206 protein-coding genes, 1 tRNA gene and 4 pseudogenes (2 of these 211 running past the window's edge) are annotated in these 230,686 nt (G+C 58.7%); 106 read left to right on the top strand and 105 right to left on the bottom strand.

Annotated elements, in window-relative coordinates; all coding sequences use genetic code 11:
• The 11 genes from nuoG to V6P94_RS11245 form a co-directional block, all read left to right on the top strand.
• A protein-coding gene (gene nuoG / locus V6P94_RS11295; RefSeq protein ID WP_133078161.1) for an NADH-quinone oxidoreductase subunit NuoG crosses the window boundary here: on the top strand, window positions 1-1,343 show its 3' end. It extends 1,372 nt beyond the left edge of the window; only the last 1,343 of its 2,715 coding nucleotides appear in the window; its start codon lies off the left edge, out of view; the stop codon is at window positions 1,341-1,343.
• A complete protein-coding gene (gene nuoH, locus V6P94_RS11290; RefSeq protein WP_019828518.1) occupies window positions 1,340-2,347 on the top strand; it encodes an NADH-quinone oxidoreductase subunit NuoH in 1,008 nt (335 codons plus the stop codon). Before nuoG ends, nuoH begins: the two co-directional genes overlap by 4 nt.
• Before the next feature lie 12 nt (window positions 2,348-2,359).
• The gene (gene nuoI, locus V6P94_RS11285; RefSeq protein ID WP_016780194.1) at window positions 2,360-2,908 is read left to right on the top strand and encodes an NADH-quinone oxidoreductase subunit NuoI; all 549 of its coding nucleotides are present in this window, start codon (window positions 2,360-2,362) and stop codon (window positions 2,906-2,908) included.
• 9 nt (window positions 2,909-2,917) lie between these two features.
• Complete coding sequence (nuoJ, locus tag V6P94_RS11280; protein WP_019828520.1) at window positions 2,918-3,421, top strand: NADH-quinone oxidoreductase subunit J; 504 nt, start codon at window positions 2,918-2,920, stop codon at window positions 3,419-3,421.
• Window position 3,422: 1 nt separating this feature from the next.
• On the top strand, window positions 3,423-3,731 hold the full coding sequence (gene nuoK / locus V6P94_RS11275; RefSeq protein WP_019412103.1) for an NADH-quinone oxidoreductase subunit NuoK: 309 nt from the start codon (window positions 3,423-3,425) through the stop codon (window positions 3,729-3,731).
• On the top strand, window positions 3,728-5,581 hold the full coding sequence (nuoL, locus tag V6P94_RS11270; protein ID WP_133078160.1) for an NADH-quinone oxidoreductase subunit L: 1,854 nt from the start codon (window positions 3,728-3,730) through the stop codon (window positions 5,579-5,581). Before nuoK ends, nuoL begins: the two co-directional genes overlap by 4 nt.
• A gap of 38 nt (window positions 5,582-5,619) precedes the next feature.
• A complete protein-coding gene (gene nuoM, locus V6P94_RS11265) occupies window positions 5,620-7,152 on the top strand; it encodes an NADH-quinone oxidoreductase subunit M (protein ID WP_133078159.1) in 1,533 nt (510 codons plus the stop codon).
• A 7-nt stretch (window positions 7,153-7,159) separates the two neighbouring features.
• Window positions 7,160-8,629 (top strand): NADH-quinone oxidoreductase subunit NuoN, encoded by a 1,470-nt coding sequence (gene nuoN, locus V6P94_RS11260; protein ID WP_133078158.1) that lies wholly within the window; start codon window positions 7,160-7,162, stop codon window positions 8,627-8,629.
• Between the two features lie 239 nt (window positions 8,630-8,868).
• Window positions 8,869-9,474 (top strand): hypothetical protein, encoded by a 606-nt coding sequence (locus tag V6P94_RS11255; RefSeq protein ID WP_133078157.1) that lies wholly within the window; start codon window positions 8,869-8,871, stop codon window positions 9,472-9,474.
• Between the two features lie 94 nt (window positions 9,475-9,568).
• Window positions 9,569-9,997 carry a DUF4304 domain-containing protein gene (locus V6P94_RS11250; RefSeq protein WP_133078156.1) on the top strand — a complete coding sequence of 143 codons (429 nt, stop codon included), beginning with the start codon at window positions 9,569-9,571 and terminating at the stop codon, window positions 9,995-9,997.
• A 796-nt stretch (window positions 9,998-10,793) separates the two neighbouring features.
• Complete coding sequence (locus V6P94_RS11245; RefSeq protein WP_338649336.1) at window positions 10,794-12,911, top strand: TonB-dependent receptor domain-containing protein; 2,118 nt, start codon at window positions 10,794-10,796, stop codon at window positions 12,909-12,911.
• Here the strand turns inward: V6P94_RS11245 and V6P94_RS11240 are convergent.
• Window positions 12,908-13,990, bottom strand: a complete 1,083-nt coding sequence (locus tag V6P94_RS11240) for an AI-2E family transporter (RefSeq protein WP_133078154.1) — start codon at window positions 13,988-13,990, stop codon at window positions 12,908-12,910. The two genes, V6P94_RS11245 and V6P94_RS11240, sit on opposite strands and share 4 nt — an antisense overlap.
• 236 nt (window positions 13,991-14,226) lie before the next feature.
• Here V6P94_RS11240 and V6P94_RS11235 point away from each other — a divergent pair, with 236 nt between their 5' ends.
• The 9 genes from V6P94_RS11235 (at window position 14,227) to yegQ (ending at window position 23,791) form a co-directional block, all read left to right on the top strand.
• Window positions 14,227-15,522, top strand: a complete 1,296-nt coding sequence (locus V6P94_RS11235) for an OprD family porin (RefSeq protein WP_405046742.1) — start codon at window positions 14,227-14,229, stop codon at window positions 15,520-15,522.
• A gap of 240 nt (window positions 15,523-15,762) precedes the next feature.
• The gene (locus V6P94_RS11230; protein WP_219261563.1) at window positions 15,763-16,590 is read left to right on the top strand and encodes an NAD(P)-dependent oxidoreductase; all 828 of its coding nucleotides are present in this window, start codon (window positions 15,763-15,765) and stop codon (window positions 16,588-16,590) included.
• 47 nt (window positions 16,591-16,637) lie between these two features.
• Complete coding sequence (locus tag V6P94_RS11225) at window positions 16,638-17,525, top strand: SMP-30/gluconolactonase/LRE family protein (RefSeq protein ID WP_133078152.1); 888 nt, start codon at window positions 16,638-16,640, stop codon at window positions 17,523-17,525.
• A 49-nt stretch (window positions 17,526-17,574) separates the two neighbouring features.
• Window positions 17,575-18,558 (top strand): TRAP transporter substrate-binding protein, encoded by a 984-nt coding sequence (locus V6P94_RS11220; protein ID WP_133078151.1) that lies wholly within the window; start codon window positions 17,575-17,577, stop codon window positions 18,556-18,558.
• Window positions 18,559-18,620: 62 nt separating this feature from the next.
• Window positions 18,621-19,148 carry a TRAP transporter small permease gene (locus V6P94_RS11215; protein WP_133078150.1) on the top strand — a complete coding sequence of 176 codons (528 nt, stop codon included), beginning with the start codon at window positions 18,621-18,623 and terminating at the stop codon, window positions 19,146-19,148.
• Window positions 19,149-20,429 carry a TRAP transporter large permease gene (locus tag V6P94_RS11210; RefSeq protein WP_133078149.1) on the top strand — a complete coding sequence of 427 codons (1,281 nt, stop codon included), beginning with the start codon at window positions 19,149-19,151 and terminating at the stop codon, window positions 20,427-20,429.
• A gap of 147 nt (window positions 20,430-20,576) precedes the next feature.
• Window positions 20,577-21,491, top strand: coding sequence for a DMT family transporter (locus V6P94_RS11205; RefSeq protein ID WP_133078147.1), 915 nt, complete (start codon window positions 20,577-20,579; stop codon window positions 21,489-21,491).
• A 27-nt stretch (window positions 21,492-21,518) separates the two neighbouring features.
• Window positions 21,519-22,385 (top strand): aldose 1-epimerase, encoded by an 867-nt coding sequence (locus V6P94_RS11200; protein ID WP_133078146.1) that lies wholly within the window; start codon window positions 21,519-21,521, stop codon window positions 22,383-22,385.
• Window positions 22,386-22,450: 65 nt separating this feature from the next.
• The gene (gene yegQ, locus V6P94_RS11195; RefSeq protein WP_133078145.1) at window positions 22,451-23,791 is read left to right on the top strand and encodes a tRNA 5-hydroxyuridine modification protein YegQ; all 1,341 of its coding nucleotides are present in this window, start codon (window positions 22,451-22,453) and stop codon (window positions 23,789-23,791) included.
• 106 nt (window positions 23,792-23,897) lie between these two features.
• Here the strand turns inward: yegQ and V6P94_RS11190 are convergent, their stop codons facing one another.
• Entirely contained in the window at window positions 23,898-24,626 is a 729-nt protein-coding gene (locus V6P94_RS11190) for a dienelactone hydrolase family protein (RefSeq protein ID WP_133078144.1), read from the bottom strand.
• 58 nt (window positions 24,627-24,684) lie between these two features.
• Entirely contained in the window at window positions 24,685-26,589 is a 1,905-nt protein-coding gene (htpG, locus tag V6P94_RS11185) for a molecular chaperone HtpG (RefSeq protein ID WP_133078143.1), read from the bottom strand.
• 233 nt (window positions 26,590-26,822) lie between these two features.
• Here htpG and V6P94_RS11180 point away from each other — a divergent pair, with 233 nt between their 5' ends.
• A complete protein-coding gene (locus V6P94_RS11180) occupies window positions 26,823-27,092 on the top strand; it encodes a hypothetical protein (RefSeq protein WP_133078142.1) in 270 nt (89 codons plus the stop codon).
• A gap of 169 nt (window positions 27,093-27,261) precedes the next feature.
• Here V6P94_RS11180 and brnQ read toward each other — a convergent pair whose 3' ends face one another.
• The 10 genes from brnQ to sdhC form a co-directional block, all read right to left on the bottom strand.
• On the bottom strand, window positions 27,262-28,575 hold the full coding sequence (gene brnQ / locus V6P94_RS11175) for a branched-chain amino acid transport system II carrier protein (RefSeq protein WP_133078141.1): 1,314 nt from the start codon (window positions 28,573-28,575) through the stop codon (window positions 27,262-27,264).
• A 386-nt stretch (window positions 28,576-28,961) separates the two neighbouring features.
• Entirely contained in the window at window positions 28,962-29,843 is an 882-nt protein-coding gene (sucD, locus tag V6P94_RS11170) for a succinate--CoA ligase subunit alpha (protein ID WP_019408932.1), read from the bottom strand.
• Window positions 29,843-31,009, bottom strand: a complete 1,167-nt coding sequence (sucC, locus tag V6P94_RS11165) for an ADP-forming succinate--CoA ligase subunit beta (RefSeq protein WP_133078140.1) — start codon at window positions 31,007-31,009, stop codon at window positions 29,843-29,845. Before sucC ends, sucD begins: the two co-directional genes overlap by 1 nt.
• 226 nt (window positions 31,010-31,235) lie before the next feature.
• Window positions 31,236-32,672 (bottom strand): dihydrolipoyl dehydrogenase, encoded by a 1,437-nt coding sequence (lpdA, locus tag V6P94_RS11160; RefSeq protein WP_133078139.1) that lies wholly within the window; start codon window positions 32,670-32,672, stop codon window positions 31,236-31,238.
• Window positions 32,673-32,777: 105 nt separating this feature from the next.
• A complete protein-coding gene (gene odhB / locus V6P94_RS11155) occupies window positions 32,778-33,992 on the bottom strand; it encodes a 2-oxoglutarate dehydrogenase complex dihydrolipoyllysine-residue succinyltransferase (protein WP_019828557.1) in 1,215 nt (404 codons plus the stop codon).
• Window positions 33,993-34,033: 41 nt separating this feature from the next.
• Window positions 34,034-36,865, bottom strand: a complete 2,832-nt coding sequence (locus V6P94_RS11150) for a 2-oxoglutarate dehydrogenase E1 component (RefSeq protein WP_019828558.1) — start codon at window positions 36,863-36,865, stop codon at window positions 34,034-34,036.
• A 259-nt stretch (window positions 36,866-37,124) separates the two neighbouring features.
• Complete coding sequence (locus V6P94_RS11145) at window positions 37,125-37,829, bottom strand: succinate dehydrogenase iron-sulfur subunit (RefSeq protein ID WP_133078138.1); 705 nt, start codon at window positions 37,827-37,829, stop codon at window positions 37,125-37,127.
• Between the two features lie 11 nt (window positions 37,830-37,840).
• Window positions 37,841-39,616, bottom strand: a complete 1,776-nt coding sequence (gene sdhA, locus V6P94_RS11140) for a succinate dehydrogenase flavoprotein subunit (RefSeq protein ID WP_095036384.1) — start codon at window positions 39,614-39,616, stop codon at window positions 37,841-37,843.
• Window positions 39,617-39,619: 3 nt separating this feature from the next.
• A complete protein-coding gene (gene sdhD / locus V6P94_RS11135) occupies window positions 39,620-39,988 on the bottom strand; it encodes a succinate dehydrogenase, hydrophobic membrane anchor protein (RefSeq protein ID WP_003446906.1) in 369 nt (122 codons plus the stop codon).
• On the bottom strand, window positions 39,982-40,368 hold the full coding sequence (gene sdhC, locus V6P94_RS11130) for a succinate dehydrogenase, cytochrome b556 subunit (RefSeq protein ID WP_019828563.1): 387 nt from the start codon (window positions 40,366-40,368) through the stop codon (window positions 39,982-39,984). Before sdhC ends, sdhD begins: the two co-directional genes overlap by 7 nt.
• A 350-nt stretch (window positions 40,369-40,718) precedes the next feature.
• On the opposite strand from sdhC, the gene gltA reads away from it, so the two are divergent.
• On the top strand, window positions 40,719-42,008 hold the full coding sequence (gltA, locus tag V6P94_RS11125) for a citrate synthase (RefSeq protein WP_019828565.1): 1,290 nt from the start codon (window positions 40,719-40,721) through the stop codon (window positions 42,006-42,008).
• A gap of 249 nt (window positions 42,009-42,257) precedes the next feature.
• Here the strand turns inward: gltA and V6P94_RS11120 are convergent, their stop codons facing one another.
• The 3 genes from V6P94_RS11120 to V6P94_RS11110 all read right to left on the bottom strand — a co-directional run bounded on the left by V6P94_RS11120 (window position 42,258) and on the right by V6P94_RS11110 (window position 45,305).
• On the bottom strand, window positions 42,258-43,916 hold the full coding sequence (locus V6P94_RS11120) for a cation acetate symporter (RefSeq protein ID WP_133078137.1): 1,659 nt from the start codon (window positions 43,914-43,916) through the stop codon (window positions 42,258-42,260).
• Complete coding sequence (locus V6P94_RS11115) at window positions 43,913-44,224, bottom strand: DUF485 domain-containing protein (RefSeq protein WP_133078136.1); 312 nt, start codon at window positions 44,222-44,224, stop codon at window positions 43,913-43,915. The genes V6P94_RS11120 and V6P94_RS11115 overlap by 4 nt, the downstream gene beginning before the upstream one ends.
• 223 nt (window positions 44,225-44,447) lie before the next feature.
• Window positions 44,448-45,305: a glycine betaine ABC transporter substrate-binding protein gene (locus tag V6P94_RS11110; RefSeq protein ID WP_133078135.1), complete on the bottom strand. Its 858-nt coding sequence runs from the start codon at window positions 45,303-45,305 to the stop codon at window positions 44,448-44,450.
• Window positions 45,306-45,595: 290 nt separating this feature from the next.
• On the opposite strand from V6P94_RS11110, the gene V6P94_RS11105 reads away from it, so the two are divergent.
• Window positions 45,596-47,146 (top strand): beta (1-6) glucans synthase, encoded by a 1,551-nt coding sequence (locus V6P94_RS11105; RefSeq protein WP_326398253.1) that lies wholly within the window; start codon window positions 45,596-45,598, stop codon window positions 47,144-47,146.
• A gap of 100 nt (window positions 47,147-47,246) precedes the next feature.
• Here the strand turns inward: V6P94_RS11105 and V6P94_RS11100 are convergent, their stop codons facing one another.
• A complete protein-coding gene (locus V6P94_RS11100) occupies window positions 47,247-47,609 on the bottom strand; it encodes a hypothetical protein (protein ID WP_133078133.1) in 363 nt (120 codons plus the stop codon).
• Between the two features lie 227 nt (window positions 47,610-47,836).
• Between V6P94_RS11100 and V6P94_RS11095 the strand changes: the two genes are divergently transcribed.
• Window positions 47,837-49,135 carry a serine/threonine protein kinase gene (locus tag V6P94_RS11095; RefSeq protein WP_133078132.1) on the top strand — a complete coding sequence of 433 codons (1,299 nt, stop codon included), beginning with the start codon at window positions 47,837-47,839 and terminating at the stop codon, window positions 49,133-49,135.
• On the top strand, window positions 49,128-49,916 hold the full coding sequence (locus V6P94_RS11090; protein ID WP_133078131.1) for a VacJ family lipoprotein: 789 nt from the start codon (window positions 49,128-49,130) through the stop codon (window positions 49,914-49,916). The genes V6P94_RS11095 and V6P94_RS11090 overlap by 8 nt, the downstream gene beginning before the upstream one ends.
• Window positions 49,917-50,050: 134 nt before the next feature.
• Here the strand turns inward: V6P94_RS11090 and V6P94_RS11085 are convergent, their stop codons facing one another.
• Window positions 50,051-51,196, bottom strand: coding sequence for a patatin-like phospholipase family protein (locus tag V6P94_RS11085; protein ID WP_133078130.1), 1,146 nt, complete (start codon window positions 51,194-51,196; stop codon window positions 50,051-50,053).
• A 27-nt stretch (window positions 51,197-51,223) separates the two neighbouring features.
• Window positions 51,224-52,156: a lipid A biosynthesis lauroyl acyltransferase gene (locus tag V6P94_RS11080; RefSeq protein ID WP_133078129.1), complete on the bottom strand. Its 933-nt coding sequence runs from the start codon at window positions 52,154-52,156 to the stop codon at window positions 51,224-51,226.
• 119 nt (window positions 52,157-52,275) lie between these two features.
• Here V6P94_RS11080 and minC point away from each other — a divergent pair, with 119 nt between their 5' ends.
• The 7 genes from minC (at window position 52,276) to V6P94_RS11045 (ending at window position 59,092) form a co-directional block, all read left to right on the top strand.
• A complete protein-coding gene (gene minC, locus V6P94_RS11075; RefSeq protein ID WP_133078128.1) occupies window positions 52,276-53,013 on the top strand; it encodes a septum site-determining protein MinC in 738 nt (245 codons plus the stop codon).
• Between the two features lie 188 nt (window positions 53,014-53,201).
• Window positions 53,202-54,014: a septum site-determining protein MinD gene (gene minD, locus V6P94_RS11070; protein WP_019828576.1), complete on the top strand. Its 813-nt coding sequence runs from the start codon at window positions 53,202-53,204 to the stop codon at window positions 54,012-54,014.
• A gap of 3 nt (window positions 54,015-54,017) precedes the next feature.
• Entirely contained in the window at window positions 54,018-54,272 is a 255-nt protein-coding gene (minE, locus tag V6P94_RS11065) for a cell division topological specificity factor MinE (RefSeq protein ID WP_019828577.1), read from the top strand.
• Window positions 54,273-54,362: 90 nt separating this feature from the next.
• The gene (locus tag V6P94_RS11060) at window positions 54,363-54,998 is read left to right on the top strand and encodes an RluA family pseudouridine synthase (protein ID WP_326398254.1); all 636 of its coding nucleotides are present in this window, start codon (window positions 54,363-54,365) and stop codon (window positions 54,996-54,998) included.
• Between the two features lie 175 nt (window positions 54,999-55,173).
• The gene (locus tag V6P94_RS11055; RefSeq protein ID WP_019828578.1) at window positions 55,174-56,463 is read left to right on the top strand and encodes a M18 family aminopeptidase; all 1,290 of its coding nucleotides are present in this window, start codon (window positions 55,174-55,176) and stop codon (window positions 56,461-56,463) included.
• Between the two features lie 210 nt (window positions 56,464-56,673).
• Entirely contained in the window at window positions 56,674-56,856 is a 183-nt protein-coding gene (locus tag V6P94_RS11050) for a hypothetical protein (protein ID WP_133078127.1), read from the top strand.
• Between the two features lie 76 nt (window positions 56,857-56,932).
• A complete protein-coding gene (locus tag V6P94_RS11045) occupies window positions 56,933-59,092 on the top strand; it encodes a mechanosensitive ion channel domain-containing protein (RefSeq protein ID WP_326398255.1) in 2,160 nt (719 codons plus the stop codon).
• 48 nt (window positions 59,093-59,140) lie between these two features.
• On the opposite strand, the gene V6P94_RS11040 is transcribed toward V6P94_RS11045, so the two are convergent.
• Window positions 59,141-59,860 carry a UTRA domain-containing protein gene (locus tag V6P94_RS11040; protein ID WP_133078125.1) on the bottom strand — a complete coding sequence of 240 codons (720 nt, stop codon included), beginning with the start codon at window positions 59,858-59,860 and terminating at the stop codon, window positions 59,141-59,143.
• Between the two features lie 346 nt (window positions 59,861-60,206).
• On the opposite strand from V6P94_RS11040, the gene V6P94_RS11035 reads away from it, so the two are divergent.
• The 6 genes from V6P94_RS11035 to V6P94_RS11010 all read left to right on the top strand — a co-directional run bounded on the left by V6P94_RS11035 (window position 60,207) and on the right by V6P94_RS11010 (window position 65,520).
• The gene (locus V6P94_RS11035; RefSeq protein ID WP_133078124.1) at window positions 60,207-61,274 is read left to right on the top strand and encodes an ABC transporter substrate-binding protein; all 1,068 of its coding nucleotides are present in this window, start codon (window positions 60,207-60,209) and stop codon (window positions 61,272-61,274) included.
• A gap of 136 nt (window positions 61,275-61,410) precedes the next feature.
• Window positions 61,411-62,226, top strand: a complete 816-nt coding sequence (locus V6P94_RS11030) for an alkaline phosphatase family protein (protein WP_133078123.1) — start codon at window positions 61,411-61,413, stop codon at window positions 62,224-62,226.
• On the top strand, window positions 62,223-63,059 hold the full coding sequence (locus tag V6P94_RS11025) for an ABC transporter permease subunit (RefSeq protein WP_019827637.1): 837 nt from the start codon (window positions 62,223-62,225) through the stop codon (window positions 63,057-63,059). Before V6P94_RS11030 ends, V6P94_RS11025 begins: the two co-directional genes overlap by 4 nt.
• Window positions 63,046-63,846, top strand: coding sequence for an ABC transporter permease (locus V6P94_RS11020; RefSeq protein WP_133078122.1), 801 nt, complete (start codon window positions 63,046-63,048; stop codon window positions 63,844-63,846). Before V6P94_RS11025 ends, V6P94_RS11020 begins: the two co-directional genes overlap by 14 nt.
• A complete protein-coding gene (locus tag V6P94_RS11015; protein ID WP_133078121.1) occupies window positions 63,843-64,832 on the top strand; it encodes an ABC transporter ATP-binding protein in 990 nt (329 codons plus the stop codon). The genes V6P94_RS11020 and V6P94_RS11015 overlap by 4 nt, the downstream gene beginning before the upstream one ends.
• 34 nt (window positions 64,833-64,866) lie before the next feature.
• Window positions 64,867-65,520, top strand: a complete 654-nt coding sequence (locus V6P94_RS11010; RefSeq protein ID WP_133078120.1) for an HAD family phosphatase — start codon at window positions 64,867-64,869, stop codon at window positions 65,518-65,520.
• Window positions 65,521-65,623: 103 nt separating this feature from the next.
• Here the strand turns inward: V6P94_RS11010 and V6P94_RS11005 are convergent, their stop codons facing one another.
• On the bottom strand, window positions 65,624-66,586 hold the full coding sequence (locus V6P94_RS11005; RefSeq protein ID WP_133078119.1) for a zinc-binding dehydrogenase: 963 nt from the start codon (window positions 66,584-66,586) through the stop codon (window positions 65,624-65,626).
• A 139-nt stretch (window positions 66,587-66,725) separates the two neighbouring features.
• Here V6P94_RS11005 and V6P94_RS11000 point away from each other — a divergent pair, with 139 nt between their 5' ends.
• Window positions 66,726-68,807: a carboxy terminal-processing peptidase gene (locus V6P94_RS11000; protein ID WP_219261575.1), complete on the top strand. Its 2,082-nt coding sequence runs from the start codon at window positions 66,726-66,728 to the stop codon at window positions 68,805-68,807.
• Between the two features lie 54 nt (window positions 68,808-68,861).
• On the opposite strand, the gene V6P94_RS10995 is transcribed toward V6P94_RS11000, so the two are convergent.
• From V6P94_RS10995 to V6P94_RS10980, 4 genes are all read right to left on the bottom strand, one after another.
• Window positions 68,862-69,305 carry a tetratricopeptide repeat protein gene (locus tag V6P94_RS10995; protein WP_133078117.1) on the bottom strand — a complete coding sequence of 148 codons (444 nt, stop codon included), beginning with the start codon at window positions 69,303-69,305 and terminating at the stop codon, window positions 68,862-68,864.
• A complete protein-coding gene (locus V6P94_RS10990; RefSeq protein ID WP_133078116.1) occupies window positions 69,306-69,674 on the bottom strand; it encodes a hypothetical protein in 369 nt (122 codons plus the stop codon).
• The gene (locus tag V6P94_RS10985; RefSeq protein ID WP_133078115.1) at window positions 69,671-70,012 is read right to left on the bottom strand and encodes a helix-turn-helix transcriptional regulator; all 342 of its coding nucleotides are present in this window, start codon (window positions 70,010-70,012) and stop codon (window positions 69,671-69,673) included. Before V6P94_RS10985 ends, V6P94_RS10990 begins: the two co-directional genes overlap by 4 nt.
• A gap of 415 nt (window positions 70,013-70,427) precedes the next feature.
• Window positions 70,428-71,147 carry an FKBP-type peptidyl-prolyl cis-trans isomerase gene (locus V6P94_RS10980; RefSeq protein WP_133078114.1) on the bottom strand — a complete coding sequence of 240 codons (720 nt, stop codon included), beginning with the start codon at window positions 71,145-71,147 and terminating at the stop codon, window positions 70,428-70,430.
• A 244-nt stretch (window positions 71,148-71,391) separates the two neighbouring features.
• On the opposite strand from V6P94_RS10980, the gene V6P94_RS10975 reads away from it, so the two are divergent.
• The 8 genes from V6P94_RS10975 to V6P94_RS10940 all read left to right on the top strand — a co-directional run bounded on the left by V6P94_RS10975 (window position 71,392) and on the right by V6P94_RS10940 (window position 82,050).
• Entirely contained in the window at window positions 71,392-73,206 is a 1,815-nt protein-coding gene (locus V6P94_RS10975) for a di-heme-cytochrome C peroxidase (protein WP_338649328.1), read from the top strand.
• 43 nt (window positions 73,207-73,249) lie between these two features.
• Complete coding sequence (locus V6P94_RS10970; protein ID WP_133078112.1) at window positions 73,250-74,386, top strand: catalase; 1,137 nt, start codon at window positions 73,250-73,252, stop codon at window positions 74,384-74,386.
• 546 nt (window positions 74,387-74,932) lie between these two features.
• The gene (locus V6P94_RS10965; protein ID WP_133078111.1) at window positions 74,933-75,451 is read left to right on the top strand and encodes a type VI secretion system tube protein TssD; all 519 of its coding nucleotides are present in this window, start codon (window positions 74,933-74,935) and stop codon (window positions 75,449-75,451) included.
• A gap of 88 nt (window positions 75,452-75,539) precedes the next feature.
• A complete protein-coding gene (locus V6P94_RS10960; protein ID WP_133078110.1) occupies window positions 75,540-77,603 on the top strand; it encodes a type VI secretion system tip protein VgrG in 2,064 nt (687 codons plus the stop codon).
• Window positions 77,604-77,640: 37 nt separating this feature from the next.
• A complete protein-coding gene (locus V6P94_RS10955; RefSeq protein ID WP_133078109.1) occupies window positions 77,641-78,450 on the top strand; it encodes a DUF4123 domain-containing protein in 810 nt (269 codons plus the stop codon).
• Complete coding sequence (locus V6P94_RS10950; RefSeq protein WP_326398258.1) at window positions 78,447-78,968, top strand: DUF3304 domain-containing protein; 522 nt, start codon at window positions 78,447-78,449, stop codon at window positions 78,966-78,968. Before V6P94_RS10955 ends, V6P94_RS10950 begins: the two co-directional genes overlap by 4 nt.
• On the top strand, window positions 78,953-79,492 hold the full coding sequence (locus tag V6P94_RS10945; protein WP_338649327.1) for a DUF3304 domain-containing protein: 540 nt from the start codon (window positions 78,953-78,955) through the stop codon (window positions 79,490-79,492). Before V6P94_RS10950 ends, V6P94_RS10945 begins: the two co-directional genes overlap by 16 nt.
• Window positions 79,477-82,050, top strand: a complete 2,574-nt coding sequence (locus V6P94_RS10940) for a DUF2235 domain-containing protein (protein ID WP_338649326.1) — start codon at window positions 79,477-79,479, stop codon at window positions 82,048-82,050. The genes V6P94_RS10945 and V6P94_RS10940 overlap by 16 nt, the downstream gene beginning before the upstream one ends.
• A gap of 77 nt (window positions 82,051-82,127) precedes the next feature.
• On the opposite strand, the gene cysB is transcribed toward V6P94_RS10940, so the two are convergent.
• The 4 genes and pseudogenes from cysB to V6P94_RS10920 all read right to left on the bottom strand — a co-directional run bounded on the left by cysB (window position 82,128) and on the right by V6P94_RS10920 (window position 85,150).
• On the bottom strand, window positions 82,128-83,102 hold the full coding sequence (gene cysB / locus V6P94_RS10935; RefSeq protein WP_133079379.1) for an HTH-type transcriptional regulator CysB: 975 nt from the start codon (window positions 83,100-83,102) through the stop codon (window positions 82,128-82,130).
• A gap of 113 nt (window positions 83,103-83,215) precedes the next feature.
• A complete protein-coding gene (locus tag V6P94_RS10930; protein WP_133079378.1) occupies window positions 83,216-83,716 on the bottom strand; it encodes a universal stress protein in 501 nt (166 codons plus the stop codon).
• 92 nt (window positions 83,717-83,808) lie between these two features.
• The gene (locus V6P94_RS10925; protein WP_133079377.1) at window positions 83,809-84,726 is read right to left on the bottom strand and encodes a 5'-nucleotidase; all 918 of its coding nucleotides are present in this window, start codon (window positions 84,724-84,726) and stop codon (window positions 83,809-83,811) included.
• Between the two features lie 38 nt (window positions 84,727-84,764).
• Window positions 84,765-85,150 (bottom strand): annotated as a pseudogene (locus V6P94_RS10920) (thioredoxin family protein).
• Here V6P94_RS10920 and V6P94_RS10915 point away from each other — a divergent pair.
• Window positions 85,149-85,595: a PilZ domain-containing protein gene (locus tag V6P94_RS10915; RefSeq protein ID WP_133079375.1), complete on the top strand. Its 447-nt coding sequence runs from the start codon at window positions 85,149-85,151 to the stop codon at window positions 85,593-85,595. The pseudogene V6P94_RS10920 and the gene V6P94_RS10915 sit on opposite strands and share 2 nt — an antisense overlap.
• A 131-nt stretch (window positions 85,596-85,726) precedes the next feature.
• Entirely contained in the window at window positions 85,727-86,803 is a 1,077-nt protein-coding gene (locus tag V6P94_RS10910; RefSeq protein ID WP_338649325.1) for a 3-deoxy-7-phosphoheptulonate synthase, read from the top strand.
• A 110-nt stretch (window positions 86,804-86,913) separates the two neighbouring features.
• On the opposite strand, the gene V6P94_RS10905 is transcribed toward V6P94_RS10910, so the two are convergent.
• Window positions 86,914-87,849: a LysR substrate-binding domain-containing protein gene (locus V6P94_RS10905; RefSeq protein WP_133079373.1), complete on the bottom strand. Its 936-nt coding sequence runs from the start codon at window positions 87,847-87,849 to the stop codon at window positions 86,914-86,916.
• A gap of 349 nt (window positions 87,850-88,198) precedes the next feature.
• Between V6P94_RS10905 and V6P94_RS10900 the strand changes: the two genes are divergently transcribed.
• The 7 genes from V6P94_RS10900 to V6P94_RS10870 all read left to right on the top strand — a co-directional run bounded on the left by V6P94_RS10900 (window position 88,199) and on the right by V6P94_RS10870 (window position 94,811).
• Complete coding sequence (locus V6P94_RS10900) at window positions 88,199-88,969, top strand: ABC transporter substrate-binding protein (protein WP_133079372.1); 771 nt, start codon at window positions 88,199-88,201, stop codon at window positions 88,967-88,969.
• Between the two features lie 110 nt (window positions 88,970-89,079).
• Window positions 89,080-89,769, top strand: coding sequence for an ABC transporter permease (locus V6P94_RS10895; protein ID WP_133079371.1), 690 nt, complete (start codon window positions 89,080-89,082; stop codon window positions 89,767-89,769).
• Window positions 89,766-90,479, top strand: a complete 714-nt coding sequence (locus V6P94_RS10890; RefSeq protein ID WP_133079370.1) for an ABC transporter permease — start codon at window positions 89,766-89,768, stop codon at window positions 90,477-90,479. Before V6P94_RS10895 ends, V6P94_RS10890 begins: the two co-directional genes overlap by 4 nt.
• A 27-nt stretch (window positions 90,480-90,506) precedes the next feature.
• Window positions 90,507-91,274 (top strand): ATP-binding cassette domain-containing protein, encoded by a 768-nt coding sequence (locus V6P94_RS10885; protein WP_133079369.1) that lies wholly within the window; start codon window positions 90,507-90,509, stop codon window positions 91,272-91,274.
• Window positions 91,275-91,303: 29 nt separating this feature from the next.
• The gene (locus tag V6P94_RS10880) at window positions 91,304-92,404 is read left to right on the top strand and encodes a DUF2817 domain-containing protein (RefSeq protein ID WP_326398262.1); all 1,101 of its coding nucleotides are present in this window, start codon (window positions 91,304-91,306) and stop codon (window positions 92,402-92,404) included.
• 240 nt (window positions 92,405-92,644) lie between these two features.
• Complete coding sequence (locus V6P94_RS10875; RefSeq protein WP_133079367.1) at window positions 92,645-93,712, top strand: Rieske 2Fe-2S domain-containing protein; 1,068 nt, start codon at window positions 92,645-92,647, stop codon at window positions 93,710-93,712.
• Between the two features lies 1 nt (window position 93,713).
• Complete coding sequence (locus tag V6P94_RS10870) at window positions 93,714-94,811, top strand: FAD-binding oxidoreductase (protein WP_133079366.1); 1,098 nt, start codon at window positions 93,714-93,716, stop codon at window positions 94,809-94,811.
• Between the two features lie 49 nt (window positions 94,812-94,860).
• On the opposite strand, the gene V6P94_RS10865 is transcribed toward V6P94_RS10870, so the two are convergent.
• Window positions 94,861-95,142 carry a GNAT family N-acetyltransferase gene (locus tag V6P94_RS10865; protein WP_019827604.1) on the bottom strand — a complete coding sequence of 94 codons (282 nt, stop codon included), beginning with the start codon at window positions 95,140-95,142 and terminating at the stop codon, window positions 94,861-94,863.
• A gap of 498 nt (window positions 95,143-95,640) precedes the next feature.
• Here V6P94_RS10865 and oprI point away from each other — a divergent pair, with 498 nt between their 5' ends.
• Window positions 95,641-95,892, top strand: a complete 252-nt coding sequence (oprI, locus tag V6P94_RS10860) for an outer membrane lipoprotei OprI (protein ID WP_003172710.1) — start codon at window positions 95,641-95,643, stop codon at window positions 95,890-95,892.
• Between the two features lie 138 nt (window positions 95,893-96,030).
• Here the strand turns inward: oprI and V6P94_RS10855 are convergent, their stop codons facing one another.
• The 3 genes from V6P94_RS10855 to V6P94_RS10845 all read right to left on the bottom strand — a co-directional run bounded on the left by V6P94_RS10855 (window position 96,031) and on the right by V6P94_RS10845 (window position 98,114).
• Complete coding sequence (locus V6P94_RS10855; protein ID WP_133079365.1) at window positions 96,031-97,059, bottom strand: L,D-transpeptidase family protein; 1,029 nt, start codon at window positions 97,057-97,059, stop codon at window positions 96,031-96,033.
• Between the two features lie 97 nt (window positions 97,060-97,156).
• Window positions 97,157-97,450, bottom strand: coding sequence for a hypothetical protein (locus V6P94_RS10850; RefSeq protein ID WP_003446817.1), 294 nt, complete (start codon window positions 97,448-97,450; stop codon window positions 97,157-97,159).
• Between the two features lie 58 nt (window positions 97,451-97,508).
• Entirely contained in the window at window positions 97,509-98,114 is a 606-nt protein-coding gene (locus V6P94_RS10845) for an arylesterase (protein WP_133079364.1), read from the bottom strand.
• 10 nt (window positions 98,115-98,124) lie between these two features.
• Between V6P94_RS10845 and V6P94_RS10840 the strand changes: the two genes are divergently transcribed.
• From V6P94_RS10840 to greB, 3 genes are read left to right on the top strand one after another with little or no spacing between them, the layout of a single operon-like run.
• Window positions 98,125-98,808, top strand: a complete 684-nt coding sequence (locus V6P94_RS10840) for an ABC transporter ATP-binding protein (RefSeq protein ID WP_133079363.1) — start codon at window positions 98,125-98,127, stop codon at window positions 98,806-98,808.
• Window positions 98,808-101,312 carry an ABC transporter permease gene (locus V6P94_RS10835; protein WP_133079362.1) on the top strand — a complete coding sequence of 835 codons (2,505 nt, stop codon included), beginning with the start codon at window positions 98,808-98,810 and terminating at the stop codon, window positions 101,310-101,312. Before V6P94_RS10840 ends, V6P94_RS10835 begins: the two co-directional genes overlap by 1 nt.
• Window positions 101,313-101,346: 34 nt before the next feature.
• Window positions 101,347-101,844: a transcription elongation factor GreB gene (greB, locus tag V6P94_RS10830; RefSeq protein WP_133079361.1), complete on the top strand. Its 498-nt coding sequence runs from the start codon at window positions 101,347-101,349 to the stop codon at window positions 101,842-101,844.
• Between the two features lie 3 nt (window positions 101,845-101,847).
• On the opposite strand, the gene V6P94_RS10825 is transcribed toward greB, so the two are convergent.
• Entirely contained in the window at window positions 101,848-102,621 is a 774-nt protein-coding gene (locus V6P94_RS10825) for a helix-turn-helix domain-containing protein (protein ID WP_133079360.1), read from the bottom strand.
• 166 nt (window positions 102,622-102,787) lie between these two features.
• On the opposite strand from V6P94_RS10825, the gene V6P94_RS10820 reads away from it, so the two are divergent.
• The 4 genes from V6P94_RS10820 to V6P94_RS10805 all read left to right on the top strand — a co-directional run bounded on the left by V6P94_RS10820 (window position 102,788) and on the right by V6P94_RS10805 (window position 107,655).
• Window positions 102,788-103,714: a 4-hydroxyproline epimerase gene (locus tag V6P94_RS10820; protein WP_133079359.1), complete on the top strand. Its 927-nt coding sequence runs from the start codon at window positions 102,788-102,790 to the stop codon at window positions 103,712-103,714.
• 49 nt (window positions 103,715-103,763) lie between these two features.
• The gene (locus tag V6P94_RS10815) at window positions 103,764-104,711 is read left to right on the top strand and encodes a dihydrodipicolinate synthase family protein (protein WP_133079358.1); all 948 of its coding nucleotides are present in this window, start codon (window positions 103,764-103,766) and stop codon (window positions 104,709-104,711) included.
• An 84-nt stretch (window positions 104,712-104,795) separates the two neighbouring features.
• Window positions 104,796-106,385, top strand: coding sequence for an aldehyde dehydrogenase (NADP(+)) (locus tag V6P94_RS10810; RefSeq protein ID WP_338649322.1), 1,590 nt, complete (start codon window positions 104,796-104,798; stop codon window positions 106,383-106,385).
• Entirely contained in the window at window positions 106,378-107,655 is a 1,278-nt protein-coding gene (locus V6P94_RS10805) for an FAD-binding oxidoreductase (RefSeq protein ID WP_133079356.1), read from the top strand. The genes V6P94_RS10810 and V6P94_RS10805 overlap by 8 nt, the downstream gene beginning before the upstream one ends.
• A 225-nt stretch (window positions 107,656-107,880) precedes the next feature.
• Here V6P94_RS10805 and V6P94_RS10800 read toward each other — a convergent pair whose 3' ends face one another.
• The 3 genes from V6P94_RS10800 to V6P94_RS10790 all read right to left on the bottom strand — a co-directional run bounded on the left by V6P94_RS10800 (window position 107,881) and on the right by V6P94_RS10790 (window position 110,390).
• On the bottom strand, window positions 107,881-108,189 hold the full coding sequence (locus V6P94_RS10800; RefSeq protein ID WP_133079355.1) for a class I SAM-dependent methyltransferase: 309 nt from the start codon (window positions 108,187-108,189) through the stop codon (window positions 107,881-107,883).
• A gap of 244 nt (window positions 108,190-108,433) precedes the next feature.
• Window positions 108,434-108,868, bottom strand: coding sequence for a DoxX family protein (locus V6P94_RS10795; protein ID WP_133079354.1), 435 nt, complete (start codon window positions 108,866-108,868; stop codon window positions 108,434-108,436).
• Window positions 108,869-108,971: 103 nt separating this feature from the next.
• Window positions 108,972-110,390 (bottom strand): transglycosylase SLT domain-containing protein, encoded by a 1,419-nt coding sequence (locus tag V6P94_RS10790; protein ID WP_133079353.1) that lies wholly within the window; start codon window positions 110,388-110,390, stop codon window positions 108,972-108,974.
• 237 nt (window positions 110,391-110,627) lie between these two features.
• On the opposite strand from V6P94_RS10790, the gene V6P94_RS10785 reads away from it, so the two are divergent.
• The 3 genes from V6P94_RS10785 (at window position 110,628) to V6P94_RS10775 (ending at window position 113,517) form a co-directional block, all read left to right on the top strand.
• On the top strand, window positions 110,628-111,434 hold the full coding sequence (locus V6P94_RS10785; protein ID WP_133079352.1) for a TatD family hydrolase: 807 nt from the start codon (window positions 110,628-110,630) through the stop codon (window positions 111,432-111,434).
• A 256-nt stretch (window positions 111,435-111,690) separates the two neighbouring features.
• Complete coding sequence (locus tag V6P94_RS10780; RefSeq protein ID WP_338649321.1) at window positions 111,691-113,172, top strand: methyl-accepting chemotaxis protein; 1,482 nt, start codon at window positions 111,691-111,693, stop codon at window positions 113,170-113,172.
• 99 nt (window positions 113,173-113,271) lie between these two features.
• Window positions 113,272-113,517, top strand: coding sequence for a terminase (locus V6P94_RS10775; RefSeq protein WP_326398265.1), 246 nt, complete (start codon window positions 113,272-113,274; stop codon window positions 113,515-113,517).
• On the opposite strand, the gene V6P94_RS10770 is transcribed toward V6P94_RS10775, so the two are convergent.
• The 3 genes from V6P94_RS10770 to V6P94_RS10760 form a co-directional block, all read right to left on the bottom strand.
• On the bottom strand, window positions 113,518-114,315 hold the full coding sequence (locus V6P94_RS10770; RefSeq protein WP_133079349.1) for an acyl-CoA thioesterase II: 798 nt from the start codon (window positions 114,313-114,315) through the stop codon (window positions 113,518-113,520).
• Window positions 114,316-114,392: 77 nt separating this feature from the next.
• Window positions 114,393-115,160, bottom strand: a complete 768-nt coding sequence (locus V6P94_RS10765) for a CHAD domain-containing protein (protein ID WP_133079348.1) — start codon at window positions 115,158-115,160, stop codon at window positions 114,393-114,395.
• A 28-nt stretch (window positions 115,161-115,188) separates the two neighbouring features.
• Window positions 115,189-115,467, bottom strand: coding sequence for a hypothetical protein (locus tag V6P94_RS10760; RefSeq protein WP_016780105.1), 279 nt, complete (start codon window positions 115,465-115,467; stop codon window positions 115,189-115,191).
• 210 nt (window positions 115,468-115,677) lie between these two features.
• On the opposite strand from V6P94_RS10760, the gene V6P94_RS10755 reads away from it, so the two are divergent.
• Window positions 115,678-116,715: a patatin-like phospholipase family protein gene (locus V6P94_RS10755; RefSeq protein WP_133079347.1), complete on the top strand. Its 1,038-nt coding sequence runs from the start codon at window positions 115,678-115,680 to the stop codon at window positions 116,713-116,715.
• Here V6P94_RS10755 and V6P94_RS10750 read toward each other — a convergent pair.
• From V6P94_RS10750 to V6P94_RS10715, 8 genes are all read right to left on the bottom strand, one after another.
• Window positions 116,682-117,383, bottom strand: a complete 702-nt coding sequence (locus tag V6P94_RS10750; RefSeq protein WP_133079346.1) for a response regulator — start codon at window positions 117,381-117,383, stop codon at window positions 116,682-116,684. The two genes, V6P94_RS10755 and V6P94_RS10750, sit on opposite strands and share 34 nt — an antisense overlap.
• A gap of 36 nt (window positions 117,384-117,419) precedes the next feature.
• Window positions 117,420-120,086, bottom strand: a complete 2,667-nt coding sequence (locus V6P94_RS10745) for a sensor histidine kinase KdpD (protein ID WP_133079345.1) — start codon at window positions 120,084-120,086, stop codon at window positions 117,420-117,422.
• 131 nt (window positions 120,087-120,217) lie between these two features.
• On the bottom strand, window positions 120,218-120,769 hold the full coding sequence (gene kdpC / locus V6P94_RS10740) for a potassium-transporting ATPase subunit KdpC (RefSeq protein WP_133079344.1): 552 nt from the start codon (window positions 120,767-120,769) through the stop codon (window positions 120,218-120,220).
• 18 nt (window positions 120,770-120,787) lie between these two features.
• Window positions 120,788-122,860, bottom strand: a complete 2,073-nt coding sequence (gene kdpB, locus V6P94_RS10735; RefSeq protein WP_133079343.1) for a potassium-transporting ATPase subunit KdpB — start codon at window positions 122,858-122,860, stop codon at window positions 120,788-120,790.
• Between the two features lie 10 nt (window positions 122,861-122,870).
• Complete coding sequence (kdpA, locus tag V6P94_RS10730) at window positions 122,871-124,565, bottom strand: potassium-transporting ATPase subunit KdpA (RefSeq protein ID WP_326398266.1); 1,695 nt, start codon at window positions 124,563-124,565, stop codon at window positions 122,871-122,873.
• An 8-nt stretch (window positions 124,566-124,573) separates the two neighbouring features.
• Entirely contained in the window at window positions 124,574-124,663 is a 90-nt protein-coding gene (gene kdpF, locus V6P94_RS10725; RefSeq protein ID WP_037032648.1) for a K(+)-transporting ATPase subunit F, read from the bottom strand.
• Window positions 124,664-124,820: 157 nt separating this feature from the next.
• Entirely contained in the window at window positions 124,821-126,050 is a 1,230-nt protein-coding gene (locus V6P94_RS10720) for a hypothetical protein (protein WP_326398267.1), read from the bottom strand.
• Window positions 126,051-126,077: 27 nt separating this feature from the next.
• Window positions 126,078-126,527, bottom strand: coding sequence for a YcgN family cysteine cluster protein (locus V6P94_RS10715; RefSeq protein ID WP_133079340.1), 450 nt, complete (start codon window positions 126,525-126,527; stop codon window positions 126,078-126,080).
• A gap of 155 nt (window positions 126,528-126,682) precedes the next feature.
• On the opposite strand from V6P94_RS10715, the gene V6P94_RS10710 reads away from it, so the two are divergent.
• Window positions 126,683-127,276, top strand: a complete 594-nt coding sequence (locus tag V6P94_RS10710; protein ID WP_133079339.1) for a nitroreductase family protein — start codon at window positions 126,683-126,685, stop codon at window positions 127,274-127,276.
• Window positions 127,277-127,368: 92 nt separating this feature from the next.
• On the opposite strand, the gene V6P94_RS10705 is transcribed toward V6P94_RS10710, so the two are convergent.
• From V6P94_RS10705 to rnd, 3 genes are all read right to left on the bottom strand, one after another.
• Entirely contained in the window at window positions 127,369-128,301 is a 933-nt protein-coding gene (locus V6P94_RS10705) for a D-2-hydroxyacid dehydrogenase (protein ID WP_219262455.1), read from the bottom strand.
• Between the two features lie 126 nt (window positions 128,302-128,427).
• A complete protein-coding gene (locus tag V6P94_RS10700) occupies window positions 128,428-128,721 on the bottom strand; it encodes a YcgL domain-containing protein (protein ID WP_133079337.1) in 294 nt (97 codons plus the stop codon).
• A complete protein-coding gene (gene rnd / locus V6P94_RS10695; RefSeq protein ID WP_219262456.1) occupies window positions 128,718-129,851 on the bottom strand; it encodes a ribonuclease D in 1,134 nt (377 codons plus the stop codon). Before rnd ends, V6P94_RS10700 begins: the two co-directional genes overlap by 4 nt.
• A 253-nt stretch (window positions 129,852-130,104) precedes the next feature.
• Here rnd and ampC point away from each other — a divergent pair, with 253 nt between their 5' ends.
• Window positions 130,105-131,265, top strand: coding sequence for a class C beta-lactamase (gene ampC / locus V6P94_RS10690; protein ID WP_338649318.1), 1,161 nt, complete (start codon window positions 130,105-130,107; stop codon window positions 131,263-131,265).
• Here ampC and V6P94_RS10685 read toward each other — a convergent pair.
• Entirely contained in the window at window positions 131,262-131,912 is a 651-nt protein-coding gene (locus tag V6P94_RS10685) for a class I SAM-dependent methyltransferase (RefSeq protein WP_326398269.1), read from the bottom strand. The genes ampC and V6P94_RS10685 overlap by 4 nt on opposite strands.
• Window positions 131,913-132,042: 130 nt before the next feature.
• Window positions 132,043-133,422: a glutamine synthetase family protein gene (locus V6P94_RS10680; protein WP_133079333.1), complete on the bottom strand. Its 1,380-nt coding sequence runs from the start codon at window positions 133,420-133,422 to the stop codon at window positions 132,043-132,045.
• A 407-nt stretch (window positions 133,423-133,829) separates the two neighbouring features.
• Between V6P94_RS10680 and poxB the strand changes: the two genes are divergently transcribed.
• Both poxB and V6P94_RS10670 read left to right on the top strand, forming a co-directional pair.
• Entirely contained in the window at window positions 133,830-135,551 is a 1,722-nt protein-coding gene (poxB, locus tag V6P94_RS10675) for a ubiquinone-dependent pyruvate dehydrogenase (protein WP_326398270.1), read from the top strand.
• A gap of 618 nt (window positions 135,552-136,169) precedes the next feature.
• Window positions 136,170-136,517, top strand: a complete 348-nt coding sequence (locus V6P94_RS10670) for a DUF6124 family protein (protein ID WP_326398272.1) — start codon at window positions 136,170-136,172, stop codon at window positions 136,515-136,517.
• Between the two features lie 103 nt (window positions 136,518-136,620).
• On the opposite strand, the gene V6P94_RS10665 is transcribed toward V6P94_RS10670, so the two are convergent.
• From V6P94_RS10665 to V6P94_RS10620, 10 genes are all read right to left on the bottom strand, one after another.
• Entirely contained in the window at window positions 136,621-137,775 is a 1,155-nt protein-coding gene (locus V6P94_RS10665) for an iron-containing alcohol dehydrogenase (RefSeq protein WP_326398273.1), read from the bottom strand.
• 24 nt (window positions 137,776-137,799) lie between these two features.
• Window positions 137,800-138,954 carry an iron-containing alcohol dehydrogenase gene (locus V6P94_RS10660; protein WP_338649317.1) on the bottom strand — a complete coding sequence of 385 codons (1,155 nt, stop codon included), beginning with the start codon at window positions 138,952-138,954 and terminating at the stop codon, window positions 137,800-137,802.
• 8 nt (window positions 138,955-138,962) lie between these two features.
• The gene (locus tag V6P94_RS10655; protein WP_133077785.1) at window positions 138,963-139,610 is read right to left on the bottom strand and encodes an ATP-binding cassette domain-containing protein; all 648 of its coding nucleotides are present in this window, start codon (window positions 139,608-139,610) and stop codon (window positions 138,963-138,965) included.
• Window positions 139,607-140,377, bottom strand: a complete 771-nt coding sequence (locus V6P94_RS10650; RefSeq protein WP_338649315.1) for an ABC transporter ATP-binding protein — start codon at window positions 140,375-140,377, stop codon at window positions 139,607-139,609. The genes V6P94_RS10655 and V6P94_RS10650 overlap by 4 nt, the downstream gene beginning before the upstream one ends.
• Window positions 140,374-141,318 (bottom strand): branched-chain amino acid ABC transporter permease, encoded by a 945-nt coding sequence (locus V6P94_RS10645; RefSeq protein WP_326398276.1) that lies wholly within the window; start codon window positions 141,316-141,318, stop codon window positions 140,374-140,376. Before V6P94_RS10645 ends, V6P94_RS10650 begins: the two co-directional genes overlap by 4 nt.
• Window position 141,319: 1 nt before the next feature.
• Window positions 141,320-142,219 carry a branched-chain amino acid ABC transporter permease gene (locus V6P94_RS10640; RefSeq protein WP_133077788.1) on the bottom strand — a complete coding sequence of 300 codons (900 nt, stop codon included), beginning with the start codon at window positions 142,217-142,219 and terminating at the stop codon, window positions 141,320-141,322.
• 149 nt (window positions 142,220-142,368) lie between these two features.
• A complete protein-coding gene (locus tag V6P94_RS10635) occupies window positions 142,369-143,691 on the bottom strand; it encodes an ABC transporter substrate-binding protein (RefSeq protein WP_338649314.1) in 1,323 nt (440 codons plus the stop codon).
• A 28-nt stretch (window positions 143,692-143,719) separates the two neighbouring features.
• Window positions 143,720-145,024: an ABC transporter substrate-binding protein gene (locus V6P94_RS10630; protein ID WP_133077790.1), complete on the bottom strand. Its 1,305-nt coding sequence runs from the start codon at window positions 145,022-145,024 to the stop codon at window positions 143,720-143,722.
• Between the two features lie 188 nt (window positions 145,025-145,212).
• Window positions 145,213-146,553, bottom strand: a complete 1,341-nt coding sequence (locus tag V6P94_RS10625; protein WP_133077791.1) for a sigma-54 dependent transcriptional regulator — start codon at window positions 146,551-146,553, stop codon at window positions 145,213-145,215.
• A 7-nt stretch (window positions 146,554-146,560) separates the two neighbouring features.
• Window positions 146,561-148,318: an ATP-binding protein gene (locus V6P94_RS10620; RefSeq protein ID WP_338649313.1), complete on the bottom strand. Its 1,758-nt coding sequence runs from the start codon at window positions 148,316-148,318 to the stop codon at window positions 146,561-146,563.
• A gap of 142 nt (window positions 148,319-148,460) precedes the next feature.
• On the opposite strand from V6P94_RS10620, the gene V6P94_RS10615 reads away from it, so the two are divergent.
• The 3 genes from V6P94_RS10615 to V6P94_RS10605 are packed head-to-tail and all read left to right on the top strand — an operon-like array spanning window position 148,461 to window position 150,409.
• A complete protein-coding gene (locus V6P94_RS10615) occupies window positions 148,461-148,703 on the top strand; it encodes a ParD-like family protein (RefSeq protein WP_133077793.1) in 243 nt (80 codons plus the stop codon).
• Complete coding sequence (gene map, locus V6P94_RS10610) at window positions 148,700-149,491, top strand: type I methionyl aminopeptidase (RefSeq protein ID WP_326398279.1); 792 nt, start codon at window positions 148,700-148,702, stop codon at window positions 149,489-149,491. The genes V6P94_RS10615 and map overlap by 4 nt, the downstream gene beginning before the upstream one ends.
• A 24-nt stretch (window positions 149,492-149,515) precedes the next feature.
• Window positions 149,516-150,409: a LysR family transcriptional regulator gene (locus V6P94_RS10605; RefSeq protein ID WP_219262463.1), complete on the top strand. Its 894-nt coding sequence runs from the start codon at window positions 149,516-149,518 to the stop codon at window positions 150,407-150,409.
• Here V6P94_RS10605 and V6P94_RS10600 read toward each other — a convergent pair.
• The 3 genes and pseudogenes from V6P94_RS10600 to V6P94_RS10590 all read right to left on the bottom strand — a co-directional run bounded on the left by V6P94_RS10600 (window position 150,397) and on the right by V6P94_RS10590 (window position 153,778).
• Window positions 150,397-151,642 (bottom strand): annotated as a pseudogene (locus V6P94_RS10600) (cupin domain-containing carboxymuconolactone decarboxylase family protein). The gene V6P94_RS10605 and the pseudogene V6P94_RS10600 overlap by 13 nt on opposite strands.
• Before the next feature lie 14 nt (window positions 151,643-151,656).
• Complete coding sequence (locus tag V6P94_RS10595) at window positions 151,657-152,706, bottom strand: alpha/beta hydrolase (protein ID WP_133077797.1); 1,050 nt, start codon at window positions 152,704-152,706, stop codon at window positions 151,657-151,659.
• 175 nt (window positions 152,707-152,881) lie between these two features.
• Window positions 152,882-153,778: a LysR family transcriptional regulator gene (locus tag V6P94_RS10590; protein WP_326398280.1), complete on the bottom strand. Its 897-nt coding sequence runs from the start codon at window positions 153,776-153,778 to the stop codon at window positions 152,882-152,884.
• A gap of 118 nt (window positions 153,779-153,896) precedes the next feature.
• Between V6P94_RS10590 and V6P94_RS10585 the strand changes: the two genes are divergently transcribed.
• Window positions 153,897-155,324 (top strand): mechanosensitive ion channel family protein, encoded by a 1,428-nt coding sequence (locus tag V6P94_RS10585; RefSeq protein WP_219262466.1) that lies wholly within the window; start codon window positions 153,897-153,899, stop codon window positions 155,322-155,324.
• 136 nt (window positions 155,325-155,460) lie between these two features.
• On the opposite strand, the gene ycaC is transcribed toward V6P94_RS10585, so the two are convergent.
• From ycaC to V6P94_RS10560, 5 genes are all read right to left on the bottom strand, one after another.
• Complete coding sequence (gene ycaC, locus V6P94_RS10580; RefSeq protein ID WP_133077800.1) at window positions 155,461-156,087, bottom strand: isochorismate family cysteine hydrolase YcaC; 627 nt, start codon at window positions 156,085-156,087, stop codon at window positions 155,461-155,463.
• A gap of 32 nt (window positions 156,088-156,119) precedes the next feature.
• Complete coding sequence (locus V6P94_RS10575; protein ID WP_219262468.1) at window positions 156,120-157,958, bottom strand: amidohydrolase; 1,839 nt, start codon at window positions 157,956-157,958, stop codon at window positions 156,120-156,122.
• Window positions 157,955-158,566, bottom strand: a complete 612-nt coding sequence (locus tag V6P94_RS10570; RefSeq protein ID WP_219262469.1) for an antibiotic biosynthesis monooxygenase — start codon at window positions 158,564-158,566, stop codon at window positions 157,955-157,957. Before V6P94_RS10570 ends, V6P94_RS10575 begins: the two co-directional genes overlap by 4 nt.
• Before the next feature lie 115 nt (window positions 158,567-158,681).
• Window positions 158,682-159,506, bottom strand: a complete 825-nt coding sequence (locus V6P94_RS10565; RefSeq protein WP_133077803.1) for an alpha/beta fold hydrolase — start codon at window positions 159,504-159,506, stop codon at window positions 158,682-158,684.
• 122 nt (window positions 159,507-159,628) lie between these two features.
• Window positions 159,629-160,579, bottom strand: coding sequence for a GlxA family transcriptional regulator (locus V6P94_RS10560; protein ID WP_219262470.1), 951 nt, complete (start codon window positions 160,577-160,579; stop codon window positions 159,629-159,631).
• A gap of 249 nt (window positions 160,580-160,828) precedes the next feature.
• Here V6P94_RS10560 and V6P94_RS10555 point away from each other — a divergent pair.
• Window positions 160,829-161,296, top strand: a pseudogene (locus V6P94_RS10555) (pirin family protein); the annotation flags it as partial.
• A gap of 44 nt (window positions 161,297-161,340) precedes the next feature.
• Here the strand turns inward: V6P94_RS10555 and tnpC are convergent.
• Window positions 161,341-162,873: an IS66 family transposase gene (gene tnpC, locus V6P94_RS10550; protein ID WP_338649312.1), complete on the bottom strand. Its 1,533-nt coding sequence runs from the start codon at window positions 162,871-162,873 to the stop codon at window positions 161,341-161,343.
• Between the two features lie 18 nt (window positions 162,874-162,891).
• Window positions 162,892-163,251: an IS66 family insertion sequence element accessory protein TnpB gene (gene tnpB, locus V6P94_RS10545; protein ID WP_317757738.1), complete on the bottom strand. Its 360-nt coding sequence runs from the start codon at window positions 163,249-163,251 to the stop codon at window positions 162,892-162,894.
• A gap of 84 nt (window positions 163,252-163,335) precedes the next feature.
• Here tnpB and V6P94_RS10540 point away from each other — a divergent pair.
• Window positions 163,336-163,599 (top strand): annotated as a pseudogene (locus tag V6P94_RS10540) (quercetin 2,3-dioxygenase); the annotation flags it as partial.
• A 231-nt stretch (window positions 163,600-163,830) separates the two neighbouring features.
• Here the strand turns inward: V6P94_RS10540 and V6P94_RS10535 are convergent.
• On the bottom strand, window positions 163,831-164,808 hold the full coding sequence (locus V6P94_RS10535; protein ID WP_326398282.1) for an AraC family transcriptional regulator: 978 nt from the start codon (window positions 164,806-164,808) through the stop codon (window positions 163,831-163,833).
• Window positions 164,809-165,276: 468 nt separating this feature from the next.
• Between V6P94_RS10535 and V6P94_RS10530 the strand changes: the two genes are divergently transcribed.
• From V6P94_RS10530 to V6P94_RS10520, 3 genes are all read left to right on the top strand, one after another.
• Complete coding sequence (locus tag V6P94_RS10530; protein ID WP_219262473.1) at window positions 165,277-166,092, top strand: P-loop NTPase; 816 nt, start codon at window positions 165,277-165,279, stop codon at window positions 166,090-166,092.
• 41 nt (window positions 166,093-166,133) lie between these two features.
• Complete coding sequence (locus V6P94_RS10525; RefSeq protein WP_219262474.1) at window positions 166,134-166,514, top strand: hypothetical protein; 381 nt, start codon at window positions 166,134-166,136, stop codon at window positions 166,512-166,514.
• A gap of 426 nt (window positions 166,515-166,940) precedes the next feature.
• Complete coding sequence (locus tag V6P94_RS10520) at window positions 166,941-167,378, top strand: hypothetical protein (protein WP_133077810.1); 438 nt, start codon at window positions 166,941-166,943, stop codon at window positions 167,376-167,378.
• Between the two features lie 247 nt (window positions 167,379-167,625).
• Here V6P94_RS10520 and V6P94_RS10515 read toward each other — a convergent pair.
• The 5 genes from V6P94_RS10515 to dapA all read right to left on the bottom strand — a co-directional run bounded on the left by V6P94_RS10515 (window position 167,626) and on the right by dapA (window position 171,323).
• A tRNA-Ser gene (locus tag V6P94_RS10515) sits at window positions 167,626-167,715 on the bottom strand.
• 91 nt (window positions 167,716-167,806) lie between these two features.
• A complete protein-coding gene (gene purC, locus V6P94_RS10510) occupies window positions 167,807-168,520 on the bottom strand; it encodes a phosphoribosylaminoimidazolesuccinocarboxamide synthase (RefSeq protein WP_019410660.1) in 714 nt (237 codons plus the stop codon).
• Between the two features lie 28 nt (window positions 168,521-168,548).
• Window positions 168,549-169,307, bottom strand: a complete 759-nt coding sequence (locus tag V6P94_RS10505; protein WP_133077811.1) for an MBL fold metallo-hydrolase — start codon at window positions 169,305-169,307, stop codon at window positions 168,549-168,551.
• A 4-nt stretch (window positions 169,308-169,311) separates the two neighbouring features.
• Window positions 169,312-170,427 carry an outer membrane protein assembly factor BamC gene (bamC, locus tag V6P94_RS10500; RefSeq protein WP_133077812.1) on the bottom strand — a complete coding sequence of 372 codons (1,116 nt, stop codon included), beginning with the start codon at window positions 170,425-170,427 and terminating at the stop codon, window positions 169,312-169,314.
• A gap of 17 nt (window positions 170,428-170,444) precedes the next feature.
• Window positions 170,445-171,323, bottom strand: a complete 879-nt coding sequence (dapA, locus tag V6P94_RS10495) for a 4-hydroxy-tetrahydrodipicolinate synthase (RefSeq protein ID WP_326398287.1) — start codon at window positions 171,321-171,323, stop codon at window positions 170,445-170,447.
• 326 nt (window positions 171,324-171,649) lie between these two features.
• Here dapA and V6P94_RS10490 point away from each other — a divergent pair, with 326 nt between their 5' ends.
• Window positions 171,650-172,210, top strand: coding sequence for a glycine cleavage system protein R (locus V6P94_RS10490; protein ID WP_133077814.1), 561 nt, complete (start codon window positions 171,650-171,652; stop codon window positions 172,208-172,210).
• Window positions 172,211-172,223: 13 nt separating this feature from the next.
• A complete protein-coding gene (locus tag V6P94_RS10485; protein WP_133077815.1) occupies window positions 172,224-172,697 on the top strand; it encodes a peroxiredoxin in 474 nt (157 codons plus the stop codon).
• A 109-nt stretch (window positions 172,698-172,806) separates the two neighbouring features.
• On the opposite strand, the gene queF is transcribed toward V6P94_RS10485, so the two are convergent.
• Entirely contained in the window at window positions 172,807-173,637 is an 831-nt protein-coding gene (queF, locus tag V6P94_RS10480; RefSeq protein ID WP_219262476.1) for an NADPH-dependent 7-cyano-7-deazaguanine reductase QueF, read from the bottom strand.
• Between the two features lie 81 nt (window positions 173,638-173,718).
• Entirely contained in the window at window positions 173,719-174,255 is a 537-nt protein-coding gene (locus V6P94_RS10475; protein ID WP_326398288.1) for a cupredoxin family protein, read from the bottom strand.
• Between the two features lie 154 nt (window positions 174,256-174,409).
• Here V6P94_RS10475 and V6P94_RS10470 point away from each other — a divergent pair, with 154 nt between their 5' ends.
• Together V6P94_RS10470 and V6P94_RS10465 are read left to right on the top strand one after the other, a co-directional pair.
• On the top strand, window positions 174,410-175,090 hold the full coding sequence (locus tag V6P94_RS10470) for a heavy metal response regulator transcription factor (protein ID WP_326398289.1): 681 nt from the start codon (window positions 174,410-174,412) through the stop codon (window positions 175,088-175,090).
• Window positions 175,090-176,439, top strand: a complete 1,350-nt coding sequence (locus V6P94_RS10465) for a heavy metal sensor histidine kinase (protein WP_338649310.1) — start codon at window positions 175,090-175,092, stop codon at window positions 176,437-176,439. Before V6P94_RS10470 ends, V6P94_RS10465 begins: the two co-directional genes overlap by 1 nt.
• Window positions 176,440-176,542: 103 nt before the next feature.
• On the opposite strand, the gene V6P94_RS10460 is transcribed toward V6P94_RS10465, so the two are convergent.
• From V6P94_RS10460 to V6P94_RS10450, 3 genes are all read right to left on the bottom strand, one after another.
• Window positions 176,543-177,787 carry a lipoprotein-releasing ABC transporter permease subunit gene (locus tag V6P94_RS10460; protein WP_133077820.1) on the bottom strand — a complete coding sequence of 415 codons (1,245 nt, stop codon included), beginning with the start codon at window positions 177,785-177,787 and terminating at the stop codon, window positions 176,543-176,545.
• 63 nt (window positions 177,788-177,850) lie between these two features.
• The gene (gene lolD / locus V6P94_RS10455; RefSeq protein ID WP_219262480.1) at window positions 177,851-178,534 is read right to left on the bottom strand and encodes a lipoprotein-releasing ABC transporter ATP-binding protein LolD; all 684 of its coding nucleotides are present in this window, start codon (window positions 178,532-178,534) and stop codon (window positions 177,851-177,853) included.
• A 7-nt stretch (window positions 178,535-178,541) separates the two neighbouring features.
• Window positions 178,542-179,792, bottom strand: coding sequence for a lipoprotein-releasing ABC transporter permease subunit (locus V6P94_RS10450; protein WP_133077822.1), 1,251 nt, complete (start codon window positions 179,790-179,792; stop codon window positions 178,542-178,544).
• 94 nt (window positions 179,793-179,886) lie between these two features.
• Between V6P94_RS10450 and V6P94_RS10445 the strand changes: the two genes are divergently transcribed.
• Together V6P94_RS10445 and V6P94_RS10440 are read left to right on the top strand one after the other, a co-directional pair.
• The gene (locus tag V6P94_RS10445; RefSeq protein ID WP_133077823.1) at window positions 179,887-180,471 is read left to right on the top strand and encodes a PilZ domain-containing protein; all 585 of its coding nucleotides are present in this window, start codon (window positions 179,887-179,889) and stop codon (window positions 180,469-180,471) included.
• A 36-nt stretch (window positions 180,472-180,507) separates the two neighbouring features.
• Entirely contained in the window at window positions 180,508-181,230 is a 723-nt protein-coding gene (locus V6P94_RS10440) for a glycerophosphodiester phosphodiesterase (protein ID WP_133077824.1), read from the top strand.
• A 42-nt stretch (window positions 181,231-181,272) separates the two neighbouring features.
• Here the strand turns inward: V6P94_RS10440 and sthA are convergent, their stop codons facing one another.
• Window positions 181,273-182,667, bottom strand: coding sequence for a Si-specific NAD(P)(+) transhydrogenase (gene sthA, locus V6P94_RS10435; RefSeq protein WP_219262483.1), 1,395 nt, complete (start codon window positions 182,665-182,667; stop codon window positions 181,273-181,275).
• Between the two features lie 322 nt (window positions 182,668-182,989).
• Between sthA and V6P94_RS10430 the strand changes: the two genes are divergently transcribed.
• Together V6P94_RS10430 and V6P94_RS10425 are read left to right on the top strand one after the other, a co-directional pair.
• The gene (locus V6P94_RS10430; RefSeq protein ID WP_326398291.1) at window positions 182,990-183,553 is read left to right on the top strand and encodes a chalcone isomerase family protein; all 564 of its coding nucleotides are present in this window, start codon (window positions 182,990-182,992) and stop codon (window positions 183,551-183,553) included.
• 155 nt (window positions 183,554-183,708) lie between these two features.
• Complete coding sequence (locus V6P94_RS10425) at window positions 183,709-184,998, top strand: MFS transporter (protein WP_219262485.1); 1,290 nt, start codon at window positions 183,709-183,711, stop codon at window positions 184,996-184,998.
• A 160-nt stretch (window positions 184,999-185,158) separates the two neighbouring features.
• Here V6P94_RS10425 and V6P94_RS10420 read toward each other — a convergent pair whose 3' ends face one another.
• Entirely contained in the window at window positions 185,159-186,622 is a 1,464-nt protein-coding gene (locus V6P94_RS10420) for a glyceraldehyde-3-phosphate dehydrogenase (protein ID WP_133077828.1), read from the bottom strand.
• Window positions 186,623-186,908: 286 nt separating this feature from the next.
• Here V6P94_RS10420 and mfd point away from each other — a divergent pair, with 286 nt between their 5' ends.
• The gene (gene mfd / locus V6P94_RS10415; protein WP_133077829.1) at window positions 186,909-190,358 is read left to right on the top strand and encodes a transcription-repair coupling factor; all 3,450 of its coding nucleotides are present in this window, start codon (window positions 186,909-186,911) and stop codon (window positions 190,356-190,358) included.
• Between the two features lie 11 nt (window positions 190,359-190,369).
• A complete protein-coding gene (locus V6P94_RS10410; RefSeq protein ID WP_133077830.1) occupies window positions 190,370-193,072 on the top strand; it encodes a DEAD/DEAH box helicase in 2,703 nt (900 codons plus the stop codon).
• Window positions 193,073-193,253: 181 nt separating this feature from the next.
• Here V6P94_RS10410 and nagZ read toward each other — a convergent pair whose 3' ends face one another.
• Both nagZ and V6P94_RS10400 read right to left on the bottom strand, forming a co-directional pair.
• Window positions 193,254-194,252, bottom strand: coding sequence for a beta-N-acetylhexosaminidase (gene nagZ, locus V6P94_RS10405; RefSeq protein ID WP_219262539.1), 999 nt, complete (start codon window positions 194,250-194,252; stop codon window positions 193,254-193,256).
• Between the two features lie 181 nt (window positions 194,253-194,433).
• The gene (locus V6P94_RS10400) at window positions 194,434-195,141 is read right to left on the bottom strand and encodes a TetR/AcrR family transcriptional regulator (protein WP_133077832.1); all 708 of its coding nucleotides are present in this window, start codon (window positions 195,139-195,141) and stop codon (window positions 194,434-194,436) included.
• A 260-nt stretch (window positions 195,142-195,401) separates the two neighbouring features.
• On the opposite strand from V6P94_RS10400, the gene lexA reads away from it, so the two are divergent.
• Window positions 195,402-196,010: a transcriptional repressor LexA gene (lexA, locus tag V6P94_RS10395; RefSeq protein WP_019827486.1), complete on the top strand. Its 609-nt coding sequence runs from the start codon at window positions 195,402-195,404 to the stop codon at window positions 196,008-196,010.
• Window positions 196,011-196,020: 10 nt separating this feature from the next.
• Entirely contained in the window at window positions 196,021-196,494 is a 474-nt protein-coding gene (gene sulA, locus V6P94_RS10390) for an SOS-induced cell division inhibitor SulA (protein WP_133077834.1), read from the top strand.
• Window positions 196,495-196,563: 69 nt separating this feature from the next.
• On the opposite strand, the gene V6P94_RS10385 is transcribed toward sulA, so the two are convergent.
• The 7 genes from V6P94_RS10385 to V6P94_RS10355 all read right to left on the bottom strand — a co-directional run bounded on the left by V6P94_RS10385 (window position 196,564) and on the right by V6P94_RS10355 (window position 204,980).
• Window positions 196,564-196,797 carry a hypothetical protein gene (locus V6P94_RS10385; RefSeq protein WP_003446620.1) on the bottom strand — a complete coding sequence of 78 codons (234 nt, stop codon included), beginning with the start codon at window positions 196,795-196,797 and terminating at the stop codon, window positions 196,564-196,566.
• A gap of 119 nt (window positions 196,798-196,916) precedes the next feature.
• Complete coding sequence (locus V6P94_RS10380) at window positions 196,917-197,438, bottom strand: DUF6586 family protein (RefSeq protein WP_133077835.1); 522 nt, start codon at window positions 197,436-197,438, stop codon at window positions 196,917-196,919.
• 279 nt (window positions 197,439-197,717) lie between these two features.
• Entirely contained in the window at window positions 197,718-200,345 is a 2,628-nt protein-coding gene (gene topA, locus V6P94_RS10375) for a type I DNA topoisomerase (protein WP_133077836.1), read from the bottom strand.
• Window positions 200,346-200,459: 114 nt separating this feature from the next.
• Window positions 200,460-200,696 (bottom strand): DUF1653 domain-containing protein, encoded by a 237-nt coding sequence (locus V6P94_RS10370; protein WP_133077837.1) that lies wholly within the window; start codon window positions 200,694-200,696, stop codon window positions 200,460-200,462.
• 87 nt (window positions 200,697-200,783) lie between these two features.
• On the bottom strand, window positions 200,784-201,959 hold the full coding sequence (fadA, locus tag V6P94_RS10365; protein WP_133077838.1) for an acetyl-CoA C-acyltransferase FadA: 1,176 nt from the start codon (window positions 201,957-201,959) through the stop codon (window positions 200,784-200,786).
• A gap of 27 nt (window positions 201,960-201,986) precedes the next feature.
• Window positions 201,987-204,134, bottom strand: coding sequence for a fatty acid oxidation complex subunit alpha FadB (fadB, locus tag V6P94_RS10360; protein ID WP_338649307.1), 2,148 nt, complete (start codon window positions 204,132-204,134; stop codon window positions 201,987-201,989).
• 408 nt (window positions 204,135-204,542) lie between these two features.
• Window positions 204,543-204,980 (bottom strand): hypothetical protein, encoded by a 438-nt coding sequence (locus tag V6P94_RS10355; RefSeq protein ID WP_133077840.1) that lies wholly within the window; start codon window positions 204,978-204,980, stop codon window positions 204,543-204,545.
• Window positions 204,981-205,083: 103 nt separating this feature from the next.
• On the opposite strand from V6P94_RS10355, the gene V6P94_RS10350 reads away from it, so the two are divergent.
• Complete coding sequence (locus V6P94_RS10350) at window positions 205,084-205,524, top strand: universal stress protein (protein ID WP_019827477.1); 441 nt, start codon at window positions 205,084-205,086, stop codon at window positions 205,522-205,524.
• A 77-nt stretch (window positions 205,525-205,601) separates the two neighbouring features.
• On the opposite strand, the gene V6P94_RS10345 is transcribed toward V6P94_RS10350, so the two are convergent.
• Window positions 205,602-207,518, bottom strand: a complete 1,917-nt coding sequence (locus V6P94_RS10345) for an ATP-binding cassette domain-containing protein (RefSeq protein WP_133077841.1) — start codon at window positions 207,516-207,518, stop codon at window positions 205,602-205,604.
• A gap of 214 nt (window positions 207,519-207,732) precedes the next feature.
• On the opposite strand from V6P94_RS10345, the gene V6P94_RS10340 reads away from it, so the two are divergent.
• On the top strand, window positions 207,733-209,661 hold the full coding sequence (locus V6P94_RS10340) for a transglycosylase SLT domain-containing protein (RefSeq protein WP_133077842.1): 1,929 nt from the start codon (window positions 207,733-207,735) through the stop codon (window positions 209,659-209,661).
• A gap of 182 nt (window positions 209,662-209,843) precedes the next feature.
• On the opposite strand, the gene V6P94_RS10335 is transcribed toward V6P94_RS10340, so the two are convergent.
• The 3 genes from V6P94_RS10335 to yegS form a co-directional block, all read right to left on the bottom strand.
• Window positions 209,844-210,650, bottom strand: a complete 807-nt coding sequence (locus V6P94_RS10335) for an MOSC domain-containing protein (protein ID WP_133077843.1) — start codon at window positions 210,648-210,650, stop codon at window positions 209,844-209,846.
• A gap of 71 nt (window positions 210,651-210,721) precedes the next feature.
• Window positions 210,722-211,657 carry a chemotaxis protein CheW gene (locus V6P94_RS10330; protein ID WP_133077844.1) on the bottom strand — a complete coding sequence of 312 codons (936 nt, stop codon included), beginning with the start codon at window positions 211,655-211,657 and terminating at the stop codon, window positions 210,722-210,724.
• A gap of 91 nt (window positions 211,658-211,748) precedes the next feature.
• The gene (gene yegS / locus V6P94_RS10325; protein WP_133077845.1) at window positions 211,749-212,645 is read right to left on the bottom strand and encodes a lipid kinase YegS; all 897 of its coding nucleotides are present in this window, start codon (window positions 212,643-212,645) and stop codon (window positions 211,749-211,751) included.
• Window positions 212,646-212,803: 158 nt separating this feature from the next.
• Between yegS and V6P94_RS10320 the strand changes: the two genes are divergently transcribed.
• The gene (locus V6P94_RS10320; protein ID WP_326398293.1) at window positions 212,804-214,252 is read left to right on the top strand and encodes a mannose-1-phosphate guanylyltransferase/mannose-6-phosphate isomerase; all 1,449 of its coding nucleotides are present in this window, start codon (window positions 212,804-212,806) and stop codon (window positions 214,250-214,252) included.
• A gap of 75 nt (window positions 214,253-214,327) precedes the next feature.
• On the opposite strand, the gene glp is transcribed toward V6P94_RS10320, so the two are convergent.
• Together glp and moaB are read right to left on the bottom strand one after the other, a co-directional pair.
• Window positions 214,328-215,554: a gephyrin-like molybdotransferase Glp gene (gene glp / locus V6P94_RS10315; RefSeq protein WP_133077847.1), complete on the bottom strand. Its 1,227-nt coding sequence runs from the start codon at window positions 215,552-215,554 to the stop codon at window positions 214,328-214,330.
• Window positions 215,538-216,077: a molybdenum cofactor biosynthesis protein B gene (gene moaB / locus V6P94_RS10310; RefSeq protein WP_133077848.1), complete on the bottom strand. Its 540-nt coding sequence runs from the start codon at window positions 216,075-216,077 to the stop codon at window positions 215,538-215,540. The genes glp and moaB overlap by 17 nt, the downstream gene beginning before the upstream one ends.
• Window positions 216,078-216,155: 78 nt before the next feature.
• On the opposite strand from moaB, the gene mobA reads away from it, so the two are divergent.
• Together mobA and V6P94_RS10300 are read left to right on the top strand one after the other, a co-directional pair.
• Window positions 216,156-216,725: a molybdenum cofactor guanylyltransferase MobA gene (gene mobA, locus V6P94_RS10305; protein ID WP_133077849.1), complete on the top strand. Its 570-nt coding sequence runs from the start codon at window positions 216,156-216,158 to the stop codon at window positions 216,723-216,725.
• A gap of 104 nt (window positions 216,726-216,829) precedes the next feature.
• Window positions 216,830-217,051: a YgdI/YgdR family lipoprotein gene (locus V6P94_RS10300; protein ID WP_133077850.1), complete on the top strand. Its 222-nt coding sequence runs from the start codon at window positions 216,830-216,832 to the stop codon at window positions 217,049-217,051.
• A gap of 74 nt (window positions 217,052-217,125) precedes the next feature.
• Here V6P94_RS10300 and V6P94_RS10295 read toward each other — a convergent pair whose 3' ends face one another.
• Both V6P94_RS10295 and V6P94_RS10290 read right to left on the bottom strand, forming a co-directional pair.
• Window positions 217,126-218,016 carry a pseudouridine synthase gene (locus tag V6P94_RS10295; RefSeq protein ID WP_133077851.1) on the bottom strand — a complete coding sequence of 297 codons (891 nt, stop codon included), beginning with the start codon at window positions 218,014-218,016 and terminating at the stop codon, window positions 217,126-217,128.
• A gap of 67 nt (window positions 218,017-218,083) precedes the next feature.
• On the bottom strand, window positions 218,084-218,320 hold the full coding sequence (locus V6P94_RS10290; protein ID WP_046809656.1) for a glutaredoxin family protein: 237 nt from the start codon (window positions 218,318-218,320) through the stop codon (window positions 218,084-218,086).
• Between the two features lie 210 nt (window positions 218,321-218,530).
• Here V6P94_RS10290 and V6P94_RS10285 point away from each other — a divergent pair, with 210 nt between their 5' ends.
• The 8 genes from V6P94_RS10285 to V6P94_RS10250 all read left to right on the top strand — a co-directional run bounded on the left by V6P94_RS10285 (window position 218,531) and on the right by V6P94_RS10250 (window position 230,567).
• On the top strand, window positions 218,531-220,264 hold the full coding sequence (locus V6P94_RS10285; protein ID WP_133077852.1) for a monovalent cation:proton antiporter-2 (CPA2) family protein: 1,734 nt from the start codon (window positions 218,531-218,533) through the stop codon (window positions 220,262-220,264).
• A 141-nt stretch (window positions 220,265-220,405) separates the two neighbouring features.
• A complete protein-coding gene (locus V6P94_RS10280; protein WP_133077853.1) occupies window positions 220,406-220,720 on the top strand; it encodes a YqjD family protein in 315 nt (104 codons plus the stop codon).
• A gap of 1 nt (window position 220,721) precedes the next feature.
• Window positions 220,722-221,096, top strand: a complete 375-nt coding sequence (locus V6P94_RS10275; protein ID WP_133077854.1) for a phage holin family protein — start codon at window positions 220,722-220,724, stop codon at window positions 221,094-221,096.
• On the top strand, window positions 221,093-221,431 hold the full coding sequence (locus tag V6P94_RS10270) for a hypothetical protein (protein WP_133077855.1): 339 nt from the start codon (window positions 221,093-221,095) through the stop codon (window positions 221,429-221,431). The genes V6P94_RS10275 and V6P94_RS10270 overlap by 4 nt, the downstream gene beginning before the upstream one ends.
• Window positions 221,432-221,538: 107 nt before the next feature.
• The gene (locus tag V6P94_RS10265; RefSeq protein ID WP_133077856.1) at window positions 221,539-222,870 is read left to right on the top strand and encodes a deoxyguanosinetriphosphate triphosphohydrolase; all 1,332 of its coding nucleotides are present in this window, start codon (window positions 221,539-221,541) and stop codon (window positions 222,868-222,870) included.
• Between the two features lie 388 nt (window positions 222,871-223,258).
• A complete protein-coding gene (locus tag V6P94_RS10260; protein WP_219262499.1) occupies window positions 223,259-223,885 on the top strand; it encodes a response regulator transcription factor in 627 nt (208 codons plus the stop codon).
• Window positions 223,886-223,893: 8 nt separating this feature from the next.
• Window positions 223,894-227,517 carry a transporter substrate-binding domain-containing protein gene (locus V6P94_RS10255; protein WP_338649304.1) on the top strand — a complete coding sequence of 1,208 codons (3,624 nt, stop codon included), beginning with the start codon at window positions 223,894-223,896 and terminating at the stop codon, window positions 227,515-227,517.
• A gap of 95 nt (window positions 227,518-227,612) precedes the next feature.
• Window positions 227,613-230,567, top strand: coding sequence for an HD domain-containing phosphohydrolase (locus V6P94_RS10250; protein ID WP_133077859.1), 2,955 nt, complete (start codon window positions 227,613-227,615; stop codon window positions 230,565-230,567).
• A 6-nt stretch (window positions 230,568-230,573) separates the two neighbouring features.
• On the opposite strand, the gene V6P94_RS10245 is transcribed toward V6P94_RS10250, so the two are convergent.
• Window positions 230,574-230,686: the end of a GAF domain-containing protein gene (locus tag V6P94_RS10245; protein ID WP_133077860.1), read on the bottom strand. Its footprint extends 370 nt past the window's final position; only the last 113 of its 483 coding nucleotides appear in the window; its start codon lies off the right edge, out of view; it ends in the stop codon at window positions 230,574-230,576.

Here is a 230,686-nt window from a genome sequence, read left to right as displayed (position 1 = left end):
CTCACGCCCTCGACGCCAGCGCCCCTGCCGTTGCCGGCCTGGACGCTGAAGCACTGGAGCTGGCCAAGCGCATCGCCGACGCCCTGCTCGCGGCCAAACGCCCATTGATCATTGCCGGTACTTCCCTGGGCTCCAAGGCCCTGATCGAAGCGGCAGGCAACATCGCCAAAGCCCTGCACCTGCGTGAAAAAGCCGGTTCCATCAGCCTCGTCGTGCCGGAAGCCAACAGCCTCGGCCTGGCCATGCTGGGTGGCGATTCGGTAGATGCAGCCCTGCAAGCGGTGATCGACGGTAAAGCCGACGCCATCGTGGTACTGGAAAACGACCTGTTCACCCGCGTCGACGCCGTCAAGGTCAACGCCGCGCTGGACGCTGCCAAAGTGGTGATCGTTGCCGACCACCAGAAGACGGCCACCACCGACCGTGCCGACCTGGTACTGCCGGCAGCCAGCTTCGCTGAAGGCGACGGTACTCTGGTCAGCCAGGAAGGCCGCGCCCAGCGCTTCTTCCAGGTCTTCGACCCGACTTATCTGGACGCCAGCATCCTGGTTCACGAAGGCTGGCGCTGGTTGCATGCCCTGCGCAGCACCCTGCTGAACAAGCCGGTTGACTGGACCTTGCTCGACCACGTCACGCAAGCCACTGCTGCAAGCACACCTGCACTGGCCCGCATCGTTGATGCCGCGCCGTCTGCTGCGTTCCGCATCAAGGGCATGAAACTGGCTCGCGAACCGCTGCGTTACAGCGGCCGTACCGCCATGCGTGCCAACATCAGCGTGCACGAACCTCGTACCCCGCAAGACCCGGACACCGCGTTCGCCTTCTCCATGGAAGGTTACTCGGGCTCCGTCGAACCGCGCCAGCAAGTGCCGTTCGCCTGGTCGCCGGGCTGGAACTCGCCACAAGCGTGGAACAAGTTCCAGGACGAAGTGGGTGGTCATATCCGCGCTGGCGACCCGGGCACCCGCCTGATCGAAAGCACAGGTGATTCGCTGAGCTGGTTCGCCAACATCCCGGGCGCATTCAACCCGGCACGTGGCACCTGGCAAGTCGTGCCGTTCTTCCACCTGCTGGGCAGCGAAGAGAACTCTTCCAAAGCCGCGCCGGTTCAGGAACGCATTCCGGCTGCCTACATCGCACTGGCCAAATCCGAAGCCGACCGTCTGGGTGTCAATGATGGCGCGCTGCTCAGCCTGAACGTTGTCGGCGTGACCCTGCGTCTGCCGCTGCGTATCAATGAAGAGCTGGGTTCAGGTCTGGTGGCATTGCCAGCAGGCCTCGCCGGTATCCCGCCTGCGATCTTTGGCCTTACCGTTGACGGTTTGCAGGAGGCAGCCCAATGACCTGGTTCACCCCTGAAGTGATCGACGTGATTATCTCGGTGCTCAAAGCCGTGGTCATCCTGCTCGCCGTCGTGGTGTGCGGCGCGCTGCTCAGCTGGGTCGAGCGTCGCCTGCTGGCCTTGTGGCAAGACCGTTACGGTCCGAACCGCGTGGGCCCGTTCGGCGCGTTCCAGATCGCCGCCGACATGATCAAGATGTTCTTCAAGGAAGACTGGACCCCACCGTTTGCCGACAAGGTGATCTTCACCCTGGCACCGGTTGTGGCCATGAGCGCCTTGCTGATCGCCTTCGCGATTATCCCGATCACCCCGACCTGGGGCGTGGCGGATCTGAACGTCGGTATCCTGTTCTTCTTCGCGATGGCCGGCCTGTCGGTCTATGCGGTGTTGTTTGCAGGCTGGTCGAGCAACAACAAGTTCGCGCTGCTGGGTGCCTTGCGCGCCTCGGCACAGACGGTTTCCTACGAAGTGTTCATGGGCCTGGCGCTGATGGGCATCGTGGTGCAGGTTGGCTCGTTCAACATGCGCGACATCGTTGAATACCAGGCGCAGAACCTGTGGTTCATCATTCCGCAGATCTTCGGTTTCCTGACCTTCTTCATCGCAGGCGTGGCCGTGACTCACCGTCACCCCTTCGACCAGCCAGAAGCAGAACAGGAACTGGCCGATGGTTACCACATTGAATACGCCGGCATGAAATGGGGCATGTTCTTCGTTGGTGAATACATCGGGATCGTGTTGATCTCGGCGTTGCTGGTGACTTTGTTCTTCGGTGGCTGGCACGGGCCTTTCGGCATCCTGCCGCAGATCCCGTTTATCTGGTTCGCCCTGAAGACCGCGTTTTTCATCATGATCTTCATCCTGTTGCGCGCTTCTATTCCGCGCCCACGGTATGACCAAGTGATGGACTTCAGCTGGAAGTTCTGCCTGCCGCTGACCCTGATCAATTTGCTGGTGACCGCCGCAGTCGTGTTGTTGAACACGCCTGCCGGCGCGGTTCAGTGAGGATAGAGACCCATGTTCAAGTACCTGTTTGACATCGTGCATGGCACCTACACCCAGCTTCGCAGCTTGGTGATGGTCTTTGGCCATGCCTTCCGCAAGCGTGACACGCTGCAATACCCGGAAGAACCGGTCTACCTGCCACCGCGCTACCGTGGCCGGATTGTCCTGACCCGCGACCCGGACGGCGAAGAGCGTTGTGTAGCCTGTAACCTGTGCGCTGTCGCGTGCCCGGTAGGCTGCATCTCGCTGCAAAAAGCCGAAACCGAAGATGGTCGTTGGTACCCGGAGTTCTTCCGCATCAACTTCTCACGCTGCATTTTTTGCGGCCTGTGTGAGGAAGCCTGCCCGACCACCGCGATCCAGCTGACACCGGATTTCGAGATGGCCGAGTTCAAACGTCAGGATCTGGTGTACGAGAAAGAAGATCTGCTGATCTCCGGTCCCGGTAAGAACCCTGATTACAACTTCTATCGTGTTGCGGGTATGGCCGTTGAGGGCAAGCCGAAAGGCGCTGCCCAGAACGAAGCCGAGCCGATCAACGTGAAGAGCTTGCTGCCTTAAGGAAGAACGATGGAATTCGCTTTCTATTTCGCATCGGGTGTCGCTGTCGTGTCCACGCTACGCGTGATCACCAACACCAACCCTGTGCACGCCCTGCTCTACCTGATTATTTCGCTGATTGCCGTGGCGATGACGTTCTTTAGCCTCGGTGCACCCTTTGCCGGTGTGCTCGAAGTGATCGCCTACGCCGGTGCCATCATGGTGCTGTTTGTGTTCGTGGTGATGATGCTCAACCAGGGCCCTGCCTCGGTGACGCAAGAACGCCATTGGCTCAAGCCGGGCATCTGGATCGGCCCGAGCATTTTGTCGGCCATCCTGCTGGCCCAATTGCTGTACGTGCTGTTCGCTCACCAGAGCGGTGCAGCAATCGGTCAAACCACCATTGATGCCAAAGCCGTGGGCATCAGCCTGTTCGGCCCGTACCTGCTGGTGGTCGAACTCGCCTCGATGCTGCTGCTTGCTGCAGCTGTGACGGCGTTCCACTTGGGCCGCACTGAGGCGAAGGAGCAATAACATGCCAGGAATACCTCTCGAACATGGTCTCGCGGTAGCGGGCATCCTGTTCTGCCTCGGTCTGGTCGGCCTGATGGTACGTCGCAACATTCTCTTCGTATTGATGAGTCTGGAAATCATGATGAACGCCGCTGCACTGGCCTTCATCGTTGCCGGTGCACGCTGGGCGCAGCCGGATGGACAAGTGATGTTCATCCTGGTGATCACCCTGGCAGCCGCTGAGGCCAGTATTGGCCTGGCGATCCTGCTGCAGCTGTATCGCCGCTTCCATACGCTTGATATCGATGCTGCCAGTGAGATGCGCGGATGAACCTTCTCTTTCTGACTTTCGTATTCCCCCTGATCGGCTTTTTGCTGCTGTCGTTCTCCCGTGGACGCTTCAGCGAAAACCTCTCGGCCGTGATCGGCGTTGGCTCCATTGGCCTGTCGGCCATCGTGGCCGCGTATGTGATCTGGCAATTCAATGTCGCACCGCCACCCGGCGGCGAGTACACGCAAGTGCTGTGGCAGTGGATGTCGGTGGAAGGCTTCAAGCCCAACTTCGCCCTGCACCTGGACGGCCTGTCGGTCACCATGCTCGGCGTAGTGGTTGGCGTGGGCTTCCTGATCCACGTGTTTGCTTCGTGGTACATGCGCGGCGAAAACGGCTACTCACGTTTCTTTGCCTACACCAACCTGTTTATCGCCAGCATGCTGTTCCTGATCCTGGCCGATAACCTGCTGTTCGTGTACTTCGGCTGGGAAGGCGTGGGCCTGTGCTCGTATCTGTTGATCGGTTTCTACTACAGCAACCGCAACAACGGTAACGCCGCACTCAAAGCCTTTATCGTGACCCGCGTCGGCGACGTGTTCCTGGCCATCGGCCTGTTCATCCTGTTCCAGCAACTGGGCACGCTGAATATTCAGGAACTGCTGGTTCTGGCACCTCAGAAGTTCCAGGCCGGTGATTTCTGGATCGTACTGGCGACCCTGATGCTGCTGGGCGGCGCTGTCGGTAAATCTGCGCAACTGCCGCTGCAAACCTGGCTGGCAGACGCCATGGCCGGTCCTACCCCGGTGTCGGCCCTGATCCACGCCGCAACCATGGTAACGGCCGGTGTGTACCTGATTGCCCGTACCCACGGCCTGTTCACCCTGGCGCCTGACGTGCTGCACCTGGTCGGCATCGTCGGCGGTGTGACCCTGGTCCTGGCCGGTTTTGCTGCACTGGTACAAACCGACATCAAACGCATCCTTGCCTACTCGACCATGAGCCAGATCGGCTACATGTTCCTGGCATTGGGCGTAGGTGCCTGGGACGGCGCGATCTTCCACCTGATGACCCACGCCTTCTTCAAGGCGCTGTTGTTCCTTGCATCGGGTGCGGTGATCGTTGCCTGCCATCACGAGCAGAACATCTTCAAGATGGGCGGCCTGTGGAAAAAACTGCCTCTGGCCTACGCCAGCTTTATCGTCGGTGGCGCGGCGCTGTCTGCCTTGCCATTGCTGACGGCCGGTTTCTACTCCAAGGACGAAATCCTCTGGGAAGCCTTCGCCAGCGGTAACAACGAACTGTTGTATGCCGGTCTGGTCGGTGCGTTCATGACCTCGCTGTACACCTTCCGCCTGATCTTCATCACGTTCCACGGTGAAGCCAAGACTGAAGCGCATGCGGGCCACGGCGTAACCTACTGGCTGCCATTGAGCGTGCTGATCGTACTGTCGACCTTCATCGGCGCCATGATCACCCCGCCACTGGCCGGTGTACTGCCACAAAGCGTTGGCCATGCTGGCGGTGAAGCCAAGCACAGCCTGGAAATCGCCTCGGGCGCCATCGCCCTGGCCGGTATCCTGCTCGCCGCCCTGCTGTACCTGGGCAAGCGTCGCTTTGTAACCGCAGTCGCCAACAGCGGCATCGGTCGCTTCCTGTCGGCCTGGTGGTTCGCTGCCTGGGGCTTCGACTGGCTGTACGACAAACTGTTCGTCAAACCGTACCTGTTGATCTGCCGCTTGCTGGCCAAAGATCCTCTGGACCAGACCATTGGTTTGATCCCGAAGATGGCCAAGGCCGGGCATAACGCCCTGAGCCGCAGCGAAACCGGTCAACTGCGTTGGTACGCTGCATCCATGGCCGCCGGTGCTGTACTGGTCATGGGCGCCATCGTGTTGGTAGCGGTCTGATATGAACCTTCGACTTTGCGAAAGGAATTGAGCCCGTCATGATTCTGCCTTGGCTAATCCTGATCCCCTTTATCGGCGGCCTCCTGTGCTGGCTGGGTGAGCGTTTCGGCTCCACCCTGCCCCGCTGGATTGCATTGCTGACCATGTCCCTTGAGCTTGCCCTCGGCCTTTGGCTGTGGTCCCAGGGGAACTACTCATTTGCACCGGCGCCTGGCGCCGATCCGACCTGGGCCCTTGAGTTCCAGCACACCTGGATTGCACGCTTCGGTATCAGCGTGCACCTGGCGCTGGACGGCCTGTCGCTGCTGATGATCCTGCTGACCGGCTTGCTCGGTGTGCTGTCGGTTCTGTGTTCCTGGAAAGAAATTCAGCGTCACGTGGGCTTCTTCCACCTGAACCTGATGTGGATCCTGGGCGGCGTGGTTGGCGTGTTCCTCGCCATCGACCTGTTCATGTTCTTCTTCTTCTGGGAAATGATGCTGGTGCCGATGTACTTCCTCATCGCGCTCTGGGGTCACAGCTCATCGGACGGCAAGAAAACCCGTATCTACGCCGCGACCAAGTTCTTCATCTTCACTCAGGCTTCCGGCCTGATCATGCTGGTGGCGATCCTGGGTCTGGTGCTGGTCAACTTCAACAGCACCGGCGTGATTACCTTCAGCTACGCCGAGTTGCTGAAAACCAAGATGTCGCTCACCACTGAGTACATCCTGATGCTGGGCTTCTTCATTGCCTTTGCCGTGAAGCTGCCGGTTGTACCGTTCCACTCCTGGCTGCCGGATGCTCACGCACAGGCACCTACCGCAGGTTCGGTCGATCTGGCCGGTATCCTGTTGAAGACCGCTGCGTATGGTCTGCTGCGTTTCGCCTTGCCGCTGTTCCCGAATGCTTCGGCCGAGTTTGCGCCGATCGCCATGGCCCTGGGCCTGATCGGGATTTTCTACGGTGCATTCCTGGCCTTCGCACAAACCGACATCAAGCGTCTGATCGCGTTCTCCAGTGTTTCGCACATGGGCTTCGTACTGATCGGTATCTACTCCGGCAGCCAGCTGGCCCTGCAAGGCGCAGTGATCCAGATGCTGGCCCACGGTGTTTCGGCTGCCGCGCTGTTTATCCTCAGCGGTCAACTGTACGAGCGTCTGCATACCCGTGACATGCGTGAGATGGGTGGTTTGTGGTCCAAGATCGCTTACCTGCCCGCCATCAGCCTGTTCTTCGCGGCAGCGTCCCTGGGCTTGCCGGGTACCGGTAACTTCGTGGGTGAGTTCCTGATCCTGATTGGCTCGTTCGCCAGCTTCCCATGGATCACGGCCATTGCAACGACCGGTCTGGTGTTTGGTTCGGTCTACTCGCTGATCATGATTCACCGTGCCTATTTCGGCCCGTCCAAGTCCGACGCTGTACTGGCCGGCATGGATGCACGTGAACTGATCATGGTGCTCGGTCTGGCGGTATTGCTGATTTTCATCGGCGTGTACCCACAACCGTTCCTCGATACCTCGGCTGCCACCATGCATGGCGTGCAGCAATGGCTCGGCACCGCCTTCACTCAACTCGCTTCGGCCCGGTAAGAGCGCTATGGAATTCACGATCCAACACTTTATCGCGCTTGCTCCGCTGCTGATTACCAGCCTCACCGTTGTTGTGGTGATGCTGGCAATCGCGTGGCGCCGCAACCACTCACAGACCTTCCTGCTTTCGGTGGCGGGTCTTAACCTGGCCTTGTTGTCGATCTTCCCGGCGTTGAAAGTTGCTCCACTGGCTGTCACCCCGCTGTTGATGATGGACAACTTCGCCTTTCTGTACATCGGGCTGATCCTGGCCGCGACCCTGGCCTGCGTCACCCTGGCTCACGCCTATCTGGGCGAAGGCGGCACGGGCTACCCGGGCAACCGTGAAGAGCTTTACCTGCTGATGCTGCTGGCTGCGACCGGCGGTATCGTGCTGGTCAGCGCACAACACCTGGCGGGCCTGTTTATCGGTCTGGAACTGCTCTCGGTACCGGTTTACGGCCTGGTGGCGTATGCCTTCTTCAACAAGCGCTCCCTGGAAGCCGGCATCAAGTACATGGTGCTGTCGGCAGCCGGTTCCGCGTTCCTGTTGTTCGGCATGGCTTTGCTGTACGCCGAAGCCGGCAGCCTGAGCTTCAGCGGCATTGGTCTGGCCCTGGCAGCCACTGGCGTACCTGCGCCGCTGGCACAACTGGGTCTGGGCATGATGTTGGTGGGCCTGGCATTCAAACTGTCCCTGGTTCCTTTCCACCTCTGGACGCCAGACGTGTACGAAGGTGCCCCGGCTCCGGTCGCCGCCTTCCTGGCTACCGCGTCGAAAGTGGCCGTGTTTGCCGTGATGGTGCGTCTGTTCCAGATCACGCCTTCGGCGACTACCGGTGTGATGAGCGATGTACTGACCGTGATCGCGATTGCCTCGATCCTGTTCGGTAACTTGCTGGCCCTGACCCAAAACAACCTCAAGCGACTGCTGGGTTACTCGTCCATCGCCCACTTCGGCTACCTGCTGATCGCCCTGGTGGCGAGCAAGGGCATGGCCATGGAAGCGATCGGTGTTTACCTGATCACCTACGTCCTGACCAGCCTGGGTGCATTCGGTGTCATTACCCTGATGTCTTCGCCGTACAAAGGCCGTGACGCAGACGCCCTGTACGAGTACCGCGGCCTGTTCTGGCGCCGTCCGTACCTGACGGCGGTCATGACCGTGATGATGCTGTCGCTGGCGGGCATTCCGCTGACTGCGGGCTTTATCGGCAAGTTCTACATCATTGCCACGGGCGTTGAAGCTCACCAATGGTGGCTGGTCGGTTCCCTGATCCTGGGTAGCGCCATTGGCGTGTTCTACTACCTGCGTGTGATGGTGACCCTGTACCTGGTCGAGCCGAAACTGCATCGCCACGATGCTCCGCTGAACTGGGAACAAAAAGCCGGCGGCGTCATGTTGCTGGCGGTTTCGGTCATGGTGTTCTTCCTGGGTGTATACCCGCAGCCAATGCTGGAACTGGTGCAACACGCCGCGCTGAACTTTGCTGGCTAAGCGTTAAGCGCTGTACCCGAAACCCCGTGAAGGCCTGGCCTTCACGGGGTTTTTTGTTGGATTTGTAGCCCTGGCTACGGGTCGTCAACACGAAAACAGGCTGCCTCGACGCGCATTGTTTTAATCTGTGCGCACCGACGGAAGGCCCAGGATGGCCAGCAGAACCAGTAACAGAACTGATGAGAAGCCATCGCAGAGATGACATAGTCGGCAATACCGCAAATGGAGTTGGCCCCCCAATGAAGAAATACTTCCTCTACCCGCTCATGGCGTTGCTCGCAGGATGCAGCACGGGGCCCTATCTGTATCCGGAATCCGCAACGGGTAAAAACGCCGTGCTTGATCGCACCTGCCCTGGTCCAAAAGCAGCAATGAGCTTTGCCCCCCTCTCGGAAGAACTCAATTGGGTGCATGTACTGGTCTATGTAGCGCCGCCGGGCACATCGAGCTGGCCGGGTAACCTGCGCTCAGTTGATACCGAGCTTCGCCTGTTTGGCCGACTCTACATACCTCCACGCTTGCGCAACCTGAACACCCCGGATCAACGCCGAGCAGCCTACAAACAAACCGACCCGCCTCTGTGGGTGAGTGCCGCCTCCCCCAGGGTGAGCGTAACGCTGGCGACGGGTGAAACCTATCAAGTCAGTATCGATCAATTGGAAACCGGCTTTGACCCGCAGGAACACACCAGCAGCAGCCGTAAGGGAACGCCACTGGGCAAGGGCGACATGGATGACTTCACACTCACCTTCCCGGATATTTACGTGAATGGTGAAAAAGTGCCCATGGCACCCATCCACTTTAAAAAACGTGAAGAACGCTATACGCCAGTATTCAACTGCTGAGTAAAAACCTGCCACACCCGAACAACGGCAATGCTGTTCGACTGGCACCTGCGCATGTCTTACCGAATAACTGCCTGCCAAATGGAGTCATGCCATGGAACGCGAGAAAATTGATGCCGCATTAAAAGAACATGTCGTCCCGGTACTTCGCAGCATGGGGTTTAAGGGGTCTTTTCCTCACTTTCGCCGTAACACGGGACAGCAAATTGACCTGCTAACGTTTCAGTTTGATAAACATGGAGGCGGTTTTGTTATTGAAGTCGCTGTCAGTCCGACTGAGGGAGTCACCCTGCATTGGGGCGAGCAGATCCCCGCGGCAAAAGTGGTCGCCACGCACCTGCATCCCAATAAACGCATTCGGTTGGGCGCGGCCATGGAAGGAGACCACTGGTTCAGATATGACAATAAAGGCACCCGCACTACCCGATTCGAAGATACGGCCCGGGAGGTACTGCCTTACCTGAGCGCTGAAGCGACTGACCATTGGGCCAAAGGCCCGCTCTGTGACAACTCAACCTCGTAAGCCCCTTCGACCCGGGATGAGTTTCTCAGACGTGACGTGCGGTGATACACAGGGGAACGCCTTTTGGGGGACTTTTTCGGCGTCTGGAAAAGTGATCAGCCGTAAGGGCGAAACCGATACTCCCGTTAAACAAGCGATATCAAGCAGCCCCCTGTAGCCGCTGACGAGGAACGAAGGCTGCGATCGGTTGCGAAGCGACCGCAAAACCTGCGTCCGGGATTTACCTGAACGACCGCTGTGTCTGGTTTTACGACTGCTACGCAGCCGGACGCAGCCTCGCACGGCTCGTCAGCGACTACAGATTGAGCAGCGCGCACTTACACCAAACAGGCCGGCCGGTCGGCCGCCTCGGCGCGAAATGCTTTTGATCTGCCCGCCCCTTCGGGAGAGCCGTGTTGGGCCAAGGATGGCTCGTCACGGCGGGCCCACGGAGCGGGACCGGAACGAGGGAACCTGAGCGAAGCGAAGGCCGTACGCTGGGGCGAGGACTTTTTGGTTGCTTTTTGGTCCTTCAAAAAGGGACTCGCTGTAAGAGCGAAACCAATAGTCCAGTTAGACCTAGATGCCGGATATGTACTCAACGCATCAGTTAACCAAGTGATATCAAGAAGACCGCAAGCATCACGCAGCAAATGAGCGGCAACAGTGGCCAGATGCTTGAGATCAACAGAATCGGCGTGAAACACATCGCGAGCAAGCCCACTCCCACTCAATTTATGCTGCCCGCACGTTGCGAGTGATTCTCGGCTTGTATAGGCTGGCGCGCCGCCCGCCCATCGACCTGGAAGCTCCATTAATGCGCTCTGCTCTTTCTTCACTTTTACCCTTGGCGTTGATCTGCAGCGCCCCCGCCTATGGCAGTGCCCTGGAACTGGGCGAGGTTCAGGTACGCAGCGAAGAAAGCAGTGAGCTTGAGGCCGCAAAGGCCGCACTTGAGCAAATCCCCGGCGCCAGCAACCTGATCGACATGACCCGCGTCGAAAACGGCCGCACTGCCAGCAATGCCGATGTGCTGGCCTATCAACCGGGGGTCTATGCGCAATCAGCGGGCAATGACGGGGCCAAGGTCTCGGTACGCGGCTCGGGCATCAACCGCGCCCCCAGCGCCCACGGTTCAGGCCTGTATGTCATGTTCGACGGATTACCGCTGACCGGCCCCGGCGGTACGCCCTATGAACTGTTTGAACCCTTGTGGCTAAGCCGCGCCGAAGTGCTGCGCGGCGCCAACGGTTTCGAAACCGGCTCGCTGGCCCTGGGCGGGTCGATCAACTATGTCACCCATACCGGCTACGACGCGGCGCCATTGCAAGTGCGCTATGAAGCCGGCAGCTACGGCTATCAGAAACGCCAGATCAGCTCCGGGCAGGTGCTGGGGGATCTGGACTACTACGTCTCCCTGACAGATTCCAACACTGACGGCTATCAGGACCACACCGCTGGCAACAGCAAAGGCATTGCCGCCAACGTCGGCTATCGCTTCAGCCCGCAACTGGAAACCCGCTTCTACCTGCGCTATCGCGAAACCGATAACGAACTGGCCGGGCGCGTGACCAAAGACAGCATCAAGCATCATCCCCGGGCAGCCAACCCGGCCTACGTCAGCGGTGACTACACCCGCCCGCAACCCGGCAGTGCCTGGCTGGGCAACAAGACCACGATGTACCTGGATGACGATTCGCAACTGGAAGTGGGCCTGGTCTATCACGACTACCCGATGGATCTGCGTGAAGGCCCCAATCGCCTGAAAGTTGCCTACACCGATGTCAGCGGCACGCTGAACTACAAGCGTCGCGACACCCTGTTCGGGCTTGAAAGCAACACCACTGTGGGCCTGCGCAACACCAAGCACCTGCCTAACAGCGGTGCGTCGGAATATGTACGCATCCCTCGAGGCAATACGGCGACTTACGCACCCGGCACCAAGATGCGCGACTTCAGCTACCAGGGTTCGGACAGCGTGCTGCATGCCAGCAATGATCTGGAGCTGATGCCTGACCTGTGGCTGACCACCGGCATGGCGTTGATCTATACCCGCCGCGAGAGCGATGTGAGCTACCCCGAGAGCGGTGGCAAGGTCAGCCAGCATGACTGGGACTACGCCCCGCGCGTCGGCCTGCGCTATGAGTTCAACCCGAACCTGCAGGTATACACCAACCTGAGTCGCTCGGTCGAACCACCGCACCCGTGGTCGATGATCTGGAGTTCACCTTATGTGTTCCCGGTTGGCAGCGGTGCGGCAACCGGCCGCCAAAGCACACCTATCGACCTGCAAAATCAGACCGCCACAACCCTGGAACTGGGCACCCGTGGCGAGTCATGGCTCGGCCAGTGGGATCTGGCCTGGTATTACTCGGCCGTGCGCCATGAGCTGTTGACCGTTGAGTTGCAAGCAGCGACGCAAAACCTGGGACCGATTGTGGGCGAATCCAACGCCAGCCCAACCGTGCACCAAGGCATCGAAGCAGGCCTCAACAGCCTCCTGTGGGAAGGTCGAGCCGCAGGCAAAGTATCCCTGCGTCAGGCCTACACGTTCAGCGACTTCCACTACCGTGATGACGACCGCTTTGGTGATAACAAACTGCCGGGCATCCCACAACACTACTACCAGGCCGAAGTCCGCTATGACCACCCGCAAGGCTTCTATGCCGGGGTAAACACCCAGGTGGCTTCGCGGATGGCGGTGGATTACGCCAACTCGTACTACGCGTCGTCGTACATGCTGTTTGGCGCAACGCTGGGCTACAACTCCCCCAAGCAGGACTGGCAAACCTGGCTCGACCTGCGCAACCTCACCGGTGAGCGCTACGCCGCCACCATTACCCCCGGCTATGACGACAAAGGTCTGGATGCGGCACGCTCCACGCCTGGAGAAGGCATGGGCGCCTACATAGGGGTTTCCTACAGCTTGCGTTAATCCTCCGTCTGGATATCGGCAGGCAACCGCACCTTGCGGCGGGTGCCGCTGAACAATCCCCAGCTGGACAGAAACAGGGCGGCGATCAACGGCCCGATCACAAAGCCATTGAGGCCAAAGATCGCCATGCCGCCCAGGGTCGAAATCAGGATCAGGAAGTCCGGCATTTTGGTGTCTTTACCCACCAGGATCGGGCGCAGCACGTTGTCCACCATGCCGATCACGAATACCCCGTACAGCGCCAGCACTACCCCTTCCCAGACCGCACCGGTCACTACAAAGTAAACCGCGACCGGTGCCCAGACGATCCCGGCGCCTACGGCGGGCAGCAGCGACAGAAACATCATCAGCACCGCCCAGAACAGCGCACTGTGAATGCCCAGCACCCAGAAAATCACCCCGCCCAATGCCCCCTGGGTAATGGCCACCGCCAGGTTGCCCTTGACCGAGGCCCGAACCACACGGCGCAGCTTGAGCTGCAACAGGCGTTTTTGCTGCTCTGCCAGCGGCACCGCATTGCGGATGGTGCGCACCATTTGCTGGCCATCACGAATAAAGAAGTACAGCAGGTACAGCATGATGAAAAAGCTCACCACCAGATCAAAGGTACTTTGGCCAAAACTGAAGACCTGAGTGGCAAAAAACTGGCTGCCTTCGAGTACGCCCTTGGAGACTTTTTCACTGAGACCGTCAATGCTGCCCAGGCCGAAATGATCAAGCCAGTCCTGCGCCGTGGGCGGCAAGATGTCCTTGAACTGCATGACATAACTGGCGACGTTGATCTTGCCGCTCTCAACATCCTTGTAGAGAGTGGCCACTTCTTGCACCAGCAAGGCCGTGGTGATGACCACCGGTATGATCGCGATCACCGTACACGCACCCAACGTGGTGAACGTTGCCAGATTGCGGCGCCCCCGCATCTTGAGCAGCAACTTGCGTTGCAGCGGTGCGAACAGGATCCCCAGGGCCACAGCCCAAAAAATCGCCCCGTAAAACGGCAGTAAAATCCAGATGAAGGCAATCGTGACCAAGGCCAGCAACAGGAGCAGGGTTTTGCGTTGAAGACTTGTTTCGTTCATGTGTCATCCATGTCAGTAGGCCGCGAATGCTTGGAATAGACGCAGTGTAGCCCCTGACACCGGCTGCGATAAGAAGCACTGCCCCTTGAACACTCAAGCTCAATCCCGCGACTTGCGCCAGCAGCCATGAAAACGACATCACGCAGCATTGACAACCCTGTGCGCACTCTGTAAAAAATCCGTCCAGTTGTATGACAACAGATAACAAAAATAATAATGATCAAGGAGCTCTACGGATGATTTCACCTACCTGCGCCCTCTCGCTTCTCACACGCTCGATAAACGCCAAAAGTACCCGCTCCCTTGCGCTGCTCGGCCTCGGCAGCATGGGCCTGGCCTTGCCGTTAACGGGCATGGCAGAGGGCTTTGTGGACGACACCAAGGCCACCCTGACCCTGCGCAACGCCTATATCAACCGCAATTACACCAACCCCAACTATCCACAAAGCAAAGCCGAAGAGTGGACACAAAACTTCATTCTCGACGTCAAGTCCGGCTTTACCCAAGGCACGGTCGGTTTCGGGGTGGATGTGCTGGGGCTCTACTCTCAGAAGCTCGATGGCGGTAAAGGCACAGTCGGCACACAACTGCTGCCGACCCATAGTGATGGCGAGCCCGCCGATAACTTCGGCCGCCTGGGCGTTGCAGCCAAGGCCAAAATATCCAGCACGGAGCTTAAAATCGGCGAGTGGATGCCTGTATTGCCAATCCTGCGCTCGGATGACGGGCGCTCCCTGCCTCAAACCTTCCGTGGCGGCCAGATCACGTCAAAAGAAATCGCCGGGCTGAACCTCTATGGCGGTCAGTTCCGTGCCAACAGTCCGCGTAACGATGCAAGCATGGAAGAAATGTCGCTCAACGGTAAAGGCGCCTTTACCTCCGACCGTTTCAACTTTGCCGGCGGTGATTACAGCTTCAACGACAAGCGCACTCAGGTCGGCGTGTGGTACGCCCAGCTGGAAGATATCTATCAGCAGCAATTCCTGAACGTCCTGCACAGCCAGCCCATCGGCGATGTGACCCTGGGCGCCAACCTTGGCTATTTCTGGGGCAAGGAAGACGGCAACAAACTGGCTGGCGATCTGGACAACAAAACCGCCTACGCCCTGCTTTCGGCCAAATACAAAGGCAACACCCTGTATGTAGGCCTGCAGAAAATCAGCGGCGACGATGGCTGGTTCCGCGTCAACGGCACCAGCGGCGGCACATTGGCCAACGACAGCTACAACTCCAGCTACGACAACGCCAAGGAACGCTCCTGGCAACTGCGCCACGACCTGGATTTTGCAGTGCTTGGCGTCCCCGGCCTGACGATGATGAACCGCTATATCAGCGGCGATAACATCCACACCGGCGCCATTACGGATGGCAAGGAATGGGGCCGCGAATCGGAACTGGCCTACACCGTGCAAAGCGGCACGTTCAAGGACCTGAACCTGCGCTGGCGCAACGCGAGCATCCGTCGCGATTACAGCACGCACGAATTCGACGAAAACCGCATCTTCATCAGCTATCCGCTGTCGTTGTTGTAAGCGCCCTTCTTGATCTGTGGGAGCGGGCTTGCTCGCGATGGCATCTGTGCAACCTGCCACACCGTGGTGTCTGCATCGCCGGCAAACCAGCTCCCACAGGTATGTGACGCTCCCCAAATAGTAAAACCTTAGCCGTTACAAGTACGGATTCGGCATTGACAACCACCACAATGGCTGTGAATAATCCAAGCCAAGTCATACGACAACAGATGACAATAACAAGAAATACAGGGATTTTTGATGACAACCACACGTACTGTCCAAACCCCCTTCAATCGCCTTCTTCTCACCGGTGCAGCCGGCGGTCTGGGGAAGGTACTGCGCGAAAGCCTCAAGCCCTACGCGAAGGTGTTGCGACTCTCTGATATCGCCCAAATAGCACCCGCGGCCGATAGCCACGAAGAAATAGTCCTCTGTGATCTTGCCGACAAGCACGCTGTTCACCAGATGGTTGAAGGCGTAGACGCCATCCTGCACTTTGGTGGGGTCTCGGTAGAGCGTCCGTTCGAAGAGATTCTGGGCCCCAACATCAGCGGTATTTTCCATATCTACGAAGCCGCACGCCGTCATGGCGTCAAGCGCGTGATCTTCGCCAGCTCCAACCATGTCATCGGGTTCTACAAGCAGGACCAAACCCTGGATGCCCACTCCCCGCGACGTCCGGACGGCTATTACGGTCTGTCCAAGTCCTACGGCGAAGACATGGCCACCTTCTACTTCGATCGCTACGGCATCGAAACCGTCAGCATCCGCATCGGCTCCTCGTTCCCCGAGCCGCAAAACCGCCGGATGATGAGCACCTGGCTGAGCTTTGCCGACCTCACGCAGTTGATCGAGCGCTCGCTGTACACCCCCAATGTCGGCCACACCGTGGTCTATGGCGCCTCCAACAACCTCAACGTGTGGTGGGACAACCGCTTTGCCGCCCACCTGGGTTTTGAGCCCAGGGACACCTCTGAAGTATTCCGCGCCAAGATCGACGCCCAGCCTGTGCCAGCGGCCAACGATCCAGCCATGGTTTACCAGGGCGGAGCCTTCGTTGCGGCAGGTCCGTTCGGGGACGAGTAAACCGCTCCCCGGGCACACCACTGAATACGGACAAGGATTGAGCCGCCATGACTGCTGAACTGATTCTGGATGCACGCAACGCCACCGGCGAAAGCCCGGTCTGGAGCACTGCGCAACAGGCACTTTTCTGGGTGGATATCCCGGCAAAACGCTTGCACCGCTGGAGCCCCGCCGATGGCAAAAACCAAAGCTGGCAAGCCTCGCAAATGCTCGCGTGCATTGCTCAGGCAGGGAATGGCAGCTGGATCGCCGGTATGGAGAACGGGCTGTTCGCCATCACGCCCCACACCGATGGCAGCCTCGACAGTCGCCTGCTGGCCAGCGTGACCCACGCCCTGCCAGGGATGCGATTTAACGATGGCCGCTGCGATCGCCAGGGACGCTTCTGGGCGGGCACCATGTTGATGAACATGGCCGCCGGGGCGCCGGTGGGCGCGATGTATCGCTACAGCGCGGGCCAGCAAGAACCACTCGAGGCGCAACTTGAAGGGCTGACCGTACCCAACGGCCTGGCGTTCAGCCCGGACGGCAAAACCATGTACCTCTCGGACTCACATCCCGATGTGCAAAAGATCTGGGCGTTTGACTACGACACCGACACCGGCACGCCCCATGGTCGCCGCCTGTTCGTGGACATGGCCGAACAGGCAGGCCGCCCTGATGGCGCCGCCGTCGACGCGGATGGCTGCTACTGGATCTGCGGCAACGATGCGGGGTTGATCCATCGCTTTACCCCTGAAGGCAAGCTTGACCGCTCCCTGGCCGTGCCCGTCAAAAAACCCGCGATGTGTGCCTTTGGCGGCGCAGACCTGGACACCCTGTTCGTGACCTCGATTCGTCCTGCCGGGGATCTCGCCGACCAGCCGCTGGCAGGCGGGGTGTTTGCCCTAAGGCCAGGCGTCAAAGGCCTGCCGGAGCCCGCCTTCAATCACTGATTGCTGATCCAACACCTTTAAATAACAAAAACAATATGTGGAGTGACCCATGGATTTCAAACGCACCTTGCTTATCGCTGCGCTCCCGCTGGCTTTCTGCCTCTCAGGCATGGCCCAGGCCGAAATCAAAATCAAATTCGCCGAGGTTCACCCCACTGGCTATCCGCCTGTGGTCGCTGAACAGGAAATGGGCAAGAAGCTTCAGGCCCAGAGTAACGGCGATATTTCCTTCAAGATGTTTGCCGGTGGCGTGCTGGGCTCCGAGAAAGAGGTGGTCGAGCAACTCCAGTCCGGCGCGATACAGATGACCCGTGTCAGCCTGGGCATCCTCGGGCCGGTCGTGCCGGAAACCAACGCGTTCAACCTGCCGTTCGTGTTCCGCGACCAGGCCCACATGCGCAAAATCATCGACGGTGAAATTGGCCAGGAGATGCTGGATAAAATCACCAACTCCGACTTCAACATGGTCGCGCTGGCCTGGATGGATGGCGGAACCCGCAACCTGTACACCAAGAAGCCCGTACGCGAAATTGCCGACCTCAAGGGCATGAAAATCCGCGTCCAGGGCAACCCGGTATTTATCCAGACCATCAACGACATGGGCGGCAATGGTATCGGCATGGCCACCGGCGAGATCTTCAGCGCCCTGCAGACCGGCGTGATCGATGGCGCAGAGAACAACCCGCCTACCTTTCTTGAACACAACCACTACCAGAACGCCAAGTACTTCACCTGGACCGATCACCTGATCCTGCCCGAGCCGATCGTGATCGCCAAATCCACCTGGACAAAGCTCAACCCGGAGCAACAAGCCCTGGTGCAGAAACTTGCCCGCGAGGCGCAGTTTGAAGAGCGCGAGTTGTGGGACAAAAAATCCGCCGAAAGCGTCACCAAACTCAAGGCCGGTGGTGTTGAGTTCATCACCCTCACGCCTGAGCAGAAAAAAGCCTTCTACGACGCGACTCAGCCGGTGCGTGACAAGTATGGCGCTGACTACAAAGACCTGATCTCCCGTATTGAAGCCGTTCAATAAGTCAGTCCGATAATGCCGCGGTGACGGGCTCCAGCCCGTTTTCCGCCGCAGTGGTGAGCCCCATGAAAAATACCGTGCTGCGCTTTAACGACATGTTGTACCGGGTGTGTATCGGGATTGCCGGCCTGTCGGTACTGACCATGACCCTGATCATTCCATGGGGCATCTTTGCCCGCTACGTGCTGGGGACCGGCTCCAGTTGGCCCGAGCCCACCGCCATTTTATTGATGGTGGTATTCACCTTTTTCGGGGCCGCCGCCAGTTACCGCGCCGGGGCCCATATGGCCGTGGCGATGGCCGTGGAACGGATGCCCAGGCACATCCGCCCCAAGGTCGCCGTGCTGGTGCAAATACTGATGGTGATGGTCTGTCTGTTCATGACCGTGAAGGGGTTCAAATTGTGTGCGACCACCTGGAATCAGTTCATTGGTGAGATGCCGTCCGTGCGGGTTGGCATCTCCTATTTACCTATCCCTGTTGGCGGCCTGATAACCCTTTGCTTCGTCCTGGAAAAACTGTTCCTGGGCGACCAAAGCCACCGCCGTGCCGTGCGGTTCGACATCGTAGAAGCCAGCGAAGAGGCCGTATAAATGGACGCTTTCGTATTGTTGGGCAGCTTTATCGCCCTGATCCTTCTCGGCATGCCGGTCGCCTATGCGCTGGGCCTGTCGGCACTGGTCGGCGCCTGGTGGATCGATATCCCGTTCGACGCCCTGATGATCCAGGTGGCTGGGGGCGTGAATAAATTCTCCCTGCTGGCTATCCCGTTCTTCGTACTGGCGGGGGCGATCATGGCCGAAGGGGGCATGTCACGCCGGCTGGTGGCATTTGCCGGGGTGTTGGTGGGCTTCGTACGGGGCGGGCTGTCACTGGTCAACATCGTGGCTTCAACCTTTTTCGGTGCGATTTCCGGCTCATCTGTGGCTGACACGGCGTCGGTAGGCTCGGTACTGATTCCGGAGATGGAGCGTGCCGGCTACCCCCGCGAGTTCTCCACGGCAGTGACGGTCAGCGGTTCGGTACAAGCCTTGCTCACACCGCCGAGCCACAACTCGGTGCTGTACTCGCTGGCCGCTGGCGGTACGGTGTCGATCGCTTCGCTGTTCATGGCGGGCATCATGCCGGGATTGCTGCTCAGCGCCGTGATGATGGGCCTGTGCATGATCTTTGCGCGCAAGCGCAACTACCCCAAGGGTGAAGTGATTCCGCTGCGCCGGGCGCTGAAAATCGCCGGTGAAGCGATGTGGGGCCTGATGGCCATGGTCATCATCCTCGGCGGCATCCTGACAGGCATCTTCACCGCCACCGAGTCGGCAGCCGTTGCGGTGGTCTGGTCGTTCTTTGTCACCATGTTCATTTATCGCGACTACAAATGGCGCGACCTGCCCAAGCTGATGCACCGGGCGGTACGCACCATTTCCATCGTGATGATCCTGATCGGTTTTGCAGCCAGCTTCGGTTACATCCTGACGCTGATGGAAATCCCGATGAAGATCACCACAGCGTTCCTGACGCTGTCGGATAACCGTTACGTGATCCTGATGTGCATCAACGTCATGTTGCTGCTGCTGGGCACCGTGATGGACATGGCGCCACTGATTCTGATCCTTACGCCAATCCTGCTGCCCGTGATCATCGGTATCGGCGTTGATCCCGTGCATTTCGGCATGATCATGCTGGTCAACCTGGGGATCGGACTGATTACACCGCCGGTAGGCGCAGTGCTGTTCGTGGGCGCTGCCGTGGGTAAAGTCACTATCGAAAACACGGTTAAAGCCTTGCTGCCGTTCTACGTGGCGCTGTTCATGGTGCTGATGCTGGTGACCTACGTTCCGGCCATCTCGCTGTGGTTGCCAAGCCTGGTGCTATAACCCGTCCCCTGCCCGTGGGAGCGGGCTTGCTTGCGATGCAGACGACGCGGTGTAACTGATACACCGCAGCGTTCCCATCGCGAGCAAGCCCGCTCCCACAATGCTTATCCAAGAGGCTTTATTTCCAGCCAAGGAGGCTGGTTACTTATGTCTGCTCCTGCTTTGTTCCCCCGCCATATCGCCGTGTTGATTCTGGTCCTGCTGGCCTGCGCATTCGCGGGCAACCACATCGCCGCCCGCATCGCCTTCGATCACGACACAGGCCTGTTACTGGCCATTCTGTGCCGCGCTGGCGTGACCTTGCTGGTGTTGACCAGCCTGGTGCTGTGGCAACGCGAACGCCCGCGCCTGACCCCTGCCAACTGGCGCTGGCAAGTGCTGCTGGGGCTGCTGATCGCGGCACAAAGTTTCTTTATCTATTCGGCCGTGGCACGGATTCCCGTGGCACTGGCGCTGTTGATTGCCAACGTGGCGCCGATCCTGCTGGTGCTGCTGACCTGGGCCCTGGGAGGTGCAGCCCCGACACGGCGAGCGGCGCTGCTCATGGGGTTGATCATGTGCGGCCTGGTCTTTGCCCTGGACGTCCCCGAGCGCCTGTCCAACCAGGGCACCACCGAAGCGCAATGGCTCGAAGGCATTCTGTTCGGGTTCGCCGCGGCCTCCGTGTTCGCCTGTGCGCTCTGGATTACCGATCACAAGCTGTCGAGCCTGCGTGGCACGGTGCGCAGCATGCTGACCATGCTGATTGTATTTTGCGCAGCGGCCCTGGCCGGGGTCAGCGGTGTGCTGCCCGGCGGCGTGTCGCTGCCCTCCTCGTCCACCGGCTGGACAGCTCTGGCCTGCCTGGTGGCGCTTTATGGACTAGGGTTCTGCCTGTTGTTTATCTGCATGACGCGCCTGAACATGGCCCGCAACGCACCCGTAATGAACGTTGAGCCAGTGGCAAGCCTGCTGTTTGGCTGGCTGATCCTGGACCAGTTGCTCAGCAGCGGCCAAATCATCGGCGGCCTGATCGTGGTCGCGGGTATCGTGATGCTGACCTGGCGCCGTGCCACCGATTGATCTGTCATTCCCTAACGGTAGAGCCCCATGCCCACAGAAACATTGACCCTTGAAGACGGCCTGACCCGTCTGACTCTGGCACCGCACATAGGCGGCAGCATTCTTGACTGGAGCATCATTGCCAGCGGCCAGCCCTTGTTTCGCCCAAGTGCAGCCGATGCCCTGGACAGCAACTCGGCCAACCAGCTGGCCTGTTACCCACTGGTGCCCTGGTCGAACCGGATCGGGGATGGAGGCTTCGAAGGCGCAGGCCATTGGTTCGCCTTGCAGCCCAACAATCCTCCAGGCCTGCTGCCCATCCACGGCAGTGCATGGCAGCAGGCCTGGAGCGTGACCGAGCACAGCCCGCACCATGCCTGCCTGCAACTCGACAGCACCGTCCCCTTTGCCTACCGTGCGCAACTGCGTTACAGCCTGAGCGACGGCCAACTGCGTATCGAGCTGAGCGTGACCCATCAGGACGAGCACGCGGCCTGGCATGGCCTGGGGCTACACCCGTATCTGCCACGCACCGCCAACACACGATTGCAGGCAAAGTCTGCTCAGGTCTGGCTGTGCGATGACCAGGGCCTGCCCACGGAGCTTGCGCCCCTGCCGATGGAGTGGGACTTCAACCAGAGCAACGCTTTGCCGCAAACCCGGCTCGACAATTGTTTCACCGAGTGGGATGGCAACGCAGTGATCAGCCAGCCGGACTTGGGCTATACGCTGGGCTGTCAGGCAACGGGCAGCCCTTACTGCCTGGTGTATTGCCCGCCGGGAGAGGACTTTTTCTGCTTCGAACCCGTCAGCCACCCGGTCAATGCCCATCACCTGCCCGGCCACCCCGGGCTGACGTTATTGCATAAGGGCCAATCAGCGAACATCAGTGTCAGCTTCAAACTCAACCCATAGATCCAGGTCAATAATCCCGCACTCAGGCTCGATTAATATCGCGCCTTTTTGCGAATGACCTGACTATGCGCCTTGCACCGCCCGAACTCCTCGCCCCTGCCGGCACCCTCAAAAACATGCGTTATGCCTTCGCCTATGGCGCCGACGCGGTGTATGCAGGCCAGCCGCGCTACAGCTTGCGGGTACGCAATAACGAATTCGACCACGCCAATCTGGCCATCGGGATCGCCGAAGCCCAGGCGCAGGGCAAACGCTTTTACGTGGTGGTCAATATTGCCCCCCACAACGCCAAGCTGCGCACGTTCCTCAAGGATCTGGAACCGGTAATCGCCATGGGCCCGGATGCCCTGATCATGTCCGACCCGGGGCTGATCATGCTGGTGCGCAAAAACTTCCCCCATGTCCCGATTCATTTGTCGGTACAAGCCAATACGGTCAACTGGGCCAGTGTCGAGTTCTGGCGCCAGCAAGGCCTGAGCCGGATCATCCTGTCCCGCGAGCTGTCGCTGGAAGAGATTGAAGAGATTCGCCAACAAGTACCGGACATGGAACTGGAGATCTTCGTCCACGGCGCATTGTGCATGGCCTACTCGGGGCGCTGCCTGTTGTCGGGCTACATGAACAAGCGCGACGCCAATCAAGGCAGTTGCACCAATGCCTGCCGCTGGAAATACGACACCAAACCGGCCACGGAAAACGAACTGGGCAATATCGTCAATGTGGTCGAGCCGACCCTGGGGGTGGGTGCGCCCACCGACGAAGTGTTCGTGCTCAACGAGTCCCAACGCCCGGACGAACAGATGACGGCGTTCGAAGACGAGCACGGCACTTACATCATGAACTCCAAGGATCTGCGCGCCGTACAGCATGTGGCGCGGCTGACCGGGATGGGCGTGCACTCGCTGAAAATCGAGGGCCGAACCAAGTCGCACTTCTACTGTGCGCGGGCGACTCAGGTGTATCGCAAGGCGATTGATGATGCGGTGGCAGGCCGTGAGTTTGACCGCAGCCTGATGACGGACCTGGAATCACTGGCCCAGCGCGGTTACACCGAAGGGTTTTTGCGGCGCCATGTCCACGATGAATATCAAAACTACCTGCATGGCAGCTCGCTGTCGCACCGCCAGCAGTTTGTCGGGGAGTTGACCGGCGAACGGCGCAACGGCCTGGCCGAGGTCAAAGTCAAAAACCGCTTTGCCCTGGGTGACCATCTGGAGTTGATGACCCCCCACGGCAACTACCATTTTGATCTCGACCGGTTACACAACAGCGCGGGCTTGCCGACCCAGGTTGCACCGGGTGACGGCCACACGGTGTACCTGCCGATCCCCGAGCAGGTGGACTTGAAGTACGGGTTGTTGATGCGGGACTTGACGGTAAGTGAAGTGATGGAACGCTCGGCGTGAGCGCTGTGGGAGCGGGCTTGCTCGCGATAGCATCGCCCGGTTTTGTCTGACGACCGAGCCGTCAGCATCGCGAGCAAGCCCGCTCCCACAGACTGGGTGATTGCGATTAATCGCGGAACACTTCATCCAGCAGGTTGTGCATCGCCGTAAAGGCACGGCTGGAAGTTTTGGCGTCGTACATCATCTTGCCCGGCACATTGGCGTGGGGATCGGTGAAGGAATGCACCGCGCCGCCGTAGCTGGTCAATTGCCAGTCCACGCTTGCCGCATTCATCTCGGCCTCAAAAACCGGTAGCTGTTCGTTTGGCACCAACGGATCAGAAGCGCCGTGCAACACCAGCACCGCACCCTTGATGCTCTGGGCATCGATCGGATTGGGCGTGTCGAGGTTGCCGTGGAAGGACACCGCCGCTTGAAGTGGTGCACCGCTGCGCGCCAGTTCAAGTGAGCAGCAGCCGCCAAAACAGAAGCCAAAGGTGGCCAGCTTGTTGCTGTCGACCTGGGCCAGGCCCTGATTTTTCAGCATGTCGTACGCTGCCCACATCCGCTTGCGCAACAGGGCGCGGTCATTCTTGAGCGGCATCATTGCAGCGCCCGCCTCGTCGGCATTGCCCGGACGGATGGCCTGGCCGTACAAATCCGCGATCAGTACCACGTAGCCTTGCTCTGCAACCGACTTGGCGATCTCTTCGGCACCCGCACTGATGCCCATCCAGTTAGGCGCCATCAGCAAGCCCGGCAGTGGATCTTCTCGGCTCGGGTCAAACGCGAGGCGGCCTTCGTAAGGTTGGCCGTCGATTTGATAGGCCACAGAACTGACCGTAATTGATTTCATTAAAAACTCCTGAGCTCAAAACAAAAAAAACCCGCCGAAGCGGGTTTTTATAGCGCGGTTAGACCGACAACTCTACTAACAATTTGTTAAGCCGACGGACATAAGCCGCAGGGTCTTTCAAACTGTCACCGGCTGCCAGGGCCGCCTGATCGAAGAGGATGTGCGACAGGTCGCCAAAACGCTCTTCGCTCTGCTCTGCATCGAGTTTCTCGATCAGCGGGTGAGCCGGGTTGAACTCGAAGATAGGCTTGGACTCAGGCACTTTCTGACCGCTAGCTTCCAGGATCTGACGCATTTGCATGCCCAGGTCCTGCTCGCCGATGGCCAGAATCGCCGGGGAATCAGTCAGACGGTGGGATACACGCACTTCGCTGACGCTTTCACCCAGGGCTGCCTTGATGCGTTCAACCAGACCTTCTTTGGCCTTGGCCACTTCTTCTGCAGCTTTCTTGTCCTCTTCGGAGTCCAGGTTGCCCAGATCGAGGTCGCCGCGTGCCACGTCCACAAAGCTCTTGCCGTCGAAATCGCTGAGGTAGCTCATCAGCCACTCGTCGATACGGTCGGTCAACAGCAGGACTTCGATGCCTTTCTTGCGGAAGACTTCGAGGTGCGGGCTGTTTTTGACCTGCGCGTAGGTTTCGCCGGTCAGGTAGTAGATCTTGTCCTGACCTTCCTTGGCGCGAGCCAGGTAGTCGACCAGAGAAACGTTTTGTTCGCCGTCGTCACCATGGGTCGAGGCGAAACGCAGCAGACCGGCGATTTTTTCCTTGTTGGCGAAATCTTCAGCCGGGCCTTCTTTCATCACCTGGCCGAAGTTTTTCCAGAAGCCCTGGTATTTCTCAGGCTCGTTCTTCGCCAGTTTTTCCAGCATGTCGAGTACACGCTTGGTCAGCGCGGTCTTCATCGAGTCGATGATCGGGTCTTTTTGCAGGATTTCCCGCGACACGTTCAGCGACAGGTCGTTGGAGTCGATCACGCCCTTGATGAAGCGCAGGTACAGAGGCAGGAACGACTCGGCCTGGTCCATCACGAATACACGCTGTACGTACAGCTTCAGGCCTTTAGGCGCTTCACGCTGGTACAGGTCGAATGGAGCACGTGCCGGCACGTAGAGCAGCGAGCTGTATTCCAGCTTGCCTTCAACCTTGTTGTGGCTCCAGGCCAGCGGGTTCTCGTAATCGTGGGCAATGTGCTTGTAGAACTCCTGGTATTCCTCGTCCTTGACTTCAGTACGAGGGCGAGTCCACAGGGCACTTGCGCGGTTAACGGTTTCCCATTCCAGCGCAGGTGTTTCTTCGCCTTCGGCAACGGTTTGCTCTTTAGGCAGCTCGATCGGCAAGGCGATATGGTCGGAGTACTTCTTGATGATGTTGCGCAAGCGCCAGCCGTCAGCGAACTCGGATTCGCCGGACTTCAGGTGCAGAACAATCTTGGTGCCGCGATCAGCTTTTTCGACGGTGGCAACTTCAAACTCGCCTTCGCCCTTGGAGGACCAGTGCACGCCTTCGCTGGCAGGAGTCCCGGCACGGCGGCTGTAGACGTCAACCTTGTCGGCGACGATAAAGGCGGAATAGAAGCCCACACCGAACTGACCGATCAGGTGCGAGTCTTTCTTCTGATCGCCTGTCAGGTTTTTCATGAAATCAGCTGTGCCGGATTTCGCAATCGTACCCAAGTGGGTGATCACGTCATCACGGTTCATACCGATACCGTTGTCTTCGAGGGTGACGGTGTTGGCGTCCTTATCGAAGCTCACACGGATTTTAAGATCGGCACCGCCCTCCAGCAGCTCAGGCTTGGACAGTGCTTCAAAACGTAATTTGTCGACAGCATCAGAGGCGTTCGAGATCAATTCGCGAAGGAAAATTTCCTTGTTGGAGTACAGCGAATGGATCATGAGGTGCAGCAGTTGCTTGACCTCGGTCTGGAAGCCCAGGGTTTCTTTTTGAGTTTCCACGCTCATTGTTATCAAACTCCGATTGGATGGCATGAGCCACGCCCTAGTGGGTTGGCGGCGGGATGTCATGAAAGTTGGGGGCTCAGGTTCAAATTTCAAGGCCTGATGGCAAGGCATCGGTTTTTTACCAGCCGTTTCGACCTAGGATGCTTTACTTATATATGTCTGAAAGCATGGAACTTAAGCATTGAGCCAATGCTCAAACGCCCCGTAGATCTACTCATAAGGAGAAACACCCCATGCGTAATACTTTTGCTGTTGCCTTGATGCTGGCTGCCACCCTTGGTCTGGCTGCGTGTGACAAGAAGTCCGAAGATAAAGCCCAGGAAGCCACTCAGCACGCTGAGCAAGCTCAAGAAAAAATGTCTGAAGCCCAGGACAAAGTGAACGACGCGGCGAAAGAAAACGCCGAAGCTGCCAAAGCTCAGGCCGAGTCCAACAAAGCCGCCGCTGAAGAAGCCGCTCCTGCTACTCCTGCTGCTCCAGTGGCAACTCCAGAAAGCAAGTAATACGGCTTTTTGTGAGGTAACACAAAGCCCGCCAAGTGCGGGCTTTGTTGTGTCCCGGGCTCAAGATTTCTTGCTTCGATACCCGAACACAGCGCCATAAAAAAGCCCTGCATCCGTGAGATGCAGGGCTTTTTCAGGTATTCAGGAACGCTTTTGGCGAACCGAATAATTACGCGAGTGCTTCAGCACGCTTGCCCAGCAGACGGTCGCAAATAAATGCGCCCACCAAGGTCACGAGGCATGGCACCAGCCACGCCAAACCCTGGTCGCTGAAGGGCATATTCGCAAGCTGGCTAGGAATCCAGCCAGCCAGGCCTGCACCTTTGAGCGCATCGATCGAACCGAAGATGAACGACACCAGCATCACCGGACCCACGATCCGCGCCTGGGCATGCCACAGGCCTTTGCAGAAACTCAACGCCACCAGCACGATGCACGGCGGGTAAATCGCCGTCAGCAGCGGGATGGAGAAGGCGATCAACTGCGTCAGACCAAGGTTCGACACGGCCAGCGAGAACACCGCAAGGATAATCACCAGAGTCTTGTAAGACAGTGGCAACACCGTGCTGAAGTATTCAGCACAGGCGCACGTCAGGCCCACCGCCGTTACCAGGCAAGCCAGGGCAATCAGTACAGCCAGGAAGCCGCTGCCCAGCGAACCGAACGTATGCTGTACATAGGCGTGCAGTACTGCCGCGCCATTGGTTGCGCCCGCCGCCACTTCATGGCTGCCCGCCCCCAGGCGGAACAGGCTGATGTAGACCAGCGCAAGGCCAACACCGGCGATCAGGCCAGCAATGATTGCGTAACGGGTAATCAGCTTCGGCGACTCAACCCCACGGGAGCGAATGGCGTTCACGATCACAATGCCGAACACCAGCGCGCCCAGGGTATCCATGGTCAGGTAGCCATTGATAAACCCTTGAGAGAAGGGTGCGGCGACGTATTCAGGGGTCGCAACGCCAATATCACCCGCAGGCAAGGCAACAGCGGCAATACCGAGAATCGCCAGTGCGATGATCTTCAACGGTGCAAGGAAGCGCCCTACCGTGTCGAGCAGACGACCCGGATACAGCGAAACGAAGAACACAATCAGGAAGTACACCGAGCTGTACAAGAACAGCGCCAGCGGGCTTTCACCCGTCAACGGCGCCAGACCGACCTCGAAGGATACGGTGGCGGTACGCGGGGTGGCGAACAACGGACCAACAGCCAGATAGGCCACAGCCGCGAGCAAGCCGCCAGCCACTTTACCGATCGGGCTGCTCAGTGCGTCCATTCCGCCGCCAACCTTGGCGAGCGCAATAACAGTGACCACCGGCAGACCTACCGCGGTGATCAGGAAGCCCAATGCGGCCATCCAGACGTTAGGTCCAGCCTGCAGGCCAACGATTGGCGGGAAAATGATGTTGCCAGCCCCAACGAACAGGGCAAAAGTCATAAACCCAAGTGCCAGGATGTCCTGGCCTTTCAATACTTTCATTACGGAAATACCACACTACTGAATCGGAATTAGAGGGGAATTTCCCGTGCGGATGTGGGAAATGCTGTCGGTCTGTATAAGTCCGACCCGTCTAGCGCGCGGCTTCCTTTTGGGATGCACACGCAGAAATGCAGAATGGCGGCAAGATTACCGATTTTTTTCCTACAACGCACTGTTAGAGGGCGGACTGTCCGATGAACGAACGCAGTTGTCGCCTGGATGACATCGAAAATTGATTTGATGTGGTTTTGCAGCGTTGGGACTGCCGCGATTGGGTAGGCGCTGCCTCGTTCCTTCGGCGGCGGTTACAAACACTTCTGCCAGAACGCACAAAGGCCACCCGAAGGTGGCCTTTGTCTGGTGTAGCTATCAGCTAAGCGCGTGGCTTATTTGATTGCCCAGCCAGTCAGCTCGGACAGAGCCTTGCCGATGTCTGCCAGCGAACGCACGGTTTTAACGCCTGCGTCTTCCAGAGCAGCAAACTTCTCGTCTGCAGTGCCCTTGCCGCCAGAGATGATTGCGCCAGCATGGCCCATGCGCTTGCCAGCAGGGGCAGTCACACCAGCGATGTAGGAAACAACTGGCTTGGTCACGTGTGCCTTGATGTAGGCAGCCGCTTCTTCTTCAGCCGAACCGCCGATCTCACCGATCATTACGATCGCTTCGGTCTTCGGGTCTTCCTGGAACAACTTCAGGATGTCGATGAAGTTGGAACCAGGGATCGGGTCACCACCGATGCCTACGCAAGTCGACTGACCGAAACCGGCGTCAGTAGTTTGCTTAACAGCTTCGTAAGTCAGGGTGCCGGAACGCGACACGATGCCTACTTTGCCTGGCAAGTGAATGTGACCTGGCATGATGCCGATCTTGCATTCGCCTGGAGTGATAACGCCTGGGCAGTTAGGGCCGATCAGGGTAACACCCAGTTCGTCGCACTTAACTTTAGCGTCCAGCATGTCCAGGGTAGGAATGCCTTCAGTGATGCAAACGATCAGCTTGATGCCGCCGAAAGCTGCTTCAAGGATGGAGTCCTTGCAGAAAGGAGCCGGTACGTAGATAACGCTGGCGGTTGCGCCAGTGGCAGCTACGGCTTCTTTCACAGTGTTGAAAACAGGCAGGTCCAGGTGAGTGGTGCCGCCTTTGCCCGGAGTAACGCCACCAACCATCTTGGTGCCGTATTCGATGGCTTGCTGGGTGTGGAAGCTGCCCTGCGAACCAGTGATGCCCTGGCAGATAACTTTGGTGTCTTTATTGATCAGGACGCTCATTACTTGCCCTCCGCAGCTTTAACAACTTGTTGAGCAGCGTCGGTCAAGCTGGTAGCAGCGATGATGTTCAAGCCGCTTTCTGCCAGTACTTTAGCGCCCAGTTCAGCGTTGTTGCCTTCAAGGCGAACAACCACCGGGATTTTCACGCCGACTTCTTTCACTGCACCGATGATGCCTTCGGCAATCATGTCGCAACGAACGATGCCGCCGAAGATGTTGACCAGTACTGCAGCGACATTGCTGTCGGACAGGATGATCTTGAACGCTTCGGTAACGCGTTCTTTGGTAGCACCGCCGCCAACGTCGAGGAAGTTGGCTGGCTTGCCGCCATGCAGGTTAACGATGTCCATGGTGCCCATCGCCAGACCAGCGCCGTTTACCATGCAGCCGATGTTGCCTTCCAGTGCTACGTAGTTCAGTTCGAACTTGGCAGCGTGCGCTTCGCGCGGATCGTCTTGCGACGGATCGTGGAAAGTTTTCAGCTTGGCCTGACGGTACATGGCGTTAGCGTCGATGTTGATTTTTGCATCGAGGCAGTGCAGATCGCCGTCAGCCTTGATAACCAGCGGGTTCACTTCCAGCAGGGCCAGATCGTGATCCTTGAACAGTTTGGCCAGACCTACGAAGATCTTGGCGAACTGAGTAACTTGCTTGCCTTCCAGACCCAACTGGAAAGCCAACTCGCGACCCTGGAATGGCTGAGCGCCAACCAGTGGATCGATAGTTGCTTTCAGAATTTTTTCTGGAGTGTCGTGAGCGATCTTCTCGATATCCACGCCACCTTCGGTGGAAGCCATGAATACGATACGACGGCTGGAACGGTCAACGACAGCGCCCAGGTACAGCTCTTTAGCGATATCAGTGCACGATTCAACCAGGATCTTGGTGACCGGCTGACCATTGGCATCAGTCTGGTAAGTCACCAGACGCTTGCCCAACCACTGTTGTGCGAATGCTTTAGCGTCTTCTTTGCTGCGAACCAGCTTAACGCCGCCCGCTTTACCGCGACCACCTGCGTGAACCTGGGCTTTGACAACCCATTCGGTCCCACCGATTTTGTCGCAAGCTTCTGCGGCTGCTTCCGGGGTGTCTACTGCATAACCCTTGGATACTGGCAGGCCGTATTCAGCGAACAGCTGCTTACCCTGATACTCGTGAAGATTCATGCTTTTTACCGTCTTCGTTAGGTACTGCGCATTCGGCGCTGCACTTTTATTAGTGCCGCACCACCTGTGACTGCTGCTTGTGCTGCCTTTACAAGCCCGACACCCGCGTGAGCGGAGCCGGGCCTGAGTCAAACAAGACAAGACTGCGTCCGGCGGAAGTTCCGCGGTGAGGCTTGCTAGCAAGGCTCACGACGGGCAAACCGCCGTGGTTTCTTATTGTCTGGTCTTAACGTTTCTTGCGGTTGGCAATGTGGATGGCGCCGCCATTCACTGCCAGTGCTGCTTCGTGCAAGGCTTCAGACAGGGTTGGATGGGAGAAAACCATCATGCCCAGATCTTCAGCGCTGGTGCCGAATTCCATACCGATCGCGCCTTGCTGAACCAGCTCTGCTGCGCTCGGGCCAATCACGTGGACGCCCAGTACGCGGTCAGTTTTGGCATCAGCGATGACTTTAACAAAGCCACCGGTGTCGTTTGCTGCCATGGCACGGCCACTGGCTGCAAACGGGAAGGTGCCGACGTTAACTTCAACGCCTTCAGCTTTCAAGGCCTGTTCGGTTTTACCGACCCACGCGATCTCCGGGTGAGTGTAAATAACCGATGGAATCAGGTCGTAGTTCATCTCGGTCTTGTGACCTTTGATGCGCTCGACAACCATGATGCCTTCTTCCGATGCCTTGTGTGCCAGCATCATGCCACGTACCACGTCACCAATGGCGAAAACGCCCGGTACGCTGGTCGCGCAATGATCGTCAACAAACACGAAACCGCGCTCGTCGATGGTCACGCCGCTGTCAGCTGCCAGCAGTTCGGTAGTCACCGGACGGCGACCAACGGCTACGATCAGCTTGTCGAAGGTGATGGTCTGTTCGCCGTTGGCGTCGGTGTAGGTCACAACGACTTCTTCGCCGTTAACCTTGGAACCGGTAACGCGAGCGCCCAGCTTGATGTCCAGACCTTGTTTGGTCAGGGTTTTGTAGGCTTCTTTGGATACGGCAGCGTCAGCAGCCATCAGGAACGTGTCCAGAGCTTCCAGAACCGTTACCTGAGCACCCAGACGGGACCATACCGAACCCAGTTCCAGACCGATAACCCCAGCGCCGATAACGCCCAGACGCTTGGGTACGGATTGGAATTCCAGGGCGCCGGTCGAATCAACGATGACGTTGTTATCAACTGGAGCAGGTGGAATGTCGATCGGACGCGAGCCCGAAGCCAGAATCACGTTCTCGGCTTCGATGATTTCGACAGTGCCGTCTGGCTTGGTCAGTTCAACTTTCTTGCCGGCCAGCAGTTTGCCGTGGCCTTGCAGGGAAGTAACGCCGTTAGCCTTGAACAGGGTAGCAACGCCGGAAGTCAGACCTTTAACGATGTTGGCTTTACGGCCAACCATCGCAGCAACGTCCATCTTCACTTCACCGGTGGTGATGCCGTGGATGGCAAATGCATCCTTGGCTTCGTGGTACTTCCAGGAGCTGTCCAGCAGCGCCTTGGATGGAATGCAGCCAACGTTCAGGCAAGTACCGCCCAGCGCCAGTTTGCCTTCCTTGTCGGTGTATTTTTCGATGCAAGCAGTCGAAAGGCCCAGTTGAGCAGCCTTGATGGCAGCAACGTAGCCGCCAGGGCCCGCACCAATCACTACAACGTCAAATTTCTGAGACATGAAAATAGATCCTCTATTAGCTACAAGCTGTCAGCAGCACGCTACAAGCCAAAGCCAAGCTGCTTTTTCTCGCAGCCTGGCACCTGAAGCTTGCAGCCGCTTCTATTAGATATCCAGCAGCAGACGAGCCGGGTCTTCCAGCAGGTTTTTGATTGCTACCAGGAAACTTACAGCTTCTTTGCCATCGATCAAGCGGTGATCGTAAGACAGAGCCAAATACATCATCGGACGGATTACGACCTGACCGTTGATTGCCATTGGACGCTGAAGGATGTTGTGCATGCCCAGGATCGCGGCTTGCGGCGGGTTAACGATCGGGGTCGACATCATCGAACCGAAAGTACCACCGTTAGTGATGGTGAACGTACCACCGGTCATTTCGTCGATGGACAGTTTGCCGTCACGGGCTTTTTTGCCGTAAGCAGCAATGCCGCCTTCGATTTCAGCCAGGCTCATCAGTTCGGCGTTACGCAGAACCGGAACTACCAGACCACGGTCGCTGGATACAGCAACACCGATGTCGGCGAAGCCGTGGTAAACGATGTCGGAACCGTCGATCGAAGCGTTGACCGCCGGGAAGCGTTTCAGCGCTTCGGTAGCGGCCTTGACGAAGAACGACATGAAGCCCAGACGTACACCGTTGTGCGACTTCTCGAACAGGTCCTTGTACTTCGAACGCAGTGCCATGATTTCAGTCATGTCCACTTCGTTGAAAGTGGTCAGCATCGCCATGTTCGATTGAGCTTCAACCAGACGCTTGGCCACGGTGGCACGAACGCGGGTCATTGGAACGCGTTTTTCTACGCGGTCGCCAGCAGCGAAAACCGGAGCAGCAGCGGCAGGTGCGGCAGCCTTGGCAGGCGCAGCAGCAGGCGCGGCCTTTTTGGCAGCAACAGCGGCAACTACGTCTTCCTTGGTCACACGACCGCCTTTGCCAGTGCCGGCAACGGAAGCAATGTTGATACCGTTTTCTTCGGCGATCTTGCGAGCAGCAGGCGCAGCCACTGGATCGTCTTCGCCTTCGCCAGCTGGAGCAGCAGCCTGAGCAGCCGGTGCAGCAGCGGCTGGTGCAGCAGCAACGCCGCCTTCAACGATGGAGCCCAGAACTTCGTCGGACAGAACGGTGTCGCCTTCGTTCTTGACGATAGCGCCCAGTACGCCGTCAGCTGTTGCCAGCACTTCCAGCACAACCTTGTCGGTTTCGATGTCAACAATCAGGTCGTCGCGCTTTACAGCGTCGCCCGGTTGTTTGTGCCAGGTGGCAACGGTGCCATCGGCAACCGATTCCGGAAATGTTGGGGCTTTGATCTCGATAGCCATGTTCTTTGGTTCCTTAAATTCGGTTTCAGTGCGCGAAGGCGTTAAACAGTGAACGCGTCTTGCAACAGTTTTGCCTGTTGCTCAGCGTGCATCGATGCGTAACCACAAGCAGGTGCAGCAGAAGCGTCACGGCCCGCGTACTCAAGTACGAGAGATTTGTCGTGACCGCTGATGATGCGGCGCATGTGGTGCTGGCTGCAGTACCAGGCACCCTGGTTCATCGGCTCTTCCTGACACCAGACAATATGTTTGGCGTTTTTGTACGGAGCCAGGACTTCAATCAAGTCGTCCTCAGGGAACGGGTACAGCTGCTCAAGACGCACGATGGCGATGTCATCACGACCTTCGGCACGGCGTTTTTCCAGCAGGTCGTAGTAGACCTTGCCGCTACACAGCACGATGCGACCGACTTTCGCCGGATCTTGTGCATCGATTTCCGGAATAACGGTCTGGAACGAACCTTCGGCCAGATCTTCCAGGGTCGAGATTGCCAATTTGTGACGCAGCAACGACTTCGGAGTCAGGACGATCAGCGGCTTGCGCAGCGGACGGATGACCTGACGGCGCAGCAGGTGATAAATCTGCGCAGGAGTAGTCGGCACGCACACCTGAATGTTGTGCTCGGCGCACAGTTGCAGGTAACGTTCAAGACGTGCAGAGGAGTGCTCCGGGCCCTGACCTTCATAACCGTGTGGCAGCAGCATGGTCAGACCGCACAGACGGCCCCACTTGTGCTCGCCGCTGGTGATGAACTGGTCGATTACAACCTGGGCGCCGTTGGCGAAGTCGCCGAACTGGGCTTCCCAGATCACCAGCGCGTTAGGCGTGGTGGTCGAGTAGCCGTATTCGAACGCCAATACCGCTTCTTCCGACAGCAACGAGTCGTACAGGTCAAAACGTGGCTGACCTTCAAACAGGTGCTTCAGAGGAATGTAGGTGCCAGCATCTTTCTGGTTGTGCAGCACGGCGTGACGGTGCGAGAACGTACCGCGGCCGATGTCCTGACCCGTCATGCGAATCGGGTGACCTTCGAACTGCAGGGTTGCGTATGCCATTGTTTCGGCATAACCCCAGTTGATCGGCAGGCCGCCGGCTTGCATTTTTTGACGATCTTCGTAGATCTTCGCAACCTGGCGCTGGACAACGAAGCCTTCCGGAATTTCCAGCAGCTTGGCAGACAGTTCTTGCAGGGTCTTGAGATCAAAACGGGTGTCGTGACGTGCAGTCCAGGCGTGACCCAGGTATGGGCGCCAGTCTACGAACAGCTCTTTGTTCGGCTCTTTGACCAGACTTTTCACAACATGCAGACCGTTGTCCAGCGCGTTGCGGTATTCGTCGATCTTGGCCTGAACGCGTTCTGCGTCCACCACTTTTTCTTGCGTCAGACGTTCGGCATACAGTTCACGGGTAGTGCGCTGCTTGGCGATCTGCTGATACATCAGCGGCTGAGTACCGTTTGGCTCGTCGGCCTCGTTGTGACCGCGACGGCGGTAGCAGAACAGGTCGATCACGACGTCACGCTTGAACTGCATGCGGTAGTCGATAGCCAGCTGGGTTACGAACAGAACGGCTTCCGGATCATCACCATTCACATGGAGGATCGGTGCCTGGATCATTTTCGCAACGTCCGTGCAGTACTCGGTGGAGCGCGAGTCTTCCGGATTGCTGATGGTGAAGCCCACCTGGTTGTTGATCACCAGATGAATGGTGCCGCCCGTCTTGAAGCCGCGAGTTTGCGACATCTGGAAGGTTTCCATGACCACGCCCTGACCTGCGAATGCAGCATCACCGTGGATGGAAATTGGCAGTACTTTTTCGCCGGTGCTGTCGTTACGACGGTCCTGGCGAGCACGTACAGACCCTTCAACCACTGGAGAAACGATTTCCAGGTGGGACGGGTTGAACGCCATTGCCAGGTGGACTTCGCCACCACCGGTCATGACGTTGGAGGAGAAGCCCTGGTGGTATTTAACGTCACCGGAACCCAGCTCGATCTTTTTCTTGCCTTCGAACTCGTCGAACAACTCGCGCGGGTTTTTACCGAAGGTGTTCACCAATACGTTCAGACGGCCACGGTGGGCCATGCCGATAACGATTTCCTTGGTGCCGTAGTTGCCCGAACGCTGGATCAGCTCGTCCAGCAAAGGAATCAGGCTCTCGCCACCTTCCAGGCCGAAACGCTTGGTGCCCGGGTATTTGGTACCCAGGTACTTTTCCAGACCTTCAGCAGCAGTCACGCGCTCAAGCAGATGGCCTTTGACTTCAGCCGAATACGTTGGGCGGCCGCGTACGCTTTCGAGGCGCTGTTCAAACCAGTGGCGCTGCTCGGAATCGACGATGTGCGTGAACTCTGCGCCGATGGTGCGGCAATATGTCTGCTGCAACGCTTCGAGAATTTCGCGTAGGCTCGCTTCCTCTTTGCCGATGTACAGGTCGCCGGCACGGAAGGTCGTATCAAGATCGGCATTGGTCAAGCCGTAATGATTGATCGACAGGTCTGCAGGTGCAGGACGCTGCCACAGTCCCAGCGGATCAAGCTGGGCTGCCTGGTGGCCGCGCATCCGATAGGCCTGGATCAATCGCAGCACTTCAACCTGCTTCTTCTCGTGCTCACTGCTCACGCTCCCGGCGGAAACCGGTTGGGCGCGGCGCTGGTTCTTTGCCAGCAGCACGAAATGATCGCGGATTGTGGAGTGCGAAACATCGTTGGCAGAGTTGCCGTCAGTAGGCAACGTCTGAAATTTGGTGCGCCATTCTTCTGGCACAGCGTTAGGGTCGTGCAGGTAGAGCTCATAGAGCTCTTCCACATAGGCAGCGTTACCACCTGAAAGATAGCCGCTGTTCCACATGCGCTGCATCACGCTTTCTTGCATGCTTGGTCACCCTCGGTTAGGGGACACCATCGACGAGAACACCAGAGCATGCTTGAGAAAGTCCAAATACAGCGACTAAAACAAGCCACTTAGGATCACGCTGATAGTCCGGGTACCAGCCCGGATGCCCCTGCTGGTCTCATTTCTTCAAAATAAGAGCCGCAGCTTTTGAGCTGTTGCTCAGGTTAAAACTACGGCGCCGGTTGAAGCCTGCGCCGCAGCATTTACGGTTAAAGCGGTCCTGCGGTACAGCCTTGGATCACACGCCGCTTTGCAGCAGCATGCTACGCACGTGACCGATGGCCTTAGTCGGGTTCAAGCCCTTCGGACACACGTTTACGCAGTTCATGATCCCGCGGCAGCGGAATACGCTGAACGGGTCATCCAGTGAAGCCAGACGCTCGCTGGTCTTGGTGTCACGGCTGTCAGCCAGGAAGCGGTAGGCTTGCAACAGTGCAGCAGGGCCCAGGAACTTGTCCGGGTTCCACCAGAAGGACGGGCACGAGGTCGAGCAGCAAGCGCACAGGATGCACTCGTACAGACCGTCGAGCTTTTCACGCTCTTCTGGCGATTGCAGACGCTCGATGGCCGGAGCCGGAGTATCGTTCTGCAGGAACGGCTTAACTTTTTCGTATTGCTTGTAGAAGATGCTCATATCGACGACCAGGTCACGGATAACCGGCAAACCTGGTAGTGGACGAACGATCAGCTTGTTGCCTTTAACGACAGCAGACAGTGGCGTGACGCACGCCAAAGCGTTTTTGCCGTTGATGTTCATGCCGTCGGAGCCGCAAACGCCCTCACGGCAAGAGCGACGATAGGAGAAACCCTCGTCCTGCTCTTTGATCAGGGCCAGTACGTCCAGCACCATCAGGTCTTTACCGTGGGTATTGACCTCGAATTCCTGCATGAACGGAGCGGCGTCCTGATCAGGGTTGTAACGATAAACACTGACTTTCAACATATCGGCCACCCTTAGTAAGTCCGAACCATAGGCTCGAAGGTCGGAACGGTTTTCGGCGAGAAGTTCACCGCACGCTTGGCTACGCGCTTGTCACCCGGGAAGTACAGGGTGTGGCACAGCCAGTTAACGTCGTCACGATCTTCGAAGTCTTCACGGGCGTGAGCACCGCGCGATTCTTTACGAACTTCAGCTGCGATTGCAGTCGCTTCAGCCACTTCGAGCAGGTTTTGCAGCTCAAGGGCTTCGATACGAGCGGTGTTGAACGCCTGGCTCTTATCGTTGATTTTCACGTTGGCAATGCGCGTGCGCAGATCTGCCAGCTGGGCAATGCCCTTCTGCATGTATTCGCCAGTACGGAATACACCGAAGTAGTTCTGCATGCAGCTCTGCAGCTCTTTACGCAGGGTTGCCACGTCTTCGCCGTCGGTACGCGAGTTCAGGCCATCCAGACGTGCGAGGGCAGCGTCGATGTCGGACTGGCGCGGACGAGCGTAATCAACGCCTTCTTTCAGGGTCTGCTCAAGGAACAGGCCGGCAGCACGACCGAATACCACCAGGTCGAGCAACGAGTTGCCGCCCAGACGGTTGGCACCGTGTACCGATACGCAAGCCACTTCACCCACTGCGAACAGGCCAGGGATGATCTGGTCAACGCCGTCAGCGTCCTGAGTGATTGCCTGGCCATGAATGTTGGTGGCAACGCCGCCCATCATATAGTGGCAGGTAGGAACCACTGGAACTGGAGCCAGAACCGGGTCAACGTGCGCGAACGTTTTCGACAGTTCGCAGATACCAGGCAGACGGCTGTGCAGAACTTCTTCACCCAGGTGATCGAGTTTCAGCATCACGTGGTCGCCATCCGGACCGCAACCGTTGCCCGCGATGATTTCCTTAACCATCGAGCGAGCGACTACGTCACGACCGGCAAGGTCTTTGGCGTTCGGAGCATAACGCTCCATGAAACGTTCGCCGTGCTTGTTGATCAGGTATCCACCTTCACCGCGGCAACCTTCAGTAACCAGTACACCGGCGCCGGCAATACCGGTTGGGTGGAACTGCCACATCTCGATGTCCTGTACCGGCACGCCAGCACGCAGCGCCATGCCAATACCGTCACCGGTGTTGATCAGGGCGTTGGTAGTCGAAGAGTAGATACGACCTGCACCGCCAGTCGCCAGTACGGTGGCGTTAGCGCGAACGTAGGAGGTTTCACCGGTTTCGATGCAGATAACGATCATGCCGACGAAATCGCCAGCCTCGTTCTTAACCAGATCGACACCGTAGTATTCGTTCAGGAATACAGTGCCGGCCTTCAGGTTGGCCTGGTACAGGGTGTGCAACAGCGCGTGACCGGTACGGTCGGCTGCAGCGCAAGTACGGGCAGCCTGGCCGCCTTTACCGAAGTCCTTGGACTGACCACCGAAAGGACGCTGATAGATACGACCCTGTTCGGTACGGGAGAACGGCAGACCCATGTGCTCGAGTTCGAACACGGCTTCCGGACCTACGGAACACATGTACTCGATAGCGTCCTGGTCACCGATATAGTCGGAACCCTTGACGGTATCGTACATGTGCCAGCGCCAGTCATCGTTCGGATCTGCAGAAGCGATCGCGCAGGTGATGCCACCCTGAGCCGATACAGTGTGCGAACGAGTCGGGAAAACCTTGGTGATTACGGCAGTCTTGTGACCACCTTGTGCCAGCTGCAGAGCAGCGCGCATGCCAGCACCGCCGCCGCCAATAATAATGGCGTCGAACGAAAGTGTATTAACTGTGTTAGCCATGAATCAGATACCCCAAAGAATCTGCACACCCCAGACGAAGTAAGCGAACATTGCAACGCCGCAGACTGCCTGGAAGAGGAAACGTACTGCTGTCGCGGACTTGCCCAGCGCCATTGGCGTCAGGTAGTCGGTCGCGATGGTCCACATGCCTACCCAGGCGTGTGCGCCCAGAGCAACAAGGGCCAGCAGGCTGAAGATACGCATCCAGTTGCTTGCAAACAGCTCATGCCATTGGGCGTAGCCAATGCCAGGGTTCGCAACGAGGTATCCGATCAGGAAAATGAAATAAGCCGCTAGAACAACCGCAGACACACGCTGTGCCATCCAGTCATAGAGGCCCGAACGCGACAGGTTCGTAACGCTGGTTACCATATCCAAACTCCCGCCAGAACAATCATCACCACGGAAATGACGATTACAATTTTCGAGCCCAGTCGGCCGCCTTCAAGCGTCTCACCGATGCCCATGTCCATGATCAAGTGGCGCACACCGGCAACCAGGTGATACAGCAAGGCAGAGAGCAGGCCCCACGCAACGAATTTGGCCAGAGGACTGGTCAAGCATGCCTTCACCTCGGCATAACCTTCTTCCGAACCCAGGGATTTGCTCAATGCATAAAGCATGATGCCCAGGCCGAGAAAAAGAATAATGCCCGATACACGGTGCAGAAATGACGTAACGCCGGTGATGGGGAGTTTGATGGTCCTTAGGTCTAGGTTTACAGGTCGTTGGCTATTCACGGCTTTTTTCACACTGAAGAGCCCCTAACAATCAGGGCAAGTTTGTTGGGATGCGCACTGGTCAGGTACCCACCACCCGGGAGTGACGACCCCCATCTAAACAGGCCCAAAAGCCCCTGGCGGTCGGCTGCCGAGTATAGACAGTTAGGTCGCTAATGACAACGCAAAGACCTCCCCCTAATAGCGCATTGCGCTCTGGCTATAAAAGGCGTAAACGGCAGGGATATTCGCGAAAAATGACTCCCCAAAGCCTTGTACAGCAAGACTTTAGGCAAATTGACATTCAAATTTATCTCACTATAGTGGTGCGGGCCCTGCGTGGGGGGTCTGTCTGATGATTTCAAGCATAAATAGGAGGCCACATGGCTGACAAAAAAGCGCAGTTGATCATCGAGGGCGCAGCCCCCGTCGAGCTGCCCATTTTAACTGGCACCGTGGGTCCCGATGTAATCGATGTGCGAGGCCTAACGGCAACGGGCCGATTCACATTTGACCCTGGCTTCATGTCGACCGCATCTTGCGAGTCGAAGATCACCTATATTGATGGTGACAACGGTATCCTGCTGCACCGCGGCTACCCGATTGAACAGCTGGCTGAACACTCTGACTACCTTGAGACCGCTTACCTGCTACTGAACGGCGAACTGCCGACTGCAGAGCAGAAGGCTCAATTTGTCAGCACCGTGAAGAACCACACAATGGTTCACGAGCAGTTGAAGACGTTCTTCAACGGCTTCCGTCGTGACGCCCACCCGATGGCGGTCATGTGCGGTGTAGTCGGCGCCCTCTCGGCCTTCTACCACGACTCCCTGGACATCAATAACCCGCAGCATCGCGAAATTTCCGCGATCCGTCTGGTTGCCAAGATGCCAACCCTGGCAGCGATGGTTTACAAGTACTCCATGGGTCAACCCATGATGTACCCGCGTAACGACCTGACCTACGCCGAAAACTTCCTGCACATGATGTTCAACACACCGTGCGAGATCAAACCGATCAGCCCGGTGCTGGCCAAGGCAATGGATAAGATCTTTATCCTGCACGCTGACCACGAACAGAATGCCTCGACCTCTACCGTGCGTCTGGCGGGCTCTTCGGGTGCCAACCCGTTCGCCTGTATTGCTGCCGGTATCGCCGCACTGTGGGGCCCTGCTCACGGCGGTGCAAACGAAGCCGTGTTGACCATGCTCGACGAAATTGGCGATGTTTCGAACATCGACACGTTCATCGCCAAGGCCAAGGACAAAAACGATCCGTTCAAACTGATGGGCTTTGGTCACCGGGTTTATAAAAACCGCGACCCACGCGCCACAGTGATGAAAAAGACCTGCGACGAAGTGCTTAAAGAACTGGGCATCCAGAACGATCCGCAACTCGAACTGGCCATGCGCCTGGAAGAGATCGCTCTGACCGACCCGTACTTCATCGAGCGCTCGCTGTACCCGAACGTCGACTTCTACTCGGGGATCATCCTCAAGGCGATCGGCATTCCAACCAGCATGTTCACCGTGATCTTCGCCCTGTCGCGTACAGTCGGCTGGATCTCGCACTGGAAAGAAATGCTCTCCAGCCCGTACAAGATTGGCCGTCCGCGCCAGCTGTACACCGGTTACGAGCAGCGTGACCTGACCAACCTGGAAGACCGCAAGTAAGGCATATCCCACGATATAGTCTTAGCTGCACACAAAACGGCCTCTATATATATAGAGGCCGTTTTTGTTTTGCGCCGTTTTAACCCTGTGCAGAACTGACTGCTGTGGGAGCGACGGTATCGCCGTGGCCCGCCTGACAGGCCGCAGTGATGCCATCGCGAGCAAGCCCCCTCCCACCAAACCTCAACACAAAAAAATCCCCCTGCCTCACGACAGGGGGATTGCTTTACACATAACGCCTGCCGCTGATTAGTGATCCACCGCCCCGCTCGCCCCAAGACCCGTCTGCGAACGCACAAACTGCGGGAAGAACAACGCACGCTCTTTCTCTGCCGCCTTGGATTTGTCGGTAATAGAGAAGAACCAGATACCCGCGAACGCAATGATCATGGAGAACAGTGCTGGGTACTCGTAAGGGAAGATTGCTTTCTCATGATGCAGGATCTGCACCCAGATGGTCGGGCCCAGGATCATCAAGCCAACCGCACTGACCAGCCCCATCCAGCCGCCAATCATGGCGCCGCGAGTGGTGAGGTTTTTCCAGTACATGGAAAGCAGCAGCACAGGGAAGTTGCAGCTCGCAGCAATGGAGAACGCCAGGCCCACCATGAATGCGATGTTCTGGCTTTCGAACAGGATGCCCAAGCCAATCGCCAGCACCGCCAGGGCGATGGTAGTGATCTTGGAAACGCGAATCTCATCCTTGTCGTTGGCCTTGCCCTTCTTGATTACGCTTGCATAAAGGTCGTGAGACACCGCCGAGGCACCGGCCAGGGTCAGACCCGCAACTACCGCAAGGATAGTGGCGAAGGCTACGGCCGAGATAAAGCCCAGGAACATACTGCCGCCCACCGCATCAGCCAGATGCACGGCCGCCATGTTGTTACCGCCCAGCAAGGCGCCAGCAGCGTCTTTGAATGCAGGGTTGGTGCTGACCAGGATGATCGCGCCAAAACCGATGATGAAGGTCAGGATGTAGAAGTAACCGATAAAGCCAGTTGCGTAGAACACGCTCTTGCGGGCTTCCTTGGCATCGCTAACGGTGAAGAAGCGCATCAGGATATGTGGTAGGCCGGCAGTACCGAACATCAGGGCCAGACCGAGGGAAAAGGCCGAGATCGGGTCTTTAACCAGGCCGCCCGGGCTCATGATCGCCTCACCTTTAGGGTGAATTTTGACGGCTTCGGCAAACAAGGCATTGAAATCAAAGTTGACGTGTTTCATTACCATCACGGCCATGAACGTCGCACCCGACAACAACATCACCGCTTTGATGATTTGCACCCAAGTAGTGGCCAGCATGCCGCCGAACAACACATACATGCACATCAGAATGCCTACCAGGATCACCGCAACGTGGTAGTCCAGGCCGAACAGCAGCTGAATCAGCTTGCCGGCACCGACCATTTGCGCAATGAGGTAGAACGCAACCACCACCAATGAACCGCAAGCCGACAGCGAGCGGATCTGGGTTTGACCCAAACGGTACGAGGCAACGTCAGCAAAGGTGTACTTGCCCAGGTTACGCAAACGCTCTGCGATCAGGAACAGGATGATGGGCCAACCCACCAGAAAGCCGATCGAATAGATCAGGCCATCGTAGCCAGAGGTGTAAACCAGCGCGGAAATACCCAGGAAGGAGGCGGCGGACATATAGTCGCCCGCAATCGCCAGGCCGTTCTGAAAACCTGTAATTTTGCCGCCCGCAGCATAGTAGTCGGCAGCAGACTTGTTACGCTTTGACGCCCAGTACGTAATGCACAGAGTCGCACCCACAAAAACGACGAACATGATGATCGCCGCGATATTAAGCGGTTGCTTCTGCACTTCGCCGGTCAGGGCCTCTCCCGCCCAGACCGCAGGTGCAAGGGCTGCAACGCCCAGTGTTGCCAATAGGCGCCCGATCATTGCCCTGCCTCCTTGAGAATTGCATTGTTCAGCTCATCAAACTCGCCATTGGCCCGGCGAACATAGATACCGGTAAGAATGAAGGCTGAAACAATCAACCCCACACCAATCGGAATACCCCAGGTAATAGACGAACCGGGACTCAACTTGGTCCCCATGATGTGTGACCCATAAGCAATCAACAGGATAAAGGCGGCATATAGTCCGAGCATGATTGCCGAGAGAATCCAGGCGAACCGCTCTCTTTTTTTAACCAGCTCCTTGAAACGCGGGCTGTTTTGAATCGAGAGGTAAATGCTGTCGTTCATTATTTTTGTCCTCGCAGCACAGATGAGATGGAACGTTTTCACTATTAGGGCGCCGCACATTCAATTCCAGACGACTTTAGTAGTAGAGCCCTGAATCAGCTGCAGCCCGCGTTTTATCTAGTCTGCAAGGACGATGCACATAAGCATGAAACTCCAGAAATGCAAAAACCGCCTGATGTAAACACCAGGCGGTCTTGTGTACTGCGAGCTAGACGCTTCGCGATTATTTAGCTGTCCACTCGGCCACACGCTCAGGGTGCTTGGCGACCCACTCTTTGGCCGCCGCTTCAGGCTTTGCCCCCTCTTGAATAGCCAGCATTACTTCACCAATTTCATCTTTTGAGTTCCAGGAAAATTTCTCCAGAAACTCTGCAACTTCAGGTGCTTTTTTACCCAGTTCTTTGCTGCCAATGCTATTAACGGTTTCTGCAGCGCCATACACGGACTTGGGATCTTCGAGAAAACGCAGTTTCCACTTGGCAAACATCCAGTGCGGCACCCAGCCGGTCACGGCAATCGGTTCGTTTTTGGCATAGGCACGACCCAGTTCCGAGGTCATTGCCGCTCCGGAACTTGCCTGTAGCTTGTAGCCCTTGAGGTCATAATCCTTGATTGCCTGGTCGGTCTTGAGCATGACACCTGAGCCGGCATCAATACCGACGATCTTGTTTTTGAACTCGTCGCTGCCCTTCAAATCGGCAATGGACTGGGCCTTTACATACTCAGGAACGATCAGGCCAATTTTTGCATCTTTGAAGTTGGGCCCGTAGTCGACCACCTTGTCTTTATTCTTCGCCCAGTACTCGCCATGAGTAACGGGCAACCAGGCAGACAGCATGGCGTCCAGTTTCCCCGTGGCCACGCCCTGCCACATGATGCCGGTCGCAACGGGCATCAGTTTCACGTCATAACCCAGCTTTTGCTTGATGACTTCGGCAGCCACATGGGTAGTTGCCACGCTGTCCGACCAACCATCCACATAGCCAATATTCAGGGTCGGCTTGCTCTGGGCGCTCGCCAGGCCCGCACTCATCGCCAGCACCAAGGCTGCTCCCGCGCTCAAAATACGTCGCATCTTCATCTTTGATTCCCCACAGTGCCGGGCCCGACGAGTGCCGGGCCACTTCAAGTTTCCTACAAGGTTTTTCTACCCCGTATCACTTGCACCCGATCATCAACCGCGACTGCTTGCCGTCCTGCTCTGACGACGACCCCCATACAACCAGCAACGACATTGCCACTACACCCATTTGATACCTGCGTGCTTTGCCCAGATGGCTGCCCGAACTTTGCATGTCAAAATTATACGCGGGCGCTGCACCTGCTCAATTGCAGGTAAGATGCGCGGCTTTGCTCCCATACGGCCTGACCATGTCTGCGACTGCCCGCTTCCCCGTGCTGCCTTATCTCCTTGCCTGCTTGCTGGGCATGTTTGCCATTGCCGGTTTCTGGTACGGCCTTGGCCAACCGGTGATTTTGCCTGATGCCGCAACACCGACCCATAAACTGCAATGTGCGTCGTATACGCCGTTCGACAAGGACCAATCACCGTTCGACCAGCCTTTCGTGCCTCGGGCCGAGCGCATGGACGCGGACCTGGCGTTGCTGGCCACGCGCTTTCAGTGCATCCGCACCTATTCGCAGGCAGGTCTTGAAGGCCTGCCAGACCTTGCACGCAAACACGGCCTGAAGCTGATGATCGGGGCCTGGGTCAGCAGCGACCCGGTTGCCACCGCACAGGAAGTCGACGCCCTGATCGCCTCGGCCAATGCCAACCCGGACGTCGTCAGTTCGGTCATCGTTGGCAACGAGGCCTTGCTGCGCAAAGAAGTCACCGCGCCACAACTGGTCAAGCTGATCGACAAGGTGAAAAGCCAGATCAAGCAACCCGTGACCTATGCAGATGTATGGGAGTTCTGGCTGCAGCATCCGGAAATCGCCCCGGCGGTGGACTTCCTGACCATTCACCTGCTGCCTTACTGGGAAGATGACCCTGCAGGCATTGATCAAGCGGTGAACCATGTCGCGCAGATCCGCCAGGTTTTCGGCAACAAGTTTGCGCCCAAGGACATCCTGATCGGCGAGACCGGCTGGCCCAGCGAAGGACGCCAGCGCGAAACCGCCGTACCTGGCCGGGTCAATGAGGCCAAATACATTCGCGGTTTTGTCACCCTGGCCGAGCAAAACGGCTGGAAGTACAACCTGATCGAAGCCTTCGACCAACCCTGGAAACGCGGCAGCGAAGGCGCAGTAGGCGGCTATTGGGGCTTGTTTGATGCAGACCGTCAGGACAAGGGCATTCTGGCCGGTCCAGTTTCCAATCTGCCGCACTGGCCTGCCTGGCTGGGGTTGGGCGCACTGGTGTTTCTGAGCACTCTGGTGCTTGGCGGGCGCGTTCGCACGCCACGCTCAGCCCTGCTGCTGCCAGCACTGGGCGCTGTAGCGGGATGCAGCATCGTGGCCTGGGCAGAACTGGCCTCCGTGACCAGCCGCTATGCCGGAGAGTGGGCCTTGGCCGGCCTGCTGGTCGGCTTGAACCTGATTGTATTGGCACATGCAGCGCTGGCTCTGGGCCAGAAAGAAGGTTGGCGCGAGCGCCTGTTCAATGTGCTGGAGCGCCGTGCTGGCTGGTGGCTGGCAGCGGCAGGGTTTGCCGGTGCGGTGATGATGCTGGGGCTGGTGTTTGAACCGCGCTATCGCAGCTTCCCGAGTGCAGCACTGATACTGCCTGCACTGGTTTACCTGCTGCGTCCGGTACACGGACCACGCCGTGAATTCGGCCTGCTGGCATTGATCATCGGCGCAGGCATACCGCTGCAGCTGTACCGCGAGGGCCTGAACAACGAACAGGCCTGGATGTGGGCATTGGTGAGCATTCTGATGGTGATGGCATTGTGGCGTAGCGTGCGACAGAAAGCGTAACGCCCAACCTTGTGGGAGCGGGCTTGCTCGCGATAGAGGCGACGCGATCTGTCAGGCAGACCGCGTTGATGCCTTGACGAGCAAGCCCGCTCCTATTGCCTTACCTGGCCGCCCGAACCAGTCGCAACCCGGCGATCACAACGGCAAACACTGCCAGGCTGGCGTTGTAGAGCGCCAGCGCAGGCAAACCGGACAACAAGGCCAGTACCGCCAGCGCACGGCCGACGTGCCCGCGCACAAAAAACGCGACAATCGACAGCACCAACGCAACCCAACCCAGCACCCTGAAATGAATCAACAACCCCAGGTTTGAACGCAGCTGGCACTCCCAACGCGCAGCCTCGGCCACACAGGTCCCAACCCACTGCGGGTCTTCCATCAAGCCGTAACGCAACCCATAACTGGCTGCCAGCCATACAGGCAGGGCGATAAGCAGCAAGATCAACGGCAAACGAGGTCGCATAAAAACTCCGATAGACAAAAGCGGCGCCCAGCTTAATCCCCATCCTTGCCTATGCAAGCCTTGCAATGAGATATCTGTTAACTAAAGTCATTCAGCGTGTATCTTGAGTGGCTTTTTGCCTTTTCGAGACTCTTTTGGGTTTTTTAGTGCCGCCATATGGCACTTCAGCACTAGCCCTGTGGTCATAGCCTGCGAATCTTTTGCGCACCTTCTTAGGGATAGTCTTCATGCTACGTTCTCTGCCCCTCGTTGCCTTGCTTGGCAGCCTTATCTTGAGTGCGTCCGCGCAGGCGGTCGATGTCGATCCCGCAACTTATGGCTACCCGATCACCAATCCGTTTGAAGCCACGATTGCCACCACGCCGCCGCAAATGCGCCCGCTGCTGCCTGACGAAGACGACATCAATCAATCGGATTACACCCTGAGCCTGCGCCCCGAACGCGAGTTCACGCTGCCCGCCAACTTTTGGGCCGTGAAAAAGCTGACTTACCGCATGGCCAAACAGGATCACCCGGCGCCGCTGATGTTTTTGATTGCCGGTACCGGTGCGGCTTACGACAGCAGCCTCAACGAGTACCTGAAAAAACTCTTCTACCAAGAGGGTTACCACGTTGTGCAGCTGTCATCACCGACCAGCTACGACTTCATGAGTGCGGCCTCGCGCCTGGCCACCCCCGGTATCAGCCAGTATGACGCCGAGGATCTGTATCACGTGATGCAAGCCGTGCGCGCCCAACAGGCCCACGTCCCGGTGACCGACTACTACCTGGCCGGTTATAGCCTGGGAGCACTGGACGCAGCGTTCGTCAGCCACCTGGATGAAACCCGCAAGAGTTTCAATTTCAAGAAAGTGTTGATGCTCAACCCCCCGGTCAACCTTTTCACCTCCATCAGCAACCTCGACAAGCTGGTGCAGACAGAGGTCAAAGGCATCAACAACACCACGACATTCTACGAACTGGTACTGGGCAAGCTGACCCGCTACTTCCAGGACAAAGGCCATGTGGACCTCAATGCGGCTCTGGTCTATGACCTGCAAAATTCCAAGGAGCGTCTGACCAACGAACAGATGGCGATGCTGATCGGCACCGTTTTCCGCTTCTCGTCGGCCGATATCGTGTTCACCTCGGACCTGATCAACCGCCGCGGCCTGATCACGCCGCCCAATTACCCGATCACCGAAGGCACCAGCCTGACACCGTTCCTCAAGCGCTCGTTGCAGTGTGATTTCGACTGCTACCTGACTGAACAGGTGATTCCGATGTGGCGCGCCAAAACCGATGGCGGCAGCCTGTTGCAACTGATTGACCAGGTCAGTCTGTATGCACTTCAGGACTACCTGAAAAACAGCCCGAAAATTGCCGTCATGCATAACGCCGACGACATCATCCTGGGGCCAGGCGATCTGGGATTCCTGCGCAAGACCTTCGGCAATCGCCTGACGGTTTACCCGTATGGTGGCCACTGCGGCAATCTCAACTACCGTGTCAACGCTGACGATATGCTGGAGTTCTTCCGTGGCTAAACAATTATTGCTTCTCGCCGCCCTGCTCGGCGCAGGCTTCGCCCAAGCGGATAACAGCAAGGCTCACACGGAGCTCACACCCGATGTCGACGGCTTCACCCAGCCGTTGAAACTGCTGAAGTTCAATCCGGGCCTGGACCAGCGCGAGTTTGAACGCGCCACCATGAACGCGCTGAGCATCTATGACCCGCTGGAACCGCTCAACCGCCGGATCTACCACTTCAACTACCGCTTTGATCAGTGGGTCTTCCTGCCGGTGGTCAATGGCTATCGCTACGTCACGCCAAGTTTTCTGCGCACTGGCGTGAGCAACTTTTTCAAAAACCTGGGGGATGTACCCAACCTGTTCAACAGCCTGCTGCAGCTCAAGGGCCATCGCTCGCTGGAAACTACGGGGCGACTGTTGCTGAACACGACGATAGGCATCGGCGGGCTGTGGGATCCGGCCACGGCGATGGGCCTGCCCCGTCAGAGCGAAGACTTCGGCCAGACCCTGGGCTTTTACGGCGTACCGGGTGGTGCCTACCTGATGCTACCGATCCTGGGCCCATCCAACCTGCGCGACACCACGGGCCTTGCGGTCGACTTTGGCGTCAATCAGGAAATCAACTTCCTCAACGTGCCTCACGAAAGTACCCGCCATCCCGAAATCTGGGTGCTGGGCGCGGTCGACAAGCGCTACAACACCAGCTTCCGCTATGGCCAGTTCGACTCGCCGTTTGAGTACGACAAGCTGCGCTATATCTATACCGAAGCCCGCAAACTGCAGATTGCGGAGTAGCGTTGTATGCAAACCCCGTAGTCGCTGCCGCAGGCTGCGAAGGGTTGCGTAGCAACCCGTTCTCCTGAATGTTGCGTGAAAGGCCCTTGCGGGCTTTATCGCAGCCTTCGGCAGCGACTGTAAAACCTAATCCTTCAAACCCGCAGAAACTGGCACAACGCATCACGCTTGGCCATCGCATCCCGACGCCCAAGCTCGATCAACTCCCGGCAATAGCCAGACTCGAACAGCAAATAACTCAGCACCCCTGCGCCACTGGTTTTGGTCGCACCGGGGCCCCGCAGAAACATGCGTAGTGCTGCGGGCAATTCATGTCGATGGCGGGCGGCGATTTCGTCTATGGGCTGACTCGGCGCGATCACCAGCACTTCCACGGGCGACAGGCCAAGGTTGTCGGTCTGTCTGGGCAGCAAGCGGCTGAAGTGGTTCAGGCGCTCCAGCAGTTCGATATCGCCCTCCAGACTGTCGATAAACGTACTGTTGAGCATATGACCGCCAATTTGCGCCAGGGTGGGTTGTTGAGCGTTGTAGAAGCGCGGCTGACCATCTTGTATATCCGGCCCTCGCGGGTTGCCGCTCACCCCCACCACCAGCACCCGGCTGGCCCCCAGATGCAGGGCCGGACTGATTGGCGCCGATTGGCGCACGGCACCGTCGCCAAAGTATTCTTCGCCCAGTTTTACCGGGGCAAAGAGCAGCGGAATCGCCGAACTGGCCAGCAAGTGCTCTACCGTCAACGCCGTAGGCATGCCGATGCGCCGATGACGCAACCAGCCATTGATCGTGCCCTTGCCTTGATAAAAGGTCACCGCCTGACTCGACGAGTAACCAAACGCCGTGACAGCCACGGCGCGCAGGTGCTGCCCGGCAATCGCCTGCTCAATGCCGGGAAAGTTGATTTTGTCCCGCAGCAGATCCCGCAGGGGTGAGCTGTCAAGCAATGCCACCGGAACGTGGGAGCCCAGCCCGAGCAGGCTGTGCCCCACGAATCGACTGGCCTGATGCAGCACCCCCGGCCAGTCGCTGCGCAATACGCGGCGACTTTCAAAGCCCTTCCAGAACGCGGTCAGGTGCTCGACCGCACGGGTAAAATCCATCGCCCCGCTGGCCAGACTAACTGCGTTGATCGCCCCTGCGGAGGTGCCGACGATCACTGGAAACGGGTTTGGCGCACCGGCAGGCAGCAGCTCGGCAATCGCCGCCAGCACGCCAACCTGATAGGCCGCACGCGCCCCGCCGCCAGACAGGATCAGGCCCGTGACCGGTGCGACTGACGTCACTGCGGGCAGGCCTGGGCCCGAGTTGCCTCAGCCGCGTTTGTCGTAGAGCTTGGGCTCGCCCGGTGGACGGGTCTTGAACCGGCGATGGGCCCACAGGTATTGCTCGGGGCACTCGCGCACCGCCCGCTCGACCCATTGATTGATTCGCAGGCAATCGGCCTCATCGCTGTCTCCGGGGAAATCCTTCAGGGGAGGATGAATGACCAACTTGTAACCACTGCCGTCGGCCAGTCGTTGTTGAGTAAAGGGCACAACCTGAGCTTTGCCCAGTTTGGCAAATTTGCTGGTAGCCGTAACCGTGGCGGCCTCAATGCCGAACAACGGCACGAAGATACTTTGCTTGGCGCCGTAGTCCTGATCGGGTGCATACCAGATCGCCCGGCCGGAGCGCAGCAACTTGAGCATGCCGCGTACGTCATCGCGCTCAACCGCCAGGGAGTCGACGTTATGCCGTTCACGCCCCCGACGCTGGATAAAGTCGAACAGCGGGTTTTTGTGTTCCCGGTACATGCCGTCGATGGTGTGCTGCTGGCCGAGCAAGGCAGCGCCAATCTCCAGCGTGGTGAAGTGGAACGCCATCAGGATGACGCCCCTGCCTTCCAGCTGAGCCTGCTTGAGATGCTCCAGCCCTTCGACATGGGCCAATTTGGCCAGTCGTGGTTTGGACCACCACCAACTCATGGCCATCTCGAAAAACGCGATACCAGTGGAGGCAAAGTTGTCTTTGAGCAACTGCTTGCGCTCGGCGGCCGTTTTCTCGGGGAAGCACAGCTCAAGGTTACGCGACGCAATGCGTCGACGATCACCGGCCACCCGGTACATCAACGCACCCAGCCCTCGGCCGATACACAGTTGTACTTTATAAGGCAGTTGAACAACCAGCCACAGCACGCCCAGCCCCAGCCATAGCAGCCAAAAGCGCGGATGAAAAAAAACAGCACGAAAACGCGGGCGATCCATTAATGATTCCGGACAGACACAAGGGTCGGGCATTCTACAACGTTCGACCCGGCTTGCGGCTTGCGGGCGTTCTCGTTATAAGTCTCAGCACTTTAAGTGACAAGTCGCGTTAAGCAACCATGAGCCAAACCGAATCGCTAGACCAAGCCCCTGTGTTCCAGTTAAAGGGCAGTATGCTCGCCATTACGGTGCTGGAACTGGCGCACTACGACCTTGAAGCCCTTGACCGTCAACTGGCGGCCAAAGTGGCCCAGGCGCCTAATTTTTTCAGTAACACCCCGCTCGTCCTGGCGCTGGACAAACTGCCTGCCGGCGAAGGGGCTATCGATTTGCCGGGGCTGATGCGCGTGTGTCGTCAGCATGGTCTGCGCACCCTGGCCCTTCGCGCCAATCGCATTGAAGACATCGCAGCGGCCATTGCCATCGATCTGCCGGTGCTTCCGCCTTCAGGCGCTCGCGAGCGACCGATTGACCCTGTCGAAGTCGTCGCGCCGAAAAAACCCGAAAAACCGCCCGAGCCGACCATCAAGCCGACCAAAATCATCACCAGCCCCGTACGTGGCGGTCAGACGGTTTATGCCGAGGGGTGTGACCTGGTGGTTATCGCCTCGGTAAGCCCCGGTGCGGAACTTATGGCCGATGGCAACATCCATGTGTACGGGCCAATGCGTGGCCGAGCGCTGGCTGGCCATAAAGGCAACACCAAGGCGCGGATTTTCTGCCAGCAGTTGAGCGCCGAACTGGTGTCGATTGCAGGCAAGTACAAGGTATCTGAAGACCTGCGAAGAGATCCGCTGTGGGGAACAGGCGTTCAGATCAGTCTGTCAAGTGACATGTTGAACATCACCCGTCTTTAACGGATACTCTCGCCATTTTCCAGGCATCTCAATTTCGTAGAGAAAACAGATTTCACCTTGTAGGCAACCAACACCCAAACAGCGTTTACGCTCTTGGATGATGACCCGCCAAGGCTGTTTGCCTGCAGTCGTTTATAGAGATGTTATTCAGGGGCTAAAAAGTCCTTTTTCCTTAGGGGTGAAACACCTTGGCCAAGATTCTAGTGGTTACATCCGGCAAGGGTGGTGTGGGTAAGACCACCACCAGCGCCGCTATCGGTACCGGCCTCGCTCTGCGCGGCCACAAAACAGTGATCGTCGACTTCGACGTTGGCTTGCGTAACCTCGACCTGATCATGGGTTGCGAGCGCCGCGTGGTGTATGACTTCGTCAACGTGGTTAACGGCGAAGCCAACCTGCAGCAGGCACTGATCAAAGACAAGCGCCTGGAAAATCTCTACGTGCTGGCCGCCAGCCAGACCCGTGACAAGGATGCGCTGACCAAGGAAGGCGTTGAAAAAGTTCTGATGGAACTTAAGGAAACCTTCGAATACGTGGTCTGCGATTCACCGGCTGGCATCGAAACCGGTGCTCACCTGGCCATGTACTTCGCTGATGAAGCGATTGTAGTGACCAACCCGGAAGTGTCCTCGGTACGTGACTCCGACCGCATGCTGGGCCTGCTGGCCAGCAAATCGCGCCGCGCCGAACTGAACCAGGACCCTATCAAGGAACACCTGCTTCTGACCCGCTACAACCCGGATCGTGTTTCCAAGGGCGAAATGCTCGGCGTTGAAGACGTCAAGGAAATTCTGGCCGTTGCCCTGCTGGGCGTGATTCCTGAATCCCAGGCTGTATTGAAGGCATCCAACCAGGGCGTACCCGTGATCCTTGATGATCAGAGCGACGCCGGTCAGGCCTACAGCGATGCGGTTGATCGCCTGCTGGGCAAAACCGTGGAGCACCGATTCCTGGATGTACAGAAGAAGGGATTCTTCGAGCGCCTGTTTGGAGGCAACTAGACAATGAACATTTTTGACTTCTTTCGTACCCGCAAAACGCCATCCACCGCGTCGGTCGCGAAAGAGCGTCTACAGATCATCGTGGCGCACGAGCGTGGCCAACGCAGCACCCCGGACTACCTGCCAGCCCTGCAAAAAGAGCTGGTCGAGGTGATCCGCAAATACGTCAACATCGGGGATGATCAAGTACAGATCGCCCTGGAGAACGAGGGTAGCTGCTCGATTCTGGAACTCAACATCACACTGCCTGATCGTTAATCGATCCGGCTGACACCGCGGCGACTTGGGCGCCTTCCCTGCCGGGAAGGTTCCCTCGTCGCCGTTGGTGTTTGTTAAGAGGCTGTTTTAATGCCGTTGTCCAATATTCACATCATCCACGAGGACGCTGGCGTCCTGGTGGTCAACAAACCCACCCTGTTGCTGTCGGTGCCCGGCCGGGCCGATGACAACAAGGACTGCCTCATCACCCGCCTGCAAGAAAACGGCTACCCCGAAGCGCGCATCGTCCACCGTCTGGACTGGGAAACCTCCGGGATCATTCTGCTGGCCCGTGATGCTGACACTCACCGCGAACTGTCCCGTCAATTTCACGACCGTGAAACCGAAAAGGCCTATACCGCGCTGGCCTGGGGTCAACCCGAGCTCGACAGTGGCAGCATCGACTTGCCCCTGCGTTACGACCCGCCGACCAAGCCCCGGCACGTGGTCGACCACGGGTTTGGCAAAAACGCGCTGACCTTCTGGAAAGTGCTGGAGCGTTGCGGCGATTACTGCCGCGTAGAACTGACGCCGATTACCGGCCGGTCGCACCAGTTGCGCGTCCATATGCTGTCTATCGGCCACCCGTTGCTGGGCGATGGCCTGTATGCCCATCCGCAAGCCTTGGCCGCATGGCCTCGCTTGTGCCTGCACGCGAGCATGCTGAGTTTTACTCACCCGCAAACCGGCGAACGCCTGCGCTTTGAGTGCCCGGCACCGTTTTGACTGCAGGCATGACCACCTGACGTAGTCGCTGCCGAGGAACGAAAGCTGCGAGCTTTTAACCATCCAGAGCTCGCAGCCTTCGTTCCTCGGCAGCGACTACGTGAATGATGTTCGATTGGGATCAAATCTTGCGATCAATGCGCTAAACTCGCGGCCTTGCTGTCTGGAGTAACTTATGCGCGAAGAGTTGAACCAAGGCCTGATCGACTTTCTGAAGGCCTCCCCTACCCCCTTTCATGCCACTGCCAGTCTTGTTCAGCGCCTGGAGGCTGCCGGTTACCAGCGCCTCGACGAACGCGAAACATGGTTCACCGAAGCCAACGGTCGTTATTACGTCACCCGTAATGACTCGTCGATCGTTGCGTTCAAGCTGGGTCGTCACTCGCCGCTCCAGGGCGGTATCCGCATGGTCGGCGCTCACACAGACAGCCCGTGCCTGCGCGTCAAGCCACAGCCTGAACTGCAACGCCAGGGCTTTTGGCAACTGGGCGTAGAAGTCTACGGCGGTGCCCTGCTCGCGCCATGGTTTGACCGCGACTTGTCTCTGGCCGGACGCGTGACCTTCCGCCGCGACGGCCAGGTCGAAAGCCAGCTGATCGATTTCAAGGCACCGATTGCGACCATTCCCAATCTGGCGATCCACCTCAATCGCACCGCCAACGAAGGTTGGGCGATCAACCCGCAAACCGAGCTGCCGCCGATTCTGGCCCAGGTAGCTGGCGACGAGCGCGTGGATTTCCGTGCCCTGCTGGCCGACCAACTGGCCCGCGAGCACGGCCTCAATGCCGACGTGGTGCTCGATTACGAGCTGAGTTTCTACGACACCCAAAGTGCTGCGGTCATTGGCCTTAACGGTGACTTCATCGCCGGCGCTCGCCTGGACAACCTGCTGTCGTGCTACGCCGGCCTGCAAGCCCTGCTCACCACCGAGACCGAAGAAACCTGCCTGTTCGTGGCCAACGACCACGAAGAAGTCGGCTCCTGTTCAGCCTGCGGCGCCGATGGCCCGATGCTGGAGCAGATCCTGCAACGCGTACTGCCTGAAGGCGACGAGTACGTACGTACGATCCAGAAATCGCTGTTGGTATCGGCAGACAACGCCCACGGTGTTCATCCCAACTACGCCGACAAGCACGACGCCAACCACGGCCCCAAGCTCAATGCCGGGCCGGTGATCAAGGTCAACAGCAATCAACGTTACGCCACCAACAGCGAAACGGCCGGGTTCTTCCGCCACTTGTGCATGGCCGTAGAAGTCCCGGTCCAAAGCTTTGTAGTGCGCAGCGACATGGGCTGCGGCTCAACCATTGGCCCGATCACCGCCAGCCATCTGGGTGTACGTACCGTGGATATCGGTCTGCCGACATTCGCCATGCACTCGATCCGCGAACTGGCCGGCAGCCATGACCTCGCGCATCTGGTCAAAGTGCTCAGCGCGTTTTACGCCAGCAACCAGTTGCCGTAACAAAGCAGGGGGCATGCTCGCGATGACAGCAACGCGGTTTATCCTTAAAACTGCGGTACCTGCATCGCGAGCAAGTCGAATCGTCGCACCGCCGCTCCCACAGTCGATCATCACCTGTCGTTAATGGCTGAGTCATTTTTGATACACATCACCACACATCTGCGTAAACCGACCTAGACTGGGAACATTGCTTTCCAAAGGTCCATAACCATGTTCGAGACGTCTGCGTTCCACTCCATGATGATTCCCATTGTTTGCGGCATGCTGCTGCTCACCATTGGCTTCAACTTTCGCGAACGCAGTAGCGGCGTCGGCGTGCTGATGATCTGGTGCGGCATGCTGCTGATTTTTGGCACCATCGTTTTCAAGATCCTCGCCAAGCTGAACGAATAGGCGTGGTGTCATTCGCCCATTGAACGGGCCCTAGCGTACACTCGGCCAATTCGCACCCTTCGAGGTTGATCGCCCAGTGTTTCTCCGTCTTTTTGCCTTGCCCCATGTCCTGCTGGTTTGCCTGCTGACGCTGTTGCCCATGACGTGCGCACAGGCCGTTGGCTTGCCGGGCATGCTCGGCAGTTCGGATAAAACCCAGGCACAACCCACCGAGCCGCTGGGCCAATCGTTGGACGAGGTCATCAAAAACCTCGAAAGCGATCAGCAGCGCAGCAAGCTGCTGGCCGATCTGAAAAAACTGCGCGATGCCACCAAAAAAGCCCAGCCTGAAGCCGAAATCGGTGTTCTGGGACTGATCGGCAGCACCCTGGCAGACCTCGAAAAACAGTTCTCCGGCGCTGACAGCCCGACCTCTCGCTGGACCAAGGAAATCTCCCAAGCCAACGAAGAGCTGTCGGCACTGATGCTGCCCGCCAGCGAATGGCTGCCGATCATCTTTGGCTTTGCATTAATCATCATGATCTGGAGTTTGTCGGCGGCACTGCTGATTTGGGTCAGCCACCGTGTCCGGGTGCGCTTTGGACTGAGCGAAGAACTGCCGCAACACCCCAAGGCCGTGGACATGCTGCGCTTTGCCCTGCGCAAACTGGGGCCGTGGATGGTGGCGCTGGTGATCACGGTGTACATGAGTTACGCCCTGCCCTCGTCGCTGGGCAAAGACCTGGCGATGGTGCTGGCTTACGCACTGGTTATCGGCACTTGCTTCTCGGCCATTTGCGTCATCCTGTTCTCACTGCTCGATGGCCCCCACCGCCATCGTGCCCTGCATATTTTGCGGCATCAGGCGTTTCGCCCCCTGTGGTGGATCGGCAGCTTTGCAGCCTTTGGCGAAGCACTCAGTGACCCGCGACTGGTTGCCACCCTGGGTGTGCATCTGGCCCATACGGCCGCTACCTTTGCCAATGTAATGGCCGCCCTGTCCACCGGGCTGTTTATCATCCGGTTCCGTCGCCCCATTGCCCACCTGATTCGCAACCAGCCATTGTCGCGTCGCCTGACCCGACGGGCCTTGAGCGACAGCATCGATATCCTTGGGACCTACTGGTTCATACCGGCCCTGATTCTGGTGGGTATTTCTCTGGTCGCGACGTTTGTCTCGGCAGGCGATACCAGCACCGCGCTGCGCCAGTCACTGATTTGCACCGTACTGGTGGTGCTGTGCATGGTGATCAACGGGCTGGTACGACGTCATTCCCAAAGACCGCAACGCGGACACAAACGTCATGCGCTGTATTCCGAGCGCTTGAAAAGCTTCCTCTACACCCTGGCGCATCTGATCGTGTGGCTGGTATTCATCGAGCTGGGGCTGCGGGTGTGGGGCATGTCACTGATCAGCTTCACCGAAGGCGAAGGTCATGAGATCAGCGTCAAACTGTTCAGCCTCGGCGGCACGCTGCTGTTTGCCTGGCTGATCTGGATTCTTTCCGACACCGCCGTGCACCACGCACTGACCCGCTCGCGCAAAGGCCTGGCCAATGCCCGCGCCCAAACCATGATGCCGTTGATTCGCAACGTGTTGTTTGTGGCGATTTTCATCATCGCGCTGATCGTGGCCCTGGCCAACATGGGCATGAACGTCACCCCGCTGCTGGCGGGTGCCGGTGTGATCGGTCTGGCCATCGGCTTTGGTGCGCAATCACTGGTTGCCGACCTGATCACCGGCCTGTTCATCATCATTGAAGACTCCCTGGCCATCGACGACTACGTCGATGTCGGCGGGCACCTGGGCACGGTTGAAGGGCTGACGATTCGTACGGTGCGCCTGCGGGATATCGACGGCATCGTGCATACCATCCCGTTCAGCGAAATCAAAAGCATCAAGAACTACTCCCGGGAATTCGGTTACGCCATCTTCCGGGTTGCGATCCCCTACAACATGGACATCGACGATGCGATCAAACTGATGCGTGAAGTCGGGCAAAAAATGCGGAACGACCCACTTCAGCGACGCAATATCTGGTCACCGCTGGAGATCCAGGGGGTCGAAAGCTTTGAGTCGGGCAGCGCCATCCTGCGCGCCCGTTTCAAGACCGCGCCTATCAAGCAATGGGAAGTGTCGCGGGCGTTCAACCTGTCCCTCAAGCGGCATCTGGATGAAGCCGGACTTGACCTGGCGACCCCGCGCCTGAGCGTACAAGTCGTGACCGCAGGCAGCGGAATGTTGCAGAAGGATTGATCCTGGATGCTGCCACAAAGTGAGTTGCCTCCAGAAACCAGGGAAAATTCAACGCTCCTGCACATCCACCCCGACATGAATCGCATCATGTCGCCAATATTCCAGGTCACAGTCGATCAGCCGTTCGTGCTGGTCATAATTGACCCGCGCAATCTGCAAACCCGGGCTGCCGGTTGAAACCTTGAGCGTGGCTGCCGCTTGCATCGGCAATGATGTGGGTACGATTTCGAAACGCACCCGACCGTAATGCAAGTCGTAATGCCGGGCATACAGCTCGGTGATCGACCCGGTGAGATCAAGTTCAAGAATTCGAGGGAAATACTGAGGGTTCAAATAGTGCTCGACGTACAGCACCAGCCTCCCGTCAATGCGCCGGCCACGGCAGATCTGGATCACACTGGACAGGGCCGGCAACTGCAAGCGGTCGCACACTGCCGCCGTGGCCGGTAGCAGGCGCGCCGAAATCACTTCAGTGGACGCCACGCGCCCCTGGGCCGTGACCATTGCGTGGAAGTGGCTGCGCTGCATCAAGTTATAGGCCAGGCGCGGCGGCGAAATAAACCAGCCGCGACGCTCCTCCCGATAGACCATCCCCTGGGCTTCGAGCTGAAGCAACGCCTCGCGCACCGTAACCCGAGTAGTGGCAAACAACTCGCTGAGTTTGCGTTCGGCCGGCAACTGACTGCCGCACGCCAACAGGCCGTGCTCAATTTGCTCTTGGAGCGTGCGACTGATCGCGGTCACCGCTTTAGGTACACCTTCTCGCATTAACGTTACCTGACTGGACTAGTCCAGCACCAAATGTGGGCAGGCACGGCCTGAAAAATCACCAAACCTTGATAGTCGAAGCCTAGTCAGAGCACATGACTGTTGCATGACAGCGCCTGCGACAAGGCCCATCAGAAAATGCCACAGGCCTTGCCAATCAAGCCCTGCGCGATGGTCTACGCTTACTCGAAACACTCACACGGACCTGCAACATCCCCTGCACAACCAGTGCCGACATTAAAGTGTCATCTGCCGGGCTTAAATTGGCTCAGGTATTGCTGACCTAGACCAACCCACCGCAAAAGAGCAATAAAACCCAGCGTTGAAAACGCCCAAGGAGCTTCGGATGAAACGGTTTTTCCTGGCATCACTGTTAGGTTCAAGCATCGCCCTGTGCACATCGGCCATGGCCGCCGATGTGGATTTAAAAGCCCTGGAAGCCGCAGCAAAGGCAGAGGGAACGGTCAACAGCGTCGGCATGCCCGATGACTGGGCCAACTGGAAAGGCACGTGGTCAGATCTGAACAAGCTCTATGGCCTCAAGCACATCGATACCGACATGAGTTCGGCCCAGGAAGTGGCCAAGTTCGCCGCTGAAAAAGACAACGCCAGTGCCGACATCGGTGACGTAGGCGCGGCCTTCGGCCCGATTGCGGTGGCCAAGGGCGTGACCCAGCCGTACAAGCCGACCACCTGGGACCAGATCCCGGACTGGGCCAAGGACAAAGACGGTAACTGGGCGCTGGCCTACACCGGCACCATTGCGTTTATCGTCAACAAAAAGCTGCTGCACGGCTCTGAAGTTCCAACCAAGTGGGCTGACCTGAAATCCGGCAAATACAAGGTTTCCATCGGTGACGTCAGCACCGCAGCGCAAGCCACCAACGGCGTACTGGCTGCTGCACTGGCCAATGGCGGCAGTGAAAAGAACATCCAGCCTGCCCTGCTGATGTTTGCCGACATCGCCAAGCAAGGCCGCTTGTCATTGGCCAACCCGACCATCGCCACCATGGAAAAAGGTGAAGTGGAAGTGGGCGTGGTCTGGGATTTCAACGGCCTGAGCTACAAAGCCAAAATGGTCAACCCGGATGACTACGTGGTGCTGATTCCATCGGACGGTTCGGTGATCTCGGGCTACACCACCATCATCAACAAATACGCCAAGCACCCGAACGCGGCCAAGCTGACTCGCGAATTCATCTTCAGCGATGCCGGGCAAACCAACCTGGCGCGGGGCAATGCACGGCCGATTCGTGCCGAGCACTTGAAGCTGCCTGATGACGTTCAAGCCAAGCTGCTCTCCAACGATCAGTACAAAAACGTGACCCCGATCAAGGACGCTGACGCCTGGGAAAAAACCTCCAAGGCCCTGCCGCAACTGTGGCAGGAAGAAGTCATCATCAATATGCAGTAACCCGCTGAACCAAGACCTGTAGTCGCTGCCAAGGAACGCAGGCTGCGAGCCTTTGATTGCGAAAGGCTTGCAGCCTTCGTACCTCGGCAGCGACTACGCAGTTGGCATGCTACTTCTGTTTGCGGAGTCGCCGGACATGAAACACAACGTTATCCTGGTAGTCCTCGATGGCTTGAATTACGAGGTAGCCCGCCAGGCGATGGGCCATCTGCAAGCCTACGTCGGGGCGGGTCGTGCTGCATTCTACAAGCTCACTTGCGAATTGCCCGCGCTGTCACGCCCTCTTTACGAGTGCATCCTCACCGGCGTGCCGCCGATTGAAAGCGGCATCGTGCACAACCATGTGTCGCGCCTGTCCAACCAGCGCAGCGTGTTCCATTACGCTCGCGACGGTGGCCTGAGCACGGCCGCCGCGGCTTATCACTGGGTCAGCGAACTGTATAACCGCTCGCCATTTGTGATGGTCCGGGACCGCCATACCGTTGCAGCCGATTTGCCGATTCAGCACGGGCACTTCTACTGGAGCGATCACTACCCCGACTCCCATTTGTTCGCCGACGCCGAAAGCCTACGTCTAGCGCACACACCGAATTTCTTACTGGTTCATCCCATGAACATTGATGATGCCGGGCACAAGCACGGCCTCGATACCCCGCAATACCGCAACAGTGCACGCTCGGCCGACATCATTCTGGCCGACTACCTGCAAGGCTGGCTGCAGGCCGGTTATCAGGTGTTGGTGACGGCCGATCACGGCATGAACAACGACCGTTCACACAACGGTTTGCTGCCCGAAGAGCGTGAGGTCCCCCTGTTTGTACTGGGCGATGCGTTCAGCCTCAACCCGGATGTCACCCCCAAACAAACCGAGTTGTGCGGCACGATCTGCGAATTGCTGGGTGTGACCCATGACAAACCGTTGTGTCGCGACCTGCTGAGGCCAGCGCCATGAGCCGTGGCAAATGGCTTGCGTTGCTGTGCCTGGTGCCCTTCGCCGTTTTTTTTATCGTGTTTCAAATTGCCCCGCTGGTGTGGGTGCTGATCCACAGCGTGCAATCTGAAGAAAGCGGCTGGGGCATGGCCAACTTCATCAAGATCTTCAACTCGAAATTCTACTTGCAAGCCATCCAGCACAGCCTGGAGATCAGTTTCTGGTCCAGTCTGTTCGGCATTGTGATCGCCATACTGGGCAGTTACTCCTTGCGCAAGGTGGATTCGCGGCTGCGCAATTTCGTCAACGCGTTCGCCAACATGACCAGCAACTTCTCCGGGGTTCCGCTGGCCTTCGCCTTCATCATTCTGCTGGGGTTTAACGGCAGCATTACGATCATGCTCAAACAGGCCGGGATCATTGAGGATTTCAACCTTTACTCCAAGACCGGCCTGATCATCCTGTACACCTACTTCCAGATTCCCCTCGGCGTACTGCTGCTTTACCCCGCCTTTGATGCCGTACGCGAAGACTGGCGCGAGTCGGCGTCCTTGCTGGGGGCCAGCAGTTGGCAGTTCTGGCGCCATATCGGCCTGCCCGTCCTCACCCCGGCATTGCTCGGCACTTTCGTGATCCTGCTGGCCAACGCACTGGGCGCCTACGCCACGGTGTATGCATTGACCACGGGCAACTTCAACGTACTGCCGATCCGTATTGCTGCAATGGTCTCGGGGGATATCAGCCTGGACCCGAACATGGCCAGCGCCCTGGCGGTGATTCTGGTGGGCTTGATGACCCTGGTGACCCTGGTGCATCAGTGGCTGTTAAAGAGGAGCTACCATGTCGCGCGCTGAATCGGGTTCCCCCGGCATTTACCACCGCAGCGTGGTCTGGCTGCTGTTTGTGATCTTGTTGCTGCCGCTGCTGGGCACTCTTGTTTACTCCATCGCCAGCAGTTGGTCGGCGAGCATCCTGCCCAGTGGTTTTACCTTGAAGTGGTACAGCCAGTTGTGGAGCGACCCGCGCTTTCTCGCAGCCTTCGGCCAGTCGCTGCTGGTGTGCGTTGCTGCGCTGGTGCTGTCCGTCATTCTGATCCTGCCGCTGCTGTTTGTGGTGCACTACCACTTCCCCAGGCTCGATGCGCTGATGAACATCCTGATCCTGCTGCCTTTCGCCGTACCGCCAGTGGTGTCATCGGTGGGCCTGTTGCAGCTCTACGGTTCAGGCCCGCTGCAAATGGTCGGTACCCCCTGGATTCTGATCGGCTGCTATTTCACCGTAGCGCTGCCATTCATGTACCGGGCAATTACCAACAACCTGCAGGCAATCAATCTGCGCGACCTGATGGACGCAGCCCAACTGCTGGGTGCCAGCACCTGGCAGGCGGCGTTTTTGGTGGTGCTGCCCAATTTGCGCAAAGGCTTGATGGTTGCCCTGCTGCTGTCGTTCTCGTTCCTGTTTGGCGAGTTTGTGTTCGCCAATATTCTGGTGGGCACCCGCTACGAAACCTTGCAGGTGTTCTTGAACAACATGCGTAACAGCAGTGGCCACTTCACCAGCGCCCTGGTGATCTCCTATTTCCTCTTTGTATTGGTGCTGACCTGGGTTGCCACCTTCCTGAACAAGGACAAAAGCCAATGAGCTTCGTCAGCGTCGAACACCTGCAAAAATCCTATTCCGGCACGGCGATTTTCAGCGATATCAACTGCAGCATCGCCAAGGGCGAGTTCGTGACCCTGCTGGGGCCATCCGGTTGCGGCAAGTCCACGCTGCTGCGCTGTATCGCGGGATTAACGCCCGTGGACGGTGGCAAAATCCTGCTCGATGGCCAGGACATCGTGCCGCTGAGCCCGCAAAAGCGTGGTATCGGCATGGTGTTTCAAAGCTATGCGCTGTTCCCCAACATGACCGTCGAGCAAAACGTCGCGTTCGGCCTGCGCATGCAGAAGGTCAGCACTGATGACAGCAACAAGCGCGTGGCCGAAGCATTGCAACTGGTGGAACTGAATGATTTTGCCAAGCGCTACCCGCATCAGCTGTCGGGTGGTCAATGCCAGCGCGTGGCCCTGGCGCGCTCGCTGGTCACGCGTCCGCGCCTGTTGCTGCTGGATGAGCCGCTGTCGGCGCTGGATGCGCGAATTCGCAAGCACTTGCGCGAGCAAATCCGCACTATTCAGCGCGAGCTGGGCCTGACCACGATTTTCGTCACCCACGACCAGGAAGAAGCACTGGTCATGAGCGACCGGATATTCCTGATGAACAAGGGCCACATCGTTCAAAGCGGCAATGCCCAAACCCTCTATGCCGCGCCAGTGGATGCATTCGCCGCCGGGTTTATCGGCAACTACAACCTGCTGGACCCCGAAACTGCCAGCCGCCTGCTGCAACGCCCGATCAACAGCCGCATCGCCATACGCCCTGAAACCGTGGGTCTGAGCCTGCAGGGCGAACTCGACGGGGTGATCCTCAACCACAGCCTGCTGGGCAACGTCATCCGCTACCGGGTAGAGGCACGTGGTGTGCAACTGATCGTCGATGTACTCAACCGGGCACCTGGTGATCTGTATCCGGATGGTCAGCGTGTGGCGCTGTCCATCGATTCAAGCACCCTTTGTGAGGTAGCCTGATGTTCTTGAATTCACTGAAGAGCGAGTTGCACTGATGGCTTTGGCAATTTTTGACCTGGACGAAACCCTGATTCATGGCGACTGCGCCACCCTGTGGAGCGAGCAGATGGGCCGCCTGGGCTGGGTTGATCCCGCGTCGTTCATGCAGCGCAACAACGAGCTGATGGACGCCTACAGCCAAGGCAAGCTGGCCATGGAAGAGTTCATGGCCTTCAGCCTGGAACCGTTGATAGGCCGCACCCCCGAAGAGGTTGAACACTTGGTCGGGCCGTGGGTTGAAGACTTCATCGAACCGATCATCTTCAGCGACGCCACAAGAACCATTGCGGCCCATCGCAAGGCAGGGGACCGGATCCTGGTGATTTCGGCCTCGGGCACCCATCTGGTAAAGCCGATTGCAGAGCGACTGGGGATCGATGAAGTGCTGGGGATCGAGCTGGAAGTTGCACACGGCTTTTACACCGGCAACACCGTGGGAACCTTGACGTACCGCGAAGGCAAAATCACGCGCCTGCTGGAATGGCTGGATGAGCAGGAAGAAAACCTTGAGGGCGCGAGCTTTTACTCCGACTCACGCAATGACTTGCCGCTGCTGCTCAAGGTTGATCACCCGCACGTGGTGAATCCTGATCCGGTATTGCGTGAACAGGCAGAAAAAGCCGGGTGGCCGATCCATCACTGGAAGTGACATCCCAATACCTGTGGGAGCGGGCTTGCTCGCGATACAGACGCCGCGTTTTTTCAGGCACGCCGGGTCGCTACCATCGCGAGCACGCCCGCTCCCACCAGGATCAGCTCAGGCTGCTGTCTATCACCAGCACCAGCTTGCCCGACACCTGATTGCTTGCCAGTTCGGCAAATGCCGCCTGAGCCTCTTCAATCGGAAAGGTTTTGGCCAGTTGCGGGCTCAAGCGACCTTCAGTGAACAATGGCCATACCTGCTGCCCCAGATCACTGAGCAGGTTAGCCTTGAATTGATCGCTGCGGCTACGCAGAGTCGAACCCAGCAGCTGGATACGCTTGCCCAGTACCAGTGCCAGATCCAGTTCGGCCTTGCGACCGCCCATCAAGCCGATCAACACCCAACGCCCGTCCAGCGCCAGCAACTTGAGGTTGGACTCGGCGTAATTGGCGCCCACCGGGTCCAGTACCACATCGAAAGGCCCCATGGCCTTGAGGCTGTCCAGCCCCTCGGTACGCACCACACCGCCCTGTGCACCCAACGCCTGACAGTAAGCCAGACGATCAGCCGAACCCACAGTGACCCAGCACGGGCTGCCGAAGGCCTTGCACAGCTGAATGGCCGCTGAACCAACACCGCTTGCGCCGGCATGCAGCAGCACTTTTTCACCTGGCTGCAAAGCGGCCAGCTGGAACAGGTTCAGCCACGCAGTGCTGTACACCTCAGGCAAGGCTGCCGCTTCGATCAGCGACAGACCTTCAGGCACTGGCAGGGCGTGGCGGGCATCGACCACCACCTCTTGCGCCATGCCGCCGCCCGCCAGCAGCGCGCAAACCCGGTCGCCCACCTGCCAGGACGAACCCGGCCCCACTTCAGTGACCACTCCGGAGCACTCCAGGCCCAACACCTGACTGGCGCCCGGCGGCGGCGGATACAACCCGGCGCTCTGCAACAGATCGGCCCGATTGAGCCCCGCAGCCGCCACACGAATTCGAATTTGTCCTACATCACATGCCGGGCTTGGCTCTTCAACCCATGTCACTTGACCTTCAACGCCTTGCAATGCTTTCACAGTGCCTCCATAGTGAGTCTGGACTGAGCCCGGAGCTGTTGCGCCGGGCTTTTTGCATTATGCGACCGGTCCTTGATGGAACCGGCGACTTCAAAGACGGCCTAATATGCGTTATCAATTGCCCCCGCGTCGAATCAGCATGAAGCATTTATTCCCTAGCACCGCACTTGCCCTATTCATTGGCCTAGGCGTTTTGCCGTTTTCGGCCAATTCGTTCGCCGCTAACAGTTGGGATAACCTTCAGCCCGATCGTGATGAGGTAATTGCCAGTCTTAACGTTGTTGAGCTGCTCAAGCGCCATCATTACAGCAAGCCGCCACTGAATGACGCGCGCTCCGCGATCATCTATGACAGCTACCTGAAGCTGCTTGACCCTTCTCGAAGCTATTTTCTGGCCAGCGATATTGCCGAGTTCGACAAATGGAAGTATCAGTTTGACGACTTCCTCAAAAGCGGCGACCTCAATCCCGGTTTCATCATCTACAAGCGCTACCTGGACCGCGTCAAATCGCGCCTGGACTTCGCCCTTGCAGAGCTGAACAAAGGCCCGGACTCTCTGGACTTCACGGCTCGCGAAACCTTGCAGATCGACCGCAAGGACGCTCCGTGGCTCAAGACCGAAGCCGAACTCAATGACCTGTGGCGCAAACGCATCAAGGACGAAGTCCTGCGCTTGAAGATCGCTGGCAAAGAGCCTGCAAAAATTCAGGAGCTGCTGACCAAGCGTTACAAGAATCAGTTGTCGCGCCTTGATCAGACCCGCAGCGAAGACATCTTCCAGGCCTACATCAACACCTTCGCCATGTCTTACGATCCGCACACCAACTATCTGTCGCCAGATAACGCGGAGAACTTCGACATCAACATGAGCCTGTCGCTGGAAGGCATCGGCGCCGTGTTGCAGAGCGATAACGACCAGGTGAAAATTGTCCGGCTGGTGCCCGCGGGCCCTGCCGACAAGACCAAACAAGTCGCACCGGCTGACAAGATCATCGGTGTTGCCCAGGGCGACAAGGAAATGGTCGACGTCATCGGCTGGCGTCTGGACGAAGTGGTCAAATTGATTCGTGGCCCTAAAGGCTCCGTGGTGCGCCTGGAAGTGATTCCGGCCAGCAACGCGCCGAACGACCAGACCAGCAAGATTGTGTCCATCACCCGCGAAGCGGTGAAGCTTGAGGAACAGGCTGCCAAAAAGTCGATCCTCAACCTGAAACAGGATGGCAAGGACTACAAGCTCGGCGTCATCGAAATCCCGGCCTTCTACCTGGATTTCAAAGCGTTCCGCGCTGGCGACCCGAACTACAAGAGCACCACCCGCGACGTCAAAAAACTGCTGACCGAGTTGCAGAAAGAAAAAGTCGATGGCGTGATTATCGACCTGCGCAACAACGGTGGCGGCTCGTTGCAGGAAGCGACCGAACTGACCAGCCTGTTTATCGACAAGGGTCCGACGGTTCTGGTGCGTAACGCCGACGGCAAGGTGGACGTTCTGGAAGACGAAAACCCGGGCGCGTTCTACAAAGGCCCGATGGCGTTGCTGGTCAACCGCCTCTCGGCTTCGGCCTCGGAGATTTTTGCCGGCGCCATGCAGGACTACCATCGCGCGTTGATCATCGGCGGCCAGACGTTCGGCAAAGGTACGGTGCAAACCATCCAGCCACTGAACCACGGCGAGCTGAAACTGACTCTGGCCAAGTTCTACCGGGTTTCCGGTCAGAGCACCCAGCATCAGGGCGTACTGCCTGACGTTGCCTTCCCGTCGATCATCGACACCAAGGAAATCGGCGAAAGCGCACTGCCTGAAGCCATGCCGTGGGACACCATCCGCCCTGCCATCAAGCCGGCGTCTGATCCGTTCAAGCCTTACATTGACCGGCTCAAAGCCAACCATGATGCCCGCGCGACCAAGGATGCCGAGTTCATCTTTATCCGCGACAAGCTGGCCCTGGCCGAGAAGTTGATGGCCGAGAAGACCGTCAGCCTGAACGAGGCCGAGCGTCGTGCACAGCACGCCGATATCGATGCCAAGCAATTGGTGATGGAGAACGCTCGCCGTCAGGCCAAAGGCGAAGCACCGCTCAAGGAAATGAAGAAAGAAGACGAAGATGCGTTGCCGGTAGAGCCTGAAAAGACCAAACCGGAAGATGATGCCTACCTGAGTGAAACCGGGCGGATTCTGCTGGACTACCTCAAGCTCAGCTCGCAAGTGGCAAAGAAGTAAATCAAGGCTGAAAAAAAGGGCGGGCCGCGTTATGCGTCCCGCCCTTTTTATTGGCTATTGGTAAAGCCGGGCCAGTTGCGGATCAGCCAGCAATCCCGGGCCACCTTCCTGATACAACATCGCCAGCTTGTGCGCGGCCAGTGGATGTCCCGCCTTTACCGCCATCGTCCACCAGCGCGCCGCTTCTGCAGCATCCGGGGTCTTGCCGAGCGAACCCGCCAGGCTGAAAACACCCACTTGATAAGCTGCCTTCGCGTCGCCGCTCAATGCCGCCAGACGCAACAGGCGTACGCCCTCCTCCTTCGCTCCAAGGCCTTGACCGCGAAAGGCCAGAATGTGCCCGTAGAAGCTTTGGGCACGGGTATCGCCCAGGTTGGCCATACGTGCAAACTGCCCTTCCATCCAGCCCCAGACGCGCGGCTGGCGCACGCACCAGGGCCAGCGAAACAACTTGCGCGCCAGCCAGTAGCTCAGGCGCGCCTTAAACCGCCAGAGCACTCAAGCCTCCTCGTGCTCATAAGCATGCTCAAACACGCGTACCACCTCTGAGGCATGCCATGACGCGGCGGCAATGCCATCCGGCGGGCCGGGAAAACGCCCAAGCCGCTCAACGCACTCAAAAAAGCCCGTGCGTGGCAGACGACTTGCGCCCTGGCTGATCACCAGCGAACTGCGCAAGGGCTGCTCGGCCTTGGCATCCATCGCCGCTAGGTGCTCAAGTGCTGCGGTAAGGGTCAACATTGCAGGGCTCGGTAATTGCAACCGTTCCAGTAGCGCACGGTAAGTCAGCAAGTGGCGCTGTCGGCGCGCCTGATCGAGCTCAGCCAACAACCCATCCCAGTGTTGACGACTGATGCGAACGCTCATGGTGCTTCCCTCCAGCCCGGGATACCAAGCTCCCAGGCCAAGCTTCGACGAATGGCGAGGTCGGGGAGACGCTCACCGGTTTCTATCATTCCCAGATAGGACGGACTGATACCGACTGTGCGAGCCAGCACTTCAAGGGCCAGGCCCTTGTTCTCGCGCAGGCTGCGCAGTTGATCGAGTCCGGGATGCACCTGCTCGGGGGCAGATGCCTGCAGTACAGGGTCAGGCGCTGCAGTTCGCTCCTTGAGGCCTGCAGCCTTGAGCAGCGCCTGATAACTTTCCCATGAAAGAACGGCGTATTCAGGCTCACCATTACGCTTGATGATTTGAAGATCCATTACTAAACCCCGTCAGACTTTTAAATAAATCGAGTCAGAACTTTCCCTTGAAGCTTAATCCTATCAGCCACCAAGGTCTCTCGGGTTTTCACTCGCAAGTGAAATTTTTGTGAAAACAGCCCTGAACGCCCCACCGGCAGGAAAATGTTATCCACACAAATTGTGGATAACCTTGTGAACAGAGCTGTTTTTTAAGGCTGAAAGGCCCGCCCCATAAGGGCTGGAGTCAGATCGGGCGTTTTTTACACACATAAAAAAACCCATAAATTCATTGACTTGGCAGTCAGCAACCACTAGCCAAGGGAACTTATGGGCGATTTGAAAGGGTGCAGGACAACACTGACGCAAACAAAAACCTGACTGCAGAAACGACAACGCCCCGTCGAGACGGGGCGTTACGCGTACAACATGCTACTTATTTGGCAGCGTCTTGCTCTGCTTTGGCAGGATCTTTGATGCCCAGCAGTTCCAGATCGAATACCAGCACCGAGTTGGCCGGGATCGACGGGCTTGGGCTTTGTGCGCCGTAGGCCAGTTCGCTAGGGATGTACAGCTTGTACTTCTCGCCAACATGCATCAGTTGCAGACCTTCAACCCAACCCGGGATCACGCCGCTAACCGGCAGATCGATCGGGCTGCCGCGCTCAACCGAGCTGTCGAACACCTTGCCATCAATCAATTTGCCTTCGTAGTGAACAGTCACCACGTCGGTGGCTTTAGGCTGAGCGCCATCGGCTTTCTTGATGACTTCGTACTGCAGGCCAGAAGCGGTAGTGACAACACCTGCTTTCTTGCCATTTTCTTCCAGGAATTTTTTGCCAGCAGTAGAAGCTTCTTCGCTCATCTTGGTCAGACGCTCTTCAGCACGTTTCTGCAGTGCTGCAAACGCTTCGATCAGCTCATCGTCCTTCAGCTTTTGTTCTTTCTTGCCGACGGCATCTTCGATGCCCTGGGCTACGGCCTTGGAATCCAGATCATCCATGCCTTCTTGAGCCAGGCTTTTACCCATGTTCAGGCCAATGCCGTACGAGGCTTTTTGCGCTGGAGTTTTCAGCTCTACGCTGGTCTGCGAATCACAACCCGCCAGTACCAGGCTTACCAGAGCCACAGCTGCCGCCAACCGATGCTGTTTCATGCTATTTCCTTGTTCATGCGCCAAATGGGCAATCGAATAAAGCCGCGAGCTTATCAGGCGGCCGCGACCAATGGCTACCGGCATAAGAGGGGCGAAATGCCGATAAGTTCATGCATTAATAACAATTCACGATTACAGCAACTTTTATTAACACATCTGTAAACCCGACAATGCCATCGGGTCACTTGATGCCTGACCGTACCTGAGGCATAAGGCTGTAATTATTTTTACAAGGAGCGTTACTGTGCGTCTGTTTTACCGTGTTCTGCTGGGACTGCTGCTGGCGTTGGTCCTGGGGCTTGGCCTGGTGATCTACTTCATTGCCAACCCGAAACTGCCTGCCTACGAGCCCCCTCAGCAACTGCACTATCTGGATCAGTGGACCCCTGCCGAACGCCAGACCTATTACTACACCCCCCAGGGGACCCAGGTTAAAGGCCTGCATTACGACTGGTTCAGCGCCCTCGAACTGCCCTTTTCAAAACAGCCTTTCGCAGCGCCCGAGTATCTGGCGCGCTTCGGGTTTCTGGTCGATCCCAAACAACAGGCCACTACCGCCAACCCGGGCAACCTGCCAGTGGGCTTTACTCGCCACCAGAACCCGGGCAGCCAGGTCGAGTACCTGGACATCACCTGCGCCGCCTGCCACACCGGTGAACTGCGCTACAAAGGCCAGGCACTGCGCATCGATGGTGCCCCGGCACAACACGTGCTTCCATCCAGCGTACCGACCTTGCGCGGCGGCAGTTTTGGTCAGGCGCTGGTAGCCAGCCTCGCCGCGACCTACTACAACCCCTGGAAATTCGAGCGCTTCGCACGCACGGTGCTGGGCGAGCAGTACGAAGCGCAGCACAAACAACTGCGCAAAGATTTCAAGGCATCCCTGGATACGTTTCTGGCGGTGGCCTGGAATGACACCCATCGCGGCCTCTATCCCACACTCGAAGGGCCGGGCCGTACCGATGCTTTCGGAAGGATCGCCAACGCCAGTTTCGGTGATGCCATTTCCCCGTCCAACTACCGCGTAGCCAACGCTCCGGTTGACTATCCGCACCTGTGGGATATGTGGACGTTCGACTGGGTGCAGTGGAACGGTTCGGCCAAGCAGCCGATGGCACGCAATATTGGTGAAGCCCTTGGTGTTGGCGCCACCCTGAATTTTTTCGATGAGCATGGCCAGCCACTGCAGGGCGATGCCCGCTACCCGTCGAGTGTTCGGGTAAACGACTTGCACCTGATTGAAGAGACCCTGCAAAAACTCAAGCCCCCGGTCTGGCCCGAGGCACTGTTCGGCAACATCGATCGCCCCCTGGCAGCCAAAGGCCGTGTGCTATTCAACGAAAACTGCGCCGGGTGTCATGTACCGCCGGTGGTCGAGGAGAACGGGCGCCTGGTCAAGCAGCTCAAAATGTTGCCGGTCGAGGTCATCGGCACCGATCCCAATACCGCGAACAACATTGCCGACAATCGATACGACCTGAGCCCCTTGCAGTGGGATCCGGCTGAACTGGCTGGCATGAACGTGGATTTGTACCCCAAAACCGATACGCCTCTGGACATGAGCAAACTGTCAGTGGCCAAGGGCCTGGCCTACGTCACTGCGTTTGTTGAAAAACGGGCCTACCATGACGCCAGCATTGGCCCACAAGAGCAGGCGCGTCTCAACGGTTTCGGCCTCCCTATCGGTGTTCTGGAAGTGCGTGCCTACAAGGCGCGGCCCCTCGACGGGATCTGGGCCACAGCGCCCTTCCTGCACAACGGCTCAGTGCCTACGGTGTACCAACTGCTGTCGCCACAGGACGAGCGCGACCAGACCTTCTATCGCGGCAGCTTTGAGTACGACCCGCGGCATTTGGGCTACCGCACCGAAGCCTTTGACGGTGGTTTTGTGCTCGATACGCGTATCAGCGGCAACCACAACAGCGGGCACGAGTTCCGCCCCGGCCCTCGCGGCAATGGCGTCATCGGACGCCTGCTGCAACCCGAAGAGCGCTGGGCGTTGCTGGAGTACTTGAAAGTGCTCGGCGGGCCCCTTGAACACCAGTTGCCCAACGAATGAAGTTTGTTCGACACACCGAAGATTTCCCTAAAAGGATGTTTGCATGCTGACCGCTTTCTGGCTTCGACTCGGCAAATGGCTGGGCACGTTACTGCTGGCGCTGATCGCTCTGGGGTTACTTGGCTGGGGATTGGCCACGGGCTGGTACGCCTGGCAGCATCGCGGCCCGGTCTCGGCCCAGGAACAGATCCCCGCGGGTGAAGCCGCCATGACCCAGGACACTATCCAGACGGCGATCAGGATCGTGGACCAGCACCGCGAGAACACCCGTTATCTGCGCGATGCCCACGCCAAGGCCCACGGCTGCGTCAAAGCCCAGGTCCAGGTGATCGACGATCTCGATCCGGCATTGCGCCAGGGCGTATTCGCCGCACCGGGTAAAACCTGGCAAGCGGTGATGCGTCTGTCCAATGGCAACGCTTACCCGCAATTTGACAGCATCCGGGATGCCCGGGGGATGGCGATCAAGTTGCTCGACGTACCGGGGGCTCAGTTGCTGCCAAGCCAGCAAGGGCGTGGCGAACAGGATTTTGTCATGTTCAACCATCCCAACTTCTTCGTCAGCGACGTAGCCGAATACCGTCAGAACATTGGTGCCCAGGCAGATGGCAAAAAGGTGCTGGCCTTCTTCCCGTCGTGGGATCCGCGCAGCTGGCAGGTACGCCATTTGTTTATCGCCCTGGCGACACTGGCACCCGCTCCCGCCAGCCCCACGCAAACCACGTATTTTTCAGTGTCGCCCTACAAGTTCGGCACGGCCAATGCCAAATACCGCGTGGCCCCCGACCCTGAGAGCTGCCCGGCATACACATTGCCGGCGCAAAATGAGGCACTGCCCAATTTCTTGCGCAATGCCTTGAACCAGCAACTTTCCACCGACCGTGTACCTGCCTGTTTTGTCTTGCAGGTGCAACGCCAGAACGCCAACCGCTTCATGCCGATTGAAGATACGAGCATCGAATGGAAAGAGTCTGACGCGCCCTTCGAGACGGTGGCACGGGTCAGGATTGCCCCTCAGGACTTCGACACCCCAAGCCAGAATCTGGCGTGTGACAACCTGTCGTTCAGCCCGTGGCATGGCATCGAAGAGCATCGTCCGATTGGCGGGATCAACCGCCTGCGCAAGGCGGTGTATGACGCCGTGAGCGAGTATCGGCATACGCGCAATGCGCAGCAATAAAACGCCCAGATAAATGTGGGAGCGGGCTTGCTCGCGATGGCATCGACGCGATCTGACTCAAAGACCGCGTCGCCTTCATCGCGAGCAAGTCCGCTCCCACAGGATTTGGCGCACGCTTTAATTAGACATTTCCCACACTTAAAAATTATATATCTGCCATACGCACAACTTGACACCCATCAAACAACACCTAATGTGCCGCTCACAAAAACAACGAACAACGCACCGCACAACCAAGCTCCCTAATTAGCCACTATGCGCAACAAGTTGCACACTTGAATGTGGATAACCCTGTGAATAGATCCCTGTAACGCCTGCAAATCTTGGCGCATAGCCAAGTGCGCAAGAAGTTGCACACTACTGCGCAACTTCTTGCGCACTTTTATCGGAACTTTTCATTAAGAAAACAAATTAAATCCAACTAGCAATCCTACATCCCTGATAAACAACGACTTTATTTTTTCTGGCATGGGCTTTGATAGCAAATAGGCGCCCGCTATTAAAAAAGCCTGCGGGCTTCTATATTTATCAGTAAGGAAATCATCCATGGCAACGCCAGCGTATATGTCCATCACCGTTACCAAACAGGGTCTGATTACCGCCGGTGCTTTCACCGCCGACTCGGTCGGCAACACCTATCAGGAAGGTCACGAAGACCAGGTCATGGTTCAAGGTTTCAGTCACGAAGTGATCATTCCTCGCGATCCGCAATCGGGTCAACCAACCGGTCAACGCGTTCACAAGCCGGTCAAGATCACCAAGGTCTTCGACAAGTCGTCACCGCTGCTGCTGGCTGCACTGACGTCCGGCGAGCGCCTGACTGAAATCACTATCGAGTGGTATCGCACTTCTTCAGCAGGCACTCAGGAGCACTACTTCACCACCAAACTTGAAGACGCGATCATCGTCGACATCAAGGACTACATGCATAACTGCCAAGACCCGTCGAATTCGCACTTCACCCATCTGGAAGACGTTGAGTTCACCTATCGCAAAATCACCTGGACCCACGAAGTGTCCGGCACTTCCGGTTCTGATGACTGGCGCACCCCAGTCGCAGGCTGACACTGACTGAGTGTTTCACGGTATCAATCGTTGTTTAACGGTTGATACCGCTCATGAGCTTTTGAGGGTCAGGCTTGAGGAAAAAAACATGTTCAATCCTGCTAACGAAACACTGTTCACGCTCACTATCGAAGGGCTTGAACACGATCTGCGTGTGCTTGAATTTCAAGGAACGGAAGCCATCAGCACACCGTTTGCCATCAAGGTAGAACTCGTCAGCGAACGCCCGAATCTTGACCTTGAAAGCATGCTTCACAAACAAGCTTTTCTGGCTTTCAACAACAGAGGTAACGGTATTCATGGGCAGATATATCGTATTGCCCAAGGCGATTCAGGCAAACGTCTGACACGTTACAGCCTGACGCTGGTCCCGCACCTTGCCTATCTAAGACATCGCACCAATCAGCGTATTTTCCAACAGCGCACGGTTGCGCAAATCATCAGCAAGATCCTTGAAGAACACGCAATCCTTGGCGATGCCTACCAGTTTCGACTGAACGCGATTTACCCGCCGCGAGAATACTGCGTCCAGTACAACGAGTCGGACTTGCACTTCATCCAGCGCCTGTGCCGCGAAGAAGGTATTCATTACCACTTCGAACACTCCAGGCACGCCCATTTGCTGGTATTCGGCGATGACCAGACGGGGTTTCCCCAACTGGATAAACCCACCGCCTACCTGCAGGACAGCGGCATGGTGGCCGATGAGCCTGCCATCAAGCACTTCAACCTGCGCGTTGAAGCCCGTACCAGTCGCACCACGCGCAGGGATTACAACTTCGAGAAAGCCGGCTTTACCGTCCAGGCCGCCCATAACCCTGAATCCCAGAGCCCTCAGCCCGATCTTGAGGACTATGACTATCCAGGTTTGTTCGTCCAGGGTGAGCGCGGCAAGCCCTTGACCCGGCGCGCCCTTGAGCGTCACCGAGCCGATTACCGTCAATCCGAAGGCAACAGCGATCAGCCAACGCTGGTCAGCGGCCACTTCATGTTGCTCAGCGAACACCCGCGCAACGAGTGGAACGCGCTCTGGTTACTGACTGAAGTCCATCACCAGGGCTATCAGCCGCAGGTACTGGAAGAGAGCATCAGCCATGCCCCCTCACCTGATTCAGAACAGCTTGAACAGGGCTATCGCAACCGTTTCGTGGCAACGCCCTGGGATGTATTTTATCGCCCGCAACAGCCATACCCCAAACCCCGCGTGCTGGGCAGCCAAACGGCCCTGGTCACCGGGCCAGCCGGCGAAGAGATCTATTGCGATGCCTATGGCCGGATCAAGGTCAAGTTCCACTGGGACCGCGAAGGCAAGGCTGATGACAAGTCCAGCTACTGGCTACGGGTGGCCTCCAGTTGGGCGGGCGGCAGCCACGGCGGGGTCACGATTCCGCGGGTCGGGATGGAGGTGCTGGTCACCTTCCTTGAGGGCGACCCCGACCGGCCCGTGGTCAGCGGCTGCCTGGCCAATAGCCTGAACCCGGTGCCTTATGAGTTGCCAGCGCACAAGACCCGCAGTGTCTTGCGCAGCCGCAGTTCACCGGGAGGCCGGGGTTTCAACGAACTGCACCTTGAAGATCGCGCCGGTCAGGAGCTGATCTATCTGCGTGCCCAGCGCGACATGGAACAGAACATCGGGCATGACAGCCGCCTTGAAGTTGGCAACGAGCGCCATGAAACCATCAAAGGCAACAGCATTGCGGTGCTCGAGGCGCAGGACCAGCGCACTGTAACGTCAGATCGAAAAGTCGCGCTCCAGGCCAGCGACTACTTGCAGGTCGCCAGCAGCAGCCATACCCGGGTCGGGCAGACCGTGGTCGTGGAGGCAGGTCAGGAAGTTCACCTCAAGGCCGGAGCCAATCTGATCCTGGACGCGGGTGCCAGCCTTACCTTGAAAGCTGGGGGGCACCACCTGGTCATCAGCCCCGCAGGCATCTTCAGCAGCACCCCGATTGAAACCGGCGGCGCCCCCCTCAGCGGAACGGCGGCGGTGTCGCTATTGCCCGACTTGCTGGGGCTCTCAAGCATTCCGTCCTTGCTTGATCCGGAGGCTACAGACGCCCAGGCAAACGAGCCCCCAGCGTCGCCCAGAGGGGTGTGCAAGGGCTGCTTGCTGGCTGCACAGGCCAGGGCCGAGGCATTAGTGGCGCAGTAACACTTCATCAGCGAACCTCTTGAAACAAGGAAGCAACATGTCAACAACCGCAAAGGACTGGTTTCAACTTTTGACCGTAGAAGCCCGCAAGGCGAAGCTCGACCACCTGGATGTTCTGATCGACTGCACGACACTGCCTGCCCAGCTATTGCCGCCCCTGCTTGAACTGACACCGGCGCCTGCCAGCGCCTGGTTGTTCGAGCAAACGCTGGAGCACGAAGTGGCCCGTTTTGGCCCACTGCTGCTGCGCATCGAATTGACCCATGAGCAACAGTGCGCCGGGCTATTGGCGCTGCTTGACGCGGTACACCACGACTTTTGTGTGCTGGCACTGACCAGTCGCTGGCCTTTCGACGCCTTGGCCGCGCACTTGCGTGGGGCTACCCGGGCTTGCTGGAACCAGAATACGTGCAGCGGTGTACTGCGTTATTACGACACCCGCCTGTTCAAGTCTTTCTGCGAGCAGCTTGATCCCCCTCAACTCAAGTTGTTTCACGCCCCGGTGAGCCGGTGGCACTGGATCGATCGCGACAACAAAGCTGCAGCGCTATCAGGGTTCGACACCCGCCCGGGCGATCAGCCTGCGCAAACCGGCATGAGCCTGAGCAATGAGCAAGTGCTGCACTTGCAAGCTGTCAGCGCGGCACTTCGCTGGTTCAAGGAGCACGCCAAGACGCCCCATGAGCATGGCTTCACTTCACGCGAAGCCATGATTCGTTGCCTGATTGAAATCCATCTGGATATCAGCCGGCAGAAGCTGGAAAAACATGAACACGAAGACTTTATCGCCACGGCGCTGAGCACCCACCTTCCAATCACCTCGACCTGGCACAAGGCCCACTCATGAGTCGCTTGCCTCTTTTGCTGTTAATCAGCGGTCTCTCGCTACAGGGCTGTGCCGACTCCATACCTGACCGACTCGGTGCGCCAATCGAGGGCTATAGCCATACCTCGGCGGCGATCAACCGGTTTTCGGTCAATGGCAATGGCGGGCCCAACATCAGCCCCTATGGCGGCGGCGCCAAACAGAACTGCTGCGCCACGCTTCCCGTGAAATGGCACCCCGGCTTGACCGTGGTGGTCGAGTGGGAGAAAGACCCTGATCCGCATGCGTATGCCGACTGGCCCAAGCCCCGCTATTCAGATGCTTGGTCCAAGGCCGCTCAAGAGCACGAAGCTCAATACACCCACCATCGCGCCGTTGCGGCGGTGGCGCCATATGAGCGCTTAGGCGTCGTCAATGTGCATTTTCTACCCTGCAACCAAGTCGCTGTTTCGGCAGGTCTGATGATGCCCCGCTCACCCAACTACCCCTATAAATTTCCACAAAAAATGCAGGAGCCTGCCACATGTCCGAAACCATGACTCGCTCACTGTTCGTGATGTTTATCGCCGGGATTGCGTTACAGGGCTGTGCCGACTCCCTGCCTGACCGACTGGGCGCGCCAATCGAGGGCTATAGCCATACCTCGGCGGCGATCAACCGGTTTTCGGTCAATGGCAATGGCGGACCCAATATCAGCCCCTATGGCGGCGGCGGCAAACAGAACTGCTGCGCCACGCTTCCCGTGAAATGGCACTCCGGTTTGACCGTGGTGGTCGAGTGGGAGAAAGACCCTGATCCGCACGCCTCTGCACATTGGCCGCCCCTTGGGACCGATGGCTACCGGGCTGCCTACAAGTTGCATGCGGCCAAGTACACCCGCCATCGCGCTGTTGTGGCTGTTGTGGCTGTTGCGCCGTATGAGGTTTTGGGCCTTATCAATGTGCACTTTTTGCCCTGCAATCAAGTGGCTGTATCGGCAGGCGCAACCGAGCCTGGCCTCCAAAATTACCCATTCCACTTCCCTCAAAAAATGCAGGAACCTGCCACATGTCCGAAACCATGACGCCGCGCCCCAAAAGATCCACTGGAGAATTTCTCAGCCTGACCCCTGACTTCAAAATGGACGGGCTTTTACCTCAAACACCGGGAGATGTGCTTTTCAATTATCGAAAGCAACAGCAAGCCTTCGACCCGTTCGAACAACAAGCAATGGACGCTGCTCATGCAGCCGGATGGGCTTACGCGGGCCGGCCCTGCATGCAGATCGTGACGATCACGCTTTGCTTTGACGGCACCAACAACCATGAACCAACAGACAGCCTGGCTTTACCTTCGACCACTACCAATGTGGCTCGTCTGTACCACGCAAGTTTAGGCAGGGATGACAAGGAAGCGTCTGAGAATGAAGGCTTCTATTCCTATTACATGCAAGGTGTCGGCACCGAGTTCAAGGAAATAGGCGAGTTCAAACCGGATAGCCAAGGTTTGACGATGTCTACAGGCGGCGAAAACCGGATCAACTGGGGGCTGACCCGTTTGATTGACGCACTTCAACGGTCATGTAAAAAAGGCCCGCTGATGCAACCCGAAGCCTACGCTCTCGTACAAAAAATGGGCACCAGTCTCACCGAAGATTTGCTCGCAGCATCGGTCTTCAAAAACAGCTATACCCGCCGCAAAGAAGTGCTGGCCCAGCCCCTGGCCGAACTAAAAGCTCAGATCGACGCTGCCCATGCCGGCAAGACCATCCCGACCATCAAGGCTGTACGACTGTTCGTGTATGGCTTTTCACGGGGCGCCGCCCAGGCGCGGGCATTTGCCAACTGGCTGGAAGCCCTGACCAAGGTCGAAGTGGAAGGCACCACTTGCTACCTGTTTGCCGGACTGCCGATCAAGATTGTGTTCATGGGGCTGTTCGACACTGTGGCCTCAGTGGGTATCCCCTATCTGGCGCCATTTGCCGCAGGCCACATGGGCTGGGCCGACGGCACCCTGCGCCTGTCCGACTCCGAAGAATTTCTGGAGCGCTGCGTGCATATGGTGGCAGCCCACGAGCAGCGCAGTTGCTTCCCCCTGGACTCGATCCGACGCCAGGCCAACCCCGACGATCCGGACTGCCTGTCCACCTATCGCAGCGGCACCAGGGAATATATCTACCCCGGCATGCACTCCGACGTTGGCGGCGGCTACCCGCCCGGCGATCAGGGCAAAGCTGCAGCAGGTGGAAAAGAGGTGCTATCGCAAATTGCACTGCACCATATGTATGACGAGGCCTACAAAGTTGGCGCGCCGTTGCAGGCGCCTCCAGAAGCTTTCAACATGGCATTGAAACATGATCGGCCTTGGCTGGTGATGAGCGACTCAACGTCTATCGAATTCCAGGTCGACCCCACCCTGATCGAACGTTTCAACACCTGGCTCGACAATATGGACAACGGCCCGCTGGAAGAGGTCATGGCCCGCGAGGCCGGGGTGATTACCGGTTGGCGCATCAGCCGTTACGCCATGAACTGGATCAAGTGGACGAGTCTCAATCGGCGGGTGCTGCAAAACGGCCCCGCGAGCGATATGAACGGCGACGAAGTCGACGCGTTCGAGGCCCTGCACGCCATGCAGCTCGAAGAAGATGCCGCCATGCGCGCCGGCTCTAAAGCGCCGGTCTGGTCCGACGCCGAGCTGGCGTCGCAAAAAAAACATCAAGCCACAAAAGAGGCTTATGAAAAGCGCACCGCCACCCAACCTGCCGCCTCGTTCAACACCAGCAAAGTGTTCGAGCCCAACCTGGATTACCGGCAGTTGAGCAACGCCATGGCCGACTTTCGGCGCGACTACGTGCCGGAGTGGAACCTGACCTTGAGCGAGATGATCAGCTTTGGCACCCTCGCCTACACCCTGGTGGGCGGGCTGGTGTATATGACCAACGGCCAGGATGAGGCCGAGCACTATGCCCAGCTGCGCCAGGCCGGTGAAGAAAATTACGCCCTGCTGTTCGGCGCCAACGGCAAGCCGGTGAACGACAAAGCGTGGGCGATCGTAGGCCTGTTTGACGAGCATGTGCATGATTCCCGCGCCTGGTTCATGAACGCGGCCTTGAACGAGCGGGAGGTGTTCAGCGACTACTTTCGGTACCGCGGGATCTTCTTCGACACTCAATCCAACAACGAACTGTCGCTGCTGGTGAACGTTGGGCGCGTGGTGGGCGTGGCCTTGGCGGTGGCCAGTGTCGGCCTGACGATCAGGCGCCAGAACCCGCGTTATCTGGTGGGGCTGATTCTGCCAAGCCTGGGCACCCCGGTGCTTCGCGGCAAGGTGGAGTTCCCGTTTATCAATGCGTTTGACACCGTGACCCGCCTGTCACTGCCGATGATCGAAAACATAGAAACCGTATGCGCCTTTACCAAAAACACCGGCGACGCGGTGAAAGCGGCCCAGGCGCTGCCCGTGCCACCTGCACTGACCGAAAAAACCGCCACTACGGATAATTTGATTGCGATCCTCAAGGCTGCGCAAGCACTTGAAGCCAACAACCTGCTGGAACAAGCGCTGCAAACACAAACGCCCCAGGCTGAGCCAACCAAGGGCTGGCTGGATCAGGCGAGGGGCGTGGCGGGAAGCTTCTAACTGGAACGCTCACACAGGTCGTGACAAGCACCCCGCAGGCGCCGCACAAAGCCACACCTACGGGGTAAACGCTGCACTCAATGCACCGGCAGCTCGACCCCTTCAAACAGTTCTTCGAGCTCTTGCTTGTTGTGGCAAGCAATGGCCTTTGCCATTACTTCACGGGTGAGGTGCGGGGCAAACTTCTCGATAAAGTCGCACATGAATCCGCGCAGGAAGGTGCCACGGCGGAAACCGATCTTGGTGATGCTGGACTCGAACAGTTCGCTGGCATCCAGGACCACCAGGTCGTTGTCGAGCTTGGTGTCCACGGCCATTTTGGCCACGATGCCAACACCCAGACCCAGACGTACATAGGTCTTGATCACGTCAGCATCAGCCGCGGTGAACACCACCTTGGGGGTCAGGCCGCGATGACTGAAGGCTTCATCGAGCTTGGAACGGCCCGTAAAGCCGAATACGTAAGTCACAATCGGGAATTCAGCCAGGGCTTCGAGGGTCAGCTTTGGCAGTTTGGTCAGCGGGTGACCTTGTGGCACGACCACGCAGCGATTCCAGCGGTAGCACGGCATCATCACCAGATCGCCAAACAGCTCCAGGGCCTCGGTGGCAATTGCAAAGTCAACGGTGCCATCAGCGGCCATCTCGGCAATTTGCATGGGCGAACCCTGATGCATATGCAACGCGACATCCGGGTACTGCTTGATGAAATTGCTGATCACCGGCGGCAAGGCGTAACGCGCCTGGGTGTGGGTGGTGGCAATCGACAGCGTGCCTTTTTTCTCGTTGGAAAACTCTTGAGCGATCTGCTTGATGCTTTCGACCTTGCGCAGGATCTCGCCAGCCGTCGTGATGATGCGCTCGCCCGCCGGTGTCACTCGGGTCAGGTGCTTGCCACTACGGGCAAAAACCTCGACCCCCAGTTCGTCTTCAAGCAGGCGGATCTGTTTGCTGATACCCGGCTGTGAGGTGTAAAGGCTCTGTGCAGTGGCCGAAACGTTGAGGTCGTGGTGCGCCACTTCCCAGATGTAGCGCAATTGTTGAAGCTTCATATGCATCCCTCAAAGCTGATAGACGCCAAGGGTATCGGCGGCGATATATAACTATATGGAAGGTTGGAATAAGAAATCTAGAACTTTTTATCGTTTTTATCGATTCATCAGCCTTACACATCAGCGCTGCGCCGACGCTGTGTCAGCGGCACCAGATATACCGGCATCTGCGCCAGCTCGATGACCCTGGTTGCGGTTCGCCCCAAATGCGACTCGCCCCCCGTGGGCTGGGCGTGACTGCCCAGGATCAGCAGATCTACGCACAACTTTTTCGACTGCTCCAGAATGACTTGTGAAGGTTCACCCTGAATAACCTTGACCGAGCGAATCAGGGCCAGTTCCAACTCCCACCCTGCCAACTCCTCACGAAGATTCTCAAGGACACGCAATTCAATATTCGACAGCATGGTGTGCATGCCCTGGCGGTGCAGTTCGTTCAACGCATGCTCATCGAGATAACTCTGCAGGACTGACTCGGCAAACAGCCCCATGGGTTCGACTACATGCACCACAAACAGATCGGCGCCGAAGCTGCGGGCAAGCCCCAGCGCATGCTGCATTACAACGGGCGCATAAACGCCGAGGTCAGTGGCATAGAGAATTGAGCGAATCATGCGACCTTCCCGACAGCTTTGATGAACGAGGTAGATTCAGCTTAGCAGCGCCCGGACAACTACGAAGCCCCCTCGACCACCTGCATGCAGGCTTACTCGGGCACCGAATCCCGGGATTCATTGCTGATGCCGTGTGGAACATGACCGGTAGCGACAACCTGGCGCGCCCTTTCGCAATGACCCGCCTGATCATCAAAAAACACATCGGCAGCAAAGGCCTCCAGAAACGCCGACTTGTCCAGTCCTCCGAGAAACAGCGACTCGTCCAGGCGAATATCCCAATCGCGCAGGGTACGGATCACCCGCTCATGGGCTGGGGCCGACCGTGCGGTGACCAGCGCGGTACGAATCGGGCAGGCGTCATCAGGAAACTCGCGCTGCAGCAGGTTCAGCGCCTCCAGGAAACCTTTGAACGGCCCACCACGCAGCGGGTTGCGGGCAGATTCGCGTTCAAGAGACTGAAAAGCCTCCAGGCCACCGGACTGGAAAACCCGCTCCGACTCATCGGAAAACAGCACCGCGTCACCGTCGAAGGCAATGCGCAACTCGTTGCTCTCGGCCCGCAGTGCCCCCCCCGACAGGATGGTCGCCGCCGCAAAACCTGCATCCAGTGCACTGCGCACATCCTCGGCATGGGTCGACAAAAACAGGTCACAGCCAAAGGCATTGAGGTACGGATGGGGATTGCGCCCGCCGCTGAAGGCTGCACGGGAAATATCCAGGCCGTAATGCTGGATGGAATTGAATACCCGCAACCCGGTATCGGCACTGTTGCGTGACACCAGCACCACCTCGACCCGGTCACGCCCAAGGCTTGCGTTGAAACTGAGGAGCTTTTTGACCAGCGCGAAGGCATCCCCCGGCGCCAGTACTTCATCTTCATGCTCGATCTGGTATTGCCGGTAGGCCTCGATCCCCTTGTTCAGATACACCTGATGGCTATCACTCAAATCGAACAGGGCCCGAGAAGAAATGGCCAGCACCAGCTTGCCCTTTAAGCCTTTGCTCATGTTGCCTCCACAGGTTTGAAGCGGGTTCGGACACCGCTTCACGGTAGCTCGTCAGGCTCATGCATCAAGGCGAGTCGAATATGGTGCGCCAGTTCGCCCTCACTCAGGCGGGACTTCAACTCACCGTAGAAGGCCCCATCGCGCACCACAAACAGGGTGGGCAGATGGAAAATCTCGTAACGTTCGACCAGACCACCATTGTCACCGGCATCGATCCAGCACAACCGATCAACGGGCAACTGCATAGCGGGCAACATGCGCCGCGCAGTACGGCAGGCCGAACAACCCGCGCTGGTGAAGATCACCAGTGAAGTCCCGGGCAACGCCAGCAGGCGCTGATCGGCATCAAAGTCTGTCAGTTCCATTTCAGTCACTATACTCAAAAGACAATACTAATTTGATGGCACTTGGAGTCAGCTTTCATGGGTCGTTTTTTACCTCACCCAGACGATATTCCCGTTGAGATAACGCGACGCAAACAACCTTCACTTTCGCGCCACAAGCTGCACTCTATCAGCCTCGCAGGCGTGTCATGCAACACCGATAGAGCCTGGCGACGGGGTACCGCCGTCGACATGTACATGCCCACCCTGGGGGAAAGCGCACACTATCCGGGCTATATAGCCTGGTGCGAGAAACACCTGGACGGCTATCGCATCGGGGTAGCCCTGATCGACGAACAAGCGCTGTTCGGGGCGCGCATGGGCGAACAGATCTGCCAGATCGAGCACTACTCCCGCCTTCAGCAACAGCAAAGCTCATGTCCGCAAGACCTGGAAGCCCTTGCCCTGGAATGGGTCAGCCACCACGCCGTAGAGTTCTCTCAGGCAACCCTGGATCACGCAATGGCGCAGGCGGTACTGGATTAAAGCTGTGCCTGCCCATTGTCGACTTACCGGATAACGCGTTAAGGTTCGGCTCCCCGATGCGCTCAATCAAGCTGTGCTCCGCCGCACGGGGATCGCTGGCGGCCGGCACCCGTGACCTGACGAGTAACACGATGGCTGATTTACCGATCGACGACCTAAACGTTGCCTCCAACGAAACCCTGATCACACCTGAACAGCTCAAGCGCGAAATGCCTTTGCGTGAAACGGCTCTGCAGACGGTGACCAAAGGGCGTGAGGTGATTCGCAACATCCTGGATGGCACTGACCATCGACTGTTCGTTGTCATCGGGCCTTGCTCGATCCACGATATCAAGGCTGCCCACGAGTATGCCGAGCGCCTGAAAGTGCTCGCCGCAGAAGTCAGCGATACGCTGTATCTGGTCATGCGCGTTTATTTTGAAAAACCACGCACCACTGTTGGCTGGAAAGGTCTGATCAACGACCCGTACCTGGACGACTCATTCAAGATCGAAGACGGCCTGCACATCGGCCGCAAGCTGCTGCTGGACCTGGCTGAAATGGGCCTGCCAACGGCCACTGAAGCCCTTGATCCGATCTCCCCGCAGTACCTGCAGGACCTGATCAGCTGGTCGGCCATTGGCGCACGCACCACCGAATCCCAGACCCACCGCGAAATGGCCTCTGGCCTGTCTTCGTCGGTAGGCTTCAAAAACGGCACCGATGGCGGCCTGACCGTTGCCATCAACGCCCTGCAGTCGGTCTCCAGCCCCCATCGTTTCCTGGGTATCAACCAGGAAGGCGGCGTGTCGATCGTTACCACCAAGGGTAACGCCTACGGCCACGTGGTATTGCGCGGTGGCAATGGCAAGCCGAACTATGATTCGGTCAGCGTTGCGCTCTGCGAGCAGGCACTGAACAAAGCGAAAAACCGCCCGAACATCATGGTCGACTGCAGCCACGCCAACTCCAACAAAGACCCGGCACTGCAACCGCTGGTAATGGAGAACGTGGCCAACCAGATCGTCGAGGGCAACCAGTCGATTATCGGCCTGATGGTTGAAAGTCACTTGAACTGGGGCTGCCAGGCAATCCCTAAAAACCTGGAAGACTTGCAGTACGGCGTGTCGATTACCGACGCCTGCATCGACTGGGCGTCCACCGAGAGCACCCTGCGCAGCATGCGCGCCAAGCTCAAGGATGTACTGCCCAAGCGTGATCGCGGCTAAAGCGCACTGACAGGTGGGAGCGGGCTTGCTCGCGATGGCAGCTACACGGTCTGGCTGAATGACCGTGTCGCCGGCATCGCGAGCAAGCTCGCTCCCACGTTGGTTTCAGGTTATGTGTTCTCCAGCAACCGCTGACTCGCCACTCTCTGTTCCCGCCCCTTGGCCACCATCCAGCGATGAAAGTCGCGACAGTGCGCCTTGTCAAAAGCCCCCTTTGCACCCACCAGAAAATACGCCGAAGGCAAGGGCAAGCCGTGGGCAAACGGCATGATCAGGCGCCCTTGCGCCAACGCATCAGCCACCATCGAATACTGCGCCAGCACCACGCCCTGCCCCGCCAGCGCCGCATGGATCGCCATGGACGACAGTGAATAGACCCGATAACCATCACGCAGGCCTTCACAGTCCACCCGCCGGTCCTTGAACCAGTCGCGCCAGGACGGTGGCGACGCGAACTTGGGCAACCAGTCAATCGACAGCAAGGGATACGCCAACAAGTCCTTGGGGCTATTGAGCGCAGCGTCGGCGCGTAATAACTGCGGGCTCAGCACGGGCACCACGCAATCGCGGTACAGCTCGATAGCGTTTTCGCCCGCCACGTAATCGCCGTAGGTGAAACGAAAGTCGATGTCATACCCCTCAGTCGAGGGCTCTGCATGGCTGGCGTCGAGAAACACATTGAGCTGCGGATGTTCGTCCTGCCAGGCATAGACGTGGGGTGCCAGCCACTCCGAGAGCAACGACGGCAAAGCACTGATGCGCAGGTTGCTGGCATTTTTCGAGCGTTCGACCTCGGTCTGGGCAACGCGCAGGCTTTCAAAAGCCGCAGCACAACTCTCGTGGTAACGCTGACCGGCAACGGTCAGGCGGATGCGCTTGCCGACCTTGTGGGTCAGGCTCAACCCCAGAGTGTCTTCCAGCAGTTTCATCTGCTGGCTCACCGCTCCTGCTGAAATCCCGAGGCGCCTGGCCGCCTCAACAATCCCGCCGAAACGTCCAACGGCTTCAAAAACCTGCAGGGCACGCAGGGAAGGCAAGCTGTTCATCAGCATCTCCTGAGGCAAATCGACGGGTTGATACTTTAGCGCAGCTATAGGAAGCCACAGCTTTCACCCTCTTTTAGAAAAATGAAAGCCTCGTATTCTGGTCTTGCCACCCCCCGCAGCAGAACGAGGAAATTTCCCACACGAATGTAACTCTACGTAACGACACACCGTTGTTGAGTGACATGGCCCGTGCATTCCTGGCCCTAACCTATCCAGGCAACTGCTCTGGCACGCCATCCAGCGGAATTGGCCTGTAAATTGCTCATCATGTATATACAGGTACGATCAATGCACGACGTATTTGTAGCACGGTCATCACGCCGCCCCCGTCAGACAAAGGAAAATAAAAATGAAAAAACTTGTCCTCGCAGCTGTCTTAGCCCTGACATCCACCGGCATCCTGGCCAAGGACTTGACCGAGATTCGCTTCGGCGTCGACCCGACCTTCGCACCCTTCGAATCCAAAAACGAAAAGGGTGAACTGGTGGGTTTTGATATTGATCTGGGCAATGCCATCTGCGCCGAACTCAAGGTCAAGTGCAAATGGGTCGAGACCCCGTTCGACAGCAGCATCCCTGCCTTGCGGGCGAAGAAATTCGACGCGGTGTTGTCGGCCATGACCGTTAACGAGCAGCGCAAAAAGAACGTCGCGTTCTCGGACCGTCTCTACAACTCCCCTAACCGATTGATCGCCAAAAAAGACAGCGGCTTGCTGCCGACCCCGGAATCGCTGAAAGGCAAACGCGTGGGCGTCGCCCAAGGCACGACTCAAGAGGCTTACGTCAAAGCCATCTGGGCGCCGCAAGGGGTGATCATGGTCACCTACCCCAACCAGGACCTGCTGTATCCCGACCTGGTCAGCGGCCGGATCGACGCCAGCCTGACCGATGCGGCAGTGGCCGATATCGGCTTCTTGCAAACCAGCAAAAACAACGGCTTCGCCTTCGCCGGCGACGCGGTGTCCAACATCGAGATCCTCGGCGAAGGCATCGCCATCGGTCTGCGCAAGGACGACCCGGTACTGCTCGAAGCCATCAACCGGGCATTGGCCGCGATGCACCAGGACGGCACCTACGACACGATCCAGAAAAAGTACTTCACCTTCGACATCTATAACTGAGCCCGCGTCTGAACGGCGCCGGATCACCTGCATGCAGGTAATCCGGTGCCTTGCAGTTCACTTTCGTGCAACCGGTCTGCGGACCGTCGTTGCCCATGGAGCGACAGAACATGTTCTTACAGGGCTATGGCTCACTGATCGTCGACGGGACGCTGGCGACAATCCAGCTGGCACTGCTGTCGATGCTGCTGGCCGTCACGCTGGGACTGATCGGCGCGTCAGCCAAGCTGTCCAGGCAACCGGCCGTGCGCTACCTGGCAGCGGGCTACACCACGCTGATCCGTAGCGTGCCGGATCTGGTCATCATGCTGCTGCTGTTCTTCAGCCTGCAAATCTGGCTGAACAACCTCACCGAATGGCTGCAGGTCGAGCAAATCGATATCAACCCGTTCGCCGCCGGGGTACTGACCCTGGGCTTCATTTACGGGGCGTATTTCACCGAAACCTTTCGCGGCGCCTTTCAGGCCGTGCCGGCAGGCCAGCTTGAGGCAGCCGTGGCGTACGGCATGAATCGGCGTCAGGTCTTCATCCGCGTGCTGTTCCCGCAAATGATGCGCTTCGCGCTGCCGGGCATCGGCAATAACTGGCAGGTACTGATCAAGGCGACCGCGCTGGTGTCGATCATCGGTTTGATCGATATCGTCAAAGTCACCCAGGATGCCGGCAAGAACTCGATGGACTTGTTCTTTTTCAGCGTGATCGGCGGGCTGATTTATCTGGCCCTGACCACGGTGTCCAACGGTGTATTGATGTGGCTTGAGCGCCGCTATTCGGTCGGCGTCAGAGGTGCCCAGCTATGAACGAAATCATCCAGGAGTACTGGAAATCCTACCTGTGGTTCGATGGGTATCAACTCTCGGGCGTAGCCATGACCTTGTGGCTGCTGGTTGCCTCTATCGCCATCGGCGGCACCCTGGCCGTGCCGCTGGCGGTAGCCCGGGTATCGCGCAATCCGCTGCTGCGCCTTCCGGTGTGGTTCTACACCTACGTGTTTCGCGGCACCCCCTTGTACATCCAGCTGCTGATTCTCTACACCGGGATTTACAGCCTGCAGGTGGTGCGCGACCAACCGACGCTGGATGCATTCTTTCGCGAGGGCATCAACTGCACGCTGCTGGCCTTTGCCCTCAACACGTGCGCCTACACCACGGAGATTCTCGCGGGCGCCATCCGCGCCACGCCCTACGGCGAAATTGAAGCCGGCCGCGCCTATGGCATGTCCGAGTTCACCCTGTACCGGCGCATCATCTTGCCTTCGGCGCTGCGCCGCTCGCTGCCGTTCTACAGCAACGAAGTGATCCTGATGCTGCACTCCACGACGCTGGCCTTCACCGCCACGGTGCCGGATCTGCTGAAGGTCGCCCGCGATGTGAACTCGGCCACTTACTCCTCGTTTGAAGCCTTTGGCCTGGCCGCCGTGTTGTACGCGGTGATGGTCTTTACCCTGGTCTGGCTGTTTCGCCGCTGCGAAAACCGCTGGCTAGCCTTCTTGCAACCGCAGGCCCATTGAACCGGCGTCACCTGGAGAACATCGAGCATGTACAAACTCAGTATCGAAGGGCTGCACAAGAAGTACGGCAATCACGAAGTCCTCAAGGGCGTGTCACTCAAGGCCAAGGCCGGTGACGTGATCAGCATCATTGGCTCCAGCGGTTCAGGCAAGAGCACGTTTTTGCGCTGCATCAACTTTCTGGAACAACCCTGCGCCGGCAGCATCACGGTGAACGACGAACCCATCCGCACCCGGCAGGATCTGAACGGGGCACTGTGCGTGACTGACCCGCGTCAGCTGCAGAAAGTGCGGACCAAGCTGGCAATGGTGTTCCAGCATTTCAACTTGTGGCAACACATGACCGTGCTGGAAAACATCATCGAAGCCCCGGTCCATGTGCTCGGCATCAAGCGCAAGGAAGCCATCGAGCGGGCGCGCCAATACTTGCACAAGGTGGGTCTGGCACCCGAGGTCGAAAGCAAGTACCCGTCTCACCTGTCCGGCGGTCAGCAGCAGCGTGTGGCCATTGCCCGGGCCCTGGCGATGGAGCCGGAGGTCATGCTGTTCGACGAACCCACCTCGGCCCTGGACCCGGAGCTGGTCGGTGAAGTGCTCAAAGTGATGCAGGCCCTGGCCGAAGAGGGCCGCACGATGGTGGTGGTGACCCATGAAATGGGCTTTGCGCGCAATGTGTCCAACCATGTGATGTTCCTTCATCAGGGGCTGGTTGAGGAGCAAGGCCCGCCGGGCGACGTGCTGGTCAACCCCAAGAGCGAGCGCTTGACCCAGTTTCTTTCCGGGCGCTTGAAGTGAGCAGGCAAGTCGTTCAACAGGAGCATGGCATGACAACAGGTTTCCCTTCACACCGCAGTTTTTCCCTCCAGCGTGAGCAGTTCCTGGCGGCGGCCAACGAGGCAGGCGCACAACTTTACGAGTACCCGCACCCCCTTCGTGGCCCGTTCGGCGAGGCGCTTGGCACCGACGTTGCCCTCATTGGCAACCCCCAGGCAAAACACTTGCTGGTGGCCCTGAGCGGCACCCACGGTGTGGAGGGTTACTACGGCTCCGACTGTCAGCGCCAATGGCTGCAGACCTTTGGCGAGCGCAGCCTGCCCGATGATGTCGCCGTGCTGATGATTCACCTGATCAACCCGTGGGGCACGGCCTGGATGCGCCGGGTCAACGAAGACAATATCGACCTCAATCGCAACCATCTGGACTTCAACCAGCCACCGCCCGACAACCAGGCTTACGAAGCGTTGCACGGGATCTACACCTGCGACCAACTGCGCGGACCGCAACGCGAACAGGCCGATGCCCTGCTCAATGCACGGGTTCAGCGCGACGGCTGGTCGGCGGTGATGTCGATTGTCGAAGCGGGCCAGTATCACCATCCCGACGGGCTGTTTTACGGCGGCAATGGCGCCAGCTGGTCGAATCGCACCTTGCACACGATCTTGCAGGAGCATGTGGCCCACGCCAGCAGCGTCATGTGCTTTGACCTGCACACCGGTGCCGGTGATTACGGCCATCCGATGCTGATGACCATCGCCCAGGCACCTTATCCGGCACTGGAGGATGCCCAGCGACTGTTTGGCCCGTGGCTGTTCACCCTGATGACCGGTGCTGGCAGCCAGAGCGACACAGGCGTCGCCGCCACGGCTACGGGGTACACCTCGCAAGCGCTGATTGATGCCCTGCCGCATGTGCGGTTGATGCCGTTTGTAATCGAATGCGGTACCTATCCCGGCGAGCAGATTCACGGGGTGTTGCGCGACGACCAGTGGCTGCACCTGCACGGTGACCTGTTCAGCCCGCAAGCCCGACAGATCAAACTCAAACTGCTGGAGCAATTCTTCCCGGCCGACCCTGACTGGCAAGAGCTTGTATGGGTGCGTACGCGGCAGATCTGGGAGCGGGCGCTAGCGTCACTTACCCGGTAGACCCTTGTCCTGTGGGAACGGGCTTGCTCGCGATGGCATTAGCGCAGCGTGCCGGATGTGCCGTGTTGCTTGCATCGCGAGCAAGCCCGCTCCCACGGTTTTTTTGCGTATCCGATGCCTATCAGTTAAGCAAAACTAAAGCACACAACAGTTTTAGACCTCTATTCTTACTCATGCGATGCCTCTTATTCTGGTCTCGTCCTCGCACAGGGCACCACCAGAATAATAAGGAGAGACCGCATGTTTATGCGCAACGCGTGGTATGTCGCAGCCAGTGAAACCGAGTTGGGTGAGGAGTTGCTTGCGGTCAAGCTGCTCAACGAATCTGTCGTGTTGTACCGCAAGGGTGATGGCACCCCGGTAGCCCTGGAGGATGCGTGTCCACACCGCAAGCTGCCGCTGTCATTGGGCCGACGCAAAGGTGATGACATCGAGTGCGGCTATCACGGCCTGACCTTCGACTGCTCCGGCAGTTGCGTAAAAGCCCCTGGCAGCAGCCATGTGCCCAAAGGCGCCAAAGTGCGCAGCTACCCGCTGCAGGTGCGTTACGGCCTGATCTGGATCTGGATGGGCGACGCCGAACTGGCCGATGCCGACAAGATCTGTCACGTACCCGAGTGGGGCGATCCTGACTGGGGCCTGAACCGTGGCGACAGCATGATCATTCCTTGCAACTACCTGTACATGACCGACAACCTGCTTGATCCGTCCCATGTGGCCTGGGTCCACCAGTCCTCTTTCGGCAATGCCGCCTGTGCCCAGGAACCACTGCAAACCACAGTGACCGATGTCGGCGTGATCGTTTCGCGCTGGATGCGTGACGTTGAAGTCGCGCCCTTCTATGCCAAGTTCGTCAAATTCAGCGGCCACTGTGATCGCAAGCAACACTACGAAGTCCACTACCCGGCCCAGGCCATCATCAAGGCCATCTTCACACCGGCGGGCACAGGCAGCGATGACGGCGCGCTGCATGAGCAGGTATTCCTGATGAACTCCTACAATTTCATGACCCCCATCGACGACTCGAACACGCGCTACTACTGGTTTCAAGTGCGTAATTTCGACCAGGACAACGAGGACATTTCCCGTCAGTTTGACGAAGACGTGCGCCACGCGTTTGCCGAGGACCGGGTTGTACTCAGCGCTGTGCATCAGGGCATGACCCACAAGCGCAGCCCGAATATTGACCTGGCTTCCGACGCGGGGCCGCTGCGGTTTCGACGCAATCTCGCGCGACTGATTGCCCTTGAGCAACCCCAGGAACTGATTCCGCTGGTGTCCGCCATGCCGAATGCCGTGGAGGCCTGAGATGAGCACTCAAACACCGGGTTTCAGCGCCTGGCGGGTGATCGACAAGCAACCTGAAAGTGCACTCATCACCTCCTTCGTCCTGGCGCCCGCAGACGGTATCAGCCAGCTTGATTTTCGCCCCGGCCAATTCCTCACACTGCGCCTGACACTGACAGACCGCAGCACGGTGCTACGCAATTACAGCTTCAGTGCCTGCGCTGCCAATGGGCGCCAGGTGCGGATTTCGGTCAAGCGCGAACCTGCGCCCTTCGACCAGCCCCATTTGCCTTCCGGGCTGGGCTCCAGCCATCTGCACGACTGTGTGCAGGTGGGAGACCTGCTGGAAGTGGCGGGGCCGTCCGGCACATTTGTGCTGGACGAGATCAGTACCCGGCCTGTGCTGCTGTTCAGCGGCGGGGTCGGTCTGACACCGATGGTCAGCATGCTCCACACCCTGAGCCAGCAATCCGGTCGGGCCGTGCACTTTGTGCATGCCTGCGAGAACGGGGCGGTACATGCCTTGCGCGAGGAGGTCCTGGCGCTGGCCGACAGGCGCTCGGGCATTGCCGTGCATTTTTGCTACCGCAACCCGACTGCAGACGACAGAGGGCGTTATCACAGCGAAGGCCTGATCACGCGCCAAACCCTGCAACAGCTGCTGCCACTGGACGATTACGATGTCTACCTGTGCGGCCCCCGTCCGTTCATGCAGGCAAACTGGCGCCTGTTACGCAGCCTCGGAGTCGCCAGGGAGCGTATTCACTATGAATTTTTTGGACCGGCCGCCGTGCTGGAAGAAGATGAAGTCAGTGCGGTTGCAGAACCCGCCATCGTCACGACTGCTGCACGCACGGATGACGACACCCTGAGTGTCTGCTTCATGCCGTCCGGCACTCGGGTGATGTGGAATGAAAGCTGTAACTCGCTGCTGGAACTGGCCGAACTGGCCGGGCTGGAACCCGCCTTCAACTGCCGTGCGGGGCTGTGCAACACCTGCCAGGTCCGGCTGCAGGAGGGCACCGTGGAGTATCTGGAAGAACCCCTGGATACACCCCAACCCGGCAACATCCTGCTGTGCTGCACACGCCCCACCAGCGCCATTACCGTGCAGTTGTAGCCAGACACAAAAACGCCGGGGCAAGCCCGGCGTTTTTATGAATCTGGTTTCAGGTATTGGCCTGAGGGCGCTTGTGACGCTCCATGTAACGTTCGACATACGAACATGAAGGAATCACCTCGTACCCCATCTTGTCGGCGTAATCGAGCGCCTGCTCCGTCAATGCTGCCGCAATACCCCGACCACGCAGGGCGTTAGGCACGAACGTGCGATAGATATCCAGAGTCTGCTTGCCCAAATCCATGTAGGTCAGGTAAGCACGATGACCGTCGACAGTGGTCTCAAACTGGTGACCTGCCTGGTCATGGTGGATAGACAACGCCTCGCTCATCATTGCTCCTTCGCGGGTCTTGTACCGTGACCCCTACCTTACTGTTGTTTTTCCGCCGAGGGAACTACTACGCCATCAGGCACGCGCTGCCAGCACAGAATGTGTGAACCGGCCTGATTAAAGAGTAGCCACTCTCAATGCAAATGTTCAATTCATGGGGTCGGCAATTGTCCGCAAAACAAGCCTGCTAAAACGTTTCGTCAGCCCGACAACCTTAAAGTAGCCCTGAACATTTCCGGAAGGTTGAGGCTATGACGTAGAACCACACTTAAAGTCACGTTGTGCCCTCAACGAGCACGCCCCTGACCGCACTCCAAACTGACTGTTTTACAAGCACAATCAGTTAAAGCTAGCCCATCAACAATGCTGGCCAAATATTTTTTTTGGTTCTTGCGCTAGGTCATTTTACTTACTACAAGTAATGGGTACTATGTACGCCGGCTGTTTCCTCACTTTGAAGGAGCAGCTTTAATTAGAAAGTCCTTGAAGGGGAACACGATGAACAACGTTCTGAAATTCTCTGCTCTGGCATTGGCCGCAGTTCTGGCTACCGGTTGCAGCAGCGTATCTAAAGAAACTGAAGCCCGTCTGACTGCAACTGAAGATGCAGCAGCTCGCTCCCAGGCTCGTGCTGACGAAGCCTACCGTAAAGCTGACGAAGCTCTGGCTGCTGCTCAAAAAGCACAACAGACTGCTGATGAAGCAAACGAGCGCGCTCTGCGCATGCTTGAAAAAGCAAGCCGCAAGTAATAGTCCTTCGGGATTGTTATCAAGCCGACCTATTTATAGGTCGGCTTTTTTATTGCCTGCCGGCCACTAAGCAGGCAATAAAAAAGCCGCCGAAGGTATTAACCGCGGCGGCTTTTTATTGCGCGTTTTTAGTGCGTTTTACTGCACGTAATCCAGAGACTGGCCATCCGCCACTGGCGAATTGGATATGCCGATCTCTGCAGGTATACCGGTCTCGGCACCCACAACAGGGAACGCCTTGTCTTTGTCTATCTGGATGTTGTTTTCCAGGGCTTTGTGCTTGAGCAGAAAGTTCATGAACGCGGCGTACTTGTTTTGCAAGTCTTCAGGGGTCAAATGGGACTTGTCGCTGACGGCCAGCAGCGAGCCATCCTTGACGTTCAACGGCTCATGGACCTCAAGGAAGACCTTGCCGCCGCTGACACCAATCTTGTACGGCTCGTTGATGATTCGCACCGGTGTTCCGACAGGCACCATTCGCGACATTTCAAGCACGTTCTGGTTCAGCATGCGGAAGCAGCCATGGCTGGTTCCGGTACCAATGCCGAACTTGGCGTTCGAACCATGGATCAGGTAACCCGGCATGCCAAGCGTGAACTTGAAAGGGCCCAACGGGTTGTCAGGCCCTGCAGGCACGACGTTGGGCAGCGGATCGCCGTTTCTGGCATGCTCGGCCTTGATTGAAGCCGGTGGCGTCCAGGTCGGATTGGGTGTCTTGGCGGTGATCTTGGTCTGACCCAGAGGCGAGCCCCAACCTTCGCGGCCAATCCCCAGCGGGAAGGTGTAGACCTTGTTCTGGTCCTTGGGGAAGTAATACAAACGATATTCGGCCAGGTTGATCACGATCCCTTCACGCTTGCCCGGCGGCAGGATGAACTGGGTTGGCAATACGATATCGGTGTCGACGATCGTTCCATCCAGGTTCTTCTTGACCGGCAACCAGGCATCCACTCCCGGGTTGGCTGCGATCATTTCCGAATAGCCCAGTTCGTACTTGTTTCCCAGATCAGCAAAGGAGTCTTCGTACTTGCCCTTGATGACCTGCACTTCGCCGACCACATCTTCGCCAGGCGGTGGCAGCGGGAATTCAAGCGCAACAGCGGGACCCGCAACACAAAGTGCGGCAACTGACAGGTAGCGGGTGACGGCAGGTAGGCGCGACAACATCCGGAACATCCTTCGCATAATCAACGGGGGACAAAAAAGGGAGTGTACACCGCGCCCACGGGGAGCGTGAGCCGGCTAGGGCATCAAACAGGTAACATCATAGTTCAAAGCGTAACTCTGGCCAGATAGGCTCGGTGCCACGCCGCTGGGACTCGATAATTGCCCGGCACAGCGGGCATAGCCGGTGGTCTTGAAAGACCTTGCGCGTGACATCCGACCAGCGCGGCTGGGCAGGCAGCAATGAGCCACACAACGTACGGTCAATGGTGCCTCCCAGCTCCAATTGACGCGTCACCAGATGCACCCGTACCTCCTGGCAGGCGAACAGATCGAGCTGTTCGTCAGGCTCGATCAGTTGATAGGCATATAAAGACCAGGCAGGACGCGACATCGGGGGCTCCAAATCGGGGGGGCGCCACCTTAGCCGAAACACTGCCACTAGAAAAGCATCAAAGCAGGGGTTTTAGCGCCGGCCACACATTATCCAGCAAAAGCCCCTGCGCCCCGACCGCCGGGTGGATGCGATCGGCCTGCATCAGCTCGGGTTTGCCCCCCACGCCCTCAAGGAAAAACGGCACCAGCGGGACGTTTTTTTCCTTGGCCAGTTCGCCATACACGGCGGCAAAAGCCTGGGTGTAGCGCGCACCGTAATTGGGCGGCAACTGCATACCCAGCAACAGCACCTTGGCACCCGCCTGCCTGGAGGCGTCAATCATGCCTGCAAGATTTTGTTTCAATTGCGCTGGCAACTGGCCACGCAGCCCATCGTTGCCACCCAATTCGACAATCACCACATCGGGTTTATGCTCTGCAAGCAGCGCAGGCAGGCGCGCAAGCCCTCCAGCGCTGGTGTCACCGCTGATCGAAGCGTTGACCACCTGGTCGTCGTATCCTTGCTCCTTGAGCCGCTGTTCGAGCAAAGACACCCATCCCAGACGGGTATCCAGTCCGAAAGCCGCGCTGATACTATCGCCAACAATCAGTATTGTTCCCGCCGTTGCCGTCTGCGCCATGCACATCAGGGCCAGAGCAGCACTTAAAAACCACACACGCATTGGATTCTCCATGGGCGAAAGTATTCTCACCGCGCAGAACCTTAGCAAAGTGGTTCCCAGCGCGGAAGGCGAGTTAACCATCCTGCACCCCTTGAACCTTGAATTGAGCAAGGGCGACAGTCTGGCGATTGTCGGCGCATCCGGCTCGGGCAAGTCCACCTTGCTGGGTTTGCTGGCTGGCCTGGACCTGCCAAGCCAAGGTGAAGTGATTCTGGCCGGTCGGGCCCTGAGCACACTGGACGAAGACCAGCGAGCCCGGGTTCGGGCCGAACACGTGGGTTTTGTGTTCCAGTCGTTTCAGTTGCTCGACAGCCTCAACGCCCTGGAAAACGTCATGCTGCCCCTGGAGCTTGAGGGCCGAAAGGACGCCCGCGAACATGCCCGCCATTTGCTGGAACGTGTCGGCCTGGGCCAGCGCCTGAGCCATTCACCGCGCCAGCTTTCCGGCGGTGAACAACAGCGGGTCGCCATTGCACGGGCATTTGCGGCCAACCCGGATGTGCTGTTTGCCGATGAACCCACCGGCAACCTGGACAGTCACACCGGCGAGCGCATCACCGATCTGCTCTTCGAACTGAACAAGGAACGCGGCACCACCCTGGTGCTGGTGACCCACGACGAACGCCTGGCCCATCGCTGCCGTCGCCTGATCCGACTTGAAGCTGGCCATCTGGTCGGCCCTCTGGAGCCCTGATGGCACGCCTGCCGCTGTTGCGCCTGCTAAGCCTTGCCGTACGCCAATTGCTGCGCGATGCCCGCGCAGGCGAGTTGCGCGTGCTGTTCTTTGCCCTCCTGGTTGCGGTCGCAGCCAGCACCGCCATCGGTTACTTCGGTGCCCGCCTCAATGGCGCGATGCTGTTGCGCGCCACCGAGTTCCTGGGCGCCGACCTGGTGCTTGATGGCAGCTCCCCGGCCCGTGAAGAACAAATCAAGGCCGGTAACGATCTGGGACTCAAGCACGCTCGCGTGGTCGAGTTTGCCAGCGTGATCGCTACCGACAACGGCATTCAGCTGTCCAGCATCAAGGCGGCAGACGATGCCTACCCGTTGCGCGGCGAGCTGAAAAGCGCCCCCCAACCCTATGCCGAAGAACAACCTGGCGGTGGCCCCAGGCCCGGGGAAGCCTGGGCCGAAGCCCGACTGCTGACCGCCCTGGATCTCAACATCGGCGATCAAATCGATGTCGGCTCAAAAACCGTACGCATTTCCCGCGTACTGACTTACGAGCCTGACCGCGCCGGCAATCTGTACAGCCTTACCCCGCGGGTGCTGATCAACCTGGAGGATCTGGCCGCCACCGGGATCGTCCAGCCGGGCAGCAGGGTCACCTATCGCGAACTGTGGCGAGGTGAAGCGCCAGCCCTTGAATCCTATCGAGGGTTAATCAAACCCGGCCTGGACCCCAACCAGCGCTTGCTGGACGGCCGTGATGGCAATCAACAAATCGGCGGGGCGCTGGGCAAGGCCGAGCGCTACTTGAACATGGCCAGCCTGGTGGCGGTCCTGTTGGCGGGCGTGGCCGTGGCGTTGTCTGCAACGCGCTTTGCCAATCGCCGCTTCGATGCCAGTGCCCTGCTGCGCTGCCTGGGCCTGTCGCGGCGCGAAACCCTGTGGCTGTTCACCTTGCAACTGGCCGTGCTCGGGCTGCTGGCCAGCCTTGCAGGCGCCGTGCTTGGCTGGCTGGCCCAGCTCGGACTGTTCGCCCTGCTGCACGACCTGCTGCCCTCTGACGTGCCGCCCGGCGGCCTGATGCCGGCGATCGCCGGGATGGGCACCGGGCTGGTGGCGCTGGCAGGTTTCGCATTGCCGCCACTGGCTGCACTGGGTCGCGTACCGCCGCTGCGGGTCTTGCGACGCGACATGCTGCCGATCCCGGCCAGCACCTGGACCGTCTACGGTGCGGCGCTGCTGGCACTGGGCCTGATCATGTGGCGCATGAGCCTCGATCTGGTGCTGACATTCGCCCTGCTGGGGGGTGGCGTGATTGCCGCGCTGGTGCTGGGCGGCATCCTGCTGCTGGGCCTGCAAAGCCTGCGCCGCCTGCTGGCACGCGCCTCGCTGCCCTGGCGCCTGGGGCTGGGCCAGTTGCTGCGCCACCCGCTGGCAGCCGCTGGCCAGGCCCTGGCCTTCGGCCTGATCCTGCTGTCGATGGGCCTGATCGCCTTGCTGCGCGGCGAACTGCTCGACACCTGGCAAAACCAGTTGCCCAAGGACGCGCCCAACTACTTTGCCCTCAACATCCTGCCCGCCGACAAGGACGCATTCGGCGCCCACCTGATGACCCTACAGGCTCAGGCTGCGCCGCTGTACCCGGTTATTCCGGGGCGCTTGATCAGTATCAATGGCGAGCCGGTGCAAGACATCGTCAGCAAGGACTCCAGCGGTGACCGGGCCATTCAGCGCGATTTGAGCCTGACATGGGCGGCCAACCTGCCTGCGGACAACGAATTGACCGCAGGCACCTGGTGGACCCAACAGCCAGCCGCCGATGTACCCGGCGTCTCGGTCGAAGCCAAAGTCGCCGAAAGCCTGAAGCTGAAATTGGGCGATCGCCTGATCTTCACCGTGGCCGGGGTCAACCGTGAAGCACAGGTCACCAGTTTGCGCAGCATCAACTGGGACAACTTCCAGCCCAACTTCTTCATGATTTTCCAACCCGGCACCTTGCAGGACTTGCCGGCCACCTACCTCACCAGCTTTTACCTGGCACCGGGGCACGACAAGGAAGTCATCGAGCTGTCGCGCCGCTTTCCGGCCGTGACCATTCTGCCCATCGATGCCCTGCTGGAGCAGTTGCGCAGCATCCTGGCGCAAGTGACCATCGCGGTGGAATACGTGCTGCTGTTCGTGTTGGCAGCGGGCATGGCGGTGCTGTTTTCCGGCTTGCAGTCCACCCTGGACGAACGCATTCGCCAGGGCGCCCTGCTCCGGGCATTGGGCGCCGAGCGGCAGTTGCTGATCAAGGCCAGGCGCATCGAGTTCGGCCTGCTGGGTGCCACCAGCGGCTTGCTCGCAGCGTTAGGCGCCGAGCTGGTCAGCCTGGTGCTTTACCGCTTTGCCTTTGACCTGCCGTGGTCTCCGCACCCGTGGCTGCTGCTGTTGCCGGTGCTGGGCGCCTTGATGGTGGGGGGTGCAGGCGTATTTGGGACGCGCAGAGCGCTCAATGCCAGCCCGCTGACAGTGTTGCGCGAGGGCTGATAGACTCGCGCCCTCCTCTGCACACGGATTGCCCATGAGCCGCTATCGCCCTCCCCGCCCTGCCGGCACCGCGCTGATCACCCCTGAAGGTGAAGCGCGGATGCGCGCCGAGCTGCACGAGTTGTGGCACGTGCGCAGGCCCCAGGTGACGCAGTCTGTCAGCGAAGCCGCAGCCCAGGGCGACCGCTCTGAAAACGCCGAATACACCTACGGCAAAAAAATGCTGCGCGAAATCGATAGCCGCGTGCGCTTCCTGACCAAACGTCTTGAAAGCCTCAAGGTGGTCAGCGAAAAACCCAGCGATCCGAACAAGGTTTATTTCGGCGCCTGGGTCACCATTGAAGATGAAGACGGCAAACAGTCGCGCTACCGCATCGTCGGGCCCGATGAGCTTGACCTCAAGCAAGGTCTGATCAGCATCGACTCCCCACTTGCCCGGGCGCTGATCGGCAAAGCGCTGGATGCCGAAGTCCAGGTACAGACACCCACCGGGGAGCAGTGGGTGTACATCGTCGCGATTGACTACCCGTAGCGCTCAGGGGGCCGTGGCCTGTCGGTACTGACGCGGGGTGAAGCCGGTCAATGCCTTGAACTGTCGGGTGAACGCGCTGTGGTCGGTGTAGCCGCACTGCAGGGCAACTTCAGTGATGGGGATATCGGTCAGCAACAGCCGATGAGCATGCTCCAGACGAACCTTCTGAATCATCTGCCGCGGCGTAAGGTGGAACACCCGCTTGCAGTACCGCTCCAGTTGCGCCACTGAAATCCCGGCAATGCGCGTCAACTCGCCCAGGGTCACGCGACGGTTGAAATGCAGGCGGATGTGCTCGTCTACCGCCGCCAGCCGCTGATAGGCCGGGTGAGTGTCACTGGCCGACTGCAGGTCAACCGAAATCCCGGCCAGCCCGATGATTGCACCGTCCCGGTTGTACAGGGGGCGCTTGTGCGTCAGGCACCAGCCCGGCTCCCGGCTCCCGTACAAATGCAGTTCCAGCTGATCTTCCAGCACCAGCCCCTGCTCCAGCACGCGTCGATCCTGTTCGGTATAGCCAGGCCCCAATTGCTCAGGAAATACCTCGGCGCTGGTTTTGCCCAGCAGGGGTTGCAACTGCTTCAAGCCGCAACGCTGCACCAGCGTGCGGTTGGCCAAGACGTAGCGCGCCTGAATGTCCTTGATAAAGATCGCGGCATTGGGAATCACATCCAGCATCGGCAGCAAAAGCGCCACGCCTGACAGCAACTGTTCAAGGGTCTCGGGACGACTCAGGTCGCTCCCCTGGCACAGGGCTGCAAAAGCATTCTGCGTCATGAATCTCACTCCAAAACTGCACAACCTGTGCGAAACCAGCCTTGGGCCATTGTGCCGATTTCGTCATCGGCATCAACCGAAAAGATCAATCGCAAACCTCTTCAGGCCTTCAATCTAAAGACATTGCATACCTCCCGGCCGCTGCTCTCTTCTAATGGATAGGTTTATGAAGCAGGTACATATCATTGACTCACACACCGGCGGCGAACCCACCCGCCTGGTGATCAAAGGTTTTCCACAACTGTACGGTCATACCATGGTCGAGAAGCGCGATTCCTTGCGCGACCAGCATGACCAGTGGCGCCGGGCCTGCCTGCTGGAGCCTCGCGGCAATGATGTACTGGTCGGCGCGCTGTATTGCGAACCGGTTTCGCCAGATGCCACCTGCGGCGTCATCTTCTTCAACAATGCCGGCTACCTGGGCATGTGCGGGCACGGCACCATCGGCCTGGTTGCCTCGCTGCACCACCTGGGCCTGATCGAGACCGGCGTGCACAAAATCGACACCCCGGTCGGCCCGGTCAGCGCCACCCTGCACGAGGATGGCAGCGTGACCGTGGGCAATGTGCCCGCTTACCGCTACCGCAAGCAGGTGGCCGTTGAAGTACCGGGGCACGGTCAGGTGTTCGGCGATATCGCCTGGGGCGGCAACTGGTTTTTCCTGGTTTCCGATCATGGCCATGCCCTGCAACTGGACAACGTCGAAGCCCTGACCGAGTACACCTGGGCGATGCTCAAAGCCCTGGAGGCCCAGGGTATCCACGGCGAAGACGGCGCCCTGATCGACCACATCGAACTGTTTGCCGACGACGACCAGGCAGACAGCCGCAACTTCGTCATGTGCCCGGGCAAGGCCTATGACCGCTCCCCATGCGGCACGGGCACCAGCGCCAAGCTGGCATGCCTGGCGGCCGATGGAAAACTGGCTCCAGGCCAGCCCTGGGTGCAAGCGAGCATTACCGCCAGCCAGTTCGTCGGCAGCTACCAGTGGGAAGGCGAACGTATCCGCCCGTTCATTACCGGCCAGGCCTTCATGACCGCCGACAGCACGCTGCTGATTGACGAAAAAGATCCTTTCGCGTGGGGCATTTAAGCCCCCGGTTCCACACCCGTCCGAATAAACGACTCCAGGAGTTACAACAATGAGCGACAACATTTTCACCGGCTGCATGCCTGCACTGATGACCCCTTGCACCGCCCAGCGCAAGCCGGATTTCGACGCCCTGGTCGCTAAAGGCCGCGAACTGATCGACATCGGCATGAGCGCAGTCGTCTACTGCGGCTCAATGGGTGACTGGCCACTGCTGACCGAAGCCGAACGTCAGGAAGGTGTGGCACGACTGGTGGCTGCGGGCATCCCGACCATCGTCGGCACCGGCGCCGTAAACAGTCGCGAAGCCGTGTCCCACGCAGCGCACGCAGCCAAGGTCGGTGCCAAGGGCCTGATGGTGATTCCGCGACTGCTGTCCCGCGCAGCCTCACCTGCCGCACAAAAAGCCCATTTCGCCGCCATCCTGCAGGCGGCTCCAGAGCTGCCGGCGGTGATCTACAACAGCCCTTATTATGGCTTCGCCACCCGCGCCGACCTGTTCTTTGAACTGCGCCGCGAATACCCGAACCTGATCGGCTTCAAAGAGTTCGGCGGTGCTGCCGACATGCGTTACGCCGCCGAAAACATCACCTCCAAGGACGATGACGTGACCCTGATGGTCGGTGTCGATACCCAAGTGGTCCACGGTTTCGTCAACTGCAACGCCACCGGCGCCATCACCGGTATCGGCAACGCCCTGCCACGGGAAGTGCTGCAACTGGTAGCCCTGAGCAAGCAGGCCGCCACCGGCGATCCCAAGGCCCGCCGTCTGGCCCGCGAGCTGGAAGCCGCCCTTGGCGTGCTCTCGTCATTCGATGAAGGCACCGACCTGGTGCTCTACTACAAGCACCTGATGGTGCTCAATGGCGACACCGAATACACCCTGCACTTCAACGAAACCGACGCGCTCAGCGATGCCCAGCGCCATTACGCCGAGAACCAGTACACCCTGTTCCGCCAGTGGTACAAAAACTGGTCAGCAGAACAGAGCGTCGCCTAAGGCTTCGCTGCACCCTCAAGCCCGCGGCGCACATCAGGTGCGCCGCCTTGCTCGCGCCCCAACCCATTTCCCCAGGAACACGTCATGACTCTGACAGGCAACATGCTGATCGGTCAGCAAGCCATCACCGGTAGCCGCGAAGCCATCCGCGCGATCAACCCCGCCACCGGCACTGCGCTCGATCCGGCCTACCCCGGCGGTACCGGCGAACATGTCGAGCTGGCGTGCGCCTTGGCCTGGGAAGCTTTTGACAGCTTTCGTGAAACACCCCTGGCGACTCGCGCCACGTTCCTCGAAACCATTGCCGATGAAATCGAAGCCCTGGGCGATGAGTTGATCGACCGTGCCGTGAGCGAGTCAGGCTTGCCGCGCCCGCGCATCGTCGGTGAGCGTGGCCGGACCTGCCAGCAGCTGCGCACATTTGCCCGCACCGTGCGCGCCGGTGAATGGCTCGATGTCCGGGTAGACAGTGCCTTGCCAGAGCGTCAGCCCCTGCCCCGTTCAGACCTGCGTCAACGCCAGGTGCCCCTCGGGCCGGTGGCGGTGTTCGGTGCCAGCAACTTCCCGCTGGCCTTCTCCGTCGCAGGTGGCGACACGGCATCGGCCCTGGCCGCTGGCTGTCCGGTGGTGGTCAAGGCCCATAGCGCTCACCCCGGCACCAGCGAACTGGTTGGCCATGCGGTTGCACGGGCGGTGAAAAAATCGGGCCTGCATGCCGGTGTGTTTTCGCTGCTGTTCGGCTCCGGTCGCGAGGTGGGCATCGCCCTGGTCAACGATCCCCGCATCAAGGCCGTCGGCTTTACCGGCTCTCGCAGCGGTGGCCTGGCCTTGTGCAAGGCGGCACAGGCGCGCCCCGAACCCATCCCGGTGTACGCGGAAATGAGTTCGATCAATCCCGTCGTGCTCTTCCCTGGCGCGCTACAGGCTCGCGGCGAAGCCCTGGCACAAGGCTTTGTGGCCTCCCTGACCCAAGGGGCTGGCCAGTTTTGCACCAACCCGGGGCTGGTCATTGCCCACCAGGGCCCCGCTCTGGATCTATTCATCAGCGCCGCAGCCGAGCGGGTAAAGAGCAGCCCTGCGCAGACCATGCTCACCCCCGGGATTTTCCAGGCGTATGAAGCTGGCGTCGGCTCGCTGCACGAACTGAGCAGCGCGCAAGAAGCCGCAGCAGGCTTGAAAGGCGATACACCCAACCAATGCCAGGCCCACCTGTTCGTCACCCGGGCCCGGGACTTTATCGCCGATCCGGCGTTGCAGGTCGAGGTATTCGGGGCCGCGTCGCTGGTCGTGCAATGCGCCGATGATGAAGAAATCCGCCAGGTCTTCGAGCATCTGGAAGGTCAGTTGACCATCACCCTGCAACTGGATGACGCAGACCTGGAAAGTGCCAGGGCCTTGCTGCCCATTCTGGAACGCAAAGCCGGACGCCTCCTGGTCAACGGCTGGCCTACCGGGGTTGAGGTGTGCGACGCGATGGTCCACGGCGGTCCTTTCCCGGCCACCTCGGACACCCGTACCACGTCGGTCGGCACTGCGGCTATCCTGCGTTTCCTGCGCCCGGTCTGCTATCAGGACTTCCCGGACAGCTTGTTGCCCAGCGCACTCAAGCATGACAATCCTCTGCAACTGCGTCGCCTGCTCGATGGCCACAGAGAAGCCCAACCCAATGCCTGATCATTTCAGCTCGAACAGCGCGCACCCGACCCCTGACATCGCAGTGGTCGGGGCTGGCATTATCGGCGTCGCCTGCGCCCTGCAGCTGGCGCGCCAGGGCCTGCGGGTGGTGGTCATCGACCAACAGGAACCGGGCCAGGGTGCTTCGTTCGGCAATGCCGGGCACCTGGCAACCGAACAGGTATTCCCGATTGCCGACCTGTCCATTCTCAAGCGCTTGCCCGCCATGCTCATGGACCCGATGGGCCCCCTGCGCCTGGACTGGAAATACATGCCCCGCGCCCTGCCCTGGTTTACCCGCCTGCTGCTGAACCTGCGCCCGGCGCCATTCCAGCGCACCGTCGCCGGTATCCGCGCCCTCAACGAGAGCAGCCTGCAGGCCTGGCACCGGCTGCTCGACGGCATTGACTGCCCCGGCCTGATGAGGGAGGACGGCTCGTTGCTGGTCTACGAGCGACCTGAATCGCGCCCGGCGCTCGAAGCACTTCAGGCGCGCATGCGTCAGCAACAGGTACCGGTCGAGTTCTGGCAGGCCAGGGCGGTCCACGAGACCGCACCGCAACTCAGCGAGCAGATTCAGGGCGGGTTGTTTTTTCCGGCTACCGGGCATTTTATCGACCCCTATCGCGTGGTCTGCGAACTGGTGAACGCCGCCAAAACCTGCGGTGTGCAGTTCCTCAAGCAACCGGTCACGGGCGGGCAACTGAGCGAGGCCGGCGTGAACCTGGTCACCCCTCAGGGCCGGGTGACGGCCCGGCGAGTGGTGATCGCCTGCGGCGCCCACTCGGCGAAACTCACTGCCGAGCTGACCGGCAAAAAGGTCCCTCTGGATACCGAGCGCGGCTATCACCTGATGCTGCCCCACGAACATGACCGGCTGCCTTTTGCCGTCACCTCGCTGGAGCGCAAGTTCATCATGACCCCGATGACTGACGGTCTGAGGCTGGCGGGTACGGTTGAGTTCGCAGGGTTGCAGGCCCCACCGAGCATGGAGCGCGCCTGGCAGCTGCATCGACTGAGCAAAGGGTTGTTCCGTCGGGACTTGAGCGCAGAAGCCGCCACGCCCTGGATGGGCTTTCGGCCGTCGCTGCCAGACTCGTTGCCGATCATCGACACCGTGTGCGACGGCAAGGTGCTGCTTGCTTTCGGTCATCAGCATCTGGGCCTGACCCAGGCAGCGGTGACTGCAGAAATGATTACGCAGTTGGCATTGCCCGGTAGCTCCCGTGATTTACCGGCACTGGAGCCCTACCGCCTGGATAGATTCTGAACCACGAAGCCTGTCGCTACTTTGTTGCTTGAAAACACTGTAACTCTGAAACCCCGTGGCCCTGTAGTCGCTGACGAGTAGAACGAGGCTGCGTCCGAGCGCGCAGCGGTCGTAAGCCCTGAATACGCGCTATACCTGACACATCGAGCCGCAAGGTTTACGACGGCTGCGCCGCCGAACGCAGCCTCGCGGAGCTCGTCAGCGACTACAGGGCTACAGGTGGATTCAACGCAGGGTTATCAACCCCTGACGGCACACGCGGGTCAGGTGGTGAATCACTCGCTCGGCATCATCGGCGCCGGGGGACTGGATCACTGCCAGGTCGAAACTGTCAGCGGCAAATCGCGCCAGCTGATCACCCTCTTCCACAAACTGGATCAAAAACGCAGTAGCCCGCCCCTTGCGACGCGGCCAGCCATCCAGGCAACGCAGCAGTGTGGGCTGGTGTTTACCGCCCAGGAGGATTTTTGGGTTGCGCAAGGCAGGACTGGCCGAGATCGGCGCAAGACGTACTAGGGGACGTGGGTGACTCATGTATCGGTTCTCCGCCTCAAGATTCTGCGTGGCAGGTGAGAGGCATCACCGAACCAGCGCTTTAGCGGTATTTCGAGGCGTGCTTCAAGCCTCTTAGACGGTCCTTGGACCCTCTGGCGCCCCGCAAGTAGCTGTTTAAATCGGCGCAAGAAAACATCCTAGATAAACCGGCTTACAACTGTCAACAATCCAGTAAAACGAAAAAGGCCCGCGCTGGGCGGGCCTTTTGGCGAACATTCGGTTTTCAGTCGGTTATCGCACGGTCAAGGGACACCTTGCCTGCACCTTCGAACAAGACCGCAATAGTGCCGCCCAGCAGGGCCAGGGCAAATTCATAACCGTTGTTGGCCATGAACAGACCGTTGTGGATATGCACCGAGAAAATCGCCACCAGCAGGGTGAACGTCAGGCCCAATGCCGCAGGTCGCGCCAGCAGCCCCACGATCAGCGCCAGACCACCCAGAAACTCGGTACCGCCCGCCAGCGCTGCCATCAGCGTGCCCGGTGCCAGGCCGATGCTTTCCATCCATTGCGCGGTTCCTGCCAACCCGCCGCCGCCAAACCAGCCAAACAGTTTTTGCGAACCGTGAGCAGCAAAGATGATGCCTACGAAAATACGCAAAACAGTCAAACCATAACCTGCGCGGCTGCCCAGTACGGTATGGATCAATTTGCTCATGGTGGAATCCTTTAGGTAATCAGTTGGGGAATGCTCGCCATACTAATCAGTTTTTAGAATGTTAAAAGTCGAATAAACCCAATATAACTATCAGTTTATTCGATTACTTGCGTGAAGCCAGTTCAGCTTTTGCGGGTTCCAGGGAGTCGCGCTCCCGATCAAAGGCCAAATAGTATTTATTCACGCTATTAACATAGCTGACAGCGCCCATTCCCACCTGCTCCATGGCAATACGTTCAACCTGAAAGAACCATTGATTGGGGTTCAATCCGCGCCGCCGGGCCTCGGCCCGCATGCCTTGTACTCGCTCGGGGCCCATGTTGTAGGCCGCCAGGACAAAGGCCATGCGCTCGCGCTCGTTGAGTTTGGGGCTGGCAAAGAACTTGCGACGGATCAACGCCAGGTACCGGGCACCGGCCTGTACATTGTTATCGACGTTTTGAATATTGTTGACCCCCACCCGTTGCGCCGCAGAGGGGGTGATTTGCAACAGCCCCGTCGCCCCGCCAACGCCCTTGGCATTCGGGTCAAGGGTAGACTCCTTGAACGCCAGTGCCGCCAGGTTCAACCAGTCCATCCCCTGCTGCCGGGCGTGCTTTTGCAACACCGGACGCAGTTTTTCAAGCTTCTGCCGGTCGGCTCGGGCCAAGGGGTAATGCACCCGGTACAAGCGGCGATAAACCCGCTCAAACGCCACATCCTGATCGGCCGGTGCCTTATAGCCGTCCAGAAAGCGGTCGATACTGGCACGCAACATCGAGGCATCACGGCGCACGTACCAGCGCATCGCTTCGGGTTCGCTGACCAGCACCTTGCGGTCAAAACGCAGCTTGGGCATCAACGTGGCCCAGCGCTCGGCAATCGGGCGCTCAACGATAGTCAGGTGAAAAATGCCTGCCTGCACCATTTCCAGCACATCTTCCACAGCCAGAGTCGGGTCTACCCATTCGATCCTGACCGGTGGCAATTTGCGCAGCGCCAGCTTTTGATTGATCAAATTGACCGCGGCACCCGCTGCACTGCCCGTGGTCAACGCCACCGTGCGTCCCGACAGCTGTTCCAGGTGGGTAAAGCGGCGCTCGCCCTTGACCCCCACCAGCAGCAACGGCACATCGTCGACGATCGGGTCACTGGCGCTGATGGCGCGGGTGGGCTTGAAATCGATCAGTTCCCCCGGCGCAACCACATCGCCTTCTCCACGGGACAAGGCGCCGAGAAGCTGGTCCTTGGCTTTGGGAATGATCTTGAGGGTGACTTCCTGGCCGTCGCGGGCATGGCTGTTGAGAAAGCGTTCATACGCCCGCAGACGGTGGTATTCAACGCCAATGGCCTGGCCTTGCACTTCACCCGAACTGTTGCGGCTTTGATTGACCAGCACCCGCAGCACCTGACTGCTGCGGATTTGTGCCAGATCGCGGACCTGACTCGGCTGCCCGACCTGCAAGGGTCCGGCCAGTCGTGCCAGTGCCGGGAGCGGCATCAGCATCAGGCACAGCGCAATCAATAGCGTCGGTCTTGTCATCCGTTCTCCGGAAAGAATACAGCCCAGCACCCTGTCGGATTAACCGACAACCGGTTGCCCTTTTTGGGGCTTTTAAGCGCTGGAAACAGCGCGCAAAACAGTCAATGCGCCCTGAAGAAAACCGGGCATTGCGTTGTTGCGGCATTCAAAGACAACCATAACTGTCTGTAGTTCTTGGTTTTTCTTATAAATCTACAGCTCTGATATGCTTCGCGGCTTGTGGCCTGAGGTAGCACCATGCAACTCATCGATATCGGCGTCAACCTGACCAATCCAAGCTTCGACGGCAAACACCAGGCGGTCCTGGACCGTGCTTACGCGGCCGGCGTGTGCCAATTGGTGCTGACCGGCACCAGCGTTGAAGGCAGCGAACAGGCCTTGCAACTGTGCCGCGAGCTGGATGAAAGCGGTCAGCGACTGTTCTCCACCGCCGGCATTCACCCGCACTCGGCCAGTGACTGGAACGGCGACAGCGCCCGACACTTGCTTGCCTTGCTCAAGGAGCCCGGTGTGTGCGCCGTCGGTGAGTGCGGCCTGGATTTCAACCGTGACTTCTCGCCCCGTGCCCAGCAGGAAAAAGTGCTGGAAGAACACCTGGCAATGGCTGTTGATCTGCAGTTACCGGTTTTTCTGCATGAGCGCGATGCCAACCAGCGGTTACTGGAAATCCTGCGCGACTTCCGCGATCGCCTGCCCGCCGCCGTAGTGCACTGTTTCACCGGCGAGAAAAAGGCGTTGTTCAGTTATCTGGATCTGGACCTGCACATCGGCATTACCGGCTGGATCTGCGACGAGCGCCGCGGCACCCACTTGCACCCGCTGGTACGGGACATCCCCCGGGGTCGCCTGATGCTGGAAAGTGACGCGCCCTACTTGCTGCCCCGTACCTTGCGGCCCAAACCGAAAAATGGCCGTAACGAACCGGCTTACCTGACCGACGTGCTTCGTGAAGTGGCCGTGCATCGTGGCGAGAGCGAACAGGACCTGGCTGAGCACACCACCGCTTGCGCCCGGGCGTTTTATGGGTTGCCGGTGGTCGCCTGATCTGAGTAGTCGCTGACGAGGAACGAAGGCTGCGAGCTTTCGCCAGCTCCGCAGTCGTTGCACAACTATCAGGACTGCGTTTGGGAATGTATCCGGGACACTTCACCAAAAAGCTCGCAGCCTTCGTTCCTCGTCAGCGACTACCAAGTTTGTCTAACCCGCAGGGTTGACCCACATCAACAAGATCGTCACTGAATAGCGGCACAATGATGGCACCTTGCCAATATTGTTTGCGCCAAATCAGAGAAGACCTCCCATGGGTACCTGGCTTAGCAACATCTCGCTCAAATACAAATTCTGGGCCGTCAACGGGGTGGCATTTGTCACCACCCTGCTGCTGGTGCTTTACGCCGTGCAGCTTGAGCAACAATCGCGCAGCGCCGCCGCCCAGGCCAACGCCCGGGACCAGGCGCACTTGCTCAAGGCATGGCCCGCCGGGCAACCCTTGCCTGAAGCCCGGCACTTGCTGCGCCTTGAACCCAACCAGATCGCCAGCGTCAACGATCAACCCCTGCCACAGCTAAACAGCGCCAAGGGCTGGATTTCGATCAATCCCATGCCGCTGTTCGGCCACGATCTGTTGTTGGGCGCCGATGTGCTGACCCGCGATGACGGACAAAAAATCGCGGTACTGGCCTATACGCCAAGCCTGGCCCAGGTATTTGTCGAGCGACTGCCCAACTATGCAGGCGCAGTGCTGATCCTGATGCTGGCCATGCTCTGCGCCTCGCAATTGCTGATCCGCTTTCTGCTTAGCCAGCTCAATACCCTGAAAGACGTGATGTTGCATGTCGAGCAAACCGGCGACCTGTCCGCCCGAGTTCCCTTGGCCTGTACCGATGAAGTCGGGCAGATGGCCAGCGCCTTCAACGCCATGCAGGCCGGCTACCAGCGCGTGGTCAATACCGTGGCCGAAACCGCCGCGCAACTGGATGCCGGTGCCGCCCGCCTGGCCAGCAGCATGGACGAGGTACGCCACGGCATGCTCGGCCAGCAAAGCGAGACGGACCAGGCCGCCACCGCGATCAATCAAATGACGGCCACCGTCTATCACATTGCGCAACACGCAGGCGCCACCCGCGACCTGTCACAGACAGCAGACAACCTGGCCGGCAGCGGCCAGCAGGTGGTCAGCCGCGTGCAGCAATCCATCGCCAGCCTGTCCAGCGGGGTGCAAACCACTGCCGAGATGATCCAGCAACTGGCCCAGGACAGTCAGAAGATCAACAGCGTCGTCAGTGTGATTCACAGCATTGCCGAACAGACCAACCTGCTGGCCTTGAACGCAGCGATTGAAGCCGCTCGCGCAGGCGAAATGGGCCGGGGCTTCGCCGTGGTCGCCGATGAAGTGCGGCATTTGGCCAAACGCGTGCAAACCTCCACCGATGAAATCACCACAATGGTCTCGGCCCTGCAGGCGGGCACCCGTGACGCGGTGGACTTCATGCAGGAAAGCTCGTTCAAGGCCGACGACTGCGTACAGCAGGCCCAGGAAGCGGGCGTGGCCTTGGCCGAAATCACTCATGCCGTGGCGCAGATGCGTGAAAGCAACACGCAGATTGCCGTGGCTGCCGAGCAGCAAAGCCAGGTGGCAGAAGAGATGAACCGCGCCGTGGTGAGCATCCGTGATGTCACCGAAAACACCGTGCAACAAACCGTCGAGTCGGCTACCACCAGCAATGAGCTGGCAACCCTGGCCGCTCAACTGAACATAGCCATTGGTCAGTTAAAACTATAAGGCCAATAGCCATTGTTGATTCGCCGTGGGGCGGCCATAAATCTATGATTTGTTTATCCGGTTCAGCGACAACTGAACCCTCGAACAAGGAGAGCAATCATGGGCAAACGTCATCCAAACTTACCGGCCTGGCAATGGCGCTCCAACCCACAAAGCCATCAGGGCAGCACGCATCAGGCCATCAACCTGATCGCGATCCCCATTATGGTGGTGGCCTTTCTACTGCTGGTGTCGGGCGTGTTCAGTGAAAACGTCACGAGCGCGGTGATCGGCCTGGTTGCCTTGTTTGCGGCGCTGATCCTGCAACACCAGGGCCGCACGCAAGAGAACAGCCAGACCTTCTGATCAGCCGAAGACGGCTACGGTCTGGCGACTGATTGCAATCAGCTCGCCACCCGGCGCCCACAGGTTGGCCGCCACATGGCCGTAGCCGTCACGGGCATGCTCGATGACCGCCAGGTACTTGCACCACTCCAGCGTGCTGGCCTTGGGCAATGGCTGCACAAATTCGATGGTCCAGGTCAGCGTGCTGCCCGCTGTCGGCTTGTTCAGCAGTGGCAGCAGCGCAGGTGGCCAGGCATCGACCAGTGCCAGCAAGTGGGTTTCAGTCAGGGGTTCATCCTGAACCTCCCCGGCAAGACGCACCCAACCCCCCATTTCGCGCGTCCCGCGGCCCGTAAACGGCAATGCGCCAACGGCCCAGGCCATGGACAGGTGCCCCATGAACTCCGGGGTGATGCCCTTGATGCAGGGCAAGAGCGGGCACTGCGCCACCGCTTTCATTTCCGGGGCCGGTACGCTGTCGACGCTCACCGCTGATTCCCTCGACGCGCCAAAACTGGCTTGCACCAGCGTCATCACTTGACCGTTCTGCACGGCGCGGCCTACGACCTGGCTGACGGCCCGGCCTTCGCGCAACACCTCGACCTCAAAGCTGATAGGCACATCGGCGGCAACCGGGCCCACAAAGCTCACTGCCAGCGAGCGCAAGGCCCGCTCGACAGACACATGGGCGCGCATGGCTTCGTACTGCAAGGCCACCACCAACCCGCCGAAGCTGGCACGTCCCTGCCCCCAGTCTGCCGGGATTGTGACGTTCAGGGGCGTGTTGCGCACCGCCGCAACCAATTCGCAAAACTGCATGAGCACCTCAAAACAGAAAAATATGACGGGATACTACCCATCGATCTGACTCTGCACAGTGCTGAATCGGACAAATATCAGGAGTGAAAGCACGCCGCGCTCAATTTGATCAGCGCCTTGTCAGCCCGTTTTTCACCCCGTTCAAGGGTTGCCTGCCATTGAGCAACACAGGGCTGCAAATCGGCCTGCTGCTCGGCTTGCAACAACCACTGCCAGGCATCGTGCCACTCGCCCAGGGCCTGTTGCGCGCCCTTGAGTCGCGTCACCACCAGAGGCGGTAACTGATTCAACTCAGGGTAAGCCTCTGCGGCGTAGCGCACGCGCTTGATCAACAACCTGACACGATGGCGGTCATGGCCCGGATCATTGAGGGCGGCCTCCAGGGTTTGCCACTGTTTTTCCAGCACCTTTTCGATCCGCTTACGCAAACCGCGCAGCATGTTTTCACGCTCGGCGGCCCGCAGAAAGCGCGGAAACACATCAAGGATCATCAACAGCTGAGCCAGCTGCTCGCTGTCAGCCACCCGGGCGTAACTGCCGGACAACTGTTGCAGGCGCCGTTGTGCCTGAGTCGGGAAGCCCTGCTGCTGCAAGTGCGCCGCCAGCACCTCAAGGTCGCGCAAGGGGGTCGTCAATGTGCCCACCTGGGCCGCCGACATTTCCAGTTGCACCACGCCCGGCAACCCGCGCAATGGCCGCAGCAGGCTGCGCAAACGGCGAACCGTGGTGCGCAGATCATGCAGGGCCTCAGGGTCCGTGTCGGCTTCAAGACGCGCCTGGCAGGCCAGCAGCCTGACCTCCAGACGTACAACGTTTGCAACAATCCGGTCAACCAGCTCAGACATCCTCACCCTCCACCTTCACTGCGCCGGCTCAACGTCCGGCGCGGGATTCACGAATATAGAAACGTGCCTTCTCGGCTTTTTTGGTGCAACCCTCAAAGGCTTCGAATTGCTGCTGGGTTTTGGCTGCGGTCAGCAAGGACAAGGCCTTGGAGTAGCTGACAGTACCGGCAAAACCTTCCGCCTTGGCCAGGTCCAGCTCATGCCAGGCCGCATCAAGGTTGGTCGCACACGTATCACGGTACGCCTTGGTGCCCGCACAACCTGCCAATGCCAGTGCAATCAACGGCACACAAATCCATGCTTTCATGTTGTTTTCCTCAGGAATAAAGGTTCAGTGCACTCTCAGACGAACAACCCGCCTAAAAGTGCCACAACGCCACAATCAAAAAACAGACAGCGCCTACCCATCATGGCTACAAGGCACTAGCCTAGCTTGTAGATACGCGTTCATGCCAAAAGCTGTCACTCAGGGCCACAAAAAGGCATTGTGGGTCATTGTCAGGCAAAGGTTGGGCTCATGAAAAAACGTATTGCATTGGTATTGGGCTCAGGTGGCGCACGGGGCTATGCCCATATTGGCGTGATTGAAGAGCTTGAGAGCCGGGGCTATGACATTGCCTGCATCGCCGGTTGCTCCATGGGCGCGGTGGTGGGCGGGATCTACGCCGCTGGCAAACTTGATGTGTATCGCGACTGGATTCAAAGCCTGGATTACCTCGACGTGTTGCGTCTGGTGGATGTCAGCTTTCGACTGGGAGCGATTCGTGGCGAAAAAGTCTTCGGCCAGATCCGCAACATGGTCGGCGAAATCAATATCGAAGACCTGCGCATCCCCTACACCGCCGTCGCCACCGACCTCACCCATCAGCAGGAGATCTGGTTTCAGGAAGGCTGCCTGCACCAGGCCATGCGCGCCTCGGCGGCGATTCCCAGCCTGTTTACCCCGGTGATGCAAGGCAACCGCATGCTGGTCGATGGCAGCCTGCTCAACCCGCTCCCTATCGTGCCGGTGGTCTCCAGCCATTGCGACCTGATCATCGCCGTCAACCTGAATTCATCCCATCCCAGCAACTACCAACTGCCTGTCATCCAGCGCCCTGCCGCGTTCAAAGGGCGCTTTGACAACTTGATGACCTCCCTGGGTTCGCGCATGCCGTTTCGCAACAAGCACGCCGAGCAATTGCTCAATCTGGAACAGGAGATGCTCAACCCGTTGGTCGAGCCCCTGACCAATCCCTGGCTCGACTCGGCGCAACCTGCCCGCCCTGCCGCCGCCCAAGGCTCGCCCAAGTCGGCCACCGGATCGGTGATCGTCGACAACGTCGGCCCGGCTTCGCTGCTGGACTTGATCAACCAGAGTTTCGAGGTGATGCAAACCTCACTGGCGCAATACAAGATTGCCGGTTACCCGCCCGATATCCTGATCAACGTGCCCAAGCGGGTGTGCCGGTTTTTCGAGTTCTACAAGGCTCAGGAGCTGATTGCACTGGGGCGCATGATTGCCAGGGACACCCTGGACCGTTACGAAAGGGACGAGGCGTCCAACAACCGATAACCAACCCCGGCCTCGGTCACGATAAACCGGGGCCGGGTCGGGTCATCCGCCAGTTTCTGGCGCAAATGGCCGACAACGATCCGCAGGTAATGGCTGTTCTCGACATGGGTAGGGCCCCAGATATCCTTGAGCAATTGCTGCTGGGTGATGACCCTTCCGGGATGGCGCGCCAGTTGTGCCAGCACCGCGTACTCCTTGCGCGTCAGCGCCACTTCGACACCGTCGAGCAACACCCGGCGAAAGGCCAGGTCAACGGTCAACGGGCCGAGTTCAAGCGCCGCCTCCTGAGCCTCACCCGCGGGAGCCTGACGCAGCAACGCACGAATCCGCGCCAGAAACTCCTGGATACCGAAGGGCTTGGTCACGTAATCGTTGGCCCCGCCGTCCAGCGCCTGGACTTTCTGCGCTTCACTGGCGCGCACCGACAGAACCAGTACCGGAATGCCGGACCACTCGCGCAACTCACGCAGTACCTGCTGGCCGTCCATGTCCGGCAAGCCCAGATCAAGCACCATCACGTCGGGTCGCTTGAGGGCCGCCTGGCTCAGGCCCTCGGCGCCGGTCGCAGCCTCAAGCACGGTGTAGCCCTGGGATACCAGACTGATCCGCAGGAACTTGCGAATCTGCGGCTCATCATCGATGACCAAAATAGTCGCGCTCTGGCTCATGGCTTCGGATCGTGGCAAAGGAATGGCCCCAGAGTATCAGTCTTCACGTTCCGGTCCTTCATGCTCAAGGCCCGGCTGCGCGCTGACCGGCAGATACAAGGTGATGCACGTGCCCTGCCCGGCAATGCCGTCGCCGACCGTGATACGCCCGCCGTGGGCGCCTACCATGCCCTGGCAGATGGCCAGGCCGAGCCCGGTGCCCTGCCCGCCGCGATCGCCACGGGCAGCGGTGTAAAACATGTCGAATATCTTCGCCCGATCTTCCTCCGGGATGCCCGGCCCCTGGTCACTGACGGCAAACCACAGCTCACCCTCGTCTGCGCCAGCCGTCAGTTGCAGCTGCCCGTGGGGCGGTGAAAAGCGCGCGGCGTTTTCCAGCACATTGACCAGTGCCTGTTCAATCAATGCACCGTGTACGTGGAGCAGCGGCAACTGCGGCGGCACATCCACCTGCACCTGCAAGGGCGCCAGCACCGCCCGCAAGCGGTTCAGGGCACTGCCCGCGATGTCGGCGGGCGATACCCAGTCACGGGCCAGCTTCAATGCACCGTGGCCCAACCGGGTCATGTCCAGCAGGTTCTGGATATAGCGGTCCAGGCGCTCCGCCTCATCGCGGGTGCCTTCAAGCAATTCGCGCCGATCGGCCAGGGGAATGGCCTCGCCCAGTGCCAACAGGGTGTCGATACTGCCGCGCATGCTGGTCAGCGGCGTGCGCAGGTCATGGGACACCGACGCCAGCAGCGCGCTGCGCAACTGCTCGGTTTCGCCGTGCAGGCGTGCTGCTTCCAGGTCCTGGGCCAACCGTGCGCGCGCCAGCGCCTGGGCCAGGGGTTGGCTCAAAGCCATCAGCAAGCGACGGCGCTGGCCGCTAAGCGACTGCCCCTGCCTGGGGCACACGCCGAGCAAGGCCAGCGGCCCTTCCTCGGCGCTTATCGGCCACCACCACCAACGCCCCATCGGCAACGTCCCCGTGCCCTTGCCCGCGGGCTGGTCATGGCTCCAGGCCCAGTCCGCAGCGGCGCGCTCGGCTTCGGAAAACTGCAGCGGCCCGCCCGTTTCAATCTCCCAGCCACCCTCGCCATTGCGGTTGAGCAGGCACACATCCAGTTCTTTCCAGCCGCTCAAATGCTGACTGGCAGCGTTGACCACGGCCTTGCGGTCGGTGGCGGCGGTGAGCTTGCGCGACAGATCGAGCAGCTCGGTGGTTTCTTGCTGGGTATCGCGCAAGGCCTGCAATTGACGACGCTGACGGGCCGCCAGGTTGCCGGTCAATGCCGCCATCAGCAAGAAGAACACCAGGGTGAGCACGTCTTCTTCACGCTGAATGCTGAAAGAAAAGTTGGGCGGGATGAACAGAAAGTCATAGGCCAGAAATGACATCGCCGCACAGGCCAGCGACGGCCCCAGGCTGCTGCGCACGGCAACCAGCAACACAGCGGCCAGAAACACCAGGGAGATATTGGGCAGGGCCAACACACTGGCCACCCCCCAGGCCAGGGCGCTGGCCAGTACCGTGGCAATCAGCGCCAGCCCATAGTCAAACCACACCAGGGAATGTTCACGACGGCTGACGGTCGGTGCGGGCGATTGCTCATTGTCGAGCACGTTGATTTCAAGGCCATGGGAGTCGCGCAACAAGCGCGCCGCCAACCCGCCACCGAACAGGCGTCGGCGCCACGTCAGCCGCGACTGGCCGACCAGCAGCAAGCTGGCACGGCGTTCAGCAGCGTGCTGGATCAGGGTCCTGGCCACTTCACCGGCACGCAGCAGGACCACTTCGCCCCCCAGGCGCTCGGCCAGTTGCTGGGCGCTTTGCAGGCGCAGGCGTGATTGCTCGTCGCGCACCGTGCCGTTGTCCACATGCACCAGGCTCCAGGGCAGATGCCGACGTTCCGCGACCCGGCTGGCGTGACGCACCAGGCGCTCGGCATGCTCATCGCCATCGATCCCGACCAGCAAGCGCCCGCGCAACGCCGGGGCCGACTGCCCCTGCTGGCGATAGCCCTTGTCCAGTTCATCATCGACGTACACCGCCGCCGTTTGCATCGCCAGTTCGCGCAGGGCGTTGAGGTTGGTCTGACTGAAAAACGCATCAATCGCCGCCCGCGCCTGTTCCGGCACATACACCTTGCCCTCGCGCAGGCGCTCCAGCAGTTCACGGGGCGGCAAGTCGATCAGCAAAAGCTCATAGGCTTCCTGCACGATCCAGTCGGGCAGTGTTTCGCGCACCTGCACCCCGGTGATCCCGCGCACCTGATCGTTCAGGCTTTCCAGGTGCTGGACGTTGACCGTGGTGTACACGTCGATCCCGGCTGCCAGCAGTTCCTGCACGTCCTGCCAGCGTTTGGCATGGCGGCTGCCGGGGGCGTTGCTGTGGGCCAGCTCATCGACCAGCACCAGCTTGGGCCGGGCGGCGAGCAGACCGTCGAGGTCCATTTCTTCGAGCTGCACGCCACGATATTCCGAGCGCAGCATGGGCTGCTGGGGCACGCCGTTGAGCAACGCCTCGGTCTCGGCGCGGCCATGGGTTTCGACGACCCCGGCCAGCACCTGGACCCCTTGGCGCAGTTGAGTGTGGGCGGCTTGCAACATGGCGTAGGTTTTACCCACACCGGGTGCCGCGCCAAGGAACACCTTGAGCCGGCCACGGCCTGCGCGGGGCAAATCAGCTAACAGCGCATCGGCGCGACCGGAATGACTCATGGGTTTACCTGTAAATCGGGTGTGTGTATGTGACCTGTGGGAGCGGGCTTGCTCGCGATGCAAACAATGCGGTCGTCAGATAAACCGCAGTGCTGCCATCGCGAACAAGCCCGCTCCCACACATGAAGGTGTCAGTTCTTGAGCTGCGCCAACGCCTGATTCAACAGCAATACGTTGACCACCGGCGGCCCCACCAGTGGCCGCTCGGTATGTTCAGCCACCAACTGCTCGACGGCCTGCACCGGCACATTGCGCGCGCCAGCTACACGGGCCAGTTGATAGCGTATTGCCTCTGGTGGCAAGTGCGGGTCCAGCCCGCTGCCCGAGGTGGTCAGCAACGCCAGGGGCACCGGGCCCTGCCCCGGCACGGCGAGCTGGGCGGCGCTGTCCTTGACCCGCGTGGCCAGTGCCGGGTTGCTCGGCGCCAGATTGCTGGCCGAACTGGCCACGGTGGCATAAGCCCCCGCCGATGGTCGCGGGTGAAACCAGGTGTCACCGCTGAAGTCCTGAGCGATCAGCGCCGACCCCAGTACCTTGCCGGCGCTGTCGCGCACCAGGCTGCCGTTGGCCTGCTCGGGGAACGCCAGTTGCGCAATGCCGGTGACGGTCAGCGGGTAGATCACGCCGGTTATGGCGGTCATCAACAGCATCAGGCTCAGGGCCGGACGTAGAAAAGTAGTCATGGTGTAACCCTCCAATGCTTAAACCAGATGCAGCGCCGTGAGCAGCATGTCGATCAGCTTGATGCCCACAAACGGCACCACCAGCCCGCCCACGCCATAGATCAGCAAGTTGCGACGCAGCAAGTGCGCGGCACTGGCCGCCTGAACGCGCACCCCACGCAATGCCAGCGGGATCAGCACCACGATGATCAGCGCGTTGAATACGATGGCCGACACAATTGCGCTTTGCGGGCTGCTCAGGCCCATCACGTTCAACACGCCCAACTGCGGGTAGATCGAAGCAAACAGCGCAGGCAGGATCGCAAAGTACTTGGCCACGTCGTTGGCGATCGAGAACGTGGTCAGCGCGCCACGGGTCACCAGCAACTCTTTGCCGATTTGCACCACATCCAGCAGCTTGGTCGGATCGCTGTCCAGATCGACCATGTTCGCGGCTTCCCGTGCAGCCTGGGTGCCGTCGTTCATGGCCATGCCCACGTCTGCCTGGGCCAGGGCCGGGGCGTCGTTGGCACCGTCACCGCACATGGCCACCAGTCGCCCGTCATTCTGTTCATGACGAATGCGTGCCAGTTTTTTCTCCGGCGTGGCCTCTGCCAGCACATCATCCACCCCCGCTTCAGCGGCAATCGCAGCCGCGGTCAGCGGGTTGTCGCCCGTCACCATCACGGTGCGGATCCCCAGCTTGCGCAACTCGGCGAAGCGCTCGCGAATCCCCGGTTTCACCACGTCCTTGAGATGGATCGCACCCAGCAACTTGCCCTGGGCACAGACCAGCAACGGGGTGCCGCCGCTCTGGGCGATCTTGTCGATTTCCCGCGACAGGGCCGGCAACAGTTCGCCCCGTGTGAGGCCGACAAACGCCAGCACCGAATCCACAGCCCCCTTGCGGTACACCTGGCCGTTGTAATCGATCCCCGACAGACGGGTTTCGGCCGTGAACGGCACCGCCGTGAAATCGGACACCGGCAGCTCGTCCAGGCTGTGCTGGCCCCGAATAAACTCGACGATGGACTTGCCCTCGGCCGTCTCGTCCGCCAACGAAGCGCGCAACGCGCCCTCTGCCAGCTCCCTGGCCGTCACGCCAGGGGTGGCATACAAGGCCGTGCAGCGACGGTTGCCGAAGGTGATGGTGCCGGTCTTGTCGAGCATCAGCACATGCACATCACCGGCCGCTTCCACGGCGCGACCGGACTTGGCGATCACGTTGAGGCGCACCAGGCGGTCCATCCCGGCAATCCCGATCGCCGACAGCAGCCCCCCGATGGTAGTCGGGATCAGCGTGACCAGGAGCGCCACCAGAAACACCAGCGGCAAGCTGCCACCGGCAAAGTAGGCAAACGGCTGCAAGGTCACGACCACGATCAGAAAGATCAGGGTCAAGCCGATCAGCAGGATATCCAGGGCCACTTCGTTGGGGGTTTTCTGGCGTTTGGCGCCTTCGACCAGCGCAATCATGCGGTCCAGGGTCGACTCGCCGGGGTTGGCGCTGATTTGCACCAGCAGCCAGTCACTGACCAGACGCGTGTTGCCGGTCACTGCCGAACGATCTCCTCCCGACTCGCGGATCACCGGCGCCGATTCGCCGGTGATTGCCGCTTCGTTGACCGCGGCAATCCCCGCAATCACCTCGCCGTCGCCAGGGATCATCTCCCCCGCTTCGACGCGCACCACATCGCCCTTGCGCAAACGGGTGGCCGGTACGACCTCGAAACTTCCCGCAGGGGTCCGACGACGAGCACTCAGGCCCACGCTGCCAGCCTTGAGGCTATCGGCCCGGGCTTTGCCCCGACCCTCGGCCAGTGCTTCGGCAAAGTTGGCGAACAGCACGGTAAACCACAGCCACAGGGCGATTTGCACAGCCACCCCGGTGGGCACCGCAGGCTCGGGTACAAAGCACAGCACCGTGGTGAAAATCGCAGTCAGTTCAACCACCAGCATCACCGGCGAGCGCTTGAGCTGGCGCGGGTCGAGCTTGACGAACGCTTGCAGCAGCGCCGGGCGCCAGATATCGGCAAACGAAGTTTTCGGCGACTCGGGGGCCTTGGCCTCCGGGGTTGGCGTCAACGTTGAAACAGGAGCAGGCATAGTCATCATCGTCTCCTTAGAAGCCCAGGGTCAGTTGTTCAGCGATTGGGCCAAGGGCCAATGTCGGCAGAAAGGTCAGGCCGCCCACCAGCAAAATGGTCACGGTCAACAGGGCTACAAACAGCGGGCCGTGGGTTGGAAAACTGTTCTGGCCAATGGGTGCGGACTTCTTCAGCGCCAGGCTACCGGCCAACGCCAGCACCGGCAGGATGTAACCGAAGCGCCCGATCAACATGCCCAGCCCCAGCATCAGGTTGTAGAACGGGGTGTTGGCATTGAGTCCGGCAAAGGCTGAACCGTTGTTGGCACTGGCCGAGGTAAAGGCGTACAGCACCTGACTGAAACCGTGGGGCCCGGGGTTGCTGACCGAGGCCACGGCACTGGGCAGCACGGCCGCAATCGAACCCAGTACCAGCACGCCCACCGGCATCACCAGCAAGGTCACCACCAGCAGCTGGACTTCCCTGGCTTGCAGCTTTTTGCCCAGGTATTCAGGGGTGCGGCCAATCATCAGGCCGGCGAGGAACACAGCGATCAACACGTTGAGCAACATGCCGTAGAGCCCGGCACCAACGCCGCCGAAGATCACTTCGCCGACCATCATGTTGACCAGCGCCACCATCCCGGTCAGCGGGTTGAGGCTGTCGTGCATGCCGTTGACCGAGCCATTGGAGGCCGAGGTCGTGGTTTCGGTCCAGAGCACCGTGCCGGTTGTGCCGAAGCGCACTTCCTTGCCTTCCAGCGGTGCCGCCTGCTCAACCAGCGGGCTGTTGAGCGCCGGGTTCGGCTGATACTCGGCATACAGCGCAGTGCCGCCGCCGATCAGGAACAAGGCCAGCATGCAGGCCACAATCGCCCGGCTCTGGCGCAGATCCTTGACGTAGTGGCCGAAGGTGAACACCAGCGCCACCGGGATCAGAATGATCGAGGCCAGCTCGAACAGGTTGCTCCAGGCCGTCGGGTTCTCGAACGGATGTGCCGAGTTGACGCCGAAGAAACCACCGCCGTTGGTGCCCAGTTGCTTGATCGCGATCTGGCTGGCGGCCGGGCCCAGGGGGATGACTTGATCCACACCCTGCTGGGTGACGGCATTGACGTAATGGGCAAATGTTTGCGGCACGCCCTGCCAGACCAGAAACAGCGCCAGCACGACACACAGCGGCAGCAAGCCGTAGAGGGTGGCACGGGTCATGTCGACCCAGAAGTTGCCCAGGGTATGGGCCGAGCGACGGCTGATGCCACGGCACAGTGCAACCAGTACCGCCAGGCCGGTGGCGGCGCTGACAAAGTTCTGCACGGTCAAACCGGCCATCTGGCTGAAGTAGCTCAGGCTGGCTTCACCGCTGTAGCTCTGCCAATTGGTGTTGGTGACAAAGCTCACGGCAGTGTTGAAGGCTTGCGTCCATTCCTGCCCCGGCAACTGCTGCGGGTTAAGGGGCAAATACTGCTGAAACAGCAGAATTGCAAACAGCAGCACAAAGCCCATCAGGTTGAAGACCAGCAGGGCCAGGGTGTATTTCTGCCAGCTTTGCTCGATGCCGGGGTCTACCCCGGCGATGCGGTAGCACACCTTCTCGACGGGCCCGAACACCGGGGTCAGCCAGGTACGCTGGCCTTCCATCACCTTGTAGTAAAAGCGTCCCAGCCACGGCACCGGTAACAGTACCAGGGCAAAGAAGGCGAGGATCAGCCCATAGTCATAACTGTGCATACCCGCTCCTAGTTCCGGTCTGCGCGCAACAGCGCAACCAGCAGATAAACGAACAGCGACACTGCCAACAGCAGCGACACCCCATCCAGAACGCCCATGACAACTCTCCCAAAGCGGCACTTGCCGCGTATGGAGAGAGTGTGGGGAATGAGGCCGTAAAGGATCGAGATCGAGAGGGATGCGGGGGCGTAAAGAAGGCGTAAAGAAGCAGGGATGCCTGCCGTAGCAGCTGCTACGGATGTGGGTGGAGGGCTCTTAGCGCAACAGCGGGGTGTCCAGCACCTCGGAGTGACCGCCGAGCACGCTTTCGCTCAACTGGATAAAGCTCGCGGTATTGACCTTGTCCATGCGCATCAGCGCCTGGCTGACGTCATCCAGGGAGCGTTTATTGTGGGTCTGCAAGCGAATTTCGCGGTCCAGCGACTGCAACAGCGTCACGGCCCGCGCAACCATTGCCGGGCCTGCCTGCTGGCCGCGCAGTCGGGTGACGTTTTTGCCGGCGGCATTGAACTTGTGTTGCAGGGTCTGATAACGCTCGTCACTCATGCCGCCTGCACGACGCATCAGTTCAATGGCGTAGTACTCGCTCAAGCCTTCGCCGATCCAGTCATGGCCCGGCTCGTCATTGATGCCGCTGAACACCTGCACCACTTCACGCAACAGGGTGCTGGTACCGTTCTCACTGACCAGCGGCAGGCCGCTGTAGAGATAAATCGAGTTGCGCGCCGCTGCACCGCCCTTCCACATCGGGCTGCCCGCGCCGACTATCAGCAGCTTGGGCGGGTTGCGCGGGAATACCGCCTGGACTTGCGGCCACACAAACGTCAGCAAAGTCAGCACATCCATGCGGCGCATGCCCTGACCTTTAGGCGCACTCACCGTGACTTCGGTTTCGCCCACAGTGGTGCGACGGCTGCCCAGGTTACCCGCCAGCATCCAGCCGGTGGGCCGGTCAAACAGACGCGAGACATCATCGATGCGAAAGCGGTTCTTGCCGATGCGCGGCCAGGCGGTTTCAACGCTTTTCCAGCCGTTGGGCAACTCGAACTCAAGACGCGACACCAGTTCAACGCCATCCTGCTGGTCGAGATTGGCAGGAGGGATCAACTGTTCGCCGCGAAACAAGGCCCACTCAGGTGTGATACGGGTATCAAAACTGCCGTTCTTGCGCGGCTGGTTCAACCGCACGCGGTAGCTCAGGCTGGCACTGCCCGGTGCGGGCCGCCACAACCCCCGGCTCTTGGCAGAAAGTTGCCACTGCCCGTCGGCCTTGAAGTCGGTGTAACTGCCCTGCTCGCCGAGGTCGAAATCCAGGCTGCGCACCGCAGAACCTTCAGCAAGGGTCAGCCGCACCTCGGCCTGGTCGCTTTGCGGCAACAGGCGCACGTGGTAGTTGAGATCGACTTTTTGCCCGGCCCACAGCGGGCCGCAGATTAGCAACAGCAGCAGACTCGGGCCCAGGGGCCATTTGTAATGCAGCGCCATACACACTCCTTTGCTGCGCTGCGGCACTTAACCGGCGCGGAAAATCAGATGATCTTCCCAGTCGTCTTCAGGCACGCTGCCTTCAGCAAGCATGCGCCCCGACTGCGAAATGCGTTCATGGTGTACAGCGTCCGGGTCACCGCAGACCAAATGGTGCCAGAGCGGCAAGTCCTTGCGCTCGCTGACCAGACGATAGCCGCAGGTCGGCGGCAGCCATTTGAACTCCTCGGCCTTGCCCGGCGACAGCTGAATGCAGTCCGGCACCGAATCACGACGGTTAGGGTAGTCGGTACACTGGCAGGTTTTCATATCAAGCAATTTGCAGGCAATGCGCGTGTAGTAGACGCTGTTGTCGTCTTCATCTTCGAGCTTTTGCAAGCAGCACAACCCGCAGCCGTCGCACAGCGACTCCCATTCCTCTTGATCAAGTTGATCGAGGGTTTTGCGGATCCAGAACGGTTCAACGATTGCGGCCATGGCTCAAACATCAACATCAGGGAGTGGAAAAGGCCGCCAGTCTAGTGCCCAAGGCCCTTGGGGCCAAGGGCTTGTCGTCAGACTTGTCACCTTGACGACATCACAGTAGTTTTAGGCCCTGAATTAATACGTAACATTTACCTCAGGAAACCGCCATGCCTGCTAACAGCCGTAAAGCCGATCACACGATTGACGAGCAATTTACCCTGCGCTGGTCGCCCCGCGCCTTTGCCGACGCGACCATCGACAAAGCGACCCTGATGAGCTTTTTCGAAGCGGCACGCTGGGCGCCATCGGCCTACAACGCGCAACCCTGGCGTTTTTTGTTTGCCCTGCGCGGCACCCCGGACTTTGACCGCTACCTGAGCCTGCTGGTGGAATTCAACCAGGGCTGGGCCAAGCATGCGGCCGCTCTGGTGGTGATTGTGTCCAAGACCACCTTTGGAGCACCGGGTACCACCGAAGAAAAGCCTGCGCCAACCCACGCCTTCGACACCGGCGCGGCCTGGGGCCATCTGGCGCTGCAAGCGCACTTGAGCGGCTGGCACACCCACGGCATGAGCGGCCTGGATTTCGAGCGGGCGCGCACAGAGCTGAAAATTCCTGAGGGTTACGCTGTGCAGGCGATGGTTGCCATCGGCAAGATCGGCGACAAGTCGACGCTGGTGGATTACCTGCAGGCCAAGGAAGTGCCAAGCCAGCGCGAGCCACTGAGCAAGCTGGTGGCTGAAGGCGATTTCAGCCTGTAAATGCACCTCTTGGTGCAAACCCGGTAGTCGCTGCCGCAGGCTGCGAGCTTTTCAACATCAAAAGCTCGCAGCCTGCGCCAGCGACTACCGGTTTAGTAACCGCGTTCGAAATCCACTTCGCCACGCAGTGCTTCACCCGCCTGAAACGCCCGCAAGTTATCGACAAACAGCTGCACCATCATCGGTGGCGAGGTGGGTGCCGAGCTGTGGCCTGTCAGCAGCAAGCCCCAGGCAGTCCAGAACGGATGCTTGGCCGGCAACGGCTCCTGACGGCAAACATCAATCACTGCGCCCGCCAGATGCCCCACTCGCAAGGCTTCGACCAAATCGGCATCCACCACCGCTACGCCGCGTCCGGCATTGATGAACACGGCATTGGGATTGAATTGCGCAAACAGCGGCGCATCGTAGACGTCATGGGTGTCTGCGGTATTGGGCAGCAGATTGATCACGTAATCCATCTGCCCGACCATGCGCGGCAAGTCGCTCAACACACCCACTTCCTTGAACGGCGCCAGTTCACGGGCGGTGCTGGCAATGGCATACAGCTCAACACCAAAGGGCAACAGAAACTGAGCCACGGTCTGGCCAATATCCCCGGCCCCGACGATCAAGACCTTGCGCCCGACCAGGCTCTGGCCCATGCGGTTATCCCACTTGCGCTCGACCTGGCTGACCAGGCGGGCCATGACTTCGCGCTCGTGACCGAGCATGTAAGTCAATACGTATTCAGCCATCACCTGACCAAAAATACCCACCGCGCGAGTCAGGCGGTATGAACGGGGCAAACCTTCAGCCAGTAACGGCGTGATCCCCGCCCAGGTCGACTGCAGCCAGTCCGGCGTGTGGCCCTGGCGCAACAGGGTCGCCAACAGGTCCGGCTGCCCCAGCCACACCTGGCACTCGCCAGCCATGCGCGACAATTGCTCGGAGTCGCCGCTGGACTGAACCTCCAGATCCGGCGCAATGCGTTGCAGAAGTTGGGTGTAGAGCGGGTAGTCTTTCTCGGCGATCAGGATGCGCATGTTTCTAACCTTTCTAAACCACTGCCAGCACCCGTCGCCGAGGTTTGCCTCGGAGCGTTCGGCCACCGCCAATCTTAATGAGTTCGTTTAAGACAGGTGCCCGGAACCGGACACCTGGCGCTGCACTTACATCGGATCGTTGCGACGCAGCAGCTCTTCGGGCAAGTGCTCGATATATTCGTCTTCGGCCGGAGGCATTTGCAAGTGGTAGCCCTGGGTTTCCAGGTTTTCCAGCACCTTGTGAATGTCCTCGCGCGACAGGGTACGCTCAGGGCTCAGTACCAGGTCAAAGGCATGGAATGGCTTGCCGAAGGCAGCCAGCAAGGGTTCCGGCACGCGCTCCAGGGCATCGGCCTTGAGTACATAAAGATACATTTCGTTGCGTTTGGTGCTGCGATAAATAGAGCAAATACGTTTCAAGACTGTTCTCCAGCGGTGGCCAGGCAATCGAGCAAGGCCTGGCCCATCAGCTCACGGCGCCAGCCGCGCAGTGATTCCGGCAATTGGTAAGGGCCATTGGGAAAGCCGCTTTTCAGCAGGGCTTCCAGGGTTTTCTTGCGCAGCATCAGTTCCGGCGCAATGTTCAAACGCTCGGCCTGGGCCTGACCGATGGCACGCAGACGCTTGATCTGCAGCGCCGCCTCGACCGGTAACGGCTCGGGTACGGCGGGCGGCCATTGCTCTGGCGGTAGACTGCCAGCACGCTTGATCAGATCAAGCAAAAACTCGCCATCCTGACGCACGGTACGCGGGTGCATGTCTTCGATCCGCGCCAGCGCGACCAGATTGTCGGGCTGCGTCTTGGCCAGAGGCCATAACGCGTGCTCACGTATCACACGGTTGCGCGGCAGATCCCGGGCACGGGCTTCGTGCTCGCGCCAGGCGCAAATTTCACGCAACACAGCCAACTGATCCCGTGACAATTTCCAGGCCAGCTTGGCTTCGCGGTACACCTCGTAAGGGTCTACTTCGCGGCGCAGGTTGGCGACAAGCTCGGCACCATCTTCCAGCACCCAGCTGTATTTTTCGTCAGACAGGCGTGGAAACAGCAACTTGTAGACTTCAGCCAGATGCACGGCATCTTCTGCGGCATAGCTGATCTGGGTTTCAGACAGCGGACGCTGCAGCCAGTCGGAGCGGGTTTCACCCTTGGGCAGGTCGATATCCAGCACTTCCTTGACCAGGCGTGAATAGCCCATGGAGAAGCCAAGGTTCAGGTAGGCTGCTGCCAATTGGGTGTCGAACAAAGGCACCGGCAAGCTGGAAGTCAGACGCAGCAACACCTCAAGATCTTCGCTGCACGCGTGCAGGACTTTGACGACCGACGTGTTTTCCAGCAAGTCAGCCAATGGCTGCCAGTTGTCGATGGTCAACGGGTCAATCAGGTAAGCCCGCGTGCCGTCGCCAATCTGGATCAGGCCGGCAATGGGGTAAAAGGTATCGACCCGCATAAATTCGGTGTCGAGGGCTACGAACGGCAATTGTTGCCATTCGGCGCAATGTTGGCCGAGGCTATCGTTGTCGCGAATCCAGTGAATATCGATGGCCACACGGCTCTCCCTTGAAGAATGGCGCGCAGTATATATCGCCCTCAAGTATTTCCGGACATCGACTCGTCATGTTGTGCGCGAAAAAACTTACAAAAGTTAAGTCAAAAACCTGCATCTACTTACCGTTATTACCGGTAGGTTGCCTGACTTCACGCCCATACGATTTGTTACAACACATTATGTGACAAGCCGACAGGACCGGATCGTGACGACACGAGTAGATTTGCGCCCTATAAAAACCGAGGAAACTCCAATGAAAATGTCCTGCAAACTGTCAGCAATGACTCTCTCGCTGGTAGGTCTTTGTGCCTTTGCCAATGCTGCACTGGCTCAAAACCCTGAGCCCGCGCTGGATGCCGCAGTGCAAGACGGCGCCAAAAAGGTGATGCAAGCGTACGCAGTACCCGGTCTGGTTATCGCCGTGAGCGTTAACGGCAAACAACACTTTTACAACTTCGGTGTAGCGTCAAAGGCCACCAAAGAACCCATGAGCCCGGACACTCTCTTTGAAGTCGGCTCCATCAGCAAAGTGTTTACCGCCACCCTGGCCACCTATGCCCAAGCCAAAGGCCAGCTATCACTTAACGACACCGTTGCCAAATACGAGCCTGAGCTCGAAGGCACACCCTTTGGCAAGATTACGCTGACCCATCTGGCCACTCACACGGCTGGCGGATTCCCGTTGCAGCTGCCTGACAGCGTGCAGAACCAAAGCCAGTTGATGAGCTATTTCAAAGACTGGAAGCCGGTTTACCCGACCGGCACGCAGCGCAGCTATGCCAACCCCAGCATTGGCATGCTCGGCCAGATTGCAGCCAAAAGCATGAACATGCCGTTTACCCAGGCGATGGAGCAGCAACTGTTCCCGGCACTGGGCCTGCAAAGCACCTACCTGACGGTGCCCGCGGACAAAATGGGGGTGTATGCCCAGGGCTACAACAAACAGGATGAACCCGTCAGGCTCAACCCCGGCGTTCTGGGCAACGAAGCCTACGGCGTAAAAACCAATGCCCGCGACCTGATTCACTTTACCGAGCTGAGCCTGGGCCAGGGCGATGCCAGCCCCACCATTCGCCAGGCATTGGCTGACACCCGTGTCGGTTACTATCGCATCGGGCCTGTGATTCAGGACCTGATCTGGGAACAGTACGCTTACCCTGTCGAACTCAAATCGCTGCTGGTGGGCAACTCGGACAAAATGGCCTACGAGAACAATGGCGCCATCGCCCTCAACCCGCCCCTGGCGCCACAGCAGGCGGTGTGGATCAACAAGACCGGGTCAACCAACGGTTTTGGCGGGTACGCGGTGATGGTGCCGTCCGAGCAGAAATCGATTGTCATCCTGGCCAACAAGAACTACCCGAACAGCGCACGTGTCGAGTTCGCGTACGAGATCTTGAAAGCGTTGAACTAAGTATCTTTGCGCAAGATATAGATGCTGCCCATGCCAAAACCGGGCAGCACCTCATACTGCTTGAGGATGCTGAAACCTGCCTGTTTGAACTGAGTTTCAATTTCGCCCCTGCTGACCACGATACGTTGCGGGTCATTGACCGGCTCTGTCCCACGACCAAGAGGCACTGACAGGATCAGGCTGTCGCGACTGACCCGGTGCAGCTCACGCAAAATGGCCAGTCGATGGTCACTGTCGCGCACGTGGTGGAACAGCTGCATGCAAAAAATGCAGTCCACCGCGTTCTCGGAAATATCGATGGAGAACACCGAGCTTTGAAACAGCTTGATGCGCGCCAGCAAACTGGCTGGATGGTGGGTCTGGGCGTGATTGAGCATGTCTTGCGACGAATCCGAGGCCAGGATCACCCGATTGCCGTGCTCGGCCAATACAGGCCAGAAACGCCCGGCACCGCAGGCCAGGTCCAGGACCAGCCCGGGTTCCCCCGCCACTTTCAACGCACGGCGAACCAGACGCTTCTCGCGCCACAACGCCAACCTGCGAACAACCCCCTGGGGCTGAGCCTGCAGGCAAACCTTCGCATGCTCGCGGTCATAACGCTCGGCGAACTCATGCTCAATATGGGTAGAAGGTGGCTGCGATGACATGGCCCGCGAACTCTTGTGTTTGATGATGTTCGACACGGAGGTTAGCGGGACACCAGTGAAAAAATTGTCACAGAAGCATGAAAACCACAGGGATGAAGCAGTTTCGTTGTAGCCGCTGTCGACCCTGTGTTCACGCCTGCTGCAAATACCAACGCCAGTCCTGCTCACCCACCTCACCCATGAACTGTCGGTACTCCGATTTCTTCACGGCCAGGTACACCTTCAAGAAGGCTGGCCCGAACGCCTCTTTCGCCCACTGCGAGCCATCCAGCGCCCGCAAGGTGGTCAGCCAGTCGTTCGGCAGCATTTCGGTGGCCTGGGCATACCCGTTGCCTTCAATCGGCGCGCCCGGATCGAGCTGCTCGCGAATGCCACGATGAATACCGGCCAGAATGGCGGCTGCGGCCAGGTAGGGATTGGCGTCGGCGCCACAAATACGGTGTTCTATATGCCGCGAGTACGCCGGACCGCCCGGGACCCGCAAGCTCACCGTGCGATTGTCCACGCCCCAGGTCGCGGCCAGCGGCGCATAGCTGTTGCTTTGAAAACGGCGATACGAGTTGGCATTGGGGCAAAACATCAACAACGAGTCGAGCAAGGTACTGAGCATCCCCCCAACCGCCTGCCTGAGTAATGGCGTACCGTCCGGCGCCTCACTGGCAAACAGGTTGTTGCCCTCCTTGTCGGCCAGGCTCACATGCATGTGCATGCCGGTTCCGGCCAGGTCATCGAATGGCTTGGCCATAAAGCAGGCAACCATCCCGTGCTTGTGCGCCACGCCCTTGACCAGGCGCTTGTAGCGCACGGCCTCGTCCATCGCTTGCAGCGCGTCGCTGCGGTGCTCCAGGGTGATTTCCACTTGCCCCGGTGCGTACTCGGAAATCGCCGTGCGGGCCGGGATCCCTTGCAGCTTGCAGGCGCTGTAAAGGTCGGCCAGAAACGGCTCGATTTGCTCCAGCTCCCGCAGCCCATACACCTGGGTAGCGCGCGGACGCTGACCATCGGCATCGCGCGCCGGTTGCGGGCGGCCATTGCTGTCACGCTGCTGATCGAGCAGATAAAACTCCAGCTCTGCCGCCATCACCGGGTAGTAACCGTCCGCCTTGAGGCCGTCGATCACCTTGGCCAGCAAGTGCCTGGGGTCGGCCACGGTGGCGGGCATTCCCTGCTGCGGGTGCATGCTGACTTGCACTGCCGCCGTAGGAATCAAGCGCCACGGCATGCGCTGCAAACTGCCGCTGACCGGGTAAGCGCGGCAATCGATATCACCCACATCCCATACCAGCCCGGTGTTTTCCACATCATCGCCATTGATGCTCAACCCCAGAATTGTGCTGGGCAGCGGCCGTCCGCTCTCGTACACCGCCCGCAATTCGTCGCGGTGCAACAACTTGCCCCGGGGCACGCCGTTGTTATCGATAATGAACAGCTCGAACATCTCGATGTCCGGGTGCTGTTCCAGAAAATCCAGGGCTTCTTGTAGCGGGGCAAACGTGGTGGAGGCACTCATGGCAATACTCGTAGATTCGTATCAGGCAGGCGCCCCCCTTGAGGGTACGCGACAGTCAGGATGTAACGGCTAACGAGCATCCGGCGGGCGGGCATGGCGGCAGTGAAACAGGGCCCAGAAAGCCAGTTCTGAGGGCAGGCATGGCACACGCCGCACGGCAGGAGCGCGCGACTGCCGTTGGCACTGAATACTGCTCAGACCACGCCTCATACCTGCAACCGTTGCCAAAAAGGGAACCCAGCCTCACACGGCTGGCCCGCTTGTTTAAATGCAGGGTTTTATACCTTTGGTTACACCTGCGCTAAACATTCCCATCCCGCAGGCCGGTGAACGTTTCAAAGACCGGCAAGGTCGCATGCAGTGTCTATCCTGGTTGATCCACCTTACTGCTTCGAGGAGCCAGCCCCATGACCAGAACGGTTGCCGATTTCATCACCGAAACCCTGCAGCAAGCCGGCGTAAAACGCGTGTTCGGCGTGGTGGGCGATTCACTCAACGGTTTTACCGATGCCCTGCGCCGCCAGGAGCAGATCGAGTGGATCCATATGCGCAATGAGGAGTCCGCTGCTTTTGCCGCCGGGGCCGAGGCCCATTTGACTGGCGAGCTGGCGGTATGCGCCGGCAGTTGCGGGCCGGGCAACCTGCACTTGATCAATGGCCTGTTCGACGCCCATCGCAGTGGTGTACCGGTACTGGCGCTGGCCGCCCATATTCCCGGCAGTGAGATCGGTATCGATTACTTCCAGGCCACCCACCCCGAAAGCCTGTTCAAGGAATGCAGCCATTACGTCGAACTGGTGTCCCACCCCGAGCAGTTGCCGCAGATTCTGCAGCGGGCCATGCGCGTGGCCATCGCCAAACGCGGGGTCGCGGTCGTCGTGATTCCCGGCGATGTGGCGCTGCAAGTCACCGAGGCCAAAGTGCCGCAATGGATAAAGCCTGCCCAACCGCTGATTTGCCCTGCCCCGGCCGATATCGACCGGCTGGCGTCGTTTCTCAATGATGGCAAGAAAGTCACGCTGCTGTGCGGCGCAGGCTGCGCCGGTGCCCATAGCGAAATCCTGGCGCTGGCCGAGCGCTTGAACGCGCCCATCGTGCATGCCCTGCGCGGCAAGGAACATGTCGAATACGACAACCCCTATGACGTCGGCATGACCGGACTGATCGGCTTCGCCTCGGGTTACAAGGCGATGATGAACTGCGACACCTTGTTGATGCTCGGCACCAATTTTCCGTATCGCCAGTTTTACCCGCAGCACAGCTACATCGCGCAAATCGACTTGCGCCCCGAAGCCCTGGGCAACCGTTGCCCGCTGCAATTGGGCCTGCTGGGTGATGTGAAGCTCACGCTACAGGCGGTGCTGCCCAAGGTGATGCAAAATCCCGATCACGAACACCTCGATGCCGCCTGCGCCGACTACAGAAAAGCCCGCGAAGACCTCGATGCGCTGGCTGAAAGCAGCCCCAACAGTTCGATCATTCATCCGCAGTACCTCAATCGCCTGGTCAGTGAACTGGCGGCAGAGGATGCGATTTTCACCTGCGATGTCGGCACGCCTACCGCATGGGCTGCCCGTTATTTGAAGATGAATGGCAAACGGCGCCTGATCGGCTCGTTCAATCACGGCTCGATGGCCAATGCCATGCTGCAGGCCATCGGGGCGCAAGCGACATTTCCTGATCGCCAGGTCATTTCAATGTCTGGGGATGGCGGATTCACCATGATGATGGGCGACTTTCTGACCCTCAATCAGGTGGGTTTTCCGGTCAAGGTCATCGTACTCAACAACGGCACCCTGGGCTTTGTGGAAATGGAAATGAAAGCCGCGGGCTTCCCGGATGTGGGCTGCGACCTGAAAAACCCGAACTTTGCGGCAATGGCCCAGGCCATGGGCGTGAAAGGGATACGGGTTGAGCACCCGGCACAGCTGGAAGCCGCACTGCGAGAAGCTTTCAGCCATGATGGCCCCGTGCTGGTGGACGTAGTCAGCGCCCGCCAGGAGCTAGTCATGCCGCCGACCAAAACCTTCGAGCAGGCCAAGGGGTTCAGCCTGTTTATGCTCAAGACAGTGATGGACGGCCGCGCACGGGAGCTGATCGATCTGGCCAAAGTCAATTTGTGGCGTTGAGCAACTCTGTGGGTACTCTGTTGCCGGTCAAACGCGTTCCTCTAGTGGCTGCGCGCAAAACAGGTATTTCGAGTACATCTCCAGCGTTTGTGTCCAACTGAAATATGGGTTTCGCCCCTAGGGCGAGGTGGGTGGTACTCGCGATCCGTAGCAGCTGACGACGAAACCTGTAGTCGCTGAGGAGCGAAGCGAGGCTGCGAGGGGTTGCGCAGCGACCCTGCTTGAAGGTCCTTCGGCCCTTATCGCAGCCTGCGGCAGCGACTACACGTGGTGTTCAGGCCTTGGAAATCAGTCATTTCGTACGACGTTTCGCTTTCATTCTCATGAAACATCCGAGAAGATTCCGCTCGCTTGCGCCTGTCCATTTCGGGGAATAGTCTCGGCCAATCGCTGCAAAACAGCGGTTGGGTTTAGTCGCCCGACGTGTACATTCGGCGCAAGGCGCCACCTCCGCGAGGCGCTTTTTTACGGCCTGCGTTTTATGGTGGCCGTGCGCAGGGCGCCTTCGAGCGCGCCGGTTTTTCCGAATGTACCGGTCGACTAACCTGCGCACGGCTGCCTCCCATTTGCTTAGTCGCGAGTGCTGGCAGCTCCTTGAGTACAATCGGAGTTGTAACGATGAAAAAAATCACCCCCGATCCCCCTGCTTTACCCCTCGATGCTGCTGACAGTCACGACCCGTTGCTGGACCGTGCCGCCGTCGAACGTGCGCTCAATTACTACCTGCAAAACCATAAGCATTATCGCCCTATAGGCACGGCCATGCTGGCCATCCCGCACAGTGTCAATTCAGAAGCGGCTTTGGCCCAGGCGTCAGACTTGTTGCGCTGTGCGGGTGCCTGCGCGAATGAGGCGGGGAATGGCTTGAGCGGGCCTGCGCGCGATTTGGTGTTGTCGGTCATGCACTTGGTGGAGCTGGCCAAGGGCTATGTCGACAAGTCGCTGGACACACTGGCAACGCACTGAAGCAGCACGCGCCTGATTGGCGACAGGCGCGTCATTGCTCAATGACGGAAGGGTTTATGCAGCAGCTGGCGCAAGAACACGGCTACAGCTGCCACGGATTGCGCTAGTAAATGCTTCGGTAAATGGCCTCCACGTCTTGCTCGGTCATGTCACAGGGATTGCTGTCGATCAGCCGACGAATGCCCACCACCACGTCACTGGCCATCACCGGCAGTGATGCTTGATCCACGTTCAAATTCGACAGGCGCTGCTCCAGCCCACTGGCTTTGACCAGCCCCTCGACGGCCTGGACAAACGCTTCGGCGGCGCTGGCCTCATTGTCAAAATCCTGGCCTGGCAGCAGGTGCGCGGCCAGTTCAGCGTAGTGGCGCTGAGCGCTGGCCAGGTTGAAACGGATCACCGGCGCCATGACCAGGGCATTGGCGTGGCCATGAGGGATATGAAAACGTGCCCCCAGCGGGTATGCCAGCGCATGGATGGCCGCCACCGACGCATTGACGAACGCCATGCCTGCCATCAATGAACCTTGCAACATGGCGGTACGCGCTTCCAGGTCCTGTCCGTTGGCCAGAACCTTGGGCAAGTTGGCACCCAGCAGTGCCAGGGCCGCGGTCGCCAGACCATCGGAGATCGGGTTTTTACGGGTGCGACTGGTGTAGGCCTCGATGGCATGCACCATCGCATCCAGCCCCGTAGCCGCTGTCACTTTCGCTGGCAGGCCGAGGGTCAGTTGCGGGTCGAGAATCGCCACATCCGGCAGCAATTGAGGCGAATAAACCGCCTGTTTACGCTGTTGCGCGTCGGTAATCACCGAGACCCACGTCACCTCGGAACCGGTGCCCGAGGTGGTAGGCATCAATACCAGCGGCGTGCGTTGGCCCAGGGCCTTGTCGGTGCCGTACAAGTCTTCCAGGGGTTGCTCGCTGTTGATCAGCAACGCCACCAGTTTGGCCGCGTCCAGGGAACTGCCACCGCCCAGTCCCAGCACCCCATCGGCCTTGAACCCTTGCGCCTGTTTCACTGCCCGTTCAACCAGCGCCGATGACGGATCGGGCGCGACCTGATCAAACACCGCCACTTCGCAACCTGCCGCCTCAAGCACTTTGCAGGCCTGCCCGGCAAAGCCCAGGCTGACTATGCCCGGGTCACACACCAGCATCACACGCTGTGCGCCCAGGCCTCTGAATACGTAACCGACTTCCTGTAATGCCCCGACTTCACAGACGATACGCGGCACACTTCTGAATTCATGGTTCATGACTAACTCCTGTAATAAGCGTGCCTACAGCACCGAGGCGTAAATGCCGTAGATGTCGTCGCGGTCAAGCGGGCGCGGGTTGTTGATCAGCAGTCGCTCGACTTTCAGCGCGTCATTGGTCAACCGGTCAAGGTTCTCAGCCGTGACACCCACTTCATGCAGGCGCTGGGCAAATGGCATGCGCGCCACCAGACCGGTCATGAAATCGATAAAGCCATCGCAAGCCTCGACCGCACTGGCAAACCGCTGGCCCGGCAACACCGCCGCGGCCAGTTGTGCATAGAGCGACTCGGCAGCTGAGCGATTGAAGTTCAGTACGGGCACCAGCACCAGGGCATTGCTCAACCCGTGGGGCACATGGAAATGTCCGCCCAATGGATAGGCCAGCGCGTGCACCGCCGCCACCGGGGCATTGGCGAATGCCATGCCGGCGAGCATCGAGCCCAGCAGCATGTCCGATCGCGCCTGCAAGTCGCCGGGTTCGGCCAGCACCCGGTCCATGTTGGCCGCCAGCAAGGTCAGGGCCTGAACGGCCAGTCCGTCGGACAACACGTTCTTTTTGTGCACGCTGGTGTAAGCCTCGATGGCATGCACCATCGCATCGACCCCGGTCATGGCGCTGACCGCGGCGGGCAGGCCAACCGTCAGCCGTGCATCGAGCAAGGCAATGTCGGGGTACAACAAGGGGCTGACCACGCCCTTTTTCTCATGGCTGGGGGTGGTGACAATCGCCACCGCCGTCACCTCCGAACCTGTCCCTGCCGTGGTCGGAACCTGAATCAGCGGCAGCCGTGGCCCCTTGGCAAGGCCAATGCCGTAGATGTCCTCCAGGCACTGTGTCTGACCGCAGAGCAAAGCCACCAGTTTGGCCGTGTCCAGGGAGCTGCCGCCGCCCAGACCGATAACCGCCTGAGCACGACATTGACGCGCAACATCAACCGCGTCCTGCACCGATGCCGCAGGCGGATCGGCCTGCACGTCACTGTACAACGTGACCTGCAATCCGCTGTCGCGCATGGCCTGCAGCGGTGCATCCAGCAGCCCCGCACGCAGCAGGCCCGGGTCGCTGATCAGCAGCACGCGCTCGGCTTTCAGTTCGCGGCACAGGGCGCCAAGGCGCAGCGCACCATCGATTTCGCAGATCACCCGCGGTGTGGTTTCAAAGATGAATTTTGACATTGTGGTCCCTACCCTACGGTCACGCTGCCGCGCTCGATGCGAAACAACGCATCGACCAGATCGGCAGAGTGAGTGTCATCAGATTCAGAAATCAGTACGCACAATCCTTCCTGACCCAGCTTGGCAATCACCTCGCTCAAACGCCGGGACAACACCGGCGCCACACCTTCGAAGGGCTCATCGAGCAGCAGCAACTTGTTGCCCGGCATCAATGCCCGCGCCAGTGCCACCAGCTTTTGTTGCCCGCCGGACAATTGCATGGCCTTGCGGTCACGAAACTGGGCGATTTCCGGGATCAGGCTGTAGACCCACTCCAGGCGGCGCTGGCTGTCGGCCAACTTATTGGCCCAGACCGGCAGCAGGATATTTTCTTCCACGGTCAACGACGGGATCAGGCGACGGTCTTCGGGCAGGTAGCTGATACCGGCACCGGCGCGGGTAAACCCGGGCAGGCCGCGCAGGTCCTGACCGGCAAAGGTGATCGAGCCGGAATCGGCGTCGAGCAGGCCCATGATGGCGCGGATCAGGGTGGTTTTGCCGGCACCGTTGTGACCGATCAGGCCAACCATCTGGCCGCTTCCCACCTGCAGGGAGACGTCATGGAGGATGGGCACGCCTTCGATCGAAACGTGCAGATTGCGAATATCCAGACTCATTGCGCTGCCCTCTTGTGAGCGTTCGGGCCACCGGTCACAAACTCTTGTACCCGCGCGTTGGCCAGCACGGCCTCGGGTGCGCCATCGGCCAGGACTTCACCGCTGTAGAAAGCCAGAATCCGCGACACATAGCGGCGCACCACGTCCATGTCATGTTCAACGAACAGCACCGTGACCTTATGCTGGGCGACAACCCGCATCACCGTGTCCATCAATGCGGTTTTTTCCTCGGAGCTCACCCCGCTGGTGGGTTCGTCGAGCAGCAGCATTTGCGGATCACCGATCAGCGCCATCGCAATGTCGATCAGTTTGCGCACGCCTTGGGGCACGGCGGTGACCGGCGTGTCGCGCCAGCGGCTGATGTCGAATTCAGCGAGGATCGCATCTGCCTGGGCGATGCGGGATGCATTGCGCATGGGCGCCAGCAACGACGGAAACGGGCTTTGTGCGGCCGATACGGCGATGAGCAAGTTGTCCAGCACGCTCAATTGCGGGAACAACTGCGCCACCTGGAACGAACGGGCCATGCCCGCCCGGGTGATTGCCCGAGGGGTGTGGCCGATGATGGACTGGCCGTTGAACAGAATCTCGCCACTGCTGGGTTTCAGGTAGCCGGTGACCATGTTGATAAACGTGGTCTTGCCCGCGCCGTTGGAACCGATCACGCCGACCACTTCACCTTTGTGGATGCGAACATTCACATCCTTGGCCGCCGTGACGGCGCCGAACGATTTGCACAGGCCCTTGGTTTCGAGGATGCAACTCATGCTTTTGCTCTCCGTGCTTGCCCGGTGAACAGGCTCCACAAGCCTTTAGGCAGAAATACGATGATTGCCAGCAGGGTGAACCCCAAAATCATCTGCCAGCTGTGTGGCACCAGTTCGATGGCGTAGGTGCGCACCACGGCAAACAGAATGGCTGCAATGAACGGTGCTGCAACATGGGCGGTACCGCCCAGCAGCGCGATAAAGACGAATTCGCCCGAAGTGATCCAGTAGGCCATTTCAGGGTCAATGTGCCCGGCAGACAAGGCCATGAAACCACCGCCCAATGCCGACACCGCGGCAGCCGCAACGTAGTTCATGTACAGCACCCAGCGTGGGGACTGGCCCAGGTATTCAACCCGCACTTCGTTTTCACGAATGGCTTCGCACATCATCCCGGCGCTGCTGCGGCTGTAGCGATGCAGTAACACCGCCAGCACTGCCGAGCAGGCAACGATGATGACAAACAACGCCAGCGGCGCCTGCCCTGAAGCCGGGGTCCAGCCGAACAGGGTCCAGGCCTTGACGTTGAAGCCGTCGGTGCTGCCCAGGGCCGAGCTTTTTACCAGCACGCCGTAGAGGATCATCGAGAACGCCAACGACAGCATGGCGAAGAAAATCTCGCGGTAGCGGGTCATCAACAGCCCCAGCAGCATGGCCAGCAACACTGCGGCGCCCACTCCGATCAGCAACAGCACGGCCAGATCGGTGATGTCCAGAAAATGCCCGCTCATGCCCACGGCATAGCCGCCCACACAAAAGAACAGGCCCTGGCCAAACGTCACCAGCCCGGCGCGCATCTGCATCACCACGCCTTGCACCACCATGGCCTTGGCCAGGGCCATCGTCAGCAGGAACACCAGCCATTGCGGCGCGATAAAACCGCCCGCCGCCAGCAGCACGGCAACGCCGAGCAGAATCAATTCGGTTTTACTCAGGCGCATATCAAATTTTCCTCGCCAGTACACGGCCGAACAGCCCTTGGGGACGCACGGCAAGTACCAGCGCCATTACCCCGTAAATCACAAAGAGTTCAAACTCCGGGGCGTAATGCACCGCCGCGGCCCGGCTCAAGCCCACCAGCAATGCGCCCACTGCGGCGCCTTCGATGCTGCCCATGCCGCCGATCACCACCACGGCAAACGCCAGCACGATGATTTCCACCCCCATGCCCGGCACCACCGAAATGGCCGGAGCGGTCAAGGCACCCGCCAGCGTGCCGAGCATGGTGCCCAGCACAAAAACCAGGGTGAACATGCGCCGCACGTTGACGCCCATGGCCATCGCTACTTCGCGGTCGTGAATCACGGCGCGCAGCACCTTGCCCTGGTGTGTGCGCTCCAGCCACAACCACAGGCACAGCCCCAGCACGGCGGAAACGCCGACCAGCATCAGGTCGTAGTTGGAGACTTTCAGTCCGGCCAGGGCGCTGCGGCCCATCTCGGCGTAAGGCTGATAAGCGAAATAAGGGTTCACGCCCCAGATCATCTTCATGGTGTCTTCAAGCACCAGCAGCAGGGCGTAAGTGATGATCACCATCAGCACTTCGTCGCGCCCGTACATAAAGCGCAACAGGCCTCGCTCGATGATCAGGCCGACGATCAGGCCCGCCACCAGCGCGCAGCCCAGCATCAGCAGATACCCGGCCCAGACCGGGCCGATGCCGTTGTTGAAATACCAGCCCACGAGCGAGGCAGCGGTGTAGGCACCAATGGCATAGAAACTGCCATGAGCCATGTTCAGGATGCGCATCACCCCGTAAATCACCGTGAGCCCGGCGGCGACCAGAAACAGCCACGAGGCATAGATGGTGCCGTCAATCAGCACCGCGAAAAGACTCATCATAGAGGTCCTACCTTGGGATCAATCACGCAACCGTTGCTGTAGTCGCTGCCGCAGGCTGCGATCAGGCCCGCAGGGTTCGCGCCTTGTGAGAAGCGAAGGTCCTTGGGCCCTTATCGCAGCCTGCGTCAGCGACTACAGGTGTGTGGGGATCAGTTGCACTGAGCGCCAGGGAAGCCCGCCTTGATCCACTCCAGCGCAGTGGTGCCATCAGGCGGGGTCACGCACTCACCGGAAAAGGCGATGACGTTTTGCACGCTGCCCTTTTTATCCGCCGGGTCGTACTGGTACTCGCCGTAGGCAATGCCCTGCATGGCCTGATGACCATCGGCGCGAGCCATTTGCACGGTGCCGGACATTGACTCGAAGGTTGAGCCCTTGAACGCCGTGGCGATTTGCAGCGGGGTCGGGATTTTCCCGGACTCGACCTTGGCGTTTTCAGCCGCGTGCTTGAGGCCAAGGATCGCCTGGGCCATTTTGCTTGCCGGGTAAGTCGGGGCGGTCTTGTAGGCCGCCACGTACTTGTCCTTGAACCAGCGGTTGAGTTCGTTATCCGGGGCAAAGGCGCCGAACGGACCACGACCGCCGATGATCATGCCGTTGGGTGCCTGATCCTTGTAGCGGTCGATGGCCGACTCGCCGCAGGTCAGGACAGCCGTTGCATCTTCGAGCAGGCCACGGGCGTTGGCTTGCAGCACCAGGGCCTCCATGTCGCCACCCCAGAAGCTGGAGTGAATGATGTCCGGACGCTTGACCGAGATCGCCGAGATCTCAGCGCCGTACTGCCCCTGGAATACCTTGGGCATCTGCGATTCGACCACCTTGGCCTTGGGCATCAACTGCTCCATGGAGTGGGTGAAGTCATTCCAGCTGTCCTGGCCCCAGGCGTAGTTTTGCTGAATGCCGGCGACTTTCTGCGCGTCGGGACGAACCTTGGCCAGGTATCGCGCCGCGCCGATGTTGTCCACGGCCGCATCAAGGCTGGTGCGGAACACGTACTGCGGGGTTTTGTCTTCCTTGAACAACTGCGACGTACCGCAGTCGTAGAACACCGTCATCGCGCCCAGCTCTTCCGCCACCGGCGCGATGGCCAGGCAGTCGCCGGACGAGATGTAGCCCACCACCGCATCGACTTTCTGGCGCTGCACCAGATTGCGGAACTCCTCGACCTGCTTGGCGGCTCCACCCGCCTCGTCGATGATCACCACCTCGATTTCAGCGCCATTGATCCCCAGCTTGTCGTAGGGTGCAGGAAGCTGGCCCTTGTTCAGGCCTTCGACCAGCACCTTGGCCGCATTGGCCGACGGTTCGCCAAACGGCCCGGCAGCCGGGCCAGACAGGAAGGTCACGATACCAATGCGGAACTTGCCGTTTTCAGCCGCCTGCACACCTGTACTCAAGGACAGGGCCAGACCGGCAGCAGTGATGGCGTATGCCAAAGGGTGTTTCAACATGCTTTTCTTCGAATTATTCATGCTTGGTTCTCAATGGATGAGTGAGCGGCTAAGGCTCGTCAACGGGTTTTCGTGCGGCCAGTCGCCGCTTCAGCGTGGCGCTGTCGAGCTGTAGCTCTTGCGCCGAGTACACCGACCAGTTACCCAGCATCAGTTGGGCAGGCGGGTAAGCGGTCGTGGGCACCGGCGAGCCAATGGCCTGGCTCTGCTGGATCTGATGGGTGACGGGATCGATGCGCGAGTACGTACCGGGCGGATCTTCCGGCAAGGCGATTTCCAGGCCTTCCAGTGCACGGATCAGCGCCTGGCTGTCGGTCACGCCCCCGGTCTTTTCAAAGGCTTTGGCCAACACCATGACGCCGGTGTAGGCGCCCTGTGCGGCATAGGTTGGATAGCGTCCGCTCAACTGATGAAAGCGCTCGACAAACGAGCGGTTGCGTTCGGTTTGCGGCCAGTTGTTGTGGTGCCGGGCAGACAGGATCAGCCCCGCCGGGGCCTTGTCACCCAGGGCAACCAGAAAGTCGAAATTGGCCCCGGTGTCGAAGTTGGCCAGGCGCGAGGTCTCCAGCAAGCGGGAACCGGCCGCTTGCTTGACGAATGCGTGGAAGTCGCCGCCCCAAATGGCCGAGACGATAATGTCGGGTCTGGATTGCTCCAGCGCGGTGATATAGGGCGAGTAATCCGGCTCATACAGACGCGGCCATAGCTCGATCACGTCGTCGAACTTCACACCCAACTGGTTCAGGGCGGTGTGCAGGTCATCCCGCGACACGTGACCGTATTCGTAATCGGGGCCGATAAAGGCCAGGCGCTTCCAGCCGGTCTTTTTCTGCAGTGCCTGCAGATAACGGGCTCCGGCCGCCATTGAGGTCCAGGTGTCGTTGGTCACACGGAAGTAGTAAGGGTGGCCGTTTTCCAGGGTCATGCGCGAAGACGCGTGATCGGTGCCGATCATCAGCACTTTTTCCTGGCGGGCCAGTTGGCTGACCGCCAGCGCCACCCCCGACGAGACCATGCCGCACAGCACCTGAACGCCGTCCTTGTGGATAAAGCTTCTGGCCAGGCTGACGCCGTACGAGGCCTTGGACTGATCATCATCAATGATCACCCGCAAACGCGGCACGGGCTCACCGGCCTGCTGGCGGGCCTGCAATTCATCGAGGGCGACCTGAATCCCGACAATGCTGTCTTGCCCGTAGATGGCCGCACGTTCGGTCATCGGATACAGGCAACCCATGGTCAGATCGGCCTGGGCCGCAGGCACGCCGAGCTCCAGCCGACCGACCTCGGCACAGGCAGACGAACCAATCAGCAGACCAGCCAAAGCCGGGGCGCAAAAACGCCATGAACGCATCGGGTGCATAAATTCCTTGGGGCGTTGAAAACGCCTCTTGTTGAGCAGCCAGAGGGATAGAGCAAAGGGTGTGCCAAGCGCCACCCTGTAGCCGCAGCAGCCGGACACAGCCTTCGGCAGCGGCTACGGATGGGGTGTTTGATGCCTGTTGAGCGCTATCCGCTCAACATGCGCGCAACCCTGAGCGGTTAGCGCTCGGGTGAGCGCTCAATGCCCAGGCGTTGCAGGCGGCGCTTGAGTGCGTGCCGGGAAATCCCCAGCAATTGCGCGGCCAGGCCTTTGTGGCCCGCCGTGCGGGTCAGGGCATCAGTGACCAGTTCACGCTCGGCACGTTCGAGCTGATCACCCAGCACCAGGGCCGTGTTGTCGGGCAATGGGGATTCTTGCAACTGCGCCGGCAGCATCCCGGCACTGATCCCTTGCCCCGGCAAAAGAATGGTCAGGCGCTCAACCAGGTTCTTCAACTCGCGCACATTGCCCGGCCAGCGATGACGGCGCAGCCGCTCGACGCAGTCAGGCAAAAACCGGATCGGACTCACGCCCTCTTCCAGCGCCTGGCGCTGGGCAAAGTACTGGGCCAGAAGCAGCAGATCATCTTCGCGTTCACGCAAGGCCGGAATATCCACGGTGATCACGTTCAGGCGATAAAACAGGTCTTCACGAAACCGTCCCAGGCGGACATCGTCGGCCAGGTCCCGATTGGTGGCAGCCACCACCCTGACATCCGCGCTGCTGGCCTGGCTGGCACCCACGGCGCGGTAGTTTCCGTTCTCCAGAAAATGCAAAAGCTTGGCTTGCAGACTCAACGGCAGTTCACCAATTTCATCCAGAAACAGCGTCCCGCCATTGGCCTGGCTGACCAGCCCGGCACGCTTTTGATGGGCACCGGTGTAGGCCCCCTTTTCGGAGCCAAACAGTTCAGCCTCAATCAACTGTTCCGGCAAGGCCGCGCAATTGACCTCGATAAAGGCGCAGCCAGCACGTGAGCTGTAGCCGTGCAGGGCCTGGGCCACCAGGGTTTTGCCCGTGCCGGATTCGCCCAGCAGCAGGATCCGCGTTGCCGAACTGCGGGCAATCCGCTGCACGGCCCCATGCAATGCCAACATGACCGCGCTCTGGCCTTGCAGGCCTGCCGCCAACTCCCCACTGGCGACCGGCTCCGGCCCATCAAGGGCCAGGGTGCTGCTGATGGTGGCGAGCAAGTCATCCAGTTCAAATGGCTTGGTCAGGTAATCGGTCGCACCGCCCTTGACCGCCTGAACGGCCGCACGGGTATCCCCATGGGCAGAAATCATGATCACCGGCAGCAGCGGGCTGCGCAGGCGCAAGCCGTCCAGAGTGGCCATGCCGTCAATCCCCGGCAGGCCAAGATCGAGCAGGACAATGTCGATGTCATCCAGGGCATGCTGCAGTGCCGCTTCGCCACTGCCGGCCGTGCTGATGCGCATGCCCTCCTCACGCAAGGCATAGCTGAGCGAGCGCACCAGCGCTTCTTCATCGTCGACGATTAAAACGTGAACATCGGACATCAGCGACTCACTTCAATTCGTTCTCTGTTGGGACGTGTCCTGCTAGCAGGGGGGATGGCGGCATCGGGCAATCCAGTATCACCCGAGTGCCCTCGCCCACGGTGCTGGCGATTTCCATTCGGGCGCCGTTGGCCTCCAGCAACTGCTGGCAAATGCTTAGCCCCAAGCCGGTGCCACGGGCCTTGAGGGTGAAAAATGGCTGGCGGATATTCTGCAAGTCAGCGGCCGATATACCGCAGCCCTGATCAGTGACCACCATACGTACCCGCCCTTGCCAGGGCTCGGCGTCAAGCCGGACAACCTGCCCCTCGCTGCTGGCCTGCAAGGCGTTCAAGCATAAATTGAGCAACACCTGCTGGGCCTGATCCGGGTCGATATACACCTGCAAGTCCGGTGGCGCAGCGCACTGAAAATCAATGTTGCGTGCCTGCATCTGGGGCCCGACCACGTGCGCGGCGTGGGCAAAAAGCTGCGCCACCGACACCTCTCGCGGCTGAGCCGGGCGCGGCCTGCCGTACTCCAGCAAGTCATTGGTGACCCGTGACAGGCGGTCGATTTCCTTAACCAGATCACTCAGCAGCAGGCGTCGTTGCGGCTCTTGCTCCCGGCGCAGCAGGGCCTGAACGGTAGTTTTCATGGTTGCCAGCGGATTGCGCACCTCATGGGCAACACCGGTGGCGAATGTACCGAGCACCGCGAGGTTTTCGGTGCGCACGGTTTTTTCCATGACCTGGGCCAGGCGCTCGGCCATCACGTTGAACGCCCGGGCTACATGGCTGATTTCATCGTCACGGGGCTGCCGGGCCAGACGGTAGGTCAGGTCGCCCATGGACAGCTGGTGGGCACCTTGCAGCAGCGTACTGACCCGTGAACGCAGTTGCCGGGACAGGGTGAAAAACACGATCAGGATAAAACCGATGAAACCCGCAGCGACCCAGTACAGCCACCACCGGGCGTCGTTGAGCGGCTTGAGGATCGCTCCCGGCTCCACGCTGAACACCAACTGCCAGCCCGGCAGAATGACCGGTCCTTCATGCCATTGGGTCGGGGCCTTGACCTGACGGCCAGTGGGGTCGACAAACTCGCCTCCGGGCACGCGCAACAGCGGCGCCACCACACCGCTCATGCCTGCACTGACCAGCAGTTCGGTCAAGGACGCCAGGCGTAGATGCAGCGCAATCCGTACCCGCTGGTTGGTGCGGCCGTTGCGCACGCTCTTGCGGATCAGAAAGCTGCCCGAACCTCCCGCCTTGGGCAGCAGCGGGCCAATGACCTCCACATCCCCCACCTTTTGCACCGCCAGACCCGCGATGGACCAGTGCTCACTGCCCCAGTAAGGCTCACTGGAGGCAGACTGGCCTGGCAATACCTTGACCAGCCGGTCCTGCTCATCGAAAAACAGCACCCCGTACATGAAGGGCAAGTCCCCCTCCAGCTTGAGCAACGAATCCACGTCACTGATCAGGGGTGACGGGTCGGCGATAAAGTCAGGCATGTTGGGGTGATTCGACAGGGCCGAGAGCTGGTAAAAGCGGTCATCCAGAAACGATGACAAGCGGTTTGCCGTCGACAGCGCCTGAGCGTCGAGCCGCTCACCGGTCAGGCGGTTGAGCAGATCCTTGGCCAATTGCTCGTAAAGAACGGCAAGGGTGATCAGCGCAATGCTCATCACAAAAACCGAAAGCAGGGTATAGCGCGCCACCAGGCTTCGGTGTGGCCGGGCCAGCCAATGGAGCAGCGCATGGAAAGAGGCATTGAGGGTCATGGTGTGCTTGATTGTTTTTTTAATGGCACCAGCATAGGGATCGACCCTGCGCGCTGTCCATGACAAACAGACCTTTGAGTTGCGATCGGGCACCCCTCTCGATTAATATACGTTTCATATACATTTCATATTGAGCATTCAGATGGGCATCGTAAAGATCTCGGACGCCACCCATGAAAACTTGCGGGTCGCCAGCAACGCACTCAACCGTTCGATCAATGCACAGGCAGAGCACTGGATGCGTATCGGCATGTTGACCGAATTGCATCCCGACCTGGATCACAACCAGATCTGCCGCTTGCTGATACAGGCCGAACTGCAAGGCGGTCTCGATTTGAAGCACGTGTGCGAACTGGCTGATGCCACTGCGGGAGCAAATCAATGAGAAACAACGTCGTTATCAATAGCCCGGCACAGATTGCCCAGTCCAAGGTGGCGGGCAAACTGGCCGCCGAGGTGCTGGCCATGATCGGCGAACACGTGAAGGCGGGCGTTACCACCGACCAGCTCGACCAGATCTGCCACGACTACATCGTCAATGTGCAGAAGGCCATTCCGGGCAACGTGGGCTACCACGGCTTTCCGAAAACCGTGTGCGCGTCGGTCAATGAAGTGGTGTGCCACGGCATTCCTTCGAACCGGGTGCTGCAGGACGGCGACATCGTCAATATCGACATTGCGGTGGTCAAGGATGGCTGGTTCGGCGACACCAGCCGCATGTACTTCGTCGGCGAACCCAGTGCCGCCGCACGGCATCTGGTCAAGACCACCTACGACGCCATGTGCGCCGGTATCCGCATGGTGCGCCCCGGAGCAACCCTGGGCGATATCGGCCACGCCATCCAGACCCTCGCCGAGAAAGAAGGCTTCAGCGTCGTGCGCGAGTACTGCGGCCACGGCATCGGCAAGGTCTATCACGACGAGCCGCAAGTGCTGCACTACGGCTATCCGGGCCAGGGCATGAAGCTCAAGACCGGCATGATTTTCACCATCGAGCCCATGCTCAATGCCGGCAAACACCATGTCAAAACCCTGCCCGATCACTGGACCGTGGTCACCAAGGATGGCGCGCTATCGGCTCAGTGGGAGCACATGGTCGCCGTGACCGACGAAGGCTTTGAAGTATTGAGCCCGTGGCCGGACACGATGGCCGACTACCCCGCCATCGTTTGACGGGCACTGCATAAGGACGGCGATATGGCGGTTGAAAATTACGAGCAATTGGCAATCTTCTCGGTCGTCGCCCAAGAGCGCAGTTTTACGCGCGCCGCGGCCCGGCTCGGCATATCGCAACCAGCACTCAGCCGGGCCATGCGCCAACTGGAGGAGCGGCTGGGGGTCAGGTTGCTGGCGCGGACAACCCGCAGCGTTGCCCCCACGCAAGCGGGGGAGCACCTGTTGCAGGTGATTGCGCCACGCTTCGACGAGATCAACAACGAACTGGCGCTGCTCAGCAAGTTCCGCGACAAACCTGCGGGCACATTACGCATCACGGCAGGGGAGCATGCCTCGATCGCGGTCCTGCAACCGGTGCTGGCTCAGCTGTTGCCTGACAACCCCGACTTGAACATTGAAATCATCGTTGACTACGGCCTGACCGATATTGTCGCCGAGGGCTTCGACGCTGGCGTGCGTCTGGGCGAACAGGTAGCCAAGGACATGATTGCCATGCGCATCGGCCCCGATATGCGCATGGCCGTGGTCGGTTCCCCCGCGTACTTCAGTCGCTACCCCACGCCGGTGACCCCGGCCGACCTGGTGTCACACAACTGCATAACGCTGCGCATGCCCACCCACGGCGGCCTGTTTATGTGGGAGTTCGAGAAAAACGGCCAGGCGCTCAAGGTGCGGATAGAAGGCCAACTGGTGTTCAACAACATTGCCATGCGCCTGGAGTCGGTCCTGCAGGGGCTGGGCCTGGCCTATATGCCGGAAGATGTGGTGCGGCCCCATGTCGAGCAGGGCCGTTTGATCCGCGTGCTGGAGGACTGGTGCGAACCCTACTCTGGCTACCACCTCTATTACCCGAGCCGTCGTCAGTCTTCCCCGGCCTTCACCCTGTTGCGCGAAGCCCTGCGCTACCCCGACTGACGCGCTGCCAGTTGCGCGTCCAGCGCCTCGACGGCGCGCCGGGCGGCATCTCCATCACCGCTTTCGGCCAATACCTGGCTCACCTCGCGCAGTTGCGCCTCGCTCAGACCCACCCGCAGGCTTGCGCCCATGTGTGAGCGCAGTTGCGGCTCAACCCCGGGCGTGGCAGCCAGTGCTCCGACGGTCGCCAGCTCGCGGCTTTGCCAGTCCAGATTGTCGCGTTCAAAAATGTCGCCGAACAAATGCGCCTGCAGGTACTGGTTGATCACCGGAGCAAAGTCAAACAACGGGCCCTGTACCGGTGCACCTGAAATACGGGTCTGGTTGGCCTTGCCCGCCGCCAGTAACTCGTCGCCGGTGGGGATCACACGTTCCGGCTCACGCCCCGGCGCATCTTCAATGCCACGTTGCTGACGGGCCTGCAGCACCTTCATCAACTCACCTAGGGCGTTGAGGCTGCGCGGAAAACCGGTGTAGGCATATAACTGCACCAGGATCTCCCTCACCTCGCTGACCGTCAGACCCGCATCGAGCCCCTGATTCAGGGCACGATCAAGCGCTGGCATATTACTGCTGGCCATCGCGGCGGCGATCAGGGGAATCGCGCGCTGGCGGGGCGACAGGCCCTGCTCGACCACCCCGCCGGCAGCGGGCGAATCCCCGGCCGGTTGGGCTGCTTGAGCCCAGGAGGTGGCCAGGCCCAGGCTGAAGGTAAACGCCACGGCCAGCATCGCAGATGCCTGGAATTTAACGGGCTCGGTATTGTTCATCCGTGACTTTCTCCATCCAGGTCACGTTTTTGCCGTCCACCGTGCCGGTGACGGCCAGGTGGGTCATGGCACCGTCTGGCCCTGCGCCATGCCAGTGTTTGATGCCCGGCGGGCAGACCACTACGTCGCCCGGGTAAATCTGCTGCACCGGCTTGCCCCACTCCTGCGTCAGGCCTGCCCCGGAAACCACCACCAGCCGCTGCCCGGCTGGATGAGTGTGCCAGGCCGAGCGTGCTCCAGGCTCGAACGTGACATAGGCACCCGATGCACTGATTTCATCGCTGGCAGCAAACAAGGGATCGACGCGCACCACTCCTGAAAAATAATCCGCTGGCCCCGGCGACGGTACCTGAGTGTCGCCACGGGTGATCTGCTGCGTGCGGGCCCTGTCACTACCGCCAGCGGCGGCGTCAGTCAGGGGCACCGCGGCACACAGCGCAAGCGTCCATAGTGTCCTGTTCATGCCTGCCTCCCGACTCAGAGTGTCCTGGCGTAAAAATCGGCCAGCTGGTTGATGGCTGCGTCGACATATTCAGGCACCCAGTAGGTCTGGATATGGGTCGCGCCCTCGATCTTGAACAACGTCTTGTCCTGGGTGCCCGTAGCCTTGGCGAACGCCTGCTCGGTCATGTACAGCGTGTCGGCCTTGCTGCCGGCAATCATCAGCAGCGGCGTGTTGAGCAGTTCGAGTTGATTGGTGGCATCGAAGCTCATCAGGTCCAGCAGGCTGCTCAGGGTGTATTTGAAGGTCGAGTTGGGGTGGGCATGGGTCTTGCCGTAATACTCGAAGCCTTCGCGATACAGGTCGAAAGGCAGCTTGGCGATCTGTTCGTCGGTGAGTTTGACATCACCGGTGTACACCACCTCCCCGCCTGCCGCTTCCTGGGCACGGGCTGCGGATGCCTGTTGCAGACGCTCCTGGATAGTGTCCAGTTGCGAATCCATGAAGCCATTACGGCGAACCAGCCCGGAGTTGAACATGCTCACGGTGGCAATCGACTGGAAGCGTTTGTCGCTTTGCCCCGCCTTCAAGGCATAGCCACCACCGCCGCAGATGCCCAGCAGGCCAAGACGCTGAGGATCAACACCGGGGTAACGGGCGATGAAGTCAGCCATGCCGTGGATGTCTTCAACGCGGTTGGCAGGTTTATCCACATTGCGCGGCTGACCGCCACTGGCCCCCTGATAGGCGGCATCCGCAGTGATGGTGATGTAGCCCTTTTCAGCCAGGCGCTGGGCATACAGGCCCGCCACCTGCTCCTTGACTCCGCCGTTGGGGTGAGCAACAACAATGGCCGGGTATTTTTTGTTGGCATCGTAGTTCGCCGGAGTGTACACATTGGCGGCAATATCCAGGCCGTTGAGCGTGTAGGTAACCGGATGAATGTTGACCTTGCCCGGCTCGTTGCGGGTGATTGCGCCAGCGTAGGTCAAGGTAAACGGGTTGGCTTTGTAGTCGCCCGCCTCGGCGGCGGACATACCGACCATTGCGGCCATTAGCGTGGCTTTAAGCACCGTAAACGTCATAAAAATCTCCCCGTCAAAGTGAAACTTCTGTAGGAAACGGCCGCCATAGACGTGCGCGTATTCAATATAGAAGTAACTTAGCGGCTGGGAGTTAATTGATAAACGGCGCTTACCGGATAGCACTTATATCAAGCATGCATAAATGCCCCACCCTGGCCTGATCTGCACAATGGCGCTACAACCCTCCTTGCACTTGATCCAGCCGCTCGCGCAAGAACTCGATCAATGCCTGCACCGGCTGCGAGCGCTGGCGGTGCTGCGGATAGACCGCCGATAACGCCAGCGGCGCGCAGCGGTAATCGTCCAGCACCCGGACCAATTGCCCGCTCTCCAGCGCCGAGCCGACGATAAAGGTCGGCAGGTAGGTAATCCCCAGCCCGGCGATGGCCGCATCCTTGAGCAACTCACCATTATTGACCCGCATGCGCCCGCTGACGTTGAGGGTCAGGGGCTTGCCCTGCCCTTCGAAACGCCACTGCACTTGACGGCCATGACCGTAGGGCAGGCAATCATGCTCGTGCAGCTCCTGGGGTTTGAGCGGTGTGCCCCGCTCGGCCAGGTAGGCCGGGCTGGCACAGTACACGCGATCGATGCTGGCGATACGGCGGGCAATCAGGGTCGAGTCTTCCAGCACGCCGATGCGCAAGGCCAGGTCATAGCCTTCGCTGAGCAAGTCCACTGGCCGGTCGCTGAGGTCCACCTCTACGGTCACGCCGCTGTAGCGCTGCAAAAACAACGGCAGCAGGCAGCCCAGATGCGCCATCGCAAAGGACAGCGGCGCACTGACCCGCAGGGTGCCGCGCGGCTCGCTGGTCTGGCCGGCGATGCCCTGCTCCATGTGCTCGACGTCGTTGAGCAAGCGCATGGCCGACTCGTAATAGGTCTGCCCCAGGGGCGTGACGTCCAGTCGCCGGGTAGAGCGGTTGAGCAGGCGCACGCCCAGTCGCGCCTCCAGTTGCATCAATCGTCGGCTCACGAATTGCTTGGACAGGCCCAGTTGGTCGGCCGCCGCCGTGAAGCTGCCGGAGTCCATGACCTGGCAAAAAATACGCATGTCTTCAAAGGGGTTCATTGTCACTACCTGGTGGACAGTTAAACCCTTTATAGCGGCTTTTTCCCTTTTCAACACCCGTCTATTCTCTGTGCACGGTCCCCCTCTCTCGCCTGCTTTCTGAAACTGGAGTTTGCCCATGTCCTTTCTCCTCGATCACCCGCTGTCCTGGGGTGCCGTGCTGTTGGTGATCGACACCGCACTCTGGCATCTGGCGCCGTTCAAGCAACGTGTCACCCGGGTGGGAGTGCGTCTGGCGCTGTTTGCGATGTTCAGCGCGTTGATCATCAACGCTGGCGTCAGCCCGTTGCAGGCCCCGCTGTTTACCGATGACCGGGTGGAGCAATTGGGGGCGACGGCGCTGGGAATTGTGTGGTGGCTGTACGCGGCGCGGGTGCTGACCGAAGTGATCGGCCTGGTGCTGATGCGCCGCATCGGTCACAGCGGCCGCCTGCTGCAGGATGTGATTGGCGCCCTGGTGTTTCTGGCGGCCATCGTCGCCGCAGCCGGGTACGTGCTGGAGTTGCCGGTCAAAGGTTTGCTGGCGACTTCCGGGGTGGTCGCCATTGTGGTCGGCCTGGCCTTGCAGAGCACCCTCAGTGACGTGTTTTCCGGCATCGTGCTCAACACCACCAAGCCGTATCAGGTGGATGACTGGGTGGTGATCGACGGTGTCGAAGGCAAGGTGCTGGATATCGACTGGCGCGCCACCCACCTGCTGACCAGCGCGGGCAGTACGGCGGTCGTGCCCAACTCGGTGGCGGCCAAGGCCAAGATCGTCAACCTGAGCCGGCCCACGAATCTGCATGGCGTGTCGATCAGCATTCAGGTGCCCAACCATGTTCGCCCCCGCCGGGTGCTCGATGCACTGGAGCGCACGCTGCAGGGCAGCAGCAGCCTGCTGCTCAATCCTGCGCCCAAAGCGGTGCTCAAGGAGGCTGGCGAGATCATGTCCGAATACGTGGCCAGCGGGTTCATTGCCGACTTGGCCAGAAAAAGTGAAGTGCGCAACCAATTGTTTGACCTGGCCCACCGACACCTGGAAGCGGCGGGTATTTCACGCCAGCCTGACGCGATAATCGAACCCGCGGGCCGGGCGCGGGCCTTGCTCGACGAGGTGAAAGTCTTCCGTTCCCTGAGTGAGCAAGAGCGGGACCAGATCGCCCTCTCCATGGTTGCCCAGCAATACGCGGCCGGTCAGGTGGTGCTGGCGCTGGACGAGGTGCCGGACAGCCTGATGGTCATCGCCACCGGAGTGGTCAGCGTGACCGTGCCCGACGCAGCGGGGCCTGTTGAGGCCGGACGCATGGGGCCGGGAGAGATCATGGGCGAGGAAAGCATTCTCACGGATTCGCCGTCCCAGGCGACCTTTACCACCTTGACCTCAAGCATCATTTATCGGCTCGACAAGTCTGTGACCCGCGAATGCATGGCGCAGCGCACAGAGGTAGGACGGGCGTTGAACAGGTTGCAGGCCGTGCGCCAGCAAAGTAGCCGCATGGCGCTGATGGCCGCGCCGGCACCGGCCATCAAAGGCGGTTTTTTGAGTTGGTTGCACAGGCGCTGAGAAGGGAGGGTGATATCTGTAGCCGCTGCCGCAGGCTGCGACGGGTTGCGAAGCGACCCTCGTTCCAAAACCAAACGAAGGTCCTGCGGCTCTTATCGCAGCCTACGGCAGCGACTACAACAGCAACGGAGCTGCCTTACTTGGCGGTCAATACCGAATAGCTGTTCATCAGGTTGCGGTAGTTGGGAATGCGCGGCGACAGCAGGTTCGCCAGGCCTTCCATGTCATTGCGCCAATCCCCTTGCAGCTCGCACGCCACCGAGAACCAGTTCATCAACTGTGCACCCGCTGCCGTCATTCGCGCCCAGGCAGCCTGTTGTACGGTTTCGTTGAAGGTGCCCGACGCATCCGTCACCACAAACACGTCATAACCTTCAGCCAGCGCCGACAGCGTCGGGAAAGTCACGCATACATCCGTCACCACACCCGCAATGATCAGTTGCTTGCGACCGGTCGCCTTTACCGCCTTGACGAAGTCTTCGTTGTCCCAGGCATTGATCTGGCCAGGACGCGGGATGTACGGGGCGTCCGGAAACTGTTCCTTAAGCTCCGGCACCATCGGGCCGTTGGGGCCGTTTTCAAAACTGGTGGTCAGAATGGTCGGCAGCTTAAAAAACTTGGCCACATCGCCCAACGCCAGCACGTTGTTCTTGAATTCGTTTGGCGAGAAATCCTGGACCAGCGAAATCAGACCGGTCTGGTGGTCAACCAGCAACACCACAGCATCATCTTTGTTCAGGCGCTTGTACGGAACAGTGCTCATGTGAAACTCCTCGATAGATAGGTGTTACGGGATCAAAAGGCGAAACAGGAGCAGCCAAAGGCGCCCCAGAATCCGGCAAAGTCGCTGACCGGTGCATTCGACAAACGTGCTTTTTCATGGCCATGGGCATGCACCGCGCATGGCCCGCTGCATTGGTGGACCTGCGCCTGCAGCGGCGCACCCGGGCGCCAGTGGCCGGGGACTTTCACCACCGGCGACCAGTCGGGCAACACCGGTACGCGGGCCGGGCCAAGTTTTTCGAAGTCGCCGGCGGCATACACCACCTTGCCGCCCACCACGGTCAGCACGGACTCGATCCACTTGATGGCTTCTTCGTCGACGCTGAAAAAGTCCGCGCTCAGGGCCGCCACGTCTGCCAACTGGCCGACCTTGATCTGCCCCTTTTTGCCCTGTTCGGATGAAAACCAGGCGCTGCCGTGGGTGAACAGCTCCAGCGCAGTGAGCCGGGGCAGGCCTTCGGCGTGCAGCTCAAGACCACCGACCGTGCGACCGCTGACCATCCAGTAGAGCGAAGTCCACGGGTTGTAGCTGGACACGCGGGTGGCATCGGTGCCCGCCCCCACCGGCACGCCTTCGGCCAGCATGCGCTTGATGGGTGGCGTGGCTTCGGCCGCTTTGGCGCCGTATCGCTCGACGAAATACTCGCCCTGGAACGCCATGCGATCCTGAATCGCAATGCCGCCGCCCAGGGCCCTTACCCGCTCAATGTTATGGGGGGTGATGGTTTCGGCATGGTCGAAAAACCACGGCAAGCCATTGAACGGAATATCGCGATTGACCTTCTCGAACACGTCGAGCATGCGACTGATGGATTCGTTGTAGGTGGCATGCAGGCGAAACGGCCAGCGCTGCTCCACCAGGTGGCGCACCACGGGCTCCAGTTCGTCTTCCATGGTTTGCGGCAAGTCCGGGCGCGGCTCAAGGAAGTCCTCGAAGTCCGCTGCCGAGAACACCAGCATTTCTCCGGCGCCGTTGTGCCGCAAAAAGTCATCGCCCTGGTGGAGGGTGACGCTGCTGGTCCAGTTCTTGAAATCGGTCAGTTCTTCCTTGGGCTTTTGCGTAAACAGGTTGTAGGCAATGCGGATGGTCAATTGCTGGTCTTTGGCCAGTTGCTCGATGACCTGGTAATCATCTGGATAGTTCTGGAAACCACCACCCGCATCAATCGCGCTGGTGAGGCCCAGGCGATTGAGTTCACTCATGAATTGGCGGGTGGAGTTGACCTGATACTCCAGCGGCAGCTTCGGCCCCTTGGCCAGGGTCGAATAGAGGATCATCGCGTTGGGCCGCGCCACCAGCATGCCGGTCGGATTGCCGTTGGCATCGCGCACAATCTCGCCACCCGGCGGGTTCGGGGTATCGCGGGTATAGCCAGCCACTCGCAGCGCGGCCCGATTGAGCAGCGCCCGGTCGTACAAGTGCAGGATAAAGACCGGAGTGTCCGGGGCCGCCTGGTTCAGTTCCTCCAGGGTGGGCAGGCGCTTTTCGGCGAACTGGAATTCGTTCCAGCCGCCGACCACGCGCACCCATTGCGGAGTCGGCGTGCGATCGGCCTGATCCTTGAGCATGCGCAACGCATCGGCCAGGGATGGCACGCCTTCCCAGCGCAGTTCGAGGTTGTAGTTCAGGCCGCCACGGATCAGGTGCAGGTGCGAGTCATTAAGGCCCGGAATGACACAGCGCCCCTTGAGGTCGATGACTTGGGTGCCCGTACCGCGCAGGGCCATTGCCTGAGCATCGGTGCCGACGGCCACAAAGCGGCCGTCGCGGATGGCCACGGCACTGGCATGGGGGTTTTCGCGATCGACGGTATTAAATTGGCCATTGAATAAGATCAGATCGGCGTTCATCGCGGTTCCTCGGGTTCAGTGGCAGCAGTCAGCCAGGGCGCGAACACACGCGTCGCCATTGGCATAAACAGATAAACCACCGAAACAACGATGGTCAGCGTGATCACAAAGGTGGCGACCACGTACTGGGAGAAAAAAGGGCTCAAGCCCAGCAAGGGCTTCCAGATCAGCGGCACCAGCAAGGTATGGGGAAAAATCACCATCAGCGTCAGCACGGCCTGCTTCCAGCGGGGGGGTGGCGTTCGGGACTCGGTGTGGGGCGCGAACCAGAATTCGTTGACCGGATTGACCTCGGTCTGGTCACCGTCCGCCAGCATGGGAGTGGCTTCGTTGACCAGTTCGCGGCGTTGCGACGAGTCCAGCCAGCGCTGCATGGCGTCAGTGGAGCAAAAGCGCAGCACGCAGGTATAGGTGTCCAGACCGGCACTCTTGCCGGGCACGACATCCACCCCCAGATGCCCGTCCCACTGCCCGGCGATGCGCACGATCTTGCGCAGCCACGCGTTGTAGGGCACTTCAAAACCGGCCTTGACCCGATGCTTGACCACCAGGGTCACAACCTCATCGAAAGCCCGGGTCGGCGGATTGATCTCAGTGGATTCAGACATGACGCAAGGCTCCAACCCTATCCAGTCGACTATTCCCTGCAGACACTTCAACCGCGGGAACGAGAGGCTCGCTCCCACGGTGGATCGCTACAGAGTTGAAGTGAAGCAACGCGTATCAGCCCTTGAGAAACGCCAGCAGATCGGCATTGAGCTGATCCTTGTGGGTATCCGTCAGCCCGTGGGGGGCACCGGGGTAGATCTTCAGCGTAGAACCTTTGACCAATCCTGCCGACGCAATGCCCGCAGCTTCGATCGGCACCACCTGGTCGGCGTCGCCGTGGACCACCAGGGTCGGTATGTCGAACTTTTTCAGGTCTTCGGTAAAGTCGGTTTCAGAGAACGCCTTGATACAGTCGTAGGCGTTTTTGTGGCCGCTGGTCATGCCCTGCATCCAGAACCAGTCGATCATGCCCTGGGAGGGTTTTGCCCCCGGTTTGTTGAAACCAAAGAAAGGGCCGCTCGCGAGGTCGATGTACAGCTGCGAACGGTCCGCCAGTGACGCCTGGCGAATCCCGTCAAACACCTCTAGCGGCAAGCCGCCAGGGTTGGCCTGGGTTTTGAGCATCAAGGGCGGCACCGATGAAATCAGCCCCGCCTTGGCCACCCGGCCCGTACCATGACGACCGATATAACGCGCCACTTCACCGCCGCCGGTGGAAAAACCGAACAGCACGGCATCCTGCAGGTCCAGCAGCTCGATCAACTGCGCCAGGTCATCGGCGTAGGTGTCCATATCGTTGCCTGCCCACGGCTGGCTGGAGCGCCCGTGGCCGCGGCGATCATGGGCGATCACCCGATAGCCCTTGGACGCCAGGAACAGCATCTGCGATTCCCAGCTATCGGCGTTCAGCGGCCAGCCGTGGCTGAACACCACGGGCTGCCCCGTGCCCCAGTCCTTGTAGTAGATTTCGGTGCCATCGCGGGTGGTGAACGTACTCATGGGGCGGTCATCCTTGTGCAAGTGCAAAGAGTTCTCATCTATCTTGGCAGGCATCGATGACAGCACAACTGCTCTGGTAGGAGCGTTACGGCCATATCGGTGCCCACCACGGACAGTAGAGGCTAGCTGAACTGCTCGCGGTACTGAGCCGGGGTCAGACCAAGCTTTTCATTGAACAGAAAACGCATGTGCCTGACGCTGCCGAAGCCACTTTTGAAAGCGACTGTTTTCAGGGGCAACTCACTGGTCTCCAGCAGGTTTCTGGCCCGGTCTATACGCGCGCCCTGAAGAAAATCCATGGGCGTCATGTTGACCTCACGGGCAAAAACCCGGGCAAAGTGTCTGGCACTCATACTGGCCAGGCTGGCCATGGATTCAATGCTGAAAGCCTGATCGAGGTGTTCGAGCATATGGTTCTGAACCCGGGTTATGGGGGTTTCCTGGGGGCCAACCGAGGCCATCAGTGGACTGAACTGCGCCTGGCCGCCCTGACGTTTCATGACCACCAGCAGGACTTTGGCCACGTCCAGGGCGATTTTTTTGCCGTGGTCATTGGCGACGACCGACAGCGCAAGATCGATACCGGCCGTGACGCCGCCAGAGGTAATGAGATTGCGGTCCTGCACGAAAATCTGGTCGACCTCTACCCGGGCCGAGGGGAAGGCCTTGATCAGCCGCTCGGTGTAATGCCAATGGGTCGTGACGCGATAGCCATCCAGCAAACCGGCAAAGCCCAGCAAGAATGCCCCGGTGCAGATGGACCCGTATTGCCCGGCCCGGGTCACGGCGCCCTTGAGCCACTCCAGCAATGCCTGCGGTTTATCGTTGTAGGCCCCCGGACCACCGGGTACCAGCAGCAAGTCATAGTGCCCGCTGGCCTGGTCAATATGCCGATCCGCCTGCAGCTTTACGCCATTTGAGGCGCGCAGCAGGCCGGGCTCGGTAGCCAGAGTGGTCAATTCATACTGCTGATCCGGCTGTAGATAGCGGTTGGCAATCGAGAACACCTCCATGGGCCCCGCCATGTCGAGCAGCAGAAAGTCTGGAAACAACACCATCGCCACGGTTTTCATAAGATAGATTTCACTGTAGGCAGCTGCATGAGCGAGTCCGCTGTGGATAAACAATAGTGCGCCGCATCCGGGCCACTGCAAACGCGCAGTTCATGAGCGAGCGTCGGAAAAATCATACGTGATAAATCCGCTAAAATTGTCAACTACAGAGAGACACTGTTTCAGTTTCCATCTACTTAATTTACTGATCAGTAACCATTAACCTTCTCCTCACTCGGACGAATCAACGTCCACACAGGAGATGTCATCATGCTGACCCTTCGCAAAGCATCCGATCGCGGCGCCGCCAACCATGGCTGGTTGAAATCGTTCCACACCTTCTCATTTGCCAACTATCGCAACCTGGATGAACAAGGCTTCTCCGACCTGTTGGTGATCAACGACGACCGCGTGGCAGCGGGTAAAGGGTTCGGTCAGCACCCCCATCGCGACATGGAAATTTTCTCCTACGTGCTCGACGGTGCGCTGGAACACAAGGACACCCTGGGCACAGGTTCAGTGATCCGCCCGGGTGACGTGCAATTGATGAGCGCCGGCAGCGGCGTGGCGCACAGCGAGTACAACCACTCGCACAACGAGCCTGTGCACTTTTTGCAAATCTGGATCGTGCCTGACGTCGGTGGCGCCAAACCCCGCTACCAACAAGAGCACTTCACCACGCAAAAGAAACGCGGACGCCTGCAACTGATCATCTCGCCCGATGGCGCCGATGGTTCGTAAGCGCTCCATAAACCCCACCAACTTAAAGATGGGTAACGCGCCTAGTTAGGCGACACCAGCGAGCAGTTCCACGGCAACAGCGCTTCGTAATCTTCAACCGAGGTCGCCAGTGGCAGCCGTTCTAATGCGTGGCGCAGCCACGCATAGGGCTCTTGGCCGTTGGCTTTGGCAGTCTCGACCAAGCTGTAAAGTTGAGCACTGGCCGTCGCGCCTTTGGGTGTGTCGCTAAACAACCAGTTCTTTCTTCCGATGACGAAGGGCCTGATCGCACGCTCGGCGGGGTTGTTGTCGATCGGCAAATAGCCTTCCTCGGCGTACCGTTCCAGTTTGTTCCAGTTACTCGCCAGATAGCCGATGGCCTTGCCCAAGGCGTTCTGAGACGTAACTTGTGGCTGCGTCTTTTCCATCCAGCTTTTTAACTGAGCCAGCACTGGCAGACTCCGATCATGACGGCCAGTTTTACGATCGTCGTCGCACGCATCCTTCAGATCACGCTCTACACCATAGAGTTTGTTGATCAGGTTCAGCGCGATGTCAGCACGTCCCGTCTTGCCTTTCGGCTGTACTTTTTGGGCTTCAACAAACTTGCGCCTTGCGTGCGCCCAGCAGCCCAAACGTTCGACTCCGGCCTGCGCGCCCAACGCGTTATAACCGGCGTAATCATCGGTCATCACATAGCCACGATAACCATCGAGCAGGCGTGTCGGCACCTCCTGCGCGCGGCTGGTGGAGTAGTCAAAAAGGATCACTGGTTTATCTGGCGGGCCGCCGGTTTGCACCCACATCCAGGACTGGCTGCTTGGATCTCGGTCAGGCTCTTTCAACACCTGTACCCGTGTTTCATCGCAGTGGACAACACGGCTGCCCAACAGGCTATCGCGCATTAAATTCAGCAGCGGCTGAAAGTGTTCACCGCACTGGATAACCCAGCGTGCCAACGTCTGGCGCGGGATATCGACACCATGGCGGCCCAAGACTTTTTCGAAACGGTGAAGCGGTAGTCCATCGACGTACTTGGTGGTCAGCAGCATCGCCAGAACACTTGGGCTGGCCATGCTTTTTTCAATCAGTTGAGCCGGCTTGTCAGCAGTGACCGGCGCCATCTCGCAGTCGCGGCAACCGTAAACTTTGCGAACGTGTCTGATCACACGGATCTGCATCGGCACGATTTCAAGCTGCTCGCTGACTTCTTCGCCAATAGTGTGTTTGCGGCAGCCGCAGACGCACGTCAGTTCATGTTCGGGAAGTTCGTGGATAATCTCGATGCGCGGCAGGTCGGCGGGCAGTGGCTTGCGTTTGCCGCGGCGCTTGATCGGGGCAACGACTTCTTCAGATGAGGCTTCGTCCACAGGCTCGACGACGCTTTCTACTTCATTGAAGAGGGCCAGTTGCGGCGTTGCCGCATCAGCTGTTTGCTCGGACTTACGTCCGAACAGACGCTGAAGCAGGAGGGCATTCTGCTCTTCGAGCCGAACAATCTTTCCCTTGTCCAACTGACGCTCGTCGAGCATCTGCCCAAGCATTTGCTTGAGCAGCACGGGATCATCGGGAAGGTTTTCGGGCATGGAATTCATGGCCCGGATTATACCGAATCAGGCTACGAATCGCGGTGTCAAAACTTGGTGAGGGCGGTTACGCCAGAGGTCAAAGCCATCGAGCATCCAGTTGAGTTCCTGGACGGTCAGAACGATCGCCTCGTCGGTGGAGTCCGGCGATGTTTTGAATCGTTCGGACTCGAGGCGCTTGAGCCAAAGGCAGAAGCCGTTGCGCTCCCAATACAATATCTTCACTCGGTTGCGGGGCTTGTTGAGGAAAACGAAAAGCACAGGGTCGAATACTGCGACTTTAATATCCAGCTCGACCAGCGCAGCCAAGCCGTCGATGGATTTTCGGAAGTCCACCGGCTTGGGGTACAGATACACTTTTTCGACTTTGGCATCGGGTCGCATCATGGCGAGCTGGCTCCTGAGGGGATCGGGAGCACAGCATCCGGGATCAGCTAAGCGCTTTGAATGTGGGGTTTATGGAGCGCTTACGATGGTTCGCTCCACGTACGCCAGGATGCCCGGGTGTATTCAGCCCTGATAGACGGCCAGGAAAGCGCCACGCTGGAACTTGCCGCCGATCGCTACGCCTATGTGCACGTGGCACGTGGTAGCGTCGAACTCAACGGCATGGCACTGCAGGAAGGCGACGGTGTGCGCGTGCGCAAGGAGCAACGGCTGACCTTGGACAATGGCAGTGACGCCGAGGTGCTGGTATTCGATCTGCGGGCGCAGGAATTGCCGCAGATGCCTTGACGGGCTGAAGCTGGGTTATGCGTACGATCAATGGCGTCGCTAACAAGTCGTCTGGGGTGCTGCCGGTGATAAAACACGCTGGCGGTACCATCATTCGAGCTTTGCTTGCGAAGGAGAGTGCTATCAAACATTCTTATAGCAGCAGGCGCACGGCTTATTAACAATCCAGCCCACCTAAACTCGTCTCTTTATAGCCGCACGACAAGACAGTCAGCACTGCAACTTCATTTCTTACTCTGCCAATTCACGATACTTCTGAGGCGTCATACCAAACCAACGCAACGACGCCTTGTGGAAACTGCTCTTATCACAAAAACCCAGAGTCGCGCATATATACTTCAAGTTGTAAGCCGAATCCTTCAACAAATGACGCGCCAGCTCTTTTCGAGAGGCCTCAAAAATAGCCGTAAAGGTAGTTTCTTCACGCTGCAAATAGTTTTGCAGTGTTCTAGCGCTCATCTTCATGGCTCTCGATACCGTTTGAACGGTAGGAATACAGCCAATCAACAACCCATCAGATACGATTTTTTTAATCCTGGATGACATGAGCCCACTGATTGAATTTTGCAAATAAACATTCAGCACATCCGTGTGCACAACATTCAATGTCGGCGAGGCAGATATCAAAGGATAATCATACACTTCCCTCCTGAAAAGCAGACTATTCGACGCTGAAGAAAAGGTAATATTTTTCCCAAATATTGCTTTTAATGCATTTAAGTCCACCGGCTCAGTATATGTAAATTCCGCAGCGACTGGTTGAACAGCCTGATTGGGGACTAGCCACTGCATCAAGCCTAAGAACACTGACGCCCCTGAATCAACGAACACTCTTGGTGGTTTATCACCTACTTCAAAACCTAGAACCTTAAGATATTTTCCGCGAAACTCGACTTTCAAAAAAGAGCCATTGCTAATTAATGGATGGTACGTCACCAACCGCTCCAGCGCATGCCCTAATGTTGAACATGACATCACCGCGTACCCGAGAACACCCAACATTGCGGGGTGTGCATTACCGAATGCTTTCAAACCAAGATCTGGATCCTCCACCTTGGCCGTCAAATCATTTAACCATTCATACACCCGTACAATATCTATATATTCACCAGGCCCCAGCACATCCACATCAAAGCCGTCTTTACTCGAAAAGTGATAACCAAGTGCATGACCAAGTAACCGCACATACGCCTTACTAATATTAAACATCTACGACACATCCCTGATATAAAATACTGCAAGCTCAGAGCAGAGCAGCTTACATGACACATTAAATCTTTGATGACGGGATCTTGGACGTCAATAGTGCATGCGCTCATGGACACCACTCTATCGCCCCAGAACACTTATCATCCAAACAGAAACGTGCCACTATACCGTTGATAAAGCTGGATCCAATACTTTAATTTAAGTAGCTCATATTAACGATGACACTCAATCCAAAGCGAAATCAACACAAAGGATGGGTATGGGCCTTCAAAAAGATAAGGTCCTATCAATTCTCAATCACCACCGCTTTTTTTCGAGCGACTCTCTACCTCTTGACAGGCGACACCGGCATATTTGGACGCAAGGACAGCTACACAAAGTTTCGAATAAAACGGTGAATGTTCAATCCAGGTAACGATTTGCACAGTGACACAAACCACTTAGAGCTTATCAAACGGCGCACTTATAATGAGCCAACACCCTCAAGTCATAGTGATTGCGAGTGGCAAAGGTGGGACGGGCAAAAGTACCTTATCGATCAACCTCTCAATGGCGCTGGCAGACCTTGGAAAACGCGTTGCAATTCTCGACGCTAACCTGGAACTTCCCAGCATTGCTACGCTTTTGAACATTTCACCTGACTATACCATTACAGATTTAATCGAAGGGAATAGCTCCCTTCGAGAGGTCATCTATAACGGACCTAAAGGCATCAACTTGATTCTCGGCAGCAGCCTGCCGAAATCGATGAAACATTTATCGACGGCTCATCACTTTGGCATCGTCAATGCGCTCAGCACAATCTCCAAAGAACTCGACATCCTTGTCATTGACACAGCGCCCGGCATTAACAAGTGCACGCTTAATTTCATCCGCGCCTCACAAGAAATTTTGCTTGTCACCTGCAGCGAACCAACGGCCATCGCCAGCACACAGGCCCTTATACATATACTGCACAGCACTTACGACTTACACAACTTCAGAATACTGATCAACAAAGCCCTTGACACACATGAAGGTCAAAAAGCTTTCAACACCCTTCAACAATTAAACAAGAACAACGATGTATTTCTGAGTTACGCCGGGTACGTTCATGAACATAAGTCATCCCGAATGGCAGCCAGTAAAGGCAAGGCTTTATATGACATGTTTCCCAAATCAGACTTTGCTCATGACATTAAAAAAATAGCCAAATCAATTGAAAAATGGCCCCTGCGCGAAACACCCACAGGCCACATAGAATTCTTTTTGGAATCCCTCATCCAAAAATCCCAGACCGTATAAACACACCGTAAAACACAGACTTTTTCAGGATGAAAACTCACATGACATGGACGTTCAAAGACCGCTTCAACTCTGACAAATTTATTACGGTTAACGATGATTTTCCCCGAATTTTAAAACTACTGGGAGAAACGTTTCAAGACTTTCGCCACCACAACTGCATGGGCAGGCCAGCACAAAAAAAATTAATATCCAGCCGAGGCAGTGGGTTTGCCAAGGCTATCTATATCCACACACAGATCAGTTACTGCCTGGGCACCCATGACTGCCTGGAGGACGCTGAATATGAACACTACTGCACGACCGTCAAGAAGCACTTCATTGACGTTCATCCCCTGTTTGCCATGAGAGCATATGCTGAATGCATCTCACTCATCAGCAGCGATAATGAATCAATTAAACAGACACCACTAAATAAATAACTCAACCGCCTCACTGATCACATATGAAAGCATCTGACTCCATTCCGGAATGGTCTGTGGTGCGCCGCAATATCAGACGCTCATTGATGATGTGCTCATCGCGCTCTTCAAGGTGACATACACTTTAAATGCTCATCTTACGGCGCGGTCGACATGGCGCCCGGTTTTCTCGCCGCGTGCGATAGCCGTTTCAACCGTGTCAAGGTGCCTTGGGGTAAAGAACGTGTGGACTCTCTTGAGTTGAGGTGACGCCAAGGGGGATATGGGCCAGAGTAGTGGCTGGCTTCGCTTTTGAATGTCCTGCCGCTTAGTTGCTCGCCAGTGCATCTATGAACGCTTTAGCCAACATTTCGCTGGAGCCGCTATGGCTCAACAGCAGCTTTGATTCTCTGCACGCTGAGTGCTTTTTTGTCGGAGTTCTGTGACATGTCTGGTTCCAATATCGATAAATTCAATGAGCTGACCGGCAAGGTGCTGGGTGAGCTGTATCTGAACTTCCCTGTGCCCTTCAACCTGACCGCAGAGCATTTTGTTGAACCGGCAATGGAGTGGAGTGAAGAGCGTCAAATGGATCTGCCCAGCAAAGAGGCTGAGTTTTTTATCGCGACAACGGGATGGCTGATCAACGCGGGGTACATCAGCGGCGGGCTGTTTTCCAACACCCATGTCTCGGATGCCGTACTCACTGTGAAAGGCCTCGAAGTTCTAAACGCAACCCCGCGCAGCCTGACTCATGCCCACTCCCTGCGCGAGCAATTAGCCGAGATTGCCAGAGAAGGCAGCAAGGAAAGCGTTAAGGGGTTGCTTGCCGAGGAACTCATCACGGGTGCAAAAATCATCGCCCCTGCCGTTGGGCTCCTCTGACTTCAGCGCCGCTTGAGATAAACGCGGCTTGAGCTGCGTCGTTGAGGAAGCCGAGAGCCATCATCACGTTGTAGACCTTGGCTTCATAGCTCATTAATAGCGCCTTCCATTGGCACATGCAGCGCTAGCCAAAGTTGGCAGGTAGTTATTTGAGCTTTTTGCCCTCAAAAGGCCCCGACTTTATACCCGCCAACGAAAAAGCCCCTGAAATGTTTGACCATTTCAGGGGCTTCGTCTTGTTCAATAATGGCGGAGAGATAGGGATTCGAACCCTAGGTACTGTCGCCAGTACAACGGATTTCGAATCCGTCCCATTCGGCCACTCTGGCATCTCTCCAACGGCGCGCATCATAACGCGGTTTCTGATTATGGCAAAGCCTTTTTTCAAAAAAACCGCGTGCTATCAGTTGCTTGCGCGCCTTTACTGCTTAAAGCGGGACGCCGAGGCGGTTTGCAACTTCTTCGTAGGCTTCAATGACGTCGCCCAGACCCTGACGAAAGCGGTCCTTGTCCATTTTCTTGCCAGTGGCCTTGTCCCACAGACGGCAACCGTCCGGGCTGAATTCGTCACCCAGGACGATGGAGCCGTCATGGAATACGCCGAATTCAAGCTTGAAGTCCACCAGCAGCAAGCCAGCGTCGTCGAACAATTTGTTCAGTACATCGTTGACCTTGAGCGACAGTTCTTTCATGCGAACCAGTTGCTCGGCAGTGCCCCAACCGAATGCCACGACGTGGGATTCGTTGATGAACGGGTCGCCCTTGGCGTCGTCCTTGAGGAACAGTTCAAAGGTGTACGGGTTGAGCTTCATGCCCTCTTCGACACCCAGGCGCTTGACCAGGCTGCCTGCCGCGTAGTTACGCACAACACACTCGACAGGGATCATGTCGAGCTTTTTAACCAGGCACTCGTTGTCACCCAGCAGTTTGTCGAATTGGGTCGGCACGCCGGCTTCTTCGAGTTTCTGCATGATGAAGGCGTTGAACTTGTTGTTCACCATACCTTTGCGATCAAGCTGTTCAATACGCTTGCCGTCGAACGCCGAGGTGTCGTTGCGAAACAGCAGGATCAAGCGGTTTTCGTCGTCGGTCTTGTAAACCGATTTCGCTTTACCGCGATAGAGTTCTTCACGTTTTTCCATGATGGGCTCCGCATGCTAAGTAGGTGGGCTAGGCGATTGTGCGCCAGTCGAGCCCTGAATCTTGATCGGCCAGTTGCAGCCAGTCCGGGTCGCACCCTAGGGTGTCGACAAAACATTGCCGGGCCAGCTGCGGCAGGTTGTTCTTGCTGCTGAGGTGTGCCAGTACAAGGTGTTGCAGATCTTGCCAGCCCAACTCGGCCACCAGGCTTGCAGCCTGATGGTTGTTCAAATGTCCTTCCTGGCCCCCTACCCGCTGCTTGAGAAAAGCAGGGTAGTGACCACGGGCAAGCAGGTCGCGGCAATGGTTTGCCTCGATCATCAGCGCATCCAGGTTGCGGTAGCTGTCCAGTACCCCCGCGCAATACGAGCCCAGGTCGGTCAGCAAGCCAAACCGCCGCTTGCCGTCACTGAACACGTACTGGGTGGGTTCCTGAGCATCATGGGCCACAAGGGTCACACTGATAGTCAACGCCCCGACTTGCAATGTCTGGCCACCGGCAACGTATCCGGCCGGCTCCAGGGGCTTGCGCATCCCGCGCTGAGTGCCACGACTCATGTACACCGGCAAATTGTAGCGCCGAGACAGCAAACCCACGCCATGCACGTGGTCGGCATGTTCGTGGGTTACCAGAATCGCGCTCAGCTGGTGGGCGCTGACGCCCAACCTGGCCAGGCGACGCTCGGTTTCTCGCAAGGAGAAACCGCAATCGACCAGTACATAAGTGTTGTCGCTGGTTATCAGCGTGCCATTCCCTTGGCTACCACTGCCGAGAACGGCAAAGCGCATGCAATCAACCCAGGTTGTCTTGGATAACGCCCAACACTTTGCGCGCCACTTCTGGCGAGGCAACGGTGTTGATGTTTTCTTCGACAGTCACTTGTACGCTGTCACCGACCTTGCTCAGGCGAACCTGATAGCGCTGGGCACGGGCTTCAACTTCTTCCTTGTCCGGCTTGCTGCCGAAGAGACCGGAGAAGAAACCAGGCTTCTCGTCCTTCTTCTCGGCTTTTTCGGCAAGGTTGATGTAGTACAGGCCCAAGGTGCGGTTGATGTCTTCAACGCGCCATTCGCCCTGCTCAAGCGCGCGACCCACACTGGACCAGGCGCGATCGAGGTCTTCGGTCAGCGTCAGCACCGGGTTGCCGCTGCCGTCTTCGCTCAGGCTGACGCGCGCCGGGGTGTCGAAATCACGTGCTGCAAGCAACGATACCGAACCGCCCTTCTCGGCGTTACGGTTCATGCTGATGAGCATCTCATCAACCAGGGCTGCATCCAGACCGGTGTTGACCGAACGGGTGGCGAAATCGACGTCGGCAGTGCTGCCGGCCGGGCGGTTGGCACTGACGACATAGATTTCACTGGTGTTGCGCTGCACACCCGGCTCGATGCGAACCCGCAGGCGGGTCTCGCTGTCGGCGGCCAGGCCGCTGCTGCCCACATGGCGGGCCATCGGAGCCGAAAGCTCGTCAGCACGCTGCCAGGTGGTTGTGAATTCGCCGGTTTGCGGGCGCTGCTCGTCAATGCTGAAACCGTTGTCCTGGAAGAACTGCATTGCCACCGGCCAGACTTCGGACGGAGAGCGCTGCGCCATCACCCAACGGCTGTCGCCGCTTTTTTGAAGGCTGAAGTCACTGGCACTGGCGGTTACAGCCAATGGCTGTGGACGCGGCACCTCAAACTCGCCCTTGACGTTGTCGTCAGGCACGTTGCCAGGGATCGGCAACAGCGGGACCAGGCGTTTGTCAGTCTGGACACCGGGTGGCAACTGCATGGGAGGGGTTTGACGCGCCTCCAGATAATCGCTGCCACGGTCACGGAAATACCCGTCTTGACCCCACAGCCAACCGCAGCCGCTGGTGCTGGAAATAATCACGGCTAGTGCGGAAAGTCCGGCCAATCGCTTCATGCGTAGTGCTTCCTCAATTAAACCAAGACACCGGACTGGCGCATTGCCTGACGCAGTGGTTCGTGGCAAGGCTCGCTGAGCCAGGTGAGAGGCAGACGGATACCGTCCGACATCAAGCCCATTTCATGCAGCGCCCATTTCACGGGGATAGGGTTGGATTCGATAAACAGGGTTTTATTGAGCGGCATCAGCTTTTCGTGGAGCGCGCGAGCAGTGACGGCATCGCCACGCATCGCAGCGGCGCACAGGTCGCTCATGTCTCGTGGCGCAACGTTGGCGGTCACCGAGATATTGCCCTTGCCGCCGAGCAGGATCAGCTCGACTGCGGTCGCGTCGTCACCGGAGTACACCAGGAAGTCGCTGCTGACGCCTGCCAGGATGGCCGGTACGCGGGCCAGGTCGCCGGTGGCTTCCTTGATGCCGATGATGTTCGGCACCGTCGACAGGCGCACAACGGTTGCCGGCAGCATGTCGCAGGCGGTACGGCCCGGAACGTTGTAAAGGATCTGCGGGATATCGACCGCTTCGGCGATGGCCTTGAAATGCTGGTACAAGCCTTCCTGGGTCGGCTTGTTGTAATACGGAGTCACCAGCAGACATGCGTCGGCGCCAGCGGCCTTCGCATTGGCGGTCAGTTCGATCGCTTCACGCGTCGAGTTGGCGCCCGTACCGGCAATCACCGGAATACGTCCTGCAACCTGTTTGACAACGTGACGAATCACTTCGATGTGTTCGTTCACATCCAGAGTTGCCGATTCACCTGTGGTGCCAACGGCAACAATGGCGTTGGTGCCCTCTTGCAGGTGAAAGTCCACCAGTTTGCTCAGAGCGTCCCAATCAAGACGACCTTGTGCATCCATGGGTGTGACCAGTGCCACCATACTGCCCGCAATCATGCAACCGCTCCTGCCGGAAAAAGAGAGCCGTAATGGTACTGGCGCCATGACCCTTGCACAAGCAACAGCGCGCCCGATGAGCATTCCCCTTAGCGTTGCTTTTCGCTACCCTTCAGCCTTTGATTGGTACTGATGTGTGCGCAAGTCTGTTTCACAGGCCTTCAGCAAGCGCCCAAAGCCCCGCCCAAACGCCGCCGAGCGCGGTTTGCAGAGTCTGCAAACCGCCTGTAACGCTGTATTGGCAGGCTTCGGCGCTCAAGTGTCGGCTGATATTCAGCTCGCTCCCCATCGACCGTACTGACCGCTCATCGTTTTAGGAAGGCTGCATGTCCACCCCCACAGTCCGCGAACAATTCCTTGTCATCAGTGCCCTTGGCGCCAACCCAATGGAGCTGACTAACGTCCTGTGTCGCGCCAGCCATGATAATCGCTGCGCCGTCGTAACCTCGCGCCTGACTCGCCACGGCGAATGCAGTGCGCTGATCCTGGAAATAACAGGCAGCTGGGACGCCCTCGCGCGCCTCGAAGCCGGCCTGCCCGCGCTGGCCAAAAAACATGCGTTCAGCGTCAATGTTGTGCGCAGTGCCGCCCTTGAAACTCGCCCGCAAGCACTACCCTACGTAGCCTATGTGAGCTCGGCCTACCGCTCGGACATCATCAACGAGCTGTGCCAGTTCTTCATGGACCACAACGTAGAGCTGGAAAACCTGACATGCGACACCTATCAGGCTCCACAAACCGGCGGCACCATGCTCAATGCCACGTTCACCGTGACCTTGCCGGCCGGCATACAAATCAGCTGGCTGCGTGATCAGTTTCTGGACTTCGCCGATGCGCTGAACCTGGATGCACTGATCGAACCGTGGCGCCCACAGAACCCGATGTAAGGAAACCGACTCAATGGCCGTTGCAATTGACCAACCCGTAGACGACTTCCAGATCCCGGCAACCAGCGAGCAGACCGTCACTTTGGCGGGGCTCAAAGGCAAGCAGGTGGTGATTTACTTCTATCCCAAGGACAGCACGCCGGGCTGCACCACCGAGGGCCAGGGTTTTCGTGACCATTACGCCGAGTTTCAGGCGGCCAACACCGAAGTGTTCGGTGTGTCCCGCGACAGCCTCAAGTCCCACGAGAACTTCAAGGCCAAGCAAGGTTTTCCGTTTGAGTTGCTGAGCGACAAGGACGAAGCCCTGTGTCAGCTGTTTGATGTGATCAAGCTGAAAAAACTGTACGGCAAAGAGTACATGGGCGTTGATCGCAGCACATTCCTGATCGACAAGGACGGCGTGCTGCGCCACGAGTGGCGCGGCGTGAAAGTGCCGGGGCATGTCGAGGCGGTACTTGAGCAGGCCAAGGCGCTGAATAACGGCTAAGCAAAACTCTGTGGGAGCGGGCTTGCTCGCGATTCAGGCGACGCGGCTTGTCAGGCAAACCGCATAGACCTGTCGCGAGCAAGCCCGCTCCCACATGAGTCACAGCGTATTACTGACGCACCAACCGCACATTCTGGAACTCGACCGCTTCGGTGCTGCGGTACGGGTTGATATCCAGCCCGCCACGACGCACATAGCGCGCATACACGGTCAACTTCTCGGGTTTGAGCAAACGCTGCAAGTCGAGAAAGATCCGCTCCACACATTGCTCGTGGAAGTCCGAGTGCTGGCGAAAGCTCACCAGATACGCCAGCAAACTGGCGTGATCCAGCGCCGCGCCACGGTATTGCACCACGACAGTGCCCCAGTCAGGCTGACTGGTAACCGGGCAGTTGGATTTGAGCAAGTGGCTGTAAACGCTTTCTTCCACGACCTGTGAGCCATCGCACTGGAGCAACTCAGGACGGGGCTGTTCGTAATCGCTGACCGAGATATCCAGGTCATCAATGCAGATACCCGGCAAAACGCCTACGCCATCGGCCTGGACATCATTCAAGCTACGTACGCGCACGCTGACAGGCTTGCCGGATGCTGCGGACAAATCTGCCTGCAATGTGGCTTCAAGGCTCGGCGTATCCGCAAAAACGCTCTGGTTCAGGGAGTTCAAGTACAGCTTGAACGACTTGGACTCGACGATATTCGGTGAATCGGCGGCAAAGCAGAACTCGCCAATGGCGACAACCGGCTTGCCCGATGGCAACAGCCACGACAGCTCGAAGCAGGTCCAGAAATCCACCCCGACATAAGGCAGCGTTTCGGCGCTCAGCCCCAGCTCTGCCCATTTCGCCGCACGCGGGATCGGGAACAGCAAGGACGGGGTGTAGGTGCTGATGTATTCACTGGACTTGCCCAGCGGGGAATGTTCGGCGGCGGGATGCATGACAAAAACCTGGCTAGAAAAACCCGGTAATTCTATCGGGTTTGAGCCAGGCTTTCAGCGTTCACTGACGATCAGGGTGTTTTAAGGCGCTACGTTGACCTTGCCGACCATGCCAGCCTGGTAGTGACCGGGCACGTTGCAGGCGAATTCCAGGTTATCGCCCCGGGTGAAGGTCCAGGTCAGCTCGGCGGTTTTACCCGGCTCGACCAGCACGCTGTTGGGGTCATCATGCTTCATGCCGGGCATCTCCTTCGAACCGTGCCCCATGGATGAGTGATCCATGCCCCCATGTCCCATGCCCGTCTGCGTGAGCATGCCGCTCTGCTGCATTTCGAGCATTTCTTTCTGGTGCGCCGCATGCATCGCCGCATTGCCCAGGTTGAATTCATGGAGCAACTGCCCTTTGTTGACCAGCACAAAACGTACGGTCTCACCGGCTTTCACGTCCAAGGACTTGGGTGTGAAAGCCATATCGGTCATGTCGATCTCCACCGTGCGCGTCGCACTGGCGGCGGGCGCAGGCTGGCCAAAATCAGAGTGCCCCGCAGGCGACGCCATGACAGGCAAGCTCAGGGCCAGCAAACAGCCCGCGAGCGACAAACGGATACGTACAGTCATACTTACTCCCAGAAACCAAAGGTGAGGCTTTGCGCCACTTTAAAATCCCGGTACTGGCATTCAACTGACCGTAAGATTACAAATTTGTCAGCTTGAACCTGCATCACCAGCACCAAGGTATAAGACCGAGGTTAATTTTTACGATGAGTCGACCATGAAACTGCTGATTGTCGAAGACCAGGTCAAAACCGGACAGTACTTACGCCAGGGCTTGAGCGAGGCCGGGTTCACCACGGAACTGGCCGCCGATGGCATTACCGGACAACACCTGGCATTGACCGGCGATTACTCGCTGCTGATTCTCGACGTCATGCTGCCGGGCCGCGATGGCTGGCAAATCCTGCAAGCGGTGCGCAGCGCAGGACTAAGCTTGCCGGTGTTGTTTTTGACTGCACGGGATGCGGTCGAAGACCGAGTCCACGGTCTGGAGCTGGGGGCCGACGATTACCTGGTCAAGCCGTTTGCATTTTCCGAATTGCTGGCACGGGTGCGCAGCCTGCTGCGCCGGGGCAACAACGCCACCCAGGAAACCAGCCTGCAGCTGGCCGACCTGCGCCTGGACCTGACCCGCCGCCGCGCAGAACGCAACGGCCAACGCATTGACCTCACCGCCAAGGAGTTTTCCCTGCTGGAGTTGCTGCTGCGTCGTCAGGGTGAAGTCCTGCCCAAGTCATTGATTGCTTCGCAGGTGTGGGACATGAACTTTGACAGTGACACCAACGTCATCGAAGTCGCGATTCGCCGCCTGCGCCTGAAAATCGACGACAACCATGAGCAAAAGCTGATCCACACCGTACGCGGCATGGGCTACGTACTCGAAGAGCGCAGCAGTTGATGCGCAACCTGTCACTGAGCACTCGCCTGGCACTGCTGTTTGCGGGCTGTACCGCGGTGGTGTCGCTGTTTGCCGGGGTGCTGTTCGGACGGGCCAGTGAAGTGCATTTCGTCGAGCTCGACCAGCAACTGATGGAAAGCCGTCTCGCGGTCTTACGCAGCACCCTGCAAGGGGCGGACACCCTGGAACGTTTCACCCTGCGCCTGCCGGCAATGCTACAGGACCTGGCCCACCAGCCGGATCTTGCAGTACGGGTCCGCGGTCAGGACGGGCATCTGTGGTTTGACAGTTCGCCGCGGCTACCCCTAGAACTTTCGACGCAACCAGGGCTGGGTAGCCTGCAAATCAATGGCACCGACTACCGCGTACTGGTGCCGCAGGACAACACCCCCAACACGCCGCATCTGACGCTGTTACTGGACATCACCCACCACCAGCACTTCCTGCAGCGCATGCAACGCTTGATCTGGATGACCGTCGGCCTCTCGGCGCTGGCCACGGCGATCCTGGGCGCCTGGGCGGCCCGTAGCGGCCTGCGGCCCTTGCGTCGCATGAGCGCGATTGCAGCCAGTGTTTCGGCGGACTCACTCAACGCCCGCCTGCCCCAGGAACAAATGCCTGCCGAGCTGGCAGACCTGGCAACGGCCTTTAACGCCATGCTGGAGCGCCTGGACGATTCTTTTCAGCGACTGTCGGCCTTCTCCGCCGATATTGCGCATGAACTGCGCACACCACTGTCCAACCTCCTGACCCACACCCAAGTCACCCTGACTCGCCCAAGAGACATCGAAGAGTATCGCGAGACCCTGCACAGCAACCTTGAAGAACTGCAATGGATGGCGCAGCTGGTCAACGACATGCTGTACCTGGCCAAGGCCGATCATGGTTTGCTCACACCGCGCCGCGAACCGCTGGACCTTGGCAGGGAAGTCGATGCGTTGCTGGAGTTTTACGCGCTACTGGCCGAGGACTCGCAGATCGAACTGACACGCCAAGGCAGTGCGCACTTTGCAGGCGACCGCAGCATGCTGCGCCGCGCCCTCTCCAACCTGCTGGATAACGCCCTGCGCTACACGCCGGGTGGCGGTGCGATCAAGGTGCTGATTGAGGCTTTGCCGGGCAGTGTGCTCATCCGCATTGAGAACACTGGTCCGGGGATTCCTGCAGAACTGCTGCCGCGCCTGTTTGACCGGTTTTATCGGGCAGACCCTGCCCGCCGCGAAGGCAGTAGCGAACATGCAGGGTTGGGGCTGGCGATCACCCAATCGATCATTCGCGCCCATGGCGGGCAGATCAAGTGTGAGTCGCAGGAGGGGCTAACGCGGTTTGTGATTGAGTTGCCGGTCTGACCGGTTTATTCAACTGCGGGAGCGGGCTCGCTCGCGATGCAAACGGTGCGGTGTTTAAGCCACACCGCGTCGATGCCATCGCGAGCAAGCCCGCTCCTACCTGTCAGGAATAACGCAACGCGTGGGCCGGCTGGATTTTCGCCGCCCGGTACGCAGGATAAAGCGTGGCCAGAAAGCTCAGCACAAAGCCCGCACCGCAGATCAATGCCACATCGCCGCCTTGCAACTCTGATGGCAAGTTGCTGACGAAGTACACATCGGAACTGAAGATGTGCTGCCCGGACACCCGCTCCATCCAGCCCACCAGTTCGCTGACATTCAACGCCGCGATCACCCCCAGCACACCGCCAATCAAGGTGCCGACAATACCGATCACCGTGCCCTGAACCATGAAGATGGCCATGATCTGCCGCGGCGTGGCACCGATGGTGCGCAGGATCGCGATATCCGCCCCCTTGTCATTCACCACCATGATCAGCGTGGCAATGATGTTGAACGCGGCAACGGCAACGATCATCAGCAGCAACAGGCCGATCATGGTTTTTTCCATTTTCATGGCACTGAACAGACTGCCCTGGGTGTGGGTCCAGTCATCTGCCTTGTAGGCCGCGCCCAGGCCGGTTGCGACCTGCTGTGAAACCTGCGGCGCCGCGTACAGGTCCTTGACCGCCAGACGCACGCTTTGCACCTGATTGGGTTCCCAGTGTTGAATGGCGGCAGCATCTTCCCTATGGATCAGGCCCATGGTGCCATCCAGCTCGGCACCGACCTTGAAGATGCCCACCACATTCAGGCGCTGCAAACGCGGGGTAATCCCGCCCGGTGCGGTACTGGCCTCGGGCACGATCAAAGTGATCTTGTCCCCGACCGCCAGACGAAAGCGCCGTGCGGTAATGTCACCCAGCACCACGCCAAACTCACCGGGCTTCAAGTCTTCAAGACTGCCCTGCACGATGTTCTGGGTCACGATCGAGACTTTGCCTTCCTGCGCCGGATCGATACCGCTGATCTGGATCGGCTGCATCGAACCCTTGAAGGACAGCATGCCGTCCAGCTCGGTAAACGGCACGGCTGCCGTGACCTCGGGGTTCTTCATCGCGGCATCGGCCACCGGGCGCCAGTCATCGATCGGCTTTACGCCAACGATGGTCGCGTGGGGCACCATACCCAGGATGCGGTTACTCATTTCGCGCTGAAAACCGTTCATCACCGACAACACCACGATCATCGCCAGCACGCCCAGGGCGAGGCCGATCATCGAGGTCATGGAGATAAACGAAACAAAACGATTGCGGCGCTTGGCGCGGGTATAGCGCGTGCCGATAAAAATCGATAACGGTCTGAACATTCGCGGGCACCGTATAAAAATTGAAGACCCGACGCCCGTTTGCAGACGTCGGGTTCTGGCCGATCAGATCGGGGTCAGACGACCGTCCTGCAGATGCAACACGCGGTCCATCTGGCGGGCCAGATTCATGTCGTGAGTCACCACCAGGAACGCAGTGCGCATCGAAGTGCTGAGTTCCAGCATCAGGTCCTGGATACCCTGGGCGGTGTGGGAGTCAAGGTTGCCCGTAGGCTCATCGAGCATCACCAGTCCCGGCTTGTTGACCAGTGCGCGGGCAATCGCCACACGCTGACGCTCGCCACCCGACAGTTCCGACGGCTTGTGCTCCAGTCGATGACCCAGGCCAACACGGGTCAACAGTGCTGTCGCACGTTCGCGCGCCTCGGGGATCGCCGTCTTGCCGATCAACAATGGCATGCAGACGTTTTCCAGTGCGGTGAACTCGGGCAACAAGTGGTGGAACTGATAAACGAAACCCAACGAACGATTGCGCAACAGGCCGCGGGCCTTTTCGCCCAGCGCCGACAGCTCTTCACCGGCCAGCCAGACGCTGCCGGTGGTCGGGGTATCGAGGCCGCCGAGCATATTGAGCAACGTACTTTTGCCCGAACCCGAAGTACCGACGATCGCCACCCGCTCACCGGGGTGCAGCTCAAGCTGCAGGCCCGACAGCACCACCACCGACTCAGGGCCTTCCTCGTAGGACTTGCCCAGGTCGCGGCAACTCAACACTGCTTGATCTTTCATGCCCAACTCACTCATAACGAAGCGCCTGCGCAGGCTGGGTGCGCGCAGCACGCCAGGCCGGGTACAAGGTCGCGAGGAAACTCAGAACCAATGCCGCACCGCACACCATCAATACGTCCTGCGCCTGCAATTGCGAAGGCAGGTAGTCGATGAAATACACGTCGGCATTGAGAAACTTGTGCCCGATCAGGTCTTCGAGTGCAGAGATTGCGGCGCTGACATTGAGCGCCGCAAACATGCCGACCACCGCACCGATCGCGGTCCCGACCACGCCGATAACAGTGCCTTGCACCATAAAGGTCGCCATGATCGTGCCCGGGGTCGCACCCAGGGTACGCAGGATCGCGATATCGCCTTTCTTGTCATTGACCACCATCACCAGCGTGGAAATGATGTTGAACGCGGCCACGGCCACAATCAGCAGCAACAGCAGGCCGATCATGGCTTTTTCCATGCGGATGGCCTGGTACAGATTGCCGTGGGTACGGGTCCAGTCACGGGCGTAATACTGGCTTTCACCCAACTGCTGGGCGATTTCCCACGCGGTACGTGGCGCCTCGAACAGATCATCGAACTTCAGCCGCAGGCCTTGCACCTGGTCAGGTTTCCAGCGCTGCAGGCGCGCCAGGTCCTGCAAGTTGGTAATACCCAGGTAGCCGTCGATCTCACCGGCGCCGACATGAAAAATGCCCTGCACAGTGAATCGCTTCATGCGCGGGAACATCCCGGCCGGCGTCACCGTGACTTCCGGCGCGACAAACGTCAGCTTGTCGCCGACGGCCACACCGAGTTTTTTCGCGGCCTTGTCGCCAATGATGATGCCGAAGCTGCCGGGGGTCAGCGAGTCGAGCTGCCCCTGCTGCATGAATTGATCGATGATCGAGACATTGCGCTCCTGCGCCGGGTCGATGGCATTGAGCAGTACCTTCTGCACATTGCCGTCATTGGTCAGCAAACCCTGCATCTGGGTGAATGGCGCCACGGCCTCCACTTTGGGGTTTTGCTTGACCCTGGCGGCCAGGCTTTGCCAGTCGCTGATCGGTTGATCGCCGACGATGGTCGCGTGGGGCACCATGCCCAGCACGCGGGTGCGCATCTCATGATCGAAACCGTTCATCACCGATAACACCACAATCATCACAACCACGCCGAGGGCGAGTCCGATCATTGAAGTCAGAGAAATGAACGACACAAAATGATTGCGGCGCTTTGCACGGGTATAACGCGTGCCGATAAATAAAGAGAGAGGTCTGAACATGTCGGGGCTTGTTCGAGGGAAAAGAAGACGTCCTTGTGGCGGGGCCTGATAAGCAGCTTTACACTCAGACCACAGCTGCCATCACGGGTTCGCCATGTCGACATTAAATGACGCAGATCGCCGCGAATACTACCGTATCGAGGATATGATCGCACTGGAAATAACCCCGCTGTCGGCCCTCGAAGCCGCGAGCGGTGAAGTGTTGCAGGATGCGTCGCCATTGTTCAATTTGCTCAGTGAATTACACCTGAGCGAATTCGAGTCCCAACACTTGCTGCGCCAGATCAGCGAACGTGACCGCACGCTTTCCAGCTACCTCAAGACCCTGAACAAACGCGTCGAGCTGCTCAGCCAGATTGTCGCGCAAACCGTACTGGGCAAGATCGGTGAACTGCAGCCGGTAAAACTGTCCGAGGGCGGTATCGAGTTTCATCATCCCCAGGCCTGCCTGGCGGGCAGCCACCTTTCGCTCAAGCTGGTACTGATGCCACAAGCCCTGGGCTTGTTGTTGCGCGCCCGCGTCATCGAGTGCCTGGCGCAGGATGACCGCTTCACGATCATCGCCGAATTTGAATCCATCACCGATACCCAACGCCAGCTGCTGGCGCGCTACATTTTGCAAAAACAGGCTCAGGCACGCCGCCTGGCCCGCGAACAAAACGAATCCGCGCCCGAGTAACCACCGGGCCCCGAGCACTCTTTACAAGGAGCAATTGTGACTCTGATTTATGGCCATCGCGGCGCCAAGGGCGAAGCACCGGAAAACACGCTTGCCAGCTTTGAGCAATGCCTCAAGCATGGCGTGCGTCGTTGTGAACTCGACCTGCACTTGTCCAAAGATGGCGAGTTGATGGTTATCCACGACCCCACTCTCAAGCGCACCACCGACCGACGCGGCAAGGTGATCGAACATACCGCTGCCGACCTGGTGACTTATGACGCACGCAAGGGCGGCCCGGGCTGGATGCACCCCTGCCCGATCCCGCGCCTTGAAGAACTGTTTGAAAAGTGCGATTTCGAACACTGGCAACTGGAAGTCAAAAGCGCATCGCGCACCCGCGCAGCAACGACCGTGCTGGCGATTCGAGAAATGGCGGTACGTCACGGCGTGATGGACAAAGTCACCGTCACTTCAAGTTCGCGCGAAGTGCTCAAGGCTGCGCTGGAATTGACCCCGGACCTGTCACGGGGACTGGTAGCCGAATACGCCTGGCTCGACCCGATCAAGGTCGCCCAGAGTTATGGCTGCGAGATGCTGGCACTCAACTGGACACTCTGTACGCCTGAACGCCTTGAAAAAGCGCAGCGCCAGGGCTTGCATGTGTCGGTGTGGACAGTCAACGAACCTGCGCTGATGCGCAGGCTCGCCGACTTCGGCGTAGATAGCCTGATTACAGACTTTCCCGGTTTGGCCACTGCCACCCTCGGGAATGGCTGAAATCGGTCTCCCCGGCCGGCTCAGGCCACCGGCCGGAGCCGCTTAAAAAAGCCGGTTAAGGCCATCGTAAGCCGCTACCCGATAGGCTTCAGCCATGGTCGGGTAGTTGAACGTGGTGTTCACAAAGTACTTCAGGGTATTGAGTTCACCCGGCTGGTTCATGATCGCCTGACCGATATGCACGATCTCTGACGCCTGATAGCCGAAGCAGTGAACACCCAGCACTTCCAGGGTTTCACGGTGGAACAGGATTTTCAGCATGCCCTGAGGCTCACCGGCAATCTGCGCCCGCGCCATGCTCTTGAAGAACGCCTTGCCCACTTCGTACGGCACCTTGGCCTGGGTCAGCTCTTGCTCGTTCTTGCCGATCGAGCTGATCTCGGGAATGGTGTAGATACCGGTCGGCACATCATTGACGAAGCGCCAGCTGCCGTTATCGACGATACTGCCCGCTGCCGAGCGCCCCTGGTCATGGGCGGCACTGGCCAGGCTTGGCCAGCCGATCACATCGCCTGCGGCATAGATGTTCGGCACGGTGGTGCGGTAGTTTTCATCAACAGTGATCTGGCCACGACCATTGGCCTTGATGCCAATGTTTTCCAGCCCAAGCTGGTCGGTGTTGCCAGTACGGCCATTACACCAGAGCAAGGCATCGGCCTTGATCTTCTTGCCCGACTTGAGGTGCAGGATCACGCCGTTTTCAACGCCTTCAACCCGCTCGTACTCTTCGTTGTGGCGTACGGTGATGTTGTTGTTGCTGAAGTGGTAGCTCAACGCCTGCGAGATCTCGGAGTCGAGGAAGCTCAGCAGTTGTTCGCGGTTATCCACCAGTTCGACCAACACACCCAGGCCGCTGAAGATCGACGCGTATTCACACCCGATCACGCCAGCACCGTAAACAATCAGCTTACGCGGGGTGTGGCCCAGGCTCAGGATGGTGTCGCTATCGTAGATACGGGAGTGGCTGAAATCGATATCGGCCGGGCGATAAGGACGCGAGCCGGTGGCAACGATGATTTGCTTGGCCATCAGGGTTTCGACTACGCCATTGGCGCAGACCACTTCGATGGTTTGCTCGTCGGTGAAGCTGCCGGTGCCGAAGAACAGGTCTACGCGATTGCGGGCGTAGTAGCCGGTGCGCGAGGCGACCTGCTTGGAGATGACTTTTTCGGCGCTTTTCAGTACGTCCGGAAACGAGAACCAGCGCGGTTCGCCAATGGCCCGAAACATCGGATTGGTGTTGAACTGCATGATCTGGCGAACCGAGTGACGCAGGGCTTTGGACGGGATAGTGCCCAAGTGCGTGCAGTTGCCGCCGACCTGACGCCGACTGTCGACCATCGCTACCTTGCGCCCTGCTTTTGCGGCGTTCATTGCCGCACCTTCTCCTGCCGGGCCGGAACCCAGTACCACTACGTCGTAGTTGTAGACAGCCATGCGTACTCCTCAGAACAGGCCGTGGCACCCCTGTGGGCACCTGCGGCTAAATCATGTCGCGGCCAGCGCCATGAAGGATCAAAACGTGGGGCACAGTCTATAGAAGCCTGAACGCCGCGAACATTAACCCTTGGTCTGGTCGTTGGCTATTTTTGTATTCACTACATCGGCGATTGAGCTTCACTCTCCGATGTAGTCGCTGCCGTAGGCTGCGAAGGGTTGCGCAGCAACCCGTATTCCTGGAAACGCCACTGAACCCCTCGCAGCCTTCGGCAGCGACTACAGCCCGGCGATCAAACCCATCGATCAGAGCACATCCATCATGCGCAAGTTATTGATCGTATTGTTGCTGCTCCATAGCGCCGCCAGCCCGGCAGACGAGGCTGCACGATTTAAGGAAGCCAACTTCCCCGCCCTGGCACAAGCCAACACAACACCAATGGTACGTAAAGGCCAGATCGTACTGACCTATCTCTGGGCCGACATCTATGCCGCCGCCCTGTTCACCCCTCCCGGCATCAGCCCTGAGCAGGCGTTTAACGAACAACGCGACTTGCGTCTCGAGTTGTTCTATCTGCGGGATCTGGATCACAGCGATATCACCCAGGCGTCTGCCACCATCCTGAAACGCCAACACCCCGCCACCACCCTGGCCAGCCTCGACGCCCCGTTAAAAAAACTGCAAGCCAGCTTCGGCAACATCAAGCGCGGCGATCGCTATGCTCTGGACTACAACCCCCAACGCGGTCTGAACGTCGAGCGTAATGGCGCCGTTATTTTCAATAGCCAGAATCAGGAACTGGCCAAGGTCTATCTGGGAATCTGGCTCGCACCTCAAGGTTTGCCCGACAAACTCCGCCTGGCTTTATTGGCGCAACAGCCCTAGCCCGCCCGTGTAGCGACAACAAATGTTGCCTACAATTTCTGATACACATATGGTTACAAAACTGTTTTGCACAATGGCGTACGCCTTGATCTTGCAGTGAGGACGAGTAAAAACACGGATTGCGCATAAAAACAGATAAAAGCGGGTGATTTCTGATGGCCTCCAGTACGGGCAAAGGCAAGGCGATTTTTCGCGTTGTCAGCGGTAACTTCCTAGAGATGTTCGACTTCATGGTCTTTGGCTTTTACGCCACGGCCATTGCCAAAACCTTCTTTCCAAGCGATAGCGCCTTTGCCTCTCTGATGCTCGCCCTGGCGACCTTCGGTGCGGGCTTCCTCATGCGCCCACTGGGTGCGATTTTCCTCGGCGCCTACATCGACCGTCATGGCCGCCGCAAAGGGCTGATCATTACCCTCGCACTGATGGCGATGGGCACGGTGCTGATTGCCTGCGTGCCGGGCTACGCCACCCTAGGTGTGGCGGCTCCTCTGCTGGTATTGCTCGGTCGCTTGCTGCAAGGCTTTTCGGCTGGCGTGGAACTGGGCGGGGTGTCGGTGTACCTGGCTGAAATCGCCACTCCAGGGCGCAAAGGCTTCTTCGTCAGCTGGCAATCTGCAAGCCAGCAGGCTGCGGTGGTATTTGCCGGCTTGCTCGGGGTTGGCCTCAACCACTGGCTGAGCCCCGAAGAAATGGGTGAATGGGGCTGGCGCATCCCGTTCCTGCTGGGGTGCATGATCGTCCCGGTGATCTTTGTCATTCGACGCTCAATGGAAGAAACCCCCGAGTTCGAAGCCCGCAAACATCACCCTACCCTGGGGGAAATCATGCGCTCTATCAGGCTGAATTTTGGCCTGGTACTGGGTGGCATGGCACTGGTGGTCATGACGACCGTGTCGTTCTATCTGATCACCGCCTACACCCCGACATTCGGCAAGGCAGAGCTGCACCTCACCGACCTTGAAGCCTTGCTGGTGACGGTGTGCATTGGCCTGTCGAACTTCTTCTGGCTACCGGTCATGGGCGCGCTGTCAGACAAGATTGGGCGCAAGCCGCTGCTGCTGGGCGCAACCCTTCTCGCGATCCTGACGGCCTATCCGGCGCTGTCATGGCTGGTGGCCAACCCGAGCTTCAGCCACCTGCTGATTGTCGAGCTGTGGTTGTCCTTCCTGTATGGCTCGTACAACGGTGCAATGGTGGTTGCCCTGACCGAAATCATGCCGATTGAAGTGCGCACCACCGGATTTTCACTGGCTTACAGCCTGGCGACTGCGACCTTCGGCGGCTTTACCCCGGCGGCCTGCACTTACCTGATCCACGTACTGGACAACAAGGCCGCTCCCGGCCTGTGGCTGACCGGCGCAGCAGTGCTGGGGCTGATCGCGACCGTGGTGTTGTTCCGCGGCGACAAGCACCAGTTGCGCACAGCGGTACCGACCAATGCCTGACCTGTAGTCGCTGCCGCAGGCTGCGTTTGGGGCTGCGGTGCGTTGAAGAAAACGGGTTGCTCCGCAACCCTTCGCAGCCTGCGGCAGCGACTACATGGTTTTTGCAGCACACACAAAAACGCCCCGAACCAGTCGGGGCGTTTTCAGTTGCGGCGCTTGCTTAGCGTGGGAACGCTGGCGGGTTAACCCCGGCCATGTCTTCCATCACGCGTACTACCTGGCAGCTGTAACCGAATTCGTTGTCGTACCAAACGTACAGCACAACGCGGTTGTCATTGCAGATAGTGGCTTCAGCATCCACTACACCGGCGTGACGCGAACCCACGAAGTCAGTGGAAACCACTTCCTGCGAGCTCACGTAGTCGATTTGCTTGTGCAGATCGGAGTGCAACGCCATGTGGCGCAGGTACTCGTTCATTTCTTCACGGGTAGCCGGTTTCTCAAGGTTCAGGTTGAGAATGGCCATCGAAACGTTTGGCGTCGGAACGCGGATCGCGTTACCGGTCAGCTTGCCGGCCAGCTCAGGCAAAGCCTTGGCAGCAGCGGTAGCAGCACCCGTCTCGGTGATAACCATGTTCAGCGCGGCGCTGCGACCACGGCGATCGCCCTTGTGGAAGTTGTCGATCAGGTTCTGGTCGTTGGTGTACGAGTGAACCGTTTCAACGTGACCGTTGACGATGCCGAACTTGTCGTTGACAGCCTTGAGCACCGGCACGATGGCGTTGGTGGTGCAGGATGCCGCCGAAACGATCTTGTCGTCAGCAGTGATTTCGCCGTGGTTGATGCCGTGAACGATGTTCTTCAGCTTGCCCTTGCCCGGAGCGGTCAGGACAACGCGGTCGATACCAGGGCACTGCAAGTGCTGGCCCAGGCCGTCTGCGTCACGCCAAACACCGGTGTTGTCCACCAGCAGGGCGTTCTTGATGCCGTACTGGGTGTAATCCACCTCGGTAGGGTTCTTCGCGTAGATCACCTGGATCAGGTTGCCGTTGGCAGTGATGGTGTTGTTGACTTCATCGACAACGATGGTGCCATCAAACGGGCCATGTACCGAGTCACGACGCAGCAGGCTTGCACGCTTGACCAGATCGTTGTCGGCGCCTTTGCGCACAACGATGGCACGCAGACGCAGACCGTCGCCACCACCGGTTTTCTCGATCAGGATGCGCGCCAGCAGACGGCCGATACGACCGAAGCCGTACAGAACAACGTCAGTACCTTTGCGTGCAGAGGCGTTTTGCTGACCCACTACATCGGCCAGCTCTTCGCGTACAAATTGCTCAGCCGTGCGGCCATTGCCTTCGGCCTTGAACTTGACGGCCAGCTTGCCCAGGTCTACCGAGGCAGCGCCGAGCTTGAGCTCGCTCATTGCCTTGAGCAGAGGGAAAGTTTCGTGCACGGACAATTCGATATCATCGGACTGACGATGGCGAGCAAAGCGGTGAGCTTTGAGAATCGCAATGACTGAACGGTTGATCAGGCTGCGGCCATAGATCGAGCTAACCACATTGTTATTGCGGTATAGCTGACCGATAAGCGGAATCATCGCTTCTGCGAGTGCTTCACGGTCGATCCATTCACCAAGACACTGGTCGGGCTTCTGAGTCACGGGAACCTTCCACATGTAGGGGCTGAAAAAAGGGGCTACATTATGCCGCCGCGCCCATTCAGGGGCAATGCACGCCTGTCATACGCCGTTACTGAAACGATTAAGCTCCCGTAAATATAGGCGAATATTTTTATAACACCGGCATTTTTATGGGCCTGCAGCCCTTGAGCAGCCCCTCTGACACCCCCATGTTCGATAACTCACGCTGAATTCAACGCCGTTCAAAGACTGCAACTGACAGCCTGCCCCTTGGCCCGTTACAATTGCAGACTTTGCCGCAACGCTTGGAGCTCAACCTTCCGTGCCCGTCCTGCGTCTACCGAAACTCCCTGCTACGGCAGGTAAACAGCACTGGAGCAACTTGCCCGGTGCCGCCCTGAGCCTTGCGATTGCCGAGGCCGCCAGCGCCGCCAAGCGCTTCACCCTGCTCCTGACCGCCGACAGCCAAAGTGCAGAACGCCTTGAGCAAGAGCTGAGGTTTTTCGCGCCCGAGTTGCCGGTGCTGCATTTTCCCGACTGGGAAACCCTGCCCTACGATCTCTTTTCTCCGCACCAGGACATCATCTCCCAGCGTATCGCCAGCCTGTACCGGCTGCCGGAGCTGAGTCATGGGGTTTTGGTAGTGCCGATTACCACCGCCCTACATCGCCTTGCGCCGACCAAGTTCTTGCTCGGCAGCAGCCTGGTGCTGGATATCGGCCAGAAGCTGGACGTGGAACAGATGCGTACCCGGCTTGAGGCCAGTGGTTATCGCTGCGTTGACACCGTGTATGAACATGGTGAATTTGCAGTGCGAGGCGCCCTGATCGACCTGTTCCCGATGGGCAGCAAGCTGCCGTACCGGATCGACCTGTTCGACGACGAAATCGAGACCCTGCGCACCTTCGACCCGGAGAACCAGCGCTCGATAGACAAGGTCGAGTCGGTAAGGCTGCTGCCCGCTCGCGAGTTCCCGCTGCAAAAAGACGCCGTGACCCGCTTCAAGGCCCGCTTCCGTGAACGCTTTGATGTCGACTTCCGTCGATGCCCGATCTTTCAGGATCTGACCAGCGGGATTACACCTGCGGGTATCGAGTACTACCTGCCACTGTTTTTCGATGAAACCTCAACCCTGTTCGATTATCTGCCGGCCGACACGCAAGTGTTCTCGCTGCCAGGCATTGAGCAGGCGGCCGAGAATTTCTGGTCTGACGTGCGCAACCGCTACGAAGAACGCCGCATCGACCCGTCGCGTCCTTTGCTGCCGCCTGCCGAGCTGTTTTTGCCGGTTGAAGACTGCTTCGCCCGCCTCAAAAGCTGGCCACGGGTAGTCGCAAGCCAGGATGACCTGGACACCGGCAGCAGCCGTGAACGGTTCCCGGCCCAACCGCTGCCCAATCTCGCGATTGAAGCCAAGGCCAATCAGCCACTGGCTGCCTTGTCCGGGTTTCTTGAGCAGTTTGATGGCCGCGTGTTGTTTACCGCTGAGTCGGCGGGTCGGCGCGAGGTGCTGCTCGAACTGCTGGAGCGCCTGAAGCTGCGACCAAAAACGGTCGACAGCTGGCCGGACTTCGTCGCCAGCAAGCATCGCCTGGCAATCACCATTGCCCCGCTGGATGAAGGCCTGCTGCTGGACGACCCGGCACTGGCACTGATTGCCGAAAGCCCGTTGTTCGGCCAGCGCGTAATGCAGCGCAGGCGTCGCGAAAAACGCGCCGATGCCAACAACGATGCCGTCATCAAGAACCTCACCGAGCTGCGTGAAGGCGCACCCGTTGTCCACATTGACCACGGTGTCGGTCGCTATCAGGGCCTGGCAACGCTGGAAGTGGACAATCAGGTGGCCGAATTCCTGACCCTGGAATATGCCGAGGGCGCCAAGCTCTACGTGCCGGTGGCCAACCTGCACCTGATCGCCCGCTACACCGGCAGCGATGATGAACTGGCGCCGTTGCACCGCCTGGGTTCGGAAACCTGGCAAAAAGCCAAGCGCAAAGCTGCCGAGCAAGTGCGTGACGTGGCTGCCGAACTGCTCGACATTTATGCCCGCAGAGCTGCCCGTGAAGGCTATGCGTTTGCGGACCCTAAAGCCGATTACGCCACCTTCAGTGCCGGCTTCCCGTTTGAAGAAACACCGGACCAGCAAACCACAATCGAAGCCGTGCGCGCCGACATGCTGTCGCCCAAGCCGATGGACCGCCTGGTGTGTGGCGACGTGGGCTTCGGCAAAACCGAAGTGGCCATGCGTGCGGCCTTCATTGCCGTGCATGGTGGTCGTCAGGTCGCCATTCTGGTCCCCACCACCCTGCTCGCCCAACAGCACTACAACAGCTTCCGCGACCGTTTTGCCGACTGGCCGGTAACCGTTGAGGTGATGAGCCGCTTCAAGTCGGCCAAAGAGATCAACCAGGCAGTGGCCGACCTGGCCGAAGGCAAGATCGACATCGTGATCGGCACCCACAAGCTGCTGCAGGACGACGTCAAAATCAAAAACCTGGGCCTGGTGATCATCGACGAAGAACACCGCTTCGGGGTTCGCCAGAAAGAACAGCTCAAGGCCCTGCGCAGTGAAGTCGATATTCTGACCCTCACCGCAACACCCATCCCGCGCACGCTGAACATGGCGGTGTCGGGCATGCGCGACCTGTCGATCATCGCCACGCCACCGGCACGCCGGTTGTCGGTGCGCACCTTTGTCATGGAGCAGAACAAAAGCACGGTCAAAGAAGCACTGCTGCGCGAGTTGCTGCGCGGCGGCCAGGTTTACTACCTGCACAACGATGTCAAAACCATCGAAAAATGCGCCGCCGAACTGGCAGAGCTGGTACCCGAGGCGCGGATCGGCATCGGCCACGGGCAGATGCGCGAACGCGAACTCGAACAGGTGATGAGCGACTTCTACCACAAGCGCTTCAACGTGCTGATCGCCTCGACCATCATCGAGACCGGCATCGACGTGCCGAGCGCCAACACCATCATCATCGAGCGCGCCGACAAATTCGGCCTGGCACAACTGCACCAGTTGCGCGGTCGCGTGGGGCGAAGTCACCACCAGGCTTACGCCTACCTGCTGACCCCCCCGCGCCAGCAAATCACCGGGGATGCGCAAAAGCGCCTGGAAGCCATCGCCAACACCCAGGATCTGGGGGCCGGTTTTGTGCTGGCCACCAACGACCTTGAGATCCGTGGCGCAGGCGAGCTGCTGGGCGATGGCCAAAGCGGCCAGATCCAGGCCGTCGGTTTTACCCTGTACATGGAAATGCTCGAACGGGCGGTCAAGTCGATCCGCAAGGGCGAGCAGCCCAACCTCGACCAGCCACTGGGCGGCGGGCCGGAAATCAACCTGCGGGTGCCCGCGCTGATTCCCGAGGCCTACCTGCCCGATGTGCACACTCGACTGATTCTCTACAAGCGCATTGCCTCGGCCGCCGACGAAGAAGGCCTCAAGGACTTGCAGGTCGAGATGATCGACCGCTTTGGCCTGCTTCCGGAACCGACCAAGAACCTGGTACGCATCACCCTGCTCAAATTGCAGGCCGAGCAGCTGGGAATCAAAAAGGTCGATGCCGGCCCACAAGGCGGGCGAATCGAATTTGCAGCGGACACACCGGTTGACCCGATGGTGCTGATCAAACTGATCCAGGGCCAACCCAACCGCTACAAATTCGAAGGCGCAACCCTGTTCAAGTTCATGGTGCCCATGGAGCGCCCGGAAGAACGCTTCAATACCATCGAGGCGCTGTTTGAGCGCCTGACGCCGAAGTCTTCCTAAATGAACTACCCATGACCCTGAGCCAGACACCCCGGTTGACCAAGCCGCTCGCACCGACCTGGACCAGCCGCTTCAAAGAGCAAAGCCTTGAGCGTGGCCGCCGCTACGCCAAGGAAAACCGTGTCAGGATCGTCCAGATCGGCGACAGCATGATCAGCGCGAGCTGCCAGGGCTCAGGCGAAAACCCCTACCGCCAGACCATACATCTGCGTGAGTCCGCCAAAGGTACTTTGCTTTTGGTGGACGCCACCTGCACCTGTCCGGTACGCACCCATTGCAAGCACACCGCTGCCGTCTTACTGAAGATTGAAGAAACCTTGAACTACCCTGCCGCCGCTCAGGATGCCGAGCTTCTGGAAAAACTCCAGGCCGTACTCGACTCACGTCGTCCCAACAACCTGCCAGAACTTCGGGTCGACGATGTAAAGCCGGTGCCACGGCTGTGGCTGGCCAGCGCTGAATTCAGCGCCTTCGAACCGCGCAACGGCAAGATGCAACGCTACATCCAGCACCGCGCAGCACTGTCGTTCAACTACCTGGATCAATACGTCAGCGGGCAAAAGAACACCGACATCCTGCTGCGCCAGGAACAGCAGACCCTGCGGATCAAGCGTCATCCCGACACAGAGAACCTCTACCGCGAGCAATTGCGCAGCCTGGGCTTCAAGATTGCGACCCGCCAGAGCAAGGCGCTGCCTGAAAGTGCTGGAGAGCTGTTTGAACTGGTCAATGACAGTGCCTGGCTGAATTTCACCCTCAACCAGATGCAAGGCCTGAGGGAACAAGGCTGGGAGCTGCAGATCGATGAAGGTTTCGGCTTTGACCTGACCCCGGTCGAAGACTGGTATGCCAATGTCGACGAGGCCCCGGAACGTGACTGGTTCGACCTGGAACTGGGCATTATCGTCAACGGCCGACACCTGAGCTTGCTGCCGATACTGCTGAACCTGATGCGCTCCCACAGCGACATCCTCAACCCCGAAAAACTCGCCCGGCGTCGGGATGACGAACTGATTCTGGTGAATATCCCGGCCAACCCCGGCAGCAATCATGGCCCGCTTCAGGTCGCCCTGCCGTACGGACGGCTGAAACCGGTACTGGCAACCCTGGACGAATTTTATCTGGGTGAACCGGACGCGACCTCCCTGCGGATCAAAAGCGCTGACGCACCACGCCTCAATGCTCTCGATGCCCTGCCCTTGCGCTGGGAAGGTGGCGAGCAGATACGCGGTTTTGCCCAGCGCCTGCGCGACATCAAGGACTTTAGCGTCGAAGTTCCCCAAGGGCTCAATGCCAACTTGCGCCCATACCAGCTTGAAGGCCTGAGCTGGATGCAGTCGTTGCGCCAGCTCGAAGTGGGCGGCGTACTGGCCGACGACATGGGGCTGGGCAAAACCCTGCAGACCCTGGCCCATATCTTGTGCGAAAAAAATGCCGGCCGCCTGGATCGTCCGGCAATGGTGGTGATGCCCACCAGCCTGATCCCCAACTGGCTGGACGAAGCTGCGCACTTCACTCCGCAGCTCAAGGTGCTGGCGCTGTTTGGCGCCACCCGCAAAAAACACTTTGCACACCTCAATGACTACGACGTGATCCTGACCACCTACGCCTTGCTGCCCAAGGACATCGAGCACCTGGCAAAACTGCCCTTGCACCTGCTGGTCCTGGACGAGGCCCAGTACATCAAGAACCCCGGCAGCAAGGCCACCCAGGCGGCCTGTGAACTGATTGCACGGCAACGCCTGTGCCTGAGCGGCACCCCGCTGGAAAACCACCTGGGCGAGCTTTGGTCTCTGTTCCACTTCCTGCTGCCCGGCTGGCTGGGCGACGTTAAAACCTTTAACCGCGACTACCGCATACCCATCGAGCGTCAGGGCAGCAACGAGCGCCTGCAGCATCTCAATGCGCGGATCAAACCGTTTTTATTGCGCCGCACCAAGGAACAGGTCGCGACCGAACTGCCGCCCAAGACCGAGATCATTCACTGGGTCGACCTGAACGAGGCCCAGCGCGACGTCTACGAGACCATGCGCCTGGCGATGGACAAGAAGGTGCGCGACGAAATCACTCGAAAAGGTGTCGGGCGCAGCCAGATCATTATCCTCGAGGCGCTGCTCAAGCTGCGTCAGGTGTGCTGCGATCTGCGACTGGTCAGCGACACCCCGCCGAAAAAAGGCAGTTCCTCGGGCAAGCTAGACAGCCTGATGCTGATGCTCGAAGAACTGTTTGCCGAAGGCAGGCGCATCCTGCTGTTTTCCCAGTTCACCTCGATGCTCGGCCTGATCGAAATCGAACTGAAAAAACGCAAAGTGCGCTACGCCATCCTCACGGGGCAAACCCGTGACCGACGCACACCGGTCAAAGACTTCCAGAGCGGCACCCTGCAAATATTCCTGATCAGCCTCAAGGCTGGCGGCGTGGGATTAAACCTCACCGAAGCCGACACCGTGATTCACTATGACCCGTGGTGGAACCCGGCGGCTGAAAACCAGGCCACCGACCGCGCCTACCGTATCGGCCAGGAAAAACCGGTGTTTGTTTACAAGATGATTGCCCGCGGCACCGTGGAGGAAAAAATCCAGCACTTGCAGCAAGAAAAATCGGATTTGGCCGCAGGTGTTCTGGACGGACGAGTCGCCGGTGACTGGAAATTACAGGACGACGACATCGACGCGCTCTTCGCGCCGCTGCCACCCAAAACAGAGAAGCGCTGAGACACCCGACTTATTGATTAACTGCAGGCGCGGTCTTTCTGCTTGATCGCGCTGACGCCATCGCGAGCAAGCCCGCTCCCACGGGCTTTGTGGTGCTTGCGAAATCTTGGGAGCTGGCTTGCCGCGATTCAGGCGATACGGTCTTTCTGCTTCGCCAAGCGTCAAAGCGGCATCGATGTGCTCAATCTATTAATTGAGCATCCTTGAGCGCACCCATTGCCACCAGCCAGCGCGGGCTCTGGCGATAGTCAGTGCTGGCCCAGGCCTGACCGCGCATGCGTGCAATCCTGGGCGAAGGGGTAACGTTCAACCGCTGAGCAGCGCTGAGTGCCAACTCCGCCGCCGCACGGTCGTTGCATACCAGTCCCATGTCACAACCCGCCGATAAGGCCGCCTCAATCCGGCTGGCGGCATCACCCACTACGTGCGCACCCGCCATCGACAGGTCGTCACTGAAAATCACGCCGTCGAACTGAAGCTCGCCGCGCAAAATATCCTGCAACCAGCGACGTGAGAATCCTGCAGGCTGGCTGTCCACTTGTGGATAGATCACGTGGGCCGGCATGACAGCAGCCAGATGCTTGCTCAAGCGGGCAAAAGGCACGAGGTCATGGGCGCGAATCTGCTCAAGACTGCGCTCGTCAGTTGGAATGGCGACGTGAGAATCAGCCTCGGCCCATCCGTGTCCCGGAAAATGCTTACCGGTCGCCGCCATGCCCGCGTCGTTCATCCCGCGAATAAAAGCCCCGGCCAATGTGGCTGCGCGCTCAGGGTCTCCCTCGAACGAACGGCTACCGACCACAGCGCTACGCTGATAATCCAGATCCAGGACCGGGGCAAAGCTCAGGTCCAGCCCTACGGCCAGCACTTCAGTGGCCATGATCCAGCCACACTGTTCAGCCAGGTACTCGGCGTTGGGGTTATCAGCAATGGCACGCATGGCTGGCAGGCGCACGAACCCCTGACGCAGACGCTGCACCCGGCCACCTTCCTGATCGACCGCCAGCAACAGGTCGGGACGCAGCGCGCGAATCGAAGCGCTCAACTCACGCACCTGGCGCGGATGCTCGATATTGCGTGCAAAGATAATCAACCCGCCTACTTCTGGCTGGCGAAGTAATTGCCGATCTTCAGCCGTCAGCCAAGTACCGGCGACGTCCACCATCAAGGAGCCTTGCAAGGCAGAACTCATGGGAAATCCTTTAAAAAGAGAGCGTTCATTGCCCGGTCCGGATCCGCAGCCACGCGCCTGCGCGCCGCACTCCAGAGAGGCAGCGGCGAATCGACAGACGGGAATAAGTCAGGGTTGGGCATGGCAACTAGCTTAGCGGAACAAAGCTGCCGCGCCCACCCGCCGCGGGTCAAACCTTGGCGGTAACCGGGGCGGTTTTACTGCGGGGGCGAAGCTGGGCACTGGCCATTGCAGAATCCGTGACGCCGCTTTGTGCACGCATGCCTGCCGCGAGGAATGGCACCATCAGACGCATCACCTGCTCGATGGAGGTGTTGACACCGAAATCAGTCTCGGCAATTGCACGCAACGCCTTGATTCCCGACATGCTGAAGGCCGCAGCACCCAGCATGAAGTGCACGCGCCAGAACAACTCGATGGGCGGGATTTGTGGGGCAGCCTCGTTGACCAGCAGCATATAGCGGCGAAAAACCTTGCCGTACATGTCTTCAAGATAGCGACGCAAGTGACCCTGGCTCTGACTGAACGCCAACCCGAGCAAGCGCATGAAAATCGACAGGTCGTTACCACTGCGCGGCTGGATCACCAGCGCCTGCTCGACCAGCATCTCCAATAACTCTTCAAGGCTGGGGCGGTTCTCAGGCTTGGCCTGACGACGCTCCAGCTCACGATCGAGGTTGGCGCAAAAAGGCCCCAGGAAGCGCGAAAAGACGGCCTGGATCAGCGCCTTTTTAGAACCGAAATGGTAATTAACCGCCGCCAGATTGACCCCGGCTTTACTGGTAATCAGCCGCAATGAGGTTTCAGCAAACCCTTTTTCCGCGAACAGCTGCTCGGCAGCATCAAGGATACGTTCAACGGTTTCCGACTGGGCCATGACTACTCCGCCTGACAAACATTTAAACACTTGTTTGAAACATACGTTTCAGATTGTAAAAAGTCAAGATGAGGCATTCGTTTCAGGACCGGGCAGTTCTGCATTTAACCACAGCCTCGGCCAGTCCGGCCCCACCTGATAAAGTACGGGTCGCCCGACATATTAATGACCGTCCAGCGGACCGCTGGAAATGGGTGATTGCCAAGAAGCTTTCACTGTATATAATCCCAGTCACTGTATAAAAAGACAGAGCGATCAACATGCTAAAACTGACGCCACGCCAAGCTGAGATCCTGGCCTTCATCAAGCGATGCCTGGATGACAACGGATACCCGCCCACCCGTGCCGAGATCGCACAGGAGCTGGGCTTCAAATCCCCCAACGCCGCCGAAGAACACCTCAAGGCGCTTGCCCGCAAGGGTGCCATCGAGATGACCCCCGGTGCCTCCCGCGGTATTCGCATACCCGGCTTCGAAGCCAAGTCTGACGAATCCACGCTGCCCATCATTGGCCGAGTAGCTGCCGGTGCTCCGATTCTTGCGCTGGAGCACGTCGAAGAGTCCTGCAACATCAACCCGACCTTCTTTCACCCCAGAGCCGACTACCTGCTACGGGTACAAGGCATGAGCATGAAGGATGTCGGCATCTTCGATGGCGATCTGCTTGCCGTGCATACCTGTCGCGAAGCCCGTAACGGCCAGATTGTCGTGGCCCGTATCGACGACGAAGTCACGGTCAAACGCTTCAAGCGTGAAGGCAACAAGGTCTGGCTCATTGCCGAGAACCCTGAATTCGCCCCGATTGAAGTCAACCTCAAAGACCAGGAACTGGTCATTGAAGGCTTGAGTGTCGGCGTAATTCGCCGCTAAAGGAGGCTTCATGCAGTTCCCACACACCCCGCTGCCAGCACAACTCACCCTTTTTGAAGCGTTCATGGCTCAACCCATGACGCCCGCGATCAAGGACGTGCTCGATTCCCCCTGGAGCGCCGAACCCGAGGTGTTCAGTGAACTGTCGCTACGCGGTGCCGCCGGAAACTGCCTGAACCTGCTTGCCCCCATGCTGCGCGAACTGAGCGAGCAACAAAACGCCCGCTGGCTGACACTGATTGCGCCACCTGCAAGCCTGACCCAAAGCTGGTTACGCGATGCCGGACTGAACCGCGAGCGCATTCTGCTGCTGCAACCCAATGGCAACAAAAGCGCCTTGCAACTGACCTGCGAAGCGCTGCGACTGGGTCGCAGCCACACGGTAGTGAGCTGGATCAACCCGCTGACCAGCGCTGCCCGCAATCAGTTGATCAGCGCAGCTCGCACCGGTCACGGGCAAAGTCTGAATATACGCTTGGGTTAAACAGTTGATGCCTGCGCAGGGCCAGTGCAGAACGCACTCGCCTGGCTGCGGAGCACGAGTCAGAGTCGCTTAGTGAAGAATGCGTGGCCCATCGTCTTTTTCGAGCTCGCCTTCGGCCAGCCGACCCGCCATTTGTACACCGACGCTAAGCATGGCTTTCGCCACCTCTACGTGCTGCCCCTGAAGAAAAGCCTTGGCATCTTCAGAAAAATTCAGCGTTACCAAAGACCCTTCGTCCTCAGCACGGCGCAACTCGATGCGGCCGTCTGGCAACTCGACAATTTCTAGAAAAGACGTTGGCATATAAATTTGTTCTCCACGAAAGCGCGGGAGTATATCAGCCATCCCGCGGGAATTTCCCGTGATCTGTAGCGCTTTCGATTACAGACTGATGAATGACTGTACCGTTTCGGTTTCGACCCTTAGCACTCATTGAGTCCATCACGGAACCGAATGGCCAGACCTTTGAGGTTCTGACGCCACTCCTCCATTGTTTCGCGACTCAACTCCTGGGGTGCCTCATCCTCCAGGTTGACCGCAATGATCAAGGGCTGGAACACATCCGCCTTGACCTTTTTGGGTGCCTGTAACGGCTGATACAGAGCAGCGTGGGTCGCAACCAGTTGCGCCAGCCATGTCTGCGGCGCCTGTGCCAGTTCAACCAGCTCGGCCAGTTCCGGGATGGCCTTCTCGTCCAGCACTTGCTGGGTGAGCAGCAGTTCGACCCGAGGTGCATTGGCTTGGGACAGACGATAAAAGCCAGCAATCTCATGACACAAGCCAAGCAGCGCACCATACAGATGAAATACCGCCGACTCGCGCTCTGCCTGAACCAGCGCCTGAGCATTCATGGCCCGACCCTCACTCGCCTTGTTCATGGCCTCAAGGGCCAGGCCAGCGAAATAGATCTTCTGATTGGTACGGGTATAGAGTTCGTGAGCCATGCGGGCGCTCCACATCGAATGGGTAAAGGCAGGTAGTGCAGTCTCAGGGATCAGGCCGTGCTGGCGCAAGGCCTACGTTCCCTGCGCTTTTGTGGGAGCGGGCTTGCCCGCGATGCAGGCGCTGCGGTGCTTCAGCCAAACCGTGTCGATGCCATCGCGAGCAAGTCTGCTCCCACAAAAGCACTCAAGCAGCGGCAACCAGGCCCGGGATTGGCAAACAAAAAAACCGCGCAAGGCATACAGCCCTTGCGCGGTTTTCTATTCAGCGATCAACTCAGATCAAGCGTCTTTTTCTTTACGCTTGTCTTCAACCTTCCAGCTACCGCCGTCGTAGAACGCACGCCAGCCAGTCGGCTTGCCATCCACTTCAGTCTGCACGTACTGCTCTTTGGTTTTGCGGCTGTAGCGAATCACTGCAGGACGGCCATCCGGATCTTTCTTCGGCGCTTCGCACAAGAAGTGATACTTGGGATCGATCTCGTCCTTGTGGGGCACAATTTCGATCACCAACGGAGCACGAGTCTCACGGTTTTTCGGGAACTGGCTTGCCGCCAGGAACAACCCCGAAGCACCGTCACGCAGGATGTACGTGTCGTTGACCTTCTCGCATTTAAGTTCCGGCATTTTCACCGGGTCCATTTTCGGTGGCGCCGCTTCACCGCTTTTCAGCAGTTTTCGGGTGTTTTTGCACTCGGCATTGGTACAGCCGAAGAACTTGCCGAAACGACCGGTTTTAAGCTGCATTTCGCTGCCGCACTTGTCGCACTCAAGGCTCGGACCTTCATAGCCCTTGATGCGGTAGTTGCCTTCTTCGATTTCGTAGCCGACACAATCCGGGTTGTTACCGCAGATGTGCAGCTTGTGCTTCTCATCCAGCAGGTAGGCGTCCATTGCCGTGCTGCAGATCGGGCAACGGTGTTTGCCCAACAGCACCAGGGATTCGGATTCGCCTTCGTCGTCGGCCGCAATTTCGTCACCCGGCACCAGATTGACAGTGGCCTTGCAACGCTCTTTGGGCGGCAGGCTGTAGCCCGAACAACCCAGGAACACGCCGGTTGAAGCCGTGCGAATCTGCATTGGACGACCACATTCCTTACAAGGAATATCAGTCATTACCGGCTGGTTGGCACGCATGCCACCTTCCGGTGCAGCAGCTACTTCGAGCTTCTTCTTGAAGTCGCCGTAGAACTCGTCCAGTACGTTTTTCCAGTCACGCTCGCCTTGCGCCACGTCATCGAGGTTCTCTTCCATACCGGCCGTGAAGCCGTAGTCCATCAGGTCGGAGAAGCTCTCGGACAAGCGTTCGGTAACGATGTCGCCCATTTTTTCGGAATAGAAGCGGCGGTTGTGCAACGCCACGTAACCACGATCCTGAATGGTCGAGATAATCGCCGCATAGGTCGAAGGACGACCAATGCCACGTTTTTCCATCTCTTTTACCAGGCTGGCTTCGGAGTAACGCGCAGGCGGCTTGGTGAAGTGCTGGCTCGGGTCGAGCTCGATCAGCTTCAGGGCATCGCCCTGAGCCATGTCTGGCAGCACATCGTCGTCGCCCGGCTTGGCAATTTGCGGCATCACACGGGTGTAACCGTCGAATTTGAGGATGCGGCCCTTGGCACGCAGCTCAAAATCACCGGCCGCCACAGTGACGGTGGTGGACAGGTACTTGGCCGGCAGCATCTGGCACGCCACGAATTGGCGCCAGATCAGCTCGTAAAGGCGCTCAGCGTCGCGCTCCATGCCCGACAGCTTGCTCGGGTGCATGTTTACGTCAGAAGGACGAATCGCTTCGTGAGCCTCCTGTGCGCCTTCCTTGCTGCTGTACACATTGGGTGCCGGCGGCAGGTACGACGCGCCGAACTCACCTTCAATATAAGTACGCGCCATCTCGACCGCATCGGCCGAGAGGTTGGTGGAGTCGGTACGCATATACGTGATGTAGCCAGCTTCATACAAACGCTGGGCCATCATCATGGTTTTCTTCACCCCGTAGCCCAGGCGATTGCTCGCGGCCTGTTGCAGGGTGGAGGTAATGAAAGGCGCCGACGGCTTGCTGCTGGTCGGTTTGTCTTCACGCTTGACGATGCTGTAGTTCGAAGCCTTGAGCTTCTCCAGCGCCGCCATTGCCTGAGCTTCGTTGAGCGGCTTGAACGCCTCGCCTTTTTCACGGGCAACGTCAAAACGCACTTTCGCCCCCTTGGCAGTGCCAAGGTCGGCGTGGATTTCCCAGTACTCTTCAGGGTTGAACGCACGAATTTCGCGCTCACGCTCCACCACCAGCTTCACGGCCACCGATTGCACACGGCCTGCCGACAGGCCACGGGCTACCTTGGCCCACAGCAGCGGCGAAACCATGTAACCCACGACGCGGTCGAGGAAGCGGCGGGCCTGCTGGGCGTTAACGCGGTTGATATCCAGCTCGCCCGGCTTGGAGAAGGCTTCCTGAATCGCTTTCTTGGTGATTTCGTTGAACACCACGCGCTTGTAGCGGGTGTCATCACCACCGATGGCTTCGCGCAGGTGCCATGCAATGGCTTCCCCCTCGCGATCCAAGTCGGTTGCGAGATAGATGGTGTCAGCATCCTTGGCAAGCCGGCGCAGCTCTTCGATGACCTTTTCCTTGCCGGGCAGGATCTCGTACTTGGCTTTCCAGCCATGCTCGGGATCGACGCCCATGCGCGAGATCAGCTGCTTCTGAGCCTTCTCTTTTGGCGACAGGGCCGGCACTTCGCCCGCCGCTGCCTTGCCACGCTTGGCAGCCGGTTCTTTGCTGGCGCTAGCCGAACCGCTGGTGGGCAGGTCTCGGATATGGCCGATACTCGACTTCACCACGTACTCGTTGCCCAAGTACTTGTTGATGGTCTTGGCCTTAGCCGGGGATTCCACAATGACCAGCGATTTGCCCATGGATCAGAAAATTCCTGAATTCTAGAAGTGAAAGGCGGTTCGCGCCTGACGCGGCACCGCTATATATAGTGGCTACAAGGTGAGGTCAAGCACAGGGTTCTGCGCGACCTTGCCTTATGGCCGGGAAAAAAGGCTGGGTTCGGCCTGAATCAAGGCAAAGCGCGGGACGTGTTCGCCCTCAACGATGACTGACTCCAGGAACATGCTCAGCGGGCGCACCCAAAAGCCGTAATCGCCATACAGGGCTTGGTAGAACACTACATCTTCTTCGGTTTCAGAATGGCGAGCCACACTGAAAACACGATACTGAGGACCTTTGTAGTGTTGATAGAGCCCAGGTTGTAGCGACATGTTGCGGCCCCTCTGCAAATAAAAAAATTAAACACGCTTAAAAACAAAAACCGGGGCACAAGGCCCCGGCTTCCATCAACGCAACGCTTAGACGCGTTCGAAGACGGTGGCAATGCCCTGGCCAAGACCAATGCACATGGTGGACAACCCGAAAGTGCCGCCATTTTGCTTCATTACATTGAGCAAAGTGCCGGAGATACGAGCACCCGAGCACCCAAACGGGTGACCCAGAGCGATGGCACCGCCGTGCAGGTTAACCTTCTCATTCATCTTGTCGAGCACTTTCAAATCTTTCAGCACTGGCAGGGCCTGTGCAGCGAAAGCTTCGTTGAGCTCAATGAAGTCGATATCGGCCATATTCAAGCCTGCACGCTTCAATGCTTTTTGTGTAGCCGGTACTGGACCATAGCCCATGATCGCAGGATCCACACCCGCAACTGCCATCGAGCGGATCACTGCCAGCGGCTCAAGCCCCAGGTCTTTTGCACGCTGGGCAGACATCACGATCATGCATGAAGCACCATCGGTGATTTGCGACGAAGTGCCCGCAGTCACGGTACCGCCTTTAGGGTTGAACGCAGGTTTCAACGCCGCCAGGCTTTCCAGGGTGGTATCTGGACGAATAGTTTCATCGTAGTCGAAAACTTTCAGGAAACCGTTTTCGTCGTAACCCTGCATCGGGATGATTTCGTCCTTGAACTTGCCTTCTACCGTCGCCTTGTGAGCGAGTTGGTGAGAACGCACAGCAAATGCATCCTGCTGTTCGCGGGTGATGCCGTGCATCTTGCCCAGCATTTCAGCGGTCAAACCCATCATGCCCGAGGCTTTTGCCGCGTACAGCGACATGTGCGGGTTAGGGTCGACACCGTGCATCATGCTCACGTGACCCATATGCTCGACGCCGCCCACCACGAAAACGTCACCGTTGCCGGTCATGATCGCTTGCGCAGCCGTGTGCAGGGCGCTCATGGACGAGCCGCACAGGCGGCTCACGGTCTGTGCAGCCGAGGTGTGCGGGATCTGGGTCATCAGCGACGCCATGCGCGCAATGTTCCAGCCTTGCTCCAGGGTCTGGTTCACACAGCCCCAGATCACGTCTTCGACTTCACCCGGGTCAACCTTGCTGTTGCGCTCCAGCACTTTACTGATCAGGTGTGCAGACATGTCTTCAGCACGGGTGTTGCGGTGCATGCCACCCTTGGAGCGGCCCATCGGGGTGCGACCGAAGTCTACAATCACCACGTCTCTAGGATTCAAGCTCATAATTTCACTCTCACTCTAATGGGGCGCTTAACCGAAGAAGCTCTGGCCGTTCTTGGCCATCTCACGCAGCTTCGCAGTCGGGTGGTACAGCGCGCCCAGTTCAGCGTACTGATCGGCCAGGGCCACGAACTCTGCAACACCGATCGAATCGATGTAGCGCAGCGCGCCGCCACGGAACAGCGGGAAGCCAATGCCATAGACCAGGCCCATGTCAGCCTCGGCTGCGGTTTCAACGATGCCGTCTTCCAGGCAACGCACGGTTTCAAGACACAGCGGGATCATCATCCAGTTGATGATGTCTTCGTCGGTCACGTCGCGCTGCTCGTAGACGATAGGCTTGAGGACCTCAAGCACGCTCGAATCAACGATTTTCTTCTGCTTGCCGCGCTTGTCTTCTTCGTAGGCGTAGAAGCCCTTGCCGTTCTTCTGACCCAGGCGCTTGGCCTCGTACAAAGCGTCAATCGCTGAACGACGGTCGTCTTTCATACGGTCCGGGAAGCCTTCGGCCATAACGTCGCGACCATGGTGACCGGTGTCGATGCCGACCACGTCCATCAGGTACGCCGGGCCCATTGGCCAACCGAATTTTTCCATCACTTTGTCGATACGCACAAAGTCGACACCGGCGCTGACCAGCCTGGCGAAACCGCCGAAGTACGGGAACAGGACGCGGTTGACCAGGAAGCCCGGGCAGTCGTTGACCACGATCGGGTTCTTGCCCATTTTCTTGGCATAGGCAACGGTGGTTGCTACGGCCAGGTCGCTGGACTTCTCGCCACGAATCACTTCAACCAGCGGCATCATGTGCACCGGGTTGAAGAAGTGCATGCCGACGAAGTTTTCCGGACGCTTGAGGGCCTTGGCCAGCAGGCTGATGGAAATGGTCGAGGTGTTGGAAGCCAGAATGGCGTCTTCGCGAACGTGATTTTCCACTTCCGCCAGTACAGCCTGCTTGACCTTCGGGTTCTCGACTACCGCTTCGACCACAAGGTCGACGTTACCGAAATCGCCGTATGACAAAGTAGGACGAATGCCGTTCAGCACTTCAGCCATTTTCGCCGGTGTCATGCGACCCTTATCAACGCGGCCTACCAGCAGCTTGGCAGCCTCGGCCAGACCCTGCTCGATGCCGTGCTCGTTGATGTCTTTCATCAGGATCGGCGTACCTTTGGAGGCCGACTGATAGACAATACCGCCACCCATGATGCCTGCGCCCAGAACGGCCGCCTGCTTCACGTCTTTGGCAATCTTGTCGTAGATCTTGGCTTTTTTCTTCAGTTCCTGATCGTTCAGGAACAGGCCGATCAGGCATTGCGAAGCTGAGGTTTTTGCAAGCTTGGCGAAACCTGCTGCTTCCACTTCCAGCGCCTTGTCACGACCGAAGTTCGCGGCTTTCTGGATGGTCTTGATCGCTTCAACCGGGGCCGGGTAGTTCGGGCCAGCCTGGCCGGCCACAAAACCTTTAGCGGTTTCGAAAGCCATCATTTGTTCGATTGCGTTCAGCTTGAGTTTTTCAAGCTTGGGTTGACGCTTGGCCTTGTAGTCCAGCTCGCCACTGATGGCGCGCTTGATCAGGTCCAGCGCTGCAGCGCCCAGCTTGTCAGCCGTTACCACAGCATCTACGGCGCTCACTTTCAGAGCGTCTTCGGCGCGGTTTTCCTTGCCGGAGGCAATCCACTCAACCGCGTTATCAACGCCAATCAGGCGTGGCAGGCGCACGGTACCGCCAAAGCCCGGATAGATACCCAGCTTGACTTCCGGCAGGCCGATTTTGGCGCTGTCCGCCATGACCCGGAAGTCAGCAGCCAGACACATTTCCAGACCGCCACCCAACGCGATGCCATTGATGGCCGCGACGGTGGGTACGTTGAGGTCTTCAAAATCGCTGAAGATCCTGTTGGCTTCGAGGTTGCCAGCGATCAGCTCGGCATCCGGCAACTTGAAGTTTTCGACGAACTCGGTGATGTCGGCGCCAACGATAAAGACGTCTTTACCACTGGAAACGATGACACCCTTGACCGAAGCATCTGCCTTGATCGCATCTACAGCCTGACGCAACTCGTTCAGGGTTAGACGGTTGAATTTGTTGACGGACTCACCCTTGAGGTCGAACTTCAGTTCGACGATGCCACTTTCAAGAGCCGTAACCGTGATGGCTTTACCTTCGTAAATCATCAACTGATCTCCAGGATATGGAAGCTGAACAGTACACGTCAGAAGCTAGCGTCTGGCTGTCACTGACCTTTGTGTCAATGCTGTTGCCAATCCGCCAGGCACACCCGCCAACGCGATAATCGGGATTGAAAATGAGAGCTGTCTTACATGACAAACGCTCAATTCATACGCCCGTTTGATTTGGGTGTCGACACCTTCAGGGAAAAGCGATCGATTGTCAATTGTCCGAAACAACGATGACAAAACGACCCGGCAGTCAGTTTAGACACCTGCGGTACGAGTGCTCGAAACCATTGAAGCGCCCTGCAGGTGAAAATTGTGGGAGCGGGCTTGCTCGCGATTCAGACGACGCGGTTTGTCCGCCACACCACGCCGATTCCATCGCGAGCAAGCCCGCTCCCACAAAGGTCATGCCAGCGCCTTGAGCACCTCATCAATCGCCTTGAGCACCTTAGCCTCACCCTTCTCGCCCCACACCAGCACAATCATCTGTGCATCGGCCTCAACTTTGTAAACATTGGCCGGCAGCTTTTTGAACTGCGCCAGCAGGCGCTCATCTTCACATTCTTCCTGCCAGCGATTGAGCCATTTTCCAGGTGCCGATTGCCAATAGCACCAAACATCAGGCTTAGTACTGCGGCGCGGGCGATGGTACTGCGCGCAGGAACCGGGCGGCTGGGGCTCAAGCCAGTACGGCCATTCCTGAGGCGCCAGCTGCATGGACAAACCAATGCGCCGTGCCTCCATGCGCAAATCCATACGCCCACTCTGCCCCCGGGAAGGCCGCAACCAGGCCAGGGGACTCAGAACCAGCGCCAGGATTGACACCACTATCCATACCGTCATATCTGTACTCTCATTACGTGATAAACGAGTGACCCAGACTTGAACCAAGGCTCTGGAAAAGGGCCATACTCATAACTAATCGCCATCTACAGGAGCACCCCACATGCCCTACGAACATATTTTGGTCGCTGTCGACCTGACCGACGAATGTGACCCCGTGATCAATCGCGCCAGCGAAAGCGCCAAGGCTAACGGTGCCAAACTGTCACTGATACATATCGTCGAGCCGATGGCGATGGCGTTTGGCGGCGACGTGCCCATGGATCTCTCGCAACTGCAGCAGCAACAGTTCGATCAGGCCAAGGAGCGCCTTGAGCGGCTGATCGCCAAGTACCCGCAACTGCACAAGGATTACTGCCACCTGAACTACGGTCAGCCGCGCCAGGAAATCCATGCCTTGGCCAAAGCACAAAAATGCGACCTGATCGTGGTCGGCAGCCACGGCCGTCACGGCCTCGCCCTGTTGCTGGGCTCCACCGCCAACGACGTACTGCATGGCGCTCCGTGCGACGTACTGGCAGTCAGCCTGAAAAAACCTGACTAAGTTTATCTGCATGTAACAACAAAAAAGCCCGGCACCTTGTTAAAGGGCCGGGCTTTTTCAGTTCAGCACGCAGTCAATCAGGCATCCAGCTCAGCCCAGCGCTCAACCAGTTGCTCAAGCTCGGCTTGCAACGTTTCAAGCTTGGCAATGACTTCTGCAGTTTTGGCAGCAGGCAACTGATAGAAACCCGCATCAGCCATCTCTGCTTCAACCACAGCAATTGCCTGTTCTTTCGCGTCGATATCCGCCGGCAACGATTCCAGCTCACGCTGCAACTTGTAGCTCAGCTTCTTTTTCGCAGCAGGAGCAGGTTGTGCGGCCACAGGAGCCGGCGCAGCCTCGACCACGGCCGAGTTCAGGTCGGCCTTGCCGGACTTGCTCTCGGTCACGCCCAGCAGACGCGGCGAACCGCCCTGGCGCAGCCAGTCCTGATAACCGCCCACGTACTCGCGAACCTTGCCTTCGCCCTGGAAAACCAGGGTACTGGTGACCACGTTGTCGAGGAATGCCCGGTCGTGACTGACCATCAGCACGGTGCCCTTGAAGGTCAGCAAGACCTCTTCGAGCAGCTCCAGGGTTTCAACGTCCAGGTCGTTGGTAGGCTCATCGAGCACCAGCAGGTTGGCTGGCTTGCTGAACAGCTTGGCCAGCAACAGACGCGCACGCTCACCACCCGACAGCGCCTTGACCGGCGTGCGGGCACGCTGAGGGCTGAACAGGAAGTCACCCAGGTAGCTGAGTACATGGCGGCTCTGACCGTCGATATCGATAAAGTCGCGGCCTTCAGCCACGTTATCGATCACGGTTTTTTCCAGATCCAGCTGATGACGCAACTGATCGAAGTAAGCCACGTCGATGCGTGTACCTTCCTCAACCGTGCCTTCGGTCGGCACCAGGCCGCCCAGCATCAGCTTCAGCAGCGTGGTTTTACCTGTACCGTTGGCACCCAGCAGACCGATACGGTCGCCACGCTGGAGCACCATCGAGAAGTCCTTGAGCAGGAACGGGCCACCCGGGTGAGCAAAGCTGACGTTTTCCAGCACCATCACTTGCTTGCCGGACTTGTCTGCCGTATCCAGCTGGATGTTGGCCTTGCCGGTACGCTCGCGACGCTCGCTGCGCTCTACGCGCAACTCCTTCAGGGCGCGTACACGGCCTTCGTTACGGGTGCGACGGGCCTTGATACCTTGACGGATCCACACTTCTTCCTGGGCCAGACGCTTGTCGAACAGCGCGTTGGCTGTCTCTTCAGCAGCCAGGGTGGCTTCCTTGTGGACCAGGAAGCTGGCGTAGTCGCCGTTCCAGTCGATCAGGCCGCCACGGTCCAGTTCCAGAATCCGGGTGGCCAGATTTTGCAGGAATGAACGGTCGTGGGTAATAAACAGAACCGCGCCCTGGAAGTCCTTCAAGGCCTCTTCCAGCCACGCGATTGCGCCGATATCCAGGTGGTTGGTCGGTTCGTCGAGCAGCAGCAAGTCCGGTTCGGAAACCAGTGCTTGCGCTAGCAGGACGCGGCGACGCCAGCCACCGGACAATTCGGCGAGGGTTTTGTCGGCAGGCAACTGCAGACGGCTCAGGGTGCTGTCTACCAATTGCTGCAAGCGCCAGCCATCACGGGCTTCGAGGTCTTGCTGAACATGCATCAGCTTGTCCAGGTCAGCATCGGTCACGATGTTCTGGCTCAGGTGATGGTACTGGGCCAGCAACTCGCCAACACCGTCCAGGCCTTCGGCCACAACGTCGAACACGGTCCGCTCGTCGGCTACCGGCAACTCTTGCGGCAATTCGCCAATCTTGAGGCCGGGCGCGCGCCAAACAGAGCCGTCATCGGGTTTTTGATCACCTTTGACCAGCTTCATCATGCTGGACTTGCCGGTACCGTTGCGGCCGATGATGCACACCCGCTCTCCACGGGCGATCTGCCAGGACACCTTGTCCAACAACGGCATAGAGCCGAAAGCAAGGGACACATCGCTGAATTTGAGCAGGGTCATGAGCTTCTCCAAAAACTGGGCGCGCATTCTACCTGATTTAACCCCTTGGGCGGCCGGGTATTTCTTGTACGGCCCCCGCTCCCCTTCATTTAGTGCCAAGTTGCACCGGTTAACCGGCAAGGCTTTCACGTGCTGCTGGCAAAAGGCTAAGCTAGGAAATAATCAGTGCAGGCCAGACCTGCGCTCGTCGCGTTTTTATCAGTACGGAAGCCTCATGCGCAGTCGTCTCTTCAATTTTTTATCCTGCCTGCTTCTCACCAGCTGTGCCGTGCAAGCCGCCCATGGCGCAGACCTGACTCAACAACGCCAACTTTACGACCAGGCCAAGCGTGCCTTGGCCAAGGGTGACTCCGGCCCTTACTTTCAAAGTGCCGCGGCCCTGCGCAGCTACCCGCTGACGCCTTATCTTGCCTATGACGAACTGACCGCCCGCCTGAAGTCAGCCAACAACACGGAAATTGAGCAGTTTTTGGCCGAGCACGGCGACCTGCCTCAAGCCAACTGGATGAAACTGCGCTGGTTGCGCTGGCTCGCAGACCGTGGCGACTGGGCAACCTTCGCCAAGTACTACGACCCAAAACTCAACTTCACCGAACTGGACTGCCTCAACGGTCAATATGAGCTGCAGCACAACCGCAAGACCGAAGGCTATGCCAACGCCGAAAAACTGTGGCTGGTCGGTAAAGCGCAGCCAGCCGCATGCGATGCACTGTTCAGCCAATGGGCCGCCGATGGCCAGTTGACCGAGCAAAAACGCTGGCAGCGGGTCAAGCTTGCCGCCGAAGCGCGCAATTACGCCCTGGCCACCCAACTGGCCAACGGCCTCAATACGCTGGGGCCACAAGCCAGGCTGATGATCGACGTGGCGCAAAAGCCCGACATGCTGAGCCAGCCTTCACGCTTTGCTCCGGCCAGTGAGGCCATGTCTGACGCCGTAGGCCTGGGCCTGCGCCGCCTGGCCCGCCAGGACCCGGAAAAAGCCGCGTCATTGCTCGACACCTACGCAACCAATATGCATTTCTCGCGCGACGAGAAAGTCGCCATTGCACGGGAAATCGGTCTGACATTCGCCCGCCGCTACGACAGTCGCGGCCTGGACATCATGACCAAATATGACCCGGAACTGCGGGACAACACTGTTACCGAATGGCGCCTGCGCCTGCTGCTGCGCCTGGGCCGCTGGGAAGACGCCTACCAGCTGACCCGCAAACTGCCCCAGGACCTGGCAACCACCAGTCGCTGGCGCTACTGGCAGGCCCGCAGCCTTGAGCTGGCCGAACCTAAAAACCCGCAGGCGCAAGTGCTGTTCAAAAAAGTCGCCAACGAGCGTGATTTCTACGGATTCCTGGCCGCCGATCGGGCGCAGACGCCTTATCAGCTCAACAACAGACCGTTGATGCTCAGCCCGCAACTGGTCAAAAAAGTGCGCAACACGCCGGGTGTGCAACGGGCACTGGAGTTCCATGACCGCGGGCAGATCGTCGATGGCCGCCGCGAGTGGTACTACGTCAGCCGCCTGTTCAGCCGCGATGAAATGGTCGCCCAGGCCAGGCTTGCCTACGACCTGAAGTGGTATTTCCCGGCCATTCGAACCATCAGCCAGGCCCAGTACTGGGATGATCTGGATATTCGATTCCCGATGGCCCACCGCGACACCCTGGTGCGTGAAGCCAAGCTTCGCGGCCTGCATTCCAGCTGGGTGTTCGCCATTACCCGTCAGGAAAGTGCCTTTATGGATGACGCCCGCTCTGGCGTGGGCGCCAGCGGCCTGATGCAATTGATGCCAGCCACCGCCAAAGAGACAGCGAGAAAATTCAATATTCCACTGGCATCACCGCAGCAAGTGCTCAATCCGGACAAAAACATCCAGTTGGGTGCCGCTTACCTGAGCCAGGTGCATGGCCAGTTCAACGGCAACCGGGTGCTGGCTTCGGCGGCGTATAACGCAGGGCCCGGCCGAGTTCGTCAGTGGCTCAAGGGCGCCAATCATCTGGGCTTCGACGTCTGGATCGAAAGCATCCCTTTCGACGAAACCCGCCAGTATGTGCAGAACGTGCTGTCTTATTCGGTGATCTACGGGCAGAAGCTCAATGCGCCACAGCCGGTAGTGGACTGGCATGAGCGGTATTTTGATGATCAGTAATGCTGATCCGTGTAGCCGCTGAGGAGCGAAGCGAGGCTGCGTTGGCGTGGTGCGGCACTCCGACGCAGCCGTCGTAAATCAGGTACCGCCGTGGCCCAGATAGATTGGGGACTCAGGTTTCGCGACGGCTGCGCCGCCGATCGCAGCCTCGCTCCGCTCCTCAGCGACTACAAGCTGCGGCGTTATTCCAGCACCGTCACCGGCATCCCGACTTCCAGCACGCCACTGCCATCATTCACCAGGTTCTGACCGAACATGATGCCGTCTTCCTGCTTGCGATAAGTCATCAGGGTCGCCAACGGTTCACGCTGCTCATCACGCACACCGGTGTGCGGGTCGATGGTGGTCAGGATGCAGCGCGAGCAGGACTTGACCAGGCGAAACTCGACATCACCAATGCGAATGCGCTTCCAGCCGTCTTCGGCAAAGGCTTCGCTGCCTTCGATCACCAGATTGGGCCGAAAACGCAGCATATCCAGAGGGCGTCCCACCTTGTGTGAAATGTCATCCAGCGACGCCTGACCAATCAGCAAGAGCGGGTAGCCATCTGCAAACGCGACCTTGTCATCATCACGGCCATAGCCGGCCTCAGTGGTACGTGCACGCTCCAGTGGTACATGCACCAGGCGCACTGGTTTTTCGATAAAGCGGCTTAACCAATCGGCGGCGGCATCACCCGCATCCGGCACCCGCAAGGTGTCACGCCAGATGGTGACGCCACGCAGGCCGGTGTCGACATCCGGCACCGCCACGTCCAGTGCTTCAAAGCCCCGCGCGTTCAGGGTCAAGCCACCCGAAGCGTTCCAGAGTGCCGAAAGCTGGCTCATTTTGGGGTCGGCGCGCTGGGTAAGAAAACGCCCGCTGGCTTGATCCACCAGCATCCAGCGCCGATCACCGACCAGCCCCAGCTTGTCCAGCCGGGCCTGAGGCAGGCTTTCGCCCTTGCCGGACTTAAGTGGAAAACGATAAAGCGCGCTTAGACGCAGCATGGCTCATGCTCCCTGCAAGGTAAAAAAAGCCACAGTATACGAGCAGATCACCCATGAAAAGACACAAGGTTTCACGCAGGGACTTGATCCAGTATCAAGCGCTGGCGGACAACATCCACCAGTTTGTCCGGCTGAAATTTGGACAGGAAGTTGTCGCAACCCACCTTTTTCACCATCGACTCATTGAAGCTGCCTGACAGAGAGGTGTGCAGCACCACATACAAATCTCGCAAACGCGGGTCGTTTCGGATCTCGGTGGTCAGACGGTAACCGTCCATTTCCGGCATTTCGGCATCGGTGAAAATCATCAGCAACTTGTCAGTCATGACCTGGCCGGTGTCGGCCCAGCCCTTGAGCATGTTCAGGGCCTTGAGGCCATCGCTGGCGATGTGCATCTTGATCCCCAACTGCGAAAGCGTTTCGCGCAGCTGGGCCAAGGCGACACTGGAATCGTCGACCAGCAGCACTTCTCGTCCGCGTACCTGTTCGAAGATGGGATCGGCCAGCTTCTCCCGTGAGACTTTGGCGTTGTAAGGCACAATTTCGGCCAGGACCTTTTCCACGTCGATGATCTCGACCAGTTGTTCCTCGACCTTGCTGATGGCGGTCAGATAATGGCTGCGCCCGGCACTGGCGGGCGGCGGCAGAATGGCCTCCCAGTTCATGTTGACGATGCGATCAACCCCGCCCACCAAAAACGCCTGCACCGAGCGGTTGTACTCGGTCACGATAATGGTGCTGTCCGGGCCGGGCACCAGGGCACGCATGCCAATCGCCCGGGACAGGTCGATCACCGGAAGGGTCTTGCCGCGCAGGTTGACCACGCCACACACATGGGGATGGCGATGTGGCATGAGCGTCAGTTTGGGTAGCTGCAGGACTTCTTGCACCTTGAACACGTTGATCGCGAACAACTGCCGACCGGCCAGACGAAACATAAGAAGCTCCAGCCGGTTCGCACCCACCAACTGAGTGCGCTGGTCTACCGTATCGAGAATGCCGGCCATGAGTGACTCCTGAGCGTGGGGACTTGATGACTGACGTTATCGGCCGGACTCCCGGAAACTTGATATTGGATAGCCATCAACTAACCCGCAGTCACTCACTGCCCAGCAAAGGCGAGCCCTCGGGCAAGTGAACCTTCAATGCACCCTTGCGCACGGTAAAGCGCATGGCATCACCTTCCAGCGGCTCGCCATCGAGATTCATCGAGAGGCCTTCGGCAGCCTTGATTTCAACCCAGGGCAAACGCGCCCGGACAAACAGGTTATCCAGCCCCCAACCCTCAGCCATCAGGCTTTTCAGGGTGCCTACGATTTCCTGGGGGGCAGGCAAAATACTGATATCCAGCATGCCATCATCGGCCAGGGCATCAGGGCACAGCATTTGCCCGCCTCCCGCCTGGCGACCGTTGCCAATCCCAAGCGCCAGCAGCTCGCCTTTCCAGTGAAAGTCCGGCCCCTGCAACTCGGCGTAGGCGGCATGCAGCTCACTGAAGCGCGTCAGCCCGGTAAACAGATAGGCCGCGCCGCCCAGTACCTTTTTCAGATCCTCCGAGGTGTTGGCCGTCACCTGACTGCCAAAGCCCCCCGTGGCCATGTTCAAAAACAATTGACCACCCACTTCGCCCAGATCAACGGCCCGGGCTGGCACATTGAGCAAGGCCAGGGCTTCGCTCGGCTCAAGCGACACGCCCGCCGCCCGCGCAAAATCATTGGCCGTGCCTAAAGGCAACGGCACCAGACTGGCCTCGGTATCGGCCAGCGCCATGGCCTCACAAATATCACGCAATGTGCCATCGCCACCGCCCGCAATCAGATGGGTATAACCCGCATCCAGCGCCTCGTGCACCAAACGCTGGGCATCCCCGGCTTCCCATGTCAGGCGTACCGCCAATTCCCACCCGGCCGCACGCTGCTGCTCAACGGCCGCCCGCACCTCTTCATTGAGCGCTTGCTTGCCATGCAGAATCAAAAACGCCTTACCTGCACTCATGTTCCATCCCTCGACAAATTCGGTCCGATAGCTTGGACAACAGCCTTGCAAGAACGACTCATGTACCCGCGATTTAACCTCCACGGGTCGATCAAAGCCGCATAACCCGTCAGACTTCACCCTCTGACAGCAATCCAATGATTCTAGAGGCGTTTTGAATGAGCACACTCGTTCCCTGCATCATCGCCGGTGGCGCTGGCACCCGGCTGTGGCCGGTGTCACGAGAGGCCATGCCAAAGCCCTTCATGTGCTTGCCGGATGGCGAGAGCTTGCTGCAGAAGACCTTCAATCGCGCAATCGGACTGCGCGACGTGGACCGGTTGCTGACCGTCACCAACCGGGACGTGTTTTTCCGCACCCTCGACGATTATCGTCCACTGAACAACGCAGGCCTGGAGCTGGACTTTATCCTCGAGCCCTTTGGCCGCAACACCGCCCCGGCCATCGCTGCTGCCGCGCTGCACGTTGCCCGGCGTTACGGCGAAGACGCCCAACTGCTGGTGCTGCCCGCCGACCACCTGATTACCGATATTGCCGCCTTCAGCCAGGCGGTAGACCGCGCCCGGCAACTGGCCGACCAGGGCTGGCTGGTGACCTTCGGCATTTTGCCAACCCGGGCTGAAACCGGCTTTGGCTATATCGAAAAAGGCCAGAAGCTGGGCAGCGACGGCTACAAAGTCGAGCGGTTTGTTGAAAAGCCTGAAGCACAGGCGGCCCAGGACTACCTCGAGGGCGGGCTGCATCTATGGAACAGCGGCATGTTTTGCTTGCGCGTCGACAGTGTGCTGCGCGAATTCAAGACTCACGCCCCCCATGTTCTGGCTGCAGTGATCAACTGCCTCGAGCACAGCCAGGTGTTCCAGGGTAAACAGCAGCGCCATCTGGAACTGGATAGCCAGAGCTTTGCCCTGGTGCCCGATATATCCATCGACCACGCACTGATGGAGCACTCGCAAAAAGTCGCCGTAGTGCCCTGCCAGTTGGGCTGGAGCGATATCGGCTCATGGGAGGCGGTACGTGAATTGAGCCGGGCAGATGCCAATGGCAACCAGTGCAATGGCGAAAACGTGCTGCACGATGTACACAACTGCTACATCGATTCGCCCAAGCGCCTGGTGGGCGGGGTCGGTCTCAATGACCTGATCATTATCGACACGCCGGATGCCCTGCTCGTCGCCGATGCCAGGCGCAGCCAGGACGTCAGGCATATCGCCCAGGCGCTCAAGCTTCAGGGCCACGATGCTTATCGTCTGCACCGCACAGTGACCCGCCCATGGGGCACTTACACCGTGCTGGAGGAAGGGCCGGGGTTCAAGATCAAGCGCATCGTGGTCAAGCCTCAGGCCGCACTGTCATTGCAAGTCCATCAACAACGCAGCGAACACTGGATCGTGGTCAGCGGCACGGCGCAGGTGACTAATGGCGACCTTGATTTCGTCCTCGGCATCAACGAGTCCACCCTGATCAACCCCGGCAGCCCTCATCGACTGAGCAACGCAGGAGAACATGATCTGGTGATGATCGAAGTGCAAAGCGGCGCGTATGTGGGCGAAGACGATATCGTGCGCCTGACTGATATTTATGGGCGAGCGCCCCTCGCTGAATGACTCGATTGTGTAGCCGCTGGCGCAGGCTGCGATAAGGATCGAAGGGCCTTCGTCAGCGGCTACAGCACGCCAGGCTTACCCCAGCACTTCACTCAACGGGATAAACCCCACCCAGTCGCCTTCAACCAGGGTACGTTCCTCAAGGACTTCCACCAGGCCCTCGGCCCATGCTGCGCTGCGCAAAACCCCCGAACTCTGGTTTTTGTAGATCACCGCACGCCCCTGCTCCAACCGTGCGCGCAAGTATTCGCGGCGATTGCCCGGCTTGGGCCAGACGAACCCGGCAGGCACCTGGAATTTCAGTGGTTCGACGGCTTGCACGCCCTGAAGGCGCAACAGGTACGGCCGTGCCAGCAGCGCGAACGTCACCAGAGTCGACGCAGGATTGCCCGGCAAGCCGATCACCGGCACACCGCGAAAATGTCCGCAGGTCAGGGGTTTGCCCGGTTTGATTGCCAGCTTCCACAAGGCCAGCTCGCCCTCTTCGCGAAGCGCAATACCTAAAAAGTCCGCCTCGCCCACCGACACTCCGCCCGTGGAAAGAATCAGGTCGACCGCCCCCAACTCACCCAGGCGCTGACGGGTTGCAGGCAAGTCATCAGGCAAAATACCCCCATCGACCACTTCGCAGCCCAGTCGCGTGAGCCAGCTGCACAGCAACACGCGGTTGCTGTTGTAGATTTGCCCCGGCCCCAACGGCTGGCCCGGTTCGATCAACTCATCGCCCGTGGACAACACCGCGACTTTGACCCGACGAATCACGTCCAGTGCTGCGCATCCCAAGGACGCTGCCAGGCCCTGCTCAATCGGCCCCAAGCGCGTGCCTGCAGGCAGGACGACCTCACCAACGGTGGTTTCCTGCCCCTGAGGACGAATGTTCTGACCTGTACGCAAGGCATGGGTAAAAACCACTCGACCGTCGGCCTGGACCTGGGCGTTTTCCTGCATCTCGACGCAGTCCGCACCCGCTGGCATCGGTGCGCCGGTAAAGATCCGTGCACAGGTCCCAGGAGCCAGTGGTTCGGGGGCCGCACCGGCAAAAATACGCTGGCTGACCGTTAGCGGCTCGCCCGACCAATCCGCCACATTCAGGGCATACCCGTCCATGGCGCTGTTGGGCCACGGCGGCAGGTCAAGGCTTGAGATCAGGTCATGGGCCAGCACCCGGCCTTCGCTCGCAGCCAGAAGAACCGACTCGGTGTCGCGGATCGGCGCAGCTTCTGCCAGCGCCAGCAGGCGCGCCAACGCCACTTCGACAGGCATCAGCTCGCCCGTACGACCCGGCTTACCCACGGGTGTCACAGGCCGGCGCCTGCTTCAAATGGGCGACGAAGTTGCACGGGCGATGACGGGAATCCAGTTGCTCGGCCAAAATCCCGTCCCAACCGGTGCGTACCGCATTGGTCGAACCCGGCAGGCAGCACACCAGCGTGCCGTTGGCCAGACCGGCCAAGGCCCTGGATTGCACGGTCGAAGTGCCGATATCGGCCACCGAGATTTGACGGAACAACTCGCCAAAGCCATCAACCTGTTTATCCAGCAAGCAGCTCACGGCTTCTGGCGTGCTGTCGCGGGCGGTAAACCCGGTGCCGCCGGTAATCAGCACCACTTGCACCTCATCTTCGGCAATCCAGGTGGCGACCTGGGCGCGAATTTTATACAGGTCATCCTTGAGCAATACCCGCGCCGCCAGGGTGTGCCCGGCATCGCTCAGGCGATCGACAAAGACTTGGCCAGAGGTATCGGTTTCGAGGGTTCGGGTGTCACTAACCGTCAGAACAGCGATGTTCAAAGGTACGAAAGGCGCATCAACCTTGGCTTTCATAGACGAGGTCCAGTTGTAGGATAAACAGCCCGGTGTTATATCACAGCCCTTCTTTTCGCTGGTTGTGCGGAGTACCGGATGAGCCTGTTTCAATGCTCCATTTTGCTGCTGGCGGGGGGGCGCGGCCAGCGCATGGGCGGCCAGGACAAAGGGCTGGTGACGTGGCGGGGCCAGCCGCTGATCGAGTTCGCGCAGCGCCTCGCAAGACCGCTGAGCGATGACCTGATCATTTCGTGCAATCGCAACCACGAGCTATACGCACCCTACGCCGATCAACTGGTCAGTGATGGCAATGATGACTTTGACGGACCTCTGGCAGGGATACGCGCGGGACTGGCCGCGGCCCGGAACACGCACATGCTGGTGCTGCCCTGTGACGTACCAAACATTGACAGCGATTTGCTCGTTGCCCTGCTTGACGCAGCCCGCCAGCACCCTGAGCAACCGGTGATGGTGCGCCACGGCGAACAGTGGGAGCCGCTGCTGTGTGTAATCCCGACTGCACTGGCGCCTGCCTTCGAAGCCGCCTGGCAGGCGGGTGGGCGCAGTCCGCGAAAAATAATGCTTCAGCTCAATGCACAGGCCTGGCAATGCGCCGAAAATGATCCCCGACTGATCAATTTCAACACCCCGGATTTACTGGAATAAACCGCGCAGGCGTCTGCCAGACACTAGTAATGGAACTTGCAGACGATGTATACGTCTCAGGGACAGTAATCCATAACAGCACATTCACTTGTTGGAGATACACCATGACTCACCGGACTCTCGCCGCCCTGATGCTTGCTGCTGGCCTGGCTGCCCTTGCTGGCTGCTCTTCGCCTTCAGTGATCACACTTAACGACGGCCGTGAAATCCAGACAGTCGATGCGCCAAAGTACGATGATGCCTCGGGTTTCTATCAGTTCGAGCAATTGGACGGCAAAAAAACCCGCATCAACAAAGACCAGATTCGCACCGTTAAAGAGCTGTAATCCGGCTTTGGGGGAGCGAGCAGGCTCGCTCCCCACCTTTCGTGAACCGCATTCCCCTTGTGCGGATTCTGTTATTACCAGTCCAGCGTGATCCGGCTCTCGAAAAAACGCGCCTCACCCGTCAGCGGGTCTGCAAAGCGCAAGCTCTGGGCCAACAGTTTTAGCGGATTGGCATAGTCATCGACGGCGTCCTTGATCACGTCAGGGTAAAACGGATCATTGCAGATCCCTGCCCCCAGGGCCGCCATGTGCACCCGCAACTGATGCTTCTTTCCTGTCACGGGATACAGCGCGTAGCGCCACAAATCACCCTTTTTCTCACAGATATCGACCAAGGTTTCAGTGTTGCTGACGCCCTGCCCTTCTTGCATGCGGAAAAAGGGTTCGCCTTCCACCAAGCGGCTTTTGTGCACGCGCGGTAGCTCCAGATCAGGCAAGGCCCGAGCAATTGCCTCGTAACGCTTTTCGATTTTACGCGTGGGAAACAACGACTGATACGCCGAGCGAGTCTCAGGGTTAGCCGAAAACAGCACCAGGCCTGCCGTGTGCCGGTCTATCCGGTGCAGGGGGACCAGATGAGGGTTATCCAGGGTTCGAATCAAGCGTCGCAACAGCGTTTGCTCAACATATTCGCCCGCAGGGGTCACCGGTAGAAAGTGCGGTTTATCCGCGACAACCAGATGCTCATCGGCATACAGGATGGTTTCCTGCACGGGGATCGGCGTTTCGTTAGGCACTTCGCGAAAGTAGTGAATGCGCAGCCCTTCCTTGTAGGCCAACTGCGCACTGATCGGCGCTCCATTGGCATCCAGTACCCGGCCACGGGCAATCCGGTCAAGCCACTGATCGCGGCTGATGGCTCGAAAGTGCTCACACAGGCAGTCGAGCACCGTGAGCCAACTACCCGGCGGCAGGTACAAAGTGCTGGCTTGATGCTCGGCGGCGTTGAAAGGCTGGGGCGACATAGAAACACTCAGGCGATAAATGCAGCTGGCGATTATCGCGCAAAGATCCGGTGAACCCCATCAGGATTTATCCGAGAAAGCTCACCACCTGCTCGGTATCAAACGGCCAGCCCAGCTCTTGGCCAGTATCGACCCGGCGCAATACGGGGATCAGAAGACCGTAGGTTTCAAACAACGCATCGCTGTCGGCGATATCGACCAGCTCGACCATCAGCCCATGTTCAACCAAAGGCATTAGAATCGCTTCGGCCAGCTCACACAGATGACAGCCCAGGGTGCCGAACAATTGACATTCGGGAGGCATAAATAACGACCTGAGGAATAAAGTGCTCATCTTAAGAGCCTTGCCCGAAGACGTCGACCTGCAGCCGGCACCACCAGTCACTTGGCTGGCCTGGCAATACAATCGCTCTGTTGCAATCCTTGCGACTACGCTTGACCCACATCAGCGCCATCCCTTCTCAATTACCGGATGCTCGCGGCTTTTTTACTCGATCTGACAGGGAAGACTTTCGTGTTTGCCAATTTGCTCATCATCCTTGCCTCGTCACTGGTAGTCATTGCACTGTTCCGGCGCCTGAAACTGCCACCGGTGCTGGGTTATTTGTGTGTTGGCCTGTTCGTCGGCCCCACCGCACTGGACTGGATCAATGACAGCCCGGATCTGCCAGACCTGGCAGAGCTTGGGGTGGTATTCCTGCTGTTCTCCCTGGGGCTGGAGTTCTCACTGCCCAAGATGCTCAAGCTACGCCGGGTAGTGTTTGGTCTTGGCAGCCTGCAAGTGCTGTGCTCAGCCGTTGCCCTGGGCGGCCTGCTGTATGCGTTTGGCATGAGTCTCAACAGTGCATTTTTACTGGGCGCCGGGCTCGCCTTGTCGTCCACGGCGATCGTGAGCAAAGAGCTCACCAGCCTGGGAGAAATCTTCAGTCGTCACGGCCAGAACGCCATCGGCGTACTGCTTTTTCAGGACGTGGTCGCGGTGCTGCTGCTGACCCTGGTGCCGGTATTCGCTGGCAGCAGCGATCAGGCCTGGTACTGGGCCTTGCCGATAACCTTGGGCAAGACAGTGATTCTGTTTTTCGGGCTTGTGTTTGCCAGCCGCTTTCTGCTGCCGCGCCTGTTCCACGAAGTAGCCGCATCACGCTCAGCCGAGCTGTTTGTATTGTTGGCGCTGGTGATCGTGCTGCTCACCGCCTGGCTCACTCACCTGCTCGGCCTGTCACCCGCCCTGGGTGCCTTTCTTGCCGGCATGTTGCTGGGCGAAAGCCACTACCGGCATCAGATTGAAGCCGATATCCGGCCCTTCCGCGACATCTTGCTGGGCCTGTTTTTCGTCAGTATCGGCATGCTGATTGACCTGCAACTGTTCGTTCACGATGGCTTCCTGATTCTGGGCCTGACACTGGCCCTGATGCTGATCAAGGGCTGCGTGGTTGCACTGCTGGTCAAGCTGCGCGGCAGTGACGGTGAGACGGCCTGGCGCAGTGGCCTGGCACTGGCCCAGGGCGGCGAGTTCTGCTTCGCACTCATGGCCCAAATGCAGCTCAACTCGCTCATTCCCCCAGAGATCGCAGGCTACCTGCTGGCAGCCACTTTCTGTTCAATGCTGCTGACGCCTCTGCTGTTAAGGGCTGCACCGAAAATTGCTGCCAGCTTGCACCGCCAGTCCTATGAGGAGGCCGAACTGGAAGAAATAGCCGCTCAAAGTGCCGAACTGCACGGGCACGTGGTGATGTGTGGCTATGGCCGCGTAGGCCAGTCCATCGGGCGGTTCTTGCGCCGTGAAAACAAGGACTTTGTCGCACTGGACTACGACCCTGACCGCATTCAGGAGGCTACAAAAGCGGACAACAGCGTGCACTACGGCGACGCCCGTCGCGGGGATTTACTCCGTGCCGTCGGCGTGGATCGGGCGCGACTGCTGGTGATTGCCGTCGACAACACCGAGGTCGCCATGTGCGTGCTCAAGGAGGCCCGGCTGATCACACTCGAAGTCCCCATCCTGGTCAGAACCCGCGACGACAGCCAACTGGCTGACCTCAAGGCTGCCGGTGCGACTGAAGTGGTTCCCGAATTGCTGGAGTCCAGCCTTATGCTCGCCTCCCACGCACTGATCATGCTTGGGCTGCCTGAAAAAACCGTGCAACGCCGAGTGGATCAAGTGCGTCATGATCGGTATCACTTGCTTGAAGGCTGTTTTGAAAATACAGACTCCCGTGATGCATCCACCCCCCACGAAAACGATTGATTTAAGCTAAGGTTGGTCCCTGTTCAACACAAACATCTCTTGCCTGCGCCTTGCCAACGCTCATGCGAAGGCGCAGAAGCGAGTGAACCTTCGCCGAAGACCTACACTCGAACGATCAACAAGCCACTAACGGAGTTAATCATGGCCCGCAAAACAGCAAAGAATGCTCAAGAAATACTGATGGCCGATTTCCAGGCTCTGGTGCTTGACGCCGAACGGCTGCTGGAGCACACCGCTTCCCTGGCCGGGGATCAAGCTGAAGAGCTGCGCGCCCAGATCAAGGACAGCCTGTACAAAGCCCGTGAAACACTGGAAGAAACCAAGGAATCGTTGAAAGACCGTGGCGAAGCCGCCGTGATCGCCACTGAAGATTACGTTCAGAGCAACCCTTGGCAGTCCGTTGGTATCGCGGCAGGCGTAGGCTTTTTGATTGGTCTGCTGGCAACGCGGCGCTGATATGACAGACGAATCAGGTACCCCCCGTTCCTCACCGCGGCGCCTGGGTGCCGCGTTTCTGGGTCTGTTGCACAGTCATGTCGAGCTGCTGGGCATTGAGCTGCAAGAGCAGAAGGCGCGCACGGTCAGCCTGTTGTTGTTTGCCGGCCTGGCACTCGTATTCGGGCTTCTGCTGTTGATCGGGCTGTCGGCGCTGGTCATGATTTTGCTATGGGACAGTTACCGCATCCCGGGCATCATCGGGCTTTGTCTGTTTTATACGCTGGCCGCTGTTTTTTGCGGGCTGCGCCTCAAAGCCGCGGTGTTCGATGAATCATCTCCTTTCAACGCCACGCTTGAAGAGCTGGCCAAAGACCGCGAGCGTTTGCTGCCATGAGCCTGCCTGAACTGCCAAAAAACGCCTCACGCCAGGAATTGCGTAAAACACTGATTCGCTTGCGCATGGAAATGCATCGCCAGGAGATTCGTCATGAATCCCAACAGTTGCTGCAGCCCTTGCAAAAAATGCGCGGGATGACCAGCAACTGGCAGGAAACCCTTGGAATCAAGCACGCTCCCCTGTGGGGAGTCGGGATTGTGACCTTGCTCGGTTTTCTGACAGGCAGAGGCGCCAAAAGTAAAAACGCCGAAGGTGCTTCCCGCTGGATAGGCCTGACCACAGGTTTAATACCGCTGATCAAGATGGTTATCCAGGCATCGCGCAAGCCTTGAGCGGCGCAGCCACCCTCCTTCATTCTGCAGGACGGGGCTTGCCCCTCTTGCAGCATCCGGCCTGAAGCGAGAAGCTGCGCCATTAGTCATTAACGGAGCACTGCGCCTTGGATTGGCAAACCCTGCTTAATCGCGAACGCTTGGGAAAACCTCATCACAGCCCCGAAGAGCTCGGGCGCAGCCCTTTCCACAAAGATCACGACCGGATTATCTTTTCTGGGGCATTTCGTCGCCTGGGACGCAAGACTCAAGTCCACCCGGTCAACAGTAACGATCATATCCATACCCGCCTCACCCACTCACTCGAAGTCAGCTGTGTCGGTCGTTCACTGGGCATGCGGGTGGGTGAAACAATCCGTAGCGCCTTGCCTGATTGGTGCGATCCGGCCGACCTGGGCATGGTGGTGCAATCGGCCTGCCTGGCCCATGACATTGGCAACCCGCCCTTCGGTCACTCCGGAGAGGATGCCATTCGCAACTGGTTTGAACAGGCAGCCAAACGTGGCTGGCTGGACGACATGAGTGACGTTGAGCGCAATGATTTCTTGAGTTTCGAAGGCAACGCCCAGGGTTTTCGCGTGCTGACGCAGCTGGAATATCACCAGTTTGATGGCGGTACGCGCCTGACCCACGCAACGCTGGGCACCTTCCTCAAGTACCCCTGGACTGCGCGCCACGCTGACTCGCTGGGTTACAAGAAGCACAAGTTCGGGTGCTACCAGAGCGAGCTGCACCTGCTCGAAGGAATCGCCCAAAAACTGGGCCTGCCCCAGATAGAAGACCAGCGTTGGGCGCGCCATCCGTTGGTCTACCTGATGGAGGCAGCCGATGACATTTGCTACGCGCTGATCGACCTTGAAGATGGACTGGAGATGGACCTGCTGCAGTACGCTGAAGTCGAGTCCCTGCTGTTGGATCTGGTGGGTGATGACTTGCCTGAAACCTACCGCCTGCTGGGCCCCGGTGATTCCCGGCGACGCAAGCTGGCCATACTGCGTGGCAAGGCAATCGAGCATCTGACCAACGCTGCCGCCCAGGCCTTTGTCGAGCAGCAGGATGCGCTGCTGGCAGGCACTCTGCCGGGGGACCTGGTCGAGCACATGCACGGCCCGGCCAAGCGCTGTGTACTGGATGCCAAGGACATGGCGCGCAAGAAAATCTTTCAGGACAAACGCAAGACCCTGCATGAAATCGGCGCCTATACCTCTCTGGAAATCCTGCTCAATGCCTTTTGTGGCGCTGCACTGGAGCAGCATGGAGGACGAGTCCCATCATTCAAAAATCGTCGCATTCTCGACTTGTTGGGCAATAACGCACCCGATCCGCACTGGCCACTCCATCGCTCTTTCATACGCATCATCGATTTTATCGCCGGTATGACCGATAGCTATGCCACCGAAATGGCACGGGCAATGACGGGCCAATCCAGCCCGGGCTGATACTTGTTGCCCGCCCTTTTACAAAGGGAGGGCATTCATCCTTCCGGACTGATCGTTTCTGCCGCCTGCAGGCGCCCATAAACTTTCAGCCCAATCAAAAAAACAACAACCCGAATATAAGAAACACACATAAAACGTTATGTAGACACAAAGAAGCTATACGTAGGATTATTCCCATGAAAGTGCAAACTTCTTAACCAACACTTTAAACTCACGACTCCAAATACGACTAAAACGCTCCACCACTTCAAACAAAGCGTGAGTCCACGCCTGATTTATCGTAGGAAAATTCCCATACTACGCTTGTAGGCATATCGATTCGTGCTCACGCTCTTATATCTGAGCTAAGGTGCGCGCTTTCTATGAGTTAGTTTATGGGAGCGTTAATATGAACACCGTTTTTATTGTCGACGACCATCCGGTTATCCGGCTGGCCATTCGGATGTTGTTAGAACATGAAGGTTATGAAATAGTCGGAGAAACCGACAATGGCGTAGATGCAATGCAAATGATCCGGGAGTGCGTACCAGACCTGATAATTCTCGATATCAGCATTCCCAAACTCGATGGCCTGGAAGTGTTATCACGGTTCAACACAATGAATTCAACACTTAAGACACTGGTCCTTACAGCTCAGTCCCCCAAGCTTTTTGCCATGCGCTGCATGCAATCCGGTGCTGCGGGCTACGTGTGCAAGCAAGAGGAACTGAGTGAACTTGTCAGTGCAATAAAAGCTGTATTTTCCGGCTACAATTACTTCCCAAGCCAAGCATTGACTCCTGAAAAAAATGAAACTGACAACTTCTCCGAAATTGAGCTTTTCAAACAAGTTAACGATCGGGAGCTCATGGTTCTAAAACTGTTTGCACAAGGTAAAACAAACAAGGAAATCGCCACCGGCATGTTCCTCAGCAACAAAACGGTGAGCACTTACAAAAAAAGGCTCATGCAAAAATTAAAAGCCAATTCTCTCGTAGACCTTATCGAACTGGCCAAACGTAACGCCCTGGTGTGAGAAATAGGATGCCCACGCGGTTAAACAAGTATTTATCACTGTTCGCAGGGTTGATCCTGTGTACATCAGTGTTCGCCGAGCCACCCCGCACTGAAACCTTTTCATTGCTCAGCCGCTCGGGCTCCTATCAGATGGACGTCCCGCTGAATAAAGCACAGCGCTATTGGCTACAGAACAACCCCGAACTTCTGGTGGGTACCTCCACCGCAGACTACCCGCCCTTCGACATAACCGACAGCGGTCAGGACTACGAAGGTTTCACCGCCGATTACGTTGGCATTCTGGCCAAAGCCCTCAACGTTTCGATAAAAGTTCAGCGTTTTGCTTCCAGAGACGCTGCCATCAAGGCACTTGAAGAGGGACGGATCGACCTGCTCGGCACTTCAAATGGCTTCGAAGCCGCCAACCAGAACCTGTTGCTTTCCACTCCATACGCCATCGATCAGTCCGTACTGGTCACCCGGGAGGGAGAAACTCGCTCGCTCTCCCAAGGACTGGCAGGCTTGCGCCTGAGCATGGTCTACCACTACTTGCCACTCAATGAGGTCAAGGCGCTTTACCCCAAGGCAATCATTCAGTCTTACCCTTCCTATCAAAACGCCATAAACGCTGTGGCTTTCGATCAGGCCGATGTGTTTCTGGGGGATACGGTATCGACCCACTACATGATCAACAAGGGGTATCTGAAGAACATCAAAATGGCCAATTTTGGCAAGCACGAGGCCCACGGTTTCAGTTTTGCCGTACGCCGTGACAACCTGGAGCTGCTCGACATCATCAATGCCACACTCAAGGCCGTGCCCAACAGTGAACAAGAAAGCATTGCCAAACGCTGGAGCGCAGGCAGTGACATTTTACTCTCCGATCAAAAGCTGCAACTGACAAAGCTGGAAGAACGCTGGCTGGCTCAGCACCCGGTGGTCAAGGTAGTCGTCAACGAGACCCTGGTGCCACTGACTTTCTTTAACGCCAACGGGAATTTCAGAGGCATTACTGCCGATCTGCTGGAGATGATTCGCTTGCGCACAGGGCTGCGCTTCGAGATACAGCGCGCACAGAGCTTCAGATCCATGATCCGGATGATCAATCAACACGAAGTCGACATCATCGCCGCAATCAGCCCGTCGGTATCCCGGGAGGACACCCTCAACTTCAGTCGTCCCTACCTCGTAAACTCATTTGTCCTGCTCACAGCAAAAGGCTATGAACAACCCGCAAGCCTTGAGCAGCTGTCGGGTAAAAAACTGGCCTTGACCCAAGGCAACCCACTGACAGAATACCTGCGCAGTGAATACCCACAGATAAACCTGATTGAAACCGAGGATATCCATGGCGCCACAGAACTTCTGGCCGAAGGCCAAGTGCAAGGTGCGGTCAGCACTCTGGTGATTGCCAATTATTTGCTGGGTCCCGAGCTGTTTCAGGACCGTTTGCAAATCAGCGCCACCATCGGCACCCAACCCGCCACTTTTTCCCTTGCTACGGCACGAGATGCCACCGAGCTGGGCTCAATCCTCAACAAGGCACTGTTGAGCATTGCTCCAGATGAGCTGGGCATTATCAACAGCCGCTGGCGTGGGTACATTCCGGCATCGGACAGTTACTGGCGCAATTATCACCGCCTGATCTACCAGATCATCATTGGCACAAGCCTTTTACTGCTGCTGTCACTGGTCTGGAATGCCTATATGCGGCGTCAGATCCGCCAACGAAAAATGGCTGAACGTGCACTCAGTGATCAGTTCGAGTTCATGCGGGCGCTGGTCGATGGCACGCCTCACCCAATTTATGTGCGTGATCGAGAAGGCATTCTTAAAACCTGTAACAACAGCTACCTGGAAGCTTTTTCAGCCAAGCGAGAAGAAATCATAGGCAAGACGGTAATGCAAACCTGCAGCCTCTTGAACAACACGTATGAAGCCCATGATTATCAGGCCGACTACTTGCGGGTCATGAGTGAAGGCACACCGCTTATCGTTGATCGGCCACTGAATATTGGCGACAAAACGTTCACCATCTACCACTGGATCCTTCCTTATCGGGATTCGCTGGGTGAGGTTCAGGGCATTATCGGAGGCTGGATTGATATCAGTGAACGTCGCCAGCTCCTGGATGAACTTCGCGCTGCCAAAGAGCTGGCCGATGACGCCAACCGGGCCAAAAGCACCTTCCTGGCAACCATGAGCCACGAGATTCGCACACCCATGAACGCTGTGATCGGTTTGCTTGAACTTACCTTGAAGCGTGCCGACCAGGGACATCTGGACCGTCCCTCCATTGAGGTTGCCTACAATTCGGCCAAGGACCTGCTGGAACTGATCGGCGATATTCTCGATATTGCCCGAATCGAATCCGGACGGCTGAATCTGTCCCCTGAACGCGTCAACCTGCGCAGTCTTGCCAATTCAGTGATCAGGGTCTTTGATGGCCTGGCCCGGCAAAAAAGCCTGACCCTTTCCCTGATATTCAATCCCGAAGACAACGCCCCCGATGTACTGATCGACCCACTTCGATTCAAGCAAATCCTGACCAACCTGATCAGCAATGCAATCAAGTTCACCCAACATGGCCAGGTAACCCTCGAACTCAACTTGCTACCCACCCACACTGCTGATCAGGTTGAACTCAAGTTGAGTGTCAAAGACACAGGCATCGGCATCAGCAAGGGCGATCAGGCGCGCCTGTTTGAACCCTTCGCACAAGTGGAAAACAGCGGGCAGCTCGCCCTCAACGGCGCAGGTCTCGGTCTGGTGATTTGCCGCAGCCTGTGCGAAATGATGGGCGGCAGTCTAGAACTGTGCAGCCAACCCCAGGTAGGAACCCTGGTTCAAATAACACTCAAGGTTCCAGCCCTGGCCCCCTCCCCGATGGTTGCGACGCAAGAGCCAGCAATCAATCCGGCGGCTCGCCAACTTAACATTCTGGTGGTCGATGACCATCCCGCCAATCGGTTGTTGATGTGCCAGCAACTGGGGTTTTTAGGGCATCGTTTTGCCACAGAACACGATGGTGCATCTGGACTGGAAACCTGGAAAAAGGGTGCATTCGATCTGGTCATTACTGACTGCAACATGCCTGTCATGAACGGTTATGACCTGACTCGAGCCATACGCCAGCATGAGCGGACGCTACAACAACCACCCTGTACGGTGCTGGGGTTTACTGCAAATGCCCAACCTGAAGAGCGCCAGCGCTGCGAGCAGGCCGGGATGGACGACTGCCTGTTCAAACCCATCAGCCTGACCCTGCTGAGCCAACGAATAACTACCCTTGAGCCCCTCTACCCTTGCTCGCAGGTGTTCAACGTTGAATGCCTCTATTCACTTTCCGGACATAACACCGCACAGACCCAACGCTTGCTGGAAGAACTGATACGCAGTAACCGGCAGGATCTCAAAGCGTTGCTTGAGATTCCTGACAACGGGGAGTTGCAAACATTTGGCGACATTGCTCACCGGATAAAAGGCGCGGCCCGCATTGTGGGAGCCAATACCCTGATCACGCAGTGTGAAGCGCTGGAACAGGCAAACCGGGCAAACCTCACCCAAGCTCGCAATCGGGTACAAGGCGCCATGCAGGAACTCGAACAGGCGTTGACCCGGCAACTTGAAAAGCTGGCTAACAACACCTGAACCGCCGGCTGAACCGGACCAAGGAATGAGCAATTTGGCCCGGTTTTACTATGCTTACATGCACCAGCAAGCTTTTGTCTGCGGAGAAAACGCTCATGCGCAACACTGCGCGCTCTCACAAACGCCAGTTCCCATTGCATGTCCACATCAGTGCGATGTTTACATTTTTGTTGCTCATGCTCGGCTTAGTGCTGGGCGTTTTTAACTATCTACAAACCACCCACATCATTCTCGACAGCAGTAAAAAGCTGTTCGGCTATATCGAACAGGATGTGCAGCATGATTTGCTCAATGCCTACCAACCCATAAGGCACGCACTGAACCTGCTGATTCTCAATCCTGATGCCATGACTGATCGAGTCGAACTGAGAATGGGGCTGTTGCAGCCCTTCGTACAAACCCTCGAAGACAACCACACCCTGTCTGCTTTGTTCCTGGGAGATGACAACGGAAACTTTTTCCTGGTCAGGCCTTTGCGCAATCAAGCGATCAGGCTGCAGTTGCATGCACCGCCACAAGCGAATTACGAAGTCTGGTCGATAAAACGCTCGGAACCAAACGGTACGGTTGAGTCAAAAAAAATATATCTGGATGAACATTTGACCAAGCTGGAAGAGCGAAACATCCCGGGTGAAACCTATGACCCTCGCACCCGAAAATGGTTTATCCCGGTGCACGCCGACAACAATCAAGCCACCACCAGCCCCTATTTGTTTTTTTCCACCCGGGAAGTGGGCACCACATTAGCCAGACGCAGCGCCACGAATACAGTCATGGGTGCCGACGTAACCCTTTCTCAACTGTCCAGTACCCTCGCCAGCCATCAGACAACGCCCGGTACGCAAATCGTTTTATTCGATGGCGATGGCCGGGCAATCGCCTATCCGGATTTCAACAAGCTCTTAACCGCCCAGGATCCCGCAAAACTACCCAAAGTCTCGGAATTAAGCCCGGCCCTGAGCTATTTGATCGAGCAGAGTGCAACCACTGAGCATCGCCTGAACGACGGCAATCGCCAATGGATCACGTCACAATTCAAGGTGGACGACGGCGGATCCAATGGTTTGCAGCTGGCCATGATGGTCCCGGAAGACGAACTGCTGGCAGATGCCTATAAGCTGCGATGGCAAGGTGCCATGATGACGCTGATTGCCCTCTTCCTGTGCGTACCCATGGGTTGGGTGACGTCCCGATTACTGGTCAAACCTTTGCAGGCACTGGTGCGTGAGGCCGATGCCATTCGGCGGTTTGATTTCAACTACGCGCCCAGGAAGCAGTCACCCGTGCTTGAGATTGACCAGCTGGAAGCCTCCATGGGACGAATGAGAGAAACGCTCGCCAGTTTTTTTGAAATCACCTCCAGCCTCTCTGCTCATACCCGATTTGAACCTTTGTTGCAGTCGGTCCTGTTTGAGACGCTCAAAATCGCGCAGGCACAGGCCGGGCTCATCTACCTTGCAAAAAACGACAGTACGCAGCTGGAATTAAAAGGCTTGATCATGAATGGCCAGCCCCAGGACCTCACAACCCAGCCGCAGTCGGTATTAGACCCTGACGACAATCAGAGCCCCGAATGGCTGCGGGCACTTTTCGAAGGCCATGACAGTGTGGCCCGCGCACTCACTTTCGAGCAGGCTGGCGACTTGCAACCACTGATGCACGAACTGGACAGCCAGAGCATCCATCTGATCGGCATTCGCCTGCACAACCGCCACGGCGAGACCGTCGGTATTCTGGTTCTGGTGTTGAACAACAGTGGCTCGCTTGACGATCAGGATCATCTGCGGGCTGATCGGATTGCCTTTATCCAGGCGGTGTCAGGCACAGCTGCGGTCGCCATTGAGAGCCAGCGCCTGCAAGCACGGCAAAAGCAGTTGCTGGATGCTTTGATTCAACTGCTGGCTGGAGCCATTGACGCCAAAAGCCCGTATACGGCAAGCCATTGCCAGCGAGTTCCAACCCTCACGCTGATGCTGGCCCAAGCGGCGGCGGCGAGCCAGCAGCCACCGTTTGAGCAGTACAACCCCTCGGACGAACAATGGGAGGCCCTGCGCATCGCGGCCTGGCTACATGACTGCGGCAAGGTCACAACGCCGGAGTATGTGGTCGACAAGGCCACCAAGCTTGAAACCTTGTACGACCGCATTCACGAGATCCGCACCCGTTTTGAAGTGCTCAAGCGCGATGCATGGATCGACTACTGGCAAGCGCGCGCCCTGGGCGGCAATGATCAACAACTCACGGAGCAGCGCGACACCTGCTTGTCGGCGCTGGATGACGACTTTGCCTTTGTCGCCCAATGCAATGTGGGAGGTGAAGCCATGATGGAAGCTGATCTTGAGCGTTTGAACGCCATTTCACGACGCACATGGAGCCGGACTCTGGACGATCGGCTTGGGGTGTCCTGGGAAGAGCACAAACGCCAGTCCACCCGTGAGGAACATGCCTTGCCGGTCACAGAGCGATTGCTCGCCGACAAACCGGAGCACCTTTTCATCCGGCCCGAAGCCGACGTGATTGCTGCGCAAAACCCTTGGGGCTTCAAACTCGACATACCGCAATACAAGTTCAACCGCGGCGAACTGTACAACTTGAGCATCAGACGCGGCACATTGACCAATGAGGAACGCTACATCATCAATAATCACATCGTTCAAACCATCCTGATGCTCAGCAGCCTGCCCCTGCCCAGTTACCTGAGCAACATCGCGGAGATCGCAGGTGGACATCACGAAAAAATGGACGGCAGCGGTTATCCAAAACGCTTGAAGCGTGAGGAGATGAGCCTGGAGTCGCGGATGATGGCGATTGCCGACATTTTCGAGGCACTGACCGCTTCGGATCGCCCCTATAAACGCAGCAAGACGTTAAGTGAGGCCCTGAGCATCATGGCCACGATGTGCCGCGATGCCCATATTGACCCCCAACTGTTCGCGCTGTTTATGCACGAACAGGTGTTTATGCAGTACGCCCGGCAGTTTCTCGGACCGGAACAAATCGATTCAGTCGACATCGATGCGCTCATGCTCAAGGCCGGGCTGACGACTTGACCGGTATCAGCACTCGCTCAGACGTAGAAAGATCGCAGCCAGTGCTTCAATGCCCTGCTGGTCCTGCTCGCTGAACCGCCCGACACTCGGGCTGTCCAGATCGAGCACACCGATCAGCC

Source organism: Pseudomonas sp. ML2-2023-3 (assembly GCF_037055275.1).
Lineage (GTDB): Bacteria > Pseudomonadota > Gammaproteobacteria > Pseudomonadales > Pseudomonadaceae > Aquipseudomonas.
This window is presented reverse-complemented; position numbering and strand designations above follow the sequence as displayed.

Bases quoted from the DNA above. Each gene is read 5' to 3' on its own strand.
- nuoH (WP_019828518.1), top strand. From the start codon at position 1,340: ATGACCTGGTTCACCCCTGAAGTGATCGACGTGATTATCTCGGTGCTC.
- nuoI (WP_016780194.1), top strand. From the start codon at position 2,360: ATGTTCAAGTACCTGTTTGACATCGTGCATGGCACCTACACCCAGCTT.
- nuoJ (WP_019828520.1), top strand. From the start codon at position 2,918: ATGGAATTCGCTTTCTATTTCGCATCGGGTGTCGCTGTCGTGTCCACG.
- nuoK (WP_019412103.1), top strand. From the start codon at position 3,423: ATGCCAGGAATACCTCTCGAACATGGTCTCGCGGTAGCGGGCATCCTG.
- nuoL (WP_133078160.1), top strand. From the start codon at position 3,728: ATGAACCTTCTCTTTCTGACTTTCGTATTCCCCCTGATCGGCTTTTTG.
- nuoM (WP_133078159.1), top strand. From the start codon at position 5,620: ATGATTCTGCCTTGGCTAATCCTGATCCCCTTTATCGGCGGCCTCCTG.
- nuoN (WP_133078158.1), top strand. From the start codon at position 7,160: ATGGAATTCACGATCCAACACTTTATCGCGCTTGCTCCGCTGCTGATT.
- V6P94_RS11255 (WP_133078157.1), top strand. From the start codon at position 8,869: ATGAAGAAATACTTCCTCTACCCGCTCATGGCGTTGCTCGCAGGATGC.
- V6P94_RS11250 (WP_133078156.1), top strand. From the start codon at position 9,569: ATGGAACGCGAGAAAATTGATGCCGCATTAAAAGAACATGTCGTCCCG.
- V6P94_RS11245 (WP_338649336.1), top strand. From the start codon at position 10,794: ATGCGCTCTGCTCTTTCTTCACTTTTACCCTTGGCGTTGATCTGCAGC.
- V6P94_RS11240 (WP_133078154.1), bottom strand. From the start codon at position 13,990: ATGAACGAAACAAGTCTTCAACGCAAAACCCTGCTCCTGTTGCTGGCC.
- V6P94_RS11235 (WP_405046742.1), top strand. From the start codon at position 14,227: ATGATTTCACCTACCTGCGCCCTCTCGCTTCTCACACGCTCGATAAAC.
- V6P94_RS11230 (WP_219261563.1), top strand. From the start codon at position 15,763: ATGACAACCACACGTACTGTCCAAACCCCCTTCAATCGCCTTCTTCTC.
- V6P94_RS11225 (WP_133078152.1), top strand. From the start codon at position 16,638: ATGACTGCTGAACTGATTCTGGATGCACGCAACGCCACCGGCGAAAGC.
- V6P94_RS11220 (WP_133078151.1), top strand. From the start codon at position 17,575: ATGGATTTCAAACGCACCTTGCTTATCGCTGCGCTCCCGCTGGCTTTC.
- V6P94_RS11215 (WP_133078150.1), top strand. From the start codon at position 18,621: ATGAAAAATACCGTGCTGCGCTTTAACGACATGTTGTACCGGGTGTGT.
- V6P94_RS11210 (WP_133078149.1), top strand. From the start codon at position 19,149: ATGGACGCTTTCGTATTGTTGGGCAGCTTTATCGCCCTGATCCTTCTC.
- V6P94_RS11205 (WP_133078147.1), top strand. From the start codon at position 20,577: ATGTCTGCTCCTGCTTTGTTCCCCCGCCATATCGCCGTGTTGATTCTG.
- V6P94_RS11200 (WP_133078146.1), top strand. From the start codon at position 21,519: ATGCCCACAGAAACATTGACCCTTGAAGACGGCCTGACCCGTCTGACT.
- yegQ (WP_133078145.1), top strand. From the start codon at position 22,451: ATGCGCCTTGCACCGCCCGAACTCCTCGCCCCTGCCGGCACCCTCAAA.
- V6P94_RS11190 (WP_133078144.1), bottom strand. From the start codon at position 24,626: ATGAAATCAATTACGGTCAGTTCTGTGGCCTATCAAATCGACGGCCAA.
- htpG (WP_133078143.1), bottom strand. From the start codon at position 26,589: ATGAGCGTGGAAACTCAAAAAGAAACCCTGGGCTTCCAGACCGAGGTC.
- V6P94_RS11180 (WP_133078142.1), top strand. From the start codon at position 26,823: ATGCGTAATACTTTTGCTGTTGCCTTGATGCTGGCTGCCACCCTTGGT.
- brnQ (WP_133078141.1), bottom strand. From the start codon at position 28,575: ATGAAAGTATTGAAAGGCCAGGACATCCTGGCACTTGGGTTTATGACT.
- sucD (WP_019408932.1), bottom strand. From the start codon at position 29,843: ATGAGCGTCCTGATCAATAAAGACACCAAAGTTATCTGCCAGGGCATC.
- sucC (WP_133078140.1), bottom strand. From the start codon at position 31,009: ATGAATCTTCACGAGTATCAGGGTAAGCAGCTGTTCGCTGAATACGGC.
- lpdA (WP_133078139.1), bottom strand. From the start codon at position 32,672: ATGTCTCAGAAATTTGACGTTGTAGTGATTGGTGCGGGCCCTGGCGGC.
- odhB (WP_019828557.1), bottom strand. From the start codon at position 33,992: ATGGCTATCGAGATCAAAGCCCCAACATTTCCGGAATCGGTTGCCGAT.
- V6P94_RS11150 (WP_019828558.1), bottom strand. From the start codon at position 36,865: ATGCAAGAAAGCGTGATGCAGCGCATGTGGAACAGCGGCTATCTTTCA.
- V6P94_RS11145 (WP_133078138.1), bottom strand. From the start codon at position 37,829: ATGTTGAAAGTCAGTGTTTATCGTTACAACCCTGATCAGGACGCCGCT.
- sdhA (WP_095036384.1), bottom strand. From the start codon at position 39,616: ATGGCTAACACAGTTAATACACTTTCGTTCGACGCCATTATTATTGGC.
- sdhD (WP_003446906.1), bottom strand. From the start codon at position 39,988: ATGGTAACCAGCGTTACGAACCTGTCGCGTTCGGGCCTCTATGACTGG.
- gltA (WP_019828565.1), top strand. From the start codon at position 40,719: ATGGCTGACAAAAAAGCGCAGTTGATCATCGAGGGCGCAGCCCCCGTC.
- V6P94_RS11120 (WP_133078137.1), bottom strand. From the start codon at position 43,916: ATGATCGGGCGCCTATTGGCAACACTGGGCGTTGCAGCCCTTGCACCT.
- V6P94_RS11115 (WP_133078136.1), bottom strand. From the start codon at position 44,224: ATGAACGACAGCATTTACCTCTCGATTCAAAACAGCCCGCGTTTCAAG.
- V6P94_RS11110 (WP_133078135.1), bottom strand. From the start codon at position 45,305: ATGAAGATGCGACGTATTTTGAGCGCGGGAGCAGCCTTGGTGCTGGCG.
- V6P94_RS11105 (WP_326398253.1), top strand. From the start codon at position 45,596: ATGTCTGCGACTGCCCGCTTCCCCGTGCTGCCTTATCTCCTTGCCTGC.
- V6P94_RS11100 (WP_133078133.1), bottom strand. From the start codon at position 47,609: ATGCGACCTCGTTTGCCGTTGATCTTGCTGCTTATCGCCCTGCCTGTA.
- V6P94_RS11095 (WP_133078132.1), top strand. From the start codon at position 47,837: ATGCTACGTTCTCTGCCCCTCGTTGCCTTGCTTGGCAGCCTTATCTTG.
- V6P94_RS11080 (WP_133078129.1), bottom strand. From the start codon at position 52,156: ATGGATCGCCCGCGTTTTCGTGCTGTTTTTTTTCATCCGCGCTTTTGG.
- minC (WP_133078128.1), top strand. From the start codon at position 52,276: ATGAGCCAAACCGAATCGCTAGACCAAGCCCCTGTGTTCCAGTTAAAG.
- minE (WP_019828577.1), top strand. From the start codon at position 54,018: ATGAACATTTTTGACTTCTTTCGTACCCGCAAAACGCCATCCACCGCG.
- V6P94_RS11060 (WP_326398254.1), top strand. From the start codon at position 54,363: ATGCCGTTGTCCAATATTCACATCATCCACGAGGACGCTGGCGTCCTG.
- V6P94_RS11055 (WP_019828578.1), top strand. From the start codon at position 55,174: ATGCGCGAAGAGTTGAACCAAGGCCTGATCGACTTTCTGAAGGCCTCC.
- V6P94_RS11050 (WP_133078127.1), top strand. From the start codon at position 56,674: ATGTTCGAGACGTCTGCGTTCCACTCCATGATGATTCCCATTGTTTGC.
- V6P94_RS11040 (WP_133078125.1), bottom strand. From the start codon at position 59,860: ATGCGAGAAGGTGTACCTAAAGCGGTGACCGCGATCAGTCGCACGCTC.
- V6P94_RS11035 (WP_133078124.1), top strand. From the start codon at position 60,207: ATGAAACGGTTTTTCCTGGCATCACTGTTAGGTTCAAGCATCGCCCTG.
- V6P94_RS11030 (WP_133078123.1), top strand. From the start codon at position 61,411: ATGAAACACAACGTTATCCTGGTAGTCCTCGATGGCTTGAATTACGAG.
- V6P94_RS11025 (WP_019827637.1), top strand. From the start codon at position 62,223: ATGAGCCGTGGCAAATGGCTTGCGTTGCTGTGCCTGGTGCCCTTCGCC.
- V6P94_RS11020 (WP_133078122.1), top strand. From the start codon at position 63,046: ATGTCGCGCGCTGAATCGGGTTCCCCCGGCATTTACCACCGCAGCGTG.
- V6P94_RS11015 (WP_133078121.1), top strand. From the start codon at position 63,843: ATGAGCTTCGTCAGCGTCGAACACCTGCAAAAATCCTATTCCGGCACG.
- V6P94_RS11010 (WP_133078120.1), top strand. From the start codon at position 64,867: ATGGCTTTGGCAATTTTTGACCTGGACGAAACCCTGATTCATGGCGAC.
- V6P94_RS11000 (WP_219261575.1), top strand. From the start codon at position 66,726: ATGAAGCATTTATTCCCTAGCACCGCACTTGCCCTATTCATTGGCCTA.
- V6P94_RS10990 (WP_133078116.1), bottom strand. From the start codon at position 69,674: ATGAGCGTTCGCATCAGTCGTCAACACTGGGATGGGTTGTTGGCTGAG.
- V6P94_RS10985 (WP_133078115.1), bottom strand. From the start codon at position 70,012: ATGGATCTTCAAATCATCAAGCGTAATGGTGAGCCTGAATACGCCGTT.
- V6P94_RS10980 (WP_133078114.1), bottom strand. From the start codon at position 71,147: ATGAAACAGCATCGGTTGGCGGCAGCTGTGGCTCTGGTAAGCCTGGTA.
- V6P94_RS10970 (WP_133078112.1), top strand. From the start codon at position 73,250: ATGCTGACCGCTTTCTGGCTTCGACTCGGCAAATGGCTGGGCACGTTA.
- V6P94_RS10965 (WP_133078111.1), top strand. From the start codon at position 74,933: ATGGCAACGCCAGCGTATATGTCCATCACCGTTACCAAACAGGGTCTG.
- V6P94_RS10960 (WP_133078110.1), top strand. From the start codon at position 75,540: ATGTTCAATCCTGCTAACGAAACACTGTTCACGCTCACTATCGAAGGG.
- V6P94_RS10955 (WP_133078109.1), top strand. From the start codon at position 77,641: ATGTCAACAACCGCAAAGGACTGGTTTCAACTTTTGACCGTAGAAGCC.
- V6P94_RS10950 (WP_326398258.1), top strand. From the start codon at position 78,447: ATGAGTCGCTTGCCTCTTTTGCTGTTAATCAGCGGTCTCTCGCTACAG.
- V6P94_RS10945 (WP_338649327.1), top strand. From the start codon at position 78,953: ATGTCCGAAACCATGACTCGCTCACTGTTCGTGATGTTTATCGCCGGG.
- V6P94_RS10940 (WP_338649326.1), top strand. From the start codon at position 79,477: ATGTCCGAAACCATGACGCCGCGCCCCAAAAGATCCACTGGAGAATTT.
- cysB (WP_133079379.1), bottom strand. From the start codon at position 83,102: ATGAAGCTTCAACAATTGCGCTACATCTGGGAAGTGGCGCACCACGAC.
- V6P94_RS10930 (WP_133079378.1), bottom strand. From the start codon at position 83,716: ATGATTCGCTCAATTCTCTATGCCACTGACCTCGGCGTTTATGCGCCC.
- V6P94_RS10925 (WP_133079377.1), bottom strand. From the start codon at position 84,726: ATGAGCAAAGGCTTAAAGGGCAAGCTGGTGCTGGCCATTTCTTCTCGG.
- V6P94_RS10915 (WP_133079375.1), top strand. From the start codon at position 85,149: ATGGGTCGTTTTTTACCTCACCCAGACGATATTCCCGTTGAGATAACG.
- V6P94_RS10910 (WP_338649325.1), top strand. From the start codon at position 85,727: ATGGCTGATTTACCGATCGACGACCTAAACGTTGCCTCCAACGAAACC.
- V6P94_RS10905 (WP_133079373.1), bottom strand. From the start codon at position 87,849: ATGAACAGCTTGCCTTCCCTGCGTGCCCTGCAGGTTTTTGAAGCCGTT.
- V6P94_RS10900 (WP_133079372.1), top strand. From the start codon at position 88,199: ATGAAAAAACTTGTCCTCGCAGCTGTCTTAGCCCTGACATCCACCGGC.
- V6P94_RS10895 (WP_133079371.1), top strand. From the start codon at position 89,080: ATGTTCTTACAGGGCTATGGCTCACTGATCGTCGACGGGACGCTGGCG.
- V6P94_RS10890 (WP_133079370.1), top strand. From the start codon at position 89,766: ATGAACGAAATCATCCAGGAGTACTGGAAATCCTACCTGTGGTTCGAT.
- V6P94_RS10885 (WP_133079369.1), top strand. From the start codon at position 90,507: ATGTACAAACTCAGTATCGAAGGGCTGCACAAGAAGTACGGCAATCAC.
- V6P94_RS10880 (WP_326398262.1), top strand. From the start codon at position 91,304: ATGACAACAGGTTTCCCTTCACACCGCAGTTTTTCCCTCCAGCGTGAG.
- V6P94_RS10875 (WP_133079367.1), top strand. From the start codon at position 92,645: ATGTTTATGCGCAACGCGTGGTATGTCGCAGCCAGTGAAACCGAGTTG.
- V6P94_RS10870 (WP_133079366.1), top strand. From the start codon at position 93,714: ATGAGCACTCAAACACCGGGTTTCAGCGCCTGGCGGGTGATCGACAAG.
- V6P94_RS10865 (WP_019827604.1), bottom strand. From the start codon at position 95,142: ATGAGCGAGGCGTTGTCTATCCACCATGACCAGGCAGGTCACCAGTTT.
- oprI (WP_003172710.1), top strand. From the start codon at position 95,641: ATGAACAACGTTCTGAAATTCTCTGCTCTGGCATTGGCCGCAGTTCTG.
- V6P94_RS10855 (WP_133079365.1), bottom strand. From the start codon at position 97,059: ATGTTGTCGCGCCTACCTGCCGTCACCCGCTACCTGTCAGTTGCCGCA.
- V6P94_RS10850 (WP_003446817.1), bottom strand. From the start codon at position 97,450: ATGTCGCGTCCTGCCTGGTCTTTATATGCCTATCAACTGATCGAGCCT.
- V6P94_RS10845 (WP_133079364.1), bottom strand. From the start codon at position 98,114: ATGCGTGTGTGGTTTTTAAGTGCTGCTCTGGCCCTGATGTGCATGGCG.
- V6P94_RS10840 (WP_133079363.1), top strand. From the start codon at position 98,125: ATGGGCGAAAGTATTCTCACCGCGCAGAACCTTAGCAAAGTGGTTCCC.
- V6P94_RS10835 (WP_133079362.1), top strand. From the start codon at position 98,808: ATGGCACGCCTGCCGCTGTTGCGCCTGCTAAGCCTTGCCGTACGCCAA.
- greB (WP_133079361.1), top strand. From the start codon at position 101,347: ATGAGCCGCTATCGCCCTCCCCGCCCTGCCGGCACCGCGCTGATCACC.
- V6P94_RS10825 (WP_133079360.1), bottom strand. From the start codon at position 102,621: ATGACGCAGAATGCTTTTGCAGCCCTGTGCCAGGGGAGCGACCTGAGT.
- V6P94_RS10820 (WP_133079359.1), top strand. From the start codon at position 102,788: ATGAAGCAGGTACATATCATTGACTCACACACCGGCGGCGAACCCACC.
- V6P94_RS10815 (WP_133079358.1), top strand. From the start codon at position 103,764: ATGAGCGACAACATTTTCACCGGCTGCATGCCTGCACTGATGACCCCT.
- V6P94_RS10810 (WP_338649322.1), top strand. From the start codon at position 104,796: ATGACTCTGACAGGCAACATGCTGATCGGTCAGCAAGCCATCACCGGT.
- V6P94_RS10805 (WP_133079356.1), top strand. From the start codon at position 106,378: ATGCCTGATCATTTCAGCTCGAACAGCGCGCACCCGACCCCTGACATC.
- V6P94_RS10800 (WP_133079355.1), bottom strand. From the start codon at position 108,189: ATGAGTCACCCACGTCCCCTAGTACGTCTTGCGCCGATCTCGGCCAGT.
- V6P94_RS10795 (WP_133079354.1), bottom strand. From the start codon at position 108,868: ATGAGCAAATTGATCCATACCGTACTGGGCAGCCGCGCAGGTTATGGT.
- V6P94_RS10790 (WP_133079353.1), bottom strand. From the start codon at position 110,390: ATGACAAGACCGACGCTATTGATTGCGCTGTGCCTGATGCTGATGCCG.
- V6P94_RS10785 (WP_133079352.1), top strand. From the start codon at position 110,628: ATGCAACTCATCGATATCGGCGTCAACCTGACCAATCCAAGCTTCGAC.
- V6P94_RS10780 (WP_338649321.1), top strand. From the start codon at position 111,691: ATGGGTACCTGGCTTAGCAACATCTCGCTCAAATACAAATTCTGGGCC.
- V6P94_RS10775 (WP_326398265.1), top strand. From the start codon at position 113,272: ATGGGCAAACGTCATCCAAACTTACCGGCCTGGCAATGGCGCTCCAAC.
- V6P94_RS10770 (WP_133079349.1), bottom strand. From the start codon at position 114,315: ATGCAGTTTTGCGAATTGGTTGCGGCGGTGCGCAACACGCCCCTGAAC.
- V6P94_RS10765 (WP_133079348.1), bottom strand. From the start codon at position 115,160: ATGTCTGAGCTGGTTGACCGGATTGTTGCAAACGTTGTACGTCTGGAG.
- V6P94_RS10760 (WP_016780105.1), bottom strand. From the start codon at position 115,467: ATGAAAGCATGGATTTGTGTGCCGTTGATTGCACTGGCATTGGCAGGT.
- V6P94_RS10755 (WP_133079347.1), top strand. From the start codon at position 115,678: ATGAAAAAACGTATTGCATTGGTATTGGGCTCAGGTGGCGCACGGGGC.
- V6P94_RS10750 (WP_133079346.1), bottom strand. From the start codon at position 117,383: ATGAGCCAGAGCGCGACTATTTTGGTCATCGATGATGAGCCGCAGATT.
- V6P94_RS10745 (WP_133079345.1), bottom strand. From the start codon at position 120,086: ATGAGTCATTCCGGTCGCGCCGATGCGCTGTTAGCTGATTTGCCCCGC.
- kdpC (WP_133079344.1), bottom strand. From the start codon at position 120,769: ATGACTACTTTTCTACGTCCGGCCCTGAGCCTGATGCTGTTGATGACC.
- kdpB (WP_133079343.1), bottom strand. From the start codon at position 122,860: ATGACTATGCCTGCTCCTGTTTCAACGTTGACGCCAACCCCGGAGGCC.
- kdpA (WP_326398266.1), bottom strand. From the start codon at position 124,565: ATGCACAGTTATGACTATGGGCTGATCCTCGCCTTCTTTGCCCTGGTA.
- kdpF (WP_037032648.1), bottom strand. From the start codon at position 124,663: ATGGGCGTTCTGGATGGGGTGTCGCTGCTGTTGGCAGTGTCGCTGTTC.
- V6P94_RS10720 (WP_326398267.1), bottom strand. From the start codon at position 126,050: ATGGCGCTGCATTACAAATGGCCCCTGGGCCCGAGTCTGCTGCTGTTG.
- V6P94_RS10715 (WP_133079340.1), bottom strand. From the start codon at position 126,527: ATGGCCGCAATCGTTGAACCGTTCTGGATCCGCAAAACCCTCGATCAA.
- V6P94_RS10710 (WP_133079339.1), top strand. From the start codon at position 126,683: ATGCCTGCTAACAGCCGTAAAGCCGATCACACGATTGACGAGCAATTT.
- V6P94_RS10705 (WP_219262455.1), bottom strand. From the start codon at position 128,301: ATGCGCATCCTGATCGCCGAGAAAGACTACCCGCTCTACACCCAACTT.
- ampC (WP_338649318.1), top strand. From the start codon at position 130,105: ATGAAAATGTCCTGCAAACTGTCAGCAATGACTCTCTCGCTGGTAGGT.
- V6P94_RS10685 (WP_326398269.1), bottom strand. From the start codon at position 131,912: ATGTCATCGCAGCCACCTTCTACCCATATTGAGCATGAGTTCGCCGAG.
- V6P94_RS10680 (WP_133079333.1), bottom strand. From the start codon at position 133,422: ATGAGTGCCTCCACCACGTTTGCCCCGCTACAAGAAGCCCTGGATTTT.
- poxB (WP_326398270.1), top strand. From the start codon at position 133,830: ATGACCAGAACGGTTGCCGATTTCATCACCGAAACCCTGCAGCAAGCC.
- V6P94_RS10670 (WP_326398272.1), top strand. From the start codon at position 136,170: ATGAAAAAAATCACCCCCGATCCCCCTGCTTTACCCCTCGATGCTGCT.
- V6P94_RS10665 (WP_326398273.1), bottom strand. From the start codon at position 137,775: ATGAACCATGAATTCAGAAGTGTGCCGCGTATCGTCTGTGAAGTCGGG.
- V6P94_RS10660 (WP_338649317.1), bottom strand. From the start codon at position 138,954: ATGTCAAAATTCATCTTTGAAACCACACCGCGGGTGATCTGCGAAATC.
- V6P94_RS10655 (WP_133077785.1), bottom strand. From the start codon at position 139,610: ATGAGTCTGGATATTCGCAATCTGCACGTTTCGATCGAAGGCGTGCCC.
- V6P94_RS10650 (WP_338649315.1), bottom strand. From the start codon at position 140,377: ATGAGTTGCATCCTCGAAACCAAGGGCCTGTGCAAATCGTTCGGCGCC.
- V6P94_RS10645 (WP_326398276.1), bottom strand. From the start codon at position 141,318: ATGCGCCTGAGTAAAACCGAATTGATTCTGCTCGGCGTTGCCGTGCTG.
- V6P94_RS10640 (WP_133077788.1), bottom strand. From the start codon at position 142,219: ATGATGAGTCTTTTCGCGGTGCTGATTGACGGCACCATCTATGCCTCG.
- V6P94_RS10635 (WP_338649314.1), bottom strand. From the start codon at position 143,691: ATGAATAATTCGAAGAAAAGCATGTTGAAACACCCTTTGGCATACGCC.
- V6P94_RS10630 (WP_133077790.1), bottom strand. From the start codon at position 145,024: ATGCGTTCATGGCGTTTTTGCGCCCCGGCTTTGGCTGGTCTGCTGATT.
- V6P94_RS10625 (WP_133077791.1), bottom strand. From the start codon at position 146,553: ATGTCCGATGTTCACGTTTTAATCGTCGACGATGAAGAAGCGCTGGTG.
- V6P94_RS10620 (WP_338649313.1), bottom strand. From the start codon at position 148,318: ATGACCCTCAATGCCTCTTTCCATGCGCTGCTCCATTGGCTGGCCCGG.
- V6P94_RS10615 (WP_133077793.1), top strand. From the start codon at position 148,461: ATGGGCATCGTAAAGATCTCGGACGCCACCCATGAAAACTTGCGGGTC.
- map (WP_326398279.1), top strand. From the start codon at position 148,700: ATGAGAAACAACGTCGTTATCAATAGCCCGGCACAGATTGCCCAGTCC.
- V6P94_RS10605 (WP_219262463.1), top strand. From the start codon at position 149,516: ATGGCGGTTGAAAATTACGAGCAATTGGCAATCTTCTCGGTCGTCGCC.
- V6P94_RS10595 (WP_133077797.1), bottom strand. From the start codon at position 152,706: ATGACGTTTACGGTGCTTAAAGCCACGCTAATGGCCGCAATGGTCGGT.
- V6P94_RS10590 (WP_326398280.1), bottom strand. From the start codon at position 153,778: ATGAACCCCTTTGAAGACATGCGTATTTTTTGCCAGGTCATGGACTCC.
- V6P94_RS10585 (WP_219262466.1), top strand. From the start codon at position 153,897: ATGTCCTTTCTCCTCGATCACCCGCTGTCCTGGGGTGCCGTGCTGTTG.
- ycaC (WP_133077800.1), bottom strand. From the start codon at position 156,087: ATGAGCACTGTTCCGTACAAGCGCCTGAACAAAGATGATGCTGTGGTG.
- V6P94_RS10575 (WP_219262468.1), bottom strand. From the start codon at position 157,958: ATGAACGCCGATCTGATCTTATTCAATGGCCAATTTAATACCGTCGAT.
- V6P94_RS10570 (WP_219262469.1), bottom strand. From the start codon at position 158,566: ATGTCTGAATCCACTGAGATCAATCCGCCGACCCGGGCTTTCGATGAG.
- V6P94_RS10565 (WP_133077803.1), bottom strand. From the start codon at position 159,506: ATGAGTACGTTCACCACCCGCGATGGCACCGAAATCTACTACAAGGAC.
- V6P94_RS10560 (WP_219262470.1), bottom strand. From the start codon at position 160,579: ATGAAAACCGTGGCGATGGTGTTGTTTCCAGACTTTCTGCTGCTCGAC.
- tnpC (WP_338649312.1), bottom strand. From the start codon at position 162,873: ATGAATTCCATGCCCGAAAACCTTCCCGATGATCCCGTGCTGCTCAAG.
- tnpB (WP_317757738.1), bottom strand. From the start codon at position 163,251: ATGATGCGACCCGATGCCAAAGTCGAAAAAGTGTATCTGTACCCCAAG.
- V6P94_RS10535 (WP_326398282.1), bottom strand. From the start codon at position 164,808: ATGTTTAATATTAGTAAGGCGTATGTGCGGTTACTTGGTCATGCACTT.
- V6P94_RS10530 (WP_219262473.1), top strand. From the start codon at position 165,277: ATGAGCCAACACCCTCAAGTCATAGTGATTGCGAGTGGCAAAGGTGGG.
- V6P94_RS10525 (WP_219262474.1), top strand. From the start codon at position 166,134: ATGACATGGACGTTCAAAGACCGCTTCAACTCTGACAAATTTATTACG.
- V6P94_RS10520 (WP_133077810.1), top strand. From the start codon at position 166,941: ATGTCTGGTTCCAATATCGATAAATTCAATGAGCTGACCGGCAAGGTG.
- purC (WP_019410660.1), bottom strand. From the start codon at position 168,520: ATGGAAAAACGTGAAGAACTCTATCGCGGTAAAGCGAAATCGGTTTAC.
- V6P94_RS10505 (WP_133077811.1), bottom strand. From the start codon at position 169,307: ATGCGCTTTGCCGTTCTCGGCAGTGGTAGCCAAGGGAATGGCACGCTG.
- bamC (WP_133077812.1), bottom strand. From the start codon at position 170,427: ATGAAGCGATTGGCCGGACTTTCCGCACTAGCCGTGATTATTTCCAGC.
- dapA (WP_326398287.1), bottom strand. From the start codon at position 171,323: ATGATTGCGGGCAGTATGGTGGCACTGGTCACACCCATGGATGCACAA.
- V6P94_RS10490 (WP_133077814.1), top strand. From the start codon at position 171,650: ATGTCCACCCCCACAGTCCGCGAACAATTCCTTGTCATCAGTGCCCTT.
- V6P94_RS10485 (WP_133077815.1), top strand. From the start codon at position 172,224: ATGGCCGTTGCAATTGACCAACCCGTAGACGACTTCCAGATCCCGGCA.
- queF (WP_219262476.1), bottom strand. From the start codon at position 173,637: ATGCATCCCGCCGCCGAACATTCCCCGCTGGGCAAGTCCAGTGAATAC.
- V6P94_RS10475 (WP_326398288.1), bottom strand. From the start codon at position 174,255: ATGACTGTACGTATCCGTTTGTCGCTCGCGGGCTGTTTGCTGGCCCTG.
- V6P94_RS10470 (WP_326398289.1), top strand. From the start codon at position 174,410: ATGAAACTGCTGATTGTCGAAGACCAGGTCAAAACCGGACAGTACTTA.
- V6P94_RS10465 (WP_338649310.1), top strand. From the start codon at position 175,090: ATGCGCAACCTGTCACTGAGCACTCGCCTGGCACTGCTGTTTGCGGGC.
- V6P94_RS10460 (WP_133077820.1), bottom strand. From the start codon at position 177,787: ATGTTCAGACCGTTATCGATTTTTATCGGCACGCGCTATACCCGCGCC.
- lolD (WP_219262480.1), bottom strand. From the start codon at position 178,534: ATGAAAGATCAAGCAGTGTTGAGTTGCCGCGACCTGGGCAAGTCCTAC.
- V6P94_RS10450 (WP_133077822.1), bottom strand. From the start codon at position 179,792: ATGTTCAGACCTCTCTCTTTATTTATCGGCACGCGTTATACCCGTGCA.
- V6P94_RS10445 (WP_133077823.1), top strand. From the start codon at position 179,887: ATGTCGACATTAAATGACGCAGATCGCCGCGAATACTACCGTATCGAG.
- sthA (WP_219262483.1), bottom strand. From the start codon at position 182,667: ATGGCTGTCTACAACTACGACGTAGTGGTACTGGGTTCCGGCCCGGCA.
- V6P94_RS10430 (WP_326398291.1), top strand. From the start codon at position 182,990: ATGCGCAAGTTATTGATCGTATTGTTGCTGCTCCATAGCGCCGCCAGC.
- V6P94_RS10425 (WP_219262485.1), top strand. From the start codon at position 183,709: ATGGCCTCCAGTACGGGCAAAGGCAAGGCGATTTTTCGCGTTGTCAGC.
- V6P94_RS10420 (WP_133077828.1), bottom strand. From the start codon at position 186,622: ATGTGGAAGGTTCCCGTGACTCAGAAGCCCGACCAGTGTCTTGGTGAA.
- V6P94_RS10410 (WP_133077830.1), top strand. From the start codon at position 190,370: ATGACCCTGAGCCAGACACCCCGGTTGACCAAGCCGCTCGCACCGACC.
- V6P94_RS10400 (WP_133077832.1), bottom strand. From the start codon at position 195,141: ATGGCCCAGTCGGAAACCGTTGAACGTATCCTTGATGCTGCCGAGCAG.
- lexA (WP_019827486.1), top strand. From the start codon at position 195,402: ATGCTAAAACTGACGCCACGCCAAGCTGAGATCCTGGCCTTCATCAAG.
- sulA (WP_133077834.1), top strand. From the start codon at position 196,021: ATGCAGTTCCCACACACCCCGCTGCCAGCACAACTCACCCTTTTTGAA.
- V6P94_RS10385 (WP_003446620.1), bottom strand. From the start codon at position 196,797: ATGCCAACGTCTTTTCTAGAAATTGTCGAGTTGCCAGACGGCCGCATC.
- V6P94_RS10380 (WP_133077835.1), bottom strand. From the start codon at position 197,438: ATGGCTCACGAACTCTATACCCGTACCAATCAGAAGATCTATTTCGCT.
- topA (WP_133077836.1), bottom strand. From the start codon at position 200,345: ATGGGCAAATCGCTGGTCATTGTGGAATCCCCGGCTAAGGCCAAGACC.
- V6P94_RS10370 (WP_133077837.1), bottom strand. From the start codon at position 200,696: ATGTCGCTACAACCTGGGCTCTATCAACACTACAAAGGTCCTCAGTAT.
- fadA (WP_133077838.1), bottom strand. From the start codon at position 201,959: ATGAGCTTGAATCCTAGAGACGTGGTGATTGTAGACTTCGGTCGCACC.
- fadB (WP_338649307.1), bottom strand. From the start codon at position 204,134: ATGATTTACGAAGGTAAAGCCATCACGGTTACGGCTCTTGAAAGTGGC.
- V6P94_RS10355 (WP_133077840.1), bottom strand. From the start codon at position 204,980: ATGACGGTATGGATAGTGGTGTCAATCCTGGCGCTGGTTCTGAGTCCC.
- V6P94_RS10350 (WP_019827477.1), top strand. From the start codon at position 205,084: ATGCCCTACGAACATATTTTGGTCGCTGTCGACCTGACCGACGAATGT.
- V6P94_RS10345 (WP_133077841.1), bottom strand. From the start codon at position 207,518: ATGACCCTGCTCAAATTCAGCGATGTGTCCCTTGCTTTCGGCTCTATG.
- V6P94_RS10340 (WP_133077842.1), top strand. From the start codon at position 207,733: ATGCGCAGTCGTCTCTTCAATTTTTTATCCTGCCTGCTTCTCACCAGC.
- V6P94_RS10335 (WP_133077843.1), bottom strand. From the start codon at position 210,650: ATGCTGCGTCTAAGCGCGCTTTATCGTTTTCCACTTAAGTCCGGCAAG.
- V6P94_RS10330 (WP_133077844.1), bottom strand. From the start codon at position 211,657: ATGGCCGGCATTCTCGATACGGTAGACCAGCGCACTCAGTTGGTGGGT.
- yegS (WP_133077845.1), bottom strand. From the start codon at position 212,645: ATGAGTGCAGGTAAGGCGTTTTTGATTCTGCATGGCAAGCAAGCGCTC.
- V6P94_RS10320 (WP_326398293.1), top strand. From the start codon at position 212,804: ATGAGCACACTCGTTCCCTGCATCATCGCCGGTGGCGCTGGCACCCGG.
- moaB (WP_133077848.1), bottom strand. From the start codon at position 216,077: ATGAAAGCCAAGGTTGATGCGCCTTTCGTACCTTTGAACATCGCTGTT.
- mobA (WP_133077849.1), top strand. From the start codon at position 216,156: ATGAGCCTGTTTCAATGCTCCATTTTGCTGCTGGCGGGGGGGCGCGGC.
- V6P94_RS10300 (WP_133077850.1), top strand. From the start codon at position 216,830: ATGACTCACCGGACTCTCGCCGCCCTGATGCTTGCTGCTGGCCTGGCT.
- V6P94_RS10295 (WP_133077851.1), bottom strand. From the start codon at position 218,016: ATGTCGCCCCAGCCTTTCAACGCCGCCGAGCATCAAGCCAGCACTTTG.
- V6P94_RS10290 (WP_046809656.1), bottom strand. From the start codon at position 218,320: ATGCCTCCCGAATGTCAATTGTTCGGCACCCTGGGCTGTCATCTGTGT.
- V6P94_RS10280 (WP_133077853.1), top strand. From the start codon at position 220,406: ATGGCCCGCAAAACAGCAAAGAATGCTCAAGAAATACTGATGGCCGAT.
- V6P94_RS10275 (WP_133077854.1), top strand. From the start codon at position 220,722: ATGACAGACGAATCAGGTACCCCCCGTTCCTCACCGCGGCGCCTGGGT.
- V6P94_RS10270 (WP_133077855.1), top strand. From the start codon at position 221,093: ATGAGCCTGCCTGAACTGCCAAAAAACGCCTCACGCCAGGAATTGCGT.
- V6P94_RS10260 (WP_219262499.1), top strand. From the start codon at position 223,259: ATGAACACCGTTTTTATTGTCGACGACCATCCGGTTATCCGGCTGGCC.
- V6P94_RS10255 (WP_338649304.1), top strand. From the start codon at position 223,894: ATGCCCACGCGGTTAAACAAGTATTTATCACTGTTCGCAGGGTTGATC.
- V6P94_RS10250 (WP_133077859.1), top strand. From the start codon at position 227,613: ATGCGCAACACTGCGCGCTCTCACAAACGCCAGTTCCCATTGCATGTC.